Raw genomic sequence first — 225203 nt, forward strand, 5'->3', positions numbered from 1 at the left:
CCGAACCGGCAAAACGACAGACCGACAGGCCGCCCGGTACAACCAGCGGAACAATAAGCCCGCGAACAGCCCAGCGAGGCTGCCAGAACCTCAAATCACTGCGACCTCTTCAACAAAATAAGCTCTTTGCGGACATGTTCCGCATCGTAGCGCAGTTTAGGTCGATGATGATCCGACAGTCGATGCCATTTCGCGGGAGATAGGTGTCGTTGAAGTGACGACCGGGGCCGTTGTCAGGGTAGGTCCCAGTACCGGCGGCGATCTTGCCAGATCTTTTCACCGATCAGGCAGTCGGTCGGGTCACGCTCCACGACTTGGGCTTGGATCAGCTGTTCGGGTGCCGGGTTCGAGACCATTTCAAGCACCAGCTTGCGACGCACAGCTTCGGCAAAGTCGTCCCATTCGAGAACCGGAATGACAAAGGATCCCGGCCCGCCGATGACACAGTTTTCGTAGTAGAGATCCAGCCGGTCGAGATGCCAATCCTGACCCAGCCCCTCTCGCGTCAGAAGGGGCAGGCCATTGATCACGATCCCTTGAGCGAGGACGGCATCCCGCGCCTCTATCACGCCGCGGCCTTGGTTATTGGGACCGTCACCCGAGATGTCGATGACCTGACGCAGCCCGCTATAGATGTTGTTATTGATCCGCTCTGCGCCGAAGAGGATCGCTTCGGAGATGGAGGTCCGCCTTAGCGCCGGATTGAACTGCGAGGTCAGCGTATCGGCGAAGGCGGCGAGATCATCCCGCGTTTGCAGCACGCGCCAATCGACGATCACCTCCTGCGTGCCCGCCCATTCGATATAGGTCATGGCGACGCTTTGCAGCAGGCCCGATTGCACGGCCTGATAGACAGCCTCGGATTGTAAAGCCGCGGCATATCCGCGGCGCTGGATCTCTAACTCCCGCTCGGTCATGGAGCGGGAGACGTCGACCATCAGCACAAGCTCCAGGTCAACTTCGACCCCATCGGCCGCCGCGGGGGATGTGAGGGCCAGAGCCAAGGCCGCAAACGCTGATGTGAGCCATTTCATGGGGTCAGCATGCCCAATGACCCCTGACAGGTCCAATTGTTTCCAATCGGTGTCGATCACATTGCGCGTGAAGGGCTACGCGGCTGCACAAGGTTTGGTCAGTGGGGGTGAGGCCGGGGGCGGTCTGTCAAACGGCGCGTTTGGCCGCAGCAGCAATCAGGGGATATCTTTCCAGACACCTTTGAAGCGCGCGAATTTTTCAACCTTGGCGAAAAGATCGGCGGTGGCCTCGGCCTCAGACGGCCATTCCTTGATGCTGCGCATGGCGCCCCGTTCGCTGTAATAGGTGATCCAGGTGCCGTCGTTGCGTTGGGCGATGCCGTCGATCTCCCCCCCGCCGAGGCTGCCGACCGTATACATCCAGTCGGGCACCCCATGGGCGGTGAGACGCCCGATCATGTCGGTGACCGTCATTCTCATTTTCGTGTTCCCTCCTGCAGGTGGTGGTGATCAAGGGACCACGCGGATGAAGCCTTGTTCCAGCATTTCGCTGGTGCTCATGGTGGTCATGTATTGCGTCGCCCCGCCGGTTTGGCCGAACCACGGCGCTGCGGTGCCCGATTGTACCGGGATCGGGCGCAGAACTTCAAATTGCGACAATTGCTGCGTGGCGGGGTTATAGGGCAGGGCCCGGCTTTCAAAGGACGCCCCCGCCGGAGAGAAATAGCGCCCCCCGTCGAGCTCCGGTGGACGACCGGCATAGCGATCGATCATGGTGCCGGGTTGCAGCGTGCTGGATTGCGGTGGACCTGCGAAGCCATCATTGGGCGGCCAGCGCAGTTCGCCATTATCGGCGCGGTACCATTGCTCATCGAGGTTGGGGTTGTGGTAGGGTTCACGCTTGGGTGCGGCGCGTCCGCCTTGCCTCCGGGCGCGGGCCCAGATGCGGGTCTTGGCCACGCCACGGGCGATGAGGACACCCACCCCTGCCAGCAACGCGCCCGCCACGCCGCCATAGATCGCACCTTCGGCTGCGCCGTCGAGTCGTTCGACAAAGCCGCCTTCGTCATGGCCGAACCCCGATACCGCGCCCAGGCCCGCGCCGGTTCCCGCACCTGCCATCATGGTACGTCCGATGCCTGCCCCGCGGGCAGCATTGGCGGCCGCGCCGACGGGGACAAAGACCGTGGCGGCGGCGCCCACGATCTCACCCCCCATGAACCAGTTCGGATTGGCGATCTGTTCGGCTGCCATCAATTGACGCCGTTCGGCCAGCACCTCGTCATAGGGGCGGGGGTCGAAGATGGATTGGAGACCCGACATCGCCTCGTCTCCGAACCCAAAGGTCAGGCCCTGGCCCGCGCCACCGGCGAAGCTTTCACCGTCGGTGGCTTCGCGGGCGCCGGTGGCGAGTTGATAATCCTCGAAACTCAGAGCGCGGTCATCGACGTACAGCTGTTGGATGGCCGCGTCGGAGCCCTGGGTCATGGAACGCCAAAGGTGGCGATAGCCGTAGAATGCACCTTCGAACAGGCCGACGCTGGGTTTCAGGAAGCGCCCGCCATTGTCGATCGTGTTTTGGTCATAGGCGTCGTTGAATTGCTGTTCGTTCAGGCCCGCGGGTATGCCGCGCCAATCGGGCACGGCATTTGCCTGGAGCGCGTTCTGGCGTTGGGCCTCGTCGATATTCGCGAGCGCCTCGTCCATTGCTTGTGGGGTGCCGATGACCACAAAGAGGTTTTGATAGGCGACGGGGATCGGGTGGCGGGGGGACATGCCCTCCTCATTCAGGATACCCGAGACGAGGAGCGTTTTCGTCGGCAGGTCGTAGACCCGATAAGGCACGTTGGCCAGTGGCTCGCCTGTCCCTTCATCGACGCCTGCAACCTCCACCCAGTTGTCTTCGCACCATTCACAGAACGTGGCGGCGGGGGCCGGTCCCGACCCGGACATGGCGGCGGCATCGGCCTGGGCGAGGGCGGCGGCATCTGTCGGACCACCCATTATGCGAAGCCCCCGTAATAGGTGTTGAGCGCTGTGGCGAGATCATCCCGGGTCGTGGCTGCTGCAAAGGCACGGTGAAGGCGGGGGAATTGCGGATCGTCCAGCCACCGGGCCCCGTGGGCGCAGGCGATATAGGCATGGGCGCGGCGCTGCCAATGGGCATCGATCCCGTGGCGGGCGCTTTCTGTCCCGCAGGTTTCGAAAAAGGTCTGATCAAGCTGGGCGGTGATCAGGCGCGATTGACCCGGCAGGGCGGGGTGGCTTGGATAGGGGTCGCGCAGGGGGGCGTCTGCCTGGATCAGGTCGGCCAAGCGGATTCCGAAGGCGGGCAGGCCATCCTCTGCCCAGGCATAAGCGGCCCATTCATGGGTGGCGGCAACGGCGGTGCTGACGCGGTCTTGCTCGGGCCGCCAGTATTTGTCGAGCGCGTAGGTGATATCAGGGACGAACCGGGGATCGACGGTAAAAAACGTGCCCAGGGTCAATGCGACGATGCAGAGACGGCGCACCGATTGATCCGCCGCGATATTGTAGCGAGACAGGTCCTGCCGAACGGTCTGGCTGAGCCGTTTCAGGTCGTCTGTCTCGGCCCCCATTGCAGAGATATGGTCGGGGAACTGCTGTTTCAGGAAGATGGCGGTGGCCGTATCCCATTGGTCAGCCGCGCGGTCTTCGATGCGCGCGAAGGTATCGCGCGAGAAGCGTTGCATGTGCATTGGTCCTGAAAAATGAACGGTGTCTTAATGGCACTCTAATGGACCAATTTGCCTGGTCCCGTCAATCGCCAGGTCCCGCGGCCGGGGCCCGGCATGACGCGGCGCGAGATCACAAGGCGGTGTATCGCCCCCGAATACGGCTTAGTTGAAGCCGCGCTTTTGCGCCTCGCGCGTGATGCTAAAGAGCGAAGGCTGCATGTTGATGCCTTTCTCTAGCTCCCCCAGGATCACGGTTGTCTGGGTGCCGCTGTCATCGGTGATGATCCACTGGCGCAGCTCCGTCGGATTGGCGGTGAAGACCAGTTGGATATTGCCGTATTCGGGATGTTCGGGATCCTGGGCGCGGACCAGGGTTTTTGCGTCATCCTGGCTGTGACCGGTGACCATCTTGGCGCGACCCAGATTGACGTTGCGTTCAAGGATCAGGTTCAACGGGGTCCGTTTCAGCGGATATTGCTCGGGCGGGACATTGGATTTGGGATCGAACACAGCGACCTGACCACCGCCTGCGATCACAAGGTTGTTGTCGGGTGGATCATATTCGAACCGCACGCGACCCGGGCGCCGGATATAGATCGTGCCGGTGGAAATTGTGCCGTCTTCATTGACCTGGGTGAATGTGCTTTTCGCGGTCTCAAGGCCGTTGAGATAGCTGGACAACTCGTTCAACGGAATTTTCTGGGCCAGGGCGGGCATCGCCAGCGCGGTCCAAAGGGCGATTGCCGCCAATGCTTTGATCATTTTCATGGCTTCCTAAATAGAAACTTTGCCGCGGGTCTGCAGCACCTTTGGCAGGAAATAGCCAGCCGGGCCGTTGATAGGCAATATCAGGGCCGTGTTGTCGGGTTGCAAAAGGTGTGGCACCATCACAAGAGCGTGATGGTATGCGCGGTTGGGCCGCGCATACCTGGGTGATCAGTTGACGGGATCGACAGGATGCTGGGTTCGGAAGCCGACGGCGATGCGGTTCCAAACGTTGATCATGCCGATGGCGACGGTGAGTTTTGCGATCTCATCTTGGGAGAAATGCGGCTTCAAGCCGTCGAAATCGGCAGCGGGGGCACCGGTTTGGGCGACATTGGTCAACGCTTCGGTCCAGGCGAGCAGCGCGCGTTCGCGGGCGTCATAGATCGGCGTATCCCGCCAGACGGGAACAAGGGCGATCCATTGTTCTGACAGACCGGCCCGGCGTGCCTCTTTCACATGCATGTCGATGCAGAAGGCACAGCTGTTGATATGGGAGGCGCGGAGTTTCAGCAGGTGCAGCAACCGGTGGTCGAGACCGGATTTTTGGGTCACGAACTCTTCGAGCGCGAGGACGGCTTTGAACGCATCGGGGGCGGCGGTCATGTAGTTGAGGCGCGGTTCCATCGGGTATCCTTTCGGGTCAGGTGGGTTTGGTATGGCGCAGGTTGGCATCGAGAAAAGCGCAGCTGCGCGCGGCCAGCCGACCATCATCCTGGGCGATGACCTGGGCGAGCAGATCGGCGATGGTCACCATCCGCAATTCAGATCGATAGGCGCGTTCGGCGCGCAGCATGGCGGCGCTGATCTGGCACGGCGCGGTGAAGTAGTTATCCGGCAAAGGATTGGGGCCGTTGCGGCGGATTTCCTTGCAGCGAAAGGCGGGCTCCGGCCCGTCGACCGCCAGAACAATGTCCAGCAGCGTGATCTGTTCAGGCGGTTTTGCGATGAAATAGCCGCCCTTTGGACCCGGGACCGTGGCGAGGATTTGCGCGCGGGAGAGCGCCTGGAGATGCTTGAGCAGATAGCTGGTGGAGACACCGTGAAATTTAGCGAGGGCGGCGGCAGACAGAAGGTCGCCTTCGGCGAGCCCCGCCAACATCGCCACGGCATGGATGGATTGTTCGACCCCGTCGCCTAATTTCATTTCGTGCGTCCTTCGATTCGTGGATATATTTTATCCATGAATACGGGAAGATCAATACCGTGAGCCTGAGCCCCGAAATTTAACTCCGTTGGTTATTGGTCATGCATGGATCGACCCTGCAGTTTATTGCTGCTCGGGCACCAGGATTTCACGCTTACCGACATGGTTGGAGGCGCTGACGAGGCCATTATCCTCCATCTGTTCCACCAGTCGGGCGGCCTTGTTATAGCCGATGGCAAGCTTGCGCTGGATGTAGGAGGTGGAGCATTTGCGGTCATTCAGTACGACCTGCACGGCCTGATCATAGAGCGCATCTTCACCATCGGTATTGCCGCCAAGGCCCAGGACCTGATCGATGCTGCTTTCCTTATCCTCATCCGGGCCGTCCACGACGCCGCCGATATATTCAGGCGGGCCCTGCATCTTGAGGTGTTTTACGACCTCTTCGACCTCTTCATCGCTGACGAACGGGCCATGGCAGCGGGTGATCTTACCTCCACCCGCCATGTAGAGCATGTCACCCATGCCCAAGAGTTGCTCTGCGCCCATTTCACCCAGGATCGTGCGGCTGTCGATTTTGGACGTGACCTGGAAGCTGATCCGGGTCGGGAAATTGGCCTTGATCGTGCCGGTGATCACATCGACCGAGGGGCGCTGCGTGGCCATGATCAGATGGATACCAGAGGCGCGCGCCATCTGAGCGAGGCGCTGGATACAGGCCTCGATCTCCTTGCCCGCCACCATCATCAGGTCAGCCATCTCATCGACGATGACGACGATGAAGGGCAGGGCCTCGGGCGCAAATTCATCGGTTTCAAAGACGGGCTCGCCGGTCTCATCGTCGAAACCGGTCTGGACGGTGCGGCTGAACATTTCGCCCTTGGCCAGCGCGTCTTTGACGCGGCCGTTGTAGCCCTCGATATTGCGGACGCCCATCTTGGACATCTTGCGGTAGCGATCCTCCATCTCACCCACGACCCATTTCAGTGCGACGACCGCCTTTTTGGGATCGGTGACGACGGGGGAGAGCAGGTGAGGGATGCCGTCATAAACGCTGAGTTCCAGCATCTTGGGGTCGATCATGATCAGGCGGCATTCCTCGGGCGAGAGCCGGTAGAGGAGCGACAGGATCATGGTGTTGATCGCCACGGATTTACCGGAGCCGGTTGTCCCTGCGATCAGCAGGTGAGGCATTTTGGCCAAGTTGGCGACCATGGAGCCGCCGCCGATATCCTTGCCCAGTGCCAGGGGCAGGCGCATGTTGGCGTCGCCAAAGTCACGGGCTGACAGGATTTCACGCAGGACGACCTTTTCGCGTGTGGCATTGGGCAGTTCGATCCCGATCACGCTGCGGCCCGGCAGGGTCGAGACGCGGGCGCTGAGCGCGGACATCGAGCGCGCGATATCATCGGCCAGCCCGATCACGCGGGAGGCTTTGAGACCCGGGGCAGGTTCCAATTCATACATGGTGACGACGGGGCCGGGGCGGACGCTGACGATTTCGCCTTTGACCCCGTAATCATCCAGCACGTTTTCCAGCATACGGGCGTTTTCTTCGAGCGATTCATCGCTGAGCTGGTGGCGTTGGATCGCTTCGGGGCTGCCCAGCAGCGATAACGGTGGAAATTCCCAATCGGCCTCGGGCGTGGTTCCAAGGGCGAGCGAAGGCTGCGCTTCGGCCGCGGCCTGGCGGGACGGGGCAGGGGCTTTGCGCGCGGGGTGCTGGACGACAGCGCGGGGCTGTTCGACCGGATCCGCCGTGGGCATGGTATAGCTTGCGGGCGCTGGCGGCTCTTCGATTACTGGATCAAGCTCGGCCATGGGGGCGGGCGGGATCGCGCCGGGCGTCTTGATCAACAGCGGTTCTGGTTTGCGGGCGCGCAGGGGTGGTTCGGACCGCAGAACCGGGGGTTCGGCGCGCGTTGTGGCGGCACGGCCCTGGCGCGCGCGCAGGCGGATCGCATCGGCGATGCGCGCCTTGATGCGGTCTTCGGGCGGAGCGTCGTCTGGCAGGTTGGCGGCCAGGTCTTCGATCACCAATTCGTCTTCGATCTCGACCGGTTCGGCGGGGCGTTTCACGATAGCCGTCATCTGACCCAGCAGACCCTGCTTGACCGGCTTTTCGGCGCGCAAAATGGGAGGGCTGTTGATGGTCAGTGGTTCAGCCACGAAATCCGCATTCTTGGGGTCGGGCAACAGGGCTTTGCGGGTGGCTTGCCGGTCGCGCATGGTGCGGGCCATGGCGGCGGTGGTTTGTGCGCCGCGACCGGCCGTGGTCATCAGGCTGCCATAAACGCGGATCAAACCGATCAAAAGGAATGCCAGGAGCCGCTTTGTTTCTGCCCAGGTGAAGCCCATGGCGAAGGGGGTCAGTGCGAGTGTGGCCAGACCCAGTACAAAGCCCAGGATCTTGACCACCAAGCTGGCTTGGATCGGCGACAGGATGACAAGCAGACCCAGCACCGTATCGCCCAACGCGCCGCCACGGCCAAACTCACCCGTCAAGGCGGTGGGCGCACCGAGCGATGCGGCATAGGCGGAGGCGATGGCCACAACAAGGATCGCCAGAAGGGACCGCCCCAAGACCCGTTCATGCCCGGTTTTCAGGATGAAGCGTATGCCCCAGGCGGCAATCACCAGGGGCAGTATCCAGGCTGCGAAACCCAGAACGAAAAACAGCACCAATGCGACCGTAGCGCCCCCGCGGCCCAGCCAGTTTTGCGCGGCCTGGTCGGTGGCAGAGATCCAGTTGGTATCTTCAGGCACGAACGAGAACAGCAGCGCCGCCAGCAACAGGGCGACGGCAACCAGGCCGATCCCGATCAACTCCTTGCTACGCCGTTCAAGGGCGGCCTGCATGGTGCTGTCAAAGAGGGGGTCCCGTTGCTTTGTCTGATAGGCCATATGTGTCTGCTCGTTATATTTTTATGGGTAGAGGCAAGTCTTGAGACGGGTCAGTCCGTCTTCTAATTCGTCGGGCGTGACAACCATTGCGACGCGGATATAGGGGTGGCCCGGGTTTGTGCCATCGACCTCGCGGCCCAGATAGCCACCGGGCAGGACCTTGACGCCGGTTTCTTCCCACAGTTTGACCGTGGCGGTCTCCCCATCGGGGATGGGGAGCCACAGGAAAAAGCCAGCTTCGGGGGATTTGTAGCCGGGCAGATCGCCCAGGATACGGTCCGCGATGGCGTATTTCTGATTGTAGAGTGCGCGGCTTTGCTCAACATGGGTTTCGTCCTGCCAGACCCGCGTGGCGACCATTTGCAGGGGCAGGGGAAGGGGGCTGCCTGAATAGGCGCGCAAAGTGCGGATGCGGGCGATGCTTTCGGGGCCTGCCGAAACAAAGCCAGATCGCAGGCCCGGCAGGTTCGACCGTTTCGATAGGGAATGGAAAATCGCGACCCGTTCGGGATGGGCCCCCATGGCCCGCGCGGTGGGCAGGGCCCCCGAGGGTGGTGCGTCGCGGTAGACCTCCGAATAGCACTCATCCGCGAAGACCTTGAAATCGTGCTGTTCGGCAAGTGCGATGAGCCGGGTCCAGTAGGTGGTATCGGCAACCGCGCCTTGTGGGTTCGACGGGGAGCAGAGATAGGCGATGGCGGTCCGGTCCAGAATATCCTGCGGCAGGGCCCCAAAATCGGGCAGGTTGCCGGTTTCGGGCGTCGCAGGAACGTAGACCGGCTCAGCGCCCACGGCCATCGCCGCGACGGCATAGACCTGGTAAAACGGGTTCGGGATCAGGACAACCGGGCGCTGGCCCGCCTTGGTTTCAGGGCAAAGCGCCACGCAGGCGTTAAACAGCCCTTCGCGTGTGCCGTTCAAAGCCATGACCTGGCGCGCGGGATCTACATCAAGGCCATAGCGCTCGCCAATCCAGTCTGCGATGGCTGCCAACAGATCGTCCGAGCCCGGATTGGGTGGATATTTCGCGAAGCCTGCCATCGCTTGCGCCAGGACATCGGCCAGAAAGGGCGGCATGTCATGGCGTGGCTCGCCAATGGTCATATTGATCTCGGGGCCGCCCGGCGCGCGGCCCTTGAGCAAGGTCGCAAGACGCGGGAACGCATATTCTGGCAGGTCTTCGAACCGCTCGGGGAACGTCATGTGGATACCGCTATTGCCTCAGGTCGGGATCGTAGGTGTCCCGGTTTGGCAACACAGTAGGGAAGTCCAGCGGGAGGGTCCAGAAAAACAACTGACGCGGGATGGGGGCGGTGGTGCGGATGTGGCTTTTGCGCCGCTGGGGTGATGGCCTATTTGGCGGGCGCCTAGGACAAGGCCTCCTCCGCAGCCATGCCCAGACGGAGGAGGCGCAGTTCCGTCTCCCGTGGGGTCATCAGGGTGATGCCTGTTGATGGCACACCGGTGGGAAGCGTCAGTGCCGCCGCATCCATCAGGTTGCCGATGCGGGTATTGCGCAGCGCCAGCAGGTTTTCGGCCACAAAATAGTCACTGTCATCCGTGAGGCGCTGCATATTCGGGGGCATGATCGGGCTGGTCGGCAGGATTACGGCATCATACCCGGCAACCTCGGCCCAGAACCGCACACGCAGACCTTCAAGCTTTTGCCAACCGGCGACAAAGTCAGGCGCGCTGACGGATTTGCCCGTTTCGAACCGTTCGCGGACCTCCTTGAACATGAGGTCGGGTTTGGCCGCAATCAGGTGACCCCAGGTTCCGTAGGCTTCGGGAGCAAAAAGGGTGCTCGACAGGGCCATCGCGTCGCTGACCAGCGGGATGTCGCGGCGGTCCACTTCTGCACCCGCGGCCTGCAGACGTTCGACTGCGCTTTTGTAGCCAACATGGGGTTGATCGCGAATGTCATCCAGTGCCACGTTCTGCAGGGCGAGCAACTTGGCACCGGTCAGGGAGGTCTGGTGCAGATCGGGTGCCGCGGTGCCAGACATGGCAGCCAGAAGATGGGCAGCATCCTCTACATTGCGACAGAGCGGGCCCACCGTATCAAAGCGGGCGCATAGCGGCACAACACCAGTCAAGGGGAGGAGGCCCGTTGAGGTCTTGAGCCCGACCAGATCATTCCAAGCCGATGGGATCCGGACCGACCCGCCGGTATCCGACCCGATGCCCGCTGCGGCCAAGCCAAAGGCCACCGAGGTCGCCGCCCCCGAAGACGACCCACCCGACACGGCATCGACATCATTGACGCAAGGAGGGGAGGCCGTGACCGGGTTCAGGCCAAGCCCCGAGAAGGCGAGTTCGGTCATGTGGGTCTTGCCCAGGCAGACCAACCCGGCGCCTGTCGCCATTTCCAGGACGGTCGCATCCCGGTTGGGCGAGCGGTCTCGTAGCAGGGCTGTTCCGGCCTCTGTCACTGTGCCAGCCGTATCGAACAGATCCTTCCAGGAGATCGGAACGCCGTCGAGGATGCTGCGCCGCAGCTTGAGTTTGGCGCGCTGTGACGCGGCCCGCGCTTCGGCCCGGGCACGGTCGGGCGTCAAGCGGGCATAGATCCTGTCGCGATGGGGGTGTTCTGCGATGGTCGACAGAAAAACCTCTGTCAGATCAACAGGATCAACCTCACCTGTCCCAATCGCGCGGCCCAGTTCAACTGCGCCCGTGCTTAACCACTTGTTCAAAACCCCGTCCTCCTGCCTGCGGCAAACTAGCGTCTGTGGGGCTTATGGACAATGGCGCGCGCGCGTTCATATTGAAGCCATGGCAAATGATCATGACGTTATTATCGCGGGTGGTGGATTGAATGGTACCACACTTGCCCTGGCGTTGGCCCAGGCCGGGCTGCGCATCGCGCTGGTAGACAGGCTCTCTGCTGAATATCGTAGCGCGGCCGATTTTGACGGGCGCAGTTATGCCCTGGCATTGGCGTCGTCCCGGTTGTTGGGTGCCTTGGGCCTGTGGGATATGCTGAATAAGGCCGCCCAACCGATCCACGAGGTGAAGGCAAGCGACGGTCGCGCAGGCGAAGGAAGCAGCCCCTTCTTTTTGCATTTTGACCGAGGAGAGATTGAAGACGGCCCGATGGGATATCTGGTTGAGGACCGCTTCCTGCGCCGGGTTTTGCTGCGCGCCGTTGATGAAAGCCCCCGGATTGATCATTTGCCGGATGAGACGATTACAGCCCAGACCGTGGGCTCCCATGCGGAGGCCGAGACGGCGTCGGGCCGGACCCTGCGCGGGCGTCTTTTGGTGGGCGCGGATGGGCGACAAAGCGGAACAGCTGCGCGCGCAGGCATCAAGCGGTTCGAGCGGGATTACCATCAGGATGCGCTGGTTTGTGCGATCCAGCACGAAAAGCCGCATCATGGGATTGCGCATCAATTCTTTATGCCGGGCGGACCCCTGGCGATTTTGCCCCTGAGCCAAGACCGAAGCTCCATCGTATGGAGTGAGCGTCGGCCCTTGGCCCGTCACATTGCAAGCTTGGATGACGCTGCATTTTTGGCGATGCTGTGCCCGCGTGTGGGTGATTTTCTGGGTGATTTCCGGCTGTGCGGGTTACGGTTTTCCTATCCCCTGGGCCTGTCGATGGCGCGTCAGATCACGGATCGGCGCCTTGCCCTAGTGGGGGATGCGGCGATGGGTGTGCATCCGATTGCAGGGCAGGGTCTGAACCAGGGTCTGCGCGATGTGGGGACGCTGGCGGAGGTTATCGCAGATGCCAACCGGCGGGGTGAAGACTTTGGTGCATCCGATGTGCTGGCGCGATATCGCCAGTGGCGCAGCTTTGACCGGGCGGCGCTGGCGATGGCCACGGACGGGTTCAACGCGCTGTTCTCGAATGACAATCCTGTTTTGCGATTGGGGCGTGACCTTGGCATGTCATTGGTCACGGCGATGCCTGGCCTGCGGCGCAGATTGATGCGAGAAGCGGCTGGTTTGAACGGTGATCTTCCCCGCCTGCTGCAGGGCCAACCGATCTAGCGCTAGTCGTCGATCTTGCGCGCCTCGTCGATCAACAGGATCGGAATGCCGTTGCGGATGGGAAAGGCGAGATGCGCGGATTTTGAGATCAGTTCTTGCTGATCGGCATCATAGGTCAGCACGGCCTGGGTCTGGGGGCAAACCAATGCCTCCAGCATGCGGCGATCAAATGTGCCGCCGCCCTCGGTCATTGCATGATTTCTTCACCATTGCCGGAGCGAAGCGAAAACTCGATCAGCGTTACAAGAGTTTCGCGCCGCGTGGCCAGGGATGGCGCTTCCAGAAGAGCCTGTTTGTCTTCGACTTCGAACGGGCAAAGCATGGAAAGAGAGTTGATCAACAACTCATCCTCCGCATCTTTCAGACTGTCCCAGTCGGTGGAGAGGGAATGAGCCGAGAAATAGCGCTCCAACGTGTCCAGAAAGGCAGGCCGGTCAAAGCCCTTGTCCCGCTCGGTCGACCCAAGGTCGCGATCAAAACCGGCCCAATCGACCTCAGCTTTCACATAGGGTGAAAAACCGGTTACCTCGGATTTGATCCGATACCGGGAGATCCCTGCAAGGGTGATCATATACCGGCCGTCTTCGGTTTCAGAAAAGGCGGTGACCCGTCCTGCACACCCGATGCTGTGAAGGCGTTTGTCTTCATTTTCCGGTACTTGGCGGGGCTGCACCATCCCGATCAGCCGGTGCTGTGTTTTCAGCGTATCATCCAGCATGGCAAGGTATCGCGGCTCAAAGATATGCAGCGGAAGCCGGGCGCGTGGCAAAAGCAGCGCTCCCGGAAGCGGGAAGACCGGGATTGCGTCGGGGAGGTCGGCTGCCGAAAACATGGACATGATTTAGGCGCGAACCCTGATCAGGCAAATATCATCGAAGAAAGTTTTCGGCGACCGCGCAGCACGATGGGATCCTCGGGTTTGAGGGCATCAAAAATAACAAACATCTGTGTCTTGGCGGCGCCGTCATTCCATTCCCGATCCCGGCGAAACAATTCCAGCAGTTCATCGACGGCGCCTTCGACATCGCCATTGGCATGGAGCGCGGTTGCCAGGTCGAACCGGGCTTCATGGTTGTCCGGCGCTACATCCACGGCATTGCGCAGTTCAGCTTCCGGCCCGGCATTCGCTGCTTGCTTGAGCAGCTCAAGTTGTGCGCGAGCCGCCTCAACCTCTGCGGCATCCTTGATCTCATCGGGTACATTGTTCAGCAGCGCTTCGGCCTGGTCGGTTTGTTCCGTGGCCAGATGAGCGCGCACAAGGCCCCCATAAGCAGCAGCATTTACGGGATCTTCGCCCAGGATCGCCGCAAAGGTTTGTGCCGCATCCGCCGCAGCCCCCTCGGCCAGCATCGCCTCTGCCGCGTCAACGGCATCGCTCAGCCCGCCATCGCCCGCCAATGCGGCGATCTTGTCGACGAATGTCTTGATCTCGGACCCTGGCAGCGCGCCTTGAAACCCGTCAACTGGCTGGCCTTGCCAAAAGGCATAAACCGTTGGCAGCGACTGGATGCGCAACTGTGCAGCGATGCCCTGGTTCTGGTCGACATCGACCTTGACCATGCGGACCTTGCCGCCGGCCTTTTGCACCTCAGCCTCCAGCGCGGGGCCCAGCGTCTTGCACGGCCCACACCAGGCCGCCCAGAAATCGACGATGACAGGGACATTCATCGATGCCTCAATCACGTCTGCCATGAATGTGGCTTCGGTGCTGTCCTTGATCAGATCGCCCGCAGGCACGTCGCTGTTTTGGCCGAGTTCAAGCATCGCATCTCTCCGCGTGGTCCGGTCGGTTAGATGGCGCAACCGGACCTGTCTTGCAAGGGTTTCGGGCTAAAGATCGAAGGTGGCAAAAACGGGGGCGTGATCCGACGGCTTTTCCCAGCCACGCGCATCGCGGTGGATCCGGCTGGAATGGGAGGCATTGGCGATATCCGCGCTAGCCCAGATATGGTCAAGCCGTCGCCCCTTGTCGGAACTATCCCAATTGGGCGACCGGTAGGACCACCAGCTATAAAGTTTGCCGTCGGGGATGTCCTTTCGCGTGACATCGATCCAGCCACCAGCCTCCTGCACCTGGCCAAGATGATCAACCTCGATTGGCGTGTGGGAGACGATTTTCAGCAATTGCTTGTGGGACCAGACGTCCTCCTCGCCGGGGGCGATGTTCAAGTCGCCCACAAGGATCTGCTTTTCCGGTTTGTTGGCACTGAACCAGTCTCGCATGGCGGTCAGGTAATCTAGTTTTTGGCCGAACTTCTCATTCGCGTCGCGGTCGGGCACATCGCCGCCAGCTGGCACATAGAAGTTATGAATGACGGTGCCATTTTCGAGTCGCCCGGCAATGTGGCGGGCATGACCAAGATCGGCGAAATCCTCTGCAGCGACTTCTTCCACAGGCAGGCTAGAGATAATGGCAACACCATTATACCCTTTCTGACCCCGCGCGACCATGTGGCGATAGCCTTGCGCCGCGAACACGTCCAGCGGGATCTTGTCGACTGGCGATTTGCATTCCTGCAGGCACAGCACATCTGGCGCGTCTTCCCGAAGCAACCGCGCCACGATATCGGCCCGCAACCGGACCGAGTTGATATTCCATGTGGCCAGGGTGAACGGCATGTGAAAGCTCCCGAATGATTTGACGGGACCCTAAGGCGCGCACCGGCCAGGCACCAGACCTAGCCGCAGGTCACGCGCCGGATCTGGCCCGATCTGTTGACCTCAAAGTTGATCCGCCCGGGATTGTATTCCTGCGTCACGATATCGTCGGGGCCGACGACACGCGTGGGCCGGTTCAAGCCCAACGTCGGAACGATGCTTTGGTTCTGGCCCACTGCGGTCTGGTATTGCGACGCCTTACAGGTATCCGGCTCCCGCTCGATCAATCCATCTCGCCCCACGGGCAGGGCAGTGCCACCGCCGACCCCACCAACGTCGGTCACAGGGTCGGTCGTATCCACAGTAGTGCATGCTGTCAGACACCCGATCAGTATCAGGGCAGGCCACGTCTTCATTTCGTCCTCGCACGGTTGCATTTGTATGCGCCTTGGCACACGGTCATCGGGCAGTTTAACGGGAGGAGCCTCAGATGAAAACGCGTGCAGCCGTGGCCACGACGGCGGGTCAACCACTTGAGGTGATGGACGTCAACCTGGATGGCCCACGGGCCGGTGAGGTGCTGGTCGAGATAAAGGCCACCGGCATCTGCCACACCGATGAATTTACCCTGTCCGGTGCCGATCCAGAGGGGATGTTTCCCGCCATTCTGGGCCACGAGGGGGCTGGCGTCGTGATGGAGGTGGGTGCGGGCGTGACCAGCCTGAAACCTGGTGATCACGTGATCCCGCTTTACACGCCGGAATGCCGTGAATGCGAGTATTGTCTGAACCCCAAGACCAATCTGTGCCAGAAGATCCGTTCGACCCAGGGCGCCGGGCTCATGCCGGATGGATCCTCGCGGTTTTCAACCTTGGATGGTGATCCGATCCTACATTATATGGGGTGCTCCACGTTTTCGAACCACACAGTATTGCCCGAGATTGCGCTGGCTAAGGTGCGTGAGGATGCCCCGTTTGACAAGATTTGCTACATCGGATGCGGGGTGACCACGGGCATCGGCGCTGTGATCAACACGGCCAAGGTGGAGCCCGGTAGCCGCGCGATCGTGTTCGGTCTGGGGGGCATTGGTCTGAACGTGATCCAGGGTTTGCGGCTGGTCGGTGCGGAGCAGATCGTGGGTGTCGACCTGAACCCCGGCAAGGTCGAGATGGCGACGCGGTTCGGCATGACGGATTTCGTCAATCCGTCCGAGGTCGAGGGCGATCTGGTGCCCTTCCTCGTCGACCTGACCAACGGCGGTGCGGACTATACCTTTGATGCAACAGGTAGCGTCAGCGTTATGCGCACCGCGCTGGAATCCGCGCACAAGGGATGGGGCGAAAGTGTGATTATCGGGGTCGCTCCGGCAGGGGCAGAGATTGCGACTCGTCCCTTCCAACTGGTGACCGGCCGGATCTGGCGCGGCACTGCATTTGGCGGTGCCCGCGGTCGGACAGACGTGCCCAAGATCGTGGACTGGTACATGAACGGCAAGATCGAGATCGATCCGATGATCACGCATACGATGGGGTTGGATCAGATCAATGAAGGGTTCGACCTCATGCATGCGGGCAAGTCGATCCGGTCTGTCGTGATATTCTGATCAGCATACCGGGCTCAGATATTTGCGCGCCTTCGTGCTTCATGTATTCATCGACTGCCACGGGGGTGAGACAGCTTCACAGCTTGTCTCGGCCGGCGTTTGCCGTCGCGGTGGGACGGATTTTGATCCGTTCGATGTAATCCACAGACTGGGGGCGTCTTTTGCGATCTGGCGACCTAAGTGACCGGATCCACATCAAAGCCTGGCTCCGTGCCTCACATAAGGATATCGGCCGCCGATGACTGTGTGATATCAAGCGTGACAGTCGGTTAAGCGGCTTCTTTGCAGACGTAGCTGGCGGCACCCGTATCGCGCATTTCAAAGGCATTCCGGGTCAGTTTGTTCGCCAGTGCTTTCACATCCCGCAGGGTCTGATCGCGTTCAATAACGTGCAGATTGTGCCGCGCGTTGAAAATATCCGTAGCCTGCTCATCTGCGCCCAGCATAAGAACTGGTGTGTCGTCACTGGCGACCGAGATCAGGTCGTCCATCCGCACCCGCGGTGTGTCTTCCATCGTGCCGTCCAGCAGCATCAAGGCAAAGGGATGGGTCAGGATCAGTTGCATCGCCTCGCGTATGGAGGTGGCGCAGCACACCGCGTAACCTGCCTCGGTAAATGCATCGCGCAGCGACAATGCCTGACCAAGATCATTTTGTACCAACAACATCTGTTTCATGGGCCCCTCCATACTGGGACAGTGTTAACAAGAATAAGTATCTTCATCGTTAATCTCCTTTAAAAAAGCGGTGGAAACGGGGCGCGTCCGGGACCTTCCTTCGACAATTGAATGGCTCGATCTGCCTTGCGGCATCCGGGCTTATTTGCTTTCACGGTGCCATGGCACTGACTACGGCATCGATTGAACAAACAGCCCCGGACCAGGCATCCCTGAAGGCGGCTGCCAAGCTGTTGTCACCGGCGAAATGGCCGGAACGGCTCATATCGGCGGACGATGGGTTGATCTGGGGGGCCTGCCAGGGATCAGGGGCAAACCCGTACCGCGTGGTGGTTGACCTGTCGGATCTGGGGGCAAAATGCAGCTGTCCGTCGCGCAAATTTCCGTGCAAACATGCCTTGGCCTTGATGCTTCTTTACGGGGAAGGTGCAGATGATTTCTTGCCCGGCACTGTACCCGACTGGGTGACCGAATGGCTGGGCCGCAGGCGCAAAACTGATACAGTTCCAAAAGATGAGATCATCGGGACCGGGAAGAGCCTTGCCGATGCGCTGAAAGATGACATCCCCGTCCCAGTTGATGCCAAAACCCAGGCACAGCGGGAGGCGGCCAAGCAAAAGCGTGCCGCGGCTACCCGCCAGGCGATTACCGATGGCATGGCCGATCTGGAGCGGTGGATTGCCGATCAATTGCGCACCGGCCTGTCAGACCTTCTGGGGGATCTCACACCACGTTGTCGTCGGATTGCGGCACGTCTGGTTGACGCCAAGGCGGGCACCCTGGCCGCGCGGATCGACGGCATTCCCGCGCGGGTCCTGGGCCTGCCGCAAGGCGACCGTGCCGATGCAGTGATCGCGGAATTGGGAAAGCTGGTTATCCTGTCCCGCGCCTGGGGCGATGGGGTCGCCGCGGATCCGTCCGTTCGGCGTGAGATCACGGGGGCGGAGCCACGCGATGCCCTATTGGCCAATACCGAAACGGTGCGGCAAACTGGCCTGTGGGAGGTTCTGGCCACGCGGGAGGAAACTCGCCGCGACAATCTGATTGCCCGGTCCACCTGGCTTTTGGCGCTGGATGGAGGTCATCGCTTTGCCCTGTTGCAGGATTTCTTTCCAGCAAGCACCGGGCGGCAGGGCGCGGCCTTTTCCCTAGGGGAGCAGTTCCATGCCGAGATGGCGTTTTATCCGTCGGCCCATCCCCTGCGCGCTCAGATCGTGGAACGGCGTCCTCGGGAGGGTCTGCGGCATTGGCCCGAAATCTCCCCCGCGACGGATGTTCTGAAATCCTTCGCCGCCGCCTTGGCACACGAACCGTGGCTGCTGGAACTGCCCATCCTGCTGCCCCAAGGCCGCGTGGCAGAGGCGGGCAGCACACCCTGGTGGTCAGGCGATCACGACACGGCGCTGCCTTTGTTGTCTGAAACTGTCGATCTTTCGCTCTGCGGCGCCGAAATCCAAAGTGCCGCTGTTTTGTGGAACGGTCACCGTGCCAGTCTTTTGGCTGCACAGACAAATCTGGGCCGGTTCCATGCCGATGGATGATCTGGCGCGGTTCGAAAGCGCCAAGCTGCGTTGGATGAGCGGGGGTGATGTTCCGACCGCGCCGGATCTTTCCGGCCCAGCGGCCCAGTTGCGCGAACTCGCCCTGGCCGGGCAGTTTCGCCAGACCTGCCTGCGCCCCACGCTGCCGGAAACCGCACGCCCTGTGCCCAACTACCCCCGTCTTGCCCTACCGCTTTTGCCCGAAAACCTGCGGCCGATCTTTCGCAGGCTGCTCTGCCCCGCGCAGAGCCGTGACTATATGCAGGCGTTGATCGGCTTCATGGCCTCCCGTGGTGTAATGGCGCATCCGTTCGACTGGCTGCCCCCGCGCGACACCGACGGCTATCCCGACATCTACATCCCCTTGGCCAAATGGCATGCCAGCGAGGATGCAGAGACAATCACCCCCGACCTGACCGAAGACAATTGGAGCGATCTGTTCCCGGCAGAGCGTCGGCTTGCGTTTGAAATCCTGCGCCAAGTCGATGCCGCTGCGGCCCGCGACCTGATGGTTGCCAAGGCGGGCACAGTTCCGGCAGAGGAACGCATGCGGCTTGTCGGCCTGTTCGCGGTTAATCTGGGCCACGACGATCAAGGCTATCTGGAAGGCCTCGTGGCATCCGACCGGTCCGGCAAGGTGAAGACCGCGGCGCGCCAATTGCTTGCCCGATTGGGTGTCGATGGGGAGGATGACGGGGCCCACGAGCTGGCGGATTTCTTGGAGGTCAGCTCAAAGGGTCTGCTGCGCCGCAATTCTGTCATCACGTTCCGCAAGAAACTGAATGATGTGCAGCGGCGACGGGCCTTTGCCTTACTTGATACGGTCTCGCTGCTGCAACTGGCCAACGCCCTGGATCATAGCCCGGCCCAGGTGATCGCGGCATGGACGGTCGATGAGCACCCGCTGATTGGCCCCTTCATCGGATGCCTGGCCCGCACGGCGACAAAGGATCAAATCTTGGCCTATTGGGAGCGGCTCTCGGCGGCCAAGACAGCGGGCTTCCTTTATCTGGGTCAGATCGCACCCCGCCTGAACCGCGCACATATCCTGGATCTGTCGGCCGGGCTGCTCAAGCAGGGGCGGCTGATCGACCTGAATGCCCTGTTGATGGTCACTGGCCCCGACCTTGATCCGCGGATTTGTGACCTGTTGCTCGCAACCGATGAAGTGCGCGATATCCTGGGCGGTGCGACCGTGGCGTCGGGCACGGATATGCCGGGCGATACCAAGGACCACCAGGCGCTTACCGTGTTGGAACCGGCCCTGCGCGCGCTTGGTCTTTTGCTGTCTTCGACCCATGCCATTCGGGTTCTTGAGACGCTGAAAGGCGCTGGCTTTCACAGTGCCCATCCCATTCTGTACTCCCTGACATTCAATATCGGCCTCAAAGGACCCCCGTCATGAGTGATATTCTAAGACAACCCGCCGAGGTCACTTGGAAAACTGAGCTTGATGCGCTGGCCGCCCATGACGACGCGCCCAAACCCGAAGGCTGGGCCCTGTCGCCGCAAGCGACGCTTACCTATCTGCTGGGCGGCGCGGCCAAGGATGGGACCGAGATTACGCCCAAATATGTTGGCCAACGCCGGTTGATGGAGACTGCCGTCGCGACCCTGGCCACGGACCGGGCGCTGCTGCTGCTGGGTGTGCCGGGCACCGCGAAATCCTGGGTGTCGGAACATCTGGCCGCCGCGATTGCGGGCGATTCCACGCTTGTGGTCCAATGCACTGCCGGGACGGATGAAAACCAGGTCCGCTATGGCTGGAACTATGCCCAACTCCTCGCCCACGGCCCCAGTACCGAGGCGCTGGTGCCCACGCCGCTTTACCGCGCGATGGATGGTGGCAAACTGTGTCGTCTTGAGGAACTGACCCGCATGGGATCAGACGTGCAGGACACGCTGATCACGGTCCTGTCGGAAAAGATGATGCCCATCCCCGAACTGAACTCCGCCGTCTACGCCAATCGCGGCTTCAACATCATCGCCACCGCCAACAACCGCGACAAAGGCGTGAATGAGCTGTCCTCCGCCCTCAAACGCCGCTTCAACGTGGTTGTCCTGCCCCTACCGGATGATATCGATGAAGAGGTCCAGATCGTCACCAAACGCGTCTCGGACATGGCCGAAAGCCTGCAACTTGCTGTGCCCAAGAACGCCGCGGCCGAGGTCATGCGCGTTGTCACCATCTTTCGTGAGTTGCGCGATGGCCGGACACTTGATGGCAAGACGGCCCTTAAGGCTCCTTCCGGCACGCTGTCCACGGCAGAGGCCATTGCCGTCATGGTCGGCGGCCTGTCCCAAGCCGCCTATTTCACCAACGGCACGCTAGATGTGGATGGCCTTGCCCCCAATATCCTGGGTGCGGTCGTCAAGGACCCGGTGCAGGACAAAACCGTGCTGGCCGAATACCTGGAAACCGTCGTCAAAAAGCGCCGGGACTATGCGGACTATTATTCTGTCCTGTCGGAAATGCTCTGACCCTTGCCCGCGCCGGTCACATATCTGGGCATTCGCCATCACGGGCCGGGATCTGCGCGTCAGGTCCTGGCCGCGTTGGAGGCATTGCAGCCCGCGCAGGTCCTGATTGAAGGCCCCGCCGATCTGACCGAGTTGATGGAGCCCCTGGGCCGTCCCGGCATCGTCCCGCCCGTCGCGCTTTTGGCCTATGCTGCCAAGGCTCCGGAATATGCCAGCTTTTGGCCATTTGCGGAGTTTTCCCCCGAATACCAGGCGATCAAATGGGCCTTTGCCCACGGCGCTGTGCCGAGCTTCATCGACTTGCCCGCCGCCACCAACCTGGCCGAGGCAGAACTTAACGCCAAGGTCGCCGACGCGCTCAAAGACCAGGATGGGGACGTTTTGGAGGAGATCGACGACACCGCCGTCACCCTGCCCGAACCTGCCACTGACGCCATCGCGCGGGATCCCATCGGGGCGCTCGCGCAGGCCGCGGGCTATGAAGACGGAGAAAGCTGGTGGTCCGATGTTATCGAGGAGAACCCGGACCCGGGTGAGGTCTTTGCGGCCATCGCCACCGCAATGGAGGCCCTGCGCGAAGGCCACATCCCCGACCGGCGGGAGGCCCAGCGGGAGGCGCATATGCGGCGCGCCATCGCCAAGGCCGCGCGCCACACCGAAGGCCCCATCGCGGTGGTTTGCGGGGCTTGGCACGTCCCTGCCTTGCGCGCCAAGGTCAAGGCCAGCGATGATACCGCCCTGCTGAAGGGCCTGCCCAAAACCAAGGTGCAGGCGACCTGGGCGCCTTGGACCTCCGCGCGCCTGGCCCGCGCGACGGGCTATGGCGCTGGCATCGAGGCCCCGCTTTGGTACGCGCATCTGTGGCAGCACGGCGTTGGCCAAAAGGCCGATGCGCTCTGGGTTGCCCGCATGGCGGAGGTCCTGCGCGACGAAGGGTTCGACGCCTCCACCGCGTCACTGATCGAAACCGTGCGCCTGACCCGGTCGCTGGCCGCAGTCCGCGAGAGGCCATCGCCGGGGTTCGAAGAGATGCGCGACGCTGCGATCTCCATCCTGATGCATGGCGAAACGCTGCCATGGCAGATCATCGAAACCCGCCTGCTGCTGGGTAGGGATGTGGGCCAGATCCCCGACAACCTGCCGCTTGCCCCGTTGCTTGACGACCTGCAACGCCAGCAGCGCAAGCTGCAACTCAAGCCGGAGGCCCTGGAACGCGAACTGTCCCTCGACCTGCGCAGCGAACGCGGCCTCGCGCGGTCGACCCTGCTGCACCGCCTGACCGCGCTCGACGTCCCCTGGGGCCAACTGACCGACCCTGGCCGCAGCCGCGGCACCTTCCGCGAGAAATGGTTGCTCGCCTGGCAGCCCGAATTTGCCGTTCGCCTGGTCGAACATCTGGTCTATGGCCCAACCATCGCTGCAGCCGCCGGGGGCCGCATGGCCGAGGCGATCCGGAGGGAGACCAAACTCTCCACCCTCGCCGAAACTGTCCGCGGCGCGTTGGTGGCCCAACTCCCGGACGTGGCCCAAACCGGCACCGAACGGCTCGACGCGCTGGCGGCCGAGACGGACGATTGCGCCACCTTGCTGGCCGCTATCCCGCCTATCGTCGACACGTTGCGCTATGGCACGGCCCGCGAAATGGCGTTGGACCAGATGGAAACCCTGCTGGATCGGTTGATCATCCAATCCGCCGTCGCACTGCCCTACGCCGCCCGCAATCTGGACGCTGACGCCGCCACCGCCTTGCGCGATCTGATCGACGCCACGGATCAGGCCATCGCCCTATCCGAACGCGCCGAACCGATCCGCGATGCCTGGATCGCCGCGCTGACCGATACGGGCCGTTCAGACAAGACCACGCCCCTGGTCGGCGGGCTGACGATGCGGCTGGCTTACGAGGTGGGCACCATCGCGGTCGAGGATCTGGCAAGCCTCATGAGCCTGCGCCTGTCGCAATCGCGCCCGGCCATTGAGGCTGCGGGCTTTTTTGAGGGGTTCTTTACCGGCGCGGGCCTGAAACTGGTCCATGACACCGACCTCCGCGTTGCCGTCGATGGTTGGGTCATGTCCCTGGATGAAGAGGCATTCACTGAAAACCTGCCCCTTTTCCGCCGCGTCTTCTCAACCCTCGATCGCAATGAACGCAAGGTCCTGCTGGAACACCTGCTGGGCCGGGCAGGGGGCAACCTGACCGCCACATTCGCTCCCGAGGCAGAGGCCCTTTGGGCGGCCCAACAGGCCACCATCAACCGTCTGTTCGAGGGCACATGACCGACCAGAAGGAACACGAACGCCGCTGGCGCATGGCCCTGGGTGAGACCGAAGATGCCGAAGGCTGCGGCCTGACGGATCGCGACATCGCAATGTCTGGCGCCCTCGACGCCCTGTACCAAGATGCAGGTGACGGAAAGCGCCGTGCAGGTCTGAGCAAATCCGCCCCCAAAGTTTCCCGCTGGTTGGGCGATATCCGCGAATACTTTCCTGGCCCCGTCGTGCAGGTCATCCAGAAAGACGCATTCGAACGGCTGGGCCTGCAGCAAATGCTGCTGCAACCTGAATTCCTGGAGGCGGTCGAGGCTGATGTCCACCTGGTGGCCGACCTGATCTCCCTGCGATCGGCGATGCCGGAAAAGACCATCGGAACGGCCCGTACCGTAGTGCAAAAAGTCGTCGATGACCTGATGGAGCGGCTGGAAAAGAAAACGTCCGATGCTATCCGGGGTGCCGTCAAAAAGGCCGCCCGCACCAACCGGCCCCGGTTCGCCGATATCGACTGGCCCCGCACGATCCGCGCGAACCTGCAACATTACCAGGCGGATTACCAAACGGTGGTGCCCGAAAAACTGGTGGGCTTCCTGCGCCAGCAGCGCCGCCTGGCCGATCTGGATGAGGTCGTGTTGTGCGTCGACCAATCGGGCTCCATGGCAACGTCCGTGGTCTATTCGTCGATCTTTGCCGCCGTCATGGCCTCGATCCCGTCGGTCGCTACCAAACTGGTTTGCTTTGACACCGCGATCATCGACCTGACCGAGGATCTGGAGGACCCGGTCAAGGTCCTGTTTGGCGTTCAACTGGGGGGCGGCACCGATATCAACCGCGCCGTCGCCTATTGCGAAGACCGGATGGAAAAGCCGTCAAAAACCCATTTCCTGCTGATCACAGACCTGATGGAAGGCGGCGATGCCAAAGCCCTGATCGCACGCCTCGCGGGAATGATCGCTCAAGGCGTCAACGTGATCGTCCTGTTGGCCCTGACGGATGAAGGACGCCCGTATTATGACAGCGACATGGCCGCCAAGGTGTCCGCCCTTGGTGCGCCGGTTTTTGCCTGCACGCCTGATCAGTTCCCTGATCTTATGGCCACCGCCCTGGCGCGGGGCGATATCCAAACCTGGGCCGCTGGCCACGACATCAAGACGATCCGCCAGGGCGAGCCGGATGCGGATGCCGGTCAGAACTTATAGGTGACCCCGAAATTGATGGCGTTGGTCACGATGTCGGTCTCGAATGAACCGCCGCCATCGAGATCCGCCTCGTTCGACGAAAATGTCCCTTTATATTCCGTGAACAGTGCCCAGGTCTCGTTCAGGTCAAAAGACGCGCCCGCCGCCCACATTACGGCGGGCCCGGTCAATTGATATTCGAACGTTTTGTCCGGCCCCCGTTCCACATCGACATGGGGAACCGAGATGCCGACCCCACCGCCAACATAGGGGGTGATCTGACCCTTCAACCATTGGTTGGGCCAGCGATAAAAGATGTTGGCCGTGATGATGTTCAATCCGTCGGTCAGCTCGAAACTTTCGAACCCGTTATCGTCCAACGTATCATCATCGGCATAGACCTTGGCGTGGTTCAGTTCTGCACCAAAGCCCCAGTTTTCATTGCGCCACCACGTTCCGCGCACACCGTAATACGGGGGCGCCTCAAACGGGCGGCCTTCCCATTCGGACAGGAAACTGAACTCTCCGGTACTGTCTTCACCTTCGACCCGACTATGGGGGGCGGTCTGGAAGCCGGTATAGATGCTGAGTTCGAAATCGGCCATTGCCGGCGCAGTCATCGCCAACCCAAGACCTGTTGCCAATGTCAGAATGCGTTGCATGTCCCGCCTCCGGTGATCTATCTGTACTGCCTTGTTCAGTTATGTCGGATACCATGCCCATGGGCCAAGTACAGGGGGCCGCCGATCACATCTTTACCCTGCGGCCAAATTTCACCCATGGCGGTGTTATTTCGCCACAGACCGATCAACCGTCCCTGCACACGCGCGGCGGATCCCTCGAATTCGATTGAATAAAGCGCCGTGCCATTGCAATTATGCGACACCCTGCCGCGGCTGCGCTGCATTGTCCGGTGGACGGTCAATTATTGCCGCTCTACATGAGCGATTAACACCCAATGGTTTATGCCACGGGTCTTGAATTCAGTGCGCCACGCAACGGTGCCAGACGAAGGGGAACCGGACCATGTCCCAAACTGACGATCATGAAGGCACACGCCGCGATTTTCTGTATTACGCCACGGCTGGCGCCGGGGCTGTTGTTGCCGGTGCTGCGGGCTGGGGGATGGTGAACCAGATGAACCCATCCGCTGACGTGCAGGCGCTCAGCTCGATCCGCGTCGATGTATCTGGTATTGAGCCTGGCACGCAAATCACCGTGAAATGGTTGGGTAAGCCTGTCTTCATTCGCCGCCGGACCGAGGAAGAAATCGCCGAGGCCGCGGCGGTGGAATTGTCGGAACTTCCCGACCCGATAGCGCGTAATGAAAACATTGGTGATGCACCAGCGGATGACGCAAACCGTGCTCTGACCCCGCCCGAAGACAGCGAAGATGCGCTGCCAGGCGAATGGTTGGTCATGATGGGCGTGTGTACGCATCTGGGTTGCGTGCCCCTTGGTGATGCAGGTGATTTTAATGGCTGGTTCTGTCCATGCCATGGCTCGCACTATGATACCGCTGGCCGTATTCGCCGGGGCCCGGCCCCGACCAACCTGCCGGTGCCAATCGCAGAATTCGTGGACGCATCCACAATCAAATTGGGTTAAAGGGAGAAAACCGCATGTCTGGAATTCCTCACGACCATTATGAGCCTAAGACGGCTGGTGAGAAGTGGCTGCATAAGCGTCTCCCCATCGTTGGCTTGCTGGCCGATACGATCCTTATTCCAACACCCAAAAATCTGAATTGGATGTGGATCTGGGGCATCGTGCTGACATTCTGTCTGGCGCTTCAGATCATCACAGGGATCATCCTGGTGATGCATTATACGCCCCATGTCGATCACGCCTTTGCCAGTGTTGAGCACATCATGCGCAACGTGAATGGTGGTCATATGCTGCGGTATCTGCACCAAAACGGAGCGTCGCTATTCTTTATCGCGGTCTATCTGCACATCTTCCGTGGCCTCTATTACGGCTCCTACAAAGCCCCGCGCGAAGTTACCTGGATCATCGGCATGTTGATCTACCTGCTGATGATGGGCACCGCATTCATGGGCTATGTGCTGCCATGGGGCCAGATGTCATTCTGGGGTGCAACCGTGATCACCGGCCTGTTTGGCGCAATCCCCTTCATTGGTGAACCGATCCAGACATGGCTGCTTGGTGGACCGGCGGTTGATAACGCGACGCTGACGCGCTTCTTCTCGCTCCACTACCTGTTCCCGTTCATCATCGCGGGACTGGTCATCGTACATATCTGGGCCTTCCACACCACGGGCAACAACAACCCGACCGGCGTGGAAGTGCGCCGTGGCAGCAAGGAAGAGGCGGAGCGGGATACCCTGCCATTCTGGCCATACTTCGTGATGAAAGACCTATTCGCGTTAGGCCTGATCATGGTGGTGTTCTTTGCCATCGTCGGCTTCATGCCCAACTATCTGGGCCACCCCGATAACTATATCGAGGCGAACCCTCTGTCGACACCTGCTCACATCGTGCCCGAATGGTATTTCCTGCCCTTCTACGCGATCCTGCGCGCCTTCACCGCAGATGTTTGGCTTGTGCAGATCGTGCAGTTCTTAAGCTTTGGCATCATCGATGCGAAATTCTTCGGAGTGCTGGCCATGTTTGGTGCGATCGCCGTCATGGCTCTGGCACCGTGGCTCGATACATCGTCGGTCCGCTCCGGTCGGTATCGCCCGATGTTCAAATGGTGGTTTGCGCTGCTGGTTGTCGACTTCATCGCCCTGACTTGGCTTGGTGCCATGCCAGCGGAGGAGCCGTATGCCAGCTTGTCACTCATCGCGTCGGCCTATTGGTTTGCCTATTTCCTGGTGATCCTGCCCCTGCTCGGAGTGATCGAGAAACCGACACCGCAACCAGCTACGATCGAAGAAGACTTCAAGGCGCATTTGGCTGCCAAGGCGTCCTCGGCCAGTGGGTCCGCCGCGGCCACACCGGCTGAATAAAGAAAGGGAGCGTCTGATTATGCTCAGGAACCTAACCTTAGCTGCGCTCACCAGTATCACCCTCGCGGGTGGTGCCTGGGCGGCCGGTGGCGATGGCCATATTGACGATTACAGTTTTTCGTTCGAAGGACCGTTTGGCACCTTCGACCAGATGCAACTGCAACGTGGCCTTCAAGTCTATACCGAGATCTGTTCAAGCTGCCATGGTTTGAAATTCGTACCGATCCGGACGCTGGCCGATCCCGGCGGGCCACAACTGCCCGAAGATCAAGTGCGCGCCTATGCCGAGCTTTATGAGGTGTGGGATCCCGAACTTCTGGACGGCGAGGGTGATTTTCGCGCCGCAAGGCCGACTGACCATTTCCCGGCATCCAGTATGTCGAACGCGCCTGACCTGAGCCTCATGGCCAAAGCCCGCGCTGGCTTTCACGGCCCCTACGGTACCGGTATGGCACAGCTCTTTAAAGGCATGGGCGGACCGGAATACATCACATCCCTGCTGGTCGGTTACACCGGCGAAGACAAGGAAGAGGCGGGTGTTGTCCTTTACGAAAACACCGCCTATCCCGGCGGCTGGATTGCGATGGCGCCACCGCTCTACGGAGATGATGTGGAATATGAGGACGGTGCCTCCGCCGAGCTTGAAGCGGTCGCACAGGACGTTTCCGCGTTTCTGATGTGGACGGCCGAACCAAAGATGATGGCGCGTAAGCAGACCGGTTTTGTGGCTGTGATCTTTCTCGGCATCCTGACTGTGCTGCTCTACCTGACCAACAAGCGTATCTGGGCGCCGGTCAAAACGCGCGCAAAGAGCACGCCGGCAGAATAACTCGGCCAGCTGCTAGATTTTTATGAAAAGCGCGCCTTCGGGCGCGTTTTTTTCATTATGTGTCAAAGAGTTCAGCGCGTCTTCCTGGTATACCACAGGATAATCGTGTAGGTTGCAGATATAGTCACAATTCAAACCGGAAAGGAGGCACCCCTTGGGGCAACCCGTATCTTGATCATTGCACTAGAGCTGTTTTTCATTTGGGCCGTTTACACACTCTACGGCCTCGCCACCGAAACGCCGCTGCCTGTCTGGGCTACCAGTTTTCTGGTCATCGCCACGGACCGCGCGACGGGTTTCATCACCGACAAAGCCAAAGCCCGACGACGGGACCTACCCGGGTAGATCACGTTCTGCTTGTGTGTTGCCGTCCCGAAACTGGGATATTTTGACCTACAACACAGACTGTTCTGCCGCGCGCCTTGGCAATCTCCCGCCTGACCGCTAAGCGAAGACCATGAGTTTTAACGCCTTTGGTCATCTGTTTCGCGTCACCACTTGGGGGGAGAGCCACGGCCCGGCTTTGGGGGCCACGGTCGATGGCTGTCCGCCGGGCGTGCCCCTGACCGAGGCTGACATTCAAACCTGGCTCGACAAGCGCAAACCCGGCCAGAACCGCTATACGACCCAAAGACGGGAAGCCGACGCGGTGGAGATCCTGTCTGGCGTCTTTGAGGGTCAGACGACCGGCACGCCGATCCAGTTGATGATCCGCAACACAGACCAGCGGTCCAAGGATTATGGCGGTATTGCCCAAACCTTTCGCCCCGGCCACGCAGATATCACCTACTGGCAGAAATACGGGATCCGCGACTATCGTGGCGGCGGCAGGTCATCGGCCCGGGAAACCGCGGCGCGTGTAGCAGCTGGTGGCGTCGCGCGTGCCGCACTGGCACAATTGGCGCCAGAATTGCAGATCAAAGGCTATATGGTCCAGATGGGCCCCCATAGCATTGATCGCGCGCGCTTCGACTGGACCGAAATCGACCAGAACCCGTTCTGGACGCCCGACCCCCAAGCGGCCGAAGATTGGGCGACCTATCTGGACGGATTGCGCAAATCCGGATCCTCCGTCGGTGCGATGATCGAGGTCTCGGCCCGAGCTGTACCTGTGGGCCTTGGCGCGCCGATCTATGCCAAACTGGATACGGATATCGCTGCGGGCCTGATGTCGATCAACGCCGTGAAGGGCGTTGAGATCGGCGAAGGCATGCAGGCCGCTGTGTTAACCGGAGAAGCCAATGCCGACGAGATCACGATGGGCGAGGACGGTCCGATTTACAGCTCGAACCATGCCGGTGGCATCCTGGGGGGCATTTCCACGGGTCAGGACATCGTGGCACGGTTCGCGGTAAAGCCGACCTCGTCCATTCTGACCCCCCGTGCGTCGATCACCAAATCCGGCGAGACGACCGAGGTGGTCACAAAAGGCCGCCATGACCCTTGCGTGGGTATTCGCGCGGTCCCCGTCGGGGAGGCGATGGTGGCCTGTACGCTGCTGGATCACCTCTTGTTGCATCGTGGCCAGGTGGGCGACGGTATCAAAGGCAGGATCGGCTAACAACAAGGCGGGCATCCTGACCGGCCAAGCTTGCGTCGAATACTTGTCTTGCGATTAACGCAGCGATCGGTGCGTATGTATGGTTTGTGTATGTAATATGTACGCTGTGCATATTACATGCGCCGGGGGGTCAGACCATGCGAATGACGGCCTTGTCGATGGCCAGGACATAGCCGCGCCGGGCAATATTCTTGACCAACATTTCGCTGACCATCTGATTGCCCAAGGCATCGCGCAGGCGCTTGATCCGGGTGGCGCCAGCAGCTTCGTCACAGTCTTCCGAAGACCGGCCGGAAATCACACTCTCGATTTCGGATCCACTCAGCACGTCTTCATCCATGCGTGCCTCGGCCAGAACCGACAGCGTCTCAATCGCGGCTTCGGTCAGTTTGAATTCCATGTTGTTAAGATAGACGGCCCGCTCTTCCCGGCTGATAATCAGGGAGGTGACCTGGAGGCCAGCGCGCTCAATCTCTTCCATGCGGCGGTTCAAGGCGATGATCGTGACCAGGAACACTAGGCTCGCAATCAAAAGCGCGCTGGAAAAGACCAACAACACAAATATTACCACCCTATAGCTGGACAGCACACCGGAAAACGAGGTGCCGCTTTCAGCCAGGATTTCCAGCAACTTTATCTCGGCGTTCGAGGTCAGGTTGTCATTTTCGACAAAGATCCGCTCTACCTTCGTGTTGAAGGCATTGGCATCGGGCAGGTTCAAAAACAAAAACAGCGCCGCCGTCAGCAAAATCACCACGATGGCGATCATCCCGACAATAACGACCCGGTTGCCCGACCTGCGGGTATCAGTAACGGAGGTAGAAGCTTCCTGCACTCTGGCGCCTTTCCTGCAGACCCGCATCGTCAAAGACCGACAAAACATTCAACAACGTCCAGCCCTCGCCTGCAATCCGCCGGGCGATTTCGTTCGCTGCGGCGCGGGCCGAACACTGTCCGCTCAGTTGGATGACCCCGTAATGCAGGCGCAACGGGTTGTCGCGCTTGGCCTTGTAGTCGGCATAGCAGGCAGCATGGGCCGGGCCTGCCAGCAGAATGGCGCCCAGAAGTGCCAGGATTTTGAGTGTCTGTATCATGGGACCGACAATGGCCAGATGTCGCCGGATATTCAATAACTGCGGGGCTTTGGCCCGCGTGATATTCGATAACACCGCGCCGTAATTGCCTGTCACAGGTGGCACGACCCATCCTCTGTCCATCGCAACCGGCCTCATTCGGCCCGACTGTCCCCACGGAGGATGCCCCATGATTAAGTTCTTTACCGCAAGCATATTTGCCATCGCCCTCACCCTGACCTCGTTGGTACCTTCGCCGGTGCAAGCCCGAGATCGGGATGACGTGGCGCGCCTGGTGATCGGTGCCGCTGCCTTGGCGATCATTGCCAAAAGCATTGATGACAAGCGCAAGCGTGACAAGAAACGCGAAAAGGCCAAGCGCGCGAAAAAGCGTAGCCACGCCCAGGTTCCCGTGGTTCGGGGCACACCGCGACGCCATGGTGGACATAATGCGATTGCGACCATTCCCGGCTCATGCGAGCGGATCATAGATACCCGCAACGGGCCGCGCCGGTTCTTTGGCCGCCCTTGTCTGGACCGCACGGGTTTCAGCGGACGGCTTCCGCAAACCTGCTTGCGCACCCTGGATCTGCCGCGCCGGACTGTGGCGGCCTATGGCAAGCGCTGCCTGCTGAACCGGGGCGTGCGTATTCGCGGATAACCAGTTGAGGCAGGATGGCGCATCGGCTCTTTGAGATCCTTTGGCGATGCGCACCTGTCGGCAGCGGGGCACCTGATGTGATCCCCACACACCAGCACCGGGTGCCCCAGGGGGCGGGAGGATTTGGCCCTCCCGCCCCTTTTTCGTTGCAGGCCTGGGCTGGTCCTGCTTTGACTTCGGGATGCGATCTGTCCCTGATTTCCAATTCGAGACCCAGTTGTTGGAGCGCGGCCTGACCCACATTGCCGGGGTTGACGAGGTCGGGCGGGGACCATTGGCTGGCCCGGTCACGGCCGCGGCCGTGATCCTGGACCCAAACGCGGTCCCAGACGGTTTGAATGACAGCAAGCAATTGACGGCCCGGCGGCGGGAGGCGCTGGCGGAGCAACTACATGAGAGTGCGCAGGTCAGCATCGTCCATGTGGGGGTCGCGGATATCGAGGTCCTCAACATCCTTAATGCGGCGCAAAAGGCGATGGCCTTGGCCGTGGCGGGGTTGGCGCGGCCGGCCTGTCACGCATTGATCGATGGAAACCGTGTGCCTGGCGATCTGGTATGTCCCGCAACACCGCTGGTCAAAGGTGATACGCGCAGCCTGTCTATTTCCGCGGCGTCCATCGTGGCGAAAGTGGCCCGTGACCGGATCATGGTGGATTTGGCGCAACAGCATCCCGGCTATGGCTGGGAGAGCAACATGGGCTATCCCACAGCTGTGCATTTAAAGGCACTGCAAGACCTTGGGATCACCCCACATCATAGACGTTCCTTTGCACCAGTCCGCAATATCTTGTGGCAAGAAAAAAGTCCAAGTTATTGATTCAAGAAAGAAATTGACCACGAATCGCCTTTGACTCATCTTTGCCTCAACTCCCGCGGCGCAGATTGTGCCCAGCCAGAGGCGACCATGACCAAGACGAGCGAGACCCGGGCAGGCAAGGCCGTGCTGCCATTGAATACGATCCTTGCTGGCGACTGTGTGGCCGCGATGGATGCATTGCCTGCGGCAAGTATCGATCTGATCTTCGCAGATCCGCCTTATAATCTGCAGCTCAAGACGAGCCTGCATCGCCCTGATAACAGCCGGGTTGATGCCGTCGATGATGACTGGGATAAGTTTTCCAGCTTTGCGGCCTATGACCGGTTCACCCATGGCTGGCTGCGGGCGGCGCGGCGTGTGTTGAAGCCCAATGGCGGGATCTGGGTCATCGGCAGCTATCACAATATCTATCGGGTCGGAGCACAGTTGCAGGATGCCGGATATTGGATCCTGAATGATGTGGTCTGGCGCAAATCGAACCCGATGCCGAACTTTCGCGGCAAGCGGCTGACGAATGCCCATGAGACGATGATCTGGGCCAGCCGATCCGAGGGTGCAAAATACACGTTCAACTACGAAGCGCTGAAAGCGTTGAACGAGGGCGTGCAGATGCGGTCCGATTGGGTTTTGCCGCTGTGTACGGGGCATGAACGTCTGAAGGACGAGAAGGGCGAGAAGGCCCATCCGACACAAAAGCCCGAAAGCCTGTTGCACCGGGTTCTGGTTGGCACGACCAATCCGGGCGATGTCGTTCTGGACCCGTTTTTTGGCACAGGCACAACCGGTGCAGTGGCCAAGATGCTGGGCCGTGACTTCATCGGGATCGAACAGGATGCGGGATACCGGGATTTAGCCGACAAGCGCATTGCCAAGGTGCGGCGGCTGGAGCGTGCGGCATTGGAGGTTACGACCTCCAAGCGGGCCGAGCCGCGGGTGCCCTTTGGTCAATTGGTGGAGCGCGGCATGTTGCGGCCCGGCGAAGTCCTGACGTCCCCGCGGGGACAGACCGCAAAGGTGCGCGCCGACGGCACATTGGTTGCCGCTGAGGTCAAGGGATCGATCCACCAGGTGGGCGCGGCGTTGGAAGGGGCGCCGTCTTGTAACGGTTGGACCTATTGGCATTTCTCGCGCGATGGCGCGCCGGTCTCGATCGATGTTCTGCGCCAGCAGATCCGGGCCGAGATGCGGCTGCGCCCCAGCTAACACAGAGGTTACCGCCCGTGCCTGTGGCCCCTGCTGCCGCGGCACATACCTTGCCCCGCCCGTCAAACGGCGGGGCTTTTTTCGGGCCGGTAGTGCTCCCGCCAGCCGGGGTGGCGCAGCAAGCTGCGACCCCCGGCTGTTGGGCCGGGCCGCGCTGGCGCGCGGTTGCCTCCGGCGGGGATATTTTGGAACACATAACGGGAGGGGCGGGTGTGCTGGACTGACGTGGCGTCCTGCGTGACTTGGGGAGGTATCCTGCGCATGAGTGACGTAAACGTAAAGGGAGGCCTTGATGACCCATTATCCGCACATGCTTGCCCCGCTTGATCTGGGGTTCACGACCCTGAAAAACCGTGTGTTGATGGGGTCGATGCATACCGGTCTGGAAGAGACCAAGGATTGGAACCGGGTCGCCACCTTTTACGCGGAGCGTGCTGCGGGGCAGGTTGGTTTGATCGTCACGGGTGGGATGGCGCCCAATGCAGAAGGTGGTGTGTTTCCCGGGGCGGCCGGGCTTTATACGCCAGAGGATATCGCCAACCATCGGGTCGTCACGGACCGTGTCCACGGGGCCGGTGGCAAGATCGCGATGCAGATCCTGCATGCCGGGCGCTATGCCTACAGCCCGAATTGCGTGGCACCGAGTGCGGTGAAATCACCAATCTCCCCCTTTCCACCCAAGGAGCTGGACGCGGCGGGCATTGAAAAGCAGATTACCGATATTGCGACCGCTGCGGCGCGGGCCCGCGAAGCTGGCTATGATGGCGTGGAAATCATGGGGTCAGAGGGCTACTTCCTGAACCAGTTCCTGGTGACCCATACCAACAAACGCGATGATGAATGGGGCGGGTCCTATGGGAACCGGATGCGTTTACCGGTTGAGGTCGTACGCCGGGTGCGGGCGGCGGTGGGCCCCGATTTCATCGTGATCTACCGGCTGAGCATGATCGACCTGATCCCCAACGGCTCGACCCACGAGGAAGTCGTGGAACTTGCCCAGGCGGTTGAAGCGGCGGGTGCCACGATCCTGAACACGGGGATTGGCTGGCACGAGGCGCGGATCCCGACCATTGCGACGTCAGTGCCCCGCCGCGCCTTTGCCTGGGTCACGCAAAAACTGATGGGGAAGGTTGGGATCCCGGTTATCACCTCGAACCGGATCAATACGCCCGAGGTCGCGGAGGCGGTGCTGGCAGAGGGATGTGCCGACATGATCTCGATGGCGCGACCGTTCCTTGCGGATGCCGAGTTTGTTGCAAAGGCGGCAGCGGGCCAGGCGGCCCGGATCGCGCCCTGTATTGCGTGCAACCAGGCCTGCCTGGATCATACGTTTAGCGGCAAGCTGACATCGTGTTTGGTGAACCCGCGGGCCTGCCATGAGACGGACCTGTCCTACGATGCGGTTGGGGTTCCCAAGACTGTTGCCATTGTGGGGGCGGGCCCAGCTGGGCTGGCCACAGCCATTGTCGCAGCAGAGCGTGGTCACAAGGTCACCGTCTTTGAACAGGCCGATCAGATTGGCGGGCAGTTGAACATGGCGCGGGTTATTCCGGGCAAGGAGGAATTTCACGGGTTGGTCGACTGGTTTGCCACCATGGTCAAGCATCACGGCGTCGACATTCGATTGAACACCAAAGCCACCGTGGATGTGCTGGTTCCGTTCGATGAGGTGATCATCGCCACCGGCGTACGACCGCGCGACCCTGAGATGGAAGGCCAGGATGGCGCCAATGTCCTGAGCTATGTTGATGTTCTGCGCCACAAGGCCCCGGTGGGCGAGCGTGTCGTGATTGTCGGCGCAGGCGGGATTGGGTTCGATACGGCGCAGTTCCTGGCCCATGGTATACAGAGCCCGACCGAGGATCTGGATCTGTGGAAAGAGATCTGGGGCGTCGGTGATCCCGCTGAAACCCCCGGTGGCCTGGCCGCCGCTGGACCGAAACCGGAAACGTCTGTCCGGCAGATCACGCTGCTGCAGCGCAAGGCCGAGAAGCTGGGCAAGCGGTTGGGGAAAACCACCGGCTGGATCCACCGGTCCGAGTTGAAGATGCTGGGTGTCGAAATGAAGGGTGGCGTGAATTACGAAAAGATCACCGCTGATGGGCTGACCGTCAGCTACGGCGCTGCGCGCGAGACACCGGAGACCATTCAGGCAGATACGATCGTGCTCTGCGTCGGGCAGGTTCCTGAGCGAAGGCTTGCCGATGATCTGGCTGCGGCTGGCAAGAAAGCGCACGTCATCGGAGGGGCGGACGTGGCAGTCGAACTGGATGCCAAACGCGCCATTGATCAGGGCAGCCGGTTGGCCGCGACGCTCTAGCCAACGTTTGTTGACCTTTGCTGATCGACAGGTCGATGGGAGGTAACGGGCATGGCACGATCCTGCCGACTGCATCGGTCTTGCCGACAATCCATGCCATAACCCCGATATTGTCTGTGCAATGGCGCAATCCTGCCCGAATTGTCCCGCATATGCGATCACGGAGATACTTGAGGAAGGGAACGGAATGGATCGTCTCACCGAGATGGAGGCATTCGCCACGGTCGTTGACCAAGGTGGTTTTACCGATGCGGCTAAGAAGATGGGTATCTCGAAGTCGGCTGTCTCCAAGCATGTCTCATCGCTTGAGGCGCGACTTGGAGCACGGTTGCTGAACCGTACGACCCGCCGGGTCAGCCCGACCGAGATTGGGCTGGCCTATTACGACCGCGCCCGCCGCGTGCTGAACGATGCTGGTGAAGCCGATGCGCTGGTCACCTCGATGCAGTCTGCGCCATCGGGCCTGCTGCGGATCAGTGTGGCAACGGATTTTGGCGTGAACCATTTGTCGCCTGTGCTGGGCGACTTCCTGGCGGAATTCCCGGATATCACCGTGAATATGGTGCTGAACAATCGCTACGTTGAACTGATCTCCGAAGGGTTCGACATGGCCATTCGCGTCGGTGATCTGGAAGACAGCACCTTGCGGGCCCGCAAGCTGACCGAGACGTCGAAACGGATGATTGCGGCCCCGGCCTATTTCGAGAAATACGGCCGTCCTGAAAAGATTGACGACCTGAACGAGCACAAGCTGCTGCACTATTCCAACCAGTCGTCGGGCAATGTCTGGAAGCTGACCGCACCCTCGGGCGAGAAGCGGCAGGTGCGCACGGCTGGCTGGTTGACCGTGAATGACGGTCAGTCCCTGCTGAACGCCGCTGTGTCCGGTTTGGGCATCGCCTATCTGCCGAATTACCTTTACGCGGATGCTCTGGCACAGGGAACGGTCGAAGAAGCCATTCCCGATCTACCGGTTGAGATGCTGGGCATCTATGCTGTTTACCCGCCCGGGCGGTTCACACAGCCCAAGGTGCGCGCCTTCATCGATTTCCTGGTCGAGGCGTTCAATGGAAAAGGCCCGACCTCCTGGTAGGGCCCCGACATTTCATGACGCGAAGCCGCAGCATCAGCTGCGGCTTATTTCATTAGATCCGCTCGAATTATTCCGTCGAACTCAGGATGACCTCGACCCGGCGGTTCTGGGTGCGTCCCGCTTCGGTCAGGTTGGTCGTCAGGGGGGCCAGAAAACCGACCCCCTCGGCTTTCACCTGATCCGACGGCACACCAAAGCTGTCCACCAGGCGCTGGCTCACGGAACTGGCGCGTTTCTTGGAAAGCGCGATGTTGCCCGCCAGGGACCCTTCGGCATCGGTGTGACCAACAAGGACAATGCTGCGCTTGGGGTTTGCCAGCAGATAGGTGGCCAACAGATCGAGCGAGGCGAAATCCTGTTGCCCCAGATCGGCAGAGCCGGTGTTGAATGTCAGATCGTTCAAAACGGCGCGGCCGCTTTGTTCCAGCGCGTTGATCAGCGGCTTGTCATTTCCGATCACGATGCTGCGGGTGGGTGCTGTCGGGATCGGCGCAGTTGCATCGGGGTTCTTGGTGGAGGTCACCACCTTCTCATCCCCGGGCAGGGCAGGGCCGACGCGGGTTAGTTGGACAAACCCCTTGGCGCTGGATCGACTGACCATCAGGCTGACAAATTCGGCGGTTTTGCCCGTGCCGCGTTGGGCGGACAGAAACCGGTAATCGCCAAGATCCACATGCATGTCAGGCTCTGCCATGACCTGGGTTGCATAACGGAAATCAAAGCCGCCACATCGGCGCGCCTCGCATTCGAACAAAATATCGAAGTCCAGGTCAACAAGCTGCGCCCGTAGCGGTGCCAGGATCTGCAAGGTCGTCACGCCGGGTGCCGCCATCTGCCAGGCTTGCCGCTGAACTTCACCCTCTACCCGGACGGCGGGCACCTTGTCGCCCGCGAATGCACCGGTTGGCAGTTGGTAGCTGCCGAGGGGAGTCATCTCTTTGGCCACTTGCCGGGCCGAACCCGGAAAGTCCAGGGTCAGCGCATGAGCAGCGCTACCAACCGCGAGAGCGGCGCAAATGAGGCTGGATCGACAGATCATCGGTTTTGGCCGTGATACTCCGGGTTCGGTTGCATATCGGTGGCCGCCGCCACGCGGTTGGTCATGTTGAAGAAACCGGCCACAGAAGCGATATCCCAGATATCGCGCTCACCAAAGCCAACATCACGCAGCTTTTTCCGGTCATCCTCTTCTACCTTGTCAGTTGATTCGGTCAACTTTGCGGCAAAATCCAACATTGCGCGTTCACGTGGAGTTAACGGCGCGACGCGGTAATTCATCACCAGCATCTCGCCCAATTCGGGCTTGCCGGACAGGGCTCGCACTGCCTGACCATGGGCCACGAGGCAGTAAAAGCATTTGTTGATGGAGGAGACGACGACGGCGATCATCTCCCGGTCCAGCTTGCTCAGCCCGCTTTGGCCCAGCATCAGGTCATTGTACAGCGCGGTGAATGCGTTCAGTTTTTCGATATCGAACGCATAGGCGCGCAGAACGTTGGGAACGAGTCCCAGTTTCTCGACACATATGTCGAAGTATTTCTGTGTTTCCGGAGGGAGTGGATCAACCATGGGAAGATCCAACGCCGTCGGCGCATCCATATGTTTGGTCAACCTGCCTGCCCTCTGGTTAGGTCACTGGGGCTTTTGCCTATAATGATAGTGTCCCACGGTCCGCATGCCGAGGGAAGTATAGAGTGCGCGTGCCCCTGTATTGGCATGCGTCACAGCAACACATAATGTGCCAGCCCCTTGATCTTGGGACCAGATCGCAGCTGCCCGCATCATGTTGCGTGCCAAGTTCTGCCGACGAAAATCCGGATGCACGTCAATTGCATGCGCCATGGCGGTTTCACCGTCGCATGCCACAAAACCAACGCCTGCAATCTGGTCATGGAGGCGCCCCATCAACGTGCATTTCGCCCCCTGCGCCCGGGACATGACGGCAATACGCGGGGCGTGAATGCCGCCCATGGCCCAAAGTTCGGTCTGCACATGCAGTGGGGGCCATGCCACGGTAAATGCCGTGACGGGTGGGGGATTCTCGATGATTTGCGCCACCGGTCCGGCCATCAAAAGGGTTTCATCTTTTTTGATGTAGCCTTGGCTGGCCAGTTGATCGTCTATCGCGTCGTCCCCGTGCTGAACCCGCACCACCGCGGGCTGGTCCAGCTCAGCCTGGGCCTGTTCCATGACCGCGACATCGGCCTTTGGTGCATCAACCGTGGCCGCGGAAACACGATTGCCGCCGCCCTGGCCTTCGCGAATGGTCCAACCCTTCACTTGGACAGTGCGGGCCGCAGGCCAGGTCCGGTCGAGCGTGTGGTAGAGTTCGGTTGCGGTCACTCCACCCCCTCGGGGAACAGCGTGGACAGTCCCGCCATGGCGTGTTGCAGGCGATCAGCTTGCGTCCCGCGGACAACGATATTGGCCCCAAAGACCCCGTCACGCTGGAAGGGGTAGGACCCAAAGGACAGGTCCGCATATTCGGCTGCCAGCACACCCAAAGGCCCGGCAATGTCACCCTCGCCCCGTTCGACCCGAAGACTGCGAGACAAAAGGGGCGCACCGCCCGTCAGATGCGCCAGCACTGTCGCGACCATCGCCTGAAAGACCTTGGGAACGCCTGCCATCACATGGACATTGCCGATTGTGAAGCCCGGTGCGACCGATACAGGGTTGTCGATCAACACGGCCCCGGCGGGGATGCGGGCCATGCGCAAGCGTGCGTCGTTCAATTCGGATCCGGTTTTGGCGTAATGCGCGGCCAACAGCGCGCGGGCATCGTCGCGGATATCAATGGACACATCGAACGCGGCTGCGATGCAATCGGCGGTGATATCATCATGGGTGGGACCGATGCCGCCCGAGGTAAAGACATGGGTCCACCGCAGGCGCAGGGCATTGACTGCCTCCACGATCGCATCGGGATCATCGGCCACAATACGCACTTCGCGCAGGTCAATCCCGCGTTCGGTCAACTGACCGGCAAGGTGATGCATGTTGGCGTCGCGCGTGCGGCCTGACAGGATCTCGTCCCCGATAACCAGCATTGCCGCGGTCGGATTGGCCATGTCGTGTACTCCTTGCCCTGTCATCTGCAGCGGTATAGGCCCCCTGTCATGCGCTTTCAAACCCCCCTTATTTCCGGACATCTGCTGCGCCGGTACAATCGGTTTCTGGCCGATATTCAGTTGGAAAGTGGGAATGAGGTGACGGCCCATTGCCCCAATCCCGGTTCGATGATGGGATTGAAAGAGCCCGGACTGCGTGTCTGGGTTGAACCGAATGACGATCCCAAACGCAAGCTGCGCTATGGCTGGCGCCTATGTGAACTGCCCGGCGGCCATTGGGCCGGAATCGACACAGCCACCCCCAACAAGGTGGTAAAGGAGGCGCTGACCGCGCGCATGGTCGCACCATTGGCCCGGTACGGCACCGTGAAGCCAGAGGTGAAATACGGCACGCGCAGCCGGGTGGATTTCCTGTTGACCGAACCGGATCTGCCCGATGCCTATGTGGAGGTGAAAAACGTTCATCTGCGGCGGAGCGATGATTGGGCTGAATTCCCCGACAGCGTGACCGCCAGGGGGGCCAAGCACCTGGACGAATTGGGCAACATGGTCGAGGCCGGGCACCGCGCTGTGATGTTGTACCTGGTGCAGCGAACCGATTGCGCGCGGTTGCGCATGGCACCGGATCTTGATCCAACTTACGCCGCAGCTTTTGACAGGGCGCGGTCCCGCGGGGTCGAGATGCTGTGCTATGGCACGAATATTGACCGATCCGGCGTGACATTTGGCGCAGCGTTACCGGTCGATCCGTCGCCGCAGGCTTGACCTCCGTCTGGCAATTCTCTGCCGGTCGCATTATATTCCCGCCTGAATATGAGGACTGGATCTCTACCCTTGGACAATACCGGCGGACATCTGACCCGAGACGGCATCCGGATTTACAATCGGGATGATTTTGCGGGTATGCACACAGCGGGCCATCTGGCTGCGCATATCCTGGATGAACTGGCACCGCTCGTCTTTCCCGGGCAGACCACCGGCGTGATCGACAAAGCGATCGAGCAAATGGTGAACGACGCGGGCGCCACCTCGGCCACGATTGGGTATAAGGGCTATCAGCACGCAAGTTGCATCAGTGTGAACCACGTCGTTTGCCACGGGATCCCCGGTGGCAAGTTGCTGAAAGACGGCGATATACTGAATATCGATGTCACCGTCATTGTGGACGGTTGGTATGGCGATACCAGCCGGATGTATGTCGCCGGAAAACTGCCGCGCAAAGCCGAACGTCTGATTGAAGTGACCCATGACGCCCTGATGCTGGGGATCGAGGCGGTTAAACCGGGCAACACCTTTGGCGATATCGGGCATGCTATCCAGTCTTATGTTGAAGCACAGCGCATGTCGGTCGTACGCGATTTTTGTGGCCATGGTCTGGGCCGGGTGTTCCATGCGCCGCCGAACGTTCTGCATTACGGGCGGGCGGGCACTGGTCCGACCCTCGAAGAAGGCATGTTCTTTACGATCGAACCCATGGTCAATCTGGGCCGTCCGGAGACCAAGGTGCTGGCCGACGACTGGACAGCCGTGACCCGCGATAAATCCCTGTCGGCGCAGTTCGAGCATTCGGTCGGTGTGACGTCTGACGGCGTCGACATCTTTACGCTGTCGCCTGCCGGAGTATTTCACCCGACATATACAAGCTGATCACCAAGGCGTTTGCCGTAAGCTCTTGTACCTCCCACGCGCGCATCTTATCAGCCTTTCCAACTGTTTGTTCCGTTGGAGAGCCACCATGATCTGCCGTGCCGTTCTTGCCCTATTGGCCATTGTCTTTGTTGCAAGCGGAGCCGTGGCCCAAGAGATCACGTTGCGGTTTCAGCACTTCGTCTCGCCCAACTCCGCTAACCCGAAATACTTTATCGAGCCTTGGGCCAAGAAGGTTGAGGAGGAAAGCGGCGGACGCATCAAGATCGAGATTTATCCTTTCATGCAACTGGGCGGAAAGGCTCCCAGCCAATACGACCTGATCCGTGATGGTGTAATCGATGGCGGCTGGGTGATCCCGGGATATCAGCCGGGTCGGGTGCCCGAGGCGGAGGCATTGGAACTGCCCTTCATGGTTACCAAGAACGCTGAGGAGGCCAGCCGCGCCGCGTGGAGCTTTACCGAAAAGCATTTGATGGATGACTTTCGCGATGTTCATCTGATCGCCGCGCACCTCCATGGTCGGGGTGTGGTCCACAAAAAGGGTACTCCGATTGAAAAACTGGAGGATTTTGCCGGGCTGAAGCTGCGGGGCCCGTCCCGCCCGGCCACGGCGTTGTTGAAAAAGCTGGGTGCCACGCCGGTGGGGATGCCTGTGCCCGCCTTCCCAGAGGCATTGAGCAAGGGGATCGTCGATGGTGGGGTTATCCCGTGGGAGATTGCGCCCTCTTTGAAGCTGGATCAATTGACCGACAGCCATACCGAAGTGGCGGGGGACTACTCGCTGTACAACCTTTATTTCATATGGGCGATGAACAAGGCCAAGTATGACAGCCTCCCCGATGACCTGAAGGCTGTGATTGATGCAAATTCCGGTCTTGAAACGAGCGCCTTTGCAGGCCGTGCCCATGATGTCGGTGATGTCGAGGGGTTGGAGATCATCGCAGCCGCTGGCAACAACATCGTCACACTCAGCAATGATGAGACTGTCCGCATTCGGACCCTGGCCGAAGAGGTGACCGCCGAATGGATCGCCGAAGCCGAAGCCAAAGGGCTGGACGGGACTGGCCTTGTCGCGGATGTCGAAGCGGCGGTCGAAGGCGCGCGAGGCACCGCCGCGGCCAATTGATCAGTCTTTGGTCTGCTCTTCCCACTGCCGCCAAAGCAGCAACAGCAGTGGGGTGTCGCCGACCGCCGCATTGATATCGCCCATCAAGACCGGACCAGTGCGTTTGCGCGGGGGTTGGTGTCGTATCGCCGTCGGCGCGGCGGTTAATGCCCAAGGCAGGGTGTTTTCAGCCATAGCGTTTCTCCTAGGCGTTCAGTCAACACCATCGGTGCCGTCACGGAAGAGTATTGTTAGCTTAGTGTCTCCGTATCGGCGGTGATCAGCCAAGGTGAACCCGGGGGGCGGCTCTTGCGGTACATTCTCCTCCCAGACAATACAGGCGCCGTGATTGATCCAGCCTCCCATGTGAGCCGCGGTCAGCGCCTTTAGGCCCAATCCCTTACCGTAGGGCGGGTCGAGGAAGATCATATCGAACCCCTCACCAGCGCATTCTCCCAGCTTGGTCGCATCTCGTTTGATCACTTGAGTAATGTCGGTGGTTCGGGTCTTGCTGATGTTTTCATTCAGTAATCGGGCTGAGAGGCCGCCGCTATCCACGAAAACGGCATGCGCTGCGCCCCGCGACAAAGCCTCCAGCCCCAGTGCGCCCGATCCCGCGAACAGATCCAACACCCGCGCATCGGGCACCGGATCACCGCAGGATGAGACGAGCAGACTGAAAAGGCTCTCACGGACCCGGTCAGGCGTCGGACGAAGATGCGCGCCAGCATCTCCCTTGCCAAGAGCGGCCAATCGCAGCCCGCCGAACCGACCCGCGATGATCCGCATTAGGCTTTGAGCATGGCGCGCAGATCGCTTTTACCATCCGCGATCTCTGCGGGATCAGGGGAGCGGTTCGCCTCGATCAGGCGCTTACCCACCATGTAAGCGCGCGGATCATTCATGGCATCCACCGCCAAAAGCGTGGGGCCAGCGTAATACCAGTGGGATCGGCCGTCGCCTTCGCGCACCACAACGCGGTCATATCCAGTATTCAGCCCGGCAATCTGCAGCTTGATATCGTATTGATCGGACCAGAACCATGGTTTGGGCACATAGGGCAGCCGGGGACCGATGATGTTGGCCGCAACGGTCTCTGCCTGATCAATCGCGTTCTGCACGCTTTCCAGACGCATCCTTCCTTTCTGCCAAGGGAAACTGGCGCAATCCCCCGCCGCATAGATATTGGGATCAGAGGTCGTGCCATATACGTCAGTGGCGATGCCATTATCGACGGTCAGGCCAGCCTGTCGGGCCAGATCAACGTTGGGAGAGATGCCGATCCCCACGATCACCAGATCGCATTCCACATGGCTGCCATCGGTCAAATTGGCACCGGTTACTGCGCGGTTGCCGACTAATCCCGATAAGCCGATGCCCTCACGGATCGAAACGCCATTGGCCCGGTGGATCGCTCGGAAATAGTCTGACGTTTCGGGTGCTGCCACACGTTGCAGAATGCGGTCCGCCATCTCGACCAAGGTGACCTTCATCCCGACCTTGGCCGCCACCGCCGCGGCTTCCAATCCGATATAGCCGCCTCCGACGATCAGCGCCCGCTTGCCCGGCAGGCAGGCCGGTGCCATGGCATCAACATCCCCCAAATCCCGCACCACGTGAACATTGGACAATCCCCCGCCGACGCTATCGGGCAACCGTCGTGCGCTGGATCCCGTGGCCAGAACCAGTGTCGTGTAGGTCAGTTGACGATCGCCGACGGTCACGGTCTGCGCCGAGCGGTCGATATGCGATGCAGCCTCTCCTAATAGCAGTGTGATCCCTTGATCGGCGTAGTACTGCTCGGGTCGCAAGAAGAGCCGCTCTCGCTCCATCTCTCCCAGCAGGTAGCTTTTGGAAAGCGGCGGCCGCTGGTAGGGGGGGACGGCTTCCGCCCCGATCACGGTGATCTCGTCGGTGGAGCCCAACTGCCGAAGCTTGGCGACGCAGGATGCGCCCGCCTGTCCTCCGCCGACTACAATTACATGGCCCATTGCGCCCTTCCCGGTGGTCAGTCCCAGGGGAACAGCCTATATGCGGGCGGACATAACTTGCAATCAACCAAGGGGGCGATGATGGCGATTTCCGTAGGGGATAGTTTGCCAGCGGCAACATTAACGAAACTGGGTGAGGCGGGGCCGGAGGCGGTGGAGCTGGGCACGCTGACCAAGGGCCGCAAGGTCGTGTTGTTCGCTGTCCCGGGCGCCTTTACCCCGACATGTCATTCGGCCCATGTGCCGAGCTTTATGCGGACCAAGGACCAGTTCGCCGCCAAGGGTGTGGACGAGATCATCTGCATCAGCGTCAACGATCCCTTTGTGATGAAGGCTTGGGGTGAGGCCACTGGGGCGACCGAAGCCGGCTTAACCCTGCTGGGCGATGCCGAAAGCGCGTTCACCACCGCCATCGGCATGAACTTCAGCGCACCGCCCGCCGGTTTGATCGCGCGGTCCAGCCGCTATGCGATGCTGGTTGAAGATGGCGTCGTGAAGGCGTTGCACCTGGAGGAAAGCCCAGGCCAGTGCGAGATTTCGGGCGGCGAGGCCCTGCTGGACGCGATCTAAGGTTCAATGGGCGCGCTTTACGGCGCGCCCCGTCATTTGGCCAGCTTGTCCATCCGTGTGGCCAGCTTGACGTCCAATGCGCTCAACCCGTCGCAATCATGGGTGGTGAGCGTGACAGTAACGGTTTTGTAGATATTGAACCATTCGGGATGGTGGTTCATCTTTTCCGCGATGATGGCGATCCGGGTCATCCAGCCGAAAGCCTCGATAAAGTCACCAAAGACGAATTCTTTGACAATGGCATCGCGGCTGTCATCCAGGCTCCACCCGTTCTCCAGCAAGGGCGTCAGTGCAGCGCGGTCTTTTAGCTGTTCGGTCATGTGTCTTCGGTTCCTGTCTTCTTGAACGGGCCATAGCTGGTCAGGATCTCAATCTCCTGGTCGACTGCACAGGCTTCGGCTTGCAGAAATTCGGATATCGCATCGCGAAACCCCGGATCCCCAACCCAGTGCAGCGAATGGACCGAGACGGGGAGGTAGCCGCGGGCCAGCTTATGCTCGCCCTGTGCGCCTGCCTCAACCCGGCGCAATCCGTGGGTGATGGCATAGTCGATGGCCTGATAATAGCATACCTCGAAATGCAGGCAGGGATGATCTTCGATTGCACCCCAGTAGCGACCAAACAGGGTCTCGCGCCCAATGAAATTGAGCGCGCCCGCCACATAGGCCCCGTCTCGTTCGGCCAGGACCAGCAGCATATCATCCCGCAATGTCTCCTGCGCGCGGTCAAAAAACGCGCGGGTCAGGTACGGCGTGCCCCATTTGCGTGCGCCCGTATCCTGGTAGAACCTCCAGAATGCATCCCAATGCTGCGGCTCGATCTGATCGCCTGTCAGCCGAATCAACTGTCCGCCGAATGCCTGCGCCGTCGCGCGTTCCTTGCGAATATTCTTGCGCTTGCGAGAACTGAGGGAGGCGAGGAAACCATCAAAATCCTCGTAGCCTGGATTCTCCCAATGGAACTGCTGTGACCGGCGATGCATCAGGCCCATCTGGGCACCGGCCTCTGCCTCGGCCTCGGTACAAAATGTGATGTGAAGGGAGCTGATCTGGTTTTGCGCCGCCACCTGCACAGCGCCTTGGGTCAGCGCGGCCATCCCCGTCTCTTCATGGCCCGGACGGCACAGGAACCGTCGTCCCGTGGCCGGGGTGAAAGGCACGGCAACCTGCAGTTTCGGATAGTAACGCCCTCCTGCCCGCTCATACGCATGGGCCCAGGAATGGTCGAAGATATACTCGCCCTGGCTGTGGTTCTTGGCAAAAAGCGGGGCCGCGGCGATGATCAGGTCGCCTTGGCGCGCAACGATGTAAGACGGTTGCCAGCCTGTGCCTACGCCGACGGACCGGCTATCTTCCAGCGCCTTCAGAAACCGGTGGGTCGTGAACGGATCAAGCGGGGCGCCACCATCCGCGGTTTCGGGCGCCGCGCAGGCATCCCATGTCTCTGACGGAATGGCGGACAGGCTGTCCACAACCTCGATCTCGATCTGGGTTTGGGTCATTTTGCTCTGATCTGAAAAACTTGAAAGAGAAGTGGCGCAGGGCCCGTCCGGGTCAAGCGGGATAGTTTTCGAAGGTGATATTGTCGGCGATCCGCCGGGCGGTTGCCTCTTCTTCAGGCGACCGGATGGTCCAACATAGGATAGGAACGCCCGCCGACTTAAGCGCCTGCACGCGGTCCGCGGTCAGGTCATTGGCGTGATGGCTGATGAACGTGCTGCCGGTGCGGTCAAAATCCGCGATCTGGCGCAGATGGTCGCGCGCGTCCTTTGGCAGTAACGGCCAATCGGCCGCGCCATAGGCGCAGGTGGTGAGACCACGGGGCAGGCCCGGCGCTAGTTCTGCCAGGGCCGCAACGCTGTGAGGATTGAACGACATGAGCGCAATCGGACCCGCGTAATCGGCAAGTGCCGTCACCGCCGCCTGTTCGAGCGTGCCGACATCGGGGCCCATCGCTCCGTCCTGATCCTTAATCTCGATCAGCAAAGGGACGCGACCGGCGACCAGCGCAAGCACGTCAACGAGGGTCGGAATGCCATCGCTGCCGCCGCTGAGCGTGATCGCCGCCAGATCACGCTTGGTCCGTTGGCGCACCGGCCCCTTAACGCCTGTCAAACGGCTTAGGTCGTAGTCGTGGAAAACCATCGCCTGGTCATCCGCCGATAGCTGCAGATCAATCTCGATCCCGTAGCCTGCATCGATGGCGGCTTTGATTGCCGCGATTGAGTTCTCCGGCCGCCCCCGCGCCGCATCGTGAAAGGCCCGATGGGCGACTGGGCGATCCAGAAAGATCTGTGGCAGGGTCATTTAATCTCGAAGATGCCTTCGATCTCGACCGCGACGTTCAAAGGCAGCGCGCCTGCGCTTACGGCAGCGCGGGCGTGGCGACCGGCATCGCCAAGGGTGGCGACCAGAAAATCCGACGCGCCGTTGATCACCTTGGGCTGGTCGGGAAAATCGGGGGTCGAGTTGACAAAGCCCGTCAGTTTCACGACACGCACCAGCCGGTCCAAATCACCATCACACGCAATCTTGACCTGCGTCAACAGGGCAATGGCGCAGTGTTTTGCCGCCTCAGCACCCGCGTCTATATCCAACTCAGCGCCCAGCTTGCCCGTGATCAGTCCGTCCGGTGTTTGGCTGATCTGGCCCGACACAAAGACAAGGTTGCCTGAGATGACGAAAGGCAGATAATTTCCGGCCGCCTTGGGGCCTGTGCCCGCCTCCGGCAGTTTCACCCCAAGCTCTGATAGACGTGTCTCGATCGTTCCCGACATAGGATTCTCCCCTGATTTGCGGGCAGGGTAGGGGGATTTCGGCGGTAGTGAAACCGTCGAAACAGATCCGCAATCAGCTTTCGCGGAAGGCCTTGTTAAAGTAGTCGGTGAAGGGTTTGATCAGATAAGCCATGGGCGTCCGGTCATCGGTCCGGATGAATGATTCGACCGGCATGCCGGGAATGATCGACTGGCCTTCCAGCTTATCAATCTCGCCTGGCTGCAGATGTATTTCAGCCCGATAATAGGAAATCTGTGTCCGGTCGTCCAGGAACGCGTCGGCGGATACTTTCATAACCGTTCCGTCCAGTTCCGGCGTGTCATTGGCATCGAAGGCCGAGAATCGCAGCACCACGTCCTGCCCGACAAAGATCTGATCAACATGAATCGGCTCGACCCGGGCGGCAATCACCAGCGGGCGGTCCTGTGGGATCAGATACAAAACCGGCTCTGCCGCCTTGATAACCGAACGCGGTGTGGTGATCGACAGGCTGTAGACAATGCCCGAAACGGGCGCCGTGATCTCAAGCCGGACCAGACGCTCCTTCAGCGATTGCCGGCGTTCCAACAATTCGACCTGGCTGTATTCCAGATCGCGCAACCGGGTGATTGCCTCTTCGCGGCGTCCAGTCCCCAATTTCAGGATCTCGATCTCGATTTCGGTGGCGCGGCCTTCAGCCTCTGCGCGGGAGGCCAAAAGCTCTCCGATTGTGCCCAAAAGCCGCGCTTCTTCCCGCTGCAGCGACGACACGCGGCTGGCCTGGGTCAATCCGCCTTCCAGCAATGTCTGCTGGTCGGACAGCTCCTGCGCGATCAGTTCCTGCTGGGTCGTCAGCGCCTCGCGCTGCGCATCGATGCCAACGATCTGGCTTTGAATCTGTTCGGCCCGGCGCGCTAGCTGATCGGCCTCCTTTTCGGCGCTTTCAAGACGCGCTTCAAACAGGCGGGTCTGCCCGTCCATCAGCCCCTGAATATCGTCGCGAAGTTGGTTCAATTCGTGCAATTCGTCTTCAAAGACGATGGTCTCAATTCCGTCCCGCTCGGCTTTCAAGCGGCCAGACCGTGCCATCAGCTCAAACAACTGCCCTTCGACAATCGCCAGTTCCGAACGGATCAGCTGATCTTCCAAGCGGATCAACGGATCGCCCGCCATAACGACATCGCCCTCCTGGATCAACACTTCCTCGACCACGCCGCCATCGGGATGCTGAACGACCTGGCGGTTCTGCTCCACCTCGATCTGACCGCCCGCGATGATCGCACCCGAGATGTTGGCAACCACCGACCAGGTCCCGAAACCGCCGACCAAAAGGAACAGCGCAATAAAACCCACGACCATGGGGAAACGGGGGTTCAGCGAAGCCTCGTTCGCGCCTCTGGGTTTGTCGTTCACGATACACCTCCTTGTCCTTGGGCGCGGCTGATCTCATTGGCGTTCTTCACCATTTCGCGCAGCACCTCGTCACGCGGACCGAACGCCTTGCGCATACCACCATCCAGCACAAGAAGCAGTTCACATTCCTGAATGGCGGCCGGGCGGTGAGCCATGATCAGAATCGACTTACCTTCGGTTTTCATCTGCCGGATGGCGCGGTTCAACGCCTCTGACCCCTCATTGTCGAGGTTGGAGTTGGGCTCATCCAGTACCAAAATCATCGGATCGCCATAAAGCGCACGGGCGAGACCAATCCGTTGGATTTGTCCGCCGGACAGCCGCCCGCCCGCCATCGAAACCTGGGTGTCATAGCCCTGCGGCAGTTTGACGATCATGTCATGGGCGGCCGCTTTCTTGGCCGCGGCGACGATGGCCTGTGCATCGGGGTTTGGGCTGAGTTTGGCGATGTTTTCTGCAATTGTGCCGTCGAACAATGTCACCCGTTGGGGCAGATAGCCGATATGGCTGCCCAGAATATCCGGATCGTATTGATCGAGTGCGGCCCCATCCAGTCGGATCTTGCCGCCGGCCGTGCGCCAGACACCGGTCAGGGCCCGGGCGAGGGTCGATTTACCCGCACCAGACGGCCCGATCACCCCCAGCGCTTTTCCTTCACCCAGCTTGAAACTGACCATCCGCAAGGACGCCTGCGTTTCCCCGGGGGGCACAACAGTGGCCTGCTGCACCTCAAGAATCGCACGCGGTTTGGGCAGCGGCGTGCGCGGGCGTTCCTCAGGCACGTCCGACAGCAATCGCGACAGGTTTTTCCAGCCTTTGCTGGCCCGCTGCATCAATTCCCACTGCCCAATCGCCATCTCGATCGGGGCCAGGGCACGCCCCATCAGGATCGAACCCGCGATCATCGCGCCGGGCGTCAGTTGTTCTTGCAGCACCAGATAGGCACCCAAAGCCAGCATGGCGGATTGCAGAAACAGACGTAGGGTTTTGGTCGTGGCGGTGAAACCACCGGCCTTATCCGCAGCATTCACGCTGGTGGTCAGCGCCTTGCCGCGCGCCTGATGCCAACGCTCGAACGTGGCACCGCGCATGCCCAGGGATTGCACCATCTCGGCTTCATGGCGCATATGGTCGGCCATGCTGTTGGCCCGTTGACCCAGCCCCGCCGCCTCGAGCGCGGGAGCGCGCGTCATCACCTGGTTCATGATCGAGATCGCAACGAGAATCAATCCACCGGCAACCGCCAAAATCCCCAACCAGGGATGAAAGATAAAGAGCGCTGCTAGAAAAATTGGCGTCCAGGGCATGTCAAAGAAGGCCAGCAGAACCGGTGAGCCCATGAACCGCTGAACAACCTCCAGATCGCTTAACCCGGACGCAACGCCCTCCGTGCCCGGCTTGACGGCTTCGGCCCGCAACACTGCCGAAAACACACGTCTATCCAGCAGGGATTGAAACTTGGCTGCAGCCCGCGCCGTGACCCGACCACGGGCGTAATCCAGAATACCCATCATAAGGTACAAAAACGCGACAAGGGCAAAAAGGGCGATCAGCGTCGCTTCGGACCGGCTGCCCAGCACGCGGTCATAGACCTGCAACATGAAAAGCGGACCGGTCAGCATCAGGATATTCACGAATATCGAGAAGACAAAGGCCGATCTGAACAGGGATTTGCCCTTGGCCCGCGCGTCGCGCAGTTCCGCTATGCCGCGCTCGGTATCTGGTGTGGCCATTCCGCCCCTCCTTGAATGCGCGCCACGTTTCGCCGGTTCCGGGCGCGCACCTTGTTCCTGCTCCGTTGCAACGCTACGTTGCAAATCAATTGATCGGGACAGGCGTCCTTTTTCTTCGCCAATGTCCCTTACGACGAAGCGAACGGACAATCCATTGTTTCTAGACGTTACTCATCGGTTCGGCCCTATCATGGCAACTGCCATCGTGTTGTTGACCGGAGCATGTGCAAATCCCCCTGTTTCCAGTGGTTCTGTCTATGATCCGCTAGAGGCGAGAAACCGCAAAGTGCACAATTTCAATCGCAAGGTTGATCAAAAGGTCTTGCGGCCCGTCTCAAAAAGGTACGGTGGCGCGGTTGGACCTGCGCAATTGTTCGTATCAAATTTTGCATCGAATCTCGATCAACCCGGATTGGTCATTAATGATCTGTTGCAGGGTCGGATTGAAGACGCTGCCCACAATACCTTTCGCTTTTTCGTGAATGGTATTTTCGGTTTGGCCGGTGTGCTGGATCCGGCCACCGAAATGGGCCTTGAAAAACGCGACACCGATTTTGGCGAAACACTCCATGTCTGGGGATCGGGCGAGGGGCGCTATCTTGAGCTTCCGTTCCTTGGCCCGTCGACCGAACGCGACACCTTGGGCATCGTCGTCGACGCGGCGTTGAACCCGATCCGGTCCCTGGGAAGTGATGATTTTCAGATCACGGCGAACGTGGCCGGGGCCAGTTCAACGGTTGGTGATCGCTTTCAGTTCTCGGATACTGTCGATTCGATCCTATATGAAAGTGCTGACAGCTACGCCCAGGCGCGGCTGCTTTATCTGCAAAACCGCCGGTTCGAGCTTGGCGGACAAGCCAGTGAGGATGAGGCCTTTGACCCGTTCGAGGAATTTGATGTTGAATAATATCCCCCGTCGCACCGCGCTTGGTCTGATCGGCGCAGCAACCCTCGTGGGTCCTGCTGCGGCGTTGACCAGTAATGGCGCCCAGGCGCAGGTGGAACGTCTCGTGGCAGATGTGAACCGCGTGATTGGTGATGGCAGCTCTGAATCAGCCAAAATCGGCAAGTTCGAACGCATTTTTGCCAGCTACGCCGATACCTCCTTTATGGCGCAATACGCTTTGGGGGCGGATCGGCGGCGGGCGTCCAAATCGCAGCTCAGCACATTCACCAAATCTTTCCAGACGTATATCTCGCGCAAATACGGTCGCCGGTTCCGGGAATTCATCGGTGGGCGGCTTGAGGTCAAAGGCGCGCGCAAGGTCAAATCCGTGTACGAGGTCCAAACCGTTGCCTATCTGCGCGGGCAGCCGCCTTACAATGTGACGTTCCAATTGTCTGATCGCACCGGTCGCCCGCTTTTCGTGAACATGTTCATCGAAGGCGTGAACTTGCTGTTGACCGAGCGATCGGAAATTGGCGCTTTGCTGGACCGGCGCGGCGGCGATATTGATCGCCTGGCTCGCGACCTACGCTCGATCTAGGCTCTAATATCCAAGCGCGCAGCCATCCTTGCGCGGGTCAGAGGCCCCCTCAAGAATGCCAAGATCGTGGTCGATCCGGATCGTCTGTGCGCCGCCAATCGCTGTTTCGGGAGTCACCACGCGGTGGCCCTTGTCCGCCAATTTGGCGCGGATGTCATCACCATAGCCCCGTTCCAACTGGAACTGGCCGTCAATCGCAAAGGCGCGCGGCGCATCAAGCGCTGTCTGCATATCCATGCCGTAATCCACCAGGTTGCTGGCAAACCGCCCGTGACCCGCAGCCTGGTATTGCCCGCCCATGACGCCGAAAGGGGCAATAATTTTGCCACCCTTGCGCAACATGCCCGGAATGATCGTGTGCATCGGGCGTTTGCCTGGGGCAGCCTCGTTCGGATGTCCGGCTTCCAGCGTGAAACCTGCCCCTCGATTATGCAGCAACAGCCCGAATTTTTTTGAGGCGAGGCCCGACCCAAAGCTGTGGAAGATCGAATAGATCAGCGATACCGCCATCCTGTCTTTGTCGATCACGGTGATGTAAATCGTATCCTTGTGCACCGCCTCGCTGATCTGTTTGGCGGATGCCATGGCGCGGTTCGGATCGATCAGCCCGGCAAGCTCTTTTGCCAGGCTGGGCCGTTGCAATTGCTCAACATTTGCCATGTGATCGGCATCTGCCACGATGCGATTGCGCGCGTCATAGGCCAATTTTTGGGCTTCTGCCTCGATATGCAGCTTCTCTGCTGACATCGGATCCATGGCACCCAGATCAAACTCTGCAAGAATGGCCGCCAGCAGCAGCGCCGCCGTGCCTTGGCTATTTGGCGGATGTTCGACAATCTGAAGATCGCGATAGGGCCCTTCGATAGGTGTCTCCCATGTGGCGCGGGTTTGGGCGAGGTCATCCAGTGTATGTGGCCCTCCGGCATCCGTCAAAGCTGCGCACAGATCCTCTGCCACCTCTCCGGTGTAAAATCCGTCGCGCCCCTCGGCCGCGATCCGGCGCAGAACCTCCGCCTGGTCGGGCGCTCGAAAGACCTGACCCGCCCGGGGAGCAGCCCCGTTGATCAGGTAGCGGTCCCGCGCAGTTTCCTGCAGCCGGTCCGCTGCGACGGCCCAATCGAACGCAACACGGGGCGCCACCGGCACGCCACTTTCGGCATAGGCGATTGCAGGCGCAAGGCATTGACCAAGGTCGAGGGCTCCAAACCGTTCGGACAACTGGCAAAAGCCATCAACTGCGCCAGGCAAAGTCACTGCATGGGCGGAATTGTCGGGGATGACGGCATGGCCCTGGGCCCGCAACGCCGCGGACTGCATGCCTGCTGGCGCCCGCCCGGATCCGTTCAGCGCCACGACCGTTTCTGATCCGGCCGGTTTCACCAGGGCAAAGCAATCCCCGCCGAGACCGGTCATTTGCGGCTCACACAGGCCCAACAACGCCGATCCTGCAATGGCTGCATCCACGGCATTGCCGCCTTGCTTCAGGATGTCGATGGCAGTTGCCGTGGCCAATGGGTGCGATGTCGCGCACATGCCGTTGACGGCGTAGACGGCCGACCGGCCTGGTGTTTGAAAGTCGCGCATGGGATCCTCGCTTGGCATATGGCGCCACATTAAGCAGCGGTCTGGCGAGGGCAAGGGAGCATGGTGATGAGAGAAGCTGATCCTCGACGCCGCACGCTGGGTGGGGGCTAAAAAGCGCGGCGCCGAGGGAAGCTATGCAGCTACATCTCCACTATTCCGATATTGCGCGGCAGCGGTAAGGTGAGAATGGGGCAAAGTTCGGGCGCGCCCTATCACCCAGTCGATTTGATGGCTCCATCTGACTGAATTTTCGGTCTGGTCCCGACCCAAATTCCGCTGCCCAGGCGCGGTGACATGGGCATTGAGATGCCGCTCGGATCTCCCGCTGCGCGGTTGGCTGCCCGTTGTTTGTCAGCTTCGCAACGGCTTGGGATCCGCCTCACCGCAAGGCAAAATTGACTAACGCGGCAGGCGAAAGTTCAGCACATTTTGCGATGACAACCGGGTGTATGTCAGATCCTCGGTCAGCGAATGGATCAGGAACCACCCGAACCCGCCCTCTGGCAATGTCTCCAATGGGCCGGATGCGTCCGGCGCGGCGCCTCCTGGGACCTCATTATTGGGCATCGCCTTACCGTGATCAGCGACGGTGCAAGACAGACCAAGGTTATCCACCGCGATCGTGACAAAGATCTTTCCACCGTCGCGCTCTTCATAGGCGTGCTCAACAACATTGTTGAGTACCTCTGCCAGCACCGTTTCGGCTGTGGCGAGCGCATCATCGCCGATCTGGCTGGCACGCAATTCTGCAAACAGGTCCGTCAACGTCTGGCGGACATCCTGTGCATTGCTTTGCAACTGCCGCTCAATCTGCGTCGGCACCTGATCTGGCTGATCGGTCAGACACCTGTCCCCCTGATGGTCAGTCACATCGCGTGACGGTTGCATCTGCGCATCTTTCACGCAACGTCGCTGGCGCTCGCAACGGCCCCTTGGGAGGTTTCGTGGATAGCGAAAACCCTGTCCATGCAGGTCAATTTGAACACTTTGGCGACCGTTGGGGTCAATCCCGCCAATTCCAGGCGGTGGTCCGGTGCCAGAAGTTTCATGGAGGCGACAACCGCGCCCAAGCCGCTACTGTCAAGAAACTGAACTTCGCTCAGGTCAAGCACGACGCGGGCCGGCCCACCCTGCGCGATCTGGCGCATATTATCCTTGAACTCGATGGCGACAGCCGCGTCCAAACGATCGGCCTGCATGTGCACGATCATCAGGGTATCGTGAACCTCGGTGGTCAACTGCATCAAGGCTTCCCTTCCTCTTGCGATAAGGTGAAGGTAGCGGCCAATCCTTACCAACGGGTTTCATGTCCACAAACAATAGGATGTCTCCATGCGCGATGTTGTGATCTCGGGTGCGGCACGCACGCCGATGGCGGCTTTTCAGGGCGCGTTCTCCTCCCTTGATGCGCCGCAATTGGGTGGTGCGGCTATCCGCGCGGTTCTGGATCAATCCAACACGACCCCGGTCGAGGTCTTGATGGGCTGCGTTCTGCCTGCGGGGCAGGGTCAGGCCCCGGCGCGGCAGGCCGGTTTCGCCGCCGGACTGGGTGAGGACGTGCCCGCCACGACGCTCAACAAGATGTGCGGCTCCGGCATGAAAGCCACCATGATGGCGTTCGATCAGGTTGCGTTGGGCCAGACCGGTACAGTGGTTGCAGGTGGCATGGAAAGCATGACCAACGCCCCGTATCTGTTGCCGAAAATGCGGAGCGGGGCGCGGATCGGGCATCAGAATGTTCAGGATTCGATGTTTCTGGACGGTTTGGAAGACGCCTATGACAAAGGTCGCTTGATGGGCACCTTTGCCGAGGATTGTGCCGAAAAGTTCCAGTTCACCCGGGAGGCGCAGGATGACTATGCTTTACGCTCGCTGACCCGGGCGCAGACGGCGCAAAGTTCTGGCGCCTTCGACAGTGAAATCGTGGCCGTCACGGTCAAGGGGCGCAAAGGTGATACCGTGGTCGCCGCTGACGAGCAGCCCGGCAATGCCCGGCCTGACAAGATTCCCCAGTTGAAACCCGCCTTCCGGCCCGATGGGACGGTGACGGCGGCCAATGCCTCCAGTATCTCAGACGGGGCGGCAGCTTTGATGGTCCAGGCGGCCGACAGCGCCGAAACCGTGCGCGCGCGCATTTTGGGCCATGCCAGCCACGCCCAGGCACCCGGCTGGTTCACCACCGCGCCGGTGCCCGCAGCGCAAAAATTGCTGGACCGGATCGGGTGGTCCGTCGCGGACGTTGACCTGTGGGAGGTGAACGAGGCGTTCGCCGTCGTTCCCATGGCCTTCATGCATGAAATGGGCCTGAGCCCCGAGATTGTGAACGTGAATGGTGGGGCCTGTGCCCTGGGTCATCCCATTGGTGCGTCGGGGACGCGGATTATCGTGACCCTGCTCCATGCCTTGGAGGCACATAATCTGAAACGTGGCGTGGCGGCCATCTGCATCGGTGGGGGCGAGGGCGCGGCAATCGCGATTGAGCGTCCATGATGGTCGACTATGCCGTCTTGGCAGGAACCATTGCCAGCCTGACGGAAGGTGAGACCGACGCCGTTGCCCTGATGGCCACCGTGGCCTGCGAGGTTCACCACAGTGATGAGCGCTTTGACTGGACCGGGTTCTACCGCGTCACGGGGCCCCAAATGCTCAAGATCGGACCTTATCAAGGCGGCCATGGTTGCTTGAAAATTCCTTTCTCCAAAGGGGTTTGCGGGGCTGCTGCGCGGACGGGCGAGGTGCAACTGGTCGATGATGTGGAGGCGTTTCCGGGCCACATCGCCTGCGCCTCTTCCACCCGGTCGGAGCTGGTTTTGCCGGTGTTCGGGCAGGATGGTTTGCTGGCCGTCTTTGATATCGACAGCGACCAACCGGCCGCGTTTACCCAGACGGATGCGACCGCGTTGAGCAGGATCTTGACGGCGACGTTCAAGGCCGCTGCGTGAGTTTCGACGGCTGGGCAGTCTTTGCGCTGTTCTGGGTGCTGTTCGTGACGACGCCGGGGCCAAATGCGGTGAATTGCATCCAAAATGGCATGATCCTGCCATTTGGCCGCGCGATGTGGGGTGTTGCTGCAATTTTGACGCAGGCGACGGCCTTTCTGTTGCTGTCAGCGGCTGGGGTCACGGCTTTGATCGTGGCGGCCCCGGCGGCATTTTTCTGGGCCAAGCTCATTGGGGCGGCGTTCCTGATCTGGCTGGGTCTGCGGGGCTGGATGCGGGCCGGGCAGCCGGTGCGGGTGGCTTTGACGGGGCGGCATGTCTATGGTCAGGCGCTGGCGATTGCGACGATCAATGCCAAGAGTGTTGCCGGTTATCTTGCTGCTTTTACTCAGTTTGTTCAGCCCGAGATCCCGATTTGGGACCAGATGGGGATGATCATGCCAACGGCATTGACGATCACGGCATTGAGTTACACAGGCTACACGGCTTTGGGCGCAGGTTTGGGCAAACTTGCCTTGGGCGCAGTCCTTAACCTATGGGTCAGGCGCGTGATGGCGGGGTGTTTCGTGGTCTATGGAATAGCGCTGGGCGCGACGGCTTGGCCGAGCCGCGCCTGAATAAAGAGGAGCCATAGGCAATGGGCTTTAACGGTACTTGCATTTTTCTTCAAGGGGTTATCCGGTTTCGTATGGCTGAGAGGTCATTAGGCCATGCCCGCGGGACTACTCCCTGCTGTCGGATCAATCAGGGGCTGCCGCAACGGTGATGTCGGCGGAGTATCACCCCCCAGAGACGCCGCTGGAGATCGTTCATCAGGACCATGAGATCCTTGTGGCCAATAAGCCGTCTGGCCTTTTGTCCGTGCCGGGCAAGGGGGTCCATCTGGCCGATTGCCTGCTGGCGCGGGTGCAGGCGGCCTTCCCCGAGGCGCTGCTGGTCCACCGGCTGGACCGGGACACATCGGGCGTCATGGTCTTTGCACTGACCCCACACGCGCAGCGGCATCTGGGCCTGCAATTCGAGAAACGGCAGATCAAAAAGGCATATGTTGCAAGGGCTTGGGGGGAATTTGACGCGCGTAAAGGAACCGTCGACCTGCCCCTGATCGTCGATTGGCCCAATCGCCCACTGCAGATGGTGGATCATGAAAATGGCAAACAGGCGATTACGGATTGGAGCGTTTTGAAGGTGGGGCAGGGGGAGACGCGGGTCCGACTGATGCCGCAAACCGGGCGGTCGCATCAGTTACGGGTTCACCTGCGGGAGATCGGGCATCCGATCCTGGGCGATCCGTTCTATGCGACCGGGGCCGCGCGGAATTTTCCGCGTCTGATGCTGCATGCATTGGAGTTGCGGTTGCGCCATCCCGATGGTGGCAAGGGGATGAGGTTTCGGGCCGACTGCCCGTTTTGAGGTCGCGAACACGCGATACAGAACCAATATGTATTCCATACATATCCCATGCATACGCGCCGCGCGGCGCTGGCCGGATCGGGCAACGGGGTCGCCCGATCCGAAATCGGCGTGGCGGCTTGCGGCGCGTGGAGCCGAGCCCGCCAAGTCCACTGACGGCACCAAGCATCGGCAGTATGCTGGCCGGAAGTGGGATGATGGCCGGGGTCGGGTCAACCAAGTCCTGGAATGCGGAGGTCCGAAAGCGCTGTCCGTCTACTTGCCAAAAGTCGAAATTCACGAAGGTGCCGGATATGACCTCGCCGTCGTTCAGGAGAGACAGATCCACCTGGCCATTTTCCGACACGTCGGGGCCGACCACCTCTTCGAGGCCAGGCCCGAAGCCGATATCGACAGTGTTATTCCCCGCACCGCCATCGATGAGACCATCGGTGAATCGCGTGGAGGTCAGCTTCACTCTGCTAGACGGAGGTGGAGAGGATCCGGAACATGTCATTACCGCCGCCGAATACGATATCGCCTAGGATCCGGCGATCCCCAGCGATATTTATTAGGCTGTTGCCTTGGCTTTCGGCCAGTTGAACAGCGGTGCCACCGCGTCCCGGAGTTCGAGTTAAAACGGCGGATGTTGAGCCCTCTTCCGAGCGAATGACCATTGGCCCTTCGTTTAGGATAGTTACGGGTCCACCGGGACGTTCGGGATTGATACCGTCGTTGTAAATGGCACTAATTTTGACGCCGCTACTGTTGGAACTCTCGGATGCTGTTGATCTAATGACGGCCTCTTCGTCAGGATTCGACACCGTATCCTCGACGAATTCGACGCCATCCTCGCTACCGGTGATCATTCCATCATTCGACAGACCGCCCGTCGCAAACTGGACGCCATCCGCATCCTCGACCGACGGATCGACCAATCCGACGGTGCCTTCATTTCGGATGTCTACGCGGGATGGATTGACTTGGGCGCGGACGGCCTCGCAGCGGGAACGGTGACCCTGACATTGTCGGTCGCCGAAAAAATCGGGTCACAGTCCAGCATGGTGTACCGGAACTGTGTTCTGTTCAGGTTGCAGGTTGCGGCATGGAGGCTTAGCGGGGCAACCAAAGCGATCAGAAGTGCAGTGCCCCAAAAATATGTCATGGATCTCGTCTGGGGACGGCTCTTTCGTTAGCTGGAAAGAAGTGTCCGCTTCATAAATCTTTTCATGACAGTTTTTCTAAAAAGTGATGGGATTTGGAGGGTAGATGAAGATGGGCGTATGATCACTTAAAAATACAACATTTGCCCTGATTGGAGGGAGCGTTACACTCTCGGCGCCAGGAGCCACGCAACCTCGGTTGCGGGGCATTTGCCTTTGAGGCCGCCTCTGACCTTGACCCGGGCTGGGTTGGTCAGGGTGTAGGCGGCGCTGTAATGGTTCGTGACCTCTTCGGTGGAGAGGGAGAAGGGCGGGCCGTCCATCACGGTCTGGTCATATTCGAAGGTGATCAGCAGTTGCGGGGCGTTGGCTGTGATTGTGGTCAGGTGGCGGGTGTAGCGCGGGCGCATATCCGGAGGTAGGGCCACCAGGGCGGCGCGGTCGAAGCTGGCATCGACAGGGCCGAGGGTCGCCGCGTTGAGATCGAAGATGTCGCCCGCGAAGATGTCGATGCCAGGGGCACTGAACCGTTCGAGCCTGCCGGTCTGGCTGCGGGCCGATGTGAGGCCCAGATCCTGGAAGAGATCTTCGATTGCCCTTGTGCTGAGTTCGGCGCCCGCGATGCGGTAGCCCTGGGACAGAAGCCAGCCGATATCGCGTGTCTTGCCGCAGAGCGGGACGAAGATGCGGCCGTTTTCAGGCAGGGCGAGCGCCGGGAGATGGGCGATGAGCAGCGCGTTGATTTCGTGTTGATGGAAGGCGATTTGGTTGTTGGTCCACCGGTCGTACCAGAACTGAGCTTCCATGGGCGTGTCCGTTTTGGGCTTGGACGGGGACGACGCTCGTGCTGCGCACATCGCCCCGCCCACCGTCCCTTTGGCGTCGCGTTTATTATAGCACGGGGAGGGCGGTGGTGTCTTTGATATCGTCCATGACGAAGCTGGCGGAGATGTCTGCGATGGGCACGCGGGCAATAAGCCGCTGATAGAAGTGATCATAGCCCGGTACGTCGGCCACGCGGACGCGCAGGACATAATCCAGATCGCCACTCATCCTATGGGCGCCGATTATTTCGGGCAAGGCGTGGATGGCAGCTTCGAACCTGGCCTGCCAGTCCGGGTTATGGGCGCTTGTGCGGATCATGACGATGACCAGCAGGGACAGGTCGACGGAGGCCGGATCGACCAGCGCGACGCGGCGGCGGATGATGCCGCGCTGTTCCATCTGCCGGACACGGCGCCAGCAGGCATTGCGGGAGAGATGCACCCGCTCTGACAGCAGGTCCATGCTGATGGCGGCATCGTTCTGCAGCACATTCAGGATTCTACGGTCTGTTTCGTCAATGATCTGATCCATTGATGGGATTTTATCTCATCAATCGGTAATATTAAACCTCGATTGGGACATATGCTGCCTTTGGCCGTGATATCCGTGCCGAATGGTCCACAAAGGAAGATGCTGCATGCCAACCGATATCACCAAGACGAAACGCCCTGCTGTGCTGGCGGCGTTCACAGATCACCCGGCCAGCATTGGCGAAAGTTACTGGCAGCATTTCGGCTTTGCCTTACGCTTTTCCGGGAGGTTGTTCGTGGCCGGTGGTGCGGCGCTGATCCACGCGGTTGTTCCGGCTTTGTGCGAGACCACGGCCAGCCGGTGCATCCGTGCGATGCATGACGACCTGACCCGCCGCCAGAGCACGGACTAGGTGGTGAACTCCAAAAGATGTGTCGATTTACTGCCTATATTGGCCCGAAGATCCCTTTGGAGCGGGTCGTTGTTTTGCCTGTTCATTCGTTGCTGGAGCAAAGCCATAACGCAACCGAGGCCAAGTTGGCCGTCAATGGTGACGGGTTTGGTGTGGCCTGGTATGCCGAACAGGTGCGCCCTGGATTGTACCGCGACGTGCTGCCGGCCTGGTCGGACGGGAACCTGACGGATTTCTGCCGCCTGGTGGAATCGCGCCTGTTTCTGGCCCATGTCCGCGCGTCGACCATCGGGCGGACGCTGCGGGTGAATTGCCATCCGTTCACGTTCGGGGCGTGGTCGTTCATGCATAACGGACGGATCGGAGATTTCCTGCGGATCCGGCGCGCGTTGGAGGAGAGCCTGCCCGATGCGCTGTACCATGCCTGCCAGGGGACCACGGATTCGGAGCTGTTGTTTCTGCTGTTGCTGTCCCACGGGCTGGAGCACGATCCCTACGCGGCGATCCAGCGGACTGTTCAGCATATTGTCGACTTGCAGGGATCGGGCATTGAACCTACCCGGTTGACCTGTGCGTTGTCGGATGGTGCGCGTGTCATTGCCTTTCGCCATTCCAGCGATCGGCGCAGCCCGTCGCTGTATGTGGGGCGCGAGGCCGGGGCTGGCGGCCATGTCGTGGCGTCTGAACCCATCGATGGGCTGCCCCACGCATGGGAGCCCGTGGCCGAAGGAACGATCCTGACGGTCGACGGTATCGTCCAGCGCGTGCAGACTCTGGCGGCCTAGGCTTTGGCGAGTGCTGTTTTCGGCAGCATCATATGAACGCCTTTTTCGCGGTTCACGGTCTGGGTGACGCGCAGATCGGCGGCGAGCGAACAAAGCATATAGGCTTGGGCTTTCGTGAGGTCGCTGCGCTGGGTGATGAGCGTGATCATGTGGCGGAGGGCCATTTCAGCGCAACGGTCAAGGGTGGGGGCCATGCCCATGGTGATGAGGTAAGTTACGGTCTCCGCCTGGGGATAGTCGAGATCCAGGTCACGGCGGATCGTCAGGCGGAAGCGCCCTTCGAGGGCGGTTTCGATGGCGGTCACGCAGACCTCACCATCGCCTTGGGCGCCGTGGCCATCACCGCAGGAAAAGAGCGCGCCCTCGGCATGGACTGGCAGGTAGAGGGTGGTGCCTGCCACAAGTTCCTTATTGTCGAGGTTGCCGCCATGTTTGCGCGGCTCGATGGTAGAGATGCGCCCCCAGCCGGGCGGCGGGGCCACGCCCATGACCCCGAAAAACGGGGCGAGCGGCAGTTCCAGCCCCCAGGGTAGGGTGGCGATACCCCGGTCGGCATCAAGGGGCAGGATGGTCAGGTGTGTCTCGTCGAAATCATCGGGCAGGGTGCCGGTGAGTGGGCGAATGACATTGTAGCCCCAATCCTGGCGAAGCTGCACGTCTAGGATATCAACCTGCAGGACATCGCCAGGTTGTGCGCCTGTGACGGCCACGGAGCCGGTCAGGATATGGCCGGGCAGGGGCGGCGGGCCCGCGGCGTGGATCGCCAGCAATTCGGGCGGGACATGGAAGCCGGGGCCGGGCAGGACCTGGGGCGGGCCAGAGACCGTGCGGATTGTGACTTCCGCCCCGCTTTCGACCGTTAGGACCGGCGCGCGGGTCGCGTCGAAATAGCCCCAGTGGCAGGTTTCGGGCGCGGCCTCGACAACGGGGGCGGTCATGGTGCCAGGCGACTTTCGGCGAGTGTGACCCAGTAGGAGCAGCCGATGGGGATCACCTCGTCATTGAAGTCGTATTCCGGGTGATGCAGGCCGGGACCGTCCCCGACACCCAGTTGGATATAGGCGCCTTTGCAGGCTTGGAGCATATAGGCGAAATCCTCGCCGCCCGTGGTCCGGGGGATGTCGGTGTCGCACACGCCCGCCACATTGCGGGCGGCGGCGGCGCAGTGCTGCGTCTCATCCGGATGGTTGGTCATGACCGGGTAGGGCTCTTCCTCCAAACTGAAGGTGGCGGTCGCGCCGTAGCTTTGGGCGGTCAGGTCGACGACGGCCTGGATGCGGTCGAGCGTCTGGGCACGAAGCTCCATGTCAAAGCTGCGGACAGTGCCGCGCAAGGTGGCGTGTTCGGGGATGACGTTGAAGGCGTCGGTTTCCGTTTGCAGCGACGTGACCGAGACGACGAGCGGTTGTTGCGGATCGGTGTTGCGGGAGACGACGGATTGCAGCGCCATGACGATGGCCGAGGCGGCGAGGGTCGTGTCGACTGTCACATGGGGGCGGGCCGCGTGGCCGCCTTTGCCGTGAACTTGGATCTTGAAGCTGTCGACGGCGGCATAGAACGCGCCTTCGCGGATCGCAAACTGACCGAAGGGCAGGTAGGGGGAATTGTGCAGCCCATAGATCTCGCTGATACCGAACCGGGGGATGAGGCCGTCCTGGACCATGGCTTCGGCGCCTGCGCCGCCTTCTTCAGCGGGTTGGAAAATCACTGCCACGGTGCCGTCGAAATTGCGGGTCTCGGCCAGGTATTGCGCGGCGCCCAGCAGCATGGCGGTGTGGCCGTCATGGCCGCAGGCATGCATCTTGCCCTGGATGGTGGAGGCATGGGGTGCGCCCGTCGCCTCAAGGATCGGGAGCGCGTCGATATCAGCGCGCAGGCCGATGGTCTTGCCCGAAGTGCGGGTTTTGCCATGGATCAGCGCCACGACGCCGGTGCGACCAATGCCCGTGACCACCTCGTCACAGCCAAAGTCGCGCAGCTTCTCAGCCACCAGCGCCGAGGTGCGCGGCGTGTCATACTGCAACTCCGGATGGGCATGGATGTCCCGCCGCCACGCGGTGATGTCGGTATGCAGTTCGGCAAAGCGATTGCGGATGGGCATGGAGGCTCCTGTCAGAGGGGTTTGCGCTCATGTCGCACTTCGTATGACGTTAACGTGCAAGTCGTTTCCAGCCTAAGACATTCTGTGAGCGAGAAAAAATGTTTGATTTTAGCACAGCTCTGACATTGGGTTCCCGAGCCAATACATTAATCTTTTTTCGTAACTGGTGATTGGGAATAGGAAAAGCCCAGTGACATAGCGACCAACCTCTGAACTCGAGCTGCTGGATCAGATAAACTATGATTGGGATCGGATGACCCCTCCCGAGCGCCATTTTTGGGAGACGATCCGTGTTGATCAACAGAAGTGGCAATGCCCCGGATGGGGCGATAGTGGTGGTAGCTTTGGGGTGGTAGCGATACTCGGAAGCCTTGTTGTCTGGTGCAACGACATCGAGGGGGGCTTTAACTGTTCTCAGTATAGGGTCTTCGGGCAATTCTCCGATTACTGGTGCAATCAATCGAGACTGGACGAAGTCGTGAAAACCCTAAAGGGCAATATCGACTATAAGCACCGTGATATTTCGCAAGCTGGTCCACCTGTTTCGGTCGAGTAGGCGGATCACTTTATATTACGAAGCCCGATCAGAGCAAATGCCGCTCTTGTTATCAGTCGGTATTGCCTGGCGCCATGGTTCGATTTGGTGCTGTATGTTGGATCCTGCCTGTCCTTTTCTCATGTCATTTCTTGAGGATGGCGCTTTAGGGATGGGCGTCTGGGGCGTCTTCGGACAGGGCGAAGAAGGGGGCGTTGTGTTGGGCGGCTTCGGCGAGTTCGCCGCGCAGGGCGGTGAAGCGCGTGGCCAAGTGGTCCCGCATGGCGTGGCGGGCGCTGTCGGGATGGCGGGCGGTAATGGCCTCGACGATGGTCATATGTTCGCTATGGGTGACGGCGAGGGAGGCGGTGGTCCGCCCTCGAGCCCGGATGCTGACCCATTGCGGGTTGGAACGGATCTTGTCCAGCAGCGCAAAGGCCGTCAGCAACGGACGGTTGCGGGCGCATTGGGCGATCAGGCGGTGGAAGGCACCGTCCCACAGTTCGGTCGCTTGCGGGTCCGCCGCCTCGAACTGGCGCTGGGCGAGGTGGCGGAGGCGAGTGACCTCGTCCGGTGCCATGCGGGTGGCGCAAAGGGCGGCAAGCTCCGGCTCGATGCAGAGGCGCGCTTCCATTACTTCCAGCGCGTTGGTCTCACCGGTGATGCGGGCGGCCAGGTCGCCGGTCGGGTCGGTCGGTTGGCCGATGAATGTGCCTTTGCCCTGCTTGCGCCAAACGAGGCCGTCTGCTTCCAGACTGTTGAGCGCCTGACGGATGTGGCGGCGGCCCGTATTGAACCGCTCGGCCAGATCGCGTTCAGGGGGCAGCTTGCCGTCATCGCCGGTGGCTTCCGTATCGATCAGGGCGAGGATCTTGGCCCTGAGCGGGTGGGAGACGGGGTCACTAAGCATTCAGGTTTCAATCGCGTGGGACCGGCTGGATTGCCCCATGGCTTTGCGCCGCGCCTCGGCCGCCGCAATATCGGCGTCGATACCATCGCGGGTGGGCAGGCCGGAAAAGCGCGCGGCGGTGGGCATCCCCTTGGCAAAATGGACATAGCGTTCCTGAGCGACATCCCACAGGCGGGCCAGTTCGCCCAGCGGATCGGCATGGTCATCGGCGCGCAGGTCGAGCCAGGCGTGATCCTCGCCCCGGTGGATGACCAGACCGGCGGCTTGGCGCCCGCGCTTGTCGCCCCCTGCGGCCTCGCCCGTCTGCATGGCGGTGATCAGGCGTTCGGCCAGCGGGCGGCCTGCATGGTTGGCAAAGGCTTGCGACGTGGCCTGCAGCACCTGCGGCCCGGCCAGCATGTTGCCCGCGACCGAATGGTCGGTGGCGATCATGTGACCACACCAATCGACGCAATCGGCCCCGGTATGGGCGGCGAAGGTGCCGGTTTTGTCCATCACATGGGCCTGGCGAATGGCTTGACCGTCATCGCGGGCGATGAAATCGGCCAAGACGGTTTCGGCGGCTTCACCGGCGTTCAGGCGCGCGCGTCCTTCGGTGCCCCAGATCGGGTTGCAGAACGCTTGGGAGGCGACGGCGACCTGGGCGCCGACATATGGCACGACCGCCCCGCAGGCGAAGAACTTGCTGGCGACGATCAGGCCGATGGTGCCGTCCGCCTCGCGTGCGATCAGGGACCAGGTCATCGACCCACCGCATAGGCTTGCATCAGGCGGGGGGTCGCGGCGGCGCGGAGCGTGCCATCGGATTCACGCATAGCTGCGGTCAGGCGGCCCACGGTCCAGGGGTCGGCCACGGTAACGGTGTGGCCGCGAGCGCGCAGGTCGGCGATGGTGGCCTCGCCGATATTGGGTTCAATCATCATCTCCCCCGGCTTGACTTCGCGCGGGAAGAACGAGCCCTGGAAATGCATCGTGTGGAACAGGGGTGCATCCATGCATTCCTGCAGGCCCAGGCCGAAATGCACAAAGCGCAGGAACCAGATGAGTTGCCACTGGTCCTGTTGATCACCGCCGGGTGTGCCAAAGACCAGGCGCGCCCCGTCTTTCTCGGCCAGGGTCGGGGTCAGCGTAGTGCGGGGGCGGCGGCCGGGTGCCAGGGAGGAGGGCAGGTTCGGATCCAGCCAGTACATCTGGGCGCGGGAATTCAGCGCGAAGCCCAGGCCAGGGATGACAGGCGAGCTTTGTAGCCACCCGCCCGAGGGTGTGGCGGCGACCATGTTGCCCCAGCGGTCGATGACATCCAGATGCACGGTATCGCCGCGTTTCTCGGTCAGGTGCGCCATCGTCGGTTCCTGTGCGGCCACATGGTTGACGTGGAAATCGCGGGCAGCACGGTCGAGATAGGCATCGGCCAGGTGTTCGAACCCCGGGACGCGGCCCGGACGTTGGTCATGGGAGGCTTGCGGGCTGATCAGGGCGCGGCGGGCGTCATTGTAAGCGTCGCTCAGCAGGTGATCCATGGGGATTTCGCTGAAATCGGGGTCGCCGTAATAAGCCTCCCGGTCGGAATAGGCGAGCTTCATGGCCTCGATCACCGTGTGCACGAAGTCGGCGCCGTTCGGGTCCATGGCGGCGATGTCGATCCCTTTGAGGATCGCGAGGGTTTGCAGTAGGACCGGCCCCTGTGACCAGGCTTGGGTCTTGTGCACCGTCCAGCCGTGGTAGTCGTAGCTCAGCGGTTCTTCATAGGTGGCGCGCCAGTCGGCCATGTCTGCGGGGGCGAGGACGGCGGAATGCATGGCCTCTGACACATCCATGACATGGGCGGTTTTGAGGTAATCAAAGATGGCGTCGGCCACAAATCCCTCCCGCCATTCGGCCCGGGCAGCATCGATCTGGGCCACGCGGTCGTCATTATATTCGGCCAGCGTCACCAGCTTTTCGTAGGTAGTGGCAAGGTCGGGGTTCCTGAACAAGGCGTGGGGTTCGGGTGCTCTGCCGCCTGGGGTCCAGGTGGCGGCGGAGCTGGGCCATTCGGTGGCAAAGAAGTCCGCCAGCCCTGCGATACTGTCGGCCACGCGGGGCAGGACCGGATGGCCATCGCGGGCATAGTCGATGGCGGCTTGCATCACGTCGCGCAGGGGTAGGGTGCCGTGGTCCCGCAGCATCAGCATCCATCCATCGAACGCGCCGGGAATCACCGTGGCCAGTAGACCGGAACCGGGGATGAGGGTCAGACCCTCCCCTTTGTAATGCTCAATTGTGGCGGCGGCGGGAGCTACGCCTTGGCCACACAGAACCTGCGGTGTGCCCTCCGCTGTGCGAAAAATGGCAGGCATGTCACCGGCGGGGCCGTTCAAATGCGGCTCCACCACCTGCAATGTCAGTGCGGTGGCCACGGCGGCGTCAAAGGCGTTGCCGCCTTTTTCCAGGATCCCCATTCCCACGGCAGAGGCGATCCAATGAGTCGAGGTGACGACGCCAAAGGTGCCTCTGATCTCAGGACGGGTGGTGAAGTTGGACATGAAGCCTCCGAAGTCAGTGTTCGCGGGGGTCCAGCGCATCGCGCAGGCCATCGCCCAAAAGGTTGAACCCCAGCACCACCAGGAAGATCGAGATGCCGGGCCACAGCGCCATCCACGGCGCTTGATTCAGGAAATTCTTGGCCGTGTTCAGCATGCTGCCCCAACTGGGCGCCGGGGGTTGCTGGCCGAGGCCGAGGAATGACAGCGACGCCTCTGCGATGATGGCGGTGGCCACGGTCAGGGTGGCTTGGACCAGGATCGGCGGCATCACGTTGGGCAGGATATAGCGTGTCAGGATCTTGGGCGTTGGCAGGCCGATGGCGCGGGCGCTGTCCACATAATCCTCGGATTTGACGTTGATCACCTGGCCGCGGGTCAGGCGGATGAAAATGGGCGTCGCGGAAATGCCGATAGCGATCATTGCATTGGTGAGCGACGGCCCAAGGAAGGCCGCCAAAGCGATGGCCAGGATCAGGAAGGGTGCGGCTAGCACAGCCTCCGTACAGCGGGAGATGATGGCATCGGTCCAACCGCCGAAATAGCCCGCGACGATGCCCAAAGGCACGCCTGCCAGCACCGCGATGCCGACCGAAACCACGCCTGCCAGCAACGAGGCCTGCGCGCCCCAGATCATCCGCGACAGCACATCGCGGCCAATGTCATCGGTGCCCATGGGGTGCGCCCAGCTTGGCGCTTTGCGGACCGCGCCCCAATCCGTGTCGGCCGGGTCGGGGATGGGCAGGATCGGTGCGGCGATGGCGATTAGAACGAAGAACACCACCAGAATGCCGCCCAAGACCGCGCTGCGATGGCCGCGGAATTTCTTCCATACCCGGTTTTCGGGCTTTGCGGCCAGAACGGGGTCTACCGGGGGCGCGGTTGTTGTGGCCACCATGCTATTGCCCCCTTAGGCGCGGGTTGAGGATGACATACAGCGCATCGGCCAACAGGTTCATGAAGATGAATCCAACGGCAGTGACCAGCACGATCCCCTGCACGACGGCATAGTCGCGGTTAAACACGGCATCGACGACCAGCTTGCCAAATCCAGGGATGGTGAAGATCTGTTCGGTCAAAACCGCACCTGCCACCAATTCTCCGAACAACAGCGCGGTCAGCGTCACGATGGGCGTTAGCGCATTGCGCAAGGCGTGTTTCAGCACCACGCGCCGCTCTGTCAGGCCCTTGGCGCGGGCCGTGCGCACGTAATCGGCGCTCAGCACGCCCAGCATGGCCGACCGAGTGTGGCGCATCAGGGTTGCGGCCAAGGCGGTGCCCAGCACGAAAGACGGCATCAGCATGGTGCGGATCGATTGCCAGAAATCCTCCCCCGGCGGGACATAGCCCGAGGCGGGCAAAAGCTGCCACTGGACCGAAACCAGCAGGATCAGCATGATCCCGAGCCAGAAATTGGGGATCGACAGGCCCGACAACGCCACGACATTGGCCACGTAGTCCGTCAAAGTGCCCTTCTTGTAGGCCGAAACGATACCCGCAGGGATCCCGATCAGCAGCGCAAACAGGATCGACATCGTGGCCAGTTGCAGCGTCACAGGCAGCTTTTCAGCCATCAGCTCTGTCACCGGTTGATTGGTGCGCAGCGAGACGCCCAGATCACCACGCAGCGCATTTCCGGCCCAGGCCGAGTACTGCACCGGGATTGGATCGTTCAGTCGGTATTTCTCCCGCAGAAACTCCAAGACCTCGGGATCGCGCTCCTCCCCTGCCAGTACCAGCAGCGGATCGCCGGGCAGCAGCTTTTGCAACCCGAACACAAAGATCGAGATAAGGACGATCGTGGGGATCGCGATCAGCACACGGTTGGCGAGGAAGGGAAGCATAGGGGCTCCGATCAGGCCGCGCCCCCGGGTTGGAGGCGCGGCCATAGGGGTTACTCTTCCCAGGTGACGCCTTCCAAACGGATCATCCCGTCGGGGTAGGGGATATACCCCTTGAGGCTATCATTATAGGCCCAGATCCATTTCTGGTGGTACAGGAACAGGCGGGGCAGTTCGTCCAGCATGATCACCATGGCCTCGTCATACTTGGCCTTCCGCTCCTCGGGCGTGGGGGCAACGCGGGCGGCATTCAGCAACTCATCCACCTTGGGGTCCGAGAACTTGCTGTCATTGATCCCACCATCGGTCGTGGCGAATTGGTGATTGTTGCCGTCTGGGTCCACACGGCCTGACCACCCGATCTGGCTGGCCGTGTAGTCGCCCGCAGATTGGTCGGCCAAGAGCGTCGCGAACTCCTTTGAGGTGATCGAGATATTGATGCCCGCCTCCGCGGCCATGGCCTGTACGACCTGCATCACTTGCAGGGGCACCGTGGTGTTGGGCACCTGGATCTCTAGGTCCAGCCCGTCGGGGAAACCGGCTTCGGCCAGCAGTTCCTTGGCTCTTTCGACATCGCGCGGTGGCACCGGCAGGTCGGCATTGTACCAGGGCGATGTCGGCGGGAAGGACTGGTTGCCCGCGGCAAACGCCCCCTCAAACACGACCTGGTTCAGCGCCTCGCGGTCGATTGCGTGGCTCAGCGCCTGGCGCAGCAGCTTGTCGTTGCCCCACGGGTTGTCGCCGCGGTCGCCATTGTCGATGTTGAAAGTCAGACCCTGGTAGCCCAGCGATACGGCATCGGCCACGACGATCTCCGCGTCGGCCTCGGCCTGCGCCAGATCGGTCGCGGCCAGCCGTTCCAGCATGTCGATATCACCCGATTGCAGGTTCGCCAGGCGCACGGTCGTGTCGGGGATCGGCAGGAAGGTCACGCTGTCAAAGGCGATTGCATCGGCATTCCAGTAATCCGGGAACTTTGTCAGGACGATCTTGTCCTGCGCCACCCGCTCGGTGAAGCTGAAGGGCCCCGAGCAGACGGGGTTCAGCCCGAAATCGGCACCCGCTTCGGCCGCGGCAGCTGGCGATACCATCATGCCCGCGCGGTCGGCCAGTTGTGCGATCAACGTTGCGTCGGGGCCAGCCAGCGTCATGACGATCTCATATTCCCCCGTGACCTCGGTCCCGGTGATGGAGGCCAGTTCCGATTTGCGGCGGGATTCGTCCAGCGTTTGGGAGCGTTCGATATTGGCGGCCACGGCCTCCGCATTGAATGGCGTGCCATCGTGAAAGACCACGCCTTCGCGCAGTTTCATGGTGACCGTCAGGCCGTCGGATGACGTTTCCCATTCCGTGGCCAGTTGCGGGATGATCTCTAAATCCGGGGTGATATCGACCAGTTTATCGCAGAGAGAGGCATAGACGATGCGGCCCACAAAGGTGCGCGACTGGTCCGGGTCGAGCACATCGGCATCTGATTGCAATGCGATGCGCAGGTCCTTGGCCGCGACGGCGCCTGCGATCAGGCTCAGGGCCGTGGCACCAAGTAGGGCTGTTGATAGTCCGGTTCGCATATCTCAACTCCTCTCTGTCAGGTTTTCTTTATGGGTGACAATGCCGCCTTCGCTGGCGGCGCGGTACAATTCAAAACGCGCCTCAGCCTCGGGCCTGCGCGGGGCCGTTCCAGGGGCTTTGACCCCTTTGCCGATCCGTTGCCAATGGTGGCAGGCCACCTGATGTGCCGCATGACCTGCTGCTTTCAGCTTAGGTTGGTCGGTGGTGCAATCGGCCCGGGCATGGGGGCACCGTGTGTGGAATCGACAACCCGAGGGTGGGGCAAGCGGGCTTGGCATCTCCCCCGTCGCATGGGCGGTCTGATCGACCTTGTTCCCGGGGATCGAGGCCAATAGCGCCTGGGTATAAGGGTGCCGTGGCGCGCCAAAGACCTGTTCGGTCGGCCCGCTTTCGACGATCCGGCCCAAATACATCACCGCCACACGGTCGCTCATATGCCGGATCACGCCCAGATCATGGGCGATGATCACCAGGGTCAGACCCAGATCGCGGCTCAGATCCCCCAGCAGATTGATCACCTGCGCCTGGACCGAGACATCGAGGGCCGAGACAGGCTCATCCCCGATGATCAGCTTCGGACCGGATGCCAGGGCCCGCGCAATCCCGATCCGCTGCCGCTGCCCGCCCGAAAATTCATGGGGGTAGCGCCCGGCATGGTCCGGTTGCAAACCCACCTGGCGCAGCAGATGCGCGACTTTTGTCTGGCGCTCCGCGGCAGGCAGATCAGGCGCATGCACCTCCAACGGCTCCGCCACCAGCTTGCCCACGGTCATGCGCGGGTTGAGTGATGAGAACGGGTCCTGAAAGATGAACTGCATATCCCGGCGCAGGTCCTGTAGCGCGGGACCGGCGGCTTGGCTCACAGGCGCCCCGTCAAACTGAACCTCGCCCGATGTCGGCTGGATCAACCGCATCAACAACCGGGCGAGGGTTGACTTTCCGCATCCGCTTTCGCCGACAATGGCAAAGGTTTCCCCCCGCCGGATTTCAAGCGAGACATCGTCGACTGCCTGAACGACCGGATTGCGGTTCAACCAACCGCTTTGGCCGAAATGCTTGACCAGGTTGCGGGCCTCAAGGATGACATCACCGGTCATGCGGTGACCGCCAAATGTGTCTCTAGTGGCGCGTAATGACACGCGACCCGGTGGCCTTTGCCCAGATCGTCCAGCACGGGCCGTTTGATGCACACGGCATTGGCAAAAGGGCAGCGCGTGCGAAACCGGCAGCCCTGGGGCATGTTGGCAATGCTTGGCACGGTGCCAGGCACGATGGCCAGCCGCCCGCCGGGGCTGTCGAGCCGCGGCATCGCGCTCATCAATCCGATTGTGTAGGGATGCTGCGGGTTGGCGAACAGATCCGCGGCCGGGCCCTGTTCGACGACCTGCCCGCCATACATGACCGCGACGCTGTCGGCGATTTCGGCCACCACGCCCAGGTCATGGGTGATCATGATCGTGCCCATCCCCATCTCGGCCCGCAAATCGCGGATCAGGTCCAGGATCTGCGCCTGAATGGTGACATCCAGCGCCGTTGTCGGTTCATCCGCGATCAGCAATTGTGGATCATTGGCCAGGGCCATCGCGATCATCACGCGTTGGCGCATACCACCGGACAATTGGTGCGGATATTCCTTTAACCTTTGGCCCGGGCTGGCAATGCCCACACGGTCCAACATCTGGGTCGCGCGGGCCATCGCATCCGTCCGGCTGCCGCCGCGATGCCGCAGCACAGTCTCCGCGATCTGGTCCCCGATCCGAAACGCGGGGTTGAGCGATGACATCGGCTCCTGAAAGATCATCGCGATCCGGTCGCCTTTGATCTGACCGGGCAAACTGTCGCGCGTCAGGTCATAGGTTTGACCTTCGAACACCATATTTCCCTGGGAAATACGCGTCGCATCCGGTGGCAACAAACCCATCATCGCCATGGCCGTCACGCTCTTGCCGCAGCCCGATTCACCAACCAGGCACAGAATCTCCCCTCGTTTCACTTGCAGGCTGACATCATCCACCACCGCTGCCGCTTGCCCGCGAAAGCCAAGGGTCAGCCGCTGGAGGAAGAGAAGGTCAGTACTCATAGGTTTGTGCAGTCCATCTGCGGGGCGAACCAATCGACAATTGGTTCGCGCTTTCCGACTGTCAATGAAAGATTAACGGCCCGCGCCAAATCGGGCGGCAGGTGCCTAAGTTCTAAGCAGATACAGTCAACAGGATCGTGTCAGGCCTTCAGCGGCAGCACTTTGGGATCGGGTGCCGCCTCCGTCTCCAATTCCTCAAAGTCGAAATTGTCCAATTTTGCGGCCCGTTTACCGGCTCGTTCGGCCGCAGTGCCGATCCCGTCCAGATCCTTGCGCGCCTGGCCGAAATGGGTGTCCAGCTTCTCGACCCGCTCCACCACCAGTTCGACGTCCCGGTGCAACTGCCGCAACATCTTGCGAATGGCACCTGCCTGCTCCCGCATCCGCGCATCTTTCAGAACGGCCCGCATGGTATTCAGCGTCGCCATGCAGGTGGTGGGCGAGACGATCCAGACATGGGCCTCGAACCCCTCCCGCACCAATTCGGGGAAATTCGCATGCAATTCCGCGTAGACTGCTTCCGATGGCAGAAACATCAGCGCCCCATCCGCCGTTTCGCCATCAATGATGTATTTCTCGGCAATCGCCCGGATATGCAGCCGCACCGCGGCGCGCATGTCGCGAATGGCCTCCTTCAACTGCGCGTCCGAGCCGGATCGGCGCAGTTTTTCGTAAGGCTCCAGCGGGAATTTACTGTCGATCACAATCGGCCCGGGCGGGTTGGGCAAATGGATCAGACAATCCGCGCGCTTGCCGTTCGACAGGGTCGGCTGCCAGGCATAGCTGTCCGCGGGCAGCGCCTTGGCCACGATATCGCGCAACTGGATCTCGCCAAAGGCGCCGCGCGTTTGCTTGTTTGACAGAATGTCCTGCAGGCTCAGCACGTCGCCCGACAGTTTGGTGATATTGTCCTGGGCCTTGTCGATGGTCTCCAACCGCTGCTGCAATTCCCCCAGCGACCGCGCGGTGCGGGTCGCCGACCCCTGCAGCGTTTCGCCCATTTTCGCCGTCACCTCGGCCAGGCGTGCCTCCAGGTGCTGCAACGTCGCGGTTTGGCCCGCGGCCTGGGCCTCGGCCACCTGGGTCAGGCCACCGGTCAACTGTTGCTGGCCCATCGATAACGTCTCGATCTGCTGGTTCAACACGCCCAAATGCTGCATCATCGGCTGCGCCATGGAGGCGGCTTGCCCCGCCCGCCGCACCGCCATGATCAGCAGCAGCAGGATCAGGGCAGCCGCCACGCCCAGGCCAATCACCAGCGGGTCGTCATAGGACAGTTGCATTTCTCCGACCTGGATCATGTGCGCCCGAACAGCCGTTCGATATCGGCCAGTTTCAGCTCTACATAAGTTGGCCGACCATGATTGCACTGGCCCGACAGCGGTGTCGCCTCCATCTGGCGCAACAGCGCGTTCATTTCCTCGGCACGCATCATTCGGCCCGACCGGATCGAGCCGTGGCAGGCGACCCGGCTGAGAATAGCGTCGATGCGGCTGGTCAGGGTTCCGCTCTCACCCTGATCCGTCAACTCGTCCAGGATGTCGCGCAACAGGGCCTCGGCATTGACCTCCCCCAACACCGCAGGCGTTTCGCGCACGGCGATTGTACCGGGGCCAAAGGGCTCGATCCCCAGGCCCAACTTATGCAGCCCCTCGGCCACGGCCAGCAGCCGGTCCGCATCGCCGTCACTCAGGCTGACGATCTCGGGGATCAACAGTGCCTGTGCCGCGACACCGGTATCGGCCATCTGCGCTTTCAACTGCTCATAAACCAGACGTTCATGGGCCGCATGTTGATCAACGATCACAATCCCGGCCTCGGTCTGGGCGATGATGTAATTCTCGTGCACCTGTGCGCGGGCCGCCCCCAAGGGGCGCGCGGCCTCCTCGACAACCGGCGCCTCGATCCGGGCAGCGGGTGCCTGCATCTCGGCAAAACCAGGCGGCATGGAAACCTCGGGTCGCCGGTCCATCTGATAGCGCCGCGGCGGCTCTGACGGGGCGGGTTGCGGCTGCATCGCTCCCAGTGTCGCGCCCGCCACAGTGGTGGAGGCGCGGTGCCCGGCCCCGGCCAGGGCATGGCGAATGGCCGACACGATCAGCCCCCGCGCCACGCCAGGTTCCCGAAACCGCACCTCTGACTTGGCCGGATGGACGTTCACATCAACGCGGGTCGGGTCGCATTCCAGGTTCAGCACTGCCGCCGGATGCCGGTCCCGCGCCAGCACGTCTGAATAGGCGCCCCGCAGCCCGCCGATCAGCAGCTTGTCCCGCACCGGACGCCCATTGACGAACAGGTATTGCGCCACTGCCGCGCCGCGCGAATAGGTGGGCAAGGCGGCATATCCCAGCAGCCGCAGGCCCTCGCGCTCCGCATCGATCGGCAGCGCATTCTCGGCGAACCCTGCGCCCAGGATCCGCGCCAGCCGCCCGCGCAAGGCGTCGAACAAATCGCCGGTCTCGGCATCGGCGCGGAACACAACCCGGTCCGCGGTGATATCGCGCAACGTGAAACTCACCGACGGTTCCGCCATCGCCAGACGCTTGACCACATCGCTAATCGCCTGCGCCTCGGCCCGATCCGTTCGCAGGAATTTCAGCCGCGCGGGCGTTGCGTAAAACAGATCGCGCAGCTCAATCACCGTTCCGCTGGACAAGGCCGCAGGCCGCACCGTCCCCATCGCCCCGCCAGTCACAGCGATGCGCGCCGCATCCTGCCCTGCTACACGCGATGTCAAAACCAGCCGTCCCACCGCCCCAAGCGACGCCAACGCCTCCCCCCGAAATCCGAAACTGCGGATATCCAGCAGATCCGCCCCATCAAGTTTCGAGGTCGCATGGCGGGCCAGCGCCAAAGGCAGATCATCCGGCGCAATCCCACACCCATCATCGGTGACGCGGATCAGGGTCTTACCGCCATCGCCATAGGCCACCTCGATCCGCCGCGCACCGGCATCCAAGGCATTCTCGACAAGTTCCTTAACGGCAGAAGCCGGACGTTCCACGACCTCACCTGCCGCGATCTGGTTGATCACCGTGTCGTCCAATTGCCGGATAACCGGCAAGTCAGCGCTTATATGGGGGGCATCCAATACCATGCCGCAATATCTAGCATAGGCAAACGCGATTCGACCACATCTTCTGCGCCCAGGTCCGGCCACTGGCGTTTCCCTCCACCTCTGGGGGAGGGATCAAGGGAGGGGGTTAGCCTTCCGCAACCGGGCGCGCGGCGCGGATCAGGGGCATGATCCCGATCGCGAGGGCGAACAACGCCATCAACCACAGCAAAACCAGCCCCAGAAACACCGGCAGCGCCATACCAACCGTCGCGCCGGCCGTGCCCAATGCAGCGGCCAAAGGCGGCCATAACCCCCCAACCAGGATCGCATGGCCCAGCGTCGCTGCAAAGATTGCCAGAACCCCGGCCACTGCCACCACGGTTGCCAAGGCGACGACCCGCCCGCCCGCGGGCCAGGACAAGGCGCGGCGCAAAGCCATGAATTGCCGCCGAATATCCTGCTGCATCGCCAGCAATGCCGGGACCATCAGCAACACGATGAACATGCCAAATCCAAGCCCATAGATCAGCGTGATCACCGTGGGTTTCAGAAACTGCGCCTGGGAGGACGGCTCGTATAGCAGCGGCGTCAATCCAATTACCGTGGTCAGCGTGGTCAAAAAGACAGGCCGCAGCCGGTCCGCCGTGGCATCCACGATGGCCGGCATCAACCCGCGCTCTTCCGAATATTCGTCGACCGTGGTCACCAGCACGATGGAATCGTTGATGATGATCCCGGTCATGCCGATCAGCCCCACCACCGTGAACATCGACAGCGGCAATTCCCACTGCACATGGCCATAAATCGTCCCGATCAACCCGAACGGGATCACCGCCATGATCAAAAGCGGGCGCACCCAACTGGAAAATACCCAGGCCAAAACAAGGTAGATCCCCACCAGACAGGCGACGAACCCAAACAACGCGTCGGTCAGAAAGTCCTGCTCCTGCTCGGCCAGCCCGCTTAGATTCCAGCCCACGGAAAACCGTTCCTGAAGGTCGGGCAGGATCCGCTCACGCAACTGCAACGTGATCTCTTCGGCCCGGGCCGGATCATCTTCCGAGATCTCTCCCGTGACCGACAGCATCCGCAGGCCATTCTCCCGCTCGATGGTCGAAAACCCGGTGCGCCGCGTGACATCGACGATATCGGCAAGCGGCACATAGGCCCCGTCCGGCGTGCGCAGCAGCATCCGGTCCATGAAGTCCGCTGTCAGTTCCGCATCGGGCAGCTCCACCCGAATGCTGGCCGAGCGTCCACCATCGGGAAAGGTTGCGGCCTCGATCCCGTTCAACCGCCCGCGCAAGGTCCGCCCCAGATCGTCGATGGTAAAGCCTAACGCCGCGCCCTGTGCCGTCAGATCCAGCACCAGCTCTTCCTTGTCATAGGGCATGTCGTCTTCGACGGCGGACACTTCGGGGATCTGCGCCAATTGCGCCTTCAGATCCTCCGATGCGGCCTTTAGCGCCTCTGACGAGGCCCCGTAAAACTGCACATCCAGGCTGTCTCCGCCGGGTCCGCTGCCCCAGCGACGGAAGCTCAACGTCTCCACCAGGGGGTGCCGCTCCACCCGGTCCTGCAGGTCCCGCACAAAGCGCGAACTGGAATAGGGCCGCAGATCCGGGTCGATCAGCTCAACCGCAATCGATCCCAGGTGATCGGCATCCCGATTGCCCGCCCCGCTCAGGCCACGCCCGGTATTCCCGCCGATCTCCGCCAGGGCATAGGCCACGGGGTTGCGCCCGAACTCTGCCTCGTATTCCTGCCCCAGTTCTTCAACGGCCACCTGCAAGCTACGCACCTGCTCCAGACTGTCGGCCCGGTCGGCTGTGGGCAGCATGATGAAATTGGCCGAAACCGACCCCTCTTCAGGGGCCGAGAAAAACCGCCACTGTACATCGCCGCGCAAAAACACCGCCGATTGCATCGCCAACAGGGCCAGCATCACGGCAAGCACGGGATACCGCGCCCAGATCACCACCTGCATCACCCGGCGAAAGATCGCCCTGCGGAACCAGTCAAAGCCCACATTCACCACCCGGCTGGGCCAGTCATACCACGCCGTCTTGCGCTGGGCGGCGGCCAGGGAATGGGCCATATGATTGGGCAGGATCAAAAAGCATTCGATCAGCGACGCGATCAGCACTACGCAGACGGTAAACGGGATATCGGCGATCAAGTCGCCAAATCGCCCCTCCACGATCGTCAGGGCCGAAAAGGCAATGACCGTGGTCAAGGTCGCGGAAAAGACCGGGCCCGCCATGCGCCGGGCCGCATTTTCTGCCGCTGTGGTCGGATCTTCCCGCAGCCGCCGGGCGCGGAAATCCGCATGTTCGCCCACCACGATGGCGTCATCCACCACGATGCCCAGGGTGATCAGCATCGCAAACATCGAGATCATGTTCAGCGTCAGACCCGCCGCCCACATCAGGAAAATTGCGGCGAACATGGCCACCGGAATGCCCATCGCCACCCAAAGCGCCGTTCGCGCGTTCAGAAATAAAAACAACAGGCCCACGACCAGGGCCAATCCGGTCAACCCATTCTCGATCAGGATGTTCAACCGCCCCTCAATCGATTCGGATCGCGTCCGGATCAGGTCTATCTCCACCCCCTGGGGCACGGTGGTCACCATCTCGGCCACCACCGCCTCGACCTCCTCCTGAATCGCAATCGCATCGCCCTGCGGCGAACGGTCGACCCGGATCGAGATCGCTGGATTCTCTCCCTTGAAATAGGTGCGAACCCGGTCGATTCCGCCAACCTCGATCCGGGCGACATCACCCACGGTCAATTGCGACCGGTCCGGGTTGGTGCGGATCACGATATCGGCGATCTGGTCGGGGGACCGTTTGGCGACCCCGGTGCGCACCCGCGCATTGGCGCCGTCCACATCGCCTGCCGGGCTGACCTCGGCCTCTCCGGCAATGGCCGCCGAAATCTCCTGCAAGGTGACATCGTTGCGGATCAACGCAAAGGACGGCACCTCCACCAAAACCTCCGGTGCGACGACACCGCGGATCGTGGCGCGGGTGATCCCCTCGGCATAAAGGCGGGCGACCAGCTCATCGGCCAACCGGCCCAGGGGCTCCACCCCGACGGGGCCGGTGATCACGACATCCGTCACCCGATCACGCCAATTCCCGCGGCGTACTTCAGGCTCCTCGGCCTCGTCAGGCAGGTCATTGATCGTGTCCACGGCAGAGGCGACGTCATCGGCGGCGCGCGACATGTCCCAACCGGGCTCAAATTCCAACTGCATCCGTGCCAACCCCTCGATAGAGGTCGTCTCGACCAGCATGACCCCTTCGATGGCCAGCAAGGTCGGTTCCATCAGCTCGACGATGGTGCGGTCGATGTCTTCGGCCCCCGCCCCTTCCCACGAAACATTGACGTTGACGCTATCGACTACCACGTCCGGAAAAAACTGCGCGCGCATGTTCGGAAAGGCCCAGATCCCTGCCCCGATCATCAAGACCAGCAACAGGTTGGCCGCCGTGCCATGCCGCGTGAAATACGACAGCATTCCGCCCATGCGCCCCATGATCTAGCCCCCCATCCGCGCTTCGATCCGCTCCACGACCAGCGTCGGCACTTCCTCTTCCTGCAGTTGGGTCAGCACCCGCTCCTTGGCCTGGGCCGGCATCCGCGTATTCCCCTCGACAAAGGCGATCAACCGCGCGCGCCGCTCCTGCGTGAGAGAGATCATAGCAGGCGCTGCTGCGGTCTCCGCCGTTTCACCCTCCGGCGTTCCCATGGGGCGGACGCGAATGCCTTCGCCCACCAGCGGCGTGCGCTCCGCCACCAACAGACGATCCGCCAGGTCAGGCGCGCGGATCAGCACGTCATCGGCCTCTCGCCGCATCACCTCGACCCGGACCTGTTCCAACCGCTCATTCTCGCCAATGGCCAGAACGGTGGCCGCGGCATCCACTGCCGTTGCCGGAATCCGTGCCAGTTGGTCCAGGGGCGGCTCCTCGATCCGCACGGTCACAAAATCCCCGGGGCGGAACCCGGCAAATGTCTCAAGCCGCGCAAAAAGCAGGCGCCCGGTCTGGCCTTCTCCCACAGCCGCGCCAACCCGGGTGATCCGCCCGGTCGCCACCAGGTCAAGGCCCAGCACGTCCAACGTCGCCGTCACCGGCGCGCGGATCAGCCGCCCTGCATCATCCAGCAGCCGGGCATATTGCGCCGTCGACAGCCGAAACGACACTTCCAATGCCTCGGGGTCGATCAACGTCGCCATCTGTTCGTTCACGGCGACCAGACCACCTTCATCGACCTGCACATCGGCGATGGCCCCGTCAAAAGCGGCGCGGATCTCCGTATCGGCCAGCCGCCGTTCCATGTTGGCCAGGTTGATCTTTTGCCGCTCCAGCCGGGTGCCCGCCAGGTCCAACCGGCTTTGCGCCTGTGCCTCGGCCTGCCTGCGCGCCAGAACCGCCTGTTGGGCGGCCGATTCCGCAAGGGCCGCATCTTCCACGGCGGCATCCGTGCCCACGCCGCGCCCCAGCAGATCGCGCTGCCGGGTCAGGGCCATGCTCCGCAATTGGGTCTGCGCCTCGGCCGCCTGCACCTCGTCACGCGCCAGAACCAGCGCGCGTTCGGCATCGCGCAGCTCCGCCTCGGCCTCCAAAAGCTCGGTCCGGGCCACGCGGGTGTCATCCTCTGCATCCGTTGGGTCGATCTGGGCCAAAAGGTCGCCTGCAAAGACCTGCGCGCCATCTTCGAAATCGTCCGACAAATCCACGATCCGGCCCGCGGCACTGGCCCGCACATCCAGGGTCCGGCGGCTTTGCACCTCTCCAAAGGCGGTCATCACGGGCGTGATCGTCTCGGGCACTACGCGCACGGTGCTGACCCCCAGCACCCGTTCGCGCACCGGGCGTTCCGTCGCCTCCCGGTTCAGGCGTTCCTGCAAGGCGCTGTAAAAGCTGTTTCCGCCTACGGCCAGAATGCCGAATGTCAACGACATCAGAAACAAACCCACAAGGGAACGCCGCAAAAATTGCATTCTGTCCAATTCCTTACGTCTGGCGGATGGCTTGACTTAACCCCAAGATAGTACCCGAACGGCTCAGCGCAAAGCCGCACCCACGCCAGGTTGAACGCAAGGGCCGTCTATTTCCGTCGCTGATCTTCGTCCAGGCGCGGAAAAATCTCGACAAAGTTGCAGGGCCGGTGCCGAAAATCGAGCTGTTTGGCCAGGATGTCATCCCAGGCATCCTTGCACGCCCCCGGCGATCCGGGCAGGGCAAACAGGTAGGTGCCGCCCGCCACTCCGCCCGTGGCACGGCTTTGCACGGCACTTGTCCCGATTTTCTGCATCGAGATCATGGTAAAGACCGTGCCAAACGCGTCGATCTCCTTTTCATAGACATCGCGGTGCGCCTCGACCGTCACATCGCGGCCCGTCAACCCGGTCCCCCCGGTGCTGATCACCACGTCGATCTCCGGATCGGCGCACCACGCCCGCAATTGTCCGGCGATCTGCCCACGCTCATCCGGCAGGATCTGGCGCGCGGCCAATACGTGGCCCGCCCCTTGCAACCGCTCCACCAGCACGTCGCCCGACCGGTCCTGATCCGGCCCCCGCGTGTCCGACACGGTCAAGACCGCGATCCGCACGGACATAAATTCCAAGGTCTCATCAATCCGCGACATCGGCATCCCTCACATATCGAACCAGTTTGGCACTGGGCCCAGATTCACGATCCGGCTTGCCCCGATCTGACCCGACACGCCCCAGCTGTCGTGGATATGCCCGCAGACCACAAGGGCCGGCTGCACCCGCTCGATCATGGCGCGCACCGCGACCGACCCGATCGACGCTCCGGCTGAGGTCACATCGGCCACGCCCCTGGGCGGGGAATGCGAAATCACGAGATCCGCCCCCTCGCATCCGGCCAACAGCGCCTCGGCTTCCGCCTCGGTCAGGTCGCAGGACCAGTCGCCAAAGGGCGTCTCGGGGATGGCATATCCAATGCCAAAAATCGTCACCCCGGCGATCTTGGCCGTTTCCCCATGCAGAACGGTTGCATGGGCAGGCGCGGCGTCCCGCAATTCCCCTGCGCTTTCCGCGTTGCCGGGCACCAGAACCATGGGCCGGGTGATCCCGTCCAGCAGGGCCAATGCCTCGGGTAGCGCCGTGCGCCTGTTGCAGAAATCCCCGGCCCCGATCACCAGATCGGCGTCACCGCTGGCTGCGACCAGGGCCTCTGCCCGCCCGCGGGCATGGTGCAAATCCGAAAACGCCAAAATCCGCGCCATGAAGCCTCCTTTGTCCGGGTGTCTTACCCTCCCGAAATATCCTAAGCGTGGGGTCTGTCCAACCCGAATGCTGTCTGAACCCCATGCTGAAACGTCTTGCCCTGCCCATCATCCTCGGCCTTGCCCTGATCGCAGCGGCGCTTTTCTGGGGGCTGATTGGGGTCGCGGATTTCCAGATCCACCCTGATGACCGTATGACCCGGCACCGCTTTGACGCGGGCCCCGCCCGGCTCAGCGGCACGCTCGTGCTGCCTGGTCAATCCGTCAACCCACCTGTTGCGCTGATCGTCCATGGCGACGGCCCGCAGGATCGCTGGTCCGATGACGGGTATCTGCCGCTGGTCAACACGCTGTTGGATGCGGGCATCGGCGTCTTTTCCTGGGATAAACCGGGGATCGGCGACAGCACCGGCAACTGGCTTGACCAATCCATGGAGGACCGCGCGGCAGAGGCCGCCGCCGCTTTGGCCTATCTGCGCGACACCCACGGGATCGCGGCGGGCAATCTTGGCTATCTGGGCTTTTCCCAGGCCGGTTGGGTCGTGCCCCAGGCCAGCATTCAAGCTGACGCTGCGTTTGTCGTCTTGATCGGCCCGGCCATAAACTGGCGCATCCAGGGCGCGTACTATACCGCCAAACGGCTGGAGCGGCAGGGCCTCGACCCCCTCGACGTTGACGCGCAGGTGGCCGCAGAGCTTGCTCAGAATGACCGCCTATTTACCGCGGCCACCCAGCCACCCGATGGGATGAGCGCTGATCGATATGCCTTTGTCCGCGCCAATTATACCGTCGATGCCACGGACGACATCGCGCAGATGACCGCGCCCGCATTGATCCTGCTTGGGGCTGACGATCTGAACGTGAACCCGCTGAACAGCGCCCGCATCTACGGCGAACACCTTCCCGACACAGCCGCAAACGCGGTTCAGATCATCCCCGATGCCACACACAGCCTGTTGCGCAGTGGCCCTTACAATTTCCAATTGCCGGATGAGTGGACGACCATTGCCCAGGTTCGCTTCCTCGCCGCAGGCCGTCGCGCCTTTGCCCCCGGCAGCCTTGAGCGTATCGCCGATTGGATCCACGCTCGGACCGCCCGCTGATCCGTCAATCGCGCCGGGTCACCACCGCCGTCCTTAACATCAAGGCGGCTCCAGCTACATCATCATGCAATCACCACCCGGCGGCAGGGGAGGGGTGCCGTCGGGCAATGTGGGCGTGTAGTCAAAGCTCGCGATGCTGGCCCCACTATCGAAGGCGATGAAAAGCTGGTTCGATCCGGGCCGGATCGCGATTCCCTCGGGATCCATGCCATATGGCGACAGGGGCGCCGTCGCCAAAAGCTCCCCCGCGGCATTGAATTCATACAGGCTGTTGGTCCCCTCCATGTCATCGACGATCAACAGGTGACCACTGCGGGGATCCCGTGCGATGCCTTGCGCCTCGCTCAGCGGGGGATCCAGCGTCATCGTGTCGACCCGCCGCAGGATTTCGCCCGAGCGCGACAGCCATGTCAGGTATTCCGGATCATCCTCGACCGTGATCAGGCTGCCATCGTCGTCAATCGTGATCCCTTCGGTATCGGCCCAGTCGCCTTCGATCTGAAATGGCGGCGCCAGGACATCGCCATCCTTGCTGATCCGCTGGAACCCACCGCCGCCATCGGCAACGATCAGGTGATCATCTTCGATAGCGATGGCCTTGATCCGCGTCAGATCCGACCCAACGCGCCGCAATTCCAACCCGTCCAGGGTCACCAGTATCGCCTCCGGCCCCTCATTCGCGATCCAAAGCCCGCAAAATGTCGGATCGTAATCCAGGCTTGCCGGGTAATTCAGCTCAAACCGTCCCGTCAGTTCCAGGTCCAGCGCGGCCACGGGTGTGCCGAATATCAGGGCCGCTGCATAAAGGACAAAACGCATATCCGAGTTCCCTTCTTGCGCACCGCGCAACAGCGCCGTGCAGCCACAATACCGCAATTCAACCGGTCTGCCGCGCCGTTGATCACCGGATCAGGTCAGATTCATAGGTCAACGGCACCCATGCCCTAACGGCCCGATCTCACCCGCGTTCAACTGCGACGATATTGTGAAGCCGGTGGTAGGGTGCGCGGCGAATCGTGTCATCCAGATTGACCGCAGGGTTCTCTTCCCGCGTCGCCCAAAGGGCATTGGTGATCCCACCAACGGCCAAAATGCTCAGGCTGACCGCCGTCAAGGACAGAAGGATCTCGATTGTCATCGTTCCAAACTCCCGTTCCATCGCTGAAGGTAACATAACCATCGCGGGCTAAAAATCCAGTTTATCCTGGTCAACAGCCTTTCGCGCAACATCAACATCTCTTTTTTTAGCCAGCATAGCTTAACCAGGGGTTCTCGGATACCATGATCGGGTCAAAGGGATTTGATCGCCTCGATCAAACGTTCGGTCTGTTCGACCGCTCGGCGCGCGGACCGCGCCCGGCGCTTCAGCCGATCCCGCCCATAGGATGTGGCGCCCCCGGCGAAAATGCTCGCCCCCACCGCCACAATCGCCCATCCGCCGGTAATGATACCGCTGGCCGCGAAACCGACGCCCGCCAGGATTGCACCGCTTGCCGTCCGCTGGCTCCAGATCCCATAGACGGCATCCTTGTCCTCGACTGTCTCCAGCGCGTTTTTCGCTGTATCAAGCCGCGTGCCCAGCAATTCCAGGATCACGCTGGGCAATTGCGGGCTCTGACTTGTCGACAAAAGCGATACCAGCCGCGCCCGTTCCAGGTCATCCAGACAAACCTCGTCTACCAATTGGCGCAAGACAGGCGGGGACACGCTATCCGGTGCCTCGATATCCAGGGCATAGGCCAAAAGTGCTGCTGCCTTGCCACGCGGCGTCGCGGGCTCTGTCACGGCGCCACCGAAGGGGGCAAAAGTGTGCGGTGCCGATCCGCCAAAACCATACGGTCGTATGTATGGAATACATACGGGTTGTGTATGCTTTGTGCATCTGAATTTTTGAATGAAATCAGCGGGCTAGACGCGAAATGTTGCGCCTTTGGCAAATGCACCGTGCGGTCTGTGATCGTCATCCGCTCAGACGGGCGTGCACATCCAGCAAATCGGACCACGCCTCCCGCTTCATCACCGGGTTGCGCAGCAGATAGGCGGGGTGGAACATCGGCAAGGCTGGGCGGCCCAGCGCCTCGGTCCAGGTGCCGCGCAATCGCGTGATGCCGCGCTTGCCCAGCAAGGCCTGGCAGGCGTGGTTTCCCATCAAAATCAACAGGTCAGGGTCAACCAGATCCACATGCCGCTCCACAAAGGGGCGCATCATGGCAACCTCCTCGGGTTTTGGGTCACGGTTCTGCGGGGGCCGCCACGGCAGGATATTGGTGATGTAAATCGCAGTCTGGACATCGGGGGCGTCGCGCCTCATCCCGATGGCGGCAAACATCCGGTCCAGTAACTGGCCGGCCCGCCCGACAAAGGGTTTGCCAACCCGATCCTCCTCCGCCCCCGGGGCCTCCCCGATGATCATCAGCCGCGCCTCGGGCCGCCCATCGGCAAAGACCAGATTGCGGGCACCCTTGCGCAATTCGCAATGTTGATAGGCGCTTAGGGCGGCGCGCAGTGCCTCCAGATCGGGCGCGGCCATAGCCGTCTGGCGCGCTTCCGTCACTGGATCGGGCAGATCCGCCGGTTCTGTCCCCGCGGGGACAGCCGCCAAATTGTCGTGTGTCCCCGCGGGGACAGGCGCGTCCCGCTTGGTCCAGGCATCGGCTTTGGGCGCCGGACCCTCCAATCCGTAACGGTCGATAGGCGCGTCGCAGATCGCCTCATCGGCGCCCAGCTCGATCTGCCAATCCAGCGCCGCCACCAGCTGAGCATATGTCAGGTCCGTCCCCACGGGGACAACGTTTATGCCATCGCGCGGCCCATGAGAACCCGCCGCCTTGTGACCGGCCCGGGCGCTGCTATAACCGGCCCCAGACCGGAGGCCCGAATGACATTTCACGCCCGCCACCTGCTGGGGATTGAGCATCTGAGCCCGCTCGACATCACCACCTTGCTGGACCTGGCCGAGCAATACGTGACCCTCAACCGCGCCCGGAACAAACATACCGATGTTCTGGCCGGTCTCACCCAGATCAACATGTTTTTTGAAAATTCGACCCGCACCCAGGCCAGTTTTGAACTGGCTGGCAAACGCCTTGGTGCCGATGTGATGAATATGGAGGTCGCCGCCTCCAGCATCAAAAAGGGCGAAACCCTGATCGATACGGCGCTGACGCTGAACGCCATGCACCCCGATCTGCTGGTGGTGCGTCATCCGCAATCGGGGGCCGTGGATCTGCTGGCGCAAAAGGTCAACTGCGCGGTCCTGAATGCCGGGGATGGGCGGCATGAACATCCCACTCAGGCGCTTCTTGATGCCCTCACGATTCGTCGGGCCAAGGGGCGGCTCCACCGTCTGACCATCGCGATTTGCGGCGATATCGCCCATTCCCGCGTGGCGCGGTCCAACATTCTGCTGCTGGGCAAGATGGAAAGCCGCCTGCGCCTGATCGGCCCACCGACCCTGATCCCGTCCGGTGCCGCGGATTGGGGGGTGGAGGTCTATGACGACATGGCCGAAGGGCTGCGCGACGCCGATGTCGTCATGATGCTGCGCTTGCAAAAGGAGCGGATGGATGGTGGCTTCATTCCGTCCGGCCGCGAGTATTACCACCGCTATGGTCTGGATGCCGCGAAACTGTCCCATGCCAAGCCCGATGCCATCGTCATGCATCCCGGCCCCATGAACCGCGGGGTCGAGATCGACGGGACCATCGCCGACGACATCAATCGCTCCGTCATCCAGGAACAGGTCGAGATGGGCGTCGCCGTCCGCATGGCTGCCATGGACCTGCTGGCCCGCAACCTGCGCGCGGGCCCGGTTGAGGTGATGGTATGAGCGGCTTTAGACAGTCCTCACAGGGGCTCGGATGGCGTTGTCCGGACCGGGCCATTGGGCCATCTTGTGGGTTTCATGGTGCCATCATCGGCGGCTTTGTCATCCGCGCATCATATCATTGCATCACAGGAAAACAGTGAGCGTGCCTGATCTTTACGTTTTTGCGGTCAACCATCCGCTTGATATCACCCATACCAGCCTGTCGCGTCGGGAAGGGACGGTGCCTGATCTGCCGCCTTTGTCCGATTGGCTGGGGGGCGGGGACATTGACACGGACCAGATCGAGCTTTTTGCGGTCGCGACCTTGGCGGAGATGCCCCTGGCGACGTACCTGGTTGAGGCATTTGACGTGGATGAGGTCGCGCTGGCGGAGCATCGCGGCCGTCTGGCAAATCTGGAGGGCCATGTGTTGCTGGTGCCAGAAAAGGCCGTTGCGTCCGACCCTCAACCGGGTGCCGACCTGACGTTGATCGCGACACTGCCCATGCATGCGGCCAACAATACCGTGAAGCCGCTGCCCAAAGCTGACGTGACGCCGAAGCCCGCCAAACCCCAGGAACGCACCAAAAAGCCCATGAGCCAAGCGCGGGTTTCGGGCATGGTGGCGACGGCGGCGCTACTCTTTTTGTTCCTGTTCACCGCGCTGATCGTTTGGATTGGATAAGCGCCTTGGCCTTGCTCCGATGGATCCCCTGACATGATCGATTTTTACATGGTCAATGCGACCTTGATTGATCCGGAGGCGGGCACTGAACTGCCTGGTGGCCTCCATATCCGGGAGGGTCGGATCGCCGGTGTTCTTCCGCCGTCAGCGCAAGGTCCTGGTGGTGCGCGGGTGGTTGACTGCGATGGCCACGCCCTTGCGCCGGGTATCGTCGATATCGGCGTCAAGATCGGGGAGCCGGGGGAGCGCCACAAGGAGAGCTTTCGCACGGCCGGGGCGGCGGCCGCGGCGGGCGGTGTGACCACGATGGTGACCCGTGCCGATACGGTCCCCGTGATCGACACGCCGGAGACCCTGGAATACGTCACCCGCCGTGCCGCTGAGTCGACGCGGGTGCGCATCGCGCCCATGGCGGCCCTGACCAAGGGGCGCGAAGGCCAGGAAATGGTCGAGATCGGTTTTCTCCAAGACACGGGTGCGGTGGCGTTTTCCGACGGTGATGCCGTGACAACCGATACCAAGGTGCTGACCCGCGCCCTGAGTTATGCCCGGTCCCTCGGTGCTGTGACCATCGGCCATCCGCAGGAACCCGGCCTGTCCGCCGGTGCAACGGCGACCTCTGGCAAGTTTGCGTCCCTCAGGGGGCTGCCTGCTGTGTCGCCCATGGCGGAGCGGCTTGGACTTGAACGGGATCTGACCCTTGTCGAGATGACGGGGGCCGCCTACCACGCGGACCAGATCACCACGGCTGCTGCCTTGCCTGCGCTGGAACGGGCCAAGGGTCAGGGGTTGGATGTCACCGCGGGGACATCGGTGCATCACCTGACATTGAACGCGCTGGATGTTGGCGACTACCGCACGTTTTTCAAGGTCAAACCGCCTCTCCGAGACGAAGAGGACCGTCTGGCTGTGGTCGAGGCTTTGGCCAGTGGTCTGATCGATGTGATCAGTTCGATGCACACCCCCCAGGACGAAGAGAGCAAGCGCCTGCCTTTTGAAGAGGCCGCCTCTGGTGCCGTGGCGTTGGAGACGTTGTTGCCTGCCGCGCTGCGGCTGTTCCATGCCGGTCATCTGAGCCTGTCGCAGCTGTTTCGCGCCCTGTCCCTGAACCCGGCGCGGCGGCTGGGCGTGCCAGGCGGATCGCTGGCCGTGGGCAGCCCCGCGGACCTAGTGCTGTTTGACCCCCATGCGCCATTCATCCTGGACCGCTTTACCTTGAACTCGAAATCCAAGAATACGCCGTTCGATGGTCAGCGGATGCAGGGCCGCGTGCTGGGCACCTGGATTGGCGGCGACCGGATTTTCCCCACGCCCGCCTGACCCCCTGATCCCAAGAGAGGACCTGGAATGCCGCTGATCGAGACTGCCCCCCTGATCCTCGCCCTGGCCGCGGTGATCGGATATCTGACCGGTTCGATCCCATTTGGCGTGCTGTTGGCGCGGCTGTTCGGGCTGGGGGACCTGCGGGACGTGGGGTCAGGTAATATCGGGGCGACCAATGTCTTGCGGACGGGCAATAAGTTGGCCGCCTTCCTGACGCTGGTGTTTGATGCGGCGAAGGGTGGGGTCATGGTGCTGATCATCCGGGCCGTTGTGGCGGAAGATGCGGCGCAGCTTGCGGGTCTGTGTGCGTTTCTGGGGCACCTTTATCCGATTTACCTGGGCTTTAAGGGTGGCAAGGGTATCGCCACCGGCGCTGGCACCCTTTTGGCCGTGTCCTGGCCCGTTGGCCTTGCCTGTTGTCTGACCTGGCTGGTCGTGGCGGCGGCGGGGCGGATGTCTTCACTGGCCTCGCTGGCCGCTGCCGCATCTGCAATTCTGTGGGCGATCTTGCTGAACCAGTCGCATGTGGCCGTTCTGGCGGGCGTGATGGTGGTGCTGGTCTTTGTCGCGCACCGGGAAAACATCGCGCGGCTCAAGGCGGGAACAGAGCCAAAGATCGGTCAAAAACCCTGAGCGCCAATCGTTCTTGACGAAACTGTTTATTCTGTTATTTCTGTCTTAACAGAAACTGCAGGAACTGACCCGTGAAACTGACACAAGCCATGCAGGACTTTATCCTTCACTGGGGGGATATGGGCGCGAAATGGGGCACCAACCGTTCGGTCGCGCAGGTCCACGCGTTGCTGCATATTTCCCCTGATCCACTGACGGCGGAGGAGATCAGCGAGACGCTTGGCCTGGCCCGGTCGAATGTGTCGACCGCGGTGAAAGAGTTGCAGGGGTGGAAACTGGTCAAGGTCAGCCGTCAGTTGGGGGACCGTCGGGATCACTTCACGTCGGTCCGGGACATGTTCGACCTGGTCAATGTGGTCATCGAAGGACGGCGGGAGCGGGAATTTGCCCCGACGCTGGAGGCCATGCAGGACCTGATGAAAGCCACCGAAGGCGACAACACCCCCAAGGCGGTACGGCAGCGCATGGTCGAGACGCTGGAGACGATGGAGATGTTCGATAGCTGGTACCGCGACGTCGCCAAACTGCCCCGCCGGGTGCAGATGGGCGCGCTGAAGTTGGGATCGCGGATTGCGCGGTTCCTGCCCGGCAGCGACTGACCTTTTTTATTTGCCCAAAAATTTCAGGAGATACTGAAATGACTGCCAAGACAAAAAGATCTGAACGAACCAGGAAAGCTGACTTTAACATGACAGCTTTCCTTGGCGCCCTGTTTGGCGCGCCGTTCTTGGGAGCGGTTGTGAGCGTGCCGTTCGCAGCGCTTTTGACCGGCTCGATCCCCGTCGGGTTTATCATCGCACTTTATTCTGTGCTGGGCGGTGGGCCACTCTACCTGTTGTTTGGCATACCGGTCCTGATCTATGCGTTAGATCGCAACTGGAGCAATCCGGTCGTGCTTGCAGCGCTCGCCCTGGCGACCAACCTGACTATGGCGGCTGTTTATCTCCTGGTTGCATGGCTCTTCGGCTTTGATACCGACACCAGTTGGTCCATTGCGCTTGTGATCGGCGGTTATGGATGCCTGTTTGCCCCGCTCTGGGGGGCGATGTTCGGCCTGATCTACACCCAAATCCGGTTTGGCTTCGGCCTGGGGCAAGGGAGGATTGCGTCATGACAACGTTCGCTTTGTCGCCAGCCCAAGCCGCCCCCGACGCGCGAGATATCATCGATCCGGTGGCCTTCACACTGGCGCTCATTGGGGCACCCTGCCTGGTGACCCTGCTGACCTTTTGGGCCGTGATCCCGATCTTTGCCTTGGGCATGGGGGCGCCGCTTTACCTGCTGTTCGGCACGCCGGTGATGTGGCGCGCCTTGCGGCGGGGGCATAGGCGCAAGGCTTATTTTGCCTGGCTTGGTTTCAAAACGAATGCCGTGGCCAGCATTGTTGCCTTTCCGATCCTCGCCCTGTTTGAAGGCCAGCCGGACATCGCCGATGCATTGGGGATCTGCATCCTCTTTCTGGCCTTCGGTTCGATCTTTGCACCGCTTTGGGGGGCTGTCTTTGCCTGGCTCTATGCGGGGCCGAAGCCGTCAATTTACACACAATGAAGGGAATGGAAGAATGATCTATCTGTACGGACTGTACTTTCTGCTCAGCTTCAGTGCCTTGATCGCGCTGACGATTATGATCCTGAAGATCGGCGTGATGCTGGGGGCGTGCCCCATCAATGGCCCGTCCGCCCGGTCGGCGGCGATCACGATTGCCACCGGATTTCTGGCTATCGGGGCGGGCGGGGTCTGCCTATTGGCGGCGCTTATTGCAGTGATCCCCCAGGAGGATCCGGTGGCCTTGCTGATCGCATTAGGACTGGCAAGCCTCGCGCTGGGGCTGGGATTCACCCAGGCCGTGGCGACGATGCGCGACGTGATCGCCCAGATCACCAAGGCAATGGATAAGGCGGCGGTGCGATCCGCCGCACGCGCCAGTCTTGAACATGAAGCTGACCCCGCAGTTTGAAACGCCTTCGCGGCCCGACGAGGGATCCGTTTTTGTCGGGCCGCTTCATCCCCATTGCTCATAATAAGGCATCGTCATGTCGGGAGAGTTGCCCAACAGCAAAGCTCAAGAGAAGACAGAGGCCTATCCGATGGCGTTTCTATGCGCTTTTGTGATTGTCCCATTGGTCATTCCGGTCCTAGCGTCTGGATGGCAACGTTTTATGTATTCGGGACGTTTGGGTATCATGCAGGAAAGCGTGCCAGACGCCCTGCAAGTAGGCCATTATTTCATTTTTATGGCATCCCAAACGGCCATATCTGCTGGCGGGCCGATTTACCTGATTGTTGGTGCCCCGGTTTTTTGGATGGTCCTGCGGGGTGGAAAACGGTCACCGGCACAAATGGCTGGTTTCGCCTTTGTCGCCAATCTGGTCGCTACACCCGTCTGCGTCGCTGTTTTGGGTGTGTTGGTCTATGAAACAGGACCGACCCTCCACAATATTGTCCTTATGACGGGGTTTGGCGCCGTGTTCGCCCCGCTTTGGGCTGCGTTGTTTTCTGCCCTCTATCAGCTGCTCACCTGGGAGCGGTGGTTGATGCTCGCCAGGATTCAGTAACTGTATTCGGCGTAGATCCGTTTGAGATCACCGTTCCAGTCGCCGTCGTAATGGGCGAGGAGTTCGTCCGCTGGGGTTTGGCCGGTTTCGATTGTTTCGGTGAGGGCGTTGAGGAAATGGGTCTCATCCGGGATCAGGCCGCCAGCGCCGGGGCGGGCGCGGGCCTGCAGACCCGCTTGGGCAATCGCCACGGTTTCCCGAGCGAGGTCATGCAGGTTTAGCCCGTTGGCCTCCCCCTGCAGACCATCGACCGACGCGGCGACGCGCAAGGCGTCGCGAGTTTCGGCATCCCAGCCTTTGGCGAGGTCCCATGCGGCATCGAGCGCGCCCTGATCATAGGTCAGGCCGACCCAAAAGGCGGGCAAGGCACAAAGACGCCGCCAGGGGCCGCCATCCGCGCCGCGCATTTCGATGAATTTCTTCACACGTGCCTCGGGGAAGAGGGTGGTCAGATGGTCGGCCCAGTCGCTGAGCATCGGCTTTTCACCGGGCAGGGCGGGCAATTGCCCTTTCAGAAAGTCGCGGAAAGACTGGCCGAGCGCGTCGATATACTCCCCATCGCGGTAGACAAAGTACATGGGCACATCGAGGGCGTATTCGGCCCAACGTTCAAACCCGAAGCCGTCATCGAACACAAAGGGGACCATGCCGGTACGGGCGTCGTCCAGACTGCGCCAGATCCGGCTGCGCCAGCTTTTGTGGCCGTTGACCTTGCCTTCGAAGAACGGAGAGTTGGCAAAAAGGGCGGTGGCGATGGGCTGCAATGCGATGGCGACGCGCATCTTTTGGACCATGTCAGCCTCGGAACTGAAGTCGAGGTTGACCTGCACGGTGCAGGTCCGGCGCATCATCTGGGTGCCGTGGGTGCCGACGCGCTCCATATAGTCGTTCATCAGCTGGTAGCGGCCCTTGGGCATCAGATCCATCTGCTCATGGGTCCATTCCGGCGCGGCACCCAGGCCGATGAAGCGGACGCCGATCTTGTCAGCCACGGCCTTGACCTCGGCCAGGTGGGTGTTCACCTCGTCACAGGTTTCGTGGATCGTCTCTAGGGGCGCGCCGGACAGTTCAAGCGCGCCGCCGGGTTCCAGGCTGACATTGGCGGGGCCTTTGGTCAGGCCGATGATGTGGCCGCCTTCATGCACGGGATCCCAGCCGAATGCGTCGCGCAGACCCTCCAGCACGGCGCGGACCGAGCGTTCGCCGTCATAGGGCAGGGGTTTGAGCGTATCCTGGCAGTAGCCGAACTTTTCATGTTCGGTCCCGATGCGCCAATCGTCCTTGGGTTTGCATCCGCTGGCCATATACTCGGCAAGCTGGCTGTGATGCTCGATCGGGCCTCCGCCGGATTGAGGAATGGACATCGCGCTGGCTCCGGTCGGTTTGGGTCAAGCGCAAGAGGTGGTCCCAATCGGAGGGACTGTCAATGCATGTCCTCTGTGCGCTGGATCACAGATCTTTGCTCCAGACCGGGGTCTGTGCATTGGCTTCATCGGAGCGGGCGCGCAGGGCCGTGCGGGCAGAGAAGCCGGGCAAGGCCGACAGGGCGTCAAACAGAGCCTCCGCCCCCTCGGCCGCCAGCGGTACGGTCAAAACGCTGCCATCACCGGAATGCAGGACCCAACCGGGTTGTGCCGTGTCGTGGTTGATCAGGATGCGGGTCAACAGGTCAAGCTCTGCCACCCCGCCGCCATAGGGACCCAGATAGGTGATGCGGCCTTCATCGATTTCGACCAGGCCGGGGGCGGAACCATCTGCCGCAAACCGCATCCGCCGGAGGGCCACCCAGACCCCCGCGCCACCGCCGATCATCAGCAAGATCCCAAGGACGCCAAACACATAACCGCCCTGGGAATAGAGGAGCAGGCCGAACCCGGCCGCCCCGGTTGCGATGATCACCTCGCGCCAGCGGACCAGCCCGTCGCGCAGTTCGGGACGGATGAAGCTCATGGGGTTTTGGGGTCCAACGGGTGCCAGGCATCGGGGGTGGGGGCGTGATCGGCATAGGGCGCGCGGATCGGTTCAAAGGTCATGTCCGTGAGGTCGCGGATCAAGATGTGTTCCAGTTCGGTCACGCGGAACAGCTTTCCACCCTTGGTGATGTAGGGAGGGATCTGTTGCGGCGGTTGCACGCCGTTCAGGATCTGGGCGCGCAGGTCCAGCGACATCTCCATCGGTTCCCCGTTCGGGTAGCGCAATCCGCTGGTGCATCCTTTGCCGGGGTCGCCTTGAATGACCCGGCGCAGGCCGGTTGCGGCGCCAAGGCTGTCTTGCACCGGGTCCAAGGCCGGGTTCAACAGGACATGACCGGCATCCAGAAAACGCCCGCCCCCCATCCAGGGGTTGCGATGCCAATAAAGCGACAGGGCGGTGAAGTAGGGCGGGCGGCTGATCGCCGTGAAATGCTGCCCATCCTGTACAGACCGCCGCCAATCCCGCCCGATGAACAAAAAATGCAACCCGTCCGGGGAGAGGGCGCATCGGCCAAGGTCGAAATCCTGGCGCAGCCATTGCCCGTCTTCGAATGTGTCAGTGCCCGTGTTCCACAGGATCATGCGGGTGTCCTTGCGGGGCCCCCGCCGCAGGATCACGGCGCGGTCGGTATCGTGCGCGAAGTAGAGCGTCAGGTGGGTTTGGTGGGATGTGATCACCAGTCCCCCAACAGCGTTTGCCAGAGTGTCAGGGCGGCGACCGCGGCTGTGTCGGCACGCAAGATGCGGGGGCCGAGGGAGACGGGAACGCTTTGCGGCATGGCCTTCAGGCGGGTGCGTTCGGCATCGGAAAATCCCCCTTCCGGCCCGATCACAATGGCCCAGGGGCCGGGATCGCCGTTCAACACAAGGCCGCTGCCCACTTCGGCCTCGTCGCAGAACATCAACCGTCGGTCGGGGGGCCAGTTGCGCAGGATATCGGCCAGCTTGGTCAATGCGTCGACTTCCGGCACAAAGGTGCCGCCGCATTGCTCTGCCGCCTCAATGGCGTGGGTTTGCAGGCGATCCTGCCTGATACGTTCCGAATTGGTGTATTCGGTCTGAACGGGCAGGATGCGGGCCGCGCCCATCTCTGCCGCCTTTTCTACGATGAAATCGGTGCGTGCCTTTTTGATCGGCGCAAAGAGCAGCCACAGGTCGGGCGGCATTTGCAAGGGACGGGTCTGTTCGACGCAGATCAACAAGCCGTCGCGTTTGCCCGCTTCTGCCACCTGCGCGCGCCATTCGCCAGTGCGCCCGTCAAACACCAAAAGCTCTGCCCCGGCCCCCAAACGCATGACCCCAAAGAGGTAATGCGCCTGGTCCCGCGACAGCGCGACACGCTCGCCAGACGCAAGCGGTTGGTTTAAAAAGAGGCGGATCATAGCCATGACAAGGGGCAACCTATGGGGAGCCAGCTGGATATTCCAGAGAACACGGATACGGTCGCCGACGCCATCGCCGGAAACTGGGTCGATACCTTGGCGCCCAAGGCGATCCGACCCTATCTGCGCCTGTCGCGGGCGGATCGGCCCATCGGGACGTGGCTGTTATTGCTGCCATGCTGGTGGGGGCTTTTGCTGGCGGCATCGTCGACGGATCCGCGGTGGGAAGATCTGTGGATCGCCCTTGGCTGCGCGATCGGTGCATTTCTGATGCGCGGGGCGGGTTGTACTTGGAACGACATCACGGACCGGGATTTCGATGCCCAGGTTGCGCGCACACGTTCCCGCCCGATCCCGTCGGGCCAGGCGACGGTGCGCGGCGCGATGATCTGGCTGGTGATCCAGTCGCTTTTGGCCTTTGGCATTTTGCTTACCTTTCATCCGACGGCGATCTGGCTGGGCATCGGGTCGCTTGCGCTGGTCGCGATCTATCCCTTCGCCAAGCGGTTCACCTGGTGGCCCCAGGTGTTTTTGGGGTTGGCCTTTAACTGGGGCGCCTTGTTGGCCTGGGCCGCCCATACCGGGTCCCTGTCGGTAGCACCGGTTTTTCTGTACCTTGCCGGGATCGCCTGGACGCTGTTTTACGACACGATCTATGCCCATCAGGATATCGAAGACGACGCCATGATTGGCGTCAAATCAACCGCCCGCCTGTTTGGTGAGAACAGCCGCGCCTGGCTGCGCGGTTTCATGGTCGCGACCGTCCTGCTTTTGACATTGGCCATCATCCTCGCCTTGGGGACGACAACCAACCCGGTTGCCTTGGCCCTGGCGTTGGGGGGCGCATGGGCGATGGGGTGGCACATGACCTGGCAGTTGAGCCGGGTTGATCTGGAAGAGCCGGAGAGCTGCTGGTCCGCCTTTTTGTCGAACCGTGATGCAGGGCTGATCCCTGTGGCGTTTCTTAGCCTTGTTTTATTCGCATGATTGAACCTGTGGCGGTGGCGGTCTACACCGTTTGGATTGAAATTGCCTGATAGGATGACATGCGCCTCGGTCCCAAGATCCTGACGATATCTGCCTTTGTCCTTGCCGCTTTGGTGGCTGTCGGTTCCGCCGTTCTGTCAGCGGGGCTGATCGAACGCGTATCGGGATCCACCGTAAAGACGGCTCTGCTGGATGCGGGTCACGACTGGGCCGATGTCCAGACAGATGGTTTGGAAGTGATTCTGACCGGCACCGCCCCGAGCGAGGCATTGCGCCTGCGTGCCGTAGCGGTCACCGGAAGCATCGTGGATGCGACCCGCGTGATCGACGGGATGGATGTCAAGGCCGCGGAACCTCTGGCGCCCCCGCGTTTTTCGGTCGAATTGCTGCGCAATGATGAAGGGATTTCCCTGATCGGTCTTGTGCCCGCGGCATTCGACCGGGCCGAGATCATCGATCCGATCCAAAACCTGGCCAATGGGGTGCGGGTGACCGATCTGTTGGAAACCGCAGACTATCCCGAGCCGGACGGATGGCGCAAGGCCGTGTCGTTCGGGTTGGAGGCGCTGGAGGATCTGCCGCGGTCCAAGATTTCCATTGCGGCGGGGGAGGTGCGCGTCACGGCCATTTCACGCGATGGTGCAGAGAAAAGCCGGCTTGAGACGCGGCTGGCCCGCTCTGCCCCGCGCGGGCTGCGATTGGCCCTCAACATCACGGCACCGCGGCCCGTTATCACGCCATTCACCCTGCGCTTTACCAGCGATGTTGGGAATGGGATCGCACCGCGATTTGATGCCTGTTCGGCTGAAAGCCAGGTCTCCCGCGCGCGCATCCTGGCGGCGGCCCGCAAGCTGGGTTTGGAGGGGAAGGCCGATTGCACCCTGGGTCTGGGTGTGCCCACGACCGAATGGTCTGAAGCGGCGGAACAGGCGATAGCGGCCGTTGGCGAACTGGGTGGTGGATCTGTGACCATGTCGGACGTGGATATCACGCTGGTTGCCCTGCCCAGCACGCCGCAATCCAATTTTGACCGCGTTGTTGGCGAGCTGGAAAGCAACCTGCCGGAGGTCTTTTCGCTGTATTCCGTTTTGCCGGAGCCGGTGAAAGTAGACGGGACAGGCGATCAGGATAGCGGCCCGCCCGAATTTGTGGCGACCCGGAGCCCCGAAGGCCAGGTGCAGCTGCGCGGGCGGCTGACCGATGCCAAGGTGCGAGAGGCCGTTGAAAGCTTTGCCCGCGCGCGGTTCGGAACGAAATCGGTTTATGCTGCGGCGCGCCTTGACCCGGAATTGCCCGAAGGCTGGCCCATTCGGGTCTTGGCGGGGCTTCAGGCGCTTTCGGAATTGGCCCATGGTTCGGTCGTGGTGCAGCCCGATTATCTGGAACTGCGCGGTACCAGCGGCAGCAAGGATGCGAGTGACACCGTGTCACGTCTGCTGTCGGAAAGTCTGGGCGATGCCCAGAATTTTGAGATCGCGGTCAGCTATGATGAAAAGCTGGATCCGCTGGCAGCCATTCCCACACCGAAAGAGTGTTTGACCCGGATCAACCAAATCCTGACCACCAGCAAGATCACGTTTGAGCCGGGCTCGGCCGATCTGGCGGGGCCCTCGCAAGGGATCATGGACAGCGTTGCCGAGGTGTTCAAAACCTGTCGCAAGGTGACCATGGATATCGAGATTGGGGGTCACACCGACAGTCAGGGTCGGGAGGAAATGAACCGCTCCCTCAGCCAGCAACGCGCCGATGCCGTTTTGAACGCCTTGATTGAACGGCGCGTGCTGACCGGAAATATTACGTCTCGGGGCTATGGCGAAACCACGCCGATTGCGGATAATGACACGGAGGAGGGCCGCGAAGCCAACCGCCGGATCGAGTTTCGGTTGATCGACGCGGTTCAGGTGATCGGACCGGTGCAGGATCCTGCTGAACAGCCCGCAGCCAGCGAAGACCAAGAAGAAGACGAGACGGCCAGTGAATAGAACTGAATTTATCTTGGTGACGGCGATCATTTTGTTCGTCGCCTTTTTGCTGGGATGGTTTGCCAGTTGGGTGATCCATCGCATCACTCGGGTGACCCAGTCGGAAATGGGTGAGTTGGACAAGATGGCACAGTCGCTGCACGAGGCGGAGGAGACGCGGGATCAGGCGATCACCTATCTGCAGCAGCGCGAGGCCGAGATGACCAATCAGTTGTCCCAGACCGAGGCGGAGTTGAAAGCTGCGATGGATGGACTGCGCGAGGCCCGGCAGGAAGCCGAGGAATTGCGCGCCTATATCGAACGTCAAAACGTCGGGGCCTGAGGGTGCCCGGCATGTCGGGGACTATGCCGGTTACTTATGTTGATACCGCCACTGCCATCGCGCGATCCGGTTTGCGGATGACCGTGGTGGAGGGTGTGCCAAGCCCCTGGGGGGAGGCCGCCAAGGGGATTTGGCACGTCAAGGACCTGCCTTGGGTGGCGACGCGTCTGGACCCGACCGACCCCGTGCAGGTCGAATGGACCGGACGACAAAGCGCGCCCGTTGTCTTGTATGATAAGGAACCCCCGCGTGACCGCTGGATCGACATCCTGCTTTTGGCAGAGCGTTTGGCGCCATCGCCCGCGCTGGTTCCCAAGGATCCGGTTGATCGCGCGCTTGCCATCGGTCTGTCCCATGAAATCTGTGGCGAACATGGTTTGGCGTGGTCAAGGCGGCTGTGGCTGACCCATCTCGGCCTGAACGGGAGGGGTGGCTTTAGTGCCATGGTGAGCGCTTATCTGGCTGCCAAATATGCCTATGATGCCAATATCGCACAGACCGCACCACAGCGGATCCGGGCCCTTCTTGGCCTTTTTGCGGCGCGGCTCAAGGCGCAACGGGCACGGGGCAGCGATTACCTGATGGGGGACGGGATCAGCTGCGTGGACATTTATCTGGCCACGGCGATGGCGCTTTTTCGACCCTTGCCGCAGGCCCAGTGTGAGATGCGCGCGCAGACCCGGACAGCATTTGAAACCACGGATCCAGAGACTGAAGCAGCGCTTGATCCGATCCTTCTGAAGCATCGTGACGCGATCTATGCGCGGCACTTGGAGTTGCCACTGTCGCTTTGATCCCGGCAATGTGGCCTGCGCCTGCCCAGACCGTGATGGACTGCGCCAAAGACTGGCATGCTCGTGGGGCGCTATGACAGGGCCCGATCCCAACCCGACCGTGTCCCTGTGACCATAAATCAGGCCACGGCCCCTTTGACCGCGCGGTAGGGCCGCGGTCACCCGCACGTTTCTTGACTTCACCCGGATGCGCCATCATGTAGCGCGAGCACAGAAAACAGGGGCACCCCGCATATGTCGACCACCGAGGCGAGCGAGAACTGGTTCATAGAGACCGTGAAGACGGTGGTTTACGCGTTGCTCATCGCCGGGGTGTTTCGCACGCTTCTGTTCCAGCCTTTCTGGATCCCGTCGGGCTCCATGAAAGAGACACTATTGATCGGGGATTTCCTGTTCGTCAACAAGATGGCCTACGGATATTCAAAGCATTCCTGCCCCTTTTCGTTCTGCCCCTTTGATGGTCGAATCTGGGGCGGCGAGCCCGAGCGGGGCGATGTTGTCGTTTTCCGCCATCCGGTAAACAATCAGGATTTCATCAAGCGCCTGGTGGGCATGCCCGGCGACCGGGTTCAGGTGAAGGAAGGCATCCTGCATATCAACGGGACGGCCCTGAAAACCGAACCCGCGGGTACCTTTGAAGAGGTCTATGAACCCCAGGGGATCGAAAACATCACCCCAAAATGCATCAATGCGCCTGTCGGCGTCGGCGGCACCTGCATCAAGGACAAGTTCGTGGAGACCAATCCCGAGGGTCGGTCCTATGAGGTTTTGAGTGCCGGTCAGTTCCTGAATATCCAGCAGGACCAGACCCCAGTCTTTACCGTGCCCGAGGGTCATTACTTTTTGATGGGGGATAATCGCGATAACTCCACCGATAGCCGCGTCGGCCAGGTCTCCCGCGGGGTTGGTTTCGTGCCTTATGAAAATCTAATCGGGCGAGCAGACCGCATCATGTTCTCCTCTGGCGGCAAGTCGCTGTTCTTTTTCTGGACATGGCGGTCAGATCGGTTCTTCAAGGCGGTCAATTGATCCGGGCATTGATCGGTTTTGGTTGGGGCCGCCGGTGCGTGCCGGTTTGGTGGTGTGACGTTCGCCTTATGCATCTGGCGCTGATATGAAATCCGCGCGACAGAACCAGACCTCCCTGTTTGAGGTGCCGGAAAACCACCTGTTCATTACGGGGGATAACCGGGACAACTCAATGGATAGCCGTGTGCCGCAGTCGCCTGGCGGGCCCGGTTTTGTCCCGATGGAGAATTTGACCGGGCGGGCCGATCTCATCTTGGTCTGGCTCGACGGACAGCCCAGGCGCCTGTTTCGGACGTTGCGATGAAGCTGTCCGCTGAACTCAACCAGTTCTCCGACCGGCTGGGATACCGATTTGCGCGCCCGGCCTTTCTGGTGGAGGCGGTGACCCATGGATCGCTGGCCAGCGGAGAGCGGGCCGACAATCAACGGTTGGAGTTTTTGGGCGACCGCGTGCTGGGCCTTGTGATGGCCGAGGCCGTGTTGCAAGCCGATCCTGCCGCCAATGAGGGGCTTTTGGCGCCCCGGTTCAACGCCCTGGTCCGCAAGGAGGCGTGCGCTGACGTTGCCCGTGATATCGGGCTGGGCGATGTGCTGAAGCTCGGCCGCTCTGAAATGCTATCGGGCGGACGACGCAAGGATGCGCTGCTGGCCGACGCCATGGAGGCCGTGATCGCCGCGGTCTACCTGGATGGGGGCTTTGCCGCCGCCCGGGATATGGTGATGCGGCTTTGGGGCGCGCGCATCGGGCGGGTCGCAGAAGACGCCCGTGACCCCAAAACTGCCTTGCAGGAATGGGCACAGGCCCGCAAGATGCCCCCGCCGCAATATGTGGAAGTGGCCCGCGACGGCCCGGACCATGCGCCGCAATTCACGATTGCGGCCAAGCTGGCAAATGGCGCGCAGGCCCAGGCTGTGGCAGGCTCGAAACGCCAGGCGGAACAGGCCGCTGCCGCCGACCTTCTGACGCGGATGGAGACCGAGACATGACAGATTATGACCGTGTTGGCGGGCCGGAGGGACAGGCCCGCGCCGGGTTCGTCGCCCTGATCGGAGAGCCGAATGCTGGCAAATCGACCCTCTTGAACCGTATGGTGGGTGCCAAGGTCAGCATTGTCACCCACAAGGTGCAGACGACCCGTACCCGGATCCGCGGCGTGGCGATGGAGGGCGCGACCCAGATCGTTTTTGTCGACACGCCGGGCCTTTTCCGTCCGCGCCGCAGGCTGGACCGGGCCATGGTCGCCGCTGCCTGGGGCGGGGCTGCGGATGCTGATCTGGTGGTGCTGCTGGTCGAGGCCCATCGCGGCCTGACGGATGGGGTGCAGGCGATTATCGATTCCCTGGCCGACCGGGCCGGTGATCATCCCGTCGCCTTGGCCATCAACAAAATCGACCGTGTGAAAGCCGAAGTGCTGCTGGCGTTGTCGGCAAAGTTGAACGAGGCTTACCCGTTCACGCAGACCTTCATGATCTCTGCCGAAAAGGGGCATGGCGTCACCGATTTGCGGACCTGGCTGGCCGAGACTTTGCCCAACGGCCCCTGGATGTACCCCGAAGATCAGATCGCCGATCTGCCCCTGCGCATGATTGCCGCTGAGATGACGCGCGAAAAGCTGACCCTGCGCCTGCACCAGGAACTGCCCTACCAGCTGACGGTCGAGACCGAGAGCTGGGAAGAGCGCAAAGACGGCTCTGTCAAGATCGATCAGATCGTCTATGTGGCGCGTGATGGCCACAAGGGTATCCTGCTGGGCCATAAGGGTGAGACGATGAAAGGGGTCAGTCAGGCGTCGCGATTGGAACTGGAAGAGTTCCTGGATCGGCGCGTTCATCTGTTCGTGCAGGTCAAGGTCCGGCCCGGTTGGCTGGACGAGGCAGAGCGCTATGCCGAGATGGGCCTTGATTTCAAGGATGGGGCGTAACGTGCCATGATGGCCCGACTGACCTCTGGTCTATGGGTCGATGCCTATCTGCGGCGGCTGGATCTGGATCTGATCCCGGCCTTCATCGTGGCGCGGGGCGATGCGACGGCGGGTGCCGTTCTGGTAAAGCTGGCCACATTGGACGGGCGGGCGCAGGTCTTTCAGCGGGTCATGGCCATGGACGGCTCTCGCCCCTGGGACGTGCTGGCCGAAGGTGCCGAGACCGAGGTTGACGCGGCGATCACCCGCCAGCGCAGCTTTGACCCTGACCTGTGGGTGATCGAGGTCGAGAGCCGCCAGGGTCGTCATCTGCTGGATCAGCCGGGGCTGGAGTGATGGAATGGCGCGACGAAGGCGTGCTGCTGTCGGTCCGTCGCCATGGTGAAAGTGCGGCCATCATTGATGTCTTTACGGTCGAGCATGGCCGCCATGCAGGTGTTGTGCGCGGCGGGGGCAGCCGCAAGATGCACCCCGTTTTGCAGCCGGGTGCCCAGTTACAGGTCGAATGGCGGGCCCGCCTTGAAGATCACTTGGGCGTCTACAGTGTTGAACCGCTCCGAAGCCGCTCTGCCGCTGTGATGGCGGATCGGGCGGCTTTGGCCGGGCTCAACGCGATCTCGGCCCTGTTGGGGTTCGCGCTGCCGGAACGCGCAAGCTATCCCGCGCTCTACGCGCAGACCCAAACGGTGTTGGACCTGCTGGGACACAGCGAATTGTGGCCCCTGGCCTACCTGCGTTGGGAATTGGCGCTGCTGGAGGAGATGGGGTTTGGCCTGGACCTTGGTCAATGTGCTGCCACCGGTGCGGTCGATGATCTGCGTTACGTCTCCCCCCGTACGGGCCGGGCGGTCAGTGCGGCAGGGGCCGGCGTTTGGGCTGACCGTTTGCTCCCCCTTCCGGCCTGCCTGTTGGGTGGATTGCCCGCGCCGGGAGAGATCGCGCAGGGGCTGGTCACGACCGGTCATTTCCTGGAACATCACGTGCGACCGTCGTTGGGCGACAAGCCTTTGCCGCAAGCCCGGACCCGGTTGGTCAAGATATTGTCGCGCCCGTCAGAAGATCTGTCAGGCCATACGCAGTCAGAAACGCCATAATACCTCTGCCATGCCGTTGATAATGCGGGATTGTTGCTGTTCTGCACTCGCCCGGACGGTGCAATCTCGTTACATTTGCTCCCGTAAAGGGACGCTGGCAAACGGCGCCCGTGGGTATTGGGCAGACTTATGAATAATCAGGTGTGGTGGAGGTTGAACCTCCCTCTTCGCGCGCGTGGAGGCCGTTATGTTTAACGGTCTGCGTGGCGTGTTCGTTGTGAATTGGCAGGATATTGCGATTGATGGCGTGCGTGGCCTTGCTGCGCCCCCACTAAATCCTGGCGCGGAAGTTACGCTCCATGCCAGCCCTGACCGGATCGATGGCCCGACAGATCTGATCCGGTTGGGTGATCCGAATGGCAAGGCGGCGCTATCAACACGCGCGGCGGCCCGTGCCGCCCGCCTGACGGGGCTGTCATCGACGGATCCACAACCGGCCCCAACCGGTGGCGCTGATTTTGAGTTAACCGACGGCGCGACGACGTTTGCCTGTTGGCGGCTGGCCACGCATCTTGTGTTTGACGGACCAGTACCGCAACCGGGAACTGTTTTGCTGGTCACCCAAGCCACACGGCGCAAACCCATGGCCCGGGGCAATGGCGGGGTCATTTGTTTTGTCGAGGGTACACCAATCGGCACCCCGCGCGGCCCTGTACCGGTGGAGCGGCTGCGGGCAGGTGACAAAGTGTTGACGCGCGATAACGGGGCCCAGTCCATCTGTTGGCGCGGCGCCCGACATTTCAGCGGTGCGGATCTGTATGACGCACCGCACCAGCGGCCCATTCGGTTGCGCGCTGGATCCATCGGCGTGGACCGCCCTGATGGGGATTTGCTGGTCTCTCCCGACCATCGGGTGATGATTGAGGGGCCAGGCGCGCGGGCGCTGTTCGATACACCAGAAGTGCTGGTCCGGGCCGAAGATCTGTTGACCCAGCCCGGTGTCGCGACCGAACTGCGCCTGCATCACGTCACCTATGTTCACCTTGCCATGGAGCAACATGAGATCCTGTGGGCTGCCGGTGTTCCATGCGAGAGTTTTGATCCCCAGGTCGCCGATTTCTCGGCTCTTGAGGCCGAAGATCGCGCGGCTTTGGAAAAGGTTTTCCCGGATTGGAGCCTGCCTGAGGGGCGTCAACGCCCGACGGCCCGGCGCGTCTTGACCCTGTCAGAGGCTGTGATCCTGGGCCACCGCCTACATTGACGCTGCAAGAGTATTGACACCTGCGCCTCGCCGTATACAAGCGCTGCTTCTCTAGAGATATCTAGGGTTCTGGTGTTGGTGGCCCCCGCAAGGGGATGCCTGTCGGCCCGGTGCATCAGTGCCACGGCAAAGGACAACGCCCTTCACATCTGGCGCCTTGGCGCCCGCAACCGAAGGAGATCAGACGGTGACCAAACGCACCTCTGCCAAGTACAAACTCGACCGCCGCATGGGCGAAAACATTTGGGGCCGCCCCAAATCCCCCGTCAATCGCCGTGAATACGGCCCCGGCCAGCACGGTCAGCGCCGCAAGGGCAAGCTGTCGGACTTTGGCCTGCAGTTGCGCGCCAAGCAAAAGCTGAAGGGGCATTACGGTGATCTGACCGAAAAGCAGTTTCGCCGCATCTATTCCGAGGCCGAGCGGGTCAAGGGCGATACAGGTGAGAACCTGATCGGTCTGCTGGAGCGCCGCCTGGATGCCGTTGTCTATCGCGCGAAATTCGTGGCGACCATTTTTGCCGCACGTCAATTCGTGAACCACGGCCATGTGGAGGTGAACGGTCAGCGCGTGAACATCCCGTCTTACCGTGTGAAAGAAGGCGACGTGATCGCTGTTCGTGAGAAATCTCGCCAGATGGCGCTGCTGATCGAAGCGACGCAGCTGCCCGAGCGGGACGTTCCCGACTATATCGAAGCCGACCACAACAAGATGACCGCAACATTCGTGCGGACACCGGGCTTGGGTGACGTGCCGTTCGCGGTTCAGATGGAACCGAACCTCGTCATCGAATATTACGCACAGAACTAAGACCGTTTCAGCGGTGAAGTTGTGCGAAAGAGCCGCTTCCCGCGGCTCTTTTTCTTTGGCACGGCTCGGTCTAGACAGGCCGGGTTGACCACCGGAGGCACCATGGGGATCACACCACAGCCGGGAATTATGGATATTGCCCTGTATCAGGGGGGAAAATCGGCCATCGCGGGCCGCACCGATGTCCTGAAATTGTCCTCTAACGAAAACCCGCTGGGTCCGCCGCCCTCTGCCTTGGCGGCATTGGCAAAGGCTGCGGCGGGTGTGCATCTTTACCCCTCGACCGACCATGCAGGCCTGCGGCTGGCGATTGGTGAGGTCCATGGGCTGGACCCGGACCGAGTGATCTGTGGTGTGGGCTCGGACGAAGTGTTGCAATTCGTGACGCAGGCTTTTGCCGGCCCAGGCGATGAAATCATTCATACCGAACACGGGTTCTCGCTGTATCCCGTTCTGATCCACATGGCTGGCGCGACGGCTGTCAAAGTCGCCGAACGCGAACGCCAGGTGGATATTGACGCGATCATTGCGGCCGTCACCCCGCGTACCCGGGTCATCTTAGTGACCAATCCGGGTAACCCCACCGGAACCATGGTGCCGGTATCGAAGCTTGAACGCCTGGTTGATGCCGTGCGGGACGATATCGTCATCGTGCTTGATGGGGCATATACGGAATATGCCGACGGGTATGATGGCGGCACGGCGCTGGCCGGATCGCGGCCTAACGTCCTGATGACGCGCACTTTTTCCAAGATCTATGGCTTGGGCGGTTTGCGTATCGGCTGGGGTTATGCGGATCGCGAGATGATCGACGTGATGACCCGTATCCGGCAGCCCTTTAACCTGTCGGTCCTGCAGCTCTCTGCCGCTGAGGCGGCGATCCGGGACAGGGTTTGGGTGGAAAACTGCGCGGCGTTGAACAGCGCACAACGGGCGCGGTTGACCGGGGCCTTGCGTCAATTGGGATGGGCCTGCGATGAGGCGCATGGCAATTTCGTCTTGGCCCGCCTGGCGGATGAGGCCGAAGCGACCGCCGTTGATGCCGCACTTCAGGCCGACGGGATCCTGGTGCGCCGGGTCGGTGGCTACGGTTTCCCCGAAGGATTGCGCATTACCGTGGGTGACGAAGACCAAACAGGACGGGTGATCACCGCGCTGACCCGGTGGAGGGAAGGCGCGTGATCTATAACCGCGTCGCGTTGATCGGGCTGGGCCTCATCGCGTCTTCCATGTGTCATGCCATGCGCCGCGGCAATCTGGTTGGTGAAATCGTTGGCACGGCCCGGTCGGAAGAAACCCGGCAGATTGCCCGTGATGACGATCTGTGCGACCGCGTGACCGAGACGGCGGCCGAAGCCGTGATTGATGCGGATCTGGTTGTTTTATGTGTGCCTGTCGGGGCTATGGCCACATTGGCAGCTGAGATCGCACCCCATCTGAGGCCCGGTGCGACGGTCACGGATGTGGGGTCGGTCAAGCGCGCTGTGATGGATGCGGTCGGGCCCCATGTGCCCGATGATGTGCATTTTATCCCCGGTCACCCCATTGCGGGAACCGAGAAGTCGGGGCCGCGCGCAGGCTTTGCAGAGCTTTTTGACAACCGTTTCCATCTATTGGTGCCGCGCCCCGGCACGGATGCCGCCGCTGTTATGCGTCTGCGGCAGCTTTGGGAAGGAATGGGCGCGAATGTCGAGGAAATGGATGCTGATCATCATGATTTGGTCTTGGCGGTCACGAGCCATGCACCGCATCTGATCGCCTATACGATGGTCGGCGTGGCGGATGATCTGAGGCGTGTCACTGATAGCGAGGTTGTGCGGTACTCCGCCGCCGGTTTCCGGGATTTCACCCGCATCGCGGCCAGTGATCCGGTGATGTGGCGCGATGTGTTTTTGACTAACAAAGATGCTACCCTGGAAATCCTGGGGCGATTCACCGAAGAGTTATTCGCCTTGCAACGGGCGATTCGCACCGGGGACGGCGCGCATCTTCAGAACTATTTTACCCGCACCCGCGCGATCCGGCGCGGCATCGTTGAAGCGGGGCAAGACACTGACGCACCGGATTTTGGACGGGGACGCACGCGATGAGCTTTAGAACATTTGCCGGTTTTCTGTTGGCGGTCAGCCTGTCCCATGCGGCCTGGGCCGATGCGCCGGAAAGGTCATTGGTCCCGGAGTCTCGGCCTGGAACGGCGGTGGAGGGGCGGGCGACGGTCGGTGTCGCGCAAGCCGTGCGCAACCTGGTCAATCCTTCGCGGCGCGCGTCTGCCGAACGGCAGGGCCTGCAAGCCAGCCGCGCGGCACGGGTTTCCCCGCCCAAGGAGCGCCCCCGGGGATTGAAACGCCGGTTTCAGCGATTGGTTGGCGGGCAACGCAGCCAACCCGGCACTGTAACCCAGTCAAAGAAAGGCTCCGTCTGTGGTATCCGGTCCATCCGGGGACAGACGATTGCGCCGATCCCGGGCCGGATCAAGGGATGCGGGGTGGCAGATCCTGTTAAAGTCACCTCTGTTGCCGGTGTCGCGTTAAGCACGGCAATCACCGTGGATTGCATCACGGCGCAAGCGCTGAACAGTTGGGTTGAGAACGGGGTGAAACCGGCGGTAGGGCGTGCTGGCGGCGGTGTGGCGTCGTTGAAAATCGCAGCGCATTATTCGTGTCGCACGCGAAATAATCGCCCCGGGGCGAAGATCTCGGAACATGGGCGGGGCCGCGCGGTCGATATTTCTGCCATCAACCTCAAGAATGGCGCGTCCCTCACCGTTTCGAATGGATGGCGGGACAAGAAGGCGGGCCCGATCCTGAAAAAGGCACACAGCGCGGCATGTGGACCGTTTGGGACGGTTCTGGGCCCCGATGCGGACCGCTATCATCAGGATCACTTTCACTTTGATACGGCCCGGTATCGCAACGGCACCTATTGCCGCTGATCTACGGGATGCGCAGCGATGGCGCGGGACCTATGGGAACAGGTCCCACCCGGGTCAGGCCGCGTTGGAAGCTGATCGGAATGTCCAGCGTGTCGGGATGACCGGCAAGTTTCGATACAGCTTCCAAAGCCGTTGAAATGGGTGGGGCAACAGCCTCTGGAAGCGCGCCAGTCGCCACGGCAAGATCCAGGATATCGCGCCAGTTCGTGGCCTTGACCAACACATCTCCTACCGCCCGGCCATCGGGATCCGCAGTCAGAGTTCCCGCAATCCGCAGCGTCAACTGACCCAGTCGCGCATTGATGTTGCGGATCGTCAGGCGGTCAATCTGGGGGCGTCTGTCATTCAGCGCCCGCGCATCCCAGGGCCGGTCAAAGGTGGCAGTAAGATCGGCATTGATCGCGGCCCCAACATCTGGGATCGGCAAGCCGGTCAAACGCAACCCCGTTCCCGCAAGGCCCAGATCGACGGTTTTCGGATCATCTCCGGGTCTGGAGGCCATGCGCAGTTCTGCCCCTGTCACGGTCCATCCCGTGGTGGAGGCGACGGCGACGTTGTTCTCCACGATGGTCACACGCTCAATGACCGCTGGATCACCGGAACCATAGACCAGACTGGCGCGGAACTGTTCGCTGGTGATGGTGAGTGTCTGATGTGGGTTTTGCAGAGTCTGCGTTTCAGGCCAGATCAGGATCAGATGGTTCGGCCGATAGCGCAGGCGCAGCACCTGAAAGAATGGGGCGCGCCAGGCCCATCCCGTCTGCGGATCGGCCAGGGCGACATCGGTCAGTGTGACATCATACCGATTGGGAAATCCTGCAACGGAATGATCTGCCCAATCTGCCTGCCATCCCTCTGCGTGCCGGGCGGCCTGCCAGTCTGTTACATCGCGTTTGGTGCTCCCTTGTCCCCAGAACCACGTGCCCCCCCACAGGACACCCGCGGCACAGATCGCAATCAATAGTCGCGTCAGCATGCATTGTTCCCTTTGCGCCCCCTGTCGATTGGTCTTAGAGGGGTGTGTTCTGTTCCGCCAGTGGATGCTTTTGGTATGACCGCCCCCGAAAATCTTTGCCCCCTTTGGGTCTTTGGCTATGGCAGCCTGATCTGGAACCCCGGCTTCCCGGTGGCGGAGCAGGCAATCGCGATGCTGTCCGGGTATCGACGCGGCTTTTGCATGTCATCGATCCACCACCGTGGCAGTGTTGAGGCGCCGGGCCTCGTTCTGGCGTTGGACATCTTGGCGGGTGCCTCCTGCCACGGGGTCGCCTTCAAGGTGGCGGAGGGGGCCGAGGCTGACACCCTTGCCACCCTGCGCGAGCGGGAACTGATCTCGTCAGCGTACTACGAAGCGGTGATCCCGCTTGATCTGGCAGATGGGCGTGCGACCCAGGCCTTGGCCTATGTCGTGGATCAGACCCATGACCAATACCGGGGCGACATGGATCTGGAACGTCAGGCCCAGATCATCGCCGGGGCGCAGGGGGGGCGCGGGCCCAACACCGAATACCTTTGGAACACCGTGGATCACCTGCGGGAGCTGGGAATCCAGGACCCTGAGCTTGAATGGCTGGATGGTCGCGTCCGCGCCCTAAAACGGCCATGATATATACGCATCAAACGGTATTTTGGGATATGGGGGCTATGGTTTTACCGAATCTGCTCACCTATCGTCGCAGCAAGAGTACCAGAACCGGAAACTGTCCATGGTGATGATCGACACCGAAGCCGAGCCGCAATTCACGCAGCCGATCCGCCAGATTTCAACGATGATCATCGTGATCGCGTTGGTGATTTTCGGCGCTTCGCTGATTTATCCGCAACTCGCCCCGGTTTTCTGGACCAATCCGTTTTTGAACGGTCTGATTGTGGGCGTGTTCATCATCGGTTTGCTCGCCTGTTTCTGGCAGATGTTCCAACTGATTGCCTCGGTCAAATGGATCGAGGCTTACTTGCTCGACGCGCCGGGCCAGATGGATACGGAGGCGCCACGGCTTTTGGCGCCCCTTGCGGCCCTGTTGCGGTCCCGTGGCAAGCTGATGCAGATCAGTTCGACATCCTCCCGGTCGATCCTCGACTCTGTCGGCACCCGTATCGACGAAGCCCGCGATATCACCCGTTATCTGGTCAGCCTGCTCATTTTCCTGGGTCTGCTTGGCACGTTTTACGGTCTCGCCACGACCGTGCCTGCGGTTGTTGACACGATCCGCTCCCTTGCTCCGCAGGAAGGTGATCAGGGGGTGGAGGTCTTTAGCCGCCTTCTGACCGGTCTTGAATCCCAATTGGGCGGCATGGGCACGGCCTTTGCCTCGTCCCTGCTGGGTTTGGCGGGGTCGCTGGTGGTCGGATTGCTGGAATTGTTCGCCAGTCATGGCCAAAACCGGTTCTACCGGGAGTTGGAAGAGTGGCTGTCGTCGATCACGCGTATTGGCTATGCGGGCTCCGAAAACGAAGGAGGCGGAGAGGTCAGCAATGCCAGCGCCTTGGTCGATTATCTGGGGCAGCAGATGGAGGCGATGCACCAGATGTTCGTCCAGTCGGAGTCGCGTCGTGCGCTGGTGGATGAAAAACTGGGACAGGTCGCTGAAGCCGTATCGGAACTGACCACACGGATGGACAAGGAACATGGCGTGGCCGAGGGGTTGGAGCGCTTGGCGCAGACACAGGAACGTGTGGCCGATGCACTAGGGTCCCGTGGTGATGGCGGTTACAATGATGACACTGATGCAGAGGCCCGGATGCGGTTGCGGTCTATCGACGTCCAGATGTTGCGCATCTTGGAAGAATTGTCTGCCGGCCGTCAGGAAAGCATGGCGGAGTTGCGCGGAGATCTTGCGGCCCTCACGCGTGAGCTGCAACGCACGCGCAATTCAGCCCACTAGGAGCAACGCCCATGTCGCTGGCGCGGCGGACAAATAACCGGTTTTCTGGCTCGATCTGGCCTGGCTTCGTGGATGCGATGACGGCCCTGTTGCTGGTCCTGATGTTTGTTTTGTCGATCTTCATGATCATGCAGTTCATTTTGCAGGAAACGATCACCGGTCAGGAAAGCGAGTTGAACACCCTGTCCGAAGAGTTGGAGGGGCTCGCCAATACGCTGGGCCTGGAGCGTGCGCGCAGTGCAGCACTAGAGGCCGAGGCGACGCGGTTGGGCGATGCAGCCAGCGCTGCGGAGGAAGAGATCGCCACTCAATCGGCGCTGATCGCGACCCTGACAAGCCGTGTTGAGACGCAGGAAAGCCAACTGGCCGAGGCGCGAACAGCCCTCACGACATTTGAACAGCAGGTGACCGCGCTGCTGGCGGCGCGGGATGATGCGCTTGCCCAGAACCGCCAACTGAATGCGGATCTGGAAACTGCCGAAGCGGCCAGCGCGGAACTGGCATCTGAGCGGGACGCGCTATCGCTGGCTCTGGCCACGGCCCGTGATGAGGTTGACGCCACCGCCGAAGAAGCACGTCTTGCTGCCGCTCGCCGCGAAGCGTTGGAGGCCATGGTGGCCGATTTGCGGTCGTCGCAAACCGCTGGCAGTTCGCAATTGCTTGCGCTTGAGACGGCCAATGCCGACCTGGCCGAGAAACTGACGGAAGCCGAGGAGACGCGCCTTGCCGAAGCTGAAGCGGCCCGCCTGTTGCGGGAGCGGCTGGAGCAGGCCGATACTGAGCTGACTGCGCTGACCCTATCGCTGGAGCAGCAGCGCGCCGAGGCGGAGGAGACCTTAACCTTGCTGGCAGCTGCACAGGCCGCAGAGGAGGATCTGAATGCCCGCTTGGCCGCCGCGATCCTGAAAGGCGACACATTCGAGCAGGATCTGGCGCGCGCCAATGATCAGAGCGCGACCCTGCAGACACAATTGACCGAAAGTCAGAGCGCCCTGGTGGCCGAACAAGAAAAACTTCGGACAGCGCTGGCCAGCAGCGCGGCGGAGCGATTGCGCCTTTCGACGGAGTTGAACAGGCTCCAATCCGCCGTTGATGACCGCGATGATCAGCTGGCAACGCTTCAGCAGACTGCGACTGATGTGTCCTCCTTGCAGCGCAGCCTCGCCGATCTGGAAGCTGAAAATGCCGCTTTGCGCACCGCCGCAACCGATACGGGCACCATACGGGAACAGTTGACCGCGGCTCTGGCGGCCAAGCTGGAAGCAGAGCGCGCCAGGAGCGAGGCGATCACCGATAGCGAAGAGCGGGATATTTTGCTGGCCACCGCCAACACCAAACTGGCGGAGCTGGAGGCAAAATCCGGTGCGGACCAGCGCCGCCTTGCCCTTTTGAACGAGCAGGTGGCGGCCTTACGTACGCAACTTGGCTCTCTCCAGGTCATCCTGGATGATGCCAACGATCGCGAGGATGACGCGCAGGTACAGATCCAATCCTTGGGCAATCAGCTGAATGCGGCCTTGGCGCGCGTCGCCTCCGAGGAGCGGCGGCGTGCGGTACTGGAGGAAGCGGAAGCCGAAAGACTGCGAGAGGAGGCGGAGCGTCTGCGCGAAGAAAGCACACAACTCGCTGCGTACCGGTCCGAATTCTTTGGACGGATGCGCGAAATCCTGGCCGATCAGGAAGGTGTGCGTATCGTCGGTGACCGCTTCGTGTTCAGCTCTGAGGTGCTGTTTGCCCCGGGGCGCGCGGACCTGTCGGCAGAGGGGCGCGCGCAGATCGCCAATATCGCACAGATCCTGCAATCGGTTGCGAATGAGATCCCACAGGGCATTGACTGGATCATCCGCGTTGACGGTCACACTGACAACGTTCCGCTGAGTGGCACCGGTGCCTTTGCCGATAACTGGGAGCTCAGCCAGGGGCGCGCGCTGTCTGTCGTGCGTTATATGTCACGAAATCTGGGCATTCCGCCGACCCGGCTGTCGGCCAATGGCTTTGGTGAGTATCAACCGATCAACGCTGCGGATACCCCGGCGGCGCGCGCCCAAAATCGGCGAATCGAGTTAAAACTAACTGAGAAATAGTTATCGAAGCTCGATTGAGACCGATTTTTCCGACATGACATTCCCGTGCCGGATATGTTTGACCGTCCCCGTATAGATCCCCGGCGGCCAGTTGTCTGGCGGTGTACGTTTGCCGAACGCGTCGAGGTAAAAGGCGTGGCCGCGCTCCAATTTCTGATCATGTTCACCAACGACGCCGTTGGGCCCGATGATCCTTGTTTGCACAATATCGTCAGCCTTCGTCGCAAAGGTATAGGACCAGATGACTAGGGCTGGTGTATCGGTGGCAATCGTGGGGGCGGAGGACAAACCACCTTCGACCTCGATGAGTTCCGGGACCCGGTCGGCAATCCCAAGCTTCAGTAGCCCACTTGGTTGATACTCTGGAAGTTCTGACCAAAGATGCTCCGTTGCCGAACCGCAAGCAGTCCCTTGCTGTGGTGAAAACGGATCGATATCGCGGCCATCCCGACGCAAGCTGAGGTGGACATGGGGGAAGGATGCCTCGCCTGATAGCCCGATATGGCCCAACGGATCACCGATCTGAATCTTATCACCTGTGCTGACGCGGATGCTTTTTTGCCTCAGGTGGCAATATTGGCTCTCCCAACCATTTTCGTGACGTATCACGACCCCATTGCCGCATTCCAGCCCTGCGACCTCGGCGGCGTTTCCTGTGGTTGTGGGGGTGTCAGCCATTCCGTCCCGCACTGCGGTAACTGTGCCGGGAGCCACGGCCACAACCGGAACGCCGCGCTTCATCTCCGCGATTGTCGGCACGGCAAAATCGGTGCCGGAATGGCCATCATTGGCCAACGTCCCACAGCGATAGTCCATGGCGGAGCCGTCGGTGGGATCACGATCAAAATACTGGCGGATGTAACATTTATCCGAGGGCTCGCATCGTACAGGGGATCCGATCGTAAAATCCTGTGACGAGGCTGTGAATGCGATAACCCACATAAAAAAGGGCGCAACAAGGCGCCCTTTTCTTGATATGCCAACAATCGTCACTCCGCCGTCAAAAGCGGTGGTTTCTTGGTCGACAATTGCGGGGTCTGCGGCTCGTCTATGCGTAGGTCCAGTTGGCCGTCCTTGATACCAACCTTGACGATGCCACCTTTCATGAGCTTGCCAAACAACAACTCCTCGGCAAGTTGCTTTTTGATATGCTCCTGAATGACGCGGCCAAGTGGGCGGGCCCCCATTTTGTCATCATACCCTTTCTCGGCCAGCCATTCCGCGGCGGGACGGGTCAGTTCGATGGTCACGTTGCGGTCCATCAACTGGGCCTCAAGCTGTAGCACGAACTTTTCGACGACCTGCAGGATGATCTCCTTACCCAGGGGTGCAAAGCTGATTACAGCATCCAGTCGGTTGCGGAATTCGGGCGTAAAGGTCCGTTCGATGGCTGCCGTGTCTTCGCCCTCGCGCCGGTCGCGACCAAAACCGATGGCGGCTTTGGACATCTCGGACGCACCGGCGTTTGAGGTCATGATCAGCACAACATTGCGGAAATCCACAGCGCGACCGTTGTGATCGGTCAGCTTGCCGTGGTCCATGACCTGCAGCAGGATGTTGAAGACGTCCGGGTGAGCCTTCTCGATCTCGTCCAGCAGCAGCACGCAATGGGGGTGCTGGTCGACACCGTCCGTCAACATGCCGCCCTGGTCAAACCCGACATAGCCGGGAGGTGCCCCGATCAGCCGTGAAACGGCGTGCTTCTCCATGTATTCTGACATGTCGAAACGGATCAGTTCCACGCCCAACTGGTCAGCCAACTGCTTGGCGACTTCGGTTTTACCGACGCCAGTCGGACCTGCGAACAGATAGTTGCCGATGGGTTTTTCGGGTTCGCGCAGTCCGGCACGCGACAGTTTGATGGCGGATGCCAAAGCCTCGATCGCATCGTCCTGACCAAAGACGACGCGTTTTAGCGTTGTCTCCAGATCTTTCAGAACCTCAGCGTCATCCTTACTGACATTTTTCGGCGGGATCCGGGCGATTTTGGCCACAACGGCTTCGATCTCCTTCGTACCGATTGTCTTGCGCCGCTTGGATTCGGCAACCAAATGCTGGGCAGCACCGGCCTCATCAATCACGTCAATGGCTTTGTCGGGCAGCTTACGGTCGTTTATATACCGCGCCGACAGTTCCACCGCTGTCTTGATCGCGTCAGATGTGTACTTGATCGCGTGGTGATCTTCGAAATAGGGCTTCAGACCCTTGAGAATTTTGACGCTATCCTCAACCGAAGGCTCGTTCACATCGATCTTCTGGAAGCGCCGGCTAAGCGCGCGATCCTTTTCGAAATGCTGACGAAACTCTTTGTAGGTGGTCGATCCCATGCACCGCAGCTTGCCGCCCTGCAATGCGGGCTTCAGCAGGTTGGACGCGTCCATCGCTCCACCCGACGTTGCACCGGCGCCAATGACCGTGTGGATTTCGTCAATGAACAAGACGGCATCAGGGTGATCCTCCAACTCGGTCACAACGGCTTTCAGCCGTTCCTCAAAATCACCGCGATACCGCGTGCCAGCCAGGAGCGCGCCCATATCCAGCGAATAAATCGTCGCGCCAGATAGAACCTCCGGGGTTTCACCGGCCACGATCTTGCGCGCCAGACCTTCGGCAATGGCCGTCTTGCCAACGCCTGGGTCACCCACCAGCAGGGGGTTGTTCTTGCGTCGGCGGCACAGCACCTGCACGCAACGCTCGACCTCTGAGTCGCGCCCGATCAGTGGATCGACATCACCCTTGCGGGCCTTGGCATTGAGATCAACGCAATATTTGGCAAGGGCGCTTTCCTTGCCATCCTCTTCACCGCCGCCCGCGCTTTCGCTCCTGGTGCCTTCTTCTTCAACATCCTGCGCGCCGGTCACCGAGCGTGTCTCGCCAAAGGATGGATCTTTCGCGACACCATGGGCGATGAAATTCACGGCATCATAGCGCGTCATATCCTGTTCCTGCAGGAAATAGGCAGCATTCGATTCGCGCTCGGCAAAGATCGCAACAAGCACGTTGGCCCCGGTCACCTCGGTCCGACCCGAACTTTGGACATGGATCGCCGCACGCTGGATGACGCGCTGGAAGGCGGCCGTTGGCACGGCCTCCGATCCTTCGATCTCCGTCACCAGGGTGGACAGATCACTGTCGATGAATTTGTTAAGCGTATCCCGCAGTTCCGTGAGGTCGACCGAACAGGCTTGCATCACCTTGGCAGCGTCCGGCTCGTCGATCAGGGCGAGAAGAAGATGTTCAAGTGTGGCCAGTTCATGTCGACGCTCATTGGCAAGCGCCAAGGCAGCGTGGATGGCTTGTTCCAGGGAGTTTGAAAACGACGGCACGATCCGTGCTCCTTTCCTGTAGGGCCAAAGGGGGCGCGCGAGGCACCCGTCTCTGACCATGGCCTCATGACCTTAAAGTTTGGTTGGGATTTCCCGGGCTTCAAGTCTTTTCTGCCCGATCACAAAGTTTATGATGATTTATGCGTAAAAAGTGATCGCGCAAGGGGGCGGTTCAAAAGGCATCTTTCAAGCCTCTGATATGGGCGAAAACCTCTGTATTCGTTGCGGTTTCCATGTTCAGATGGGATCGGATCGCGGGATTGTCCACACGCAGAAACGGATTGGTTCCAAGCTCATCTGCCAAAGTACTGGGCACTGTTGGCTGATTTTCCGCTCTTTTCTTATGCACATCTTCGATACGTGCCGTTAGATCAGCATTGTTGGGGTCGACCGTTATGGCGAACCGGGCGTTGGCTTGGGTGTATTCATGGCCCGAGCAGATCAACGTCTCCGGTGGCAAGGCAGCAAGTTTCGACAGCGAGGTCCACATTTGATCAGCGGTACCTTCAAACAGCCGCCCACATCCCAGTGCCATCAGGCTATCCGCAGTGAAAACGGCGGGTGCTGCAGGAAAATGAAAGGCGATATGCCCGACCGTATGGCCCGACACGTCGAGGATTTCGCCCTCGGCTGAGCCAACAAACACCGAATCCCCTTCCTCGACTTCCAGATCCAGGTTCGGAAGGCGGTGCCTGTCTGCCTTGCCGCCCACAACCCGCACCTCAGGTCCGCGCAGGGTATCCACGCCGCCGATATGGTCATGGTGGTGGTGGGTGATCAGAATGTCCGACAGGATCCAGCCGCGTACCGCCAGCTCGCGCTGGATCGGGCCAGCCTCGGGCACATCCACAACAGCCGTCGCGCCGGTGTCATCGTCATGCAAAAGGTAGGCATAGTTGTCGTTCAGGCAGGGGATGGTGACGATCTCAAGGGGCATGGCGTTTTCCGTGGCTGACGATATGGTCTGTCGCAAGAGTTGCTGATCGGGGATCGCGGCGCAATGCACCTGGATGTGCTGGATCTGAGAAATTTTTACTACCGAACGCCCTTGGGGCGGGTCGCGCAAAGGGCGATCCGTGATCAGGTCCTTACCTTCTGGCCCGAGGCTCAAGGCCAGACCGTGGCTGGCTTTGGCTTTGCCGTTCCCCTTTTGCGGCCTTTCCTCGCGGATGCGCGGCGGGTCATTGCCTTGATGCCGGGCCAACAGGGGGTAATGCCTTGGCCCGCCAATGGCGACAACGTCTCGGTCCTGTGCGAAGAGACCCTTTGGCCCCTGTCGACGGGCATGGTCGATAAATTGATCGTGCTGCATGGGCTGGAGACATCCGATGACAATGCGCGCGTCCTGGACGAAGCGTTTCGCGTGCTGGGTCCTGGTGGGCGCGTTCTGTTCATCGTGCCCAACCGTTCGGGTCTGTGGGCGCGCCGTGATGCAACGCCCTTTGGGTTCGGCAGGCCCTATACGCTGACCCAGTTGGAGGCGCAGCTCAAGCGCCACAATTTCGCGCCCGAACGGCATTTGGCGGCGCTTTTCAGTCCGCCGTCGTCCAAGCGGTTCTGGCTGCGTACGGCGCCGATGTGGGAAAATGCAGGCTGCCGGGTGTCATCGGTCTTTGCCGGAGGCGTGCTGATGGTCGAGGCGTCAAAGCAGGTCTATGCGCCGGGCGGCACGGCGGTGCGCGACCGTGTGCGCCGGTCATTGGCCGTGCTTGATCCGACCCCGGCCGCGCCTGAACCTGCGTGACAGTCTTGTGATCTGATCTGCACCTGTTACCGTTGAACCACTATTTTTCACGACCTTACTTTGTTTCGGAGATAGATTATGGGACTATTGGATGACGCGTGGAGCGTCGCAAAAGGTTTGGGCGAAGGTGCCTTATCGGTTGGTGAAGATTTCGTTGGTGGCATTGAACGAACGGCCGAGGGGCTGGGGGTTCGCGGAACCGACCGTATCGTTGAGATCGGGACAGAGAATGAAATTCTCTGGGGCCTACTGACCAAAACGGTCAACACTAGCATCAGCGTTGCCGGCAATCCGCTGACGGCTGCGATCACACGTGTGATTGTGGAATATTACGAGTTTCTGCCCGAAGATCTCGCGCTTGATGCGGCTAAGAAAGCAGGTGCCTCCGTGGCACCGGGGATGGCCGGTAAAGCCATCGCCAAGGCGATCGCGAAAAAGCTGGCCACCCGACTGGCGTTGAAGGTTGCGGCCTCCACCGCCTTCAAACAACTGGCGACCAAACTTGGAATTTCGGCTGGTACGACTGCAAGCGGGGTTGGCATCCCGATCTCCCTCGCTTTGTTCCAGGGCACTGCACAGCGCGCCTCAAAGGGCAGCCGCAAGCTGAAAATGCTGGACCGTCAGATTTGGTCTGACCTGCGGAAGTCCGGCGGTTTGGACATGATTTATTTTCTGGTGGAGAAACCCCTGGAACCCTACATGGCCGGGATCATCTTGGCGCGGAAAAGTCAGCCCTTGTTTGAGCGATACGCGCGGGAGGCCATGCGGCTTGCCAGCGACTGACTCGCGACGCTGGTAACACCTCGACTCGTGCCCGCTGCGATCCAGCTTCAAAGGGTCGCAGCGATTTGAGACGGCCCGCTTTTCGAGGAAAATAACGGAAATGATATGCGAAAGCATTCTGAAACACCCCCATTTTGAGGAGTTGCGGGGGTCAGAGGCGTCTGCTACATCCCCCACGACTTTGAGACGCGCTGGGCGTCATGGGGCGATGCTGCAGGATCTGGATGGGTCCGGTGGCCAACGAGACAAAAGGGGTGGACGTGTCAGAGACGGCTTCGATTTCCACAAGTATTGCACAGCGCTATGCCGCCGCGCTGTTTGAACTGTCCAAAGACGACAAGGCGCTGCCTGTCCTCGAAAACGATACCAACGCAATGTCCGATGCCCTGGAGGCTGGCCCCGAACTGGGCGCAATGATCTCCTCCCCGGTCTATTCGCGTGGTGAGCAGGGCGCCGCGATTGCAGCCGTTGCCAAAAAGATGGAGTTGAGCCCTCTTTTCACCAACACGCTGGGGCTCATGGCCGACAAGCGCCGCCTATTCGCGTTGCCGCAGCTTGTGGCAGCTCTTCAAGCGCGCATCGCCGATGAAAAGGGTGAAGTGACGGCTGAGGTAACCTCGGCCCAGCCCTTGACCGTGAACCAGAAAAAAGCCCTCGCCAAGACTCTGAAAGAGCAGGTTGGCAAGGATGTGATTTTGAATACGACCGTCGATGAAAGCCTCATCGGCGGTCTTGTCGTCAAGGTGGGTTCCAAGATGATCGATAGTTCGATCCGCTCGAAACTCGCCAACCTCCAGAATGTGATGAAAGAGGTCGGATAATGGCTATCCAAGCTGCAGAAATCTCTGCGATCCTGAAAGAGCAGATAAAGAACTTTGGCCAGGAGGCCGAAGTTGCCGAGGTTGGCCGCGTGCTGTCCGTCGGTGACGGGATCGCCCGTGTGCACGGCCTCGACAATGTGCAAGCTGGTGAGATGGTCGAATTCCCCGGCGGCATTCGCGGGATGGCCCTGAACCTTGAGGTGGATAACGTCGGTATCGTGATCTTCGGTTCTGACCGGGACATCAAGGAAGGCGACACCGTCAAACGAACCAAATCCATCGTGGACGTGCCCGCGGGGCCCGGCCTGCTGGGTCGTGTGGTTGACGGTTTGGGCAACCCGCTTGACGGCAAAGGTCCCATCGAGGCGGCTGAACGTCGTGTGGCCGACAGCAAGGCGCCGGGCATTATCCCCCGCAAATCCGTGCATGAGCCCATGGCCACCGGCCTGAAATCCGTTGACGCCATGATCCCGATCGGTCGTGGCCAGCGCGAATTGATCATCGGTGACCGCCAAACCGGCAAGACCGCCGTGGCGCTTGATACGATCCTGAACCAGAAGTCGTATAATGACGCAGCTGGCGATGATGAGAGCAAGAAACTCTACTGCGTTTATGTTGCTGTGGGCCAGAAACGCTCAACCGTGGCACAGCTGGTGAAAAAGCTCGAAGAGACCGGCGCGATTGACTATTCCATCGTGATCGCCGCGACCGCTTCTGACCCTGCGCCGATGCAGTTCCTCGCACCTTACGCTGCGACCGCCATGGCCGAGTATTTCCGCGATAACGGCAAGCACGCGCTGATCATCTATGACGACCTGTCCAAACAGGCCGTGGCCTACCGCCAGATGTCATTGCTGCTGCGCCGTCCGCCAGGTCGCGAAGCCTATCCCGGTGATGTGTTCTACCTCCACTCCCGTCTGTTGGAACGTTCGGCCAAGCTGAATGAAAACAATGGATCCGGGTCGCTGACTGCGCTGCCGATTATTGAAACACAAGCTGGTGACGTGTCTGCCTATATTCCGACGAACGTGATTTCGATCACCGACGGTCAGATCTTTTTGGAAACGGAACTGTTCTACCAGGGCATCCGTCCTGCCGTGAACACCGGCCTGTCCGTGTCCCGCGTGGGCTCCTCTGCCCAGACCAAGGCGATGAAATCTGTCGCCGGACCGGTCAAGCTGGAACTGGCGCAGTACCGAGAAATGGCTGCATTTGCCCAGTTCGGGTCTGACCTCGATGCATCGACCCAGCGTTTGCTGAACCGCGGTGCGCGCCTGACCGAGTTGATGAAGCAGCCGCAATATTCGCCGCTGACCAATGCAGAGATCGTCTGCGTCATTTTCGCCGGCACCAACGGCTACCTCGACGAAGTGCCTGTCGGCGACGTGGTCCGCTATGAGCAGGGCCTCATCACCCATCTGCGCGGCAAGCACCAGGATCTGCTGGACGACATCACCAACAATGACCGCAAGGTTTCCGGTGATCTGGCCGATAGCATCAAAGCAGCGCTTGACGCATTTGCCGCCGATTTCGCCTAAGGGCTTGGGAAAGGACATCTTAAATGCCCAGCCTTAAGGATCTGAAAAACCGGATCGAGAGCGTTAAGAATACGCGCAAGATCACCAAGGCCATGCAGATGGTCGCGGCCGCAAAATTGCGCCGCGCCCAGGAAGCTGCCGAGGCGAGCCGCCCTTACACAGAGCGGTTCAACGGGGTCATGGCCTCCCTCGCGGCCTCGGTCGGTGACAGTGACAGCGCGCCGGTTCTGTTGCGCGGCACCGGCAAGGATGACGTCCATCTGCTGGTCGTCATGACGGCGGAACGCGGCCTTTGCGGCGGCTTCAACTCCTCCATCGCCAAACTGGCCCGCGCCAAGGCCACCGAATTGCTCGCCGCTGGCAAAACGGTCAAGATGATTACCGTCGGCAAGAAGGGGCGCGAACAGCTCAAGCGCGATTTTGGGGAGCATTTCGTTGACCATGTGGATCTGACAGAGGTCAAGCGCGTCGGCTACGTAAACGCCCAGGACATCGCCAAATCTGTGATGGGTATGTTCGCGGCAGGTGAGTTTGACGTTGCCACGATCTTTTACAACCGTTTCGAAAGCGTGATCAGCCAGATCCCGACGGAACAGCAAATCATCCCCGCAGCCTTCGATGCCCCGGATGAAAACGCCGAAGCGTCGACGCTTTATGATTATGAACCCAGCGAGGAAGGCATCCTGGCCGACCTGCTGCCCCGTGGTGTCGCCACGCAGATCTTTGCCGCTCTCCTGGAGAATGCGGCGTCTGAGCAGGGCGCGCGGATGTCCGCAATGGACAATGCCACCCGCAATGCCGGTGACATGATCGACAAGCTGACGGTGGTCTACAACCGCTCCCGCCAAGCCGCGATCACCAAGGAACTGATCGAGATCATCTCGGGTGCAGAGGCGCTGTAACGTGTTACGGCCCCTGGGATCCTGGTCGCCTTGATGCGCAAGCTGTTGGCCATATTCGCCTTTGCCTTTCTGGGCTTTGTGGCGCTGCCTTACTGGTCGGCCTATGCCCTGGCGCAAGCCGTTAAGACGGGTGACCGTGCAGCCCTGGAACGCAACGTGGATTGGGACAGCGTGCGCGCCTCACTCAGCACCGATATCAGTGCTGCCTTGGCCGATGGGGGTGGCAATGACGCGAAATCCATACTGATCGGCGCCTTGGGTGGTTCGGTCGTGTCGGGTGTTCTGGATGCCATGGTGACACCGGATAATGTCGCCGCCCTCAGCCAGCGCGCGGCCTCCGTCAAAAGCCGCCGCGGTGGTGAGACGGATGCAGCCGAAGACGTCGCACGAGATCCAGTGGCCCATGTGACCTGGGCCTTTTTTCGGTCCCATGACGAGTTCGTCGTGACTCTGACAAGTGACAAGGTTAGGGACGGCGAAGCGCATCTCTTTTTCGAACGCCGGGGCCTGTCATGGCCCCTGGTCCGTATACAACTTCCCGACAGCGTGTTGTCGGGCCTGACAAGCTAGACCCGGAGAGTCAAAAAATGGCAAATGCAAAGGGCAAGGTGACCCAGATCATCGGCGCGGTCGTGGACGTCCAGTTTGAGGATGCCCTGCCAGAGATCTTGAATGCGCTGGAAACCGACAATAACGGCAAGCGTCTGGTGCTTGAAGTGGCCCAGCATCTGGGTGAGAACACCATCCGCGCCATTGCCATGGACGCGACCGAAGGCTTGGTGCGCAGCGCCGTGGTCACCGATACCGGCAAGCCGATCTCGGTGCCTGTGGGCAATGCGACCCTGGGCCGGATCATGAATGTCATCGGCGAGCCTGTGGATGAAAAAGGCTCCGTTGAAGCGACGGAAACCCGCCCGATCCATGCGGAAGCGCCCGAATTTGCCGAACAGTCTACCGAAAGCTCGATCCTGGTGACGGGTATCAAGGTTATCGACCTGCTCGCGCCATACTCCAAGGGTGGTAAGATCGGCCTCTTTGGCGGTGCCGGTGTGGGCAAGACCGTGTTGATCCAGGAACTGATCAACAATATCGCAAAGGTGCATTCTGGATATTCGGTGTTCGCTGGCGTGGGTGAGCGGACCCGCGAAGGCAATGACCTGTACTATGAATTCATCGAGTCCGGCGTGATCAACGAAGAAAAGCTGGACGAAAGTAAGGTGGCCCTGGTTTATGGCCAGATGAACGAGCCTCCCGGTGCCCGCGCTCGCGTCGCCCTGTCCGGCCTGACCATGGCAGAACAGTTCCGCGACCAGTCCGGAACCGACGTTTTGTTCTTCGTCGACAATATCTTCCGCTTCACGCAAGCTGGCTCCGAAGTGTCCGCCCTTCTGGGACGGATCCCTTCCGCTGTGGGCTATCAGCCGACGCTGGCCACTGATATGGGCGCTCTGCAGGAGCGGATTACCTCGACTAAATCGGGCTCCATCACCTCGGTGCAGGCCATCTACGTACCGGCCGATGACTTGACCGACCCGGCACCGGCCACGTCCTTTGCTCACCTTGATGCGACCACGGTGTTGAACCGGGCCATTTCCGAGCTTGGGATTTATCCGGCGGTGGATCCGCTCGATTCGACCAGCCGGATCCTCGATCCACAGGTTGTGGGCGACGACCACTACCAGGTGGCCCGTGATGTCCAGGGTATCCTGCAGCGCTATAAATCACTCCAGGATATCATCGCGATCCTCGGCATGGACGAACTGAGTGAAGAGGACAAGCTGACCGTGGCCCGCGCCCGCAAGATCCAGCGCTTCCTCAGCCAGCCCTTCGACGTGGCAGAGGTCTTCACTGGCTCACCCGGCGTTCAGGTACCGCTCGAAGATACGATCACCTCGTTCAAGGCCGTGGTTGCGGGTGAATATGACCACCTGCCCGAAGCCGCTTTCTACATGGTCGGCGGGATCGATGAGGTGAAGGCCAAGGCTCAGAAAATGGCCGCGGAGGCCGCCTGACAATGGCCGATACGATGCAATTCGACCTGGTCAGTCCGGAGCGGAGTCTTGCCTCACTCCAGGCGACAGAGGTTCAGATCCCCGGCAGCGATGGCGATATGACGGCGATGCCGGACCATGCGCCGCTCATTACGACCTTGCGCCCGGGTATCTTGACGGTGACTGCGCCAGAAGGGGCTTCCCGCTATGCAGTAACGGGTGGTTTTGCCGAAATCACGGCCTCCGGTACCTCGGTCCTCGCTGAAATGGCTATGCCCGCCGATGACGTTACCCAGGATATTCTGGACACCATGGTCAGGAACGCCGCCGATGCGCGCGACAACGCGGCGGTTGAGCAAAAGGACGACATGGCCAAGCAGCTCGCCGATATAGGCGCTTTGGCCACCGAATTGGGAATGTCCGTCACGCTGCCTTAGGAACACAACCTTAGCTTAAACAAAGGTCGCCCGTCCCAGTGACGCGGCGGCTTTTTTCTTTATGTGTTGGGAAATATCCCCACCGGAGGTACAGAATTCTTCTGCATCGGTATGAGATTTTGCCTCTGGCGGGGATATTTCCGAACACATAATAGATGTAGATTTAATACGTGCCTTCGTAGATGGCAGTGAGCGTTTCGTGACTGAACAGGGATGAAACCGAGGTGCCGTTCCAGATATTCGTGATCGCCTGCGCAAAGATCGGGGCGGTCGGTATGATCCGGATATTAGGTGCATTTTTGACGGCATCTGTGGGCTCGATGGAGTCGGTGATCACCAGGCTTTTCATGACCGATTTCGAGATCCGTCCGACTGCGGGGCCAGACAGAACGCCGTGGGAGATGTAGGAATGCACCTCTTTGGCGCCGCCTTCCTTCAGGACTTCAGCTGCTTTGCAAAGGGTGCCCGCCGTGTCACAGATATCGTCCACGATCAGGCAGATCTTTTCCTGCACATCGCCAATCACGGTCATTTCGGCCACTTCACCCGCCTTTTCGCGGCGTTTATCGACGATTGCCAGGGCGCAGCCGATCCGTTGGGCCAATTCGCGGGCGCGCGCCACGCCGCCCACATCGGGGGATACGACAGTGATCTGATCCAATCGGTCCCTGAAGGCGTGTTGAATATCCAGTGCAAAAATCGGTGAGGCATAGAGGTTATCCACTGGTATATCAAAGAAGCCTTGGATCTGGGCGGCGTGCAGATCCATGGTCAACACCCGCTCGATCCCCGCAGACACGATCATATTGGCGACCAGCTTGGAGGAAATGGGTGTGCGCGCCTTGGTCCGGCGATCCTGGCGGGCATAGCCGAAATAGGGGATCACAGCCGTGATACGCGCAGCAGAGGACCGGCGCAGCGCGTCGGTCATGATCAAAAGCTCCATTAGATTGTCATTGGCCGGGTTCGATGTGGGCTGAATGATGAACATGTCCTCGCCCCGGACATTCTCGAACACCTCCACAAAGATCTCTTGGTCATTGAACCGTTCGATGCGCGCATCGACCAGATCTACAGTGCGGCCCCGATGCATGCTCATTCGCCGGGCAATGGCGCTCGCCAATGGCCTGTTTGCATTGCCGGAGATCATTTTGGGTTGGGTCAAATCGGGCATCGGCAGGCTCCTCGCGGCCGGGGATGTAACGGTACAGTGACACGCCCGCGGCCTAGCCCAGTTGGCCCGGAAAAGGAACAGCCCTTCTCGTTGTTTGGGCAACAAAAACACTATCTTTTCACTGATAGGACAGCACCGTAGGGTGCGTGCGAAAACTGCTGTGCCGGAGGATCCCATGGCCCACATCGATTACTTCTTTGCGACGATTTCGCCGTTCACGTATCTTGCCGGGACAGAGTTGGAAGAAATCGCAAGGCGGCATGGGGCGACCATTACCTATAAACCCATGGATATTATGGGATTATTCGCACGCACCGGTGGGACGCCTCCGAAGGATCGGCATCCGAACCGGCAAGAGTATCGGCTGCAGGATATGGAACGTCGGGCCAAGCGTGTGGGCAAGCCCCTGAACTTGAAACCGGCGCATTGGCCCACGAACCCCGCGCCATCGTCCTATGCCATTGTGGCCGCGCAAGCGGCGGGGGGTGGGGATCTGGCCGCACTCGTATCCAGCTTGACCAGGGCCTGCTGGGCCGAGGAAAAGGACGTGGCGGAGGATGGTGTGATCCGCGATTGTTTGTCTGCTGCCGGGTTTGATCCGGCCCTGGCAGATAGCGGTTTGTTGAGCGGGGCCGAGACCTATGGCGCCAACCTCGAAGAGGCGGTCGAGCGTGGGGTTTTTGGCGCGCCATTCTACGTCACCGATACGGATCAGCGGTTCTGGGGACAGGATCGTCTGGCTGATCTGGATCTGTATCTATCGGGGAAGCTGTGACGGCAGCGCGCTGTTTTCACACATCTTTCGGGAGCGGTACCGAACCGGCGCTTGCGATCCATTGCGCGTTGGCCCATTCCGGGGCCTGGCGCGGTTTGGGTGGGCATTTGCGGGATCTGTTGACCTTTCGCGTCTTTGATCTGCCGGGCCATGGACGGTCGCCCGATTGGGCGGGCGGGGATTACCAGACGGTTTGCGTGGACGAGGCTTTGGCGCTGCTCGACGGGCAGCCCGCCCATCTGCTTGGCCATTCCTATGGTGCGTCGGTGGTTTTGCGCCTGGCCGTTCAGCATCCGCATCTGGCCAAGAGCCTGACGTTGATCGAGCCGGTTTACTTTGCGGCCGTTGCGGGAACGGTGGATTTTGAGAGGCATAGCGCCGATTTTTTGCCGTTTGAACAGGCGTTTAACGCCGGTGACATGGAGCGGGCCGCCCAAGTGTTCACCGAGCTTTGGGGGGATGGCACCCCTTGGTCCGATCTGTCTGATGCGCAGCGAGACGCCTTGGCCGCGCGCATCCACCTTATTCCGGAGCAAGCTCCGGGCCTTTATGACGATCCGGGGGGCGTTCTGGCTGCTAATGCGCTGGAAAAAATGGATATTCCGGTGCTTTTGGTCGAGGGTGAAGAGAGCCCACCTGTGATTTCGGCGATTTTGGACGTGTTCGCGGCCCGGTTGCCTCGAACCAGCCGACTGAGGGTTCCGGGGGCGGGCCACATGGTTCCGCTGACCCATGCGGGGGAAGTGGCTGGCGCGGTGCGGGCTTTGATCCAGGAGGCGTCATAGCCCCAAAACGCGTCTGTACATGGCATACACAAACCATGCATATCCCATACATACGCGATGCGGCTGGTCCGCACGATATATTGGCGATCTGTTAGGATTTACGTCCCATCGTGGGATCAGTTGGATGCGTGATCCGGCGGCGCGGGCTGCGCCCGCATTATTCCTGTTTTGATTTTGGTAGAGGCTTCAGGCTCACCAAAACAGAGATCGGTTTGGTCCCTTGGGTTGGGAGCAGGGAAAGGCTAAGCCGTCATTTTAGCGAGGAACGCGCTGACCTTGGCCTCATCCGCGGACCAGTCGCAGACCAGACGGGCGGTGAGAGGCGCGTCACCCGGGCCGTCGAGACCGCCATCGAGGATATAGTAATAGGCGCCGGCATCATGGAGCTTGCGGTGGATGGCGCGGGGCCAGGCGGCGAAGATAATGTTCGCGCGCGGCTCAAAGTGGAGCGTTACATCGGGGTTCTGTTTCAGACCGCGGGTCAGGCTGTTACAGGCTGTGTTGGCGGCACGGGCCATGTCAAGCCAGAGGTCGTCTTTCAGGTAGGCCCCCATCTGGGCTGACATGTAGCGGTGTTTCGAGATCAGGTGACCCGCCCGTTTGCGGCGCAATTCGAATTCCCAGGCTTTTTCCGAGTCAAGGAGGATCACCGCCTCCACCCCCATCAGGCCGTTTTTCGTGCCGCCAAAACTGACCGCATCGATGCCCGCGCGCCAGGTCATCTCTGCTGGGGTGCAACCGAGGGTGACCAGGGCATTGGCGAAACGCGCCCCGTCCATCTGTGTGGGTAGGGCATATTCGCGGGCGATGTCGGTGATCGCCCGGATCTCGTCCAGGGTGTAGACCGTGCCCTTTTCCGTGGCCTGGGTGATCGAGACAGGACCGCGCTGCAGGCCGTGGACGCCGCGGTTTTCCTCTCCCTCGATCGCTGTGCGCAGGCCCGCCGGGGTCATCTTGCCATCGTCGTTAGGAATAAGCGTCAGTTTCGCGCCGCCGGTAAAGAATTCGGGGGCCCCGCATTCATCCTCGTGGATATGGGCCACATCCGAGCAGAAGACCGTCTGATAGGGCTGGGTTTGGCAGGCCAGCGTGATCGCATTGGCGGCGGTGCCGGTGCTGACGAGGTAGATGGCGGCCTGCGGTGCCTCGAATACATCGCGCAGGCGCTGGGTGACCTGTTCCATCAGGTGATCGGCACCGTAGGGCGTGGTGTGACCGGCATTGGCCTCAACCACGGCTTGCAGCACATTCGGATGGGTGGGGCCGGTATTGTCGGACGCGAAAATCATGATCAGAGGATCCCTTCAACGATGTGGTCTTCCCAGTCTTCTTCATCCACCTCGAATTCCGGCACCGTCCAGCCCTGGACCGACATGCCTGCGTCGTGGACGGACTGTGCCGTACCTGAAATCAGCGGATGCCAGTCGTAAAGCGGCGTGCCCTGGTGCAGCAGACGATAGGCGCAGGTGGCGGGCATCCAATAGGCGATCCGGTCGATATTCTTGGGCGACAGTGTTACGCATTCCGGGACGAATTGATGGCGGATGTCGTATTGGGCGCAGCGGCAGCTTTCATCATCCAGAAGGCGGCAGGCGACACGGGTGAAGGCGACCTCCTCGGTATCCGGGTCCTCTAGCTTGTTCAGGCAGCATTTGCCGCAGCCGTCACACAGCGCTTCCCATTCCCGGGGCGTCATGTTTTTCAGGGGCACCCGTTCCCAGTAACGGTCGCGCAGGCCGGTGCGGTCTATGGGGTCTTTGGGTGTCATTTGGCGACAGTATGGGGTGTTGTATAGGAGGGAAAGAGTGGGTGGTGCGGCATGGATGCGCGGGTGGTTGTAAACAGAGGCGCTTCAGACTCTCCAAGGCAAAACACGTTTTGCCGCTGATCCACCCTCGCCTGATCCTGCCCTGATGCATCCTGTCATCGCCATCAAGAAAAATAGCGGTTTCCACTGCGTGGACCCTCCGCGATTTATCTAGACAGCGCTGCCAGGACACATCCTGTCTGGCTCAAGCGAGGGCGGCTCCGAGGCAAAGCGTTCCGGTTGATCTTTTGCGGCGCGGTTGGGAGAAGGCGGGCATGGCAGATAGAGTTTCTCCGAAAGGGGCGCCGTGGCGCAACTTCTATGGGCGCAAGGCGGGAAAGACCTTGCGCGACAGTCAGCGTGGCTATTTGGCCGAAGATCTGACGGCGTTGTCGCCGGGCGCGGTTGACTGGGAGGAGAACCCCGAGCGGGTGCCGCTGGATATGGAGGGGCTGTTCGGCGGGCGGCCCGTCTGGTTGGAGATCGGATTTGGCGGCGGGGAGCATATGGTGCACCAGGCCGCGTTGAACCCGGATGTCGGGATCATCGGCTGTGAGCCCTTCATCAACGGGGTCGCGATGTTGCTGGGCAAGATCCGGCAAGCGGGGGTGGACAATGTGGCGGTCCATCCCGGCGATGCGCGCGACCTGTTCGATGTATTGCCTGACGGTTCGATCGCGCGGGCGTTTCTGCTGTATCCCGATCCCTGGCCCAAGGCGCGCCATCACCGGCGTCGTTTCGTGACGCCGGAGCATCTGGAGCCTTTGGCGCGGGTGATGGCACCGGGGGCCATCTTGCGGGTGGCCACGGATATCGAGGATTACGTGCGCCAGACCCTGGAACAGGTGCCGCGCCATGGGTTTCGCTGGCTGGCTGAGCGGCCGGGGGATTGGCGGGCACCGTGGGATGATTGGCATTCCACCCGTTATGAGCAGAAAGCGCTGCGCGAGGGGCGGCGGCCCCATTATCTGACCTTTCAGCGGGTCTGAAGCAGCGCCATCAGCGCATCTTGGCCCGGTTGGTAGAGCCGCCTGTAGGCGCCGCTATTGGTCAGGATCGCTGCGGTTTGCCCCGTCATCCGGTCGAACCCGGCCACGGCGTACCACATCGTGTTGGAGCCGTTATGGTGGCGGATATCGCCCTCCACCACCCAACCACAGGCATAATCCGCCCCGGCGACGGGTTCGTGCAGCGCCTCCCAATACGGGGCGGGGAGGAAGGCTTCGTCCCGCGCGGCATGGGCCTGGAGGTAGCGGATCAGGTCGGCGGGGCCGATATGCACCGTCCCTGCGGGGCCCAGGGCGGGCACATTGTCAGCCGCCGGGCCGGGGGGCATGGCGCGGTACCGGCCCATGAATGTGACGCCATGTCCCCAGGGTTGGCTTTCGGGGGCGGCCAGGCCCGGCGGGCCAAACCCGGCCGAGGTGATGCCGAGGGGGGTAAACACCTCCTCTCGCAGCAGTGTTTCCCATGGTGTGTCGGTCACTGTTTCGCAGATCAGCCCGGCCAGGACGTAGCCCGCATTGGAATAGGTGATCTGGGGGTTAGGTGGATTGGCAGCGGCATTGGCGGCATAGGCGGCGCGGTCCGCGCGAATATCCTGGCGGGTCTGGTAGGTCCCGACGAGGGATTGCGCCGTGGGCAGGTCGATATGCGGGGGCAGGCCACCGCGGTGGTCCAAGAGAGCGCGCAGGGTGATATCCGCGTAACCCGGATGGGTGTCGATCACGCCGGTTAGGTGCTGGCGGACCGTATCGGACAGGTGCAACTGTCCGGCGGCGGCGAGGCGGGCCACTAGGGTTGCGGTCATGGATTTGGTGATGGAACCGATATGCCAGAGGTGGTCCCGGGTCACCGGCACCTCGGCCCCTTTTGCCAGGATGCCAGCCGGGGCAATCTCGACAGCGTCTCGCATGCCCGTGGCCAGGACCAGACCCGGGACGCGGAACTTTCCGCGCAGATCCGCCGCCATCTGTTGTAGGTCGGTGGTAGCGGCCATGGTGGGCAAGGCGGCGGTGCTGGCGAGGCCCGCAAGGGTGGCACGGCGCGAAAGGCGTGAAACTGTCATCCCCAGCATATGGGCACCGCCCTGGCCGCCGCCAAGGGGATCGGCGGAGCGGCGCTGGACCCCCCTGACACGATCCGCTAAGCGAGCGCTAACTGTTCAGGAGAGACCGCCATGTCCGGCCACGGCACGCCCATTCCCATGACCTCCCGCCCGGCCGGACCGCTCAACGGGACGGCGGATGTGCCCGGTGACAAATCGATCTCGCACCGGTCGCTGATCCTGGGCGCGTTGACCGTGGGGGAGACGCGGATCAGCGGCCTGCTGGAAGGCGAGGATGTGCTGGACACGGCCCGCGCCATGCGCGCCTTTGGGGCCGAGGTGACGGATCTGGGCGGCGGCGACTGGTCGGTCCATGGTGTGGGTGTCGGTGGCTTTGCAGAGCCTGAGACGGTCATCGATTGCGGCAATGCGGGCACAGGCGTGCGGCTGATCATGGGGGCCATGGCAACGTCGCCCATCACGGCGACCTTCACCGGCGACGCGTCCCTGTGCAAGCGGCCCATGGGGCGGATCACTGACCCGCTGACACTGTTCGGGGCCCAGGCGGTCGGGCGCTCTGGCGGGCGGTTGCCCCTGACGATGGTGGGTGCAGAGGCACCGGTGCCGGTGCGCTATGTGACGCCCATGCCCTCGGCCCAGGTGAAATCCGCGGTGCTGCTGGCCGGGCTGAATGCGCCAGGCCAGACCGTGGTGATCGAACAAGAGGCGACGCGAGACCATAGTGAGCGGATGCTGCGGGGGTTTGGTGCGGAACTGACCGTGGACGAGACCGAAGAGGGCCGGGTGATCACCCTGACCGGGCAGCCGGAACTGATGCCGCAGGATATCGTGGTGCCGCGGGACCCAAGCTCTGCCGCTTTCCCGGTCTGTGCCGCCTTGATCACCGAAGGTTCTGACGTGCTGGTCCCCAATATTGGGCTGAACCCCACGCGCGCCGGGCTGTTTACCACGCTGATCGAGATGGGCGCGGACCTGACCTATGAAAACGAGCGCGAAACCGGCGGCGAACCGGTCGCGGATCTGCGCGCCAAATTCTCCCCCGCGATGACCGGGATCGAGGTGCCGCCGGACCGCGCCCCTTCGATGATCGATGAATATCCCGTCCTGTCGGTCGTGGCCTGTTTTGCCGAAGGCGTGACCCATATGCCGGGGATCAAGGAATTGCGGGTCAAGGAAAGCGACCGGATCGACGCGATGGCCCAGGGCCTGCGCGCCTGCGGTGCCACGGTGGATGAGACCGAAGACAGCATGTCCGTCCATGGGCTGGGTCAAAAGGGGCTGCCCGGCGGGGGCACATGTCAGGCGCATCTTGACCACCGGATTGCCATGTCATTCATGGTGGCCGGTATGGGCGCGCAAAAGCCTGTAAAGATCGATGATGCCGGGCCCATCGCGACCTCTTTCCCGATCTTTGAGCCATTGATGACCCGCCTGGGCGCGCAGCTTGTGCGGAGCAATGCGTGACGCGGCCCCGATGACCGCGACGCCCAGCGCACCATGACACCGATGCCATCACCCAGGCCCCGCCGCGACCCGGCCAGGATCCTGTTCTGGGTCACGCATGCGGTTTATCTGCCGCTAGGTTATTTCGTGTATCTGGTCTGGTCTCTCAGCGGTGGCTTTGTCGTGTGGGATTTGCAGGTTCTGGGTTATTCTGCCGAGTGGGTGCAGCGCTTTCTGGCCGCGCTGCCGCCCGAAGGCGCAGAGATCTATATCCACCGGGTCCGCCCGCTTGATACCGTGATCCCCGTCCTGCTTGCGGTTACGATTTCGGCCTTTGCGTTGAAAACCAGGGTCTGGTGGCGGTGGGTCTGCGTGGCCATCGCGGCCAACACCGCATTGCTGGATCTGTTGGAGAATGTCAGGCTGGTCGCATTGGTATCGGGGGTGGTCGCACCCTCGCCCGAGGCCGTGGCAGCGGTCAGTTGGGTGACACAGGCGAAATTTGCCAGCCTTGCCACCTCCCTGGCGGTGTTGGTACTGGCGCAATGGAGGACACGACATGCCTGAGCAATGGGGGGGATGCCTGTGCGGCGTGGTGCGGTATCGGGTGACCGGACCGCTGCGCCCAGTCGTGGCCTGCCATTGCCAGCAATGCCGCAAGACGAGCGGGCACCATGTGGCGGCGACCTCGGCCCTGCGGGGTGATCTGCGGATTGAGGGGGCGGTCACCTGGTATCACTCTTCGCCCGAGGCGCGGCGCGGGTTTTGCGGCATCTGTGGCTCGAACCTGTTCTGGGACGGGCCGGGCACCCATATCTCGATCTTTGCCGGAGGGTTGGACGGCCCAACCGGGCTTGCCGTGGTCGGGCACATCTTTTGTGCCGACAAGGGCGACTATTATACACTGGATGACGGTTTGCCGCAGTTTCAGGGCGATGATGAGACCATGACCACCCAGGTGCCGGGGTAGAGATGTCGTTCACCATCGCCATCGACGGGCCTGCCGCCGCCGGAAAAGGGACCATTGCCCGGGCTCTGGCCGCGCATTTCGGGTTTGGCCACCTTGATACCGGGCTGCTTTACCGGGCCGTGGGGCGGCAGGTTATCGGCGGGACAGACGCCATTGCGGCAGCCCAGGCCCTGACTGCCGATGACCTGCACCCCGAAGACGCCTTGCGCACGGCAGAGGTGGCGCGCTTTGCCTCCCAGGCGGCTGCCATCCCCCAGGTGCGGACGGCGCTGGTGGATTTTCAGCGCGCCTTTGCCCGCCGGGCCGGGGGTGCAGTTCTGGATGGGCGCGATATCGGCACGGTGATTTGCCCGGATGCCGATGTGAAACTGTTCGTCACCGCAACCGACGATGTGCGTGCCACCCGGCGCTATGAGGAACTGGCGGCCAAGGGCCATGACGTCACGCTTGAGGGTGTGGCCCAGGATCTGCGCCAGCGTGATGCCCGTGACGCCGGGCGGTCCACCGCGCCGCTGCATGCCGCGGATGATGCCGTGTTGCTGGACACGTCCTGCCTGCCGATTGGTGATGCCATTGCGGGCGCCATTGCGATTGTCGAACAGGTTATGGGGTAGGCCGGATGCGGATCTTGCGGATAAAGCGGCCCTCCCAAATGGCGGATATTCTACGACCCTATGGGATCATGCTGAACGGCGCGCCGATGGGTCTGATCAAACGCAACGCCCGGCTGGAGCTGGATGTGCCCAGCAATCCCTTTGTGGTGCAGGCGACGATCGATTGGTGTTCCAGTCTGCCGTTGGACGTGCCTGCCGGTGATGCGCCGCTGACCTTGCGCGTGTCGAACACCTATGGGATCTGGAAGGCCAACTGGGCCATTAAGCATGCCGCCGATACCTATCTGACGCTGGACTTGGTTGCGCCGTAGGGCAATTGGATTTCGTGCCTCCGGCGGGGATATTTTAAGACACATGATGGGGGCGGGTTGGGTTTGCCCGTTGTTTCGGGTTTACCGGCAAGGCCCTTGCATTGCTGGGGGTCATCGCCTATACGCGCCGATGTCGAAGTTTCGGGACAGGAACCGGCGGAAAATCTGAATGGGGTCGGGTCACACCGACCCTTTCTTGTTCCCCGGATGCGCCATGATCGACCAACGTCAACCCAAAGACCGGCGGAGACAACCGCGCGGCCAGTAATATCGAAACCGAAGGACCGATACACACATATGTCAGCTGCAACCATGGAGGAATTCGAAGCCCTCCTGCAAGAAAGCTTCGAGATTGACACGCCCGATGAAGGGTCTGAAGGGTCTGTTGTCAAAGGCAAGGTGATCGCAATCGAAGCGGGCCAGGCCATCATCGACGTCGGCTACAAGATGGAAGGCCGTGTCGAGCTGAAAGAATTCGCAAATCCTGGCGAGGCGCCCGAGATCGAAGTGGGTGACGAGGTCGAGGTGTTCCTGGACCGGGTTGAGAATGCCCGGGGCGAGGCTGTCATCAGCCGTGACAAGGCCCGCCGCGAGGAAGCCTGGGACCGTCTGGAAAAAGCCTATGCCGACGAGGAACGTGTCGAAGGCGCGATCTTCAGCCGTGTGAAGGGTGGCTTTACCGTGGATCTGGGTGGCGCCGTGGCGTTCCTGCCTGGCTCCCAGGTCGATGTGCGCCCCGTGCGCGATGCGGGCCCGTTGATGGGTCTGAAGCAGCCATTCCAGATTTTGAAGATGGACCGCCGCCGGGGCAATATCGTCGTCTCCCGCCGTGCCATCCTGGAAGAAAGCCGCGCCGAACAGCGCGCCGAGGTGATCGGCAACCTGATGGAAGGCCAGGCCGTCGATGGTGTCGTCAAGAACATCACCGAATACGGGGCCTTCGTCGATTTGGGCGGTGTTGATGGTCTGCTGCACGTCACCGACATGGCGTGGCGCCGCGTCAATCACCCGTCCGAGATCCTGACAATCGGTGAAACGATCAAGGTGCAGGTCATCAAGATCAACAAGGAAACCCACCGCATCAGCCTTGGTATGAAGCAGCTGATGGACGATCCGTGGAATTCCGTTGAATCCAAGTACCCGCTGGATTCCGTCCACCATGGCCGTGTCACCAACATCACCGATTACGGTGCATTCGTTGAACTGGAGCCCGGTGTCGAAGGTCTGGTCCACGTCTCGGAAATGTCCTGGACCAAGAAGAACGTCCATCCGGGCAAGATCGTGTCGACCTCCCAGGAAGTGGAAGTCATGGTGCTGGAGATCGATACCTCCAAGCGCCGCGTCTCGCTTGGTCTCAAGCAGACCATGCGCAACCCGTGGGAAGTGTTTGCCGAGACCCATCCCGAGGGCACGCAGGTCGAGGGCGAGGTCAAGAACATCACCGAATTCGGTCTGTTCATCGGTCTGCCCGGCGATATCGACGGTATGGTCCACCTCTCCGACCTCAGCTGGGACGAGCGTGGCGAAGATGCGATCCAAGGCTACCGCAAGGGCGACAGCGTCAATGCCGTTGTCACCGAAGTGGATGTCGAGAAGGAGCGCATCAGCCTGAGCGTCAAGGCCCTGGGCGGTGACAAATTCGCCGAAGCCGTGGGTGGCGTCAAACGCGGTGACATCATCACCGTCGGCGTGACCGCGATCGAGGATGGCGGGATCGAGGTGGAGTATGAAGGCATGAAATCCTTCATCCGCCGCAGCGACCTGTCTCGCGACCGGGCCGAACAGCGCCCCGAGCGGTTCGGCGTCGGCGACAAGCTGGACGTGCGCGTCACCAACATGGACGCCAAGACCCGCCGCCTGGGTCTGTCGATTAAGGCGCGCGAGATCGCCGAAGAGAAGGAAGCCGTCGAACAGTATGGCTCCTCCGACTCGGGCGCATCCCTCGGCGACATTCTGGGTGCGGCGCTTAAGGGCGACGAATAAACACCATCGGTACCAGCAAGTGGAAAAGCCCGGACCGCAAGGTTCCGGGCTTTTTCTTTGTCCCGGTCCGCCGCGACATTCCCGCAAGGGGCGAGCCCGTGACCCCCGCCTCAATCCTATGGATAACGGACGCATTGTTGCCACATCGGCAACGCCAACCCTTGCGCGGTCAACCGTGCTCTGCCCGAATCGGTTGATGCGTTAATCATTTGGGCAGGATCAAAGCGCTTGCACTGCGCGGAAAATCGCTCCGCTTTGCCGCTTTTTTTGTCTTGGATCAGGGATTTAGCTGTGGATTTCCTGTGAATCACCACGCCTTTATCATTCCTTGGAGCAGGATTTGGTCATATAGTCGGTGATACAAAAAACACGAGAGCCGCCTGCAAAGAGAGGCGTCCGGGGGGACATGCACGATGATCCGATCTGAGCTGATACAGAAGATCGCCGAAGAAAATCCACATCTGTACCAGCGCGATGTTGAACGCATCGTCAACACGATCTTTGAGGAGGTCATCGACGCCATGGCACGCGGGGATCGCGTCGAACTGCGCGGTTTCGGGGCATTCTCGGTCAAACAGCGGGACGCGCGCACAGGCCGCAACCCACGCACCGGCGAAGCGGTTGCAGTTGACGAAAAGCACGTGCCATTCTTCAAGACAGGAAAGCTGTTGCGCGACCGACTCAACGGCGGGTGAACCTTTAGGGGGCTCGATCATGCGGTTTCTGAAATACCTGTTCCTGGCAGTCCTTGCGATCTGCCTGGTCATCATTGCGTTGGCGAACAATCGTATCGTTCTGCTCAAGCTTCTGCCGGCCGAACTGGCCTTTCCGCTGCCCTATGGCTGGTCGGATTGGGTCATGAACAACATGGCCATCGAACTGCCGCTTTATGCGGTGATCTTTGCAAGCATTGCCGTGGGCCTGTTGGTGGGCTTTGTGTGGGAATGGTTCCGGGAGCATAAACACCGCGTTGCCATGCGCCAGCGTGGTAAAGAGGCCAAGACCCTGGCACGCGAAGTCGTGAAGCTCAAAGAGGCGCAGGGCGAAGGCAAGGACGAGGTTCTGGCCATCCTCGACAAAAGCGACCGCAAGGCCAGTTGACGGCCATGGCACGCCCGGTGCGGATCAAGATATGCGGGTTGACCCGACCCGAGGACGTGTCCGCGGTCACTGCGGCCCGCGCCAATTACGTGGGCTTTGTCTTTTTCCCGAAATCGCCGCGCAACATCGGGTTGGAGGCGGCCAGTCAGTTGGCCATCGCAGTTCCCGCCGGAATCGCCAAGGTGGCGTTGGTCGTCAATGCCGATAACGCCTTTCTGGACCGGCTGACCGCGACCGTGCCGCTGGATATGCTGCAACTTCACGGAAACGAACCACCGGAGCGCGTGTTGGAGGTGCGGCAACGCTACGGCCTTCCGGTGATGAAGGCCCTTGGCGTTCGGGATGAAAGCGACCTGCCTGCCCTGGATCGATATGCCCGGGTGGCGGATCAGTTGCTGGTGGATGCCAAACCGCCAGAGGGGGCCGACCGACTGGGCGGCAATGGCGTGGCCTTTGACTGGCGGCTGATCGCGGGGCGGCGCTGGCCTGTACCCTGGATGCTGGCTGGCGGGCTGACCATCGACAATGTGGCCGAGGCCATGCACCTGACCGACGCGCGGCAGGTTGATCTGTCATCCGGCGTCGAATCGGCGCCCGGTGTGAAAGACCCGGATCTGATCCGGGCCTTTTGTGAGGCTGCGCGGGGCGCTATTCCGGCAGCGGAATGAACTCCTCCCGGTCGTCCGGGGGCAGTTGAAACCGGCCATGGGCCCAATCGCCCGCGCGCCAGGCTTCCTTGGCGGCGTCGATCTTGTCCTTGGACGAGGCCACGAAGTTCCACCAGATATGGCGCGGCCCACCCAGGGTCTCTCCGCCCAGCAGCATCAGCCGCGCGCCCTGTGCGCCCGCTGTCAACGTGATGGCATCGCCGGGGCGAAACACCATCATCTGCCCGGCCGCGAACGTGTCGCCCGCCACGGTAACACTGCCCTGCACCACATAGACCCCGCGATCTTCATGGTTGTCGGGCAGGGGGATCCTGGCTCCGGCCTTGAGCACCGCATCGGCATAGAACATCTCGCTAAAAGTCTTGGTGGGCGCGCGCTCTCCCCAGGCCGTGCCGATGATCAGACGCACTTCTTTGTCTTCTCCTTCGATAAAGGGCAAGGCGGCCTCGCCGTGATGTTCAAACCCGGCCGCGGTCTCTTCGTCCTTTTCGGGCAGGGCGACCCAGGTTTGGATGCCAAACAGTTTGCTGCCGCCTTGGCGTGTCTCGGCACTGGTCCGTTCCGAATGGGTGACGCCGTTGCCCGCGATCATCCAGTTGACCTCCCCCGGATAGATCATCTGGTTGGTGCCCAGACTGTCCCGGTGCTGAAACTCACCCTGATACAGGTATGTCACCGTGGCCAGCCCGATATGGGGATGCGGGCGCACGTCAATGCCCTGGTCGGTGAGAAACTCCGCCGGTCCCATCTGGTCGAAAAAGATGAACGGCCCGACCATCTGCCGTTTCGGAGCAGGCAGGGCGCGGCGCACCTCAAACCCGCCCAGATCACGACTGCGCGGGACGATCAGCGTCTCGATCGCATCCAGGTTGCCCGCATCGGGGCATTGCGGCTCGATTGTGTGGTTCCAACTCATGGGTGGGCTCCGTTGTGATGTGCCTGCGCGGTGCGGGTCAGGAATGCTGCCAGCGTGCTGATCTCAGATTGACGGAGGTCATGGACCCCCCGGGTGCCAGACCGTCTGTACATGCGCCTTCTGCGCCATGAAATAGGCCTCCAACGCTTCCGTCAGGGGGGCGGGGCAGATGGGATCCTGCCGCCCGGCAGTGATCAGGACTAGTTTGTTCGCCAGACCGGGATGAGGGACGGGCTGCCAGGGGATCAGGGGATGCAGCAAAGCGGCGGCATCTACCAGGTCTAGATGTTGTAGAATGACAGACCCCAACATGTTGGCCCCATTTGAATAGCCGAATGCCAGGACGGGCCCGTTGCCTCGATGGGCGGTGATAAAGTCCACCACGGCGCGGCTGCACTGTGCCAGATTCTCCATGTCATAGATCCCTGCGCCGGTGCGGCGAAAGAAGCGGTTGGCTCCGTGTTCCGACACGTCTTCGCGGGGGCTGATCACCGTCGCGTCGGGCAGTAATTGACCGGCCAGATCGTGGAACTGTCCCTTGTCTCCGCCGGTGCCGTGAAAGGTAAAGAGAGTGGGCGCGTTCGGCGCCCCCCTCCGTTCGGCGAAATGATAGGTCATTGCGTCCTCCGCGTCAGTCGATGATGGGGGGCAGCAGCGTTTCAAGCTGACCGCGCAGGTGCTCGTGCTGGGTCGGCAGCATCAACGCCTCTCCCAGATGGGCGGTGTCTTCATCGCGGTCAAAACCAGGCTCGTTGGTGGCGATCTCAAACAGCACCCCGCCGGGGGTGCGAAAGTAAATCGCCCAGAAGTAATCCCGGTCGATCACCGGGGTCACCTGGTATCCGGTCTCCATCAGCGTCTGGCGCACCTCCAGCTGTTTACCACGGTTCTCAACCGCAAAGGCGATATGGTGGACGGATCCCGCCCCCTGACCCGCTTGGGGCATATCGGGCAGGGTTTCGATATCGATCATGCGGGCTGTCCCCGAGGGGACAGCAAAACGGGTGACGGTCCCCGCACGCGCGATCTCCTGGTAGCCCATGAATTTCAGCAATTCGGCCGAGGCGGCATCATCGCGCAACCGCATGCTGGCAGAATGGAAACCGCGGATCGCGACATCCCCGTGCACCCCGTTCCCGGTCCAGCCGGGACGGGTGTCATCGGCATCTTCGACCAAGGCGAAATGATCCCCATCGGGGCCATCAAAGCTCAGACGGTTGACCCCAAAGGATGTATCATGTGCCAGATTGGCCACGGCGGCCTGTGTGAGCCGCTCCTGCCAAAATCCGAGTGTCCCCGCGGGGACAGCAAAGACGGTCGTGCCGACCTCTCCCGTGCCGGGGCGTCCCCGGGGCATGTCGGGAAAGGGGAAATAGGTCATGACCGAACCGGGGGTCCCCGCCGCATCCCCGTAATACAGGTGATAGACATCAGGGGCATCGAAGTTGACGGTCTTCTTGACCCGGCGCAGGCCCAAAACCTTGGTAAAGAAGGCATTGTTGGCCTGGGCATTGCCCGCCATGGAGGTGACGTGGTGCAATCCTTTGATCTGGGTGATCATCGCGGCATCCTTTGGCTGTTGGACCATGTTGCCGATAAGATAATGGCAGGATCACCAATGTTAACCGCGATAAAGCGCGTGATATTATTGCGTGAAACGTGGTAATCAAATGATATGAGTGGCCATATAGAACATGTCCGGACCTTCCTTGCCGTGGCCGATCATGGTGGGTTTGCGGTGGCCGGGCGACATCTGAACCTGTCGCCGACAATCGTCACCCGGCATGTTGCCGAGTTGGAGGAGCGGCTTGGGGTGCAATTGTTCTTGCGGACGACGCGCAAAGTCTCCCTGACGGAAGCCGGGCGCCTTTATCGCACGCAAACCACTCCGGTGGTGGCCGCGCTGGATGGGGCGGACGCGGCGGTGCGCGAACGCCATGTGGGCCTGTCCGGGCCCTTGCGGGTCAGCGCGCCGCTGTCGTTTGGCATGCGTTTTCTGCCGGAGGCGATGGCGCAGTTTCGTATCCTGCACCCGGCGGTTGCAGTGAACCTGCAACTGTCGGACCGGATGGTCGATATCGCGGCGGAGGGATATGACATGGCCTTGCGCATCTCTGGCCCGCCGAGCGATCAGTCAACGATCTGGCGCAAGATCTGCCCCGTGCCGCGCCTGCTGGTGGCGTCGCCCGACTATCTGGCGCAGCATGGCGCTCCGGAGCGCCCCGACGCCTTGGCGCGACGGAATTGCCTGCATTACGGCGGGCGGACCGGTCGCACCGTCTGGACGCTCTCAAAGGGCGGGACGTCGCATCAGGTGTCCCTGGCGCCGTGTCTGACCTGTAACAACGGGGAGACCCTGGCGCGGCTGACCGAATTGGGGGAGGGCATCACCCTATTGCCGCGATTTCTGGTGGAAGACGCCCTGGAGCGCGGCACCTTGCGGCCTGTCCTGGCCGGGTGGGAGGCGCCGCCGATCTGGCTGACCGTCACCTATCCGCCCTATGAGGCGCTGCCTGCCAAGGTGAGTGCCTTTACCCGGTTTATCGAGACAGCTTTGCAGGATCGGGGCATGGTGCCTGGCTGAGCCGCTGGCATAGTTTCTTGCCTCCGGCGGGAGTATTTTTACCAATAAGAAAGGGGGAGGCGCGCGCGCCGTTCCGTCAGTGGAGGAACGCTGGATATGGGTGGCGGCGCGGGGCTGTCCCGCACCGCCTGGTCGGGTTACTGGACCGCGGCGGTCAGCGGCGCGATGTTCACGGCATCTTCATAACTGGGCAGGGCGCTGTCGATGCTTTGCGCTTCGACGAACACATCGGCCACGCCTTTCATGAAGGTCTGGGCGGCACCGCCCAGCCACTTGTCGCTGAGCTGATCGGATGCGCTGGGGAAGGTCATGGTCGAGATCGAGGCGCGGGCACCGTCCATGTCCATACCCGATTCCTTGGCGATCTTTTCCAGCATTTCGTCGGACGGGTCGGCATTCCAGGCGTCATTCGAGGCGGCGGTGACGGCCAGGAACTGGGACAGCAATTCGGGGTTTTCGGCCGCGAAATTCGCCGGGGTCGAGGTCACATCGAAGACGAGGATGCCCAGCTCTTCTTTTTCGGCTCCGGTCAGCAGGACATTGCCATGCTCTTTCATCCGGGCCAGGCCGCCGCCATAGCCGCAGGCGAAGTCCACCTGACCCTGGGCCAAGGCGGCTGCTCCTTCGGGTGGTGCCATGTTGAGAACGGACAGGCTGGCCAAGTCAACGCCGAAATGGTCCATCTGGCGCAGGAAGCCGTAATGGGCTGCGGTGCCCAGCGGCACGGCGACGGTCTTGCCTGACAATTCGCTGGCGTTTTCCTTGTCGATCTCAAGGTTGGTGCCCACGACGCAGTTGTCGTTTTCCGAATAGCTGACGGCCACATCGACGACCTGAATGTCCTGACCCGCGGAGGCCGCAACCACGAAGGGCGGCACGCCCTGGCTGACGGAGATCTGCACATCGCCCGAGGCCATGGCGGCGGACATGGCTGTCCCGGTTTCGAAGGCGCGCCAGTTGATGGTGACGCCCAGCTCTTCTTCGTAAGTGCCGTCTGCCTTGGCGGCCAGCATGGGCAATGGCCATTCGAGGAAATACGCGACGGTGATTTCCTCTTGTGCGAATGTGGCTGTGGCCGACAGCGTCATGGCCGCGCTTGCCAGCAGCGATGCGAGTGTTCTTTTCATGGTTATCTCCCTGTTTCACCTGTTGTATGTGGCTTTTACGGGCCCGCAAGCCAAGATCGTAAGTCCAATCCTTGGTTCGAAATAGTCCAGCCACTGCTCAACCGGCGCAACGCTACGCAGCATGGCCAAAGGGAGTCAAACGGTTTGCAGGATGGCTGAAGAAAAGTTGCCGGATCTTGGAATGTTGGGGATGACATGGGCGTTTTGTGCATTTTTGAGATCAGGCAGCGGGTTTTACGGTAAGTATCGAGACAGGAGGGGCGTCTGTATGGGCCTGGCATTTGGGAGGCGGTGATGTCTGACGGGCAGCGGGGCCTGTGGTCTGAAACGGCGGTTCCGGCCGGAGCCCGTCCGGCGCTGGAGGGTGATCTGTCCTGCGATGTGACGGTTGTTGGCGCCGGATTTACCGGTTTGCGCGCTGCCGTGAAGCTGGCGGAAGGCGGGGCCCGCGTCGTCGTCGTTGATGCAGGCGATGTGGGCCATGGCGCGTCGGGGCGCAGTGGTGGGCAGGTGAACCCGATGTTGCCGTTCCATGGCCCCGAGGCGGTGCGCCGCCTGGTCGGGGCGCGGTATTTTGAGCGGCTGACCGAGGTTTCGCTGGGCTCTGCCGATGCGCTGTTTGCCTTGATCCGGCGCTATCAGATCGATTGCCAGGCGCGCCAGAACGGGTGGGTGCGGGTCGATCACTGCGCCAGGGCGGCGCGGATGTCGCGTGCCAATGTGGTGGCCTGGACCCAGTGCGGCGCGACGATGCGCAGCTTGGACGCGGCGGATGTGCGGCATTTGACCGGCACGCAGGTCTACAGCAGTGGCACGTTGATCCCGCAAGGCGGTGCGATCCATCCTCTATCCCTGGTGCGGGGTCTGGCGCGGGTGGCGGAGGGCGCGGGTGCCCGGATTTTTGGCGCCACGCGTGTTGAGGGCCTTTACCGGGGATCGGGCGGATGGCTGGCCGAGACGCCGCGGGGGCGGCTGACCTCTGCCTGGGTGATCCTGGCCACCAATGGCTACACGGATGGTTTATGGCCCGGATTGCAGTCGAGCCTGTTGCCGCTGGTGCCGATCCAGATTGCCAGCGACCCGTTGCCGGAGGATCGCATCCCGGCGATCCTGCCGGAGGGGCATACGATCTCTGATACGCGGCGGGTGATCATGTATGCCCGGCGAGAGCCCGATGATCGCATCGTGTTCGGGGGATTGGGGCAGATGGGGCGCGGTGGTGTGGTCACGGGCCATGACTGGCTGATCCGGGATGCGGCGCGGATCTATCCCGGTTTGTGCGGTGTGGACTGGCGGCATCGCTGGGGAGGGCGCATTGCGCTGACCGATGATCGCCTGCCGCATTTGCATGAGCCCGCGCCCGGTTTGATTGCGGGGCTGGGATATAACGGGCGCGGTGTTGCGATGTCCCATGTGATGGGAGAGGCCTTGGCTGATCGCGCGCTGGGCGTTGCCGCGGGGGATCTGCCCTTTCCTGTCTCTTCCATCCGGCGCCTTCCGTTTCGCGCCGTGCAGCTGATGGGAAAGCGCGTGGCCGTCGGGTGGATGCGTGTGCGGGACCGTTTGGAGCAGATGTGATCTGGGGGGCTCCCGCCTGTCGGTACGGCATCTTGCGATGCCTGCCGCCCGTTGGGCCGGGCAGGCGCTGGCGCACCTGGGCCCGCGTCTGCGGGGGCGCATCCGGGACGGGTTTGCGCGCGGGCCGTGGATGGCTGCGTGCCCGGTGGCGGGCGATCAGGGGCGGCGCGTGGTTTCCCCATGGATCAGCTCCGTCTGTAATTCGACCGACAGATCCGAGGACACACCATGCATCCGGGCGATCAGGTTTTTGGCCCCTTGCACCCCCATCTTGCGCCGGGGGGTGCGCGCCGTTGTCAGGCGGAGGGGCAAAACCTCGGTAATGTCCAGCCCGTTGAACCCCGCCAGCCCGACCTCATCCGGCACGCGGATGCCCATCACCTGGCAGGCCATCAGCCCGGCAAAGGCAAAATGATCGGACAGGAAAAACACGATATCGGGCCGCGGTGCCTGGGCCCACAGAGCCTGAAACCCGTCATATCCCGCGCGGTAGGAGCTGCCGGGCATCCGCATTTCGGCCACCGCGCCCAGCCCGGCCTCGGCAAAGGCGTGGCAGATACCATTCAACCGCTTTTCCGCCCGCTGATCCTTGCCGTGCTGGATCCCGACATAACCCGGCTGGCGATATCCCAGCGCGATCATGGCGCGGGCCAGTTGATAACCCGCATTTTGATGATCGACGCCGACGCAGATATCGATGGGCGCGTCGGTAAAATCCCAGACCTGCAAGGTGGGGATCTGGCGCGTCTGGATCGCCTCCCGCACGGTCGGGCCATGATCCGCGCCGGTCAGGACCAGACCGGCAGGCCGCCAGGACAGGACCTGTTCAACCCAGGCGCGTTCCCGGTCGGCGTCATATTCCGTCGTGTTGACCACGGTGGTGAACCCGTTCGCCTCAAAAGCCGGGCGCAACCCGTCCAGGATGCCGGCGAAGACATCGTTGAAGAGCGTCGGAAAAGAGATGCCGATTAGCCCCGACGCCCCGCCCATCAATGATCGCGCATTGGGGTTGGGCCGATAGCCCAGCCTTTGCGAAATCTCAATGATCTCAAGGCGCTTGCCTTCGGACACGCCCTCGACCCCGCGCAGGGCCCGCGACACGGTCATGATCGACACGCCTGCTGCGGCGGCCACATCCTCAATCTTGACCAGCTTGCTGGCCCGGCTCTTGCGTGCCATGCGGTCTTTCCCAACGTTAGCGTTAACGTTAATATCGAAAGACGCTGCTTTGCAACCAAGGCGTCGCCATGTCACGCTGTCAGCCAATATTTGGCAACGCGTTTGGGAGGGCCCCTTGCCGCAGATCGTCTTCGACCAAGTCGAAAAAAGCTACGGCTCCGTTCGCGTGTTGCCGCCTCTGGACCTGTCCTTGAATGATGGCGAGTTCACCGTTTTGGTCGGTCCGTCCGGTTGCGGCAAGTCCACGACATTGCGCATTCTGGCGGGGTTGGAGACGTTGTCAGGGGGCGAGATCTTTTTCGACGGGGCGCCCATCGGCGCGCTGGAGCCCAAGGAGCGCGACATCGCGATGGTGTTCCAAGACTATGCGCTCTACCCGCATATGAACATCGCCAAGAACATGTCCTTTGCCCTGCGCCTGCAAAAGGCACCCAAATCCGAGATCACGGAAAAGGTGCAGCGCGTGGCCGACATGCTGAATATCGGCCACCTTTTGGATCGCAAACCGGCGGAACTGTCGGGCGGTCAGCGCCAACGGGTTGCCATGGGCCGCGCCCTGGTCCGCGATGCGGGCACATTTCTGTTCGATGAACCGCTGTCGAACCTGGATGCGAAGCTGCGCGGTAAGATGCGTACCGAACTGGCCGAGATGCGCGATACGATCGACAAGAATATGGTCTATGTCACCCATGACCAGGTCGAGGCGATGACCCTGGGCGACCGGATCGTCGTCATGAATGAAGGAACTATCCAGCAGCAAGGCAGCCCCGAAGAGCTGTTCAAATCGCCGGTCAACATGTTCGTGGCGGGCTTTATCGGCAGCCCGACCATGAACTTTATGGACGGCGCATTGCAACAGGCTGAGAGCGGCCTGAGCGTCACCGGTGACGGCTACACCCTGCCTTTGACGGCGGAGGATGCGGCACGGTTGCACAACGCGACAAGCCGCGATGTGGTGGTGGGCCTGCGCCCGTCCTCGTTTGAACGCAATGCCAGCCTGCCGGGCCAGGTCGCGTTGAAGGTGGTCGTGGCCGAATATCTGGGCGCACAGTCGGTTCTGGTCACCCATTGCGGGCAACAGGAACTGCTGGTCGAGATGCAAAGCGCGGCCCCCCTGAAGGCCGGCACCACCGAAACCTTCGGCATCCGCACCGATGAGATCATGATTTTCGATAAAGCGTCGGGCCTTAGGCTCTGACCAAAAAACCAACGATTAAGGGAGGAAAACGAAAATGCTATCACTGACCTACAGGCTGACCGGCATCGCCGTCGCCGCGACCATGGCGACTGCTGCCATGGCTGATCCTTACGAACCCTACCGGGGCACAACGCTGGTGATCAATGTCCCGGCCCATCCCCATTACAATGCCATGATGCAGGTGCTGCCGCAATTCACCGAAGAGACGGGGATCGAGGTTGAGGTTGACCAGCTGCAATACCTGAAGATGCGCGAGCGGCAGACGCTGGAACTGACCAAGCGCGAAGGCGATTATGACATGATCGCCTATGTGGTCTTCTCCAAGGCGGATTACGTCTTTGCCGACCAGTTGGAGAATTTGGCCAAGTATTTCATGAACCCGAAACTGGCTGATCCCAGCTATGATGCGTCGGATCTGATTGACGGCTACGTGGCCAATATTGGCGTCGCCGGAGGGGATAAAGGGTATCTGCCGGGCCAGACCGGGTCACTTTTCGGGATCCCCTATGGATCAGAGACCAGCGTGTTGGCCTACCGCAAGGACATCTTTGAAAAGCACGGCATCGATGTGCCGGAAACCTATGACCAGCTTCTGGATGCGGCCTGCAAGATCCCGGAGGTCGAGCCCGGCATGGGTGGTATGGCCTCCCGCGCAGCCTCGGGCCACCAGGCCAGCCATGCCTTCCTGTTGCACCTTGCCCCCCTGGGTGGACGTGTCTTCGATGACAAATGGGAGCCGATCATCAATAACGAGGCTGGCGTGGCAGCGGCCAATGCCCTCAAAACCATCGTGGATTGCGGCCCCGAAGGCTCTTCCACCTTTGGCCCGGCCGAGGCTGCCGCGGCGTTCAAGCAAGGCCAGGCCGCCATGTTCATGGACAGCATCGCCTTTGCTTCAGGTTTTGAGGATCCCAGCCAATCCACCGTTGCGGGCAAGGTCGGCTATGCGCTGCACCCCGAAGGTGTCCGCCGTGGCAGCCAGACCGGCGGTTTCGGCATCGCGATCCCCAAGAATGCCGAGAACAAGGAAGCCGCCTTCCTGCTGATGCAGTGGCTGACCTCCAAGAAAGGCGACAAGCTGGTCGCGATGGCAGGCGGCAACCCCTCGCGGTTCTCGACTTACCAGGATGCGGAACTGAACGAGAAGTACCCCTATTCCGCGACCTTTGGCGAAGCCCTGAAATATGCCGATCCCGACTGGCGCCCGATCATCCCGACCTGGGGCAAGATCAACGCCGATATCGGAACTTCCATGTCCAAGGTCCTGACCGAGGGCCTGGACCCGCAAGAGGCGCTGGACGGTGTCGCCGAACGGGCTCGCGCCATAATGGATGAGGCTGGCTACTACACCTGGAACTGACCCGCGCACCCATAGCGGGCGAATGTCCAATACACTCTCCCAAACCCCCTTTCTTATTGGTGAAAATACTCCGGGGGGTTTGGGGGGCTGGCCCCCCAACCGGGCCAAAACATGCGCGCCGATCCCAATGGATGGGCGTTGCCCGAACCACGAACCACCGAACGCCGCGTATGTATGGGATATGCATGGAATGTGCATCCGTTCTGCATGCGTTTTGCGGGCCCCTCGCACGCCCCCGGGACCCGCATCTTCCGACCCCAGACTGACCCCGGATTTGACCCATGCAAACCGCCAATGTGAACCGCCTGACGCCGTATCTGTTCATGGCCCCCGCCTTGATCGTGATGGCCGTCGCGCTGATGTATCCGATCGGCTACATGATCTATGCGAGCTTCCTGAACTGGAACCCCAGCCAGCGCATCGGTGAGGCGGAGTGGGTCGGTTTTTCAAACTATATTAATCTATTGCAGGATGATGCCTTCCGCGAAAGCCTGTGGGTTACCCTTAAATTCGCGGCCATCGTCGTCACGCTTGAAATGATCATCGGTGTCGGCCTTGCGCTGCTGCTGGATCGCAACATTCGCGGCATGTCGGTGCTCAGGACGATCTTCATCCTGCCGATGATGATCGCGCCCATCGTGGTGGGCCTGATGTGGCGCTATATGTACCATCCGACTGTCGGCATTTTTAACCGTACTCTCAAGAGTTTAGGGTTGGAACCGATCCCCTGGCTCAGCGATGGCAGCTGGGCCTTCACCTCGGTGATCATCGCCGATATCTGGCAATGGACCCCGTTCATTTTCATTCTTTCCCTGGCCGCCCTGCAATCGCTTCCGCGCTCCGCCTTGGAGGCGTCCCGCATCGACGGTGCCACCCCCTGGCAGCAGGTCATCTATATCAAGTTGCCCCTGATGATGCCGGTCCTGATCGTCACGCTGCTGCTGCGCCTGATCGACGCCTTCAAGGTGCTTGAGGTCATCCTGGTCATGACCAATGGCGGGCCGGGATTGTCCACTGAAATCCTCAGCTTGCGGATCAACCGCACCGCGGCTGAATTCCGGGAACTGGGGGAGGCCGCGGCCATGTCCAACTACCTTTTGATCCTGCTCCTGCTACTGACCGTCGCCATGTATCTTTACAACAAGGCCGTTGAGGCCCGCGCCGCCCGTCTGCGCGCCGCTGCCGGGGGCGATGCCTGATGTCCGACAAGACCTATGACCGCCAGAACCCCGCATTTTATGCGCTGCTCGTCGCTTTGGTGATCATGTCGGCGGGGCCGATTGTGATGATGCTGATGACCTCGCTGAAGCTGAATGTCGACATCATGTCCGACACGGCAGGGCTGCTCTTTGTCCCCACGATCCGCAACTACGAAACGGCGATGTGCAACCTGCTCTGGTACACGCCGGATCATGTGCAGTTCTGCGACAAAACCTTTGGCCGTGCGCTGATCAACTCCCTGATCATCGCCATCACCTCGACCGTTCTCACCCTGGTGATCGGCTGCATGGCGGCCTATGCGCTGGTGCGGTTCCGGTTCATGGGCCGCGACACGGTCTCGCTCACGACGCTGCTGATGCGCATGGTGCCCCCGGCTGTTTTGCTCGTCCCGGTCTTTGGCATCTGGACCTTCCAATTTCAGCTTGATGGCACCCGCGTGGGCATCATCCTGGTCTACGTGGCCATGAACCTACCCTTCGTGATCTGGATCTTGCAAAGCTTCATCATCCAGGTCCCGATCCAGCTGGAGGAAGCCGCGCGGATGGATGGAGCGGGCCCGTTCCAGGTGTTTTTCCTGGTCGTCCTGCCAATCATCAAACCGGGCCTCGCCGCCGCCTCCATCTTTACGTTCCGAGTGGCGTGGAATGAATTCCTGCTGGCCAATGCCCTGGCTGACCGTAATTCCCGCACCGTGCCGGTGACCATCGTGAACTCCCTGACGGAATACGACATCGACTGGGGCGTGATCATGGCCACGGGCATGCTGCTGGCCGTCCCGCCGATCATCTTTACCTTCATCGCGTCGCGCCAGATCATCACGGGCATGACGGCAGGGGCCGTCAAGGGCTAGGGCGATGCTGGATTGGCTGATGTCCTCCATCGACCCGTCCCGCGCCCATGAGGTCGGTTTTCATGTGTCCTGGCACGGGCGGGCGATGGTGCTGGCTTGGGGAGTTTTGGTCCCCATCGGGGTAATCGCGGCGCGGTATTTCAAAATCCTGCCGCGCCAGGCCTGGCCGGCAGAGGTGGATAACCGCGTCTGGTGGAACACCCACCGCGCGTGCCAATACACCGCCACGGTACTGACGCTGGGTGCCATCGCCCTGGTGCGTGCCGGAGATCAAGAGGTCGGCGACAGCCTGCACTATCTGTTTGGCTATGCGGTGCTGACCTTTGTGGCGATGCAGGTGATCGGCGGGCTGCTGCGCGGCACGAAAGGTGGGCCGACGGACGGATCCCTGGCCGGGGATCACTATGACATGACCCCTCGGCGTATCGCGTTTGAATATGTGCACAAGGTCGCTGGCTATACCGCCATCCTGCTGGCTGTGACCGCCATCTGCTCAGGCATGTGGCTGGCCAATGCACCGAAATGGATGTGGATCGGCCTGGCGCTTTGGTGGGCCTTTCTTGCGGCCTGCGTCGTGCTGTTGCAGCGCCGCGGGATGTGCGTTGATACGTACCAGGCGCTCTGGGGGCCCGATCCGGCCCATCCCGGCAATCAGCGCCCGCATCCCATCGGGTTTCAGGTGCGCCGCCTGCCCGGGCCGGATGATCCCGGCAGCGCCTAGCCCGCGCTATCCCAGGATCTCGGACATGGCGACGACCCGCACCTCGGCGACCGATTTGACCGCCGCCTCCGCCAGGGCCAGGGCCATCATCCCATCATGGCCTGTCGGGTGGGCAGGCATGCCCTGTGTCAGCGTCTCGACGAAGGCCGCAATTTCGGCGGCATAGGCGGTCTTGTAGCGCGTCATGAAGAAATCGAGCAACGGCGGGCGCTGGTATCCCGATGCTGTCGCAATCTCGATATTCGCCGTGTGCGTGTTGCGGGCAGATGCGGCCCCAAGGGCGCCATGGACCTCGATCCGCTGGTCATAGCCATAGCTGGCCCGGCGGCTGTTGGTGATCGTGGCCTGTTTGCCACTGGCCGTTTTCAGGATGACGTTGACGCTGTCATAGTCGCCCCATTCCCCGATCTTGGGATCGGTCAGGACACTGGCGGCGGCCTGAACAGTCTCGACCTCCTCGCCCAGCATCCAGCGGGCAACATCGAAGTCATGGATGGTCATGTCCCGGAAAATTCCGCCCGAGGTTGGGAAATAATCGTAATGGGGCGGGGCGGGGTCACGGCTGGTCAGTGTCACCATCTCGACCGTGCCAATCTGACCAGCATCGATGGCGGCGCGCAAGGCCGCGAAATCCGGGTCGAACCGGCGGTTGAAGCCGACCATGAGCGTCCCGTTGGTTTCCTCCACAACCCGCAGGCAGTCGCGGACCCGTGCGAGGTTCAGGTCGATGGGCTTTTCGCAAAACACCGCCTTCCCGGCGCGGCAGAACTGTTCGATCAGGTCGGCATGGGTCGAGGTCGGGGTGCAGATGACGGTGGCATCGACATCGTCTGAGGCGGCGATCTGGTCGATTGTGCGGATATCACAGCCATACTCTGTCCGCAGCGCCTGGGCTGCGGCCTCCACCGGATCCGCCACCGCGACAAGTTTCGCCCCTTTGACCGACGCAATCGCACCGGCATGGACCTGCCCGATCCGTCCGGCCCCTAATACCGCAAATCTCACCATCAACAGGGTCCTCCACCCGAAACATCATGCCTGTATCCGGCGCGCAGCTTTGGGATGCAAGTCCCGGCTGCCCCCATTATGTGTTCATAAATATCCCCGCCGGAGGCATAAAATCTTAGACCACAGCTCGCGCGACGGCGCGGGCGATGATGCGCTCCTCATCCGTGGGAATGATCAGCACGCGGGTGGCGCCTGCGCCGATCTCGGTCTCGTTGGCGGCATTGCGGCCGGTATTGACGGTGACGCCCAGAAATCCCAGCGCCTCGGTCACGCGGCCGCGGATATAGCTGGAGTTTTCGCCGATGCCGCCGGTAAAGACGACCCCGTCGAGCCCGCCCATGCTGGCCGCCATGGCACCGATCTCCCGCTGGATGCGGAAAACATAGTAATCGATGGCTTGCGCCGCGCGGGGATCATTCGACGCCTCAAGCGTGCGCATGTCGCTGGTCACACCGCTGAGCCCCAAAAGGCCGCTTTTGCGGTAGAGCAGTTCGGTGATCTGCTCCGCGCTCATCCCATGTTCGGTCATCAGATAAAGCACCACACCGGGATCCAGCTGCCCCGACCGTGTACCCATGGGCAAACCGTCCAAGGCCGAAAACCCCATGGTCGAGGCGACGCTCTGGCCATTGCGGACCGCACAGATGGAGGCCCCATTGCCCAGATGGGCCACGGCGACCTTGCCCAGCACAAGCTCTGGATAGTCGCGGTGCAGCACACCGGTGATGTAGTCGTAGCTGAGCCCGTGAAAGCCATAGCGCCGGACGCCCATGTCATAGAATTCGCGGGGCAGGGCAAAGGTATCGTTCACCCACGGATGGGTGCGGTGAAAGGCCGTGTCGAAACACCCGACCTGCGGCGCCGCCGGAAACATCGCCCGGGCCGCCGCAACACAAGCCAGGTTGTGGGGCTGGTGCAACGGGGCCAACGGGATCAGTGCGCGCAGTTTGGCGATGGCATCCTCATCCAGTGTCACGGGGGCGGAATGGGCCACGCCGCCGTGGACAATCCGGTGGCCGATCCCTGCTACGATCTCGCCGTCCAGATAGGGGGCGAGGGCTGCCATGATCTGGCTCAAAGCCTGGGCATGGTCGGTCGGCCCCAGCTCTGTTTGCGGGCCGCCATCGATCACCAGCCGGGCGGCCAGACCCAGCTTTTCAACCTGACCGGTGACGATCAGGTCCGGTTCGGGCTGCGCCCCGTAAAGGCCGAACTTGAGCGATGAGGATCCGGCATTCAGCGTCAGAATGAGGCCCATGGCGGTCATCCGATAATGCTGTAGCCGCCATCGATGGCATGGACGCCACCGGTGACATTGCGCGCCTCGCGACTGGCCAGAAACGCAGCATAGGCCCCGATATCGTCGATGGTGGCCAGCGTATGGGTGGGGGCCCGGTCTGCGGCGTCTTGCAACAACTGGTCAAAATGATCAATGCCGCTGGCAGCCCGCGTTGCCAGGGGGCCGGGTGACAGGGCGTGGACGCTGATCCCCTTTTCACCCAGTTCCGCCGCGGCATAGCGTGTGACACTCTCAAGTGCGGATTTGACCGGGCCCATGATGTTGTAGTTCTCGACCACTTTTTCGGCTCCGTAAAAGCTGACGGTCATGCAGGTGCCGCCATCGGGCATCAGCGGCTCTGACAGCCGGATCATGCGCAGGAAGGAATGGACCGAGATGTCCATGGCTTGCCCGAACCCGGCAGCAGAGCAATCAACGACGCGGCCATGCAGATCGTCCTTGGGACAAAAGGCGATTGAATGCACCAGGGTATCAAGGCGGCCCCAATGTGCTGATATCGCTTCAAAAACGCCCTCCAACTGCCCGGGTTTAGCCACGTCGAGGGGCAGGATCAGTTCCGCCTCCAAGTCCTCGGCCAGAGGGCGGACATGCTTTTCGGCCTTTTCATTTAGATAGGTTACAGCCAGCCGTGCCCCCTGGGCGCGCAGGGCGCGGGCGCAGCCATAGGCGATGGATTGATCATTGGCGATACCAACGATCAAAGCGGTCGTTTGATCCAGTCTGAACATACCTGCCCTTTGCGGTTCCGATCTAGGATATTGGGGCGATCTGCCAGTCTGGTTAGGGGGTTACCAGAGCTTCCACCAGGGTGTGTCCGACGCGTCGGCGCTGTCCTGCTCCTCTGGCGCGGCTTCCGCCGCGACGGGGTTGGCACCGGTATCGGTGCCAAATTTCTCATCCGATCCGGCGGCGCTGACCACCAAAGCCTCTTCCAGCTTGGCCATGGCGGTGTCGATATCACCGCTGCCGCACAGGCCAAACCCGTCTTCCATGAGCGATTGTGCGGTCGCCGCGGCCTTTTCGGTCGTGCGGCTGAGTTGCAGGCGCACCTTCGCGCGTAGGATCAACATGTCGGTGTTATCGCATCGGTCGACCAGTTTCTGGAACGTTTCCTCGGCATTGCGGCTGGCGGCGTTGCCTGCCTGCTGTTCCTGGGCCTGTGCCAGACTTGCGGACAGGATAAGGGCGGCGGCGATCAGGGCACGGGTCAAGGCAGGTCTCCTGTGAAGTCAGTCAGTGGGGCGTTCATACCCGATCAGGGCGCGACGCAGACGAGCCGAGGCGGCATCCATCAGCATGACGGTGACGATGACCAACAGCGCGATATAGGCCACGTTCTCAAAATCGCTTCCGGTTTGCAGGGCCCCCAGAAATTGCAGGCCGATGCCGCCTGCACCCATGGCGCCGATGATCACAGCGCCGCGTGTGTTCGACTCCAGGTAATACAGCGACTGCGACACGAAAATCGGCATGATCTGCGGCAAGATACCAAAGCGATGCTGCTGCACCGTGCTGGCGCCGGTCGATTGGATGCCGTCGCGTTGTTTGTCGTCGGCATTCTCGACAGCCTCGGACATCAGCTTGCCCATAGTGCCTGTATCGGTGAACGCGATGGCAAAAATCCCGGTGAACAATCCAGGGCCGAATGCCCGCAGGAAGATCAGCGACCAGATCAGCGTGTCGATGCCGCGCAACAGGTCAAACAGGCGGCGCAGGGCAAAGCGCACCGGACCAACGGGTTGCACGTTGCGGGCCGCCATGAAGGCCAGGGGCAGACCCACGGCACAGGCGATCATCGTGCCGATAAGGGCCATGAAGATCGTCTCAAGCATCGCGTAAAGCACCGCGCCGTGGCCCCAGATGGAATTGTCCCTGAATTCGGACCAGACCAATTGCAGGTTCGACATGTCCGGCACGACCCGTTCGCCCGCGACAATCAGGCCAAGCGCGCCAAACAATCCGGTATCTACCAGCGGGCTGTCGAAATCGAACCAAAAATATTTCCAGCCAAGCTCGTAGCGGTGGATCTCTACCTTTGAGCCGCCGACCTGCAAACGCTCGTAAAGGGAGGGACGCACCTCGACCTTGCTGTCTGTCACGCGGATCCAGTCCGGCAGGCCCGGTGGTTGATCCAACCCAAGGGCGGCCACATCACGCCGCAACTGCGCCCATTCCTCACCATTCAGGGGGCCTGTCGTATCGGGGCGCATATCGTCGGGCAGCCCATCGAACCAGCGGCCATCGGCCAGATACTGGTCCACCACCGTGCGATCCGTCCAAAGGGGGCGGGGGTGTTTGGCAACTTCGGGCACCCCATCGGCGTCCCGTCGAAAGACGATGGTCTCGTCCTGACCCGGCCAATCCAGCGCGACCTGGTCATCATACAATGTGATGGTGCCGCCATTGGCAAAGCTGACGGTTCTGGATGTGCCGTCGGCCGCATACCAGTCGGGTTTGGGATCGTAGATGAGCCTGTTGCCGCCTTCGAACCGGATGTCGACTTCTGCCGGATCGCTCCACCTGACGGTCACGTGATCTTTGTGGGCATAGGTATCGAGGAGAAAGAGCGAGGCGCGTTCCGGTTTCCAGTTCTTGCGGAGCGACCCGATATCAAACTGCACCCAGGAAAAGGCCAGGTAGGCCAGGATGACGGCCATGATCCCAAAAAACCAAAGCCGCTGGTGGCCAGCCTTGCGATCAATGTCGGCGCGAACCGCGTCAAGTGCGGTGGGCTCTAGCGTCATGCTCATGTGCGGCGTCCAATCATGCGGGACCGGATCCAGTCAGACAGGTAATCAAGGGCGATGATCGTGGCGACCAACAAGACAAAGATGGCCGTGACCCGCCCGCCATCGCGCCATTGGATCACGTTGCTGAGCGCCTGGCCGATACCTCCCGCGCCAAAGAACCCAAGAATGGTCGAGGCGCGCACGTTAATCTCTAGCCGCAGGATCGCGTAGGAAAAGAAGATCGGCATGACCTGCGGGAAGACACCGAACCGGATGCGACTGACCCAGCTTCCGCCGACTGATTGCAGGCCCTCCAGCGGTTTGGTGTCAATGTTTTCAATCGCTTCGGAGAACAGTTTGCCCAAGGCACCGGTCGTGTGGATCGTTATGGCGATGACGGCGGGCAATAGGCTTTTGCCCATCAGGTACAAAAAGATCAGCGCGATCACGATTTCCGGGAAGGACCGGAACAGATCGAGCATACGTCGGGTGAATGTGACGATCACCGTGCTGCGCATGATGTTTTGCGAGGCGAAACACGCCAGCACCACTGCAAAGACAAAGCCCAGGAATGTGGACAAGACCGCCATATTTAGTGTCAGGATCAGATCCGGCAGAAATTCAACGACCCGGTTGGCCCATTTCACAAAACCCAATTCCCATGACAGTTTGAACATATCGATGGGGAAATCAAAGATCTTGCGGAAACCCTGGCTGAAGGGCGTTGCATTGGCGGAGTTCGCCATATCCACCCCGACCATGAAGATCGCGACAGTGATGACGATGGCCACAACGGTATAGCTGGATTTGCGGCGTTGCAGGCGCTTTAGCTCGACCTCAAGCTGGGTCAGGTGCTCGGGCAGGATCGCGGTCATAGGGGGCTCGCACAAAAAAGGACCGGCGGGGCCAGGTGTCCCGCCGGTTTGATCACGAAAGACTTAGTTGGTCTTTTCGGCTTCGATCTTGGCTCTGCGGGCCTTCACGATCACGTCGTAGAAGGAATGCTCAACCGGCACCCAGGCTTTGACGACGCCGGCAGCGATGTTTTCATTGCAGACAGGATCGTTTTCCAGGATCCACTGCTTCATGCCAAGCATGGTGTCCTTGGCTTCCTGGGGCAGGGCCTTGCGCATCACGATAGGGCCGTTGGGGATCAGGTTCGAGGACCAGATCTGTTTGATGTCATCCATGTTCAGGATGCCCTTGTCGACCATCTTGCGCAGGTTGCCGGAGGTGTATCCTTCGCTCCATTCGCCCACACCGGAGACCCAGGTCACCGCCGCGTCGATGTCGCCGTTCAGAACGGCCAGAACGCCGTTTTCGTGGCCGCCCTGGAATTCGGTTGAGGCGAAATAGCCGTCCAGCTCGCCGAGTTGATCACCCAGTTCGATCGACGGGATCAGATAGCCGGAGGTGGAGTTTGGGTCGGCAAAGCCAAGCGTCTTGCCCTTCATATCGTCCAGCGTTTCGATCCCGCTATCGGCCAGGGTGACCATGACGGAATAATATCCGGTGTCGCCCGTGGGCTGCATGCGTGTCATGATGGGCTCGCCCGCTTCGGGATCCTGCAGGTAGAGGCCCGCGTAGCCCGAGGCGCCGAACCATGTGTAATCCAGATTGCCGCCGACAAACGATTCCATCGTGCCAGCATAGTCCTTGAACGTGTACATCTTGGCAGGGACGCCAAATGCGGCTTCGACGTATTCGCCCAGGCATTCGTTGCGGGTCAGGATGTCCTGCGAGGCTTCGTCGCCCAGAAAACCCACGCGAAATTCAGGCTGAACGCCGGACAGATCCATCGTGGGACCGGAATAGTTTGCGGGGCTATCGGCAAAGGCGACGCCAGCGATAGCGGCAGCTGCGAAAGAGGCAGCAACGCGAGCGGTGAAGGTGTTCATGTAAGGTCTCTCCCTGAGAACGAGGTGCACGTGTGTCGTGCGGGTCAATGCGCGCCCACCATGGCGGCACGATCTGGCTTTGGGGCATTCCCCAACGAGGTGGAGGTGATGGACCCTTCAAAGGCCTCATCCGCTTCCGCCCCATAGATTTCGCGGGCAGTTTGGTCGGTCAGCAATTCGGGTAGGCCATCGAACACGACGCGCCCCGCCCGCATCCCGATCACGCGGTCGCAATAGGTGCGCGCCGTATCAAGCGTGTGCAGGTTGCAGACGACAGTGATTTTTTCATCGCGGTTGATACGGTGCAGTGCTTCCATGACCAGCCGGGCATTCAGCGGGTCGAGGGAGGCGATGGGTTCATCCGCAAGGATGAAACTAGGCTGTTGCATCATCGCGCGGCAGATCGCGACCCGCTGTTGTTGTCCACCCGACAGCGTCTCGGCCCGCTGCAGCGCGGTGGCGGCGACGCCGAACCGGTCGAGCAGCGTCAACGCTTCGTGCCGCTCTTCTTTCGAGAAAAACCGGAGCGACGATCGCAGCACCGATTGCTGGTTCAAACGGCCCAGGATAACATTGGTCAACACATCAAGGCGCGGCACCAGATTGAATTGCTGGAAAATCATGGCGCAGTTGCGTTGCCATTCCATTTTCTCGCGCCCACGCAGGGCCAGGACGTCTTCCCCATTGACGATGATCTGGCCGTTGGTTGCACCGGTCATGCGGTTCATGATGCGCAAAAGGGTGGATTTCCCGGCCCCGGAGCGCCCGATGATGCCGACAACCTGCGGGGTGTCGATCTCAAAATTGACTGTGTTGACAGCCGTGACGGTTCCAAAGGTCTTCGTCACATCGCGAAGCTGCAGCATTCGTCATTCCCCTAACAGCACGCACCTTGGTTAGTGCTGCGGGATGACGTGAATGTTTCAGTTCTGTATCGGTTATGTGACGGATCAACGGATGCGCCTTTTGCGCCAATCACAGCGATTTAGCAGGAGAAATTTTGACCGTTTATAGTGAACTGCGCAGATATCGAGTGTTTTGTTGACACCTGCCCGTCCAGCATCGTCTTATGAAACCCAGGTGCAAAAATCGGCTTGGAACCGAACCGTGACAGTGACGACGCCAAAGAAAACGCTGGTATCCGAGGCCCATGCCCGGCTGAAATCGGAAATCCTGTCTAACCGCATGCCGCAGGGCTTCCAGGCGACGGAACCCGAAGTTGCGATGCGCCTCGGCATGAGCCGCACGCCCGTGCGCGAGGCGCTGATTCTTTTGCAGACAGAGGGGCTTGTTGAACTGGTTCCCCGGCGGGGGGTGCGCGTGCTCCCGATCTCTCCCGATGACATGCGGGAAATTTACGATATCCTGACAGCGCTTGAACCCGAGGCAGCGGCAATGCTTGCGGCACAGCGCCCGACCGAAGCAGAACTGGCGCCGTTATCGGATGCGACATCTGACATGGAGCAAGCGCTGGACAGGAATGACCTAGAGGTGTGGGCCGAGGCTGATGACCGGTTCCACCGGATCCTGATCCAGATGAGCGGCAACAATCGGCTTCTCGCCATTGTGGGCACATTGAACGATCAAGCACACCGGGCGCGGATCGCCACATTGGGACGCCGCGACAAGCCCGTCGCCTCGACCCGGGATCACCGTGATATTTTGAATTGCCTTGCCACGGGTGATGCCGACCGCACGCGCGAGGCTTTCCGGACCCACCGGCAACGCGCAGCGCATGAACTGGTCGAGATCCTGTCTAATTCTTCCGCGACGGCAGGTTAGCGCCGACCTGGTTTGCACAGACATGTGAGTTGTTGTTACAGCTTGTTGCTGCAATGCAGCAGACTGGAAACAACGATAGACGCATGAGCAACGGAATATGACCCGCGCAGCAGACATCCTTGCCGCGCGGCTATATCGCGCTGGTTGCCGATATGCCTTTGGTATGGCCGGTGGAGAGGTTTTGACCCTGATCGACGCCTTGGAAAAGGTCGGCATCCAGGTCATCACCGTGAAACATGAAAATACAGGCGGCTTCATTGCCGAAGGTGTGTGGCACCGCAGTCAGGCGCCAGCGATTGTTTTGGCCACCATAGGTCCGGGCGCCATGAATGCCGTCAATGTGGTGGTCAATGCCCTGCAGGATCGGGTGCCCATGGTAGTGCTGACTGGAGCGATTGATCCAGATGAAGGGCAGACCTACACTCATCAGATCCTTGATCAAACCCAGGTGTTTCGCCCGATCACCAAGGCCAGTTTCGTGCTGGAGCCCAAGGTGGCCGATGTGATTGCCGACAAGGCCGTGACCATTGCGATGGAACCGCGCCAGGGCCCTGTCCACATTGATGTACCGATCTCTGCTGCCGATGCCCCGGGGCCTAGCGCGGTTGTGCCGGATCGTTCGCTGGCGACGCCGGTTGTCCCCGCGGAGGGGGCGGATCTGACCCGGGCGCGCCAGATGGTGGCCGAGGCCAAGCGCCCGATAATCGTGGCTGGGCTGGACATCCTGACCGATGGATCAGCCACCGACCTGCAAGCCTTTGCAGAGCGTATCGGCGCCCCGGTCGTCACGAGTTACAAGGCCAAGGGCGTTTTGCCGGAGGATCACCCCCTTTGCCTTGGCGGTGCGGGATTGTCCCCCTTGGCGGACAAACATCTGATGCCACTGTTCCACGCGGCGGACCTCATCATTTGCGCGGGATATGACCCGATCGAGATGCGGACGGGCTGGCGGAACATATGGGATACGTCGCGCGTTAACGTGATAGACATTTCAGCAGATCAGAACCACCACTACATGCACCATGCCTCCCTCAATTTCGTGGCCGATACCGGTGCCACCTTGCGTTTGCTCACCGACGGATCGGGGGTGGACGCGCGCTGGCCTGATGGTCAGGTTGGCCATGCAAAAGCTGCCTTGCAGGCCGCTTTCCCTATCGATGATGATTGGGGTCCGGCGGCCGCCATTGATGTCTGTCGGCAGGTCTTGCCGAAAGGCACATTGGCCACTGCCGATAGCGGGGCGCACCGCATCCTCCTTTCTCAGATGTGGCGGTGTGATGCGCCGCGCGAATTGGTCCAATCTTCGGCCTTTTGCACTATGGGCTGTGCGGTGCCGCTCGCCATGGGCCTTGCCCTGGCTGCGCCGGACCGTACAGTCGTGTCATTCTCCGGCGATGGCGGGTTCCTGATGGTGGCGGGGGAGTTGGCCACTGCGGCCGAACTTGATCTGCGCCCGATTCTGGTCGTGTTCGTCGATTCCAGCCTGGCCCTGATCGAGTTGAAACAGCGCCAACGCCAACTTGCGAACAATGCGGTCGACCTGCACCACCATGATTTTGCAGCCATCGGGCAGGCCTTTGGCGGGGTTGGATACACGGTTCGATCACGCGATGCGCTCGCGCAGGCGCTTGTTGAGGCGCAAAACGCTGAAACGTTCAGCGTCATTGCTGTGGAAATTGACAGGCAGGCGTATGATGGGCGGATTTAACCCTTATTTGAGCAACTTACGGCTCACTTATGATCACGTATCCGTTCTTGGCTGCAACAGCTGGTTACGGTGGCAAAAGGGCCACCTATACCTGTTTTAATGGTTCACCCCTGCGAGGTATTTGATGAACTACGACATCTGTGACGCTCCCGTAAGCCTGCGCTCAGTCGAAGCGCTTTCCGATTGGAACGCGATGATCCGGGCCTTCCTGGCACACGGAACGCAAACTCCCGTTTGCTTGGGTGCAGTGTTGGAACGGGAGCCCGATTTCATCTTGGGTCAGGCGGCGCGCGGGCTGTTTTCGATGCTGATGGGGCGGCGCGAATTGGTAGAAACGGCCCGGGCCGCAAGTGAAACCGCGCAGGCCAGTCTGCGGTCTGATACCGATCAGCGTGCGCTGCAATGGTGCGCGGCGCTGGATGTCTGGCTGAAGGGGCATCCGTCGCAGGCGATCATTCTGCTGGAGCGGGTCCTGGACGACAATCCGCGTGACACGCTGACGGCGAAGGTCATTCACGCGATCCGCTTCATCTTGGGCGATGCCACAGGCATGCGCGCCTCCATCGAACGGATCCTGCCCAGCCATGGAACTGATCATCCGCTATCGGGCTTCATCATGGGCTGCCATGCCTTCGCTCTGGAAGAGACTGGGGAGTATGCCGCGGCTGAGCGTGCGGGCTTGGCCGGGCTAGAGCTTGCCACCGATGATGCCTGGGGTCTGCATGCCGTGGCCCATGTCCACGACATGACGGGGCGGTCGAAGGATGGCATCGCCTTGATCGAACGCAACACGCAGGCTTGGGATCACTGCAACAATTTTCGGTACCATGTGTGGTGGCACAAGGCGCTGCTGCATCTTGACATGGGCGACACCGCCACCGTGCTGTCGCTTTACGATCAAAAGATCCGCCACGAGAAAACTGATGATTACCGCGATATCGCCAACGCGACTTCGTTGCTGAGCCGTCTTGAGCTGGAAGGCGTTGATGTGGGCAACCGCTGGGCCGAGCTTGCGGATCTGTCGGAAACCCGCACCGATGATGGATGCTTGGCCTTTGCGGATCTGCATTACATGCTGGCCCTGACCGGTGACAGCCGCGCCAATGCCGTGACGCATCTGATCGCACGGCTCTATCGGGACGGTGCGGATCAAGGCGATTTAGCCGTGGTCGCCCGCCATCCTGGCGTCGCCGTGGCGCAAGGTCTGTCTGCATTTGGTGAAGGCCGATACGCCCATGCCTTCCGCAATCTGTCGAAGGCCTATCCGGTATTGCAGACCATCGGCGGCAGTCACGCGCAACGTGATGTTTTTGAGCGGATCACCATCGATGCAGGCATTCGCGCCGGTGAGTTGGATGGTGCAGAAGATATCTTGATCCAGCGCCGTACCCGCCGCGACGGGATCGAGGATGCGTTCGCCGCCCGCAGGTTTGCCAGCATATCGGCCGCCCGGCGCGTTGCGGAGCGTATTCCGGCGCAATAGGCCCGGCATCATGGACCGCCCAATTCGATGACGATCACAACAGATCCCGCTCTGGCACAGGTGCCGCCGTCACAAGCGACCAAAGCCCAACCGGTAGCAACCACCCGGGATCCCCGGTTGGATTTCTTCCGGGGGATCGCCATGTTCATCATCCTGATCGCCCATGCGCCGGGCAACTGGCTGGCGTTATGGATCCCGGCGCGGTTCGGCTTTTCCGATGCGACGGAGATTTTCGTGTTCTGCTCGGGCATGGCGTCGGCGATCGCCTTTGGCAAAGTGTTTCGCCTCCGCGGATTTGGATTGGGGGCGGCCCGGGTCGCCTTTCGGGTCTGGCAGGTCTATTGGGCCCATATCGGGCTGTTTATCGCCGTTTCGACCACGATGGTGCTGCTGAACCACTATGAGTTGGGAACCAAGGATTACGTCGGACAGTTAAACCTGTATCCGTTTTTCAAAAATGCCGAGTTACAGTTGTTTGGCCTGCTCACCCTCACCTACGTGCCCAATTACTTTGACATCTTGCCGATGTACCTGGTGGTGCTCGCGATGATGCCACTTGTCGTGCTGGTGGGTGATTTCAACCGCTGGGCTGCCTTCGCTATGATTATCGGGCTGTGGTTCATCACCCAGTTCGACCTCTTTCAGCTACCAGCCGAGCTGTGGAACAATCGCGGTACCGAGGATGCTCCGAAATGGAGCACGCGGGAATGGTTCTTTAATCCGTTCGGTTGGCAACTGATCTTTTTTACTGGTTTTGCATTCATGTCTGGCTGGTTGCCTCCTCCGCCGGTGCGCTGGTGGTTGATCGCCATCGCCATTGTGATCGTGGTCACCACCGTACCCTTTGCCTATTTCCGTATTCTGCGCGAAGTGCCAGAGCTGGCCGCTGCCCGCCGGGCCATTGCCCCCCTGATCGAAAAAACGGATTTCGGCCTTTTCCGCTACCTTCATTTTCTGGCCCTGGCCTACGTGGGATGGTGTGCCGTCGGCCCGCGCGGCAATCGGCTCCTGCCACCCGAACATGGCGCCATCGCATCGGTCTGGCGGCCGGTCCTGGCGGCAATCATGAAAGTCGGGCAGCAATCCCTGGCCGTTTTCATCGCCTCAATGTACCTGGCCCGGCTGATGGGCGTGGCCTTGGACGATATCGGGCGCACCCATTTCACCATGGCGTTGGTGAACATCACGGGCATCCTGCTTTTGATCGCATTGGCCTATGGCGTGGGATGGTTCAAATCCCAACCCTGGCGAACAAAGAGGGCCTGACCGGATGTTGAGACGCGATTTCCTGGCCTGGCTCACGGCATTGGCCGCAACACCAACACTGAGCCGCGCCCAAGAGGATGGGGAACCCGGTCTGCAACTGGGATCGGCCCAACCGTTCAATCCAGAACAGGTTGTGAACCGCGCCCGCGATCTGGCGGCCCGCCCCTATGAGGCGCGCACCCCTGTGCCTCAGGCGTGGCTGGATCTTAGCTATGACCAGTACCGCGCCATTTGGTTCGATACCCGCAACGCCCTGTGGGAAAACAGCGATACGCCATTGCGGCTGGATGTCTTTCCCCCTGGTCTTTACTATCCGCATCCCGTCGCGATGTCGGTGGTCGAGGACGGGCAATCGCGGCCCATGCTGTTCGATTTCGGCGTGTTCGACCATTCCGATCAATTACCCGAACTGCCGGTGGACGAGGTCATCGGCTATTCGGGGCTGCGCTTTCGGGCCGAGCTAGAGACCCCTGGTATCTACCAGGAATTTGCAGTGTTCCAGGGGGCCAGCTATTTCCGCGCCATCAATACGGGCGGGATTTACGGCATCTCTGCCCGAGGTCTGGCCGTCAATACGGCCGAGCCATCGGGGGAGGAATTTCCCGATTTCGAGGCGTTTTGGATTGAACGCCCCGCACCTGGCCAGCGGCAGTTTACGGTACATGCCCTGCTGAACGGCCCCAGCTGTACCGGCGCCTATACCATCGTCGTGCGCCCCGGCGCGCCGCTGACAATGGATGTCTCTGCCCGCATCTTTGCCCGGGCCGACCTGCGCCATATCGGCATGGGTGCCATGACATCCATGTTCATGTTCGATGAAACCATCCGTGACCGGTTTTCGGATTTTCGCCCGGCCGTCCATGACAGCGATGGCCTGCTGATTCACAACGGCGGGGGGGAGCTTTTGTGGCGTCCCCTGGCCAATCCCCGCCAATTGCAGGTCAGCGGGTTTCTGGATCGTGGCCCCAAGGGGTTTGGTCTGTTGCAGCGTGAACGTGCCTTCCGTGACTTTGCTGACCTTGAGGCGCTTTACCACCGCCGCCCCGGCCTTTGGATCGAACCCGGTGAAGACTGGGGCCCGGGTTCCGTGACACTGGTAGAGATCCCGACGGATAAAGAGGTTTACGACAATATCGTCGCCTATTGGCGCCCAGTCGGCGTGATTGCCGCCGGGGAGGAGCGCCGTTTCACCTACCGCATGAGTTGGGGCGCCAGTCCAGAACCCGCAGCCAACCTTTTGCCGGTACTCAATACGCGGATGGGTGGGCGCCCTGAAGGTGGGCAGATCATCGCGATCGATTTCGGCCCCGGTGACCACGTACCCGATGATCTGGGCGATGTGATGCAATTGGTGCGGTCCAGCGCCGGCGAGGTGACTGAAGGCGTGTTGCAGCGCAACCCGGAAACCGGGGGGCCGCGTCTGGCCTTCACGTTCCATGCGGGCGACGCGACCCTGGCGGAGTTTCGTGTGCAACTGCGCCTGCCCGACGGACCACTGTCGGAAGTTTGGCTTTATAGGTGGACGGCATGACCAGTATTCCCCGCAACCCCCACAGCGCCTCGGCCATGCCGCCAAAGGCACCCCTTTCCATGCATAGGCAAAGCTTTTGGAAAAAAACGGGTGCCACCCACGGCCTTGATGAGAAAGAACCCCGCTTTTGGCGGCTGGGTGTGTTCGCTCCAGCGGCATTGGCGACGCTGGCTCTGGTATTGGGGATCGGGTGGTGGCTCGCCAATGGTGGGTTGACGACGTTGGAAAAGGTTCTGCTGGTCCTGATCGGGGCCAGCTTTGCGGCCGTCGCACTGTCCTTTGCAACGGCCGTCGTCGGGGCGATCGGGGCCGTGCGCGTCTCGCGGCCTGCGACATCCGTGGGACCGGTCGAACCGATCTCTGTCGCGCTGTTGGTGCCCATCTACAACGAAGATGTTGGCGATGTGTTTGGCAATGCCGCGGCGATGCTGCGTGACTTGCAAAGCCATGGCGGTACGCACCATTACAGCCTGTTTTTGCTGTCCGACACCCAAGATGCAGCGATTGCGTGGCGTGAATGGGCGGCCTATCAGTTGCTGCGTGCGCAGTTGCCGTCGGATCTGGCGCTGTATTACCGGCGGCGGGCCAAGAATACTGACCGTAAAGTTGGCAATCTGACCGACTGGATCGAGCATTGGGGCGCCGATTACGAAGCCATGCTGGTTCTGGATGCGGACAGCTTGATGAGTGGTCGTGCCGTGCGTCGACTGTCGGATATCCTGTCAACTGATCCAGAGGCCGGTCTGATCCAGTCCTGCCCCAAGCTTGTCGGCGCACAAAGCCTTTTTGCCCGGGCCCAGCAATTTGCCAGCGCCGCCTACGGCCCGCTTCTGGCGCGCGGCCTGGCGCTTTGGACCGGACGTGAAGGCAATTATTGGGGGCACAACGCGATCATCCGGACCCGCGCCTTCGCCGAATGTGCCGGATTGCCCTACCTGCGCGGCCTGGATGGCAGCAAGCGCCTGATCCTCAGCCATGACTTTGTGGAGGCTGCGTTGCTGCGCCGGGCCGGTTGGGGGGTGCGTTTGGTGCCCGAACTGCCGGGCAGCTATGAGGAAACACCGGCATCGCTGATCGACCACGCAATCCGGGATCGGCGCTGGTGCCAAGGAAATCTTCAACATTTGCGGCTGGTCTTTGCCCGCGGGTTTCACCACGTCACGCGGTTTCACCTGTTCCATGGCGCGTTTGCCTATCTGATGTCGCCTGTCTGGTTTGCGTTGCTGATCATCTGGGCCCTGCTCGGCACTGGCGAAAGCAATAACGTGATCGCCTATTTCAGCGAGGCCAATCCGCTTTACCCCGACTGGCCGGTGATGAACCAGATGAACAGTGCCGTCTTTCTGGCCCTGACCTACGGCATGTTACTCGCACCTAAGGTGATTGCCGTTATCGTCACGTTATTGGTGCCGCGGGCGCGCCGCGTCTTTGGCGGTGGCGGGACATTCGTTGGGGCGGCGATGCTGGAATTGCTTTTATCAGTTGCCTATGCGCCGATCCTGATGGTTCAACAGACCCTGGCCGTGCTGGGGACGATCCTGGGCCGTCGGGTCACCTGGAACCCGCAATGCCGCGACGGTCAGGGCTATGGTTTCAGCACGCTGATCCGGTTTCACTGGCTGGAGACGATCTTGGGCGCGATCATCACGGCCGGGTTGATATCGGGGCTCGTGCCCATCTGGCTTTTGCCTATCGCGGCGAGCCTGTTGCTGGCGGTTCCGCTTTCTGCGCTAAGTGCGTGGCGGATCGGGTCGGATGCACCGAAACCGGCGCAACTGAGCACGCCGGAAACCTTGCGCGCGCCGCCCATCGTTCAGATGGCCCAGGTCGAACGGGCGCGCCTCAAAAGCCAGATTGACGCTGAACCGTTGAGCGCGATCCCGGCCCAGTAACGCCCAAGCCGGCCCCAGAACCGGGGCCGCACATATCATGCACAAATGATGCACATTCCATACATACGGGATATGTATGGCGTCCTCGAAACCTCAGTTTCGATTTCAAACTCGTAATAGAACCTAACGTCCCGGTTCTCCCCCATGGACAGGCTTGGCCAGGGCGGTTAGGCGACGGATACGTTGTTTGTTAACTTTCTTTTTGGCGTCGCTATGAATTTGCCACGATTTTATGATCGTCTTGGCGGCGCGATCCGATCACCACTGAGGTAGCTTGTTCATGTTCTCTGAAGCCAACCCGTTGTTCGAATTCCGCGGCCCTTTCGGGGTGCCGGTCCAGGTCAATCCCAGCATCGTGTTGCTGGTGTTGTTGTTTGTCGCCATCGGCGGATCGGCCGACATGATGGCATTTGACCTGCTGTTCGTCGCCATGCTGATTGGATCGATCTTTTTGCATGAATTGGGCCATGCTTGGGGCTGCCTGATCCAGGGTGTGCCGGTGCGCCGGATCGTGTTGCACGGGGGCGGTGGCTTTTGTGAGCATCGCCACGCCGTCACTGCAGAGCAGGATGAATTGATCGTGGCCATGGGGCCGATCGTGAACCTGACGATCTGGGCCGTGGCCGGTTTGATGCTGCCTTACACAAGTGGGGGCATGGTGACCTGGGCGGTGGCCACGTTGGGCTGGATGAACCTGTTTCTGGCTGTGTTCAATCTTATTCCGGTCATGCCCTTGGATGGTGGCAAACTGTTCCAGCTTTTGCTGATGCGGTTCACCACGGCCTCTCTCGCGACACGGATCAGTGGGGCGGTGGGGTTGGTCATCGCCATTCTGTGGATCCCCGCGATGGTCTTGAGCTATATGTATGTGGGGCTGGTCCTGTTTTTCATTCCCGCCATTGCATTGCACTGGCAGATGTTGCGCCAGGCCTGACCGAAGTGTCAGTGCGGCGTGTCGGGTTTCCGCCAGGCCATGACCATCAGGAACGGTCTGTTTTCATACGCGTTGCTTAGGTCCGCGTCGCCCCCTTTCGGCCGGGGTTCATCAAAATATTCAAGGATCATCCCCGCCTGCAAAAACCACTGCATGTAGCGAGAGAGCGGACGATGCCAGTTTCGAACGCGCAGGCCGTCCCATTCGAACCATTGCTTGCGCGCCGACAGATACCGGCCAAGCGGCGTCTCTCGGTATTGGTGTCCTTGCAGATCTTGCGCCCCGCCATCGCGCTGGCCGTGGCAAAGCTGGTGAGGTTGCCGATCACCAGATGTCCGTCGGGCTTTGTGACCCGGGCCATCCATCCGGTCGATCCAGGTTGTTGCCGATGATTGCCATCCATTTTCATCCGGGTGTCTGTTCTGCATGATCGGCCCGGATGGTGAAGACATGGCCTGTTTCTGAGCGGAATGCCCCAGGTGACAAGCCCGCCAGCGCCCGCTATGCGAAAACCTTCGCCTGTATGAGGCTGAGTTGGAGGATGGGCCCATGCAATGGTTATTGCAGGATCTGGATGATACGCACAAATTGGCCACGACTTTGGACGGGCTAGGCCTGCCCTATTCCTGGCATAAGGTCGTGCCGTTCTTGGGAGAGTTGATCCCTGAACCGATCATTGAGGATCCGGATCGCGTGGTGATGTTCGGATCCTACGCCTTGTGGCGTTATGCGGACATGCATGGTCTGAAGCCCGGCATATTCCGGATCGAGCCGTTCCTCCATCGAGCGGTGTGGCATCCCTTTTTGGTGAATGGCACTGACGCCCAGGTGCTGAGCTTACGGGACATTCCGGAACAATTGGTCGATGACGGACGGCTTTTGTTCATTCGGCCCATCGAGGATAACAAGGAAATCGCAGGCAGTGTGAAATCGACGGATGAAATCCTGGATCTGGCACGCAAGGTGCTGGCCTTGGATCTGTCTGATATTCCCATCGGATCATTGCGCCATGACACGCAGTTGATGCTGACCCGGCCCGTGCGCATCTTGCAGGAATGGCGGTTATGGGTGGTCGCGGGGAAGATCGTGACCTATTCGCTTTATAGGGAAGGGGCGCAGGTCGTCTACCGGCCAGAGATTGACGACGATGCGCTGCGCTTTGCCCAACAGATGGTCGAGCTGAACCACGGCTATGCCGCGGCTTACGTCATTGATGTCTGCCGGACGGAGGCTGGTTTGCAAATGCTGGAAACCAATTGTCTGAATGCAGCTGGGTTTTACGCGGCAGATCTTGGCAAATTGGCCACTGCAATCGAAGATCTCCCAGCGTCGCCCTAGCTGCCCGGCAGCCCTTCGAACCAATCAATGGCCATCGTGGCCCATCCATTGGGCACCCGGTGGCCGCCCGGAAAGAGAGCAAGTTCGAGGGCTGTGTCGTCAGAGCATTTGGTCCAGCGGCGGCGCCAAAAATCCTCGCCCATATCGAATTCGGTCGCGCGGAGATTTTCGCAGCCATTCACCCGCCGCCACAGCAACATGGTGTGGAAGATATCGCCTTGGGCCAAAGCCGCAGGATCTTGCAGGTTGTCGCCGCGCAGGACGCGCCCCTCCAGTGGCACGGTGCCATCGGTCCAGCCATGGGTGTGGAGCAGCTTGACCGGGCCTGCGCAGCCTTCGGGATGGGGTCGCCAAAAGCCGCCGCCCACGGGTGCATAGGCCGTAAAACTGTCAGGAGCCGCGCAAGCCAGATAGCTTGTCATGGAACCGCCGATAGAAAAGCCCGCCAGGATCATCCGGTCTGGATCGATGCTGTGTTTCGTGATCGCATCGTCGCGAACCGCGGTCAGAAACGGAACTTCTTCGCGTTGGTTCGGAAGTTGCGGATGGAAAGACCAGCTTCGCCCATCACGCCCCTCGCGCGGCATCCCGTCAGGCGCGATGATGGCATAGCCTTTGGCCTTGGCCGCGTTCACCATGCCGGTGTTGCGCAACACTCCTTGGCCGGAGCTGCCCCACCCATGGATGAACATGATGGCAGGTGTCTGATCGCCTGCGCCATCGGGGAGGGTGATATGATATGTGCCCCCGTCAATCTCGCACGCCTCTTCCTGGTCGGCGCATCCGGCTTGCGCCATCGAAGCGGCTACGGACAGCGCCATGGTGGTCAATGAGAGGAATATCCGCATTGTCAATATCCTTTAGCTTGGGGGCGCGTAGGGGTTCACGGGCAGGTCGCGGGCCAACCAACCCGGCCCTGCGAACGAACCTAGCATACCTTCCGGCACGTCAATGATCTGGGTGAAGCCGGCGTCAGTCAGCTGGGAGGACAGGCGGCGGGAGCGTACACCGCGGGCACACATCACGGCGATCTGCTGATTTGTGTCGCCATTTGCCAAGTTTGTCAGCACTTCGGCAAAATCATTGCGCCGCATATCAAGCGGGTTGGCGCCCCGGGCGATACCAGTCTTGGCCCATTCGTCTGGGCGGCGGATATCAATCAACAGGATGTCACCGGACAGCGCCCGTTCATGGGCCTGAACCGGGGTCAGTTGCGCATCGGCCGCGGGGCCCAGATGCAGGTATCCCGCAGCGCCGATGGCACCCGCAATGCAGGTGCCACCGATCAAGAAGTTGCGTCGACTGATCTGCATCAGCCGATCAGGATTCCGGCGCAGCCGAAGTGAACTGCGGGATCGTGCGGTCGGAGGCTGCCTCGGTCTCTAGCTCAGGCCAGTTGCCTTCGGACAAGTTGATGTTGCCGGGGATGTCTTCTTCCCAAAAGCCGACCACGTTTTCCGTGATGTTCAAGAATAGTTTGCCATCTTTGATACGCCACAGGTTAGGGTTGGCAGGAACCTTGCCGCCCTTGGCCACGCCATAGGCGCAATGACCATCGTATTGTGGGGCGAAAGCGGCGGGGTCAGCGACGAATTTGTCCCGGTTCTCCTCAGTCGAAAAGGCGAAGGTTGCGCCGTTATATTCAGCGGTGATGTTGGCATTGCCGGGCACACCTTGGGGCTGGGCCGTACCCACCGCGCTTTGCTCAAGGTCGAAATAGGCAACGACATCATAACCAGAGACGGCAAAGCCGGTCTCGTCAACATATTGATCTCCCGCGAAGACGGCGCTGGGCAGCAGGATCACGGCGGCGAGTGTCGAACGGAACAGGGACATGGAATCGATCTCCGAAAGTTTGCGATGGCCCGGGGTAGCCCGGTCCGCCGACTGACCGATAGCCCACCCAACGCGGAGTTGATGATCGGTGTTCAGCGCGTGTACTCTTCCAATAGGTTGGTTGCCTGATACCTTCACGTTTTGGCGCCGCGTGTACAACACGGCGTGACAATCCCCTTGGTCGGTTTATCCTTAGTCTCAATACTCACCCAGTTTTGCCGATAGGGAGACCACCATGGTTACATTCACTTTGAATGGCGAGACAAGGCAGGTTGATGTCGAGCCTGATATGCCGCTGCTTTGGGTTTTGCGTGATGAGTTGAAGATGACGGGCACCAAGTTTGGGTGCGGTGTGGCCGCCTGCGGGGCATGCACGGTGCATCTGAACGGAGAGCCGGTGCGGTCGTGCCAGACATGGATCGAAGATGTCGAGGGCGCCGAGGTGACCACGATCGAAGGTGTGGACAACAAGGCTGCGCAGGCGATCCAGGCTGCCTGGGTCGAATTGCAGGTGCCGCAATGCGGGTACTGTCAGTCGGGGCAGATCATGCAGGCCTCGGCGTTGCTTATTGAGACACCAAAGCCCAGCGATGACGATATTGATGCCGCGATGGAGAGCAATCTGTGCCGCTGCGCCAGTTATGCCCGCATTCGCAAGGCGATCCACCGTGCAGCCGATATTATGGAGGCGTGATCATGATCGCGTATCTTTCGAACGTCCTTGACGCGCCCCGGCCTTCGCGCCGCGGTTTCCTGAAACTCAGCGCCGGTGCGGTTGGCGGCCTGCTGATCGGAGGAATGGCCCCCCGGTCTGTGGCTGCCGCGGATGAGGATGGCAGCTTTGCCATGCCGTTCGTGCATATCACGCCCGAGAATGTCGTGACGGTCGTCTCCAAACACCTCGATAAAGGTCAGGGGACGGCCACTGGTCTGGCTACTTTGGTGGCCGAGGAATTGGATGCTGATCCAGCGCAGATCACCGTCGAGTTCGCGCCCGCGGACGCGGAGGTCTATGCCAACACCATGTTCGGTTTGCAGGGGACCGGTGGGTCGACCGCCATGGCGAATTCATTCCAGCAATATCGGGAGGCGGGTGCCGCCGCCCGCGCCATGCTGATTGCCGCCGCCGCCGAGGCTTGGGGCGTTCCCCCGGGCGAGATTACCGTGGCCGCCGGCACGCTGAGCGCAGGTGGCAATAGCGCCACCTTTGGGGAGATGGCCAAAGCCGCCGCTGGTCTGGCAGTTCCCGCCGAAGTCACGCTCAAAACGCCCGATCAATGGGTGTTGATCGGCAAGGACATGCCCCGCGTTGATGTTCCGGCCAAGTCGGCGGGCGCGGTGGGTATGTACGGCATGGATGTGCAACCCGAAGGTGGTCTGGTTGCCGTCACAGCGCGTTGTCCGTGCTATGGCGGCGTGGTTGCGTCGTTCGATGATGCGGCGGCGCGCCAGATGCGAGGCGTGGTTGATGTGCTGCAGATCCCGCAAGGTGTGGTCGTCATCGCCGATAATACCTGGCGCGCGATCCAGGCGCGTGACGCGCTGGAGATCGAATGGGACATGGCCGAGGCTGAGGCCCGCGGCACCGATGCCTTGATGGAGGAATATACCGCGCTGCTGGATCAACCCGGTAACACGGCCATTGATCGCGGCGATAGCGAGGCCAACCTCGCCAATGCCACCGCCGTGGTCGAGGCGGATTATGCGTTCCCCTATCTTGCCCATGCGACGATGGAGCCGCTGAATATCACCGTGCTTTATGATGGCGAGACGGCGGAGTTCTGGACCGGATCGCAGATCCAGACGCTGGACCATAATGTGGGCGCTGCGGTGTTGGAGCTGGACCCGTCAAAAGTGCAGATCCATACGAAATGGGGTGGTGGCTCTTTTGGCCGCCGGGCGACGGCGGACAGCCATCTGGTGGCCGAGGCTGCGATGATCGGATCGGCGTACCTGGCCTCCCAAGGCGAGGCGCGGCCCATAAAACTGGTTTATACCCGCGAAGATGATTTGCATGGCCGCTACTATCGTCCGCTGCACCTACACCGCGTGAAGGCAGGGGTAGATGCCGAAGGGCGGATCACAGGTTGGCAGCATCGCGTCGTGGGCCAGGGCATCATGATCGGTACGGCATTCGAAAGTTTCACCGTAAAGGATGGTGTTGATCATTCTTCTGTGGAGGGGGCGAGCGACACGACCTATGATCTGCCCCATCTGGTACTGGACACGCACCATCCGTCTGTTGGGACGCCGGTTCTGTGGTGGCGCGCGGTCGGGCATACCCACACGGCCTATGTGATGGAAACCATGATGGATGAGTTGGCGGAGGCGGCGGGCCAGGACCCTGTGGCGTTCCGTCTGGCGCATCTGAAAAACGATCCGCGACTGGCTGGCGTTTTGACCTTGGCGGCCGAGAAGGCCGGTTGGGATCAGCCTGCGGCCGAGGGGATCCACCGCGGTGTCGCCGTTCACAAGAGCTTTAACAGCTATGTCGCCGAGGTGGCCGAGGTGCGCATGCGCGACGATGGCACGGTGAAGGTGGAGCGTGTGGTGTGCGGGGTCGATTGCGGTGTGGCAATCAACCCTGACAATATCAAGGCGCAGATCGAAGGAGGGCTGGGCTACGGCCTGTCTGGTATCCTGCGCGAAGAGATCACCCTGACCGGCGGGGAGGTCGACCAGTTCAACTATCCCGATTACACGCCGTTGCGGATCACGGATATGCCGGAGGTTGAAGTGCATATCGTGGCCTCTGCCGAGGCGCCCACGGGCATCGGCGAACCTGGCACACCGCCCATTGGCCCCGCTGTGGCGAATGCGGTTGCCAAGGCAACGGGGCAACGCATCCGTAGCCTGCCCTTTACCAAGCACGGATTGGCCTGATCCGCGTGGCGTGCCGGCCTTCTGGTTGGCGCGCCGCGACCGACCCCGGGGGCGGCATGCCGCCTCTGGCAAAGCCCTATCCTTTGGCCTATGTCCAGCCAAAGCAAAGACGACGCCCAAGGATATGGACATGGCAAAGATCACTTACATCGAGCATGGCGGCACCGAACATGTGGTGGAGGTCACCAATGGCCTCACGGTCATGGAAGGCGCGCGGGACAACAACATTCCTGGCATTGAGGCGGATTGCGGCGGAGCCTGCGCCTGTTCGACCTGCCATGTCTATGTGCATGCCGATTGGGCCGACAAGCTGCCCAAGATCGAGGCGATGGAAGAGGACATGCTGGATTTCGCCTTTGAGCCGAAACCCGGCCAGAGCCGCCTGACCTGCCAGTTGAAAGTGTCAGATGCGTTGGACGGTCTGGTCGTGCAAATGCCCGAAAAACAGATCTGAGGGTTTTTCGGTGGCGCCGCGTCATCTGTTTCGCGTTTGGCCAGGTCGCGCCCGCGGCGTATTGCAGGCGGCATGCGTGTGGCTGGCGGGTTGCGGTGGCACCGCCTGGACCGAGACCAGCAGGGTTGGTGAGACGGGCGATGCGCTGGACCGTGCGCTGATTTCCCCCGCCGATGCGCAGATTGTGGCGGCCCGGTTCGAAGGGCCGACGGCGCGCTATCCTCATGCTGTGCTGGGCGATCCGATTGAGCATACGACGCTGGTCTTGGACATGATCGGGTCCGCCAGTGTGGAGTTTGAGCTGCCAGACACGCGGGTGTTCGAGGATGTCGCGCCACGTCTGGCAGATGTGGATAGGGACGGCCGGCCTGAGGTGATTGTGGTCGAGAGCCACCAGACTCAAGGCGCGCGGCTTGCGATCTATGGCGCGCGCGGACTGATTGCAGCTACGCCCTATATCGGCCAGCGTTTCCGCTGGCTGGCGCCCATTGGTATCGCTGATCTCGACAGCGACGGGGCAATTGAGCTTGCCTATATAGACCGCCCGCATCTGGCCAAGCGACTTCGGGTGTGGCGCTATGATGATGGTCGGCTGCGGGCGGTCGCGGACCTGGACGGGTTGACCAATCACCGGATTGGCGAACGGGACATTGCAGGCGGCATCCGCGATTGCGGCCAAGGCCCCGAAATGGTCACCGCCGATGCCAACTGGCGCAACATCATGGTCACAAGACTGGATAACGGCCAGTTGGAGAGCCAACCCGTCGGCCCCCATCGCGGACGCATCTCATTTGCCGAAGCCCTGGCCTGTAAATTCTGACCATTTGTCAGAAAGACGCTCCTCCCACCCCTTTCTTATTGGCAAAAATATTCCGGGGGAGCAGCCAAAGGCTGCGGGGGCTGGCCCCCAGCAGCGGTCATCACAAAGCGCGCCAGCCGATATCGCGCCGACAGAACCCATCGGGCCAAACCACCGCATCGATCAGGGCATAGGCGCGGGCCTGGGCCTCGGCCAGGGTCGCACCACGCGCGGTGGCATTCAGAACGCGGCCGCCGCTGGCCACCACTTGCCCATCACGGGCGGCGGTCCCGGCATGGAACATCATCTCAAAGCTGGTCTCGGGCAGGTGATTCAATCCCCTGATGGCCGAACCTTTGGTATAGCTTCCGGGATAGCCCTGCGCGGCCATCACGACCGTCATGGCATGGTCATTTGCCCAGTGGATCTGGGTCTCGGCCAGGCGCCCCTCGGCGCAGGCCTGCATCGCGTCAAAGGCCTGTGCGCCCAGCCGCATCATCAGCGCCTGGCATTCCGGATCACCGAAGCGCACGTTGTATTCCACCAGCCGAGGCTGCCCATCCGCGATCATCAGACCCACATATAGCACCCCCTGATAGGGTGTGCCGCGCCGCGCCATTTCGGCCATGGTGGGGCGTACGATCTGTGTCAGCGCAGCCTCGACCACTATATCCGTCATCACGGGCGCGGGGCTGTAGGCGCCCATGCCACCCGTATTAGGTCCGGTATCGCCGTCTCCGACCCGCTTGTGATCCTGGGCGGTGCCGATGGGCAGCACGTTGGTACCATCACATAGAACGAAAAAGCTGGCTTCTTCGCCCTCCATGAACTCCTCGATGACGACCGAGGCGCCAGCCTCGCCAAATGCGCCGCCCAGCATGTCATCGATGGCGGTCAAGGCGGTGGCTTCATCCATTGCGACAACAACGCCCTTGCCCGCGGCCAGGCCATCGGCCTTGACCACAATGGGCGCGCCGTGGACTGCAACATAGGCCCTGGCAGCGGCGACTTCGGTGAAGCGGGCCCAGCCTGCGGTGGGCGCGTGGCACGCATCGCAAATCTCCTTGGTGAACGTCTTTGACGCCTCCAACTGCGCGGCCGCTGCGGAGGGGCCAAAGACCGCGATCCGCGCATCGCGCAGCCGGTCTGCGACCCCGGCGGCCAACGGCGCCTCCGGACCGATGATCACGAAATCGACCGAGTTCTGTTCAGCAAAGTCGACGACGGCGGCCCGATCGCAAATGTCCAGATCGGCACATTCGGCCAAGGCGGCGATCCCGGCATTGCCCGGTGCCACGATCAGCCGGTCGCATTTCGGGTTCTGCTTCACGGCCCAGGCCAGCGCATGTTCGCGGCCACCACCGCCCAGGATCAGGATGTTCATGATGCCCCCTTTGAAAGCCGCCTTGCCTTAGCCAAGCCCCTGTCCGGTCGCAAGCGGGTTTGACCGGATCACGTGCCTGACCTTATGGGTGGGGCCAGACGCAACCGTGACCGGGGGGACAACCAAGGCCCGCAAGAAACGACCCGCAAAGCTGCCAGCCCCCTACCTACGACGCCTCGTGATCAAGGATGGCGCCCTGTCTAAGAATACGGTCTATCACTTTGATCTGCCCTGGCTCCACCGCGATGGGTTTGAGCTGGAATTCACGACGCCTGTCACGATCATCGCGGGCGAAAACGGGTCTGGCAAATCCACGCTGATCGAGGCTATTGCCTGGCTCGCCGGGTTCACCCCCACGGGTGGTGGCCCCAACCGTGATCCCCGCGCCGATGCGGAAGAGGCCGAGACCAGCAGGGCGCAGCTGGCCGACGCCCTTCAGCCCGGTTGGCTGCCGAAGGTCAGCACCGGTTGGTTCTTCCGGGCCGAGACGTTCTTTACCGTCGCCCAGCAGATTGCCAGTGATTACCTGTCCTGGTCCCATGGCGAGGGCTTCTTGCGGATTTTTAGCGAGCGGATGTCGGCACCCGGCCTTTACCTGATGGACGAACCGGAAAGCGCCCTGGCCCCCGAACGTCAGTTTGATCTGCTGCGGCAGCTGCACCGCATTCAGACGCAGGCAAATGCGCAAGTGATCATGGCCACGCATTCTCCGACCCTGATGGCGGTTCCCGGTGCGCGGCTGCTCCAGATCCGGCGCGACCGGATCGATGAGGCCCACTACCAGGATACGCGGCATTTCCGCCTTTACCGCTCCTTCACGCTCGACCCGGAGGCGATGATTGCCGAAGCGCTGGCCCGAGAAGACGATGATCTGTTCTGACCCCCCGGATAGTGGCATAGACAGACCCGCCCTTGCTGTGTGACCCTGCTGTCAGTGTTGAACGGTTGGGGATTGTTCTGTCATGAATCTGTCTGCGTCATCCCTCTTGGGCCGGATCTGCGGTACGGGGGCGCTTGCTGCTTTGGTCGCACTTCCCGGACCTGCCGCCGCGATGGAATGCACTGAGGATGCTATGGTCGTCTTCGATGGCTCCGGCTCCATGTCGGAAATGGGGTTCAACGACATGTGGGAGGCGCGGATCGTTGAGGCACGCCGCGCCGTGCGCCGTTCGATCCCGCAGGTGGCGCCGTTCCGGCGGTTGGGACTGATCGTCTATGGCCCCGGCTCAAACGAGGATTGCAGCAATATCACTGTTCGTTTCCCTCCGCAGGCCCAGGCAGCAGACCGGATGATCGCCGAGATTGATGCTATGCAGCCCATGGGGCCGACCCCGCTCACATCCTCGGTCCTGCGCGCAGCGGAGGTGCTGAATTATCGCGAGCAATCGGGTGTGGTGGTCCTGGTCACCGATGGAAAAGAAACCTGCGGCGGCTCCCCCTGCTATTTGGCTGCTTTGCTGGCCGCCGATGGGCTTGACCTGACGGTACATGTGATCGGCTTCAAGGTGCGCGGCGACTACTTCAATTGGAATAGCCAGGGCGGCGATGAGAAGGACGCCCAAACGACCGTCGCCCGCTGCCTCGCCGACCGCACCGGCGGCAAGTACTTGTCCACCGAAACAGTCGATGAACTGGCTGCCGCCTTCCAGGAAACCCTGGGCTGCGCGCTAATCGGGCACAACCATGCCCTTCGGATACCCTTTGGTTGAGTGTCAGTACCGATGTCACATACCACCATTTATTTTTATGCGCAGACAGATGCTTACGCAGAATTTTCCAATTTCGCTCCCTACGGCGTCGCATTGGGCGGTGTCTGGTGGCGGACGGTCGAACACTACTTTCAAGCCATGAAATTCCACGATGATGCCTATCGTGAGCGAATCCGACGGTGCAGCAAACCCAAGGACGCCAAAGCCCTGGGCATGACCCGGCAGATCCCACTGCGCCCTGACTGGGACGCGGTCAAGGCCAGCATCATGCTGGACGCCGTGCGGTGCAAGTTTCGCACCCACGATCACCCGCGTGCGCTGCTTTGCGCAACTGGGGAGGCTCAGATCGTGGAAAATGCGCCGATGGACAGCTATTGGGGCTGCGGGCCGGACGGGCAGGGGTTGAACATGCTGGGAAAGATCCTGATGCAGGTCCGTGCCGAACTTCAACCTGGTTGAGCTGCCGCCAGCCCTTGTATCACCACGGGTTTTGACGGACGTTGTTTTAAAGCGATGGCGAGCGGTACGGGGCACACCATGGATCTGTTGGATGATGAAAGCTCCGCTGGGGCTTCGAACGCGCCGGAATTCTCGGTCTCTGAGCTGTCGGGCGCGATCAAAAGGACACTGGAAGGAGCCTTTGGCCGGGTTCGAGTGCGCGGTGAGGTTGGCCGCGTGATGAAGGCCAAGTCGGGCCACATGTATTACGACATCAAGGATGACCGGAACGTCATCGCCTGCACCACGTGGAAGGGGCAGGTCTCGGGTTTGGGTGTGCTGCCCGAAGAGGGGCTGGAGGTGATTGTCACCGGCAAGCTCTCCTCCTTTAGTGCCCAGTCGCGCTACAATATCAACGTCGATACGATCGAAGTGGCAGGTGCCGGTGCCCTTATGGCGATGCTGGAAAAGCGCAAGGCGCAGTTGGCCGCAGACGGCCTCTTTGCGCCCGAACGCAAGCAGGCGCTCCCGTTCCTGCCCGAGGTGATCGGGGTGGTGACCTCGCCCTCGGGTGCCGTGATCCGCGACATTCTCCATCGCCTGCGCGACCGGTTCCCGCGCAAGGTGCTGATCTGGCCCGTCGCCGTGCAAGGCGCCAATTGTGCACCCGAAGTGACGGCGGCCATCGCAGGCTTCAACCAGTTTACCCCCGGTGGGGCGCTTCCCCGACCCGACCTGCTGATCGTGGCGCGCGGTGGCGGCTCCATCGAGGATCTGTGGGGATTCAACGAGGAAAGCGTCGTGCGGGCCGCTGCGGCCTCGGACATCCCCTTGATCTCAGCCGTGGGTCACGAGACCGACACGACCCTGATCGACTTTGCGTCCGACAAACGGGCACCAACCCCGACGGCGGCGGCAGAAATGGCCGTGCCGGTGCGGCTTGACCTGATGGCCTGGGTCGATGGGCAGGAAGCACGTCTGAGCCGCGCCCTCGCGCAAGGCATCGGCCAACGTCAGCAGCACTTGCGCGATTTGTCCCGCGCCTTGCCGCGGCCCGAAACCTTGCTGAACACTGCCGCGCAACGCCTTGATCTGTGGGCCGATCGCCTGCCCAACGCCCTGCGTGCAGGTATCCAAAGCCGGCAGGTGCGGCTGGCCCAAGCCGGGTTGCGGGCCAACATGCTGCGCAACCTTCTGACCACGGGGCAAGAGCGTCTGACCACCCTTGACCGCCGCCGCCCGGCTGCCCTGACCCGCCAGGTGAACACTGCGCGACGGCACCTGACCGCCACGACCGGTCGCCTGCGCCTGTCGCTTTTGCAACAGGACGTCGCCCGCAAATCAGAGGCTTATGGCCAGCTGTCCCGCCGCTTTACCGATTTGGCACGCGCGCAGTTGCAGGGCCGCCGGAACCGTCTGGATACGCTGGATCGTCTGCGCGAAACCTTGGGCTACCAGGCCACGCTCGCCCGCGGTTATGCGGTGGTCAGGGCGGGGGACCAGGTGATTACAACCAAAGCCGCCGCTGCAAAAGCGGGCTCTCTTGAGATTGAGTTCCAAGATGGCCGGCTGACCCCGCAAATGGAAGCCAAAGCAGCCAAATCGCGCAAAAAGCCCGACACACCGCCACCGGATCAAGGCACGCTCTTCTAAAGAGCCCTCCCATGCCCCATTATGTGTTCTGAAATATCCCCGCCGGAGGCACATAGCCTTAGATCAATCACCCAGAATCTCAGCCACCCAAGCTGGGACGATTTCTGTCGCCGGACCGTATCGCCCGGAATGAAACTGATTTGCGCCGCCGGATGGCTCCAGGTTCAGTTCCAGTGTTTGTGCCTCTCGGGCGCGCGCGTCCTGCACAAAACCAGCGGCGGGATAGACCTCGCCTGACGTGCCGATGGCGACAAACAGCGTTGCCGTCGCCAAGGCATCCTCGATCCGGCGCATCTGATAGGGGATTTCGCCAAACCAAACGATATCGGGACGGGTGGCGGGGGACCCGCATTTGGGACAAGCATCCGTAGCTTCCATGCGATCCGGCGCGGACCAACGCGCGCCGCATTGCGCACAAAGCGCGCCCATCAACTCCCCATGCATGTGGATCACTGCCTGTGCCCCGCCGCGCTCGTGTAGATCGTCAACATTCTGCGTCACGATCACGACGTCCGGATGCTTGGCTTGCAGCCGTGCTAGGGCATGGTGGGCCGCGTTGGGTTCCGCCTCCCGGCAATTCTGGCGGCGGGCATTGTAGAATGCATGGACCAAGCCCGGATCACGGGCAAAGCCTTCCGGCGTGGCAACGTCCGCGAGATCGTATTGCGACCATAGCCCGCCGACATCCCGGAAGGTGCCCAATCCGCTTTCCGCCGAAATACCGGCGCCCGTAAGGATGACGATCCGCTCGGATGCTGTCATTCCATCATCACCTGTAAGGCGCGGGTCTTGATGTAATCGTAGCGGGGTGCGGCCTTGAATTCCTGTAGCACTGTCTCGGTTTCGGCCGTGTAATGGGTGAGTGTGTAAACGCCTGGAGGGGCAGCCTCGCTCATGATCAGGTTGTCGCCTTCCTGCATCAGGCTCACGGCCTGGAGTGGGCAAGACCCGTCATATTCGATGAAAAGGTATATCTTGGGATGGGGCCCCATCAACGGGCCAAAGATGATGCCAAAGATATCGGTGCCTTCGACACCTTTCAGGCTATCCCGGATCTCAAACCTTTGGGGGCCAGCCAGCACGACATTGTGCCAGGCGCTGTTTGCGCAGGCTAGGGCCGCGCCAGCCCAACTGCATAATGCAAGACACGCGGCCAAGCCGACAGTATTGAACCTCTTCGATGCCGCCCTGTGCCACAACCTAGCTGCAAATGGCCTGGGCGGTGTTGCCAAAGGCCTTCCATTTCTTCCAGAATGCCTCGTTGCTGGCATTGTCGGATTGACGGGTATCTTGCGCCTTTTGTGGTTTGGCAAAGAACTTGGCCCCTTTGCGTTGATCGCCGCGGGTCAGGGTTTGGTCCGCAACGCGTTGAATACATTTACAAAGGTCGCGCGATACGACCCGGTCGGATCGCATGCATGCCCGTTCGATTGCGCCGCGTGCTGCGGACTCTTGCACTTGAATACCCAGCAGAAGGACAGAAAAAAGTAACAGATATATATGTTTCATTTGATTTTGCTCCGCTCGATCGTAATGGCGCGAGTTTGCCTCGCTTTATTGCACCATACTGTAGCTTGCGGCTTATAGCATGGCAATTTGTGCCTGCTGGACATGCCGATCTTTGATTGCACGGTCGGGGAGGGATTGGCGGTTGCATCGACCGTCAGGGGCCGATGGATCGTTGGACCGTCGGGGGCAGCGGATCGGCAACCTCACCCGCGGTTCGGATCCGCTCAACCCGGTATCCCGCCCGGCGCAGCAGTTGCAGCAAACCTTTCTCCCCCGGCAGATGGAACGCACCGATGGCCATGACTAGACCGCCGCGTTGCAGATGGGGCGTCGCGGTTTCTAGCATCTTGGCGTTGCGCTCATCGATGAGCCAGCCATTCAGCTTGGTCAGCAGGCTTTCCGCCTTTTCCGTGCCAAAGAAGGCATCCAGCCGGGTGCGCTTGTCCACAATCATGGCGCCGATCTGACCCGTCAGGTACAAGTGGAACTGCGCGGCGCGCTGCGCCTTGATCGCGGTGGGTTGCAGGGCCGCGCCGTAAATCTCCAGCCCTGCGATCGACTGCCTGTAATGCACCGAATAATGGCTGTAGAACTGATCGGGGTCTTCAAGGCCCACGATCCGTGCGCCCGCATCCAGTCCCGTCATCAAAATGCGGTCATCCTGTAGGGGCAGGGCGCCACCGCCAAAGTCATTGCAGGTATCCCAGAGCAGGTCTTCGAACACAGCCGGAGCACGCAGGCGATAGATATCTGCCGGGTGCAGATGGCGGTTTCGATACCGGCTCTCGATCCAGTCACGGACGCGCGGGTCGATCTTGCCCGGCCAGCGTGTTACGCCTGAGCGGTAATAAAGCCGGTCTGGATGGGTGCGTTCGCGCAATTCTGCGCGTGTTACGTTCAGCGGGTTCTGTTCAACCGCGATCACCGTGGCCTGTTTCAGAACCGTCGTCAGCGTTTCCGGAAGGCGGGTGATTGCGGGATCATTTGAATGCATCGTCCCCCAGATATGGGAGGCCGCGCCATTGGGTGCCGTCACCCGCCAAAACCGGCCGGTTGCGCCGGTGATCGCTGCCCCGCCCCGGGTGATTGCCTCAATCCGATCCGGTGCATAAATCACCGGATCAAGCCGCGGATGCTCTACCAGGCAAGCTTCCCGATCAAACCAGGCCTGCGCCGCGGCCGGTCCGACCCCAATCATCATTGCCGCTGCGGCAAAGCCCAGCAGCCTAGATCGTGCGCCCACCATCGATCTCCAAAATAACACCGGTTAAGAAATTGGCCTCGTCACTCGCCAGGAACACGGCTGCGCTCGCCATATCCGTCGGCTCGCACATGCGACCCAGGGGAATGGTGCTGACAAACCTCTCCCGGGCCTCGGGCGTGTCGGGCCCCCCAAGAAAGGTCTCCAACAACGCGGTGGCCGATACCACGGGTGCCAGCGCGCAAACCCGGATCTTGTCCGGCGCCAGATCCACAGCCAGGCTCTTGGTCATCAGATGCACAGCCCCCTTGGTGGAGTTGTACCAGGTCAAACCGGGGCGCGGCCGGATCCCTGCGGTTGAGCCCACATTCAGCATCACGCCGCCGCCGATATCCCGCCAATGGGGCACAACCGCATGGGTCATATGAAAGATGCTGTCGACATTGATGGCATAGACCTTGCGGAAGGCGTCGTAATCGACGTCCAGCAGCGGTCCGTTTGGGTGGCTCCACCCCGCATTGTTGATCACGATATCCAGTTGGCCGAAATCGCCGACGGCCCTCTCCACGCAATCCCGCACCTGCCCGCCGTCGGTGACATCGCAGGTTAGGGCCAGCCCGCCGATCTGATCCGCAATGGCCTTGGCCCCGTCAGCATTGATATCGACACACGCCACCTTGGCCCCTTCGGCCGCAAACCGCGTCGCGATCTGCAGGCCAAAACCCGAAGCCGCCCCGGTCACCAGTGCCGTCTTTCCGTTCAATCGCATGATCGTCCCTTATCCGTGGTTCAGCACGATGGTCTTGAGTTGCGAGAACTCCTCCAGCGCGACAAACCCCTTCTCCCGTCCATGTCCGGATTTTCCGGTCCCGCCGAAGGGAAGCTCGATCCCTCCGCCTGCGCCATAGCCGTTGACAAAGACCTGACCGGCGCGAACCGCTTTGGCAATCCGCATCTGACGCGCTCCATGGGACGTCCAAATGCCTGCAACAAGGCCATATTGTGTTGAATTGGCAATTCGCAATGCGTCCGCCTCGTCCTGAAACGGCAAGCAGGCCAAAACGGGGCCAAACACCTCTTCTTGCGCTAGCGGATCATCCTCGGCCACGGGCGCATAAAGGACAGGGGCGACGTAATGCCCGCCCTCTGGTGCGTCATCCGCCACGCGGCCTTGCGCCAAAGGCGCACCGGCGGCCGCAATGAACGCCTCAACTCGCGCCTTTTGCCGGGCCGAGATCAGGGCACCCAGATCCCGGTCCGCCTCCCACGATCCGGCCTCAAGATCCGCAAACCTGACGCGCAGCATGTCGACCACCTGGTCAAAGATCTGTGCTTCGATCAGTACCCGCGATCCCGCCGAACAGGTCTGCCCGCCATTCTGCACGATCGCCTTGATCAGGACCGGCACAACTGCCTCCAGATCCGCATCGGCAAAGACGATCTGCGGGGATTTACCGCCCAACTCCAAAGTGCAGCCGATATGGTTCTGTGCCGCCGCGGCCTGCACCAGCGTTCCGGTTTCTGGCGATCCTGTGAAGGACATGAAGTTGATCCCGGGATGTGCGGCCAAGGCGGCCCCCGCCATTTGTCCAAGGCCTGTCACCACATTCAACGCGCCGGGCGGAAACCCCGCCTCCAACGCCAGCCCGGCAATGTACAATGCGCTCAGGCTTGCCTCCTCGGCCGGTTTCAGCACCACGGCATTGCCCATGGCCAAGGCCGTGGCGCAAGATCGGCCCACCATCTGCGCGGGGTAATTCCAGGGAATGATATGGCCGGTCACGCCCAAAGGTTCCCGAATGGTCAGCACCTGATAGCCGTTCAAAAACGGGATCGTCTCGCCATGCACCTTGTCGGCCGCAGCCCCGTAAAACTCGAAATACCGCGCGCAACAGGTGATATCGACCCGCGCCTGCGACAGGGGCTTGCCGGTATCCATGGCTTCCATTCGGGCGAGCATGTCATGGTCCCGCCCGACCAACTCCCCCAACCGGTGCAACAACCGTCCGCGCTCCACCGCCGGGATGGCGCCCCAATCCCCGTCAAAGGCCGCCCGCGCCGCGGCAATCGCCGCCTCAATCTCAGCCACACCCCCCGCCGCAATCCGACCAATCTCGGCCCCATCGCTGGGACAGATCACCGGCAGGCTATCCGCCGTCGCAACCCAGTTTCCCCCAATAAGGCAGGCCTGTTCGACGCGTTGATCAAGTCCCATGGTATCCTCCTGTCCGATTTCTGAATTTGCATTCAATTAATGCTTGGCACAACACCATGGTTCGGCGGCTTCGTCTCGTCGCCTCGCCCCGGGGGGACTGGGCACAGCAATTCAGGCGCCTCACCGTTCTTCTTCTGGACAGGCTGTTTTGAATAAGGAAACAATGCCACAGACTTTGGACGACTGCTGGGATTTGCGAGTTGCGATATTTGAACAAAGCGTGGCAACGCCTTCTTTTGATCATAGGTACACTTGGTATGATCGCCGCGGCATTTGTCAGTTTTTTCGAACTGGCGGATCGCATCTGGTCGCCGCCTCCGCTGGTTGTCGCAGCAGAGGTGGTGGAAACCAAACGTATCAAGGTTGTTATCGACCCTCCTGCTTCGGACTTTGCCAATCGCCTTGCCGCGGATTTGGGTTCGGCCGCTCAAGCCTGCGACGGCACCTCGATTTCGATCACAAGCTTTGTTCGCAAGGATACGGCAGCGGATCAGACATCACACGGGATGGAGAGCGTCTTTCTATCGGTGAGCCTTCGGACGGTGTCTTCCGATCGGGCGCAATCCTTCGAGGAGGTGGGAACCGGCAAGGGCCCCTCGGCCGCTGCTGACGCCTATCTGGGCCTTTTTGAAAATGTTTCGACCACGTTTCGGGAAATTCTGCCGAAGTGCTTTGACAAGGAGTAGATGATGTTGAGAAAAAGCCTTTGGGCCGCTGCCCTCGCCGTTTGCTTCAGCGGCCAGTTGAGTTTTGCCGCAGGATCCTTGGATGAAGCCTTGACCGAGATTGCGGGCCAGATCGTAGAGAGCCTTCCGCAAGACGATCTTCCGACAGTTGCAATTTCGACATTCACCCATACCGGCAACACATGCTCCGATCTTTCCAATTACATTTCCGAGATCATGTTGCCCACGGTCCAACGCAACGGCAATTTTCGGATCTTTGCGCGCAGCCAACTCAGCGCCATTTTCCGCGAGCTTGAACTGGTTTACGATGGCACGATTTCCCCATCCGCCGCTCAAGAGATCGGAAAGATATCTGGCGTCGAAGCCATCCTGACCGGCAATATCACCCCGTTTGGCCAGCGCTTAATGGTCATTGCCACCCTGATCGACACGTCCGATGGTGGAGTGCTGGCATCGGCAACTGCCGATTTCCCCATAACCGAGACCGAACGCGCGCTTCTGGCGACCCAGAACGCGGCTTTGTGTGGGTTCATAAATCGATCCGGGGGATCAGGACCGGCAACCACGTCGGCATCGTCCACCACAACCGGGGGCTTGCCCTTGGCGCCCAGCGGCGACACATCATTTTCCTCGGATATCTTCGAGGCACAGGTTGCCAGTCTTTATTACGCACCGACCTCCGGCGATACGACATGGACGATCCGGTTTCGAAACATATCCGACAAACCAATCGGGCTCTCGGCAGTTCCCGGCAGCTTTTCCATCGCCGATGGCATTGGCGGTGTGATGGCCATGGGGGAGCAATGGTCCGGCGTCCGACAATGCTACCGGGCGACGCAACTTCAGTACTGCAACACATCCGACCCAAAGTATGCGACCATCCTGCCGCCGGGCAAAGTGGCCCAGTTGAATTTCAACTCCTCTGGCGCCAAGGATCTGGCCAACCCTTTACTCACGGTATCAATGGAGTTTGTTGTGACGCCTGACACATCCGACACCGCAACCTATGACGTGCGGTCCGTCGGTTTCTTTGATCTGCAACCGGTGATCCGATAAACCCATCCAGCTCTGCGACCATGCGCGCGAGGGGTCGGGGTGCGCTTTGCTTGACCGACCCACCAAACCCAACCATATCAAACCAATGACCGATCTGACCCATATCCGCAATTTCTCGATCGTGGCCCATATCGACCACGGCAAATCCACGCTGGCCGACCGGCTGATCCAGCTCACCGGCACCGTGGCCGAGCGGGACATGAAGGAACAGCTCCTTGATAGCATGGATATCGAGCGGGAGCGCGGCATCACGATCAAGGCCAACTCGGTCCGTATCGAATATCCCGCCAAGGACGGTCAGACCTACATCCTCAACCTCATCGACACGCCGGGTCACGTCGATTTTGCATATGAAGTCAGCCGGTCCATGCGCGCCGTCGAAGGCTCGCTGCTGGTCGTCGACGCCTCTCAGGGGGTCGAGGCGCAGACGCTGGCCAATGTCTACCAGGCCATCGATGCCGACCACGAGATCGTCCCGGTCCTCAACAAAGTCGACCTGCCCGCCGCCGATTGCGACCGCGTGGCCGAACAGATCGAGGATGTGATCGGCATCGACGCCACCGACGCTGTCCAGATCTCCGCCAAGACCGGCCTTGGCATCCCCGACGTCCTGGAGGCCATCGTCCAGCGCCTCCCCGCGCCCCAGGGCGACCGTGACGCCCCCCTCAAGGCCATGCTGGTGGATAGCTGGTACGACCCCTATCTGGGCGTCGTCGTCATGATCCGCGTCATGGAAGGTGTCATCAAAAAGGGCGACCGCATCCGCATGATGCAGACCGCTGCCACCTATCCCATCGACCGCCTCGCCGTCCTGCGCCCCGAAATGCAGAATATCGCTGAACTGGGCCCGGGCGAAATCGGCGTCCTGACCGCGTCGATCAAGCAGGTCCGCGACACCCGCGTCGGTGACACGATCACCCATGAAAAGCGTCAGACCGAAACCGCTTTGCCAGGCTTCAAACCCGCCCAGCCAGTCGTGTTCTGTGGCCTTTTCCCCGTCGATAATGGCGAGTTCGAGGATCTGCGCGACGCCATCGAAAAGCTCGCCCTCAACGATGCCAGCTTTTCGTTCGAGATGGAGACCAGTGCCGCCCTGGGCTTCGGCTTCCGTTGCGGCTTTCTGGGCCTGCTGCACCTGGAAGTCATCCGCGACCGGATCGAGCGTGAATACCAGATCGAACTGATCACAACCGCGCCGTCGGTTATCTATCACGTCCATATGCGCGACGGCACGATGGAGGAATTGCACAATCCCGCCGACATGCCCGACCTGACCCTGGTCGACCATATCGAAGAACCCCGGATCAAGGCCACGATCCTGGTCCCCGACGACTACCTGGGCGACGTCCTGAAATTGTGTCAGGATCGGCGCGGCATCCAGGAAGACCTCACCTATGCGGGCACCCGCGCCATGGTCGTCTATGACCTGCCGCTGAACGAGGTGGTCTTCGACTTCTACGATAGGCTCAAATCGGTAACGAAGGGTTATGCCAGCTTCGATTACCAGATGACCGGCTATCGCCAGGATTTCCTTGTCAAAATGCAGGTCCTCGTGAACGAGGAGCCCGTCGACGCCCTCTCCATTATGGTCCACCGCGACCGGGCCGAGATGCGCGGCCGCGCCATGTGCGAAAAGCTCAAGGATCTGATCCCGCGCCACATGTTCAAAATCCCGATCCAAGCCGCGATCGGAGGCCGCGTCATCGCCCGCGAAACCCTGTCGGCCATGCGCAAGGATGTCACCGCCAAATGCTACGGGGGAGACGCCACCCGCAAGAAAAAGCTCCTGGAAAAGCAAAAGGCCGGCAAGAAAAAGATGCGCCAGTTCGGGAAGGTAGACATCCCCCAAGAGGCCTTCATCTCAGCGCTGAAAATGGATGGGTAGTAGAAGTCGTTACATCCCTGAAGATATTCGGCGTCGAGTTCGCCAGCGTGACGGTTTTTGCTGTGTGGTATGTGGTAACATGCCCACTGATTATCATCATATTAAGATGTATTCGAAGGGCGGTCAGCATGATTTGAACAACTTAGTGCTTCTGTGCAAGAAGCATCACGATGATGCTACACATAGGCGGTTGAGTGAGAACCAGATTAAAGCAAAGATGGGTTCTCCTTACCGTGATAGGAGTAGATCACCAGGTTATTATTTTGATCATATCTATAAGAAAGTAATTGTAGCAGGCGGTAATACAATCGATATCGCGGAGGGCAGTATAACGCATATATTGGCCATAAACGATTACCGCTTTAGTGTGCGAATAGAGGGTGATATTCCTTTTTTCTCGTTCAACTTTCCTGACATGGCTGGAAATCAGTCGTTTCGCATGGAGGATAACTCGTTTTTCGTTATGGGTAGGTCGCTTTGGGACTTTCGATTGAAAGGTTCGCGGTTGGAGGCTTGGCACGGTACTCGAAAGAAATTTATCCAACTTTCTTTCGTTGATGGTGAGCTAATTGTTAACGATTTAAAAGTTTTTTGTGACGGAATTGCTGTGCGGATGACCAAGAAGTTGACTAGATGTATGTGGATAGATGATGTGCAGCAAACATTTTATGCGAACTACTTTGTTGCTCCTATGTCAGAGTCTTGCTTGCTTGCGAATGATCGCGTCGACTTACGTTCCTGTATTCATATGCCTATCGAAAGTGGTACTGTTACAATCAGACAGGCAGATAAATGGTTTAAGAAATCTGCACGAGCATTTCACATTATTGATCATTGAGCAAACTACTATGCGTAGGTGCGTGCTCGCACGCAACGCTCCGACATACCCAATTACGCTCAAAACGGCGCAGTGTATCACGACTCTAGGTTACCTTCTCACGATTGTGACATTCCCTCGAACTTGAAAATGACATTGAGGTGCATGAAATGACGCACCCTGTAATGATTAGGGGAACACCGCCCCACAAAAGGGGCGGTACCTTTAGCTTTTACCGGTGGTGTTCGCACATGACGTAGACAGAGGCATTTGCTTCGGTCGAGGCCGTTGGGCGACCGCTGCGGTTGGTAAATTCAACCGTCCAACTCCGGGTGTTCTTAGGGTAGCTTGCCGTGACCATAATGGGTCCGTCGGGATAAACGCGTTCACCGGCATGAAAACCGCCAGCGATTGCGTAATGCCGACCGGGGCATGTTACGGTCACCGTATGGGTGTCTTTGACTCCGATCACAGGTAATTGCACTGCTTCCGTCACCACCCCATGGGCGCCCGCTTGGGTCGAAATAGCTGCCACAGCAGCAATAAGGGCAGCTTTTGTAGATGTCTTTTGGCTAAACATTACCATATCCTCACATGTTACAAGTAATAACGTCAAAGTGATCACTGATGCTGAGATAATCAATAGTTGAAGATTTTTTTCGGGCCTGTTTTTGTGAATTATAGGAATTCCTTACCTAACGAAAAAATGCTAAAATAGGCCATAGTTCTGCCACTTGTTTAGCTTCGATAGCTGTCTTGGTTTCCACTGTCTTTATGCATCAAAGTCATTAAAAACGACCGCCACATATTGCACAGATATTTCGCGTGGTCTCTGTGGATCTTATGGAAAAATTGGGCTTTTAATCTAGGTTACGTAGAACCCGCCAGGCGCCTTCATCCGCGTCCCGCAGGCGCCGCAATGCCAATTCCGCTTGTTCGCGGAGCGCTTTGCGGCACTGCTTTTTCGTGGCGTCGATCTGGATGCGCAGGTCTGTTATGGCCTGCACCTCCGGCGCCTGTTCGGCATCCACCTTTGCTGCCAAACCTCAACCGCCTTCAGGATCGTGCTGAGTTGATCGCCGTAGCTCGTGACCTCGGTCACCACCTGACGCTCGATTTCTGGCACCCCGGCGATTTGGGTCGAAATCGCACCCAACAAAATCTCCTGGTCGACATTGCCCGATAGCGGCAGGTTAAATTCCGGAGCCCAAAGGGCAAATGGTCCGAACATGGGAACGCTCCTCGTTGAAATATGCACGAGGATATCTACCCAATCAGGATCGGAGCAGCGCGTGAAATAACCGTCTGTCGCCGTTCAAAATGGTCAGGCGCAATTGGTGGGCGATCCGTTGGGTCGGTCGCCCATCCTGCGGGCTAAAAGTCGTTGCGGACGTCCCGGGCCGTGTCGGAAATCGCTTGGCCGGCATCTTCGATATCGCGGCCCGCGCCTTCGATTGTGCCGCAGGCGGTGAGGGCGAAAAGGGACAGGATCAGAATGGTGCGCATGGGTCATCCTCCGTTTGTTGGCATTTTATCCGTTGCGGATTTCGCTGCAAGTCCGCGCGGCGCGTATGTATGGGATGTGTATGCGTTGTGTATTGGTTCTGCATTGCCTATGCGGACAGGAACGCAGCCACGGCGACCTCAAATTCGCGCGGCTTTTCGGCATGCAGCCAGTGCCCCGCGCCGGGGATCTTGGCAAACCGCGCTTTGGGGAAATATCCTTTGATCACAGGGCGATGCTGCGGCAGCACGTAATCCGACGCCCCCCCCGACAGCATCAGGACCGGCCCGCCGAACTGCCCCTCGATCTCTGGCCATCCCACGATCTTGGGCATGTCTGCCGCCAGAACCTCCAGATTTAGCGTCCACCGGGTCGGATCGGATTTCAGGTCCAGGGATTGCAACAAAAACGCCCGGATCGCCGGATCTTCGACCGTTTGGCTGAGTGCGGCATCCGCTTCGCTGCGCAACGTGATGCCGTTTAGGTCAAGTCCTTGCATTGCCTCAATAAACTGGATTTGCGAATGGCCGTAGGCGACGGGGGCAATATCTGCCACCACCATCCGCCGGACCAGTTCAGGCTGCGTCAGCGCCAGGATCATCGCAGCTTTGCCACCCATGGAATGCCCAACGATATCGACGGGGTGGCCGATTTGCGCGATCACCTCTGCCAGATCCCCAGCCATGTCAGCATAGCTGTGAGACGGCAAATGGGGGCTGTCGCCGTGGTTGCGCATATCCACCGTGACGACCCGGTGTGCCGCGCTCAAACGCTTTGAAATCACACCCCAATTCCGCGCCGACCCGTAAAGCCCGTGCACGATCAAGACGGTCGTGCCGTCGGTGGTTCCGTATGTCGTGTATCTCAGCATGGCACTGTCCTAGCGACAGGGGCGTTTGGTGACCAGCGACTTTCCCTTGGCTTCGGTACCCGGTACAAGACCGGCATGGCGGATGATACGATTGATGACAGAACGACCAAGCTGGCCAAGCTGATGCAGGACCGGTTGGGGATCCGTCGCGGATCGGGGTTTGCCGAGAAGGTCCAGATTGCCGGACGGTTGTTGCCGCGGCGGATCCGGCGTGAGGCGCAGGTCCTGATCGACACGGCGGTTCTGACCCAGAATCCCAAGCTGCGCCGTCAGATCAACCATGATCAGTTGCGCAAGTCGTTTGCGGTCGTTGAGACCCATCTTAAGGGCATTGATCCGAATGAGCGCTTGAAGGGCCGGATCCTGACGATCCTGGCCATCATCGCCTTTAACTTTCTGCTGATTGCCGCGACGATCATCACGGTGATGGTCTGGCGAGGTGACCTTTAGATCGTACTGAGATCGCCCTTCTGGTCGATCACAGTGACTTGGCGCAACATGGGCAGCTGCGCCTTGACCGCTTTGATCAGGGCGAGGTCCGCATGGACTAGGGCCGTGGAGAGGGCGTCGGCGAGCGTCGCTGTCTCGGCCTCTATGGTCACGGTCGACCAAGGCGCGGATTGATCGGGGGATCTCGGGTTCAGGACATGGCTCTGCCCCCCGGAAAAGAGGAGCGCGCCCGGGCTGGTGGTGGCCAGGGCGCCGGTTTGCAGGGTGCGATACCCGACCAGACCATGGTCCGGGTCACTGATCCCGATCTTCCAATCCTGACCACGGCCGCAATATTCACCGATATTGACCAGAGTCCGGTCAAAGCCGCGCTCTTCCAGCTCTTTGGTCACCAGATCCGTGGCATAACCTTGGGCTATCCCGTTGAAGGTGAGTGCTTGGCCGATCTGCAGACCCAACGGATCACGCCTGACACGATCCCACCCAATGACCGACGTGGAGGGCAGGGGCGCTTTGCCCGCCAATCCTGCCCAAAGTGGCTGGACAGTCGGATCAAATAAACCGCCAGTGACGCGATGGGCGAGGTCCACCACATCCAACAGCGGCGCCCAGAGTTGGGGCAGGGGATCAAGACGGCCCTGTGTATTCAAACGCGACAGCGAAGAGGCCGGATCGTAAAGGGTAAACTCAGCCTCTACAGCGCGGATCCGATCATGGGCCGCGGCCAATGCCGCCTGTGCCAGGTCATTGGGGCCATGCAGGATGATCTGAGCCTCTGCCCCCAAGGCGCGACCGTGCCAGCGATGGGGCCTGGCGGCGGCCCGCAACCCGGTTGCGGTGCAGGCCGCGGAAATAGCCAGAAAACGGCGGCGAGACAGCTTCATTCCGCAGCAACCTTGTGCAGGGGGCGGTTTTTCTTACGTGCGGCCAGGATCAGCGGCACGCATTGCTTTTTGTCGTCGTGGATCGTCACGCAATCCAGGCAACCGAAGCATTCCGAATACTGAACCTCTCCGCTCGCCTTGATGGCGCCGTAGTTGCATTTGACCTTGCACAATTGACACGGGGAGCCGCATTCGGTTCTGCGCGCGATCCAATCGCGGCCCCGGATCAAACCGCCGATGGCCATCACGGCACCAAGTGGGCACAGATAGCGGCAAAAGCCCTTGAACAGCACCGCACCCAGCACCAGCCAAAGCACGGCATAGGCGACGTAGTACCATTCCCGGATGAAGAAGGTGGTGATGGCCGTCTTGAAGGGTTCGATCTCTGCCGCCTTGTCCACATGGCTGGGGGCAAAGAAGACCACGCCCAACAGCCCGGCCAGCGCCACATATTTCAGGTATTTCAGGCGGGCATCCCACAGGGCCGACGGTTCAATCTGCGGAAGGCGCAACACGCGGCCGATATGGTGCGCGAATTCCTGCAACGCCCCAAACGGGCAAAGCCAGCCGCAAAAGAGGCCGCGCCCCCAGAGAACGAAGCCCAGGATGGCCACCGCCCAGATGATAAGGCTGAATGGATCATAAAGAAGAAAGGCAAAGCTGCCCCATTCAACCGTCGTGCGGATCACGCCAAGCACTGTGACGATGGACAGTTGCCCTTGTCCCCACCAGCCGATGAAACCTGTCACCGCGGCCAGAATGCCGAGCCGGATCGGGGTGAAATAGCGGGTGCCAGCCAGCGCATTCATGCGGACCCCAAGCAGCAGTATCAGGGCTGTCAGGAACAACCCGACAACGATCATGTCAGCCTGCCTGTTGCGCAACGCGTCCAGCCAGGGCGGGACCTGTTCGACCACGCTGGGGCGCAGATAGAACCGCTCATCCGTTGCGTGTGGCGCATCAAGGATGACTGAGCCTGTTTCAGGCTGGAACATCCCGTGTTCGCGCGTGGCCTGGACCTTCAATACCCATTCTGCGGTGGGATCAAAGCCCAGCCGCCGGTCGGTGCGCAGGATCATCGCGGCGCCGTCCTGCAATGCGATCGGAATACTGTCGTTCAGTTCGACCAGTAGGTCGGCATCCCGCAATGCTATAGGAAAGCCGGACTGTTCGGCAGTGATCCAGTCAGGCGCGGTGTTGCGCACGAAATCCTCCGAGACCAGGCCATGGCGGCCCGTATCGATCACCAGGATGGGCTCATCACTGGTTGAGATGGACATGAAATCCTGGAGGTCGGAAAAGCCATCTTCGCTGAGCACCGCGCGGGCGATGGCGGGTGGACCCAGGTCAATCAACCAAAGGTCCAAATATGTGCCATCGGGATCGGCGCGTGCCTCGGGGTCGTCGTTTTCCCACAGCGTCCCGGCGAAACGTTCGTCAATCTCGGCATTGGTCAGATGGATGTTGGTGGCCAGCCCCTGATCGACCAGTTCGGCCCATGTCAGCGCCTCGTCGTAGTCGACATTTGGATGGGCGGGAGGCCCGGTTGATATCCCTTGCATCTTTTCCCGCGCGACCTGCAAAGCGGCGGCCAGCAGGCTTTCATGGGCGATGCGGACGCTGGCCGTGGCTTTGGTCACCCCATCCAGATAGATCAGTTGGCCGCCATCACCGCCACCGCCATAGGGCGTCCCCACCACCAGGCTGTCCGAGATCGAATGCCCACGATATTGTTCAAAAAACTTGTGGAATGGGGCTTCACCCAGGCCCGAGACAAAGATCGGTTCGTTATGTTCGATCAGGCGCACATCAAGGAAGCGCCCTTCCAGATCCAAGATGACCAGCATGTTGATCGGCGCACCGGAAAAGCCCGGTAAGGGTGCCATCGGTTGGGTCTCGAACACATAACCAGCTTCGGCGCCGCCGGAATTGCGCAGGGACCAGACGCCCTGATCGTTCAGCGGCTCGCCCAGGGCATAGGGCGGTACGATCAGTGGGGCGATCTGGTCACGGGTCAGGGTTTCGGCCCGGGCCAGACCCAGACACAGGGCCAGCCAACACAATGATATGGCCAACAGACGCCACATGGTCAGGTCCGAAGCAGATACAACACAATCATATGCAGAGCGTATGCAATGGCCGGTGACCTGTCCCATGGGACAAAGGTCGCAAACCGCTGGCCGGGTTATCACGACTGTGTCAGCGTAATGACGGGAGGATGGGCCATGACACAGGCGACCGGGCCGGTGCCCACGTTGCTATCTTTGCTGGGTCTGGGACTGCTTTGGACAGTCGCAGCCGCGGGGTTGGATGATCCCGATGTACTGCCCGGCCCGATGGCGGTTTGGCAGGTCATCGTGACAGAGGCAGCGCGCGGCGTCTTGTGGGAGCATCTGCTGGCCACGTTGGGCCGGGTGGTCGCCGCCTTTACCCTGGCCATGGGATTGGGCAGCATTCTGGGTGTGCTGCTGGGGCAGTCGCACCTGTTGGACCGGTGGCTTTTCCCGTGGGTGTCTGTGTTTTTGAACCTGCCGGCGTTGGTCGTAATCGTGCTGTGCTACCTTTGGATCGGCTTGAACGAGGTCGCGGCGATTGCTGCGGTTGCCATCAACAAGACCGCAATGGTGGCCGTGACCTTGCGTGAAGGGGTGCGATCGCTGGATCACCGACTGTCTGAAATGGCGCAGGTTCAGCGGATGAGTTGGCCCCAGCGTATGCGGCACGTTCTGTTTCCGCAGCTTTGGCCATTTGTCGCCACCGCCATGCGAAACGGGTTGGCCGTGATCTGGAAGATCGTGCTGGTGGTCGAGTTTCTGGGCCGGTCAAATGGAGTCGGTTTCCAGATCCATCTGTATTTCCAGCTCTTCGATACGGTGACCGTGCTGGCCTATTCGCTCAGTTTTGTGGCGGTCATGCTGGTGATCGAATACGCGTTCTTGCAACCGTGGGAGATCCGGGCGCGGGCCTGGCAGGCCCGCACAAACTAGGCCCCAAAGCCGTAAAGCTGTGCGGGATTGTCCACCAGGATGCGCATGCGGGTCGCTGCATCGGGCGCCCAGTCTGGCAGCAGGTTCAAGAGCACCCCGGCATCTGGAAGGCCCGCATCCGCCAGCATCAGATGTGGCCAGTCAGAGCCCCAAAGGCACCGTTCGGGATTGGCGGCGAGCAGGGCGCGGGCAAAGGGTGCCGCGGCTTTGTAGGGCGCATCACACAGCCTGTAGGGGGCGGAAAGCTTGACCCATGCCAGCCCCTCGGCCAGCAACTGACACAACGCCTGAAATCCCGGTTCGCCGGGGCCAAGGCTTAGATCCGGCCATCCCATATGATCGAAACATACCGGGACGGGCAGATCGCGGATATGATCGGCCAGTTCGACCATATGTTGGTGAGTATGGACCAGCATCTGCACATGCATCCCGCGCTTTGCCAAGGCGGGGGCCAGCGCCTGAACGCCGGACCAACTGAGCACTCCACCATGGACATAATTCAACCGCACGCCGACCACCCCGCCTGCCACCAGGGGATCCAAGTCAGTGGCCGGTGCGTCATCGGGGACAAGGCCGATCCCACGTGTCACATCCCGCCCCAGGGCATCGATACTGGCCAGGGTCAATGCGTTGTCGGCACCATAAAGGATCGAGTGGACAATGATCCGGCGGCTCAAACCCATTTGCTTGTGGTGACGCTCCAGCCGCTCCACCCATTTCTCGAATGTGCCGGGCGCGGGGTCTTCGACCCGCGTCAATGATAATGGAAAGTCGTCAGCCACCATGTGGAGATGACTGTCACAGGCCAGGGGCGGCACCTCAAAGTTCGGGGAACTTGGGACGTCAAAGGGAGGGAGTGCGACGGGTTTGGTCAAGGTCTGTCTTTCGGAGCCTCTGCTGCGGAAAAGTATCGCCGCGTCAGGCGGAAAACGAAAGGTGTGCTAAAGATCACCAGCGCGATGCGCACCACATGGGTAACCGCCACATAGGCCACATCCTGGCCCATGGCGAAGGCCAGGAGGCTCATCTCTGTCAGACCACCGGGGGAGAAGGCGAGGAAGGCTTGCGCCATGTCTGTCTGGGTCAGCGCAGCAATCACCCCGGCAAAGATCACGGCGACCGCGATCATCGCGATAGATGCCATGAAGCCCAACCGCAAATCACCCCAGATCTCCGCCAGCGTCGTCCCCTGGAAGCGACACCCGATGACGGTGCCGATGACAATCTGTGCGACGATGACGAGCAGGGTCGGCGGTGGAACACTGACCAGCGGCACCAGATGAACCGCCGCGCTTAGGATCATTGGCCCCAGCATGGTGGCGGCGGGCAATCGCAGCACCTTGCCCATCCAGACGCCAGCAATCCCGCACAGGATCAGGATGACCCCATCAATAAAGGTCAGATCGCCGAACTGGACGTACGCGTCATCGGTATTCTGCCCGCGCACCCCCAGAAAAAGGCCAAAGAACAACGCGACACAAGTGATGACAATCAGGATCCGCCCGGCATGGGCCAAGGCGATCCGGCGGCCATCACCGCCCGCCTCATCACCCAGGATCAGCATCTCGTTCAGCCCTCCGGGCATCGCAGAGAAAAAGGCGGTAACCGGATCATAGCCGCCAATCCGGCGATAGATCACGAATGACACGGTCGCTGCGCAGACCATGAACGGGATGAGCAAGGCAAAGGTCATGCCCCAGCTTGCGATCTGTGCTGCCATATCGGGCGAGAACCCGGCCCCCAGCATGACCCCGATGATGGGGATCACAATGATCCGCAAGTTGCCTGGTGCGCTTAGCGGGATACGGGCCAAGGCGGCGAGCGTGTTGCCGATCATCGGCCCGAGCATCCAGGGCAAGGGGAGCCCGATGCGTGCCGCCACTGCGCCGCTGATCAGGCCGACCAGCAACGCGCCGATGATCGGAATGCCCGGGGCTGGTCTGATATGTGCTGCCACCGCCATGGCCGGGTGGTCGCATGGTGCGCCGGGCAGGGCAATCGCAGAACCGCCGTCAGCCGCGTCCGCGATCGGTATTCAGCCCCGGATCGGGATCGGGGCTCAACGCCTGGCCAAAGGCGATCCGGTGACCATCGGGATCGACCACGTCGAAATCGATGCAGCCGTAATGGCTGGGATGGTGCATGCGCGTCGTCTCGATATTCTGTGCGTCGAATTCGGTCTGCAGGGCATCGGCGTCATCGACATAGATGTAGGCGGCCCACCATTGATTGTTCGGAGCCGGGGCATCGCCACGATCAAGCGCTAGTGTGACGTCGCTCCGCTGTATGATGCAAAAGCCTGGCGGATCACCCCAGGGCGCCGTGGCTGGCAAATCCCAGTCGCGTGTAGAACGCCACGGATCGGTCGATATCGGTCACTTGGAGAACGGGCATTGCGCGCAAGGTTGCCATGGTCAACTCGGTTTTGATTTTGGATGTCTCCTGTCGGTCAGGATAACTCTTCGGCCAGTATATCAAAAACGATGCGGATGCGGCGGCTGTTATGCAATTCGCGATGGGTGACCAGCCAAACCGGGAACGGGACAGGATCTGCGTCCGGCAGGACCGGTTCCAGATCCGGATCAGTCGTCGCAAACATGTCTGGCAGCAATCCGATGCCCAATCCTTCGCGGATCATATGGTGCATCACGGTGCCGCTGGCGGACACGATGCTGAACGCGTCTTCCGATACAGGCAGGCCGAATGCGGCGACCATTTCGGCAAAGCGTTCTGTGCGTTCATAGGCCAAGATATCGGTAGGGTGCAGATCCGACGGTTTAAGGGGGCGCCCCCGCTGATCCAGATACGCTGTGCTGGCATAGGGCCGCGCCGTCGCATCCGGCAAGCGCTTGGCGATCAGGTCGGATTGCGTGGGTTCCGCATGGCGGATGGCGATATCAGCCTCGCGCCGCAGCAGGTCACGGATGTCATCGGCCGCAATAATATCAAGTGTGATCCCCGGTGCGGTCGCACGAATTTTTGCGATGATCGGTGGCAGGCGATAGGAGGCCATCATCTCTGCCGCCGTGATGACCACGCGCCCTTCGATCTGCTGTGACTGGCCAGAGGCGCCGAGGGAAATGCGGCTGGCCGCGTCACCCATTGCCCGGAAATGGTCCAGCAGGTCGATGCCTGATTGCGTCAGGGTAAGGGTGCGTCCCACCCGTTCGAACAGGATCACACCTAGATCCTGCTCCAGCGCGGCCACCTGGCGGCTCAGCGTCGGTTGGGTCTGGCCCAGGGCGCGGGCCGCCGCAGACAGAGAGCCTTCTTCGGCGGTGGCGAGAAAGGCCCGCGCCTGGTTCCAGTCAAAGGCGATACTTTTCCAGTTCATCTATTTTCGTATATCCAACCGACGAATTTCCGCAATTTCTTTTTGATTTTCGTATGAGTAGGAAAACGCATATCGTGTTGGGCCAAGTGTCCAGCAGCTTCGCAATCGCACCAGACCGGATTTTCAGAATATGACGGATCAAGGCATGTCACCCCCCCGCTCCAGCCGTTTTTGGGACCGTATGGCGCCCCGCTATTCCCGCCTCCCCATCGCGGACGAGGCCGCGTATCGGCGCAAGCTTGATATCACGCAATCCTATCTGCGCCCCGATATGGATGTGTTTGAGTTCGGATGCGGCACTGGATCCACCGCGCTGGTCCATGCGCCTTTCGTCCGGCACATCCAGGCCACCGATTTGTCCCAGGCAATGCTCAAGATTGCACAGGACAAGGCCGCGGCGGCTGGCGTGACCAATGTCAGCTTTTCCCATGCCGCGATCGAGGATTGGATACCAGGCGACACCGGCTATGACATGGTGTTGGGTTTGAGCATCTTGCATCTTCTCGAAGATAAAGAAGCCGCCTTGGCCAAATGCCACCGAATGCTGAAACCCGGGGGCCTATTGGTCAGCAGCACGGTTTGCCTGAAGGAAACGATGCCGTATTTCAAGCTGATCGCACCCTTGGGAAAGGCCTTGGGGTTGATGCCAACCTTGCGGGTGTTCACGTGCGATGAGTTGGCGCGCAACATAATGGCGGCCGGTTTCGGGATCGAGCATCGCTGGCAACCCACCCGCAGCAAGGCGGTGTTCATCGTGGCGCGCAAGATCTGACCAGCCGGCGGGCCCCTGCGACGATCCGAACGGCTTTACCGAATGGGTCCGCCGCGCTACACCACGCTCCGGGGTAACGGGAGAGCGACCATGGCCAACGATCTGTTCAACAGCTTCATGACCGGACCGGATGAAAAGGGCCGGTTTGGCCAGTTTGGTGGGCGGTTCGTGTCGGAAACGCTGATGCCGCTGATCCTGGATCTGGAGGCCGAATACGAGAAGGCCAAGACAGATGACAGCTTTTGGGCCGAGATGGACGACCTGTGGACCCATTATGTGGGCCGCCCCAGCCCGATGTATTTTGCCGAACGCCTGACCACGCATCTGGGTGGCGCCAAGATCTACATGAAGCGGGATGAACTGAACCATACCGGCGCGCACAAGATCAACAACGTGCTGGGGCAAATCTTGCTCGCCCGCCGGATGGGCAAAAAACGCATCATCGCGGAAACAGGTGCGGGGCAACATGGCGTGGCCACCGCCACGGTCTGTGCGCGGTTTGGCCTGCAATGCGTGGTTTATATGGGTGCCCATGATGTGGAACGTCAGGCGCCGAATGTGTTCCGCATGAAGCTGTTGGGCGCCAAGGTAGTGCCCGTCACCTCTGGCCGGGGCACCCTGAAGGACGCCATGAACGACGCCCTACGCGACTGGGTCACCAATGTCCGCGACACATTCTATTGCATTGGCACCGTGGCAGGCCCGCATCCCTATCCCGCCATGGTCCGCGACTTTCAGTCAATCATCGGTAAGGAAGCCAAGGCGCAACTGCAGGAACGCGAAGGCCGGTTGCCCGACACGATCATTGCGGCCATCGGCGGGGGCTCCAACGCGATGGGCCTGTTCTACCCGTTCCTCGATGACAAGGAGGTTAACATCATCGGGGTCGAGGCTGGCGGCAAAGGTGTGAACGCCAAGATGGAGCATTGCGCGTCGCTCACCGGCGGTCGCCCCGGCGTGCTCCATGGCAATCGCACCTATCTGCTGCAGGATGACGATGGCCAGATCCTGGAGGGGTTCAGCATTTCCGCCGGGCTTGATTATCCGGGCATCGGGCCGGAGCATTCCTGGCTGCATGATATTGGCCGCGCGCGATATGTTAGCATCACTGACACAGAGGCGTTAGAGGCGTTTCAGCTGTGCTGCGAGCAAGAGGGTATCATCCCGGCATTAGAGCCCTCTCACGCTTTGGCCCATGTCATGAAGATCGCCCCAGACCTGCCCGCCGATCACCTGATCTGCATGAACATGTGCGGCCGCGGCGACAAAGACATCTTCACCGTCGCCAAGGCCCTCGGCGTCGAAATGGATGCTGGCGGCTGAAGTCGTGCGTGGTTGCTCGCCCAGCGGGCGCGCAAAATTGGCAATGCGTTATAAACGATCGGCCAGCTTAAAAAGGTGATCCTCGAACTCGGCGCACATGATGATTTCCACGGTTTCGGCGTCATAGAACGCATTGGACTCGCCGCAGCTTTCGACGGTGATCTGAAGGGGCGCCGATAGGCTCAGCATGGCGTTCAGATCTTCGACCTCCTGCGCCAAGATCTGCCCTGTTAGACTGTCGTCTCCGTCGAAAACCAGGGTTTCACCGGGCCCGCGATCGACGAGTTCATCCAGAACAGTGCCCCAACTCGCCTCAGCCTGATCGAATTCGAACGGGCACTGCTCCGCACGTTCCTCTGGCAGATCGAGATCTGCGGCTAAATCGGCACGCGCATCGGGGTCGCCGCCGTAGAAAATGCAGATCGTGTTATAGAAGCGCTGTTCGTCGGGGCCGTGTTCGTCCCACCAGGCCACGTCTTCTTCATTCTCAAAGGCTAGATCCGCCTCGGCCCAAAACCCGAATGAGACGTCGTAGGCCAGGTCCTGGGCGGTCTCTTCCTCGAACAGGGCATGGATCATGAAGATCGAGAATGTGTCGGCGGCATCCTCCTCCTGCCCAAAGATTGGGACGCCTTCCAGGTCGATCACCGCATGACCAAGCTCATGGTAAAAGATGCCAATGATGTTTCCCTCCACAAAGGCGTTCTGTTCCGCTTCCTCTGCCACGGCGGGACAGGCCAGCAACGCAAGGCTAAGCAACAGACGGGAAAGGCGCATGATCATTCTCGGTTTGTGACTGGCGAGCGCTTTGAAATATCCGCGAACAGGACAGCTTCGTCCAGGTGGTGCTTGGACGCTCATCGCCTGCCAGACTTTTCGAATATTGCGTGAGCGTGAAATATTGTTGCGTAGATGCAACAGGGCGACGTTGGGTCAAGAGTACCGTTGCTCGAATCCCACGCCCCCGCGTATTCAGCGCGTCTCAGACGTCGTGTTTGGACCCTAGCGGATGGAACTCGCGGTTCGTCCGGTGCGGGGTGGCACTGCCGCTGCCGTATGCCAGGGCCAAAGAGGCTAAGGGGATGGTTTTAGGTACCATTTGGGATGTAGCTCATCGGTAGAGCAGTAGACATTTAATCTACGTGGAGCGGGTTCAATTCCCGTTATCTTGACCAGGTACAGCGGCAACGCTGCAGGTTCGACTCCTGATCGCCCGAAAGGGCACCGGCCTTCCAAGCCGGACCGTATGAAAACGGTTCACATATTGGGTTCCGGGGTTGCCCCAGCAGGGGTGGCCTTGCGCTATGCGCGCCTTCGGGTGCGGGCGGCAACGGGCCTTCGCTGCTCTGCCCTTGGGCCGGGTGGCAGATGACGGCCGCGCAGCCTTGGGCCGGGCCGGGTGGATCTCGATCCGCCCCATGCCCCGCGCCAGGCCTGTAACGCCCGCTCTCTGTCGCTCCGCCCGACTGCATGGCGCGGGGCGGCCCCGGTTCTCTTTCCTGCTCGGTTCGGGGCATCACACCTGTCACCCAATTCCGGGTGCAACCCACTGACACAACAAAGGAGTTCGCGCTTTGCGACGACGATAGGACCAAAGGAACAGATCAATGACCAAAATCGAACGCATGATTAAATCGCTGCTTGGCTACAAACGCCTCATCATTTCCGAGACCGAACGCGCCCTGGTGCTGGACAAGGGACGTTTGACCACGATCCTGACCCCGGGTGAACACTGGATCAAACGTGATGGGACCGAGGTGACGATCTATCAGGTCAATGATCTTGAGTTCCAATCGTCCTATGAGGCCGCTTTGTTCCGCGAAAAGCCCGATTTGGCCGCGCAGCACCTGACGGACATCCGCACCGGGTCTGACGAGGTCGCCATCGTATCCCTCGACGCGGCTGCCCACCGGGTGATGGGACCCGATAAGCGGCTGATCTTTTGGACTGATGCCGGAGCTTGGACGGTCGAACGGTTGTCCCTGGTCGACGGGCACGGGATTGCGCCGAAGCTTGCACAACGGCTGATGCGCGCCGGATTGACGCCCAAGATGACCTCGACCGAGGTTAGCGACGGGAAGGTCGGTTTGCTGAGCGTCGATGGCGTGTTTCAGCGCAAGCTGGAGCCGGGGACCTACTGGTTCTGGAATGTCGGGCGCAAGCACCTGGTCAAGCTGGTGGACATCCGCTGGCAGGCGCATGAGGTCACGGGGCAGGAGATCCTGACCAAGGACCGCGTCACGATCCGGGTCAACCTGACGGCGGAGTATCGCGTGACCGATCCGGTCAAGGCGGCGACGGCGGTGAAGGACTTTGTCGAGGCGCTGCACCGCGCGCTTCAACTGGCCTTTCGCAAGACGCTGGGCGCCCTGACGCTGGACAAGTTGCTGGCGGATAAGGTGTCGGTCGATGCCGAGGCGGCCGGTCAGGTCCGGACCGAGATGGCCGAGATCGGGATCGAGGTCGGCGAGATTGCGTTGAAAGACGTGATCCTGCCGGGCGAGATGCGCGAGATCCTGAACCAGGTGGTCGCGGCGGAAAAGCAGGCCGAGGCCAACGTGATCCGGCGCCGTGAGGAAACGAACGCAACGCGTTCGCTTTTGAACACGGCCAAGGTCATGGCCGAGAACCCGGTGATGTTGCGGCTGAAGGAGCTTGAGGCCTTGGAGGCCATCGCCGGGAAAGTCGAACGCCTGACCGTGCACAACGGGACAGAGGGTCTGATGTCTGACATCGTCCGTCTGCGCGACTAAAAACAGGGCCAATCCGTCAGGATCGGGTTGGCCCATCGCATGTTTCCAGCGTGATGCGGCCTAAACTTCCGTTTAGCACCGGCTCTATGCTGGATAATCGTGCATGCCAAATTGTCATTCCCCCTCGTCAAATCGGGTCATTTCCGTCTAAACTGCCGTTTAACGCGTTCAATTAAGAGTTTAGCAGCTGGGCGTTAAACCTTTGGCGAATGGAGATTTTTACCAGCCAGTGCTTCTTTGTTATATCTACTCACGGATGCGGGCACCCAGATCAAGAACGGACAGCTTGTCATCAAAGGGCGCGCAACAGTTTTCGCCTTAGCCCTCCTTCTTGGATACACTGCGCAGGCGGGATTGGCGGTGGATGGCCCGCGACAGGCAGGGCGCATCCAGGTCGAATTGGCCAGCGTCGGCGCCCTGCTTGGTGACCACGACCATGACCGCGGTCGCGACGACGACGATCGTAGTGGAGATGACGATGACGACGAAAATGATTAAACTGACGCGGGATTGCGTCTGTAGGACAGTCCAACCGCCTTTGACAAGTAAGGTGAGGATTGCGTCATCCCGGGACTGCCCATGTTGAAGCGTCTGTTGATCGTCTTTGTTCTGGCCTTCGCCATTCCCGCGCCGATGGTGGCGCAGGCACAAAGCGGTGTCTCCCAGATCGAACGGCAATTGCAATCGCAGGGCTACACCTCAATCCGGGCCAGCCGCACGATACTGGGTCGCATTCGTATTGTGGCCATGCGGGGAGATACCACGCGCGAGATCGTCTATAATCCGTCTACCGGTGTCATCATGCGCGACTTTTCCCGCCGTCGCGGCGGTGGTAGCAGCGCAACAATATTGGATCCGGGAGATGACGACACCGGCAATCGTAGCCAAAGTGGCGGTCGGTCTGCGGGTGGTCGCGACGATGATGACGATGACGACGATGATGACGATGGCGGCGACGATGATGGCGGCGACGATGGCGATGATGACGGCGACGATTGATTGCGGTATCCGATCATGACTAGCCCCTATATCCTGGCTGCCGTCCTAATCATCCAAGTCTTTTGCGCCATCTTCTTTGTGTCTGACATCCTGATCTCGATCCTGGGATTGCCCATTGGGCCGATCAACTGGCAAGTGCATGAATTCATTGAGATCGGAGCAGCCCTTGGTCTAATCCTCGGGGTTGTCGTTGGGTTACTGGCGGTGCGTCAGGCCCGGCGGCGAACGGCCCGCGTTGAAGATCAGCTTCGCGCCGCGTCCGGTGCATTCCTGGAATTGCTGGAAGAGCGGTTCGCCACCTGGGGTCTGACGCCTGCGGAACGCGATGTTGCGCTGTTCGCGATCAAGGGCATGACAACCCAGGAAATCGCTAATTTGCGGTCCACGTCCGAAGGAACGGTCAAGGCGCAGACCAATGCGATCTATCGCAAGGCAGGTGTGAGCGGCCGGCCCCAATTGCTGAGCTTGTTCATTGATGATCTGATGGACGATGCCTTGGCACCGGCTCGCGCGTCACAACTGGCCGTCGCTGTAAAATAGCGCCTAGCGGACCGGTGGTTGAATTAGGAAAGCTCTGAAATCATTGACATTCGTGAGGGTCGGACCGGTCACGATCTGTGCCGTCGTCTTTTCAAAGAATGTGTGTCCATCATTGCGGTCCAGCGCCGATTGCGGGTCAATTCCGGTGTCCTTGGCGCGTTTGAGGATATCGGGCCCGATCAAGGCGCCTGCAACTTCCGCCGCGCCATCGACGCCATCGGTATCGCAGGCCATGGCCCATATTCCGGGTGCGGCTTGCAAGGAAATGGCGGCAGACAGCATCGCCTCTGCATTCGGGCCGCCGACACCGTCACCGCGGCGGGTCACTGTGCATTCGCCGCCTGACAACAGCAGGATCGGCGCGTCACCCGACGTCATGCGGGCTTGTAGGCCAAGCGCCATCCGGGCCTGTTCAGCCCCAAGATCGCGGGCTTCTCCTTCAAGGTCATCGGCCAGGATGCGGACGTCATACCCGTCCGCTTTGGCAAGTTCGGCCGCGGCGTCCAGCGACTGCGACGGTGCGGCGATGATGCGGGTGTCGCAGGTGGCCAGCCGCACATCACCGGGCTGCACGACGCCAGTTTGTCCGGCCAGAACGGCCTTGGCGCTGGGTGGCAGATCAATCGCCCAACGGTCGACAATGGCAAGCGCATCCTGCGGGGTCGACGGGTCAGCGACCGTCGGGCCGCTCGCGATGAAGGCCGGATCATCCCCCGCCACGTCCGAGATTGTCAGCGTCAGCATCCGCGCAGGATGTGCTGCCACTGCCAATTGTCCCCCCTTTACCGCGCTCAGATGTTTGCGCACGATGTTCATCTGGTTGATCGGCGCTCCGGACACCAAGAGCGCCTGATTGATCTGCTGCTTTTCCGACAAGGTCATGTCCCCGGCCGGCGCACAGAGCAGTGCAGAGCCCCCCCCCGATATCAGGGCAAGAACAAAATCGTCCGGCCCAAGACCATCCAGTATATCAAGCAGTTCGCGGGTGGCATCGACGCCTGCCTGGTCGGGCACGGGATGCGCGGCCTCGACGATGCGAATGCCCTGGCAGGGTCTTGCATATCCATAGCGCGTGATCACCAGCCCGTCGCAAGGCCCCCAGACCTGCTCCACCGCCTCGGCCATCCTGGCAGAGGCTTTGCCTGCCCCGATCACCACGACGCGGCCGGTTGGTTTCGGCGGCAAGGCCGCGGATATGCAAGCCATGGGGTCCGCGGCTTTGACCGCCTCGTCAAACATCCGGCGCAACAGATCCGGCGGCGTCATCCGAGTGTTCCGCCATGTTCTTTCAACACATCGAGCGGCACGATGTCCAAGGCCTTCTTGTGGGTCGCAGCCAGATTCACATGGGGGGCCACCCCCTCATCATGGGCCTGCAAGAACCGGCCCGCGCACAGGCACCAATGATCGCCTGGTTTCAGACCCGGAAAGCTGAATTCGGGCCGGGGTGTGGACAGGTCGTTGCCGACATATTTGGAATAGGCCAGAAACTCCGCCGTCATGACAGCGCAAACCGTATGGCTGCCGGCATCCTCAAAGCAGGTATCGCAAGATCCATTGCGAAAAAATCCGGTGACCGGATCCAGCGAGCATGGCATCAATGTGCCACCCAGAACGTTGGTCGATGCCTCTTTTTCCATTCCAGCTTCCCTTTGCGTTCGGTCGGGCATGGACAATATGCAAAGCATACATATCCCATACATACGATTTACAGTTCCGTGGGCCCAGTCCAGTCCAGCCAACGCCCGTGAAAATCCACCCGTGCCAATTCGCATGGCCCTCCTCCGGGCCAGATCTGCGCGGTAAGGGCCGCACCGCGGCCCGAATCCCACTCCATCGAGATATGAGCGAGCGGTTGACCTGATGTGGCGCGTTCACCGGCCTTGGCCAGAAGATCTGCACCGCGGGCTTGCAAGGCTTCCGGGAAATACTGCCAGGCGATGGTGTGATAGATGACCCGGGTTTCGCCCTCTTGCGGGCGGCTGAGTACATTTGCCAGCCATTCGATGGCATCGCCGCGATTTATGTGCGCGGGATGGGCCGCGGCTATTTGCATCGCGGCCTCTGTGCGCTCCATCCTGTCAAGCTGATCTGCCCAAAGGTAAGCGCGCAGGCGCAATTGATCGTCTGGATTGGTCGGGTCAAGCGGGTTCAGGTCGACCCCGCGCCGTGTCGTGATGCGTAAATCCGCAGGGGACGGGGCCGGTCCGGTCCAGTCGGGCGCGAGCTTGATCGGACTGTCTGCTGGGCCGAAATGTGCGTTGCCTGCGATCAGGTGGAACTGGTCGGCGCGCAGGTTCAACCCTCCACTGGTTCCCAGCTCATGCAGTGCCAGTGGCAGACCGGTTGCCCGGGCTACCATGTGAAAGGCGGGGATCAGAGCGGTAGAGCGGCGCACTTCGTTGGTCTGCGGAGCGTGGTCGAGCCACGCCATGAACCAGGCCTTATGCCGCGTCAGCGCGGTCTCTACCGCTGCCCATAGTGCATCATCGGTTGCGTCGTGGGGTGGGAAGACAGCCTTCAGGTCCGCATCGGCCTTGTTCAGGACCAGGGCATGCAATCCCCCACCGATGCGCAGCGGCACGCTCGCTCCGCCGGCGCTGGTATTGCCGGGCCAAGTCAGAATGCGGTCGGCCACGGACGTGCCTGGGGTCAGGCGCTCTGCAAAAAGTGCCATCAACCGTCCCATGAACGACGAGCCCAGTTTGGTGCAGCCGATGGACTGATCCGCGAAATCCTTAAGGATGTCCGTCATCGGAAGCGATCCGCAAGGCGCTGCAGCGCGGTTCGGTTGTCCGGATGGTCCGGTGTTTCGGGCGCGGCGGTTTCGGCCCGTGCCGCCGATTTTGGCTGCGTGGTCGAGGAGCGCGGCGGGTTGAGGCGCAAGGCAACGGCATTCATGAACCGTCCCGCATCCCCCCGGGCCAGGTCAGCTGCGCCATCGCTGATCCCGCGCATCAGATCGTCCAGCCAATCGTCATCCGCCTTGGGAAAATCGCGTAACACATAGCCCGGCACGGCATCCTTGTGGCCCGGATGCCCAACGCCCAGCCGCACCCGACCATACCCGTCGCCAAGATGGGCGTGGATCGAGCGTAACCCATTATGGCCCGCATGGCCGCCTCCCTGCTTGACCTTCACCTTTTGGGGCGCCAGGTCGATCTCGTCATGGAACACCATGATGTCGGCGGGTGATACCTTGTAAAACCGGGCGGTCTCGCCGACGGATTGACCGGATTTGTTCATGAAAGTCTGGGGCTTGAGTAGCAGGGTTTTTGTGCCGCCCAGGGTGCCTTCGGCCGTTTGTCCCTGAAACTTCGCACGCCAGGGGCTAAAGCCGTGATCGGATGCAATCCGGTCCAGGGCCATGAAACCGACATTGTGCCGGTTGCGGGCATATTTGGCCCCGGGATTGCCGAGGCCCACGAAAAGACGCATGGGGCCGGTCCTCTTACTCACGGGCGTTTTAGCCGTTGCGCGGGTGAAAAGACCAGAGCTACCGACGGATGAAGATAGCCGCGAGGGATCGTGCCCAAAGGAGCGCTGCCAGTGGGCCAGCGGTCAGGATCAGCCAGGCATTGGCTTCATATCCCGTTCGCGGGGTCGTCGCCGCCACGTAGGCGGCCAAGGCCGTGGCTGGCAGGATCAGGCTGGTCGCATAGCGTTTGAGGGGAATGCGGTCTCGTTCAAGCCTTGACAGTATGGCCAGCTTTCCCGTGCCGCGTTGGGCGTGGAGCGCCCAGATCGATACGCCGACCAGGGGCAGAAACGCCAACGAAACGGGAAAGGCCGCCAAAAGCGGTTGCAGGAGATAGGCGAGACCGGCAAGGCCGAGCCAGAGCTGATATTCGTGGTGGCCCGAAGGCAGATGCAGGGGGGCGAGCCGATCCAGCAGAAAATGTCCCAGCATGAAAGCGCCGTACCCGACCAGGAACTGGGCACCAAAGGTTTCCACCGGAGCCCAGCCCAGCCCGGAACTGTTCCAGATATACCCGCCCCAGATACCCAGGCCCGTACCGATGACCGCATTCAGGCTGGCCGCCCAGATCCAGCCACCCCTGGCCATGATCCGACGATAGAGGATCAAGCCAACGCAAACGGTAAGAAGCGCATGCCAGGCCAGGCTTGTCCACAGGATGGTGAAGGGAAGCGACCGGTAAAGCTCGGTCACCGGAACACCCTCCGCGATGAACCCGAACAGCCCCGCCGCCGCGAACAATCCGGCAATGCCCCCCACCCGGAACCGGGCCAGGCTGATCGCAAAAATCAGACCCATCAGGCCATAAACCGCCCCGAGTTCGACCAGAGCCGGGGTCAGCGCCATAGGATAGAACCACAATTCGGAAAAGCTGACGGTTATCAGGCCAAGCGCGGTGATGAGGATCACCCGGTGAAGAAGGCCTGTGAAGAGTGTGATCATGACCCCTCCCGCATGCATGTCGGTTGTAGAAAGCACAGCACCAAAGAAAAAGGGGCGCCACCGGCGCCCCCTTCGATTGGCAGTGATCGGTGCAAACTCAGCTTTCCGCTGGCGTCTCTTCGCCTTCGACTGCTTCATCGCCATCTTCGTTATCCGACGAGCGCAGACCGGACGGCGCGGTGATGTTGGCGATCACGAAATCGCGGTCAATGGTCGGTTTGGCGCCCGAGGGCAGTTCCACCATCGAGATTGTGGCCGTGTCGCCCACATTCATCTCCGACACATCCACCGTGATCTTTTCAGGGATATCACCCGCAGTCACGACCAGTTCGACTTCGGGCCGCACGGCCGTCAGAACGCCACCGCGTTTGATGCCGGGTGACACCTCTTCACCCACGAATTCAACTGGGATAAACAGGTTGATCTTAGTGGTGCGGCGCAGGCGCATGAAATCGACATGGGTCGGCAAATCCTTGACCACGTCACGCTGCACGTTGCGGCAGATGACGCGGACATCATCTTGGCCCTCGACCTTCATGTTGAACAATGTCGACAAAAAGCGACCTGCCTTGAGGCGCTTCATCAGCACATTGAAGGGGATGTTGATGGGCAGCGGATCAGTGCCGCCGCCATAAACGATGCCAGGTACGTGCCCGTCGCGGCGAGCTTGACGGGCGGCCCCCTTGCCTGTCCCCGTCCGTGCCGTGGCGACGAGATCCGGGATCTCTTCAGCCATGGTAATTCTCCTAAATTATGGGCTTCCTCCAAGGGTGTAGGCCCGGTGTGAGCAGTGGCATATAGGCGGCTTTGCCCCGTTTGGGAAGGGGCTATTTAGGCGTCGACGTCACGATCGCACCATCCGGAAAGACCCGGTTCCAGTGCAAGATGCGGTGATGGGCGCGCAAGCCGGTTGGCAGAAAGGATCGGCGCGGATCAAAGCCTCCAGCCGGTCAATGTCAGGTGGCCTGGACCAACCACATCCCACCGGCGGCGGTCTGGCCGTCAAAAAGTGGCCCTGCCGCTCAGATCTCCCCTGCGTTGGGTTAGTCCGACGGTCCCGTCATCGGCTTCGCGAGCGTGACAGCAGGGCCAGTATTGATCAACCTGCTATTGGTACCAGCACTTGCCCTTTTGCCGAAGCGGCACTCTGACCTGACGGTCGATCTGGTGCCCGAGGCGCGGGATTTGTCCCTGACACGGCGCGAAGCCGACCTGGCATTGCGGCTTGCCACCCGCATATCGGCGGAAGCAGTGTCAAGGTGCGTCATCTGGGTGATCTGAGCTTTGCGCTTTATGCCCGTGCGGATCTGGATGCCGCGGACCTGAACATCATCGGGTACGAGGCCGCGCGGGCCTCTGGCCCAGGCGCGTTGGAGCGCTGGGCAGGGCGCAAGAGCGGTGATTCGGATCAGTGATTTGGAAACCGCCCACCACGCTGTCTGCGCCGGTTTAGACAAGGTGCTGCTGCCGACCGCAATGGCCCGGACCAACCCCAGATTGGTGCAATACGATATGCCAGATGGGTCACCGTCGCCCACACGCCCCATTTGGCTGTTGCGTCATGTCGATCAGGCGGGGGATCCCGCTGTTGAGGCGGTGATCGACTGGCTCGACCCCCTCAGTTTTTGTTAGCTGGGCACATTAGGGAGCAGGTGAAATGGGCAAAATTCTGGTAACCGGCAGTTCGGGCCATCTGGGCGAGGCGCTCATGCGGGTCTTGTCGGATGAGGGGCAAGGTGTTGTGGGCCTGGACATCAAGCCAGGGCCGTTCACCGATGTGGTTGGTAGTATCGCCGACGCTGATTTGGTTGCTCAGGTCATGTCGGGGGTCGACGCCGTTCTGCATGCCGCAACTCTGCACAAGCCCCATGCCGCAACTCATGATCGCCGGGATTTCATTGAAGTCAATGTCGGCGGTACGCAAACGCTGCTTGATGCGGCTGTTGCAGCAAATGTTGGTGCGTTCGTCTTTACATCAACGACCAGTGCCTTTGGAGCTGCGCTGACACCGGCGCCGGGTGCTCCTGCCGCCTGGATCGACGAAACCGTCACGCCCGTTCCGCGCAATATCTATGGGGTCACCAAATGTGCGGCTGAGGATTTGTGCCAACTCACCCACCGTACCGACGGCCTGCCGGTGGTGGTGCTGAGGGTTTCGAGGTTCTTTCCGGAACAGGATGACAATGCGCAGATGCGCGGTGCCTATGCCGATGCCAATTTGAAGGCGACTGAATTTCTGTTTCGCCGGGTGGATATCGCAGATGTGGTGACGGCTCACCTTTGTGCGCTGCGTCACGCGGCCTCCGTCGGATTTGGCAAATACATCATCAGTGGGGCGACGCCGTTCAAACCAGATGATACATCCGCGTTGGCGCAAGATGCCCCGGCAGTTGTTGCGCAATACGTGCCGAATTTTCTGGAAATCTATGCTCAGCTTGGATTTCGGATGTTCCCGCATATCACGCGGGTTTATGATAGCGGCAAGGCCCAAGCCGACCTGGACTGGCAGCCACACCATGACTTCCGATCCGTTTTGGTACAGCTTGCCGCCGGCGAACTGATTGGCAGTGATCTGGCGCGCAAAGTGGGTGCCAAAGGATACCATGAGACGGTGTTTGCCGAGGGACCCTATCCGGTCGAATAACGCCTCTTGTACTGGCTCGCCCGATCGTTCAATGGCGTGGGATGGGAAGGTCTTCGACACTCTATATCTCGCGCAAACCGGCGACGGCCTTTGTGGTCATGGGCCTGTGCTGGGGGGCATTTGCGGCCTATGTCCCGCAGATCAAGGCCAGTGTCGGGGTAGGTGATGCGCTGTTTGGCGCAGTCCTGTCGATGGCCTCGCTCGGGTTGATTGCGGCCATGTGGGTCGCGCCACCGCTGGATGTGCGATTGGGGCGGCGCGGCATTGCGGTGGCGTCCGTGATCCTGGGCACTGCGTTTCTGTTGCCGGGCTTGTCCTATAATCCAGTCTTTCTGGGCGTGGCCATGCTGGCGGTCGCCTTGGCTTCGGGCTTGGCCGATATTCTGATGAACGCTCGGGTGAGCGAGTTGGAGGCGCGGCACAAACGATCACTGATGAATTTCAACCATGCCATGTTTTCCTTTGCCTATGCGGGGGGTGCTGTCTTTTCCGGCATCGGTCGCGCGTTCGAGACGCCGCCTATCGCGATATTCGGCCTCCTTTGGGTGGTGATTCTGGGGCTCAGCCTGGCGATGCAGACCCCGCGCTCCCCCCGTCGTAAAGAGGGGGAGGCGCGGCCCGGTTTACCGCTTGGCATCATTATTCCGGGTGGGTTGATCGTGCTGCTGGCTTTCATGGTGGAAGGTGCCACCGATACGTGGTCTGCTTTGCATATCGAACGTACCTTGGCCGGGGCCCCGACAGAGGGCGCGCTTGGCCCAGCGATGCTGGGCCTGACCATGGGCATCGGCCGCTATGCCGGGCAGGTGCTGAGCAACCGGATGCGAGACTCCGTTTTGCTCAGCGGGGCGGCGTTGCTGACGGCGTTGGGGGCAGGGATCGCAGCCTTGGCATCCGAGCCGTGGGTCGCCTATCTGGGATTTGGCACGCTGGGGTTAGGCGTGTCGGTGATCGCCCCCACGGCCCTGGCACTGACCGGTCGGCGCATCCCGCGTCAGGATCGGACGGTGGCTATCGCCCGCGTCTCGGTCATCGGCTTTTCGGGCTTTTTCGTCGGCCCTCCCATCATGGGGCTGGTGTCAGAGTTCAGCTCGCTACGCTACAGCTTTGCCGCGATGGGTGTGTTGATCCTTCTGGTTCTTCCACTGCTGATCCCATTGCGGCGGATCTAGTAAATCACATATCGTGCCGATACCGGTTACAATCGACGTGCCGGGATCTAGCGGGGTTTACTTGTTGTTTATGTTTTCGTCTGTCGTTGCCTGCGGCTCGTGAGGGTGAGGGCGACCAGGGCTGAGCCGAAGAGAAGCAGGCTGGCCGGCAGCGGGACGGGTGCAACAAGGGTACGCAGTTCGCCAAGCGTGTAGGTGACCTCCGGGTTATCGGCGAACGCAAAGACCTCGAAATCGAGGAAGGAGAGGCGAGCGCGTTGGTTATCTTCATCCTGGAATAGCAGATCGATGAAGGAACCGCCGCCAGTCTGGAATTTCAAATCGTCAATTCCAACCGAAAAGGTGACCGTGTCGATGTCCGCGCCGCCGTCGAAGATGCCGTCGAAAACCCCGCCATAGAGGATGTTGCCACCACCGGCGATGTCGACAAAGGCCAACATGTCATCCCCGCCTCCGAACAGGGCGGACCCAAAGATGCCCTGCTGCCGGTCGCCGCGCAGCCCTTTATACTCATCGAAAATCGTGACCCGTTCCACGCCATCGCCAAGGTTTAGCGCGGGGCCCCCACGTCCTTCGATCCGGCCAGAACTGTTGATCTCAGCCGTCCCTGTGGAGGTCGATGTATCAATACCGACCCCGCCTGAAACGTGGCCAAGTACATCAATGGAAGCCCGCGAAGTGTGGTAATATGGTGCATCTCCCTTCAGGCGTATGCCTGCCTCGGACCCGGAAACGTCGGACACCGTGATCGCAATCTCGCCGGACACCCTATTGTCTACGACGATGCCATCTCCGTTGTTACCGATGACGGCCCCTGCCGTTGTATCCAATCGTGACAGATTGCGTTCACCGGAGTAGCCGTACAGCCTGATGCCATTTGAACCACCAACGACATCTGCCGTGGTGATATCAAATGTTCCGGAAAATCCGCCATCTAACGCGATCCCTGATCTTGTTTCACCAATCACCGTTCCTGCGGTTGTATCGATAACCTCGGAACCCTGATTGTAGTTCACGATATTAAGACCTCTCGTTCGGCCTGTAACATCGCCCGTTTTGATCAGGGCGTCGCCCCCACCGCCACCGACGTCAATGCCTATGCCGTTTGTCGCTGTGATCGCGCCTGCGGTCGTATCAATCTGAGTTCCAGAATAAACGCCGGCACCGGTTCTGATCCCAAATTCTGCACCAACCACGTCGGCAGTTATGACATCGATATAAGTCCCATCAGGACCGCCGTAGTAATTGATGTCAGAATGAAATGCCGAAATGCCCGTACCGGTGACCCCAGTAACAGTCCCCGCAGTCGTATCGATTTCGATCGTGCCGAATGTGGCTGGCGAACTTGCATTGATACCATCAGAAGAGCCGGCGACATCGGCAGTACTAATTTTGATGTCACCGCTTTGTCCGATTATGCCGGAGCCCCCTGTTCCCGTCACGGTACCGGCTATGGTATCAATTCGTAGGCTTGCTTTGTATCCATCAGCATCTTCATCGATTGCTTCAATTCCAGAATAACCGATCACATCCGCAGTGGTGATCGTAACATAGTCTCTTTTGACAGCCGCGCGGATCCCGGTGCCGTCGAGCGACTTGAGTGCTCCATCTGCTGTGTCTATTTGAATATCGTTAGGCAATGAAAACATAGGCGATGCAGTTCCGATTGTCTGGATACTGATCGCATGATCTGAGGCCCTGATATTACTAGTGGTGACTTCGATTTTCTGATTTTCGTCTAGCAGATAGACATAAGCTTCGATGCCTCTGCCTCCTGACTGCGTGGAGTCGAGGCCGAAGTCGGGGGCACTGGTGATCGTGACATCCCCCACGATGGGACCTACGCTTTCGGTAACATCTGTGGTGACACCTGCCGGTCCACTGCACAGATATGTGCCAGCTGCCCCCGTCGATGCAGCACATGTCCCGGCTTGAGTGATGCGGCTATAGCCGCCGGCCAGGGTTCCGGCGGCGAGGCCAATCGCCAACCGGCCAAGGGCGGTGCTGGCTGAAAGGGAGCTTTGGATGGACTGGTTCACCTTGAAATCAGACATGGGCAATCTCCTTGGGTTAGATTTTGGAGGGCTCGGTCGGAGGCGCTTTCGCGCGGTCTTGGTGCGTAATCAGGTTGGGAAGTTCCGGCGCATTTGGGCTCACGGCCATGGGGCAGGTGAGGCCGGGGAAAACCTCAACATCATAGATTTCAGCCACGGGACCATCGAGGCGCAGCCAGTCCAGACAGGCGCCGCTGGTCAGGTCGATCACCTGCACCCCGCACCACGCCTCGCTATCGGCCGCGTGCAGACGGTCGTCCAATGCCAGCCCTTCGAACCGGTTGTAGCGGGGCTTTGACAGTCCCACGAACGCAAAGTCCCCCGCAAAACTGAGCCCGCGCAGGAAGCCGGGGCAAAAGGCGATGGGCTCGAACTGGCCCGGACCATCGGTCCCATCCGGTAGGGCGACCCGGCCAAACTCCCCGGTTCCTGCATTCAGTACGTAAAGAATGCCGTTATGCAGCCGGGGGCTGTGGGGCATCGACAGGCCCTCGCAAACGATCTGGCCCGTCGCCACATCAATGACCACGCCGCCATCTGCCCGCCGGTCCCGCCAGCCATCAATGGTGTTCGACCGGCTGACAGCAGTGGCATAGGCGGGCTGGCCCTCCCGCATCGCCAGCCCGTTCAGGTGGCAGCGATCCTCATCAATAATGACGTCGATGAAAGGCGGCTGCCAGATTGCGCGGAAACTGTCGCGCGGATCGACGGTGGCCAGGCAGTTGAAGCGGGTATTGACGAAAATCGGCGTGCCATCCGCGCCGATTCCGACATCATGGCCCTCCAGCCGCCCGGTTATATGGATGATCCGGGGGGCGAAACAGGCGTCAAAGATCTGGTTGGCACGTTCGCCCGGGCGCAGGACATTCTCAAACCGGAGGATCTGCCCACCTGCCGACAGGACAAGCCGCCCATCTTTGGCGTCATATCGCAGCCCCATGGGCCTCGGCATGGCGGATTGGTGAATGTGCAAACCGCGATCGGTTCGCCCGGCCAAATAGAGCAACCCGGATTGATACGATGTAAACCCAACCGCACAGCCCAAAGCCGCCAACCGGCTAACAAAACCACCCGACGCCGAGAACTTAGTCTCCTGTGCAACATCGGGCGTGGTTGTTTCTGAAGCGCTTGACAAGGCAATGATCTCAAAAGGTAACTGTTGAAATTAAACATGAATTACCCCACGGCCAAAAGACCTAGATTTGGTATCCTGTCGGCCCAACTTTGTGCCGGTGACTTTCCTGATCCGCAGAGTGTGATCTGTGGTTGAGTGCAACGTATCAGCATGGGGAGAATTCCTGGCGCGGCCAGACAGACCTGCCCTTTAGCGCGGCCAGCGAAGCCTTATGGCCTATTCGTAAGGCATCAAGCAACGCTTTGCTGCTTGATATGTCGAAGAGACGTTTCGCGTTGGATCACAAAGCGATAACACTGTCGGTAAAAGTGGAGATGTTTGTGAAGACGCAAGTTGTGATTGTTGGTGGTGGTCCGTCGGGGCTTCTTTTATCCCAACTCCTCCATATGCGCGGTATTGACTCGGTGGTTCTGGAGCGTCGGACCAAGGACTATGTTCTGGGCCGCATTCGCGCCGGTGTGCTGGAACGGGGTTTGACGGATCTTTTGCGAGAGGCCGGGGTGGCGGACCGGATGGACCGCGAAGGGTTTCCGCACCATGGAACACTGATCTCCTATGGGGACGAGATGTTCCGCATCAATTTCTCTGAACATACCGGGCACATGGTCACCGTTTACGGTCAGACGGAAGTGACGCGCGATTTGTACGAAGCACGCGAACGGTCGTGCGGTGCACTGCTATTCAATGTGGATCATGTCGTCATTCAGGATGCAGATAGCGACGCGCCCCATGTGACATATGAGATTGCAGGCGTATCACACCGAATCGATTGCGATTTCATCGCAGGTTGTGACGGATTTCACGGTGTCAGCCGGGCAACTATCCCATACAGGGTGCGGAGCGAATATGAAAAGGTCTATCCATTTGGTTGGCTTGGCGTCCTGTCAGAGACCCCACCGGTGAATGACGAATTGATCTATGCGACCTCACCCGCGGGGTTCGCCCTATGTTCCATGCGCAATAGCAATCTGAGCCGCTATTACATCCAATGCTCGGTCGATGAGGATGCTGCGAACTGGTCCGATGACGCGTTCTGGGCTGAGTTGAAGCGCCGGATACCCGCCGCTCAGGCCGATGCGTTGGTGACCGGCCCAAGCATCGAGAAATCTATCGCGCCTTTGCGATCTTTCGTGACAGAGCCCATGCAGTGGGGACGCTTGTTTCTGTGCGGGGATGCGGCGCATATCGTGCCACCGACGGGGGCAAAGGGGCTCAACACTGCGGCATCCGACGTGCATTATCTATATCATGGGCTGCGCCAGTTTTACGAAACCGGTATCAGCGATGGTATTGATGCCTACTCACACAAGGCGCTGGCCCGGGTTTGGAAGGCCGAACGTTTTAGCTGGTGGTTTTCTTCCTTGCTGCACAGATATCCAGACCAGACCGCGTTCGATATCAAAATGCAGATCGCGGAGCTGGAATTCCTGCGCTCTAGCCCCGCCGCGCAGAAAGCGATGGCTGAGAATTACGTGGGTTTGCCCTATTGATGATGGCAGTGATGGCGCAGAAATGACGGAGCATGCCGATGACTGATCGCAAAACCCGCGGAATGGCCGCGCGGAGATTGGTTTTGGGCGATGATCATGTGGACAGGGCCGCTGTCGGCACAACCGCCTTTGACGAACCCTTTCAGACCCTGATCACCGAAGGAGCCTGGGGTACGTTGTGGGCGGATGACACGATCTCCCACCGGGACCGCTCCCTTTTGACGCTGGCCCTGCTGGCCGCGACGGCCAGTTTCGATGAAATTCCGATGCATATCCGAGCGACCGCAAGAACGGGAGCCAGCCCGTCGGAGGTTATGCAAGCCCTTCTGCATGTCGCTGTCTATGCCGGTGTGCCGAAGGCCAACCATGCGATCAAGTTGGCCAAACAGACCTATACCGAGATGGGAGTTGAGCTGTGATCGCCTCCTTCTATCCGCGGGACCGACACCGGCATCCCCAGGCTTTGACACCGGATTACAAAAGCTCGGTCACCCGGTCGCCGCGCTATCCGCTATTGAGCATCGACCAAACCACCAGTGAGCGGACGGGGCCTACCTTTGGCCATGGCGATATCAATCCGGGCGATAACGATCTGCTTTTGAACCATGCCCAGACCGGGGACCCGATTGGCGAGCGGATCATCGTCCATGGCCGTGTTCTGGATGAAAACGCCAAACCTGTTCCGGGCGCCCTGATCGAGATTTGGCAAGCCAATGCCGGGGGGCGATATCGGCACAGAAACGACCGTTACCTGGCGCCGATTGATCCCAATTTCGGGGGATGCGGGCGAACATTGACCGATGATACCGGAGCATATGCCTTTCGGACGGTCAAACCCGGCGCCTATCCCTGGCGCAATCATGGAAACAACTGGCGGCCCGCCCATATCCATTTCAGTGTTTTCGGCACCGCGTTTTGTCAACGACTGATCACGCAGCTTTACTTTGAAGGGGATCCGTTGATTTCCCTGTGCCCGATCGTGCGATCGATCGCAGATGAAGCCGCCATTGCGGCATTGACCGCTCGTTTGGACATGAAGACCACAGCGTCCTTTGATGCCATCGCGTATCGGTTCGATATCATCCTGCGCGGACAGCCGGCGACACCGTTCGAACATCAATTGGAGGGCAATTGATGCCAGGCTTGGCCGATGATCTGCATGAAACACCATCGCAAACGGCGGGGCCCTACGTGCATATCGGGCTGACACCTGATGCGGCGGGCATCAGCATCTATGGCGGTGATTTGGGGGGTGCCATCGCTGGCCCCGCGTCGCCGGGTGAGCGCATTCGGGTCGAAGGGGTCATCTTTGACGGGACCGGCACGCCGATCACGGATGCTTTGCTGGAGATCTGGCAGGCCGATGCATCGGGCCTCTATCCCAAGCCTGGCGCACAGACGGATGATGACTTTCGCGGATGGGCGCGCGCCATTACGGATTTCACAACCGGGCTTTGGCATTTTGAGACTGTAAAACCCGGCCCGATAGTGGAGGGCAACGGAGCCACCCAAGCCCCCCATATCAACCTCTGGATCGTGGCACGGGGTATCAATATCGGGCTGAACACGCGGATCTATTTTGCTGACGAGGCCCAGGCCAATGAAAGCGATCCGGTTTTGAACATGATCGAATGGGGCAGCCGCCGTGCAACGCTGATGGCCCATCGTCACTGCGACACGCCTGTCTACCGCTTTGACATCCGGCTACAGGGCGAGGACGAGACGGTGTTTTTCGACGTCTAAACCGGCCTGTTGGCAGCGTGGTCAGATCACGGCTTTTTCCATGATGGGCGCGTCCCGTGCAATCCTGTCATAGTGAAATGGCGTCAGATCCAGGCTTCGATATGCGCCATAGGTCAGCCATTCGGCGGTACCACGGCCCATGGCCGGTGATTGCTGCAGACCATGACCCGAAAAACCATTGAGAAAGATGAAATTCTCAACCTCGTGGTGCGGTCCCATAATGGCGTTATGATCAAAGACATTCATGGAATAATGCCCCGCCCACTCGCTGGTGACCTTGATCGCTTCGAATTGTGGGATGCGCGTCGCCAGCATAGGCCAGATATGCTGTTCCCACAGGGCGTGATCCATAGTGAAATCATCGTAAGCGACGGGTGGGTCATGGTCGCTATGGCCGCCACATTGATAGGTGCCGCCGCCGATTTCGCGCACATGAACGCCTGATGGATCGATTGTCAGGGGCAGGTCACGGTCCAAGGGCTGTTCCGCTTTGAAGATCCATGTGAAGCGCTTTCGCGGCTCAACCGGGACATCGATACCGATCATCTTGGTCGTTCGCGCCGCGCGTGGACCCGATGCATTGACCAATTGACCGCAAGAGATCACCTGACCACCGGCCAGCGCAACGCTTTCGACGCGGCTGCCCACCGGGTTCTTTGTCATCGCGACCACCTCGCCCGAGACATATTCGACCCCGCGTTCGCGGGCTTGCCGGCGCCACCAATCAAAAACGGTCGCGCCGTCCCAATATCCTTCATCGACCAGGTTGATCGACCCCAGAACGATGTCATCGACGTTGTAAAACGGATAGTCCGCTTTGATCTGATCGGCTGTCATCAGTTGCGTGGCTGCACCCACTTGATGTTGAATCTTGGCGTTGGCGCGCAAAACAGTCGCAAATTCGGGTGTGTCCGCAAGATACATATACCCAAAAGAGTGAATGTTGAGATTTGGCACCCTGTCGTCGTTGCCCATGTAAGTGCGGATATTTTTGACGAAATCCGCCGCAAACTGGCTGATTTGCACATTGAGCGCTGTCGAGAATTGCTGGCGCATACATGAATTGGTGTGCGCGGTTGAGCACGCACCATAGGTCGGGTCGCGTTCAACCACTAGAACCGATCCATCGAAATCAGGATTGTCCGACAAGAACCAGGCTGTCGATGACCCCATGATCGCTCCACCGATGATCACGACGTCATAGGACGATCTGGTCGGTGATGTGTGAAAACCGGCTGTAGACATCAAAAACCCTCGCCCTGCTTGGCATGATTGAACATGTCTGTGACGTCCTGCGCATCTAAATTATGAAGTGGTCTCTGTTTTTCGGACAGTTTTTAGATGTGCTTGGGTGGATCGGATTTGGTTTCGCATGACGATCTGGCTGGGTCAGAGGCGCGCCAACGACATCTCTCGTTTCCGCCACGGTCCTATGCTCATTGCGGCGTAACAGCGGTTTTGGCGGTATCTCATTGCTACAACAGCGTTTCCTTTAGCATTTCCTCGATGTTGCGAAATCCTGGCTCCTGGTCGACTTAAGGCGCAGCGGCCGCTCGGAACGTCAAATCCTCGACCACGTCTTGGTTATCCACCAGGGCTTTCACCTTGTGATGAAGGGGCGATTTCGAACAGACCGGATCAGTTGCGGCAGCATCGCCTGC

Annotated in this window: 237 protein-coding genes and 1 tRNA gene (1 of these 238 running past the window's edge); 123 read left to right on the plus strand and 115 right to left on the minus strand. The window is 60.8% G+C overall.

Translation table 11 applies throughout. The annotated features are described in order from the left end of the window. Positions 1 to 233 precede the first annotated feature (233 nt). The 10 genes from IU397_RS00005 to IU397_RS00050 form a co-directional block, all read right to left on the minus strand. A complete protein-coding gene (locus tag IU397_RS00005; protein WP_204409276.1) occupies positions 234 to 1034 on the minus strand; it encodes a DUF1194 domain-containing protein in 801 nt (266 codons plus the stop codon). A gap of 156 nt (positions 1035 to 1190) precedes the next feature. Then, positions 1191 to 1454, minus strand: a complete 264-nt coding sequence (locus tag IU397_RS00010) for a hypothetical protein (protein ID WP_204409277.1) — start codon at positions 1452 to 1454, stop codon at positions 1191 to 1193. Positions 1455 to 1484: 30 nt separating this feature from the next. Beyond that, positions 1485 to 2978, minus strand: coding sequence for a TNT domain-containing protein (locus IU397_RS00015; RefSeq protein WP_204409279.1), 1494 nt, complete (start codon positions 2976 to 2978; stop codon positions 1485 to 1487). After that, positions 2978 to 3688, minus strand: coding sequence for a hypothetical protein (locus IU397_RS00020; RefSeq protein WP_204409281.1), 711 nt, complete (start codon positions 3686 to 3688; stop codon positions 2978 to 2980). The genes IU397_RS00015 and IU397_RS00020 overlap by 1 nt, the downstream gene beginning before the upstream one ends. A 147-nt stretch (positions 3689 to 3835) precedes the next feature. Then, positions 3836 to 4441: an outer membrane lipoprotein carrier protein LolA gene (locus tag IU397_RS00025; RefSeq protein ID WP_204409283.1), complete on the minus strand. Its 606-nt coding sequence runs from the start codon at positions 4439 to 4441 to the stop codon at positions 3836 to 3838. Positions 4442 to 4609: 168 nt separating this feature from the next. Further along, positions 4610 to 5065, minus strand: coding sequence for a carboxymuconolactone decarboxylase family protein (locus IU397_RS00030; protein WP_204409284.1), 456 nt, complete (start codon positions 5063 to 5065; stop codon positions 4610 to 4612). Between the two features lie 16 nt (positions 5066 to 5081). Beyond that, the gene (locus IU397_RS00035; RefSeq protein WP_204409286.1) at positions 5082 to 5585 is read right to left on the minus strand and encodes an Rrf2 family transcriptional regulator; all 504 of its coding nucleotides are present in this window, start codon (positions 5583 to 5585) and stop codon (positions 5082 to 5084) included. Between the two features lie 123 nt (positions 5586 to 5708). Next, on the minus strand, positions 5709 to 8489 hold the full coding sequence (locus IU397_RS00040) for a DNA translocase FtsK (RefSeq protein WP_204409288.1): 2781 nt from the start codon (positions 8487 to 8489) through the stop codon (positions 5709 to 5711). Between the two features lie 21 nt (positions 8490 to 8510). Further along, positions 8511 to 9692 carry an aminotransferase class I/II-fold pyridoxal phosphate-dependent enzyme gene (locus IU397_RS00045; protein ID WP_204409290.1) on the minus strand — a complete coding sequence of 394 codons (1182 nt, stop codon included), beginning with the start codon at positions 9690 to 9692 and terminating at the stop codon, positions 8511 to 8513. A gap of 164 nt (positions 9693 to 9856) precedes the next feature. Continuing rightward, positions 9857 to 11185, minus strand: coding sequence for an amidase (locus IU397_RS00050; protein WP_204409292.1), 1329 nt, complete (start codon positions 11183 to 11185; stop codon positions 9857 to 9859). Between the two features lie 79 nt (positions 11186 to 11264). On the opposite strand from IU397_RS00050, the gene IU397_RS00055 reads away from it, so the two are divergent. Then, on the plus strand, positions 11265 to 12488 hold the full coding sequence (locus tag IU397_RS00055; protein WP_204409294.1) for a UbiH/UbiF/VisC/COQ6 family ubiquinone biosynthesis hydroxylase: 1224 nt from the start codon (positions 11265 to 11267) through the stop codon (positions 12486 to 12488). Between the two features lie 2 nt (positions 12489 to 12490). Here the strand turns inward: IU397_RS00055 and IU397_RS00060 are convergent, their stop codons facing one another. The 5 genes from IU397_RS00060 to IU397_RS00080 form a co-directional block, all read right to left on the minus strand. Next, complete coding sequence (locus IU397_RS00060; protein WP_204409295.1) at positions 12491 to 12679, minus strand: Trm112 family protein; 189 nt, start codon at positions 12677 to 12679, stop codon at positions 12491 to 12493. Next, entirely contained in the window at positions 12676 to 13320 is a 645-nt protein-coding gene (locus IU397_RS00065) for an LON peptidase substrate-binding domain-containing protein (RefSeq protein ID WP_204410532.1), read from the minus strand. The genes IU397_RS00060 and IU397_RS00065 overlap by 4 nt, the downstream gene beginning before the upstream one ends. Before the next feature lie 26 nt (positions 13321 to 13346). Further along, positions 13347 to 14252: a co-chaperone YbbN gene (locus tag IU397_RS00070; RefSeq protein WP_204409296.1), complete on the minus strand. Its 906-nt coding sequence runs from the start codon at positions 14250 to 14252 to the stop codon at positions 13347 to 13349. A 66-nt stretch (positions 14253 to 14318) separates the two neighbouring features. Further along, positions 14319 to 15107, minus strand: a complete 789-nt coding sequence (locus tag IU397_RS00075) for an exodeoxyribonuclease III (RefSeq protein WP_204409298.1) — start codon at positions 15105 to 15107, stop codon at positions 14319 to 14321. 59 nt (positions 15108 to 15166) lie between these two features. After that, positions 15167 to 15430, minus strand: a complete 264-nt coding sequence (locus IU397_RS00080; protein ID WP_204409300.1) for an I78 family peptidase inhibitor — start codon at positions 15428 to 15430, stop codon at positions 15167 to 15169. A 146-nt stretch (positions 15431 to 15576) separates the two neighbouring features. Between IU397_RS00080 and IU397_RS00085 the strand changes: the two genes are divergently transcribed. Continuing rightward, positions 15577 to 16689 carry an S-(hydroxymethyl)glutathione dehydrogenase/class III alcohol dehydrogenase gene (locus IU397_RS00085; protein ID WP_204409301.1) on the plus strand — a complete coding sequence of 371 codons (1113 nt, stop codon included), beginning with the start codon at positions 15577 to 15579 and terminating at the stop codon, positions 16687 to 16689. A gap of 269 nt (positions 16690 to 16958) precedes the next feature. On the opposite strand, the gene IU397_RS00090 is transcribed toward IU397_RS00085, so the two are convergent. Then, positions 16959 to 17366 carry a hypothetical protein gene (locus IU397_RS00090; protein WP_204409302.1) on the minus strand — a complete coding sequence of 136 codons (408 nt, stop codon included), beginning with the start codon at positions 17364 to 17366 and terminating at the stop codon, positions 16959 to 16961. Positions 17367 to 17527: 161 nt separating this feature from the next. On the opposite strand from IU397_RS00090, the gene IU397_RS00095 reads away from it, so the two are divergent. The 5 genes from IU397_RS00095 to IU397_RS00115 are packed head-to-tail and all read left to right on the plus strand — an operon-like array spanning position 17528 to position 24855. Next, on the plus strand, positions 17528 to 18907 hold the full coding sequence (locus IU397_RS00095; RefSeq protein ID WP_204409304.1) for an SWIM zinc finger domain-containing protein: 1380 nt from the start codon (positions 17528 to 17530) through the stop codon (positions 18905 to 18907). Next, complete coding sequence (locus tag IU397_RS00100) at positions 18894 to 20312, plus strand: DUF5691 domain-containing protein (RefSeq protein ID WP_204409305.1); 1419 nt, start codon at positions 18894 to 18896, stop codon at positions 20310 to 20312. The genes IU397_RS00095 and IU397_RS00100 overlap by 14 nt, the downstream gene beginning before the upstream one ends. Then, on the plus strand, positions 20309 to 21388 hold the full coding sequence (locus IU397_RS00105) for an AAA family ATPase (protein WP_204409306.1): 1080 nt from the start codon (positions 20309 to 20311) through the stop codon (positions 21386 to 21388). The genes IU397_RS00100 and IU397_RS00105 overlap by 4 nt, the downstream gene beginning before the upstream one ends. A gap of 3 nt (positions 21389 to 21391) precedes the next feature. Continuing rightward, complete coding sequence (locus tag IU397_RS00110) at positions 21392 to 23662, plus strand: DUF5682 family protein (protein ID WP_204409308.1); 2271 nt, start codon at positions 21392 to 21394, stop codon at positions 23660 to 23662. Then, on the plus strand, positions 23659 to 24855 hold the full coding sequence (locus tag IU397_RS00115) for a VWA domain-containing protein (RefSeq protein ID WP_204409310.1): 1197 nt from the start codon (positions 23659 to 23661) through the stop codon (positions 24853 to 24855). Before IU397_RS00110 ends, IU397_RS00115 begins: the two co-directional genes overlap by 4 nt. Here IU397_RS00115 and IU397_RS00120 read toward each other — a convergent pair. Next, the gene (locus IU397_RS00120; RefSeq protein ID WP_204409311.1) at positions 24843 to 25496 is read right to left on the minus strand and encodes an outer membrane protein; all 654 of its coding nucleotides are present in this window, start codon (positions 25494 to 25496) and stop codon (positions 24843 to 24845) included. The two genes, IU397_RS00115 and IU397_RS00120, sit on opposite strands and share 13 nt — an antisense overlap. Positions 25497 to 25555: 59 nt before the next feature. On the opposite strand from IU397_RS00120, the gene IU397_RS23535 reads away from it, so the two are divergent. From IU397_RS23535 to aroC, 6 genes are all read left to right on the plus strand, one after another. Beyond that, positions 25556 to 25687: a hypothetical protein gene (locus tag IU397_RS23535; protein WP_255569752.1), complete on the plus strand. Its 132-nt coding sequence runs from the start codon at positions 25556 to 25558 to the stop codon at positions 25685 to 25687. A 173-nt stretch (positions 25688 to 25860) separates the two neighbouring features. Next, a complete protein-coding gene (petA, locus tag IU397_RS00125; RefSeq protein WP_204409312.1) occupies positions 25861 to 26442 on the plus strand; it encodes a ubiquinol-cytochrome c reductase iron-sulfur subunit in 582 nt (193 codons plus the stop codon). Between the two features lie 14 nt (positions 26443 to 26456). Continuing rightward, positions 26457 to 27806, plus strand: coding sequence for a cytochrome b (gene petB / locus IU397_RS00130; RefSeq protein WP_204409314.1), 1350 nt, complete (start codon positions 26457 to 26459; stop codon positions 27804 to 27806). 19 nt (positions 27807 to 27825) lie between these two features. Next, positions 27826 to 28635 (plus strand): cytochrome c1, encoded by an 810-nt coding sequence (locus IU397_RS00135; protein WP_204409315.1) that lies wholly within the window; start codon positions 27826 to 27828, stop codon positions 28633 to 28635. Positions 28636 to 28806: 171 nt separating this feature from the next. Then, the gene (locus IU397_RS00140) at positions 28807 to 28980 is read left to right on the plus strand and encodes a hypothetical protein (RefSeq protein ID WP_204409317.1); all 174 of its coding nucleotides are present in this window, start codon (positions 28807 to 28809) and stop codon (positions 28978 to 28980) included. A 112-nt stretch (positions 28981 to 29092) separates the two neighbouring features. Then, on the plus strand, positions 29093 to 30196 hold the full coding sequence (aroC, locus tag IU397_RS00145) for a chorismate synthase (protein WP_204409325.1): 1104 nt from the start codon (positions 29093 to 29095) through the stop codon (positions 30194 to 30196). 130 nt (positions 30197 to 30326) lie between these two features. On the opposite strand, the gene IU397_RS00150 is transcribed toward aroC, so the two are convergent. Together IU397_RS00150 and IU397_RS00155 are read right to left on the minus strand one after the other, a co-directional pair. Next, positions 30327 to 31031: a response regulator transcription factor gene (locus IU397_RS00150; RefSeq protein WP_204409327.1), complete on the minus strand. Its 705-nt coding sequence runs from the start codon at positions 31029 to 31031 to the stop codon at positions 30327 to 30329. Continuing rightward, entirely contained in the window at positions 31003 to 31395 is a 393-nt protein-coding gene (locus tag IU397_RS00155) for a hypothetical protein (RefSeq protein ID WP_370541582.1), read from the minus strand. The genes IU397_RS00150 and IU397_RS00155 overlap by 29 nt, the downstream gene beginning before the upstream one ends. Positions 31396 to 31459: 64 nt before the next feature. Between IU397_RS00155 and IU397_RS00160 the strand changes: the two genes are divergently transcribed. The 5 genes from IU397_RS00160 (at position 31460) to IU397_RS00180 (ending at position 37363) form a co-directional block, all read left to right on the plus strand. Then, positions 31460 to 31930, plus strand: coding sequence for a hypothetical protein (locus IU397_RS00160; RefSeq protein WP_204409329.1), 471 nt, complete (start codon positions 31460 to 31462; stop codon positions 31928 to 31930). 181 nt (positions 31931 to 32111) lie between these two features. Further along, complete coding sequence (locus IU397_RS00165; protein ID WP_204409331.1) at positions 32112 to 32747, plus strand: ribonuclease HII; 636 nt, start codon at positions 32112 to 32114, stop codon at positions 32745 to 32747. A gap of 87 nt (positions 32748 to 32834) precedes the next feature. After that, positions 32835 to 33950 (plus strand): site-specific DNA-methyltransferase, encoded by a 1116-nt coding sequence (locus IU397_RS00170; protein ID WP_204409332.1) that lies wholly within the window; start codon positions 32835 to 32837, stop codon positions 33948 to 33950. A 292-nt stretch (positions 33951 to 34242) separates the two neighbouring features. Further along, positions 34243 to 36270 carry an NADPH-dependent 2,4-dienoyl-CoA reductase gene (locus IU397_RS00175; RefSeq protein ID WP_204409334.1) on the plus strand — a complete coding sequence of 676 codons (2028 nt, stop codon included), beginning with the start codon at positions 34243 to 34245 and terminating at the stop codon, positions 36268 to 36270. Between the two features lie 187 nt (positions 36271 to 36457). Next, positions 36458 to 37363 (plus strand): LysR family transcriptional regulator, encoded by a 906-nt coding sequence (locus IU397_RS00180; protein ID WP_204409336.1) that lies wholly within the window; start codon positions 36458 to 36460, stop codon positions 37361 to 37363. A gap of 67 nt (positions 37364 to 37430) precedes the next feature. Here the strand turns inward: IU397_RS00180 and IU397_RS00185 are convergent, their stop codons facing one another. From IU397_RS00185 to IU397_RS00200, 4 genes are all read right to left on the minus strand, one after another. Next, complete coding sequence (locus IU397_RS00185) at positions 37431 to 38297, minus strand: OmpA family protein (protein ID WP_239479511.1); 867 nt, start codon at positions 38295 to 38297, stop codon at positions 37431 to 37433. Between the two features lie 101 nt (positions 38298 to 38398). Beyond that, positions 38399 to 38962 (minus strand): peroxidase-related enzyme, encoded by a 564-nt coding sequence (locus IU397_RS00190; protein WP_204410536.1) that lies wholly within the window; start codon positions 38960 to 38962, stop codon positions 38399 to 38401. A 33-nt stretch (positions 38963 to 38995) separates the two neighbouring features. Further along, positions 38996 to 39706 (minus strand): GNAT family N-acetyltransferase, encoded by a 711-nt coding sequence (locus IU397_RS23755; protein WP_204409340.1) that lies wholly within the window; start codon positions 39704 to 39706, stop codon positions 38996 to 38998. After that, positions 39703 to 40434, minus strand: coding sequence for a molybdopterin-binding protein (locus tag IU397_RS00200; protein ID WP_204409342.1), 732 nt, complete (start codon positions 40432 to 40434; stop codon positions 39703 to 39705). The genes IU397_RS23755 and IU397_RS00200 overlap by 4 nt, the downstream gene beginning before the upstream one ends. Before the next feature lie 48 nt (positions 40435 to 40482). On the opposite strand from IU397_RS00200, the gene sfsA reads away from it, so the two are divergent. The 3 genes from sfsA to IU397_RS00215 all read left to right on the plus strand — a co-directional run bounded on the left by sfsA (position 40483) and on the right by IU397_RS00215 (position 43210). Continuing rightward, complete coding sequence (gene sfsA / locus IU397_RS00205; RefSeq protein ID WP_204409344.1) at positions 40483 to 41199, plus strand: DNA/RNA nuclease SfsA; 717 nt, start codon at positions 40483 to 40485, stop codon at positions 41197 to 41199. Positions 41200 to 41268: 69 nt separating this feature from the next. Then, positions 41269 to 42081, plus strand: coding sequence for a type I methionyl aminopeptidase (map, locus tag IU397_RS00210; protein ID WP_239479513.1), 813 nt, complete (start codon positions 41269 to 41271; stop codon positions 42079 to 42081). Positions 42082 to 42169: 88 nt separating this feature from the next. Further along, positions 42170 to 43210, plus strand: coding sequence for a TRAP transporter substrate-binding protein (locus IU397_RS00215; protein WP_204409348.1), 1041 nt, complete (start codon positions 42170 to 42172; stop codon positions 43208 to 43210). On the opposite strand, the gene IU397_RS00220 is transcribed toward IU397_RS00215, so the two are convergent. From IU397_RS00220 to IU397_RS00230, 3 genes are read right to left on the minus strand one after another with little or no spacing between them, the layout of a single operon-like run. Continuing rightward, a complete protein-coding gene (locus IU397_RS00220) occupies positions 43211 to 43384 on the minus strand; it encodes a hypothetical protein (RefSeq protein ID WP_204409350.1) in 174 nt (57 codons plus the stop codon). Between the two features lie 18 nt (positions 43385 to 43402). Next, a complete protein-coding gene (rsmD, locus tag IU397_RS00225; protein ID WP_204409352.1) occupies positions 43403 to 43978 on the minus strand; it encodes a 16S rRNA (guanine(966)-N(2))-methyltransferase RsmD in 576 nt (191 codons plus the stop codon). After that, on the minus strand, positions 43978 to 45180 hold the full coding sequence (locus IU397_RS00230; RefSeq protein WP_204409354.1) for an NAD(P)/FAD-dependent oxidoreductase: 1203 nt from the start codon (positions 45178 to 45180) through the stop codon (positions 43978 to 43980). Before IU397_RS00230 ends, rsmD begins: the two co-directional genes overlap by 1 nt. Positions 45181 to 45261: 81 nt before the next feature. Here IU397_RS00230 and IU397_RS00235 point away from each other — a divergent pair, with 81 nt between their 5' ends. After that, complete coding sequence (locus tag IU397_RS00235; RefSeq protein WP_204409356.1) at positions 45262 to 45750, plus strand: peroxiredoxin; 489 nt, start codon at positions 45262 to 45264, stop codon at positions 45748 to 45750. Positions 45751 to 45782: 32 nt separating this feature from the next. Here the strand turns inward: IU397_RS00235 and IU397_RS00240 are convergent, their stop codons facing one another. The 6 genes from IU397_RS00240 to IU397_RS00265 all read right to left on the minus strand — a co-directional run bounded on the left by IU397_RS00240 (position 45783) and on the right by IU397_RS00265 (position 51652). Next, entirely contained in the window at positions 45783 to 46070 is a 288-nt protein-coding gene (locus tag IU397_RS00240; RefSeq protein WP_204409358.1) for a 4a-hydroxytetrahydrobiopterin dehydratase, read from the minus strand. Continuing rightward, complete coding sequence (locus IU397_RS00245) at positions 46067 to 47251, minus strand: GNAT family N-acetyltransferase (protein WP_204409360.1); 1185 nt, start codon at positions 47249 to 47251, stop codon at positions 46067 to 46069. Before IU397_RS00245 ends, IU397_RS00240 begins: the two co-directional genes overlap by 4 nt. Before the next feature lie 52 nt (positions 47252 to 47303). Next, the gene (locus IU397_RS00250; RefSeq protein ID WP_204409362.1) at positions 47304 to 48056 is read right to left on the minus strand and encodes a glycerophosphodiester phosphodiesterase family protein; all 753 of its coding nucleotides are present in this window, start codon (positions 48054 to 48056) and stop codon (positions 47304 to 47306) included. After that, a complete protein-coding gene (locus IU397_RS00255; protein WP_204409364.1) occupies positions 48053 to 48526 on the minus strand; it encodes a RidA family protein in 474 nt (157 codons plus the stop codon). The genes IU397_RS00250 and IU397_RS00255 overlap by 4 nt, the downstream gene beginning before the upstream one ends. Before the next feature lie 73 nt (positions 48527 to 48599). Then, a complete protein-coding gene (locus IU397_RS00260) occupies positions 48600 to 49865 on the minus strand; it encodes an HlyD family type I secretion periplasmic adaptor subunit (protein WP_204410538.1) in 1266 nt (421 codons plus the stop codon). 50 nt (positions 49866 to 49915) lie between these two features. Then, positions 49916 to 51652 (minus strand): type I secretion system permease/ATPase, encoded by a 1737-nt coding sequence (locus IU397_RS00265; protein ID WP_204409366.1) that lies wholly within the window; start codon positions 51650 to 51652, stop codon positions 49916 to 49918. A 190-nt stretch (positions 51653 to 51842) separates the two neighbouring features. Between IU397_RS00265 and IU397_RS00270 the strand changes: the two genes are divergently transcribed. Together IU397_RS00270 and IU397_RS00275 are read left to right on the plus strand one after the other, a co-directional pair. Further along, positions 51843 to 52559: a VacJ family lipoprotein gene (locus IU397_RS00270; RefSeq protein ID WP_204409368.1), complete on the plus strand. Its 717-nt coding sequence runs from the start codon at positions 51843 to 51845 to the stop codon at positions 52557 to 52559. Next, positions 52549 to 53139, plus strand: a complete 591-nt coding sequence (locus IU397_RS00275; protein ID WP_204409370.1) for a phospholipid-binding protein MlaC — start codon at positions 52549 to 52551, stop codon at positions 53137 to 53139. Before IU397_RS00270 ends, IU397_RS00275 begins: the two co-directional genes overlap by 11 nt. A gap of 3 nt (positions 53140 to 53142) precedes the next feature. Here IU397_RS00275 and IU397_RS00280 read toward each other — a convergent pair whose 3' ends face one another. The 3 genes from IU397_RS00280 to IU397_RS00290 all read right to left on the minus strand — a co-directional run bounded on the left by IU397_RS00280 (position 53143) and on the right by IU397_RS00290 (position 55967). Further along, on the minus strand, positions 53143 to 54723 hold the full coding sequence (locus IU397_RS00280) for a gamma-glutamyltransferase family protein (protein WP_204409372.1): 1581 nt from the start codon (positions 54721 to 54723) through the stop codon (positions 53143 to 53145). 399 nt (positions 54724 to 55122) lie between these two features. Then, the gene (locus IU397_RS00285) at positions 55123 to 55611 is read right to left on the minus strand and encodes an ATP-binding protein (protein WP_204409373.1); all 489 of its coding nucleotides are present in this window, start codon (positions 55609 to 55611) and stop codon (positions 55123 to 55125) included. Between the two features lie 11 nt (positions 55612 to 55622). Continuing rightward, positions 55623 to 55967, minus strand: a complete 345-nt coding sequence (locus IU397_RS00290; RefSeq protein ID WP_204409374.1) for an STAS domain-containing protein — start codon at positions 55965 to 55967, stop codon at positions 55623 to 55625. Between the two features lie 88 nt (positions 55968 to 56055). Between IU397_RS00290 and IU397_RS00295 the strand changes: the two genes are divergently transcribed. From IU397_RS00295 to IU397_RS00310, 4 genes are all read left to right on the plus strand, one after another. Further along, positions 56056 to 57213 (plus strand): acetyl-CoA C-acyltransferase, encoded by a 1158-nt coding sequence (locus IU397_RS00295; RefSeq protein WP_204409375.1) that lies wholly within the window; start codon positions 56056 to 56058, stop codon positions 57211 to 57213. Next, positions 57210 to 57665 (plus strand): GAF domain-containing protein, encoded by a 456-nt coding sequence (locus IU397_RS00300; RefSeq protein ID WP_204409376.1) that lies wholly within the window; start codon positions 57210 to 57212, stop codon positions 57663 to 57665. The genes IU397_RS00295 and IU397_RS00300 overlap by 4 nt, the downstream gene beginning before the upstream one ends. Beyond that, on the plus strand, positions 57662 to 58279 hold the full coding sequence (locus IU397_RS00305; protein WP_204409378.1) for a LysE family transporter: 618 nt from the start codon (positions 57662 to 57664) through the stop codon (positions 58277 to 58279). Before IU397_RS00300 ends, IU397_RS00305 begins: the two co-directional genes overlap by 4 nt. Before the next feature lie 148 nt (positions 58280 to 58427). Further along, the gene (locus tag IU397_RS00310) at positions 58428 to 59075 is read left to right on the plus strand and encodes an RluA family pseudouridine synthase (protein ID WP_204409379.1); all 648 of its coding nucleotides are present in this window, start codon (positions 58428 to 58430) and stop codon (positions 59073 to 59075) included. Between the two features lie 461 nt (positions 59076 to 59536). Here IU397_RS00310 and IU397_RS00315 read toward each other — a convergent pair whose 3' ends face one another. The 3 genes from IU397_RS00315 to IU397_RS00325 all read right to left on the minus strand — a co-directional run bounded on the left by IU397_RS00315 (position 59537) and on the right by IU397_RS00325 (position 61573). Next, positions 59537 to 59992 (minus strand): hypothetical protein, encoded by a 456-nt coding sequence (locus IU397_RS00315; RefSeq protein WP_204409381.1) that lies wholly within the window; start codon positions 59990 to 59992, stop codon positions 59537 to 59539. Positions 59993 to 60381: 389 nt separating this feature from the next. Then, a complete protein-coding gene (gene tmpT, locus IU397_RS00320; RefSeq protein WP_204409382.1) occupies positions 60382 to 61023 on the minus strand; it encodes a thiopurine S-methyltransferase in 642 nt (213 codons plus the stop codon). Between the two features lie 85 nt (positions 61024 to 61108). Then, positions 61109 to 61573, minus strand: a complete 465-nt coding sequence (locus tag IU397_RS00325; protein ID WP_204409384.1) for an Lrp/AsnC family transcriptional regulator — start codon at positions 61571 to 61573, stop codon at positions 61109 to 61111. A gap of 106 nt (positions 61574 to 61679) precedes the next feature. Here IU397_RS00325 and IU397_RS00330 point away from each other — a divergent pair, with 106 nt between their 5' ends. Next, the gene (locus IU397_RS00330) at positions 61680 to 61925 is read left to right on the plus strand and encodes a DUF6356 family protein (protein ID WP_204409386.1); all 246 of its coding nucleotides are present in this window, start codon (positions 61680 to 61682) and stop codon (positions 61923 to 61925) included. Positions 61926 to 61942: 17 nt separating this feature from the next. After that, positions 61943 to 62710: a class II glutamine amidotransferase gene (locus IU397_RS00335; RefSeq protein ID WP_204409388.1), complete on the plus strand. Its 768-nt coding sequence runs from the start codon at positions 61943 to 61945 to the stop codon at positions 62708 to 62710. Here IU397_RS00335 and IU397_RS00340 read toward each other — a convergent pair. The 16 genes from IU397_RS00340 to IU397_RS00415 all read right to left on the minus strand — a co-directional run bounded on the left by IU397_RS00340 (position 62707) and on the right by IU397_RS00415 (position 83599). Beyond that, positions 62707 to 63648 (minus strand): acetamidase/formamidase family protein, encoded by a 942-nt coding sequence (locus tag IU397_RS00340; protein ID WP_204409390.1) that lies wholly within the window; start codon positions 63646 to 63648, stop codon positions 62707 to 62709. The two genes, IU397_RS00335 and IU397_RS00340, sit on opposite strands and share 4 nt — an antisense overlap. Continuing rightward, entirely contained in the window at positions 63645 to 64811 is a 1167-nt protein-coding gene (locus tag IU397_RS00345) for a M20 aminoacylase family protein (RefSeq protein WP_204409392.1), read from the minus strand. Before IU397_RS00345 ends, IU397_RS00340 begins: the two co-directional genes overlap by 4 nt. Positions 64812 to 65512: 701 nt before the next feature. Continuing rightward, the gene (locus IU397_RS00350; protein ID WP_204409394.1) at positions 65513 to 66256 is read right to left on the minus strand and encodes a FadR/GntR family transcriptional regulator; all 744 of its coding nucleotides are present in this window, start codon (positions 66254 to 66256) and stop codon (positions 65513 to 65515) included. After that, positions 66257 to 67000 (minus strand): DUF1028 domain-containing protein, encoded by a 744-nt coding sequence (locus IU397_RS00355; RefSeq protein WP_204409395.1) that lies wholly within the window; start codon positions 66998 to 67000, stop codon positions 66257 to 66259. Then, entirely contained in the window at positions 66997 to 68781 is a 1785-nt protein-coding gene (locus IU397_RS00360; protein WP_204409397.1) for a gamma-glutamyltransferase family protein, read from the minus strand. Before IU397_RS00360 ends, IU397_RS00355 begins: the two co-directional genes overlap by 4 nt. 13 nt (positions 68782 to 68794) lie before the next feature. Continuing rightward, on the minus strand, positions 68795 to 69676 hold the full coding sequence (locus IU397_RS00365; protein ID WP_204409399.1) for an ABC transporter permease: 882 nt from the start codon (positions 69674 to 69676) through the stop codon (positions 68795 to 68797). 1 nt (position 69677) lies between these two features. After that, positions 69678 to 70622, minus strand: coding sequence for an ABC transporter permease (locus IU397_RS00370; protein ID WP_204409401.1), 945 nt, complete (start codon positions 70620 to 70622; stop codon positions 69678 to 69680). 50 nt (positions 70623 to 70672) lie between these two features. Beyond that, positions 70673 to 72190 carry an ABC transporter substrate-binding protein gene (locus tag IU397_RS00375; protein ID WP_204409403.1) on the minus strand — a complete coding sequence of 506 codons (1518 nt, stop codon included), beginning with the start codon at positions 72188 to 72190 and terminating at the stop codon, positions 70673 to 70675. Positions 72191 to 72193: 3 nt separating this feature from the next. Then, positions 72194 to 73288, minus strand: coding sequence for an ABC transporter ATP-binding protein (locus tag IU397_RS00380; RefSeq protein WP_204409410.1), 1095 nt, complete (start codon positions 73286 to 73288; stop codon positions 72194 to 72196). After that, positions 73285 to 74271, minus strand: a complete 987-nt coding sequence (locus tag IU397_RS00385) for an ABC transporter ATP-binding protein (RefSeq protein WP_204409412.1) — start codon at positions 74269 to 74271, stop codon at positions 73285 to 73287. Before IU397_RS00385 ends, IU397_RS00380 begins: the two co-directional genes overlap by 4 nt. Before the next feature lie 140 nt (positions 74272 to 74411). Then, positions 74412 to 75572, minus strand: a complete 1161-nt coding sequence (locus IU397_RS00390) for a DNA recombination protein RmuC (protein ID WP_204409414.1) — start codon at positions 75570 to 75572, stop codon at positions 74412 to 74414. Then, a complete protein-coding gene (gene mutL / locus IU397_RS00395) occupies positions 75569 to 77368 on the minus strand; it encodes a DNA mismatch repair endonuclease MutL (protein WP_204409416.1) in 1800 nt (599 codons plus the stop codon). The genes IU397_RS00390 and mutL overlap by 4 nt, the downstream gene beginning before the upstream one ends. Before the next feature lie 106 nt (positions 77369 to 77474). Next, positions 77475 to 80873, minus strand: a complete 3399-nt coding sequence (locus IU397_RS00400) for an efflux RND transporter permease subunit (RefSeq protein WP_204409418.1) — start codon at positions 80871 to 80873, stop codon at positions 77475 to 77477. Positions 80874 to 80876: 3 nt separating this feature from the next. Continuing rightward, positions 80877 to 82304 (minus strand): efflux RND transporter periplasmic adaptor subunit, encoded by a 1428-nt coding sequence (locus tag IU397_RS00405; RefSeq protein WP_370541583.1) that lies wholly within the window; start codon positions 82302 to 82304, stop codon positions 80877 to 80879. A gap of 146 nt (positions 82305 to 82450) precedes the next feature. Then, positions 82451 to 82993, minus strand: a complete 543-nt coding sequence (moaB, locus tag IU397_RS00410) for a molybdenum cofactor biosynthesis protein B (protein ID WP_204409421.1) — start codon at positions 82991 to 82993, stop codon at positions 82451 to 82453. Between the two features lie 9 nt (positions 82994 to 83002). Then, positions 83003 to 83599: a metallophosphoesterase gene (locus IU397_RS00415; protein WP_204409423.1), complete on the minus strand. Its 597-nt coding sequence runs from the start codon at positions 83597 to 83599 to the stop codon at positions 83003 to 83005. 83 nt (positions 83600 to 83682) lie between these two features. Between IU397_RS00415 and IU397_RS00420 the strand changes: the two genes are divergently transcribed. Next, the gene (locus IU397_RS00420) at positions 83683 to 84702 is read left to right on the plus strand and encodes a S9 family peptidase (protein ID WP_204409425.1); all 1020 of its coding nucleotides are present in this window, start codon (positions 83683 to 83685) and stop codon (positions 84700 to 84702) included. A 54-nt stretch (positions 84703 to 84756) separates the two neighbouring features. Here the strand turns inward: IU397_RS00420 and IU397_RS00425 are convergent, their stop codons facing one another. The 4 genes from IU397_RS00425 to IU397_RS00440 all read right to left on the minus strand — a co-directional run bounded on the left by IU397_RS00425 (position 84757) and on the right by IU397_RS00440 (position 87484). Further along, positions 84757 to 85521 (minus strand): hypothetical protein, encoded by a 765-nt coding sequence (locus IU397_RS00425; protein WP_204409427.1) that lies wholly within the window; start codon positions 85519 to 85521, stop codon positions 84757 to 84759. A 139-nt stretch (positions 85522 to 85660) separates the two neighbouring features. Then, the gene (locus tag IU397_RS00430) at positions 85661 to 85840 is read right to left on the minus strand and encodes a hypothetical protein (RefSeq protein ID WP_204409429.1); all 180 of its coding nucleotides are present in this window, start codon (positions 85838 to 85840) and stop codon (positions 85661 to 85663) included. Positions 85841 to 85992: 152 nt separating this feature from the next. Continuing rightward, a complete protein-coding gene (locus IU397_RS00435) occupies positions 85993 to 86487 on the minus strand; it encodes a hypothetical protein (RefSeq protein WP_204409431.1) in 495 nt (164 codons plus the stop codon). Positions 86488 to 86662: 175 nt separating this feature from the next. Continuing rightward, positions 86663 to 87484 (minus strand): uracil-DNA glycosylase family protein, encoded by an 822-nt coding sequence (locus tag IU397_RS00440; protein ID WP_370541584.1) that lies wholly within the window; start codon positions 87482 to 87484, stop codon positions 86663 to 86665. Between the two features lie 96 nt (positions 87485 to 87580). Between IU397_RS00440 and IU397_RS00445 the strand changes: the two genes are divergently transcribed. The 9 genes from IU397_RS00445 (at position 87581) to IU397_RS00485 (ending at position 93706) form a co-directional block, all read left to right on the plus strand. Further along, positions 87581 to 88531 (plus strand): aspartate carbamoyltransferase catalytic subunit, encoded by a 951-nt coding sequence (locus IU397_RS00445; RefSeq protein ID WP_204409435.1) that lies wholly within the window; start codon positions 87581 to 87583, stop codon positions 88529 to 88531. A gap of 142 nt (positions 88532 to 88673) precedes the next feature. Next, positions 88674 to 89195, plus strand: a complete 522-nt coding sequence (locus tag IU397_RS00450) for a hypothetical protein (RefSeq protein WP_204409436.1) — start codon at positions 88674 to 88676, stop codon at positions 89193 to 89195. 33 nt (positions 89196 to 89228) lie between these two features. Next, entirely contained in the window at positions 89229 to 90515 is a 1287-nt protein-coding gene (gene pyrC, locus IU397_RS00455; RefSeq protein WP_239479514.1) for a dihydroorotase, read from the plus strand. A 27-nt stretch (positions 90516 to 90542) separates the two neighbouring features. Further along, positions 90543 to 91151, plus strand: a complete 609-nt coding sequence (gene plsY, locus IU397_RS00460) for a glycerol-3-phosphate 1-O-acyltransferase PlsY (protein WP_204409438.1) — start codon at positions 90543 to 90545, stop codon at positions 91149 to 91151. A gap of 71 nt (positions 91152 to 91222) precedes the next feature. Further along, a complete protein-coding gene (locus tag IU397_RS00465) occupies positions 91223 to 91750 on the plus strand; it encodes a GbsR/MarR family transcriptional regulator (protein WP_370541585.1) in 528 nt (175 codons plus the stop codon). Positions 91751 to 91839: 89 nt separating this feature from the next. After that, the gene (locus IU397_RS00470; protein WP_204409441.1) at positions 91840 to 92265 is read left to right on the plus strand and encodes a hypothetical protein; all 426 of its coding nucleotides are present in this window, start codon (positions 91840 to 91842) and stop codon (positions 92263 to 92265) included. Then, on the plus strand, positions 92262 to 92699 hold the full coding sequence (locus IU397_RS00475; protein ID WP_204409442.1) for a hypothetical protein: 438 nt from the start codon (positions 92262 to 92264) through the stop codon (positions 92697 to 92699). The genes IU397_RS00470 and IU397_RS00475 overlap by 4 nt, the downstream gene beginning before the upstream one ends. A gap of 13 nt (positions 92700 to 92712) precedes the next feature. Then, on the plus strand, positions 92713 to 93108 hold the full coding sequence (locus IU397_RS00480) for a hypothetical protein (RefSeq protein WP_204409444.1): 396 nt from the start codon (positions 92713 to 92715) through the stop codon (positions 93106 to 93108). Between the two features lie 202 nt (positions 93109 to 93310). Continuing rightward, positions 93311 to 93706, plus strand: coding sequence for a hypothetical protein (locus IU397_RS00485; RefSeq protein ID WP_204409447.1), 396 nt, complete (start codon positions 93311 to 93313; stop codon positions 93704 to 93706). Here the strand turns inward: IU397_RS00485 and IU397_RS00490 are convergent. The 4 genes from IU397_RS00490 to IU397_RS00505 form a co-directional block, all read right to left on the minus strand. Further along, positions 93700 to 95070: a glutamate--cysteine ligase gene (locus IU397_RS00490; protein WP_204409449.1), complete on the minus strand. Its 1371-nt coding sequence runs from the start codon at positions 95068 to 95070 to the stop codon at positions 93700 to 93702. The two genes, IU397_RS00485 and IU397_RS00490, sit on opposite strands and share 7 nt — an antisense overlap. A gap of 85 nt (positions 95071 to 95155) precedes the next feature. Then, positions 95156 to 95656 (minus strand): hypothetical protein, encoded by a 501-nt coding sequence (locus IU397_RS00495; protein ID WP_204409451.1) that lies wholly within the window; start codon positions 95654 to 95656, stop codon positions 95156 to 95158. Beyond that, positions 95653 to 96357 (minus strand): hypothetical protein, encoded by a 705-nt coding sequence (locus tag IU397_RS00500; RefSeq protein ID WP_204409453.1) that lies wholly within the window; start codon positions 96355 to 96357, stop codon positions 95653 to 95655. Before IU397_RS00500 ends, IU397_RS00495 begins: the two co-directional genes overlap by 4 nt. Further along, entirely contained in the window at positions 96354 to 97067 is a 714-nt protein-coding gene (locus IU397_RS00505; protein WP_204409455.1) for a 16S rRNA (uracil(1498)-N(3))-methyltransferase, read from the minus strand. The genes IU397_RS00500 and IU397_RS00505 overlap by 4 nt, the downstream gene beginning before the upstream one ends. 15 nt (positions 97068 to 97082) lie before the next feature. Here IU397_RS00505 and ubiA point away from each other — a divergent pair, with 15 nt between their 5' ends. The 15 genes from ubiA to IU397_RS00580 all read left to right on the plus strand — a co-directional run bounded on the left by ubiA (position 97083) and on the right by IU397_RS00580 (position 110132). After that, positions 97083 to 98048, plus strand: coding sequence for a 4-hydroxybenzoate octaprenyltransferase (ubiA, locus tag IU397_RS00510; protein ID WP_204409457.1), 966 nt, complete (start codon positions 97083 to 97085; stop codon positions 98046 to 98048). A 59-nt stretch (positions 98049 to 98107) separates the two neighbouring features. Beyond that, entirely contained in the window at positions 98108 to 100030 is a 1923-nt protein-coding gene (locus IU397_RS00515; RefSeq protein ID WP_204409459.1) for an OmpA family protein, read from the plus strand. Then, positions 100023 to 100352, plus strand: coding sequence for a hypothetical protein (locus tag IU397_RS00520; RefSeq protein ID WP_204409461.1), 330 nt, complete (start codon positions 100023 to 100025; stop codon positions 100350 to 100352). Before IU397_RS00515 ends, IU397_RS00520 begins: the two co-directional genes overlap by 8 nt. 11 nt (positions 100353 to 100363) lie before the next feature. Then, a complete protein-coding gene (locus tag IU397_RS00525) occupies positions 100364 to 101146 on the plus strand; it encodes a glutathione binding-like protein (protein WP_204409463.1) in 783 nt (260 codons plus the stop codon). A gap of 234 nt (positions 101147 to 101380) precedes the next feature. Next, positions 101381 to 102175 carry a signal peptidase I gene (lepB, locus tag IU397_RS00530; protein WP_204409465.1) on the plus strand — a complete coding sequence of 265 codons (795 nt, stop codon included), beginning with the start codon at positions 101381 to 101383 and terminating at the stop codon, positions 102173 to 102175. Between the two features lie 85 nt (positions 102176 to 102260). Next, positions 102261 to 102479: a S26 family signal peptidase gene (locus IU397_RS00535; protein ID WP_204409467.1), complete on the plus strand. Its 219-nt coding sequence runs from the start codon at positions 102261 to 102263 to the stop codon at positions 102477 to 102479. Then, the gene (gene rnc / locus IU397_RS00540) at positions 102476 to 103162 is read left to right on the plus strand and encodes a ribonuclease III (protein WP_204409469.1); all 687 of its coding nucleotides are present in this window, start codon (positions 102476 to 102478) and stop codon (positions 103160 to 103162) included. Before IU397_RS00535 ends, rnc begins: the two co-directional genes overlap by 4 nt. Beyond that, a complete protein-coding gene (era, locus tag IU397_RS00545) occupies positions 103159 to 104097 on the plus strand; it encodes a GTPase Era (protein ID WP_204409471.1) in 939 nt (312 codons plus the stop codon). Before rnc ends, era begins: the two co-directional genes overlap by 4 nt. A gap of 9 nt (positions 104098 to 104106) precedes the next feature. Continuing rightward, positions 104107 to 104433 (plus strand): DUF1491 family protein, encoded by a 327-nt coding sequence (locus tag IU397_RS00550; protein WP_204409473.1) that lies wholly within the window; start codon positions 104107 to 104109, stop codon positions 104431 to 104433. Then, positions 104433 to 105191: a DNA repair protein RecO gene (gene recO / locus IU397_RS00555; protein ID WP_204409475.1), complete on the plus strand. Its 759-nt coding sequence runs from the start codon at positions 104433 to 104435 to the stop codon at positions 105189 to 105191. Before IU397_RS00550 ends, recO begins: the two co-directional genes overlap by 1 nt. 187 nt (positions 105192 to 105378) lie before the next feature. Then, a complete protein-coding gene (locus tag IU397_RS00560) occupies positions 105379 to 106392 on the plus strand; it encodes a Hint domain-containing protein (RefSeq protein WP_204409477.1) in 1014 nt (337 codons plus the stop codon). A gap of 187 nt (positions 106393 to 106579) precedes the next feature. Further along, entirely contained in the window at positions 106580 to 107200 is a 621-nt protein-coding gene (gene rpsD / locus IU397_RS00565; RefSeq protein WP_204409484.1) for a 30S ribosomal protein S4, read from the plus strand. A 102-nt stretch (positions 107201 to 107302) separates the two neighbouring features. After that, the gene (gene hisC / locus IU397_RS00570; RefSeq protein ID WP_204409486.1) at positions 107303 to 108382 is read left to right on the plus strand and encodes a histidinol-phosphate transaminase; all 1080 of its coding nucleotides are present in this window, start codon (positions 107303 to 107305) and stop codon (positions 108380 to 108382) included. After that, complete coding sequence (locus IU397_RS00575; protein WP_204409488.1) at positions 108379 to 109290, plus strand: prephenate/arogenate dehydrogenase family protein; 912 nt, start codon at positions 108379 to 108381, stop codon at positions 109288 to 109290. Before hisC ends, IU397_RS00575 begins: the two co-directional genes overlap by 4 nt. After that, complete coding sequence (locus IU397_RS00580) at positions 109287 to 110132, plus strand: extensin family protein (RefSeq protein ID WP_204409490.1); 846 nt, start codon at positions 109287 to 109289, stop codon at positions 110130 to 110132. Before IU397_RS00575 ends, IU397_RS00580 begins: the two co-directional genes overlap by 4 nt. 1 nt (position 110133) lies before the next feature. Here IU397_RS00580 and IU397_RS00585 read toward each other — a convergent pair whose 3' ends face one another. Then, positions 110134 to 111108, minus strand: a complete 975-nt coding sequence (locus tag IU397_RS00585) for a DUF2125 domain-containing protein (protein WP_204409492.1) — start codon at positions 111106 to 111108, stop codon at positions 110134 to 110136. A 75-nt stretch (positions 111109 to 111183) separates the two neighbouring features. Here IU397_RS00585 and IU397_RS00590 point away from each other — a divergent pair, with 75 nt between their 5' ends. The 3 genes from IU397_RS00590 (at position 111184) to IU397_RS00600 (ending at position 115098) form a co-directional block, all read left to right on the plus strand. Beyond that, positions 111184 to 111738 carry a gamma-glutamylcyclotransferase gene (locus IU397_RS00590; RefSeq protein ID WP_204409494.1) on the plus strand — a complete coding sequence of 185 codons (555 nt, stop codon included), beginning with the start codon at positions 111184 to 111186 and terminating at the stop codon, positions 111736 to 111738. Positions 111739 to 111838: 100 nt separating this feature from the next. Further along, positions 111839 to 113014: a biopolymer transporter ExbB gene (locus tag IU397_RS00595; protein ID WP_204409496.1), complete on the plus strand. Its 1176-nt coding sequence runs from the start codon at positions 111839 to 111841 to the stop codon at positions 113012 to 113014. A gap of 11 nt (positions 113015 to 113025) precedes the next feature. Then, positions 113026 to 115098: a peptidoglycan -binding protein gene (locus tag IU397_RS00600; RefSeq protein WP_204409498.1), complete on the plus strand. Its 2073-nt coding sequence runs from the start codon at positions 113026 to 113028 to the stop codon at positions 115096 to 115098. Here IU397_RS00600 and IU397_RS00605 read toward each other — a convergent pair whose 3' ends face one another. The 3 genes from IU397_RS00605 to gloB form a co-directional block, all read right to left on the minus strand. Further along, positions 115099 to 115914 (minus strand): M23 family metallopeptidase, encoded by an 816-nt coding sequence (locus tag IU397_RS00605; RefSeq protein WP_204409500.1) that lies wholly within the window; start codon positions 115912 to 115914, stop codon positions 115099 to 115101. It lies immediately after the preceding gene. A gap of 173 nt (positions 115915 to 116087) precedes the next feature. Continuing rightward, on the minus strand, positions 116088 to 118424 hold the full coding sequence (gene clpA / locus IU397_RS00610) for an ATP-dependent Clp protease ATP-binding subunit ClpA (protein ID WP_204409502.1): 2337 nt from the start codon (positions 118422 to 118424) through the stop codon (positions 116088 to 116090). 172 nt (positions 118425 to 118596) lie between these two features. After that, complete coding sequence (gene gloB, locus IU397_RS00615; RefSeq protein WP_204409504.1) at positions 118597 to 119361, minus strand: hydroxyacylglutathione hydrolase; 765 nt, start codon at positions 119359 to 119361, stop codon at positions 118597 to 118599. 63 nt (positions 119362 to 119424) lie between these two features. Between gloB and IU397_RS00620 the strand changes: the two genes are divergently transcribed. The 8 genes from IU397_RS00620 (at position 119425) to IU397_RS00655 (ending at position 126640) form a co-directional block, all read left to right on the plus strand. Next, positions 119425 to 120168 (plus strand): methyltransferase domain-containing protein, encoded by a 744-nt coding sequence (locus tag IU397_RS00620; RefSeq protein ID WP_204409506.1) that lies wholly within the window; start codon positions 119425 to 119427, stop codon positions 120166 to 120168. Between the two features lie 78 nt (positions 120169 to 120246). Further along, positions 120247 to 120951, plus strand: coding sequence for a hypothetical protein (locus IU397_RS00625; RefSeq protein WP_204409508.1), 705 nt, complete (start codon positions 120247 to 120249; stop codon positions 120949 to 120951). 260 nt (positions 120952 to 121211) lie between these two features. Continuing rightward, positions 121212 to 121772, plus strand: a complete 561-nt coding sequence (locus IU397_RS00630) for a F0F1 ATP synthase subunit delta (RefSeq protein ID WP_204410545.1) — start codon at positions 121212 to 121214, stop codon at positions 121770 to 121772. Continuing rightward, complete coding sequence (atpA, locus tag IU397_RS00635; RefSeq protein ID WP_204409510.1) at positions 121772 to 123310, plus strand: F0F1 ATP synthase subunit alpha; 1539 nt, start codon at positions 121772 to 121774, stop codon at positions 123308 to 123310. The genes IU397_RS00630 and atpA overlap by 1 nt, the downstream gene beginning before the upstream one ends. A gap of 23 nt (positions 123311 to 123333) precedes the next feature. Beyond that, positions 123334 to 124212 carry a F0F1 ATP synthase subunit gamma gene (locus IU397_RS00640; protein WP_204409511.1) on the plus strand — a complete coding sequence of 293 codons (879 nt, stop codon included), beginning with the start codon at positions 123334 to 123336 and terminating at the stop codon, positions 124210 to 124212. A 33-nt stretch (positions 124213 to 124245) separates the two neighbouring features. Further along, positions 124246 to 124782, plus strand: a complete 537-nt coding sequence (locus IU397_RS00645; protein WP_204409513.1) for a DUF2939 domain-containing protein — start codon at positions 124246 to 124248, stop codon at positions 124780 to 124782. 17 nt (positions 124783 to 124799) lie between these two features. Then, the gene (gene atpD / locus IU397_RS00650) at positions 124800 to 126224 is read left to right on the plus strand and encodes a F0F1 ATP synthase subunit beta (protein WP_204409515.1); all 1425 of its coding nucleotides are present in this window, start codon (positions 124800 to 124802) and stop codon (positions 126222 to 126224) included. Positions 126225 to 126226: 2 nt separating this feature from the next. Continuing rightward, positions 126227 to 126640: a F0F1 ATP synthase subunit epsilon gene (locus IU397_RS00655; protein ID WP_204409517.1), complete on the plus strand. Its 414-nt coding sequence runs from the start codon at positions 126227 to 126229 to the stop codon at positions 126638 to 126640. Between the two features lie 163 nt (positions 126641 to 126803). Here the strand turns inward: IU397_RS00655 and IU397_RS00660 are convergent, their stop codons facing one another. Beyond that, positions 126804 to 127814, minus strand: a complete 1011-nt coding sequence (locus IU397_RS00660; protein ID WP_204409519.1) for a ribose-phosphate pyrophosphokinase — start codon at positions 127812 to 127814, stop codon at positions 126804 to 126806. A 175-nt stretch (positions 127815 to 127989) separates the two neighbouring features. On the opposite strand from IU397_RS00660, the gene IU397_RS00665 reads away from it, so the two are divergent. Then, positions 127990 to 128589, plus strand: coding sequence for a 2-hydroxychromene-2-carboxylate isomerase (locus IU397_RS00665; RefSeq protein WP_204409521.1), 600 nt, complete (start codon positions 127990 to 127992; stop codon positions 128587 to 128589). Further along, positions 128586 to 129374, plus strand: a complete 789-nt coding sequence (locus IU397_RS00670; protein ID WP_204409523.1) for an alpha/beta fold hydrolase — start codon at positions 128586 to 128588, stop codon at positions 129372 to 129374. Before IU397_RS00665 ends, IU397_RS00670 begins: the two co-directional genes overlap by 4 nt. A gap of 242 nt (positions 129375 to 129616) precedes the next feature. Here IU397_RS00670 and IU397_RS00675 read toward each other — a convergent pair whose 3' ends face one another. Both IU397_RS00675 and IU397_RS00680 read right to left on the minus strand, forming a co-directional pair. Beyond that, positions 129617 to 130663 carry a low specificity L-threonine aldolase gene (locus IU397_RS00675; protein WP_204409525.1) on the minus strand — a complete coding sequence of 349 codons (1047 nt, stop codon included), beginning with the start codon at positions 130661 to 130663 and terminating at the stop codon, positions 129617 to 129619. Between the two features lie 2 nt (positions 130664 to 130665). Next, a complete protein-coding gene (locus tag IU397_RS00680; RefSeq protein WP_204409527.1) occupies positions 130666 to 131142 on the minus strand; it encodes a YcgN family cysteine cluster protein in 477 nt (158 codons plus the stop codon). A gap of 314 nt (positions 131143 to 131456) precedes the next feature. Here IU397_RS00680 and IU397_RS00685 point away from each other — a divergent pair, with 314 nt between their 5' ends. Further along, positions 131457 to 132170: a tRNA (guanosine(46)-N(7))-methyltransferase TrmB gene (locus IU397_RS00685; RefSeq protein WP_204409529.1), complete on the plus strand. Its 714-nt coding sequence runs from the start codon at positions 131457 to 131459 to the stop codon at positions 132168 to 132170. Here IU397_RS00685 and IU397_RS00690 read toward each other — a convergent pair. Further along, the gene (locus IU397_RS00690; RefSeq protein WP_204409531.1) at positions 132158 to 133258 is read right to left on the minus strand and encodes a serine hydrolase; all 1101 of its coding nucleotides are present in this window, start codon (positions 133256 to 133258) and stop codon (positions 132158 to 132160) included. The two genes, IU397_RS00685 and IU397_RS00690, sit on opposite strands and share 13 nt — an antisense overlap. A 102-nt stretch (positions 133259 to 133360) precedes the next feature. Between IU397_RS00690 and aroA the strand changes: the two genes are divergently transcribed. The 9 genes from aroA to IU397_RS00735 all read left to right on the plus strand — a co-directional run bounded on the left by aroA (position 133361) and on the right by IU397_RS00735 (position 140339). Continuing rightward, entirely contained in the window at positions 133361 to 134713 is a 1353-nt protein-coding gene (aroA, locus tag IU397_RS00695) for a 3-phosphoshikimate 1-carboxyvinyltransferase (protein ID WP_204409533.1), read from the plus strand. A gap of 42 nt (positions 134714 to 134755) precedes the next feature. Further along, entirely contained in the window at positions 134756 to 135259 is a 504-nt protein-coding gene (locus tag IU397_RS00700; protein ID WP_204409541.1) for a hypothetical protein, read from the plus strand. Continuing rightward, positions 135252 to 135662, plus strand: coding sequence for a GFA family protein (locus tag IU397_RS00705; protein WP_204409543.1), 411 nt, complete (start codon positions 135252 to 135254; stop codon positions 135660 to 135662). Before IU397_RS00700 ends, IU397_RS00705 begins: the two co-directional genes overlap by 8 nt. 2 nt (positions 135663 to 135664) lie before the next feature. After that, the gene (locus IU397_RS00710; protein WP_204409545.1) at positions 135665 to 136276 is read left to right on the plus strand and encodes a d(CMP) kinase; all 612 of its coding nucleotides are present in this window, start codon (positions 135665 to 135667) and stop codon (positions 136274 to 136276) included. A 38-nt stretch (positions 136277 to 136314) separates the two neighbouring features. After that, positions 136315 to 136587 (plus strand): hypothetical protein, encoded by a 273-nt coding sequence (locus IU397_RS00715; protein ID WP_204409547.1) that lies wholly within the window; start codon positions 136315 to 136317, stop codon positions 136585 to 136587. A gap of 297 nt (positions 136588 to 136884) precedes the next feature. Next, complete coding sequence (rpsA, locus tag IU397_RS00720; protein WP_204409549.1) at positions 136885 to 138570, plus strand: 30S ribosomal protein S1; 1686 nt, start codon at positions 136885 to 136887, stop codon at positions 138568 to 138570. Between the two features lie 413 nt (positions 138571 to 138983). Beyond that, positions 138984 to 139265 (plus strand): integration host factor subunit beta, encoded by a 282-nt coding sequence (ihfB, locus tag IU397_RS00725; protein WP_204409551.1) that lies wholly within the window; start codon positions 138984 to 138986, stop codon positions 139263 to 139265. A gap of 19 nt (positions 139266 to 139284) precedes the next feature. Further along, positions 139285 to 139671 (plus strand): lipopolysaccharide assembly protein LapA domain-containing protein, encoded by a 387-nt coding sequence (locus IU397_RS00730; RefSeq protein WP_204409553.1) that lies wholly within the window; start codon positions 139285 to 139287, stop codon positions 139669 to 139671. Positions 139672 to 139676: 5 nt separating this feature from the next. Continuing rightward, positions 139677 to 140339: a phosphoribosylanthranilate isomerase gene (locus tag IU397_RS00735; protein ID WP_204409555.1), complete on the plus strand. Its 663-nt coding sequence runs from the start codon at positions 139677 to 139679 to the stop codon at positions 140337 to 140339. On the opposite strand, the gene IU397_RS00740 is transcribed toward IU397_RS00735, so the two are convergent. From IU397_RS00740 to IU397_RS00750, 3 genes are all read right to left on the minus strand, one after another. After that, positions 140320 to 141255 carry a pirin family protein gene (locus IU397_RS00740; protein ID WP_204409557.1) on the minus strand — a complete coding sequence of 312 codons (936 nt, stop codon included), beginning with the start codon at positions 141253 to 141255 and terminating at the stop codon, positions 140320 to 140322. The genes IU397_RS00735 and IU397_RS00740 overlap by 20 nt on opposite strands. A gap of 78 nt (positions 141256 to 141333) precedes the next feature. Further along, positions 141334 to 141873, minus strand: a complete 540-nt coding sequence (locus IU397_RS00745; protein WP_370541586.1) for an alpha/beta hydrolase — start codon at positions 141871 to 141873, stop codon at positions 141334 to 141336. A gap of 13 nt (positions 141874 to 141886) precedes the next feature. After that, complete coding sequence (locus IU397_RS00750; RefSeq protein ID WP_204409559.1) at positions 141887 to 142816, minus strand: VOC family protein; 930 nt, start codon at positions 142814 to 142816, stop codon at positions 141887 to 141889. Between the two features lie 114 nt (positions 142817 to 142930). On the opposite strand from IU397_RS00750, the gene IU397_RS00755 reads away from it, so the two are divergent. Beyond that, entirely contained in the window at positions 142931 to 143839 is a 909-nt protein-coding gene (locus IU397_RS00755) for a LysR family transcriptional regulator (RefSeq protein WP_204409561.1), read from the plus strand. Positions 143840 to 143976: 137 nt separating this feature from the next. Here the strand turns inward: IU397_RS00755 and IU397_RS00760 are convergent, their stop codons facing one another. After that, on the minus strand, positions 143977 to 144966 hold the full coding sequence (locus IU397_RS00760; protein ID WP_204409564.1) for an ABC transporter substrate-binding protein: 990 nt from the start codon (positions 144964 to 144966) through the stop codon (positions 143977 to 143979). A 294-nt stretch (positions 144967 to 145260) separates the two neighbouring features. On the opposite strand from IU397_RS00760, the gene IU397_RS00765 reads away from it, so the two are divergent. Next, positions 145261 to 146544, plus strand: coding sequence for an FAD-binding oxidoreductase (locus tag IU397_RS00765; protein WP_204409566.1), 1284 nt, complete (start codon positions 145261 to 145263; stop codon positions 146542 to 146544). A 156-nt stretch (positions 146545 to 146700) separates the two neighbouring features. Here the strand turns inward: IU397_RS00765 and IU397_RS00770 are convergent, their stop codons facing one another. Next, on the minus strand, positions 146701 to 147723 hold the full coding sequence (locus IU397_RS00770; protein ID WP_204409568.1) for a LacI family DNA-binding transcriptional regulator: 1023 nt from the start codon (positions 147721 to 147723) through the stop codon (positions 146701 to 146703). A 115-nt stretch (positions 147724 to 147838) separates the two neighbouring features. On the opposite strand from IU397_RS00770, the gene IU397_RS00775 reads away from it, so the two are divergent. From IU397_RS00775 to IU397_RS00795, 5 genes are all read left to right on the plus strand, one after another. Then, complete coding sequence (locus IU397_RS00775; RefSeq protein ID WP_204409571.1) at positions 147839 to 148921, plus strand: ABC transporter ATP-binding protein; 1083 nt, start codon at positions 147839 to 147841, stop codon at positions 148919 to 148921. Between the two features lie 34 nt (positions 148922 to 148955). Continuing rightward, a complete protein-coding gene (locus tag IU397_RS00780) occupies positions 148956 to 150281 on the plus strand; it encodes an extracellular solute-binding protein (RefSeq protein ID WP_204409577.1) in 1326 nt (441 codons plus the stop codon). Between the two features lie 281 nt (positions 150282 to 150562). Then, positions 150563 to 151480 (plus strand): carbohydrate ABC transporter permease, encoded by a 918-nt coding sequence (locus tag IU397_RS00785; RefSeq protein ID WP_204409579.1) that lies wholly within the window; start codon positions 150563 to 150565, stop codon positions 151478 to 151480. Further along, positions 151480 to 152352, plus strand: coding sequence for a carbohydrate ABC transporter permease (locus tag IU397_RS00790; RefSeq protein WP_204409581.1), 873 nt, complete (start codon positions 151480 to 151482; stop codon positions 152350 to 152352). The genes IU397_RS00785 and IU397_RS00790 overlap by 1 nt, the downstream gene beginning before the upstream one ends. A gap of 4 nt (positions 152353 to 152356) precedes the next feature. Next, a complete protein-coding gene (locus IU397_RS00795) occupies positions 152357 to 153073 on the plus strand; it encodes a cytochrome b561 domain-containing protein (RefSeq protein ID WP_204409583.1) in 717 nt (238 codons plus the stop codon). 6 nt (positions 153074 to 153079) lie between these two features. On the opposite strand, the gene iolG is transcribed toward IU397_RS00795, so the two are convergent. The 8 genes from iolG to phnC form a co-directional block, all read right to left on the minus strand. Beyond that, positions 153080 to 154081 carry an inositol 2-dehydrogenase gene (gene iolG / locus IU397_RS00800; protein ID WP_204409585.1) on the minus strand — a complete coding sequence of 334 codons (1002 nt, stop codon included), beginning with the start codon at positions 154079 to 154081 and terminating at the stop codon, positions 153080 to 153082. A 115-nt stretch (positions 154082 to 154196) separates the two neighbouring features. Then, on the minus strand, positions 154197 to 155339 hold the full coding sequence (locus tag IU397_RS00805; protein ID WP_204409587.1) for an acetate/propionate family kinase: 1143 nt from the start codon (positions 155337 to 155339) through the stop codon (positions 154197 to 154199). Positions 155340 to 155344: 5 nt separating this feature from the next. Beyond that, positions 155345 to 156109: an enoyl-ACP reductase FabI gene (gene fabI, locus IU397_RS00810; protein ID WP_204409589.1), complete on the minus strand. Its 765-nt coding sequence runs from the start codon at positions 156107 to 156109 to the stop codon at positions 155345 to 155347. A 60-nt stretch (positions 156110 to 156169) separates the two neighbouring features. Next, the gene (locus IU397_RS00815) at positions 156170 to 156592 is read right to left on the minus strand and encodes a hypothetical protein (RefSeq protein WP_204409591.1); all 423 of its coding nucleotides are present in this window, start codon (positions 156590 to 156592) and stop codon (positions 156170 to 156172) included. Positions 156593 to 156610: 18 nt separating this feature from the next. After that, the gene (phnE, locus tag IU397_RS00820) at positions 156611 to 158131 is read right to left on the minus strand and encodes a phosphonate ABC transporter, permease protein PhnE (RefSeq protein WP_204409593.1); all 1521 of its coding nucleotides are present in this window, start codon (positions 158129 to 158131) and stop codon (positions 156611 to 156613) included. Continuing rightward, on the minus strand, positions 158128 to 158985 hold the full coding sequence (gene phnE / locus IU397_RS00825) for a phosphonate ABC transporter, permease protein PhnE (protein WP_204409594.1): 858 nt from the start codon (positions 158983 to 158985) through the stop codon (positions 158128 to 158130). The genes phnE (IU397_RS00820) and phnE (IU397_RS00825) overlap by 4 nt, the downstream gene beginning before the upstream one ends. Before the next feature lie 63 nt (positions 158986 to 159048). Continuing rightward, on the minus strand, positions 159049 to 160008 hold the full coding sequence (gene phnD, locus IU397_RS00830; RefSeq protein WP_204409602.1) for a phosphate/phosphite/phosphonate ABC transporter substrate-binding protein: 960 nt from the start codon (positions 160006 to 160008) through the stop codon (positions 159049 to 159051). 44 nt (positions 160009 to 160052) lie between these two features. After that, positions 160053 to 160874 (minus strand): phosphonate ABC transporter ATP-binding protein, encoded by an 822-nt coding sequence (phnC, locus tag IU397_RS00835; protein WP_204409605.1) that lies wholly within the window; start codon positions 160872 to 160874, stop codon positions 160053 to 160055. A 241-nt stretch (positions 160875 to 161115) separates the two neighbouring features. Here phnC and IU397_RS00840 point away from each other — a divergent pair, with 241 nt between their 5' ends. The 7 genes from IU397_RS00840 to IU397_RS00870 all read left to right on the plus strand — a co-directional run bounded on the left by IU397_RS00840 (position 161116) and on the right by IU397_RS00870 (position 170604). Next, positions 161116 to 161790, plus strand: coding sequence for a GntR family transcriptional regulator (locus IU397_RS00840; protein ID WP_204409607.1), 675 nt, complete (start codon positions 161116 to 161118; stop codon positions 161788 to 161790). Positions 161791 to 161887: 97 nt separating this feature from the next. Further along, the gene (locus IU397_RS00845) at positions 161888 to 163498 is read left to right on the plus strand and encodes a thiamine pyrophosphate-binding protein (RefSeq protein ID WP_204409610.1); all 1611 of its coding nucleotides are present in this window, start codon (positions 161888 to 161890) and stop codon (positions 163496 to 163498) included. 124 nt (positions 163499 to 163622) lie between these two features. Beyond that, positions 163623 to 164981 carry a tetratricopeptide repeat protein gene (locus IU397_RS00850; RefSeq protein WP_204409613.1) on the plus strand — a complete coding sequence of 453 codons (1359 nt, stop codon included), beginning with the start codon at positions 163623 to 163625 and terminating at the stop codon, positions 164979 to 164981. A 27-nt stretch (positions 164982 to 165008) separates the two neighbouring features. Then, on the plus strand, positions 165009 to 166247 hold the full coding sequence (locus IU397_RS00855) for an OpgC family protein (RefSeq protein WP_204409622.1): 1239 nt from the start codon (positions 165009 to 165011) through the stop codon (positions 166245 to 166247). Between the two features lie 4 nt (positions 166248 to 166251). Further along, positions 166252 to 167778: a glucan biosynthesis protein gene (locus IU397_RS00860; RefSeq protein WP_204409624.1), complete on the plus strand. Its 1527-nt coding sequence runs from the start codon at positions 166252 to 166254 to the stop codon at positions 167776 to 167778. Next, complete coding sequence (gene mdoH / locus IU397_RS00865; protein WP_204409626.1) at positions 167775 to 169670, plus strand: glucans biosynthesis glucosyltransferase MdoH; 1896 nt, start codon at positions 167775 to 167777, stop codon at positions 169668 to 169670. The genes IU397_RS00860 and mdoH overlap by 4 nt, the downstream gene beginning before the upstream one ends. Positions 169671 to 169950: 280 nt before the next feature. Further along, the gene (locus tag IU397_RS00870; RefSeq protein ID WP_204409628.1) at positions 169951 to 170604 is read left to right on the plus strand and encodes a site-2 protease family protein; all 654 of its coding nucleotides are present in this window, start codon (positions 169951 to 169953) and stop codon (positions 170602 to 170604) included. Positions 170605 to 170612: 8 nt separating this feature from the next. Here the strand turns inward: IU397_RS00870 and IU397_RS00875 are convergent, their stop codons facing one another. After that, positions 170613 to 171032: a hypothetical protein gene (locus tag IU397_RS00875; RefSeq protein ID WP_204409630.1), complete on the minus strand. Its 420-nt coding sequence runs from the start codon at positions 171030 to 171032 to the stop codon at positions 170613 to 170615. 121 nt (positions 171033 to 171153) lie between these two features. Here IU397_RS00875 and IU397_RS00880 point away from each other — a divergent pair, with 121 nt between their 5' ends. Further along, entirely contained in the window at positions 171154 to 171942 is a 789-nt protein-coding gene (locus IU397_RS00880) for an ATP-grasp domain-containing protein (protein ID WP_204409640.1), read from the plus strand. Here IU397_RS00880 and IU397_RS00885 read toward each other — a convergent pair. Genes IU397_RS00885 through IU397_RS00895 form a run of 3 tightly spaced genes read right to left on the minus strand, consistent with a single transcriptional unit; the run spans position 171939 to position 173778 of the window. Continuing rightward, positions 171939 to 172790, minus strand: a complete 852-nt coding sequence (locus IU397_RS00885) for a PHB depolymerase family esterase (protein WP_204409642.1) — start codon at positions 172788 to 172790, stop codon at positions 171939 to 171941. The genes IU397_RS00880 and IU397_RS00885 overlap by 4 nt on opposite strands. A 12-nt stretch (positions 172791 to 172802) precedes the next feature. After that, positions 172803 to 173255, minus strand: a complete 453-nt coding sequence (locus IU397_RS00890; RefSeq protein WP_204409644.1) for a rhodanese-like domain-containing protein — start codon at positions 173253 to 173255, stop codon at positions 172803 to 172805. 7 nt (positions 173256 to 173262) lie between these two features. Next, positions 173263 to 173778: a YHS domain-containing (seleno)protein gene (locus IU397_RS00895; RefSeq protein WP_204409646.1), complete on the minus strand. Its 516-nt coding sequence runs from the start codon at positions 173776 to 173778 to the stop codon at positions 173263 to 173265. A gap of 235 nt (positions 173779 to 174013) precedes the next feature. Here IU397_RS00895 and IU397_RS00900 point away from each other — a divergent pair, with 235 nt between their 5' ends. The 4 genes from IU397_RS00900 (at position 174014) to IU397_RS00915 (ending at position 177935) form a co-directional block, all read left to right on the plus strand. After that, positions 174014 to 174472, plus strand: coding sequence for a (2Fe-2S)-binding protein (locus tag IU397_RS00900; protein ID WP_204409648.1), 459 nt, complete (start codon positions 174014 to 174016; stop codon positions 174470 to 174472). A gap of 2 nt (positions 174473 to 174474) precedes the next feature. Beyond that, positions 174475 to 176661, plus strand: coding sequence for a xanthine dehydrogenase family protein molybdopterin-binding subunit (locus IU397_RS00905; RefSeq protein ID WP_204409650.1), 2187 nt, complete (start codon positions 174475 to 174477; stop codon positions 176659 to 176661). 130 nt (positions 176662 to 176791) lie between these two features. Further along, positions 176792 to 177115, plus strand: coding sequence for a 2Fe-2S iron-sulfur cluster-binding protein (locus IU397_RS00910; RefSeq protein WP_204409651.1), 324 nt, complete (start codon positions 176792 to 176794; stop codon positions 177113 to 177115). A 10-nt stretch (positions 177116 to 177125) separates the two neighbouring features. Further along, complete coding sequence (locus IU397_RS00915; protein WP_370541588.1) at positions 177126 to 177935, plus strand: FG-GAP repeat domain-containing protein; 810 nt, start codon at positions 177126 to 177128, stop codon at positions 177933 to 177935. Between the two features lie 100 nt (positions 177936 to 178035). Here IU397_RS00915 and purD read toward each other — a convergent pair whose 3' ends face one another. Continuing rightward, entirely contained in the window at positions 178036 to 179298 is a 1263-nt protein-coding gene (gene purD / locus IU397_RS00920) for a phosphoribosylamine--glycine ligase (protein WP_204409653.1), read from the minus strand. A gap of 106 nt (positions 179299 to 179404) precedes the next feature. Here purD and IU397_RS00925 point away from each other — a divergent pair, with 106 nt between their 5' ends. The 4 genes from IU397_RS00925 (at position 179405) to xseA (ending at position 183098) form a co-directional block, all read left to right on the plus strand. Continuing rightward, positions 179405 to 180178: an AAA family ATPase gene (locus tag IU397_RS00925; RefSeq protein WP_204409655.1), complete on the plus strand. Its 774-nt coding sequence runs from the start codon at positions 179405 to 179407 to the stop codon at positions 180176 to 180178. Between the two features lie 82 nt (positions 180179 to 180260). Next, entirely contained in the window at positions 180261 to 181007 is a 747-nt protein-coding gene (locus IU397_RS00930; RefSeq protein ID WP_239479517.1) for a VWA domain-containing protein, read from the plus strand. Positions 181008 to 181019: 12 nt separating this feature from the next. Further along, on the plus strand, positions 181020 to 181466 hold the full coding sequence (locus IU397_RS00935; protein WP_204409657.1) for an NADAR family protein: 447 nt from the start codon (positions 181020 to 181022) through the stop codon (positions 181464 to 181466). 78 nt (positions 181467 to 181544) lie between these two features. Further along, positions 181545 to 183098 carry an exodeoxyribonuclease VII large subunit gene (xseA, locus tag IU397_RS00940; protein ID WP_204409659.1) on the plus strand — a complete coding sequence of 518 codons (1554 nt, stop codon included), beginning with the start codon at positions 181545 to 181547 and terminating at the stop codon, positions 183096 to 183098. A 63-nt stretch (positions 183099 to 183161) separates the two neighbouring features. Here the strand turns inward: xseA and IU397_RS00945 are convergent, their stop codons facing one another. The 3 genes from IU397_RS00945 to IU397_RS00955 all read right to left on the minus strand — a co-directional run bounded on the left by IU397_RS00945 (position 183162) and on the right by IU397_RS00955 (position 184514). Continuing rightward, positions 183162 to 183860 carry an NAD-dependent deacylase gene (locus IU397_RS00945; RefSeq protein ID WP_204409661.1) on the minus strand — a complete coding sequence of 233 codons (699 nt, stop codon included), beginning with the start codon at positions 183858 to 183860 and terminating at the stop codon, positions 183162 to 183164. Then, positions 183857 to 184180 carry a hypothetical protein gene (locus IU397_RS00950; RefSeq protein ID WP_204409663.1) on the minus strand — a complete coding sequence of 108 codons (324 nt, stop codon included), beginning with the start codon at positions 184178 to 184180 and terminating at the stop codon, positions 183857 to 183859. The genes IU397_RS00945 and IU397_RS00950 overlap by 4 nt, the downstream gene beginning before the upstream one ends. 118 nt (positions 184181 to 184298) lie before the next feature. Next, positions 184299 to 184514 (minus strand): hypothetical protein, encoded by a 216-nt coding sequence (locus IU397_RS00955; protein ID WP_239479518.1) that lies wholly within the window; start codon positions 184512 to 184514, stop codon positions 184299 to 184301. Between the two features lie 2 nt (positions 184515 to 184516). Between IU397_RS00955 and IU397_RS00960 the strand changes: the two genes are divergently transcribed. After that, a complete protein-coding gene (locus IU397_RS00960) occupies positions 184517 to 184723 on the plus strand; it encodes a hypothetical protein (RefSeq protein ID WP_204410612.1) in 207 nt (68 codons plus the stop codon). Between the two features lie 38 nt (positions 184724 to 184761). Here IU397_RS00960 and IU397_RS00965 read toward each other — a convergent pair whose 3' ends face one another. Genes IU397_RS00965 through IU397_RS00975 form a run of 3 tightly spaced genes read right to left on the minus strand, consistent with a single transcriptional unit; the run spans position 184762 to position 188023 of the window. Further along, positions 184762 to 185850 (minus strand): TraB/GumN family protein, encoded by a 1089-nt coding sequence (locus IU397_RS00965; protein WP_204409665.1) that lies wholly within the window; start codon positions 185848 to 185850, stop codon positions 184762 to 184764. After that, positions 185834 to 186577, minus strand: a complete 744-nt coding sequence (locus IU397_RS00970) for an SDR family oxidoreductase (protein ID WP_204409668.1) — start codon at positions 186575 to 186577, stop codon at positions 185834 to 185836. Before IU397_RS00970 ends, IU397_RS00965 begins: the two co-directional genes overlap by 17 nt. 9 nt (positions 186578 to 186586) lie before the next feature. Beyond that, entirely contained in the window at positions 186587 to 188023 is a 1437-nt protein-coding gene (locus IU397_RS00975; RefSeq protein WP_204409670.1) for an aldehyde dehydrogenase family protein, read from the minus strand. 257 nt (positions 188024 to 188280) lie between these two features. On the opposite strand from IU397_RS00975, the gene IU397_RS00980 reads away from it, so the two are divergent. From IU397_RS00980 to IU397_RS00995, 4 genes are all read left to right on the plus strand, one after another. Continuing rightward, on the plus strand, positions 188281 to 188709 hold the full coding sequence (locus IU397_RS00980) for a hypothetical protein (protein WP_204409672.1): 429 nt from the start codon (positions 188281 to 188283) through the stop codon (positions 188707 to 188709). A gap of 3 nt (positions 188710 to 188712) precedes the next feature. Then, entirely contained in the window at positions 188713 to 189765 is a 1053-nt protein-coding gene (locus tag IU397_RS00985) for a FlgO family outer membrane protein (RefSeq protein WP_204409673.1), read from the plus strand. Between the two features lie 85 nt (positions 189766 to 189850). Continuing rightward, positions 189851 to 191650, plus strand: a complete 1800-nt coding sequence (lepA, locus tag IU397_RS00990; protein WP_204410554.1) for a translation elongation factor 4 — start codon at positions 189851 to 189853, stop codon at positions 191648 to 191650. Next, positions 191643 to 192488 carry an HNH endonuclease gene (locus IU397_RS00995; protein WP_255569754.1) on the plus strand — a complete coding sequence of 282 codons (846 nt, stop codon included), beginning with the start codon at positions 191643 to 191645 and terminating at the stop codon, positions 192486 to 192488. The genes lepA and IU397_RS00995 overlap by 8 nt, the downstream gene beginning before the upstream one ends. Before the next feature lie 211 nt (positions 192489 to 192699). On the opposite strand, the gene IU397_RS01000 is transcribed toward IU397_RS00995, so the two are convergent. The 4 genes from IU397_RS01000 to IU397_RS01015 all read right to left on the minus strand — a co-directional run bounded on the left by IU397_RS01000 (position 192700) and on the right by IU397_RS01015 (position 194842). Further along, positions 192700 to 193047, minus strand: coding sequence for a hypothetical protein (locus tag IU397_RS01000; protein WP_204409677.1), 348 nt, complete (start codon positions 193045 to 193047; stop codon positions 192700 to 192702). A 414-nt stretch (positions 193048 to 193461) separates the two neighbouring features. Continuing rightward, positions 193462 to 193698, minus strand: a complete 237-nt coding sequence (locus tag IU397_RS01005; protein WP_204409679.1) for a hypothetical protein — start codon at positions 193696 to 193698, stop codon at positions 193462 to 193464. 143 nt (positions 193699 to 193841) lie between these two features. Beyond that, complete coding sequence (locus IU397_RS01010; RefSeq protein ID WP_204409681.1) at positions 193842 to 193973, minus strand: entericidin A/B family lipoprotein; 132 nt, start codon at positions 193971 to 193973, stop codon at positions 193842 to 193844. Between the two features lie 107 nt (positions 193974 to 194080). Continuing rightward, positions 194081 to 194842, minus strand: coding sequence for an alpha/beta fold hydrolase (locus IU397_RS01015; protein WP_204409683.1), 762 nt, complete (start codon positions 194840 to 194842; stop codon positions 194081 to 194083). A gap of 75 nt (positions 194843 to 194917) precedes the next feature. Here IU397_RS01015 and IU397_RS01020 point away from each other — a divergent pair, with 75 nt between their 5' ends. Then, a complete protein-coding gene (locus tag IU397_RS01020) occupies positions 194918 to 195292 on the plus strand; it encodes a hypothetical protein (RefSeq protein WP_204409684.1) in 375 nt (124 codons plus the stop codon). Here the strand turns inward: IU397_RS01020 and IU397_RS01025 are convergent. Both IU397_RS01025 and IU397_RS01030 read right to left on the minus strand, forming a co-directional pair. After that, positions 195289 to 196176: an FAD:protein FMN transferase gene (locus IU397_RS01025; protein ID WP_204409693.1), complete on the minus strand. Its 888-nt coding sequence runs from the start codon at positions 196174 to 196176 to the stop codon at positions 195289 to 195291. The two genes, IU397_RS01020 and IU397_RS01025, sit on opposite strands and share 4 nt — an antisense overlap. Continuing rightward, positions 196173 to 198263 (minus strand): 4Fe-4S binding protein, encoded by a 2091-nt coding sequence (locus IU397_RS01030; protein ID WP_204409697.1) that lies wholly within the window; start codon positions 198261 to 198263, stop codon positions 196173 to 196175. Before IU397_RS01030 ends, IU397_RS01025 begins: the two co-directional genes overlap by 4 nt. A 138-nt stretch (positions 198264 to 198401) precedes the next feature. Between IU397_RS01030 and IU397_RS01035 the strand changes: the two genes are divergently transcribed. Continuing rightward, a complete protein-coding gene (locus tag IU397_RS01035) occupies positions 198402 to 199163 on the plus strand; it encodes an ABC transporter permease (protein WP_239479519.1) in 762 nt (253 codons plus the stop codon). Here IU397_RS01035 and IU397_RS01040 read toward each other — a convergent pair. From IU397_RS01040 to IU397_RS01055, 4 genes are all read right to left on the minus strand, one after another. Beyond that, complete coding sequence (locus tag IU397_RS01040; protein WP_204409703.1) at positions 199160 to 200038, minus strand: amidohydrolase; 879 nt, start codon at positions 200036 to 200038, stop codon at positions 199160 to 199162. The two genes, IU397_RS01035 and IU397_RS01040, sit on opposite strands and share 4 nt — an antisense overlap. Further along, positions 200035 to 201126, minus strand: a complete 1092-nt coding sequence (locus IU397_RS01045) for an AbrB family transcriptional regulator (protein ID WP_204409707.1) — start codon at positions 201124 to 201126, stop codon at positions 200035 to 200037. The genes IU397_RS01040 and IU397_RS01045 overlap by 4 nt, the downstream gene beginning before the upstream one ends. A 49-nt stretch (positions 201127 to 201175) precedes the next feature. Further along, positions 201176 to 201496: a hypothetical protein gene (locus IU397_RS01050; protein ID WP_204409709.1), complete on the minus strand. Its 321-nt coding sequence runs from the start codon at positions 201494 to 201496 to the stop codon at positions 201176 to 201178. Between the two features lie 116 nt (positions 201497 to 201612). Continuing rightward, complete coding sequence (locus tag IU397_RS01055; protein ID WP_204409711.1) at positions 201613 to 202497, minus strand: LysR family transcriptional regulator; 885 nt, start codon at positions 202495 to 202497, stop codon at positions 201613 to 201615. A 145-nt stretch (positions 202498 to 202642) separates the two neighbouring features. Between IU397_RS01055 and IU397_RS01060 the strand changes: the two genes are divergently transcribed. Together IU397_RS01060 and trpB are read left to right on the plus strand one after the other, a co-directional pair. After that, a complete protein-coding gene (locus IU397_RS01060) occupies positions 202643 to 203269 on the plus strand; it encodes a class I SAM-dependent methyltransferase (RefSeq protein WP_204409713.1) in 627 nt (208 codons plus the stop codon). 90 nt (positions 203270 to 203359) lie between these two features. Further along, positions 203360 to 204592, plus strand: a complete 1233-nt coding sequence (gene trpB / locus IU397_RS01065) for a tryptophan synthase subunit beta (protein ID WP_204409714.1) — start codon at positions 203360 to 203362, stop codon at positions 204590 to 204592. Positions 204593 to 204640: 48 nt separating this feature from the next. Here trpB and IU397_RS01070 read toward each other — a convergent pair whose 3' ends face one another. Continuing rightward, the gene (locus tag IU397_RS01070) at positions 204641 to 205369 is read right to left on the minus strand and encodes a DUF4344 domain-containing metallopeptidase (RefSeq protein WP_239479520.1); all 729 of its coding nucleotides are present in this window, start codon (positions 205367 to 205369) and stop codon (positions 204641 to 204643) included. Between the two features lie 323 nt (positions 205370 to 205692). Between IU397_RS01070 and IU397_RS01075 the strand changes: the two genes are divergently transcribed. The 5 genes from IU397_RS01075 (at position 205693) to IU397_RS01095 (ending at position 208884) form a co-directional block, all read left to right on the plus strand. Further along, a tRNA-Lys gene (locus IU397_RS01075) sits at positions 205693 to 205767 on the plus strand. Between the two features lie 432 nt (positions 205768 to 206199). Then, the gene (locus IU397_RS01080; protein ID WP_239479521.1) at positions 206200 to 207345 is read left to right on the plus strand and encodes a slipin family protein; all 1146 of its coding nucleotides are present in this window, start codon (positions 206200 to 206202) and stop codon (positions 207343 to 207345) included. 237 nt (positions 207346 to 207582) lie between these two features. Then, on the plus strand, positions 207583 to 207843 hold the full coding sequence (locus tag IU397_RS01085) for a hypothetical protein (protein ID WP_204409724.1): 261 nt from the start codon (positions 207583 to 207585) through the stop codon (positions 207841 to 207843). Positions 207844 to 207924: 81 nt separating this feature from the next. Then, positions 207925 to 208344, plus strand: a complete 420-nt coding sequence (locus IU397_RS01090; RefSeq protein WP_204409726.1) for a hypothetical protein — start codon at positions 207925 to 207927, stop codon at positions 208342 to 208344. Positions 208345 to 208359: 15 nt separating this feature from the next. After that, positions 208360 to 208884: a helix-turn-helix transcriptional regulator gene (locus IU397_RS01095; RefSeq protein ID WP_204409728.1), complete on the plus strand. Its 525-nt coding sequence runs from the start codon at positions 208360 to 208362 to the stop codon at positions 208882 to 208884. A gap of 3 nt (positions 208885 to 208887) precedes the next feature. Here the strand turns inward: IU397_RS01095 and IU397_RS01100 are convergent, their stop codons facing one another. From IU397_RS01100 to IU397_RS01125, 6 genes are all read right to left on the minus strand, one after another. After that, on the minus strand, positions 208888 to 210150 hold the full coding sequence (locus IU397_RS01100; RefSeq protein ID WP_204409731.1) for a glycerate kinase: 1263 nt from the start codon (positions 210148 to 210150) through the stop codon (positions 208888 to 208890). Beyond that, the gene (locus IU397_RS01105) at positions 210147 to 210524 is read right to left on the minus strand and encodes a DUF2237 family protein (RefSeq protein WP_204409733.1); all 378 of its coding nucleotides are present in this window, start codon (positions 210522 to 210524) and stop codon (positions 210147 to 210149) included. The genes IU397_RS01100 and IU397_RS01105 overlap by 4 nt, the downstream gene beginning before the upstream one ends. A 68-nt stretch (positions 210525 to 210592) precedes the next feature. Next, the gene (locus tag IU397_RS01110) at positions 210593 to 211639 is read right to left on the minus strand and encodes a DUF2332 domain-containing protein (RefSeq protein ID WP_204409735.1); all 1047 of its coding nucleotides are present in this window, start codon (positions 211637 to 211639) and stop codon (positions 210593 to 210595) included. After that, positions 211636 to 212322 carry an aminoacyl-tRNA hydrolase gene (pth, locus tag IU397_RS01115; protein ID WP_204409737.1) on the minus strand — a complete coding sequence of 229 codons (687 nt, stop codon included), beginning with the start codon at positions 212320 to 212322 and terminating at the stop codon, positions 211636 to 211638. The genes IU397_RS01110 and pth overlap by 4 nt, the downstream gene beginning before the upstream one ends. Before the next feature lie 58 nt (positions 212323 to 212380). After that, entirely contained in the window at positions 212381 to 213304 is a 924-nt protein-coding gene (locus IU397_RS01120; protein WP_204409739.1) for a hypothetical protein, read from the minus strand. A gap of 97 nt (positions 213305 to 213401) precedes the next feature. Beyond that, positions 213402 to 214040: a 50S ribosomal protein L25/general stress protein Ctc gene (locus tag IU397_RS01125; RefSeq protein WP_204409741.1), complete on the minus strand. Its 639-nt coding sequence runs from the start codon at positions 214038 to 214040 to the stop codon at positions 213402 to 213404. 523 nt (positions 214041 to 214563) lie between these two features. Here IU397_RS01125 and IU397_RS01130 point away from each other — a divergent pair. From IU397_RS01130 to IU397_RS01145, 4 genes are read left to right on the plus strand one after another with little or no spacing between them, the layout of a single operon-like run. Further along, complete coding sequence (locus IU397_RS01130) at positions 214564 to 214719, plus strand: hypothetical protein (RefSeq protein WP_204409743.1); 156 nt, start codon at positions 214564 to 214566, stop codon at positions 214717 to 214719. Further along, on the plus strand, positions 214661 to 214936 hold the full coding sequence (locus IU397_RS23760) for a LysR substrate-binding domain-containing protein (protein ID WP_204410559.1): 276 nt from the start codon (positions 214661 to 214663) through the stop codon (positions 214934 to 214936). The genes IU397_RS01130 and IU397_RS23760 overlap by 59 nt, the downstream gene beginning before the upstream one ends. Before the next feature lie 25 nt (positions 214937 to 214961). Then, positions 214962 to 215948: an NAD(P)-dependent oxidoreductase gene (locus IU397_RS01140; RefSeq protein WP_204409745.1), complete on the plus strand. Its 987-nt coding sequence runs from the start codon at positions 214962 to 214964 to the stop codon at positions 215946 to 215948. 41 nt (positions 215949 to 215989) lie between these two features. Beyond that, positions 215990 to 217120 (plus strand): MFS transporter, encoded by a 1131-nt coding sequence (locus IU397_RS01145; RefSeq protein WP_204409747.1) that lies wholly within the window; start codon positions 215990 to 215992, stop codon positions 217118 to 217120. A 68-nt stretch (positions 217121 to 217188) separates the two neighbouring features. On the opposite strand, the gene IU397_RS01150 is transcribed toward IU397_RS01145, so the two are convergent. Both IU397_RS01150 and IU397_RS01155 read right to left on the minus strand, forming a co-directional pair. After that, positions 217189 to 219174 (minus strand): hypothetical protein, encoded by a 1986-nt coding sequence (locus IU397_RS01150; protein ID WP_204409749.1) that lies wholly within the window; start codon positions 219172 to 219174, stop codon positions 217189 to 217191. A 16-nt stretch (positions 219175 to 219190) separates the two neighbouring features. Beyond that, a complete protein-coding gene (locus IU397_RS01155) occupies positions 219191 to 220309 on the minus strand; it encodes a TIGR03032 family protein (protein ID WP_204409750.1) in 1119 nt (372 codons plus the stop codon). A 320-nt stretch (positions 220310 to 220629) separates the two neighbouring features. Between IU397_RS01155 and pobA the strand changes: the two genes are divergently transcribed. The 4 genes from pobA to pcaG are packed head-to-tail and all read left to right on the plus strand — an operon-like array spanning position 220630 to position 223542. Next, a complete protein-coding gene (gene pobA, locus IU397_RS01160) occupies positions 220630 to 221799 on the plus strand; it encodes a 4-hydroxybenzoate 3-monooxygenase (protein ID WP_204409752.1) in 1170 nt (389 codons plus the stop codon). Between the two features lie 38 nt (positions 221800 to 221837). Next, positions 221838 to 222218 carry a 4-carboxymuconolactone decarboxylase gene (gene pcaC / locus IU397_RS01165; RefSeq protein WP_204409754.1) on the plus strand — a complete coding sequence of 127 codons (381 nt, stop codon included), beginning with the start codon at positions 221838 to 221840 and terminating at the stop codon, positions 222216 to 222218. Further along, positions 222215 to 222934: a protocatechuate 3,4-dioxygenase subunit beta gene (gene pcaH, locus IU397_RS01170; protein ID WP_204409756.1), complete on the plus strand. Its 720-nt coding sequence runs from the start codon at positions 222215 to 222217 to the stop codon at positions 222932 to 222934. The genes pcaC and pcaH overlap by 4 nt, the downstream gene beginning before the upstream one ends. Further along, positions 222934 to 223542: a protocatechuate 3,4-dioxygenase subunit alpha gene (gene pcaG, locus IU397_RS01175; protein ID WP_204409758.1), complete on the plus strand. Its 609-nt coding sequence runs from the start codon at positions 222934 to 222936 to the stop codon at positions 223540 to 223542. Before pcaH ends, pcaG begins: the two co-directional genes overlap by 1 nt. Before the next feature lie 21 nt (positions 223543 to 223563). On the opposite strand, the gene IU397_RS01180 is transcribed toward pcaG, so the two are convergent. Together IU397_RS01180 and pqqE are read right to left on the minus strand one after the other, a co-directional pair. Continuing rightward, positions 223564 to 224787 carry an FAD-binding oxidoreductase gene (locus IU397_RS01180; protein ID WP_204409760.1) on the minus strand — a complete coding sequence of 408 codons (1224 nt, stop codon included), beginning with the start codon at positions 224785 to 224787 and terminating at the stop codon, positions 223564 to 223566. A gap of 290 nt (positions 224788 to 225077) precedes the next feature. Beyond that, positions 225078 to 225203, minus strand: partial view of a pyrroloquinoline quinone biosynthesis protein PqqE gene (gene pqqE / locus IU397_RS01185; protein WP_204409762.1) — the final stretch only. Its footprint extends 957 nt past the window's final position; 126 of the gene's 1083 nt are visible here — the last part of the coding sequence; its start codon lies off the right edge, out of view; the stop codon is at positions 225078 to 225080.

The organism is Actibacterium sp. 188UL27-1, assembly GCF_016901225.1.
In the GTDB taxonomy this organism is placed as follows: Bacteria; Pseudomonadota; Alphaproteobacteria; order Rhodobacterales; family Rhodobacteraceae; genus 188UL27-1.

Bases quoted from the DNA above. Each gene is read 5' to 3' on its own strand.
- IU397_RS00005 (WP_204409276.1), bottom strand. From the start codon at position 1,034: ATGAAATGGCTCACATCAGCGTTTGCGGCCTTGGCTCTGGCCCTCACA.
- IU397_RS00010 (WP_204409277.1), bottom strand. From the start codon at position 1,454: ATGAGAATGACGGTCACCGACATGATCGGGCGTCTCACCGCCCATGGG.
- IU397_RS00015 (WP_204409279.1), bottom strand. From the start codon at position 2,978: ATGGGTGGTCCGACAGATGCCGCCGCCCTCGCCCAGGCCGATGCCGCC.
- IU397_RS00020 (WP_204409281.1), bottom strand. From the start codon at position 3,688: ATGCAACGCTTCTCGCGCGATACCTTCGCGCGCATCGAAGACCGCGCG.
- IU397_RS00025 (WP_204409283.1), bottom strand. From the start codon at position 4,441: ATGAAAATGATCAAAGCATTGGCGGCAATCGCCCTTTGGACCGCGCTG.
- IU397_RS00030 (WP_204409284.1), bottom strand. From the start codon at position 5,065: ATGGAACCGCGCCTCAACTACATGACCGCCGCCCCCGATGCGTTCAAA.
- IU397_RS00035 (WP_204409286.1), bottom strand. From the start codon at position 5,585: ATGAAATTAGGCGACGGGGTCGAACAATCCATCCATGCCGTGGCGATG.
- IU397_RS00040 (WP_204409288.1), bottom strand. From the start codon at position 8,489: ATGGCCTATCAGACAAAGCAACGGGACCCCCTCTTTGACAGCACCATG.
- IU397_RS00045 (WP_204409290.1), bottom strand. From the start codon at position 9,692: ATGACGTTCCCCGAGCGGTTCGAAGACCTGCCAGAATATGCGTTCCCG.
- IU397_RS00055 (WP_204409294.1), top strand. From the start codon at position 11,265: ATGGCAAATGATCATGACGTTATTATCGCGGGTGGTGGATTGAATGGT.
- IU397_RS00060 (WP_204409295.1), bottom strand. From the start codon at position 12,679: ATGACCGAGGGCGGCGGCACATTTGATCGCCGCATGCTGGAGGCATTG.
- IU397_RS00065 (WP_204410532.1), bottom strand. From the start codon at position 13,320: ATGTTTTCGGCAGCCGACCTCCCCGACGCAATCCCGGTCTTCCCGCTT.
- IU397_RS00070 (WP_204409296.1), bottom strand. From the start codon at position 14,252: ATGCTTGAACTCGGCCAAAACAGCGACGTGCCTGCGGGCGATCTGATC.
- IU397_RS00075 (WP_204409298.1), bottom strand. From the start codon at position 15,107: ATGCCGTTCACCCTGGCCACATGGAATATCAACTCGGTCCGGTTGCGG.
- IU397_RS00085 (WP_204409301.1), top strand. From the start codon at position 15,577: ATGAAAACGCGTGCAGCCGTGGCCACGACGGCGGGTCAACCACTTGAG.
- IU397_RS00090 (WP_204409302.1), bottom strand. From the start codon at position 17,366: ATGAAACAGATGTTGTTGGTACAAAATGATCTTGGTCAGGCATTGTCG.
- IU397_RS00095 (WP_204409304.1), top strand. From the start codon at position 17,528: ATGGCACTGACTACGGCATCGATTGAACAAACAGCCCCGGACCAGGCA.
- IU397_RS00100 (WP_204409305.1), top strand. From the start codon at position 18,894: ATGCCGATGGATGATCTGGCGCGGTTCGAAAGCGCCAAGCTGCGTTGG.
- IU397_RS00105 (WP_204409306.1), top strand. From the start codon at position 20,309: ATGAGTGATATTCTAAGACAACCCGCCGAGGTCACTTGGAAAACTGAG.
- IU397_RS00115 (WP_204409310.1), top strand. From the start codon at position 23,659: ATGACCGACCAGAAGGAACACGAACGCCGCTGGCGCATGGCCCTGGGT.
- IU397_RS00120 (WP_204409311.1), bottom strand. From the start codon at position 25,496: ATGCAACGCATTCTGACATTGGCAACAGGTCTTGGGTTGGCGATGACT.
- IU397_RS23535 (WP_255569752.1), top strand. From the start codon at position 25,556: ATGGGCCAAGTACAGGGGGCCGCCGATCACATCTTTACCCTGCGGCCA.
- petA (WP_204409312.1), top strand. From the start codon at position 25,861: ATGTCCCAAACTGACGATCATGAAGGCACACGCCGCGATTTTCTGTAT.
- petB (WP_204409314.1), top strand. From the start codon at position 26,457: ATGTCTGGAATTCCTCACGACCATTATGAGCCTAAGACGGCTGGTGAG.
- IU397_RS00135 (WP_204409315.1), top strand. From the start codon at position 27,826: ATGCTCAGGAACCTAACCTTAGCTGCGCTCACCAGTATCACCCTCGCG.
- aroC (WP_204409325.1), top strand. From the start codon at position 29,093: ATGAGTTTTAACGCCTTTGGTCATCTGTTTCGCGTCACCACTTGGGGG.
- IU397_RS00160 (WP_204409329.1), top strand. From the start codon at position 31,460: ATGATTAAGTTCTTTACCGCAAGCATATTTGCCATCGCCCTCACCCTG.
- IU397_RS00165 (WP_204409331.1), top strand. From the start codon at position 32,112: ATGCGATCTGTCCCTGATTTCCAATTCGAGACCCAGTTGTTGGAGCGC.
- IU397_RS00170 (WP_204409332.1), top strand. From the start codon at position 32,835: ATGACCAAGACGAGCGAGACCCGGGCAGGCAAGGCCGTGCTGCCATTG.
- IU397_RS00175 (WP_204409334.1), top strand. From the start codon at position 34,243: ATGACCCATTATCCGCACATGCTTGCCCCGCTTGATCTGGGGTTCACG.
- IU397_RS00180 (WP_204409336.1), top strand. From the start codon at position 36,458: ATGGATCGTCTCACCGAGATGGAGGCATTCGCCACGGTCGTTGACCAA.
- IU397_RS00185 (WP_239479511.1), bottom strand. From the start codon at position 38,297: ATGACTCCCCTCGGCAGCTACCAACTGCCAACCGGTGCATTCGCGGGC.
- IU397_RS00190 (WP_204410536.1), bottom strand. From the start codon at position 38,962: ATGGATGCGCCGACGGCGTTGGATCTTCCCATGGTTGATCCACTCCCT.
- IU397_RS00200 (WP_204409342.1), bottom strand. From the start codon at position 40,434: ATGGCCAATCCGACCGCGGCAATGCTGGTTATCGGGGACGAGATCCTG.
- sfsA (WP_204409344.1), top strand. From the start codon at position 40,483: ATGCGCTTTCAAACCCCCCTTATTTCCGGACATCTGCTGCGCCGGTAC.
- IU397_RS00215 (WP_204409348.1), top strand. From the start codon at position 42,170: ATGATCTGCCGTGCCGTTCTTGCCCTATTGGCCATTGTCTTTGTTGCA.
- IU397_RS00220 (WP_204409350.1), bottom strand. From the start codon at position 43,384: ATGGCTGAAAACACCCTGCCTTGGGCATTAACCGCCGCGCCGACGGCG.
- rsmD (WP_204409352.1), bottom strand. From the start codon at position 43,978: ATGCGGATCATCGCGGGTCGGTTCGGCGGGCTGCGATTGGCCGCTCTT.
- IU397_RS00230 (WP_204409354.1), bottom strand. From the start codon at position 45,180: ATGGGCCATGTAATTGTAGTCGGCGGAGGACAGGCGGGCGCATCCTGC.
- IU397_RS00235 (WP_204409356.1), top strand. From the start codon at position 45,262: ATGGCGATTTCCGTAGGGGATAGTTTGCCAGCGGCAACATTAACGAAA.
- IU397_RS00240 (WP_204409358.1), bottom strand. From the start codon at position 46,070: ATGACCGAACAGCTAAAAGACCGCGCTGCACTGACGCCCTTGCTGGAG.
- IU397_RS00245 (WP_204409360.1), bottom strand. From the start codon at position 47,251: ATGACCCAAACCCAGATCGAGATCGAGGTTGTGGACAGCCTGTCCGCC.
- IU397_RS00250 (WP_204409362.1), bottom strand. From the start codon at position 48,056: ATGACCCTGCCACAGATCTTTCTGGATCGCCCAGTCGCCCATCGGGCC.
- IU397_RS00255 (WP_204409364.1), bottom strand. From the start codon at position 48,526: ATGTCGGGAACGATCGAGACACGTCTATCAGAGCTTGGGGTGAAACTG.
- IU397_RS00260 (WP_204410538.1), bottom strand. From the start codon at position 49,865: ATGGTCGTGGGTTTTATTGCGCTGTTCCTTTTGGTCGGCGGTTTCGGG.
- IU397_RS00265 (WP_204409366.1), bottom strand. From the start codon at position 51,652: ATGGCCACACCAGATACCGAGCGCGGCATAGCGGAACTGCGCGACGCG.
- IU397_RS00270 (WP_204409368.1), top strand. From the start codon at position 51,843: ATGGCAACTGCCATCGTGTTGTTGACCGGAGCATGTGCAAATCCCCCT.
- IU397_RS00275 (WP_204409370.1), top strand. From the start codon at position 52,549: ATGTTGAATAATATCCCCCGTCGCACCGCGCTTGGTCTGATCGGCGCA.
- IU397_RS00280 (WP_204409372.1), bottom strand. From the start codon at position 54,723: ATGCGCGACTTTCAAACACCAGGCCGGTCGGCCGTCTACGCCGTCAAC.
- IU397_RS00285 (WP_204409373.1), bottom strand. From the start codon at position 55,611: ATGCAACCGTCACGCGATGTGACTGACCATCAGGGGGACAGGTGTCTG.
- IU397_RS00290 (WP_204409374.1), bottom strand. From the start codon at position 55,967: ATGCAGTTGACCACCGAGGTTCACGATACCCTGATGATCGTGCACATG.
- IU397_RS00295 (WP_204409375.1), top strand. From the start codon at position 56,056: ATGCGCGATGTTGTGATCTCGGGTGCGGCACGCACGCCGATGGCGGCT.
- IU397_RS00300 (WP_204409376.1), top strand. From the start codon at position 57,210: ATGATGGTCGACTATGCCGTCTTGGCAGGAACCATTGCCAGCCTGACG.
- IU397_RS00310 (WP_204409379.1), top strand. From the start codon at position 58,428: ATGTCGGCGGAGTATCACCCCCCAGAGACGCCGCTGGAGATCGTTCAT.
- tmpT (WP_204409382.1), bottom strand. From the start codon at position 61,023: ATGGAAGCTCAGTTCTGGTACGACCGGTGGACCAACAACCAAATCGCC.
- IU397_RS00325 (WP_204409384.1), bottom strand. From the start codon at position 61,573: ATGGATCAGATCATTGACGAAACAGACCGTAGAATCCTGAATGTGCTG.
- IU397_RS00330 (WP_204409386.1), top strand. From the start codon at position 61,680: ATGCCAACCGATATCACCAAGACGAAACGCCCTGCTGTGCTGGCGGCG.
- IU397_RS00335 (WP_204409388.1), top strand. From the start codon at position 61,943: ATGTGTCGATTTACTGCCTATATTGGCCCGAAGATCCCTTTGGAGCGG.
- IU397_RS00340 (WP_204409390.1), bottom strand. From the start codon at position 63,648: ATGACCGCCCCCGTTGTCGAGGCCGCGCCCGAAACCTGCCACTGGGGC.
- IU397_RS00345 (WP_204409392.1), bottom strand. From the start codon at position 64,811: ATGCCCATCCGCAATCGCTTTGCCGAACTGCATACCGACATCACCGCG.
- IU397_RS00350 (WP_204409394.1), bottom strand. From the start codon at position 66,256: ATGCTTAGTGACCCCGTCTCCCACCCGCTCAGGGCCAAGATCCTCGCC.
- IU397_RS00355 (WP_204409395.1), bottom strand. From the start codon at position 67,000: ATGACCTGGTCCCTGATCGCACGCGAGGCGGACGGCACCATCGGCCTG.
- IU397_RS00360 (WP_204409397.1), bottom strand. From the start codon at position 68,781: ATGTCCAACTTCACCACCCGTCCTGAGATCAGAGGCACCTTTGGCGTC.
- IU397_RS00365 (WP_204409399.1), bottom strand. From the start codon at position 69,676: ATGGTGGCCACAACAACCGCGCCCCCGGTAGACCCCGTTCTGGCCGCA.
- IU397_RS00370 (WP_204409401.1), bottom strand. From the start codon at position 70,622: ATGCTTCCCTTCCTCGCCAACCGTGTGCTGATCGCGATCCCCACGATC.
- IU397_RS00375 (WP_204409403.1), bottom strand. From the start codon at position 72,190: ATGCGAACCGGACTATCAACAGCCCTACTTGGTGCCACGGCCCTGAGC.
- IU397_RS00380 (WP_204409410.1), bottom strand. From the start codon at position 73,288: ATGACCGGTGATGTCATCCTTGAGGCCCGCAACCTGGTCAAGCATTTC.
- IU397_RS00385 (WP_204409412.1), bottom strand. From the start codon at position 74,271: ATGAGTACTGACCTTCTCTTCCTCCAGCGGCTGACCCTTGGCTTTCGC.
- IU397_RS00390 (WP_204409414.1), bottom strand. From the start codon at position 75,572: ATGATCCAGGTCGGAGAAATGCAACTGTCCTATGACGACCCGCTGGTG.
- mutL (WP_204409416.1), bottom strand. From the start codon at position 77,368: ATGGTATTGGATGCCCCCCATATAAGCGCTGACTTGCCGGTTATCCGG.
- IU397_RS00400 (WP_204409418.1), bottom strand. From the start codon at position 80,873: ATGGGGCGCATGGGCGGAATGCTGTCGTATTTCACGCGGCATGGCACG.
- IU397_RS00405 (WP_370541583.1), bottom strand. From the start codon at position 82,304: ATGTCGTTGACATTCGGCATTCTGGCCGTAGGCGGAAACAGCTTTTAC.
- moaB (WP_204409421.1), bottom strand. From the start codon at position 82,993: ATGTCGCGGATTGATGAGACCTTGGAATTTATGTCCGTGCGGATCGCG.
- IU397_RS00415 (WP_204409423.1), bottom strand. From the start codon at position 83,599: ATGGCGCGGATTTTGGCGTTTTCGGATTTGCACCATGCCCGCGGGCGG.
- IU397_RS00420 (WP_204409425.1), top strand. From the start codon at position 83,683: ATGCTGAAACGTCTTGCCCTGCCCATCATCCTCGGCCTTGCCCTGATC.
- IU397_RS00425 (WP_204409427.1), bottom strand. From the start codon at position 85,521: ATGCGTTTTGTCCTTTATGCAGCGGCCCTGATATTCGGCACACCCGTG.
- IU397_RS00430 (WP_204409429.1), bottom strand. From the start codon at position 85,840: ATGACAATCGAGATCCTTCTGTCCTTGACGGCGGTCAGCCTGAGCATT.
- IU397_RS00445 (WP_204409435.1), top strand. From the start codon at position 87,581: ATGACATTTCACGCCCGCCACCTGCTGGGGATTGAGCATCTGAGCCCG.
- pyrC (WP_239479514.1), top strand. From the start codon at position 89,229: ATGATCGATTTTTACATGGTCAATGCGACCTTGATTGATCCGGAGGCG.
- plsY (WP_204409438.1), top strand. From the start codon at position 90,543: ATGCCGCTGATCGAGACTGCCCCCCTGATCCTCGCCCTGGCCGCGGTG.
- IU397_RS00470 (WP_204409441.1), top strand. From the start codon at position 91,840: ATGACAGCTTTCCTTGGCGCCCTGTTTGGCGCGCCGTTCTTGGGAGCG.
- IU397_RS00475 (WP_204409442.1), top strand. From the start codon at position 92,262: ATGACAACGTTCGCTTTGTCGCCAGCCCAAGCCGCCCCCGACGCGCGA.
- IU397_RS00480 (WP_204409444.1), top strand. From the start codon at position 92,713: ATGATCTATCTGTACGGACTGTACTTTCTGCTCAGCTTCAGTGCCTTG.
- IU397_RS00485 (WP_204409447.1), top strand. From the start codon at position 93,311: ATGTATTCGGGACGTTTGGGTATCATGCAGGAAAGCGTGCCAGACGCC.
- IU397_RS00490 (WP_204409449.1), bottom strand. From the start codon at position 95,070: ATGTCCATTCCTCAATCCGGCGGAGGCCCGATCGAGCATCACAGCCAG.
- IU397_RS00495 (WP_204409451.1), bottom strand. From the start codon at position 95,656: ATGAGCTTCATCCGTCCCGAACTGCGCGACGGGCTGGTCCGCTGGCGC.
- IU397_RS00505 (WP_204409455.1), bottom strand. From the start codon at position 97,067: ATGGCTATGATCCGCCTCTTTTTAAACCAACCGCTTGCGTCTGGCGAG.
- ubiA (WP_204409457.1), top strand. From the start codon at position 97,083: ATGGGGAGCCAGCTGGATATTCCAGAGAACACGGATACGGTCGCCGAC.
- IU397_RS00515 (WP_204409459.1), top strand. From the start codon at position 98,108: ATGCGCCTCGGTCCCAAGATCCTGACGATATCTGCCTTTGTCCTTGCC.
- IU397_RS00525 (WP_204409463.1), top strand. From the start codon at position 100,364: ATGTCGGGGACTATGCCGGTTACTTATGTTGATACCGCCACTGCCATC.
- lepB (WP_204409465.1), top strand. From the start codon at position 101,381: ATGTCGACCACCGAGGCGAGCGAGAACTGGTTCATAGAGACCGTGAAG.
- IU397_RS00535 (WP_204409467.1), top strand. From the start codon at position 102,261: ATGAAATCCGCGCGACAGAACCAGACCTCCCTGTTTGAGGTGCCGGAA.
- rnc (WP_204409469.1), top strand. From the start codon at position 102,476: ATGAAGCTGTCCGCTGAACTCAACCAGTTCTCCGACCGGCTGGGATAC.
- era (WP_204409471.1), top strand. From the start codon at position 103,159: ATGACAGATTATGACCGTGTTGGCGGGCCGGAGGGACAGGCCCGCGCC.
- IU397_RS00550 (WP_204409473.1), top strand. From the start codon at position 104,107: ATGGCCCGACTGACCTCTGGTCTATGGGTCGATGCCTATCTGCGGCGG.
- recO (WP_204409475.1), top strand. From the start codon at position 104,433: ATGGAATGGCGCGACGAAGGCGTGCTGCTGTCGGTCCGTCGCCATGGT.
- IU397_RS00560 (WP_204409477.1), top strand. From the start codon at position 105,379: ATGTTTAACGGTCTGCGTGGCGTGTTCGTTGTGAATTGGCAGGATATT.
- hisC (WP_204409486.1), top strand. From the start codon at position 107,303: ATGGGGATCACACCACAGCCGGGAATTATGGATATTGCCCTGTATCAG.
- IU397_RS00580 (WP_204409490.1), top strand. From the start codon at position 109,287: ATGAGCTTTAGAACATTTGCCGGTTTTCTGTTGGCGGTCAGCCTGTCC.
- IU397_RS00585 (WP_204409492.1), bottom strand. From the start codon at position 111,108: ATGCTGACGCGACTATTGATTGCGATCTGTGCCGCGGGTGTCCTGTGG.
- IU397_RS00590 (WP_204409494.1), top strand. From the start codon at position 111,184: ATGACCGCCCCCGAAAATCTTTGCCCCCTTTGGGTCTTTGGCTATGGC.
- IU397_RS00595 (WP_204409496.1), top strand. From the start codon at position 111,839: ATGGTGATGATCGACACCGAAGCCGAGCCGCAATTCACGCAGCCGATC.
- IU397_RS00600 (WP_204409498.1), top strand. From the start codon at position 113,026: ATGTCGCTGGCGCGGCGGACAAATAACCGGTTTTCTGGCTCGATCTGG.
- IU397_RS00605 (WP_204409500.1), bottom strand. From the start codon at position 115,914: ATGGACTATCGCTGTGGGACGTTGGCCAATGATGGCCATTCCGGCACC.
- gloB (WP_204409504.1), bottom strand. From the start codon at position 119,361: ATGCCCCTTGAGATCGTCACCATCCCCTGCCTGAACGACAACTATGCC.
- IU397_RS00620 (WP_204409506.1), top strand. From the start codon at position 119,425: ATGCACCTGGATGTGCTGGATCTGAGAAATTTTTACTACCGAACGCCC.
- IU397_RS00625 (WP_204409508.1), top strand. From the start codon at position 120,247: ATGGGACTATTGGATGACGCGTGGAGCGTCGCAAAAGGTTTGGGCGAA.
- atpA (WP_204409510.1), top strand. From the start codon at position 121,772: ATGGCTATCCAAGCTGCAGAAATCTCTGCGATCCTGAAAGAGCAGATA.
- IU397_RS00640 (WP_204409511.1), top strand. From the start codon at position 123,334: ATGCCCAGCCTTAAGGATCTGAAAAACCGGATCGAGAGCGTTAAGAAT.
- IU397_RS00645 (WP_204409513.1), top strand. From the start codon at position 124,246: ATGCGCAAGCTGTTGGCCATATTCGCCTTTGCCTTTCTGGGCTTTGTG.
- atpD (WP_204409515.1), top strand. From the start codon at position 124,800: ATGGCAAATGCAAAGGGCAAGGTGACCCAGATCATCGGCGCGGTCGTG.
- IU397_RS00655 (WP_204409517.1), top strand. From the start codon at position 126,227: ATGGCCGATACGATGCAATTCGACCTGGTCAGTCCGGAGCGGAGTCTT.
- IU397_RS00660 (WP_204409519.1), bottom strand. From the start codon at position 127,814: ATGCCCGATTTGACCCAACCCAAAATGATCTCCGGCAATGCAAACAGG.
- IU397_RS00665 (WP_204409521.1), top strand. From the start codon at position 127,990: ATGGCCCACATCGATTACTTCTTTGCGACGATTTCGCCGTTCACGTAT.
- IU397_RS00675 (WP_204409525.1), bottom strand. From the start codon at position 130,663: ATGATTTTCGCGTCCGACAATACCGGCCCCACCCATCCGAATGTGCTG.
- IU397_RS00680 (WP_204409527.1), bottom strand. From the start codon at position 131,142: ATGACACCCAAAGACCCCATAGACCGCACCGGCCTGCGCGACCGTTAC.
- IU397_RS00685 (WP_204409529.1), top strand. From the start codon at position 131,457: ATGGCAGATAGAGTTTCTCCGAAAGGGGCGCCGTGGCGCAACTTCTAT.
- IU397_RS00690 (WP_204409531.1), bottom strand. From the start codon at position 133,258: ATGCTGGGGATGACAGTTTCACGCCTTTCGCGCCGTGCCACCCTTGCG.
- aroA (WP_204409533.1), top strand. From the start codon at position 133,361: ATGTCCGGCCACGGCACGCCCATTCCCATGACCTCCCGCCCGGCCGGA.
- IU397_RS00700 (WP_204409541.1), top strand. From the start codon at position 134,756: ATGCCATCACCCAGGCCCCGCCGCGACCCGGCCAGGATCCTGTTCTGG.
- IU397_RS00705 (WP_204409543.1), top strand. From the start codon at position 135,252: ATGCCTGAGCAATGGGGGGGATGCCTGTGCGGCGTGGTGCGGTATCGG.
- IU397_RS00710 (WP_204409545.1), top strand. From the start codon at position 135,665: ATGTCGTTCACCATCGCCATCGACGGGCCTGCCGCCGCCGGAAAAGGG.
- IU397_RS00715 (WP_204409547.1), top strand. From the start codon at position 136,315: ATGGCGGATATTCTACGACCCTATGGGATCATGCTGAACGGCGCGCCG.
- rpsA (WP_204409549.1), top strand. From the start codon at position 136,885: ATGTCAGCTGCAACCATGGAGGAATTCGAAGCCCTCCTGCAAGAAAGC.
- ihfB (WP_204409551.1), top strand. From the start codon at position 138,984: ATGATCCGATCTGAGCTGATACAGAAGATCGCCGAAGAAAATCCACAT.
- IU397_RS00730 (WP_204409553.1), top strand. From the start codon at position 139,285: ATGCGGTTTCTGAAATACCTGTTCCTGGCAGTCCTTGCGATCTGCCTG.
- IU397_RS00735 (WP_204409555.1), top strand. From the start codon at position 139,677: ATGGCACGCCCGGTGCGGATCAAGATATGCGGGTTGACCCGACCCGAG.
- IU397_RS00740 (WP_204409557.1), bottom strand. From the start codon at position 141,255: ATGAGTTGGAACCACACAATCGAGCCGCAATGCCCCGATGCGGGCAAC.
- IU397_RS00745 (WP_370541586.1), bottom strand. From the start codon at position 141,873: ATGACCTATCATTTCGCCGAACGGAGGGGGGCGCCGAACGCGCCCACT.
- IU397_RS00750 (WP_204409559.1), bottom strand. From the start codon at position 142,816: ATGATCACCCAGATCAAAGGATTGCACCACGTCACCTCCATGGCGGGC.
- IU397_RS00755 (WP_204409561.1), top strand. From the start codon at position 142,931: ATGAGTGGCCATATAGAACATGTCCGGACCTTCCTTGCCGTGGCCGAT.
- IU397_RS00760 (WP_204409564.1), bottom strand. From the start codon at position 144,966: ATGAAAAGAACACTCGCATCGCTGCTGGCAAGCGCGGCCATGACGCTG.
- IU397_RS00765 (WP_204409566.1), top strand. From the start codon at position 145,261: ATGTCTGACGGGCAGCGGGGCCTGTGGTCTGAAACGGCGGTTCCGGCC.
- IU397_RS00770 (WP_204409568.1), bottom strand. From the start codon at position 147,723: ATGGCACGCAAGAGCCGGGCCAGCAAGCTGGTCAAGATTGAGGATGTG.
- IU397_RS00780 (WP_204409577.1), top strand. From the start codon at position 148,956: ATGCTATCACTGACCTACAGGCTGACCGGCATCGCCGTCGCCGCGACC.
- IU397_RS00785 (WP_204409579.1), top strand. From the start codon at position 150,563: ATGCAAACCGCCAATGTGAACCGCCTGACGCCGTATCTGTTCATGGCC.
- IU397_RS00790 (WP_204409581.1), top strand. From the start codon at position 151,480: ATGTCCGACAAGACCTATGACCGCCAGAACCCCGCATTTTATGCGCTG.
- IU397_RS00795 (WP_204409583.1), top strand. From the start codon at position 152,357: ATGCTGGATTGGCTGATGTCCTCCATCGACCCGTCCCGCGCCCATGAG.
- iolG (WP_204409585.1), bottom strand. From the start codon at position 154,081: ATGGTGAGATTTGCGGTATTAGGGGCCGGACGGATCGGGCAGGTCCAT.
- IU397_RS00805 (WP_204409587.1), bottom strand. From the start codon at position 155,339: ATGGGCCTCATTCTGACGCTGAATGCCGGATCCTCATCGCTCAAGTTC.
- fabI (WP_204409589.1), bottom strand. From the start codon at position 156,109: ATGTTCAGACTGGATCAAACGACCGCTTTGATCGTTGGTATCGCCAAT.
- phnE (WP_204409593.1), bottom strand. From the start codon at position 158,131: ATGAGCATGACGCTAGAGCCCACCGCACTTGACGCGGTTCGCGCCGAC.
- phnE (WP_204409594.1), bottom strand. From the start codon at position 158,985: ATGACCGCGATCCTGCCCGAGCACCTGACCCAGCTTGAGGTCGAGCTA.
- phnD (WP_204409602.1), bottom strand. From the start codon at position 160,008: ATGAACACCTTCACCGCTCGCGTTGCTGCCTCTTTCGCAGCTGCCGCT.
- phnC (WP_204409605.1), bottom strand. From the start codon at position 160,874: ATGCTGCAGCTTCGCGATGTGACGAAGACCTTTGGAACCGTCACGGCT.
- IU397_RS00845 (WP_204409610.1), top strand. From the start codon at position 161,888: ATGACCCGCGCAGCAGACATCCTTGCCGCGCGGCTATATCGCGCTGGT.
- IU397_RS00850 (WP_204409613.1), top strand. From the start codon at position 163,623: ATGAACTACGACATCTGTGACGCTCCCGTAAGCCTGCGCTCAGTCGAA.
- IU397_RS00855 (WP_204409622.1), top strand. From the start codon at position 165,009: ATGACGATCACAACAGATCCCGCTCTGGCACAGGTGCCGCCGTCACAA.
- IU397_RS00860 (WP_204409624.1), top strand. From the start codon at position 166,252: ATGTTGAGACGCGATTTCCTGGCCTGGCTCACGGCATTGGCCGCAACA.
- mdoH (WP_204409626.1), top strand. From the start codon at position 167,775: ATGACCAGTATTCCCCGCAACCCCCACAGCGCCTCGGCCATGCCGCCA.
- IU397_RS00870 (WP_204409628.1), top strand. From the start codon at position 169,951: ATGTTCTCTGAAGCCAACCCGTTGTTCGAATTCCGCGGCCCTTTCGGG.
- IU397_RS00875 (WP_204409630.1), bottom strand. From the start codon at position 171,032: ATGCAGAACAGACACCCGGATGAAAATGGATGGCAATCATCGGCAACA.
- IU397_RS00880 (WP_204409640.1), top strand. From the start codon at position 171,154: ATGCAATGGTTATTGCAGGATCTGGATGATACGCACAAATTGGCCACG.
- IU397_RS00885 (WP_204409642.1), bottom strand. From the start codon at position 172,790: ATGCGGATATTCCTCTCATTGACCACCATGGCGCTGTCCGTAGCCGCT.
- IU397_RS00890 (WP_204409644.1), bottom strand. From the start codon at position 173,255: ATGCAGATCAGTCGACGCAACTTCTTGATCGGTGGCACCTGCATTGCG.
- IU397_RS00895 (WP_204409646.1), bottom strand. From the start codon at position 173,778: ATGTCCCTGTTCCGTTCGACACTCGCCGCCGTGATCCTGCTGCCCAGC.
- IU397_RS00900 (WP_204409648.1), top strand. From the start codon at position 174,014: ATGGTTACATTCACTTTGAATGGCGAGACAAGGCAGGTTGATGTCGAG.
- IU397_RS00905 (WP_204409650.1), top strand. From the start codon at position 174,475: ATGATCGCGTATCTTTCGAACGTCCTTGACGCGCCCCGGCCTTCGCGC.
- IU397_RS00910 (WP_204409651.1), top strand. From the start codon at position 176,792: ATGGCAAAGATCACTTACATCGAGCATGGCGGCACCGAACATGTGGTG.
- purD (WP_204409653.1), bottom strand. From the start codon at position 179,298: ATGAACATCCTGATCCTGGGCGGTGGTGGCCGCGAACATGCGCTGGCC.
- IU397_RS00930 (WP_239479517.1), top strand. From the start codon at position 180,261: ATGAATCTGTCTGCGTCATCCCTCTTGGGCCGGATCTGCGGTACGGGG.
- IU397_RS00935 (WP_204409657.1), top strand. From the start codon at position 181,020: ATGTCACATACCACCATTTATTTTTATGCGCAGACAGATGCTTACGCA.
- xseA (WP_204409659.1), top strand. From the start codon at position 181,545: ATGGATCTGTTGGATGATGAAAGCTCCGCTGGGGCTTCGAACGCGCCG.
- IU397_RS00945 (WP_204409661.1), bottom strand. From the start codon at position 183,860: ATGACAGCATCCGAGCGGATCGTCATCCTTACGGGCGCCGGTATTTCG.
- IU397_RS00955 (WP_239479518.1), bottom strand. From the start codon at position 184,514: ATGCGATCCGACCGGGTCGTATCGCGCGACCTTTGTAAATGTATTCAA.
- IU397_RS00960 (WP_204410612.1), top strand. From the start codon at position 184,517: ATGCCCGTTCGATTGCGCCGCGTGCTGCGGACTCTTGCACTTGAATAC.
- IU397_RS00970 (WP_204409668.1), bottom strand. From the start codon at position 186,577: ATGCGATTGAACGGAAAGACGGCACTGGTGACCGGGGCGGCTTCGGGT.
- IU397_RS00975 (WP_204409670.1), bottom strand. From the start codon at position 188,023: ATGGGACTTGATCAACGCGTCGAACAGGCCTGCCTTATTGGGGGAAAC.
- IU397_RS00980 (WP_204409672.1), top strand. From the start codon at position 188,281: ATGATCGCCGCGGCATTTGTCAGTTTTTTCGAACTGGCGGATCGCATC.
- IU397_RS00985 (WP_204409673.1), top strand. From the start codon at position 188,713: ATGTTGAGAAAAAGCCTTTGGGCCGCTGCCCTCGCCGTTTGCTTCAGC.
- lepA (WP_204410554.1), top strand. From the start codon at position 189,851: ATGACCGATCTGACCCATATCCGCAATTTCTCGATCGTGGCCCATATC.
- IU397_RS00995 (WP_255569754.1), top strand. From the start codon at position 191,643: ATGGGTAGTAGAAGTCGTTACATCCCTGAAGATATTCGGCGTCGAGTT.
- IU397_RS01000 (WP_204409677.1), bottom strand. From the start codon at position 193,047: ATGTTTAGCCAAAAGACATCTACAAAAGCTGCCCTTATTGCTGCTGTG.
- IU397_RS01005 (WP_204409679.1), bottom strand. From the start codon at position 193,698: ATGTTCGGACCATTTGCCCTTTGGGCTCCGGAATTTAACCTGCCGCTA.
- IU397_RS01010 (WP_204409681.1), bottom strand. From the start codon at position 193,973: ATGCGCACCATTCTGATCCTGTCCCTTTTCGCCCTCACCGCCTGCGGC.
- IU397_RS01015 (WP_204409683.1), bottom strand. From the start codon at position 194,842: ATGCTGAGATACACGACATACGGAACCACCGACGGCACGACCGTCTTG.
- IU397_RS01020 (WP_204409684.1), top strand. From the start codon at position 194,918: ATGGCGGATGATACGATTGATGACAGAACGACCAAGCTGGCCAAGCTG.
- IU397_RS01025 (WP_204409693.1), bottom strand. From the start codon at position 196,176: ATGAAGCTGTCTCGCCGCCGTTTTCTGGCTATTTCCGCGGCCTGCACC.
- IU397_RS01030 (WP_204409697.1), bottom strand. From the start codon at position 198,263: ATGTGGCGTCTGTTGGCCATATCATTGTGTTGGCTGGCCCTGTGTCTG.
- IU397_RS01035 (WP_239479519.1), top strand. From the start codon at position 198,402: ATGACACAGGCGACCGGGCCGGTGCCCACGTTGCTATCTTTGCTGGGT.
- IU397_RS01045 (WP_204409707.1), bottom strand. From the start codon at position 201,126: ATGGCGGTGGCAGCACATATCAGACCAGCCCCGGGCATTCCGATCATC.
- IU397_RS01055 (WP_204409711.1), bottom strand. From the start codon at position 202,497: ATGAACTGGAAAAGTATCGCCTTTGACTGGAACCAGGCGCGGGCCTTT.
- IU397_RS01060 (WP_204409713.1), top strand. From the start codon at position 202,643: ATGTCACCCCCCCGCTCCAGCCGTTTTTGGGACCGTATGGCGCCCCGC.
- trpB (WP_204409714.1), top strand. From the start codon at position 203,360: ATGGCCAACGATCTGTTCAACAGCTTCATGACCGGACCGGATGAAAAG.
- IU397_RS01070 (WP_239479520.1), bottom strand. From the start codon at position 205,369: ATGCGCCTTTCCCGTCTGTTGCTTAGCCTTGCGTTGCTGGCCTGTCCC.
- IU397_RS01080 (WP_239479521.1), top strand. From the start codon at position 206,200: ATGACCAAAATCGAACGCATGATTAAATCGCTGCTTGGCTACAAACGC.
- IU397_RS01090 (WP_204409726.1), top strand. From the start codon at position 207,925: ATGTTGAAGCGTCTGTTGATCGTCTTTGTTCTGGCCTTCGCCATTCCC.
- IU397_RS01095 (WP_204409728.1), top strand. From the start codon at position 208,360: ATGACTAGCCCCTATATCCTGGCTGCCGTCCTAATCATCCAAGTCTTT.
- IU397_RS01100 (WP_204409731.1), bottom strand. From the start codon at position 210,150: ATGACGCCGCCGGATCTGTTGCGCCGGATGTTTGACGAGGCGGTCAAA.
- IU397_RS01105 (WP_204409733.1), bottom strand. From the start codon at position 210,524: ATGGAAAAAGAGGCATCGACCAACGTTCTGGGTGGCACATTGATGCCA.
- IU397_RS01110 (WP_204409735.1), bottom strand. From the start codon at position 211,639: ATGACGGACATCCTTAAGGATTTCGCGGATCAGTCCATCGGCTGCACC.
- pth (WP_204409737.1), bottom strand. From the start codon at position 212,322: ATGCGTCTTTTCGTGGGCCTCGGCAATCCCGGGGCCAAATATGCCCGC.
- IU397_RS01120 (WP_204409739.1), bottom strand. From the start codon at position 213,304: ATGATCACACTCTTCACAGGCCTTCTTCACCGGGTGATCCTCATCACC.
- IU397_RS01125 (WP_204409741.1), bottom strand. From the start codon at position 214,040: ATGGCTGAAGAGATCCCGGATCTCGTCGCCACGGCACGGACGGGGACA.
- IU397_RS01140 (WP_204409745.1), top strand. From the start codon at position 214,962: ATGGGCAAAATTCTGGTAACCGGCAGTTCGGGCCATCTGGGCGAGGCG.
- IU397_RS01145 (WP_204409747.1), top strand. From the start codon at position 215,990: ATGGGAAGGTCTTCGACACTCTATATCTCGCGCAAACCGGCGACGGCC.
- IU397_RS01150 (WP_204409749.1), bottom strand. From the start codon at position 219,174: ATGTCTGATTTCAAGGTGAACCAGTCCATCCAAAGCTCCCTTTCAGCC.
- pcaC (WP_204409754.1), top strand. From the start codon at position 221,838: ATGACTGATCGCAAAACCCGCGGAATGGCCGCGCGGAGATTGGTTTTG.
- pcaG (WP_204409758.1), top strand. From the start codon at position 222,934: ATGCCAGGCTTGGCCGATGATCTGCATGAAACACCATCGCAAACGGCG.
- IU397_RS01180 (WP_204409760.1), bottom strand. From the start codon at position 224,787: ATGTCTACAGCCGGTTTTCACACATCACCGACCAGATCGTCCTATGAC.